This window comes from Vaginella massiliensis, from assembly GCF_900089075.1.
Lineage (GTDB): Bacteria > Bacteroidota > Bacteroidia > Flavobacteriales > Weeksellaceae > Weeksella > Weeksella massiliensis_A.
On record NZ_LT593746.1, the window covers coordinates 598,064 to 822,206 of the forward strand.

Below are 224,143 nucleotides of genomic sequence, written 5' to 3' on the forward strand. Positions count from 1 at the left end.
GCTTTCCGCTATCGGCAAACTCGGTTACATCTTGATGATTGAAATTGAATTGCTGCGACTGTTGGCAAACCACCTCATCGAACCAATAATTCATAATGTCTACAAAATGAGAGAATTGGGTAAACAATACACCGCCGTCCATGGTTTCGCTGCCGTGCCATTCGCGTTGTTTGTAATAGTTTTTATTTCGGTTCCAATAGCATTGGATGTTCACCATATAGATTTTTCCCAAAGCGTGTTGGTCGATCAGGTTTTTTACAAATTGTACCACCGGCGAAAAACGCAATTGCATCGAAGAAAATACGCGTCGATTGTAGGTGTTTGATATTTGTAAAATTTGCAAAGCATCGTCTACATTCAGTGCCATCGGTTTTTCGATGAGCACGTGTTTTCCTGCCTTCAGGCAACGAATTGCGTGCTCGGTGTGCAAACCATTTGGCGTCGCAATCACCACCACATCGGTTTGAGTGTCTTGCAAAAGAAACTCTTCCAAGGTATCGTAGCATTTTGCTTGTTCTTCTTCATCTATATCTGGCTTGTGCAAATCTACAATGGCAATCAAATTGGCGTCTTCGGTTTCTTTGATGGCTTCGTAATGCACGCGCCCGATATGTCCAAATCCTAAAATGGAAAAATTTGTCATGTTTGTATTTTACCCGAAGGTAAATTTATTTTATGATCTTTTCTAATATTTTTTGGGTAATGAGATAGGTTGGTTTCACGCCAGTCAATCCAAGTCCGCCCGAAGCCAAGGTGCTTCCTGTTTCCAACGGATTGTCGGATGCGTAGTAAGCGTACAAAACTTTGACATCGGTATCGATATGATGACGTATTTTCGAGGCTACTTGAATCGCTTTTTGATAATGCGCTCCTTCCATTTCCAATCCAATTGCGCGCCAAGACGAATTTTTGAAGTATTCTAATACATCTTTGTTTTGCAACGATGTTCCCAAAACCGAAATCATGGTCCCTTCGTACACGCCCAAACGATTTCCTTTGAAATCCTCTGCCGACAATTCGTTGTAGAACGGATAATTGTCTGTGGTACCCTCGAAAACATGGGCTGTCGGAATCATAATATCGCCTTTTTCACCTTCCAAAATCCCAGCTTTACCCATGATAGAAATAGATTTTACATTCATTTTGAATGGAGTTTTGCTGTTTTTGTAGGGTTTCAACAATTCATCCATCGCTTCGAATGCTTGTTCGCCAAATGCATAATCCATCACAATCAAGACGTCGTTTTCTTTGTCTTTTACGTAAGAAAATGCAGTGTTGACCATGTTTACTTTGCTCAAATCTATAATTTGTACATCGATATTGGTTCCTGATTTATCTTTGATCGAAATCAAACCATTTTCTTGTGAAAAACGATTCAATTCTTCGCGCATCATCTTGTTTTTTTCTGCACTGATTTCTTTGAACAAATCCAAATCTGTCTTAGGCGAATAGGTTTGATTCAAAGCATCAAATGCAAACAAAATATTCATGACCGAATGCATGTTGGCGCTGATGATGTGCAGGTTTTTCTCTTGTAAATTGTTTTTGAGTAGCGTTTTCTTTATATCGTTTGCCCACGCTTCGCCAATCACATGATGGCCAATAGATTCGCGTAGGGTTGAGGTGAAGTTGATTTCTCGTTTTTTGACGCCATTTTCGTCTTGCTGACTCGTTTTACCCATCCAGTAGATAATTTTGAAGAATTTTTCTTTATCATTTGGCTCGCTGAAGTATTTATGAACTTCTTGCGTTTCTTCGAAGGTTCTACCCAATATTGTTGCCAAGTGCATCAGGGCGATTTCGCGATCTTTCCGATTGAGTTCGATATTGTTTATCGCAATATTTTCTATTTGTTCCCAGATGCGATGTTTGTTCAGCGATGTGTTGTTGAACGCTCGGTTGGCAATCTTGTCGGCCTCGTTGTAGAGAAAAGTTAGGTGCGTTAAAATATCGTATACCTCCGAACGACCACGCGTAATCTCGATGTTCATTTGGTCTTCATCGATTCGATAACAAAATCGACGTCTTTTTTTGGGAAGAATCGGTGTGAAAATCGAGCGGTCGTAGCCTTCGTCTGCTGTAAAGTTTACAAAAGGCGTTTCTACAATGCCGTCTGGCAAACGATCCAAAACATACATCAGACCATTCAACTCTACTTTTTCTGGATCCTTCATCGAACCGTAAATTTCTGGGTTGATCTCGTATAATAAATTTCTCAAAATCTTCCCAGGTTTCCCTGAAATTCGAAAAACGCCACGATGAAACAAGTGGCGCATAGAAATATAAATTCGCTCGATGGCGTCTGTTGATCTTCTTGCTCTTGAAATTGACATGTTCAATTATTTTTTTAGTGTTTTTCTAAATTCTTGATCGACTAACATTAATTCATCGTACCAATCCTCTCCAAACTTTCGAATTAAGGCGTCTTTGGTGAATGTTGCTACGTTTATTTTCAATTCTTTTCCTAGGGTACATGCATCCGAACAAATATTCCAAACGTGATAATTGACTGCCGTAAAATTTGAATATTTCTTAACACGCACCGGATATAGATGACACGAAATGGGTTTTTTATAATCAATTGCGCCCGCGTCGTATGCTTTTTCTATTCCGCATTTTGAGTAGCCTTTGTCATCAAAAATGAGGTACGCACACTCTTTACCATTTACGAGCGGAGTTGTCCAATCTCCATCCTCATCAATGGTATATTTCCCTTGTTGCTCAATCGATTCGATTCCTTCTTGGCGCAAGAATGGTTTTACGTCTTCGTAAATATCATCCAAAATATCCAACTCGTCGTCATCCAACGGCGCGCCTGCATCACCTTCTACACAACAAATTCCTTTGCATTTAGAAAGGTTGCAAACAAATTCTTCACTCAATAATTCCTCTGACACGAGAGTTTTTCCGATTTGGAACATTTTTCGTTTTTTTGTAATCTTCAAAGGTACGATAAATATGCGAAATAATGTAATTTTGCTTTTTACATAGCAGAAGAATTTTGTTAGAAAACATTCAATACCCAAAAGATTTACGTCAGCTTTCGATTCCAGAAATGGAATTGTTGGCACACGAACTTCGTGAATTTATTTTGGAAACGCTTTCGATAAAACCCGGGCATCTCGGGGCAAACCTCGGCGTGGTCGAATTGACGATTGCGTTGCATCATTATTACCAAACTCCAGCCGATTTGTTGGTTTGGGATGTAGGACATCAGGCTTATCCGCACAAAATTCTTACCGGGCGAAAAGATGCATTCGATACCATTCGTCAGCAAGGCGGTCTCGCTGGTTTTCCCGAGCGAAAGGAGAGCGAGTACGACACCTTTGGTGTTGGGCATTCGTCGACGTCTATTTCTGCAATTTTGGGAATGGCACGAGCGTCAAATCTGAAAAACGAAAATCGCAAACATATTGCGGTAATCGGAGACGCTTCGATCACTTCTGGTATGGCAATGGAAGCACTCAACCATCTGGGCGATACCGATTTGGATGTCACCATTATACTGAATGATAATTCGATCGGAATCGATCCTTCGATGGGCGCTCTGAAAACACATTTTGCTCATTTGGATCAACAGCGACCCAATTTTTTCGAACATTTAGGCCTGCATTTTATTGGAACTTTCGACGGACATTCTTTTACCGAATTATTAAAAGCTTTTGAGCTTGCCGATAAAATAAATGGACCTAAAATCATCCACCTGAAAACCATCAAAGGAAAAGGTTACGAAAAAGCTGAGCTCGATCAAGTAAAATGGCATGCTCCAGGGAAGTTTGACAAGCTTACTGGAGAGCTCCTCAGCGGAAATAAACAGAAAACCTATCAAGATGTTTTTGGGGAGAGCATGATCGAACTGATGCAAGAAAATCGTGCGATGGTCGCCATTACGCCTGCCATGCTTACTGGTAGCAATCTCGTCCAAGTCAGAGAAAAATTCCCCGATCGCGTGTTCGATGTGGGCATTGCCGAGCAACATTCCGTTACGTTTGCCGCTGGATTGGTGACGCAGGGCATTGTCCCGTATGTTTCGATTTATTCCACTTTTCTGCAACGGGCTTATGATCAAGTCATCCATGATGTAGCCTTACAAAATCTTGCAGTTGTTTTTTGTATCGATCGAGCTGGGATTGTTGGTTCGGATGGTGCGACACATCACGGATATTTCGACATCAGTTTTCTGAACAGTATACCGAATTTAGTGGTGAGTTCGCCAAGAAACGAAACCGACTTTAGAAATTTATTGTACACGGCTCAATTCACTTCGAGGCCTTTTGCTATTCGCTATCCGAAAAACGCAATCGATTTATCGGATAAAGCCTACAGCCCAGCATTGATGACAATCGGCAAGTCGGAAACGCTTTCGTTCGGAACCCAACTCGCAATTTGTTCAACAGGAAAACTTTCGTCACGCATTTTGGAGATCATCCGAAAAAATCAATTATCAGAACATATTCATTTAATCGATTTTGCTTTCATCAAGCCTTTAGATTTCGACGTTTTGGAGCAATTAAAATCGTTCGAATATATCCTAACTTATGAAGACGGCATAATGAATGGCGGTTTTGGAGAGGCTATACGTAAAGCAATGGCAGCGTTGAATTACCAAGGAAATGTGTTGACATTCGGTTATCCCGATAGTTTTATTCTGCATGCAACCATCGAAGAATTGGAGCAACAAATAGGGTTGGACGACGAGTCGATTTTGTTAAATATCCGACAATTTCTAAATGCTTGACGCTTGGGCATAAGAATTGCGTAGGAGAAAGAAAAACGTCGAAAATGAAAAAAATAATCTCCTTTACAATCATCAGCTGTTTGCTTTTATCGGCCTGCAGTACCGTGAATAGTATGGACGGCTTCTACGACAAATACAAAAAGCAAGGAACCTTGGTGGCAATTCCCAATTTCGCCCTGAAAGCCATAGGGAAATTTGGTGGCAATGTCGAATTTACAGAATATCTGAAGTCTTCGAAAGTTTTTGTGATGACGAATGTTACGGACGGTAAAATGAATCGCGTCATGAACGATCTGAAAGCAGGAACGAGAGGCGACCATTATTCACTACCAGTGAAATTGAAAAAAGGAAGTAAAACACTGAACGTTGCCATGCTCGAAGATAAAGACCGTGTAAAAAGCCTGGTAATGGGTGTCAGCGGTTTCAAAAGTGTTTTGGTGTTGCAATCTAAAATGGATGTTTCCAAAGAAACCTTAGAAAATGCTTTGGAAAATGTAAGCGATGATTTTGTCGAAGATCTTATCGATATTTTATCACTCAAATAAGAAATCAATTCTATTTCTAAAACCCTCCTCACAAAGCCTGAATTGTCAGGCTTTTTTCTTATATATTTGCAACATGAGCGGTAAACTAATCTTTGTCCCAACGCCTGTCGGTAACCTGAAAGACATCACCTTTCGGGCAATAGAAGTTCTGAAAGAAGTAGACCTCATACTTGCCGAAGACACCCGAACCAGCGGAATTTTGTTGAAGCATTATGAGATTGCTACTCCCATGCGTTCTTACCATATGCACAATGAGCATCAGGCGACCGACGATATCGTTAGACAATTGCGAGATGGTCAACAAATCGCGTTGATCACAGACGCTGGAACCCCAGGAATCTCAGATCCAGGCTACTTTCTAGCCAAAGCCTGTGTCGATCACAACATCTTGATCGAATGCCTGCCGGGAGCCACGGCGTTTGTCCCGGCATTAGTTGTTTCGGGTTTGCCTAATAACGAATTTTCGTTTGTCGGATTTTTACCTGTAAAAAAAGGACGAAAGACTAAATTAGAAAGTTTGCAGTCTGAAAAAAATACGATGGTTTTCTACGAATCACCGCATAAAATTTCGCGTACCATTCGCGATCTTGCCGACGTTTTGGGTAAGGATAGACGCGCCAGCCTCTCACGAGAAATTTCTAAAAAGTTCGAAGAAACCATACGCGGAACCTTGGAAGAGCTGATAAAAATTACCGAATCCCGAAACCTGAAAGGGGAGATGGTATTGGTTGTCGAAGGTGCGAAAGCATAGTTTTATTAAGTTCTAAATTGGATTCGAAAAGGTTTAATTATTAATATTTTTAAACCCTCGTATTGCATCGATTTGCTGTTTGCAATTTGCACGCTTTGGCTCCGAAAAAAATTATGGAATAAATCGTATATCTTTGATGTTCAATTGCCAAGTTGCCATGCCTTGCCAAAAATTTTCTTCTAGCGTATAGACCATGTCGAATTTGCAGCCGGCATCTATTTTTTCGAAGTGTTTCCCGAGTTTGAATCCGATTGCCGAAAATGTCATCCGATCGTTTTCTTGGTGAATTTTGCATCGTAAATGTTCGCCATCTTTGCCCATCAATCGAATATCTGAAGCAAAAACATTTCGAGTAAGGAAAGTCGGATTCATATTCTCTGGTCCAAAAGGCCCCATTTGGCGAAGAATTTTCAAAAAAGAAGAATTGATTTCTTTCAGTTTCACTTCTTTATCGATTTCAATGGTCGGAATTCGTTGTGATTCTTTGATCGTTTTTTTTACCGTTTCTTCAAAACTTTCGATAAACGCGTCGAAATTTTCCTCCTTCAACGTCAATCCAGCTGCTGCCATGTGGCCTCCAAATTTCTCGAGAAATTGCGAGTTGAGGTTGATTGCTTGGTAAACGTCAAAGCCTTTTACAGACCTTGCCGAAGCGACCAATTCGCCATCATTGCCCTTGGTAAAAACCAAAGTTGGTTTGTAATAAATATCAACTAATCTAGAGGCTACAATCCCGATTACGCCTTTGTGCCATTCAGAATGGTAAACAATTGTAGTGTAGCGTTGTTGTTGGTCTATTTTAGAAAGTTGGTTGAGTGCAGAAACGGTGATATCAGAATCCAATTCTCGACGTTCGTTGTTGAGTTTGGTGATTTGATTGAGGTATTTTACCGCCTCGTGTTCGTCCTCGCTCAACATGAGCCGAACCGCATTGGAAGCGTGTTGAATTCTACCAGCCGCATTGATTTTTGGTGCGATGCTAAAAACTAAATTCGACACGTTGAGATTTCCTTTGATGTTGTCTGGAATCATTTTCTGGAAACCTGGTCTGGGCGAAGTGTTGATTCGGTTCAGTCCAAAATGACACAAAATTCTATTTTCACCTGTAATCGGCACGATATCGGCGGCAATGCTCACAGCCAAAAGATCGAGCATTGGCTCTAAGGTTGCAAACGGAATGTTGTTGCTCGTTGCAAAGGCTTGCATCAATTTGAATCCGACTCCACAACCAGAGAGCTCTTTGTATGGGTATTGACAATCTTCTCTTTTTGGGTCTAAAACCGCAATTGCTTCGGGTATTTCTGCACCAGGAAGGTGGTGATCGCAAATGATGTAATCGATATTTTTTTTCTGGGCATATTCTATTTTATCCAATGCTTTTATACCACAATCCAACGCTATTATAAGCGAAATGTCGTTGTCGTGAGCAAAATCTATGCTTTGGAAAGAAATGCCGTAACCTTCTTCGTAGCGGTCTGGAATATAAAAACTTATGTTCTGATAGTGTTGAATAAGAAATTGAAAAACTAAGGTAACAGCAGTGGTACCGTCTACATCGTAATCGCCGTAAATTAGAATTTTTTCTTCTTTCGCTATAGCCCGATTGATTCTTTCGACAGCCTGATCCATATCTTTCATCAGAAAAGGATCGTGCAACTCATCTAATGACGGTCTGAAAAAAGCTTTTGCCTGATCGAACGTTTGGATCCCTCGTTGCAACAACACCACAGCCAAAGCCTCGGGAACATTTATTTGCTCCTGCAGGCGTTCAATATCTTCTTGGGCGGGTTGTGCTTCAATTATCCAACGATTGTTCATGGCGGTAATATAAATTTATAAGTAGGTAAAGATAAGAAACTGTATAGTACAAAAAAAGGGAAATTTTATTTCCCTTTGTTTACTTGCTTCACATATTTATCGAGTGCCATGGTCATCGATGGTGTTTCTTTGGTTGGCACTTCAATGTCGATCCTCAGACCGCATTCTTTTGCCATGTCTACCGTCGATTTTCCAAAGGCAGCAATGCGCGTGCTATCTTGTTTGAAATTTGGAAAATTTTCGAACAACGATTTTATTCCAGACGGTGTAAAGAAAACCAATATGTCGTATTTCACATCTTCCAAATCAGACAAATCGCTCGAAACTGTACGGAAAAGGATTGCTTTTTGCCAATCTAATTTCAGCGTGTTCAAGGTATTCGGAATGTCATCTTTCATCACATCCGAACATGGCAATAGAAAATGTTCTTCTTTATGTTTTTTGAATAACGGAATCAAATCTTTGAAAACTTTTTCTCCGATGTAAATCTTCCGTTTGCGGTAGACGATATATTTTTGTAAATAAAACGCAATGGCTTCCGATTCGCAGAAATATTTCATCGAGTCGGGAACAGTATAACGCAATTCTTCTGCTAATCTGAAGAAGTGGTCGATGGCATTACGACTTGTGAAAATTACTGCCGTGATTCTCGAAAAGTCGATTTTCTGTTGTCTTACATCCTTGGCATCTACCCCTTTCACCTGAATAAAAGGCCTAAAATCGATTTTGATTTTGTTGCTCTTCTCGATTTCATAGTAAGGAGAAGACTCGCTCTGAGGCTTTGGTTGTGAAACTAATATAGATTTAACTCTCATTATAGAATTTTAGATTACTTTACCCATCAGTAATAATTTGATTAAAACCATAATCGGTAAAATTTCCAGTGTGCAAAGGTACAAAATATTATGATACCAATTTTCGTAAAAATTGCCCGCTGTTGAAAAATATCGATTATACAGCTCCCATAAGCGATTAGCAATTAATATAATAGCAGATGCAATGATGATGTAACCTTTGTTGATCGGACTGTAAAAGAATAAAAAACAGATGATAAGTAAGGCTAAAACATTTCTTGCATTGATATAACTCGAGTTCCCAAAGAAATTATTAAATTCTTCTTCTGCATAAAAGGCTTTGTTATACGCAATTTCCATTGCGGTTTTTACCAACATGATCACGGCAATTAGACCAAAAACCAACCAAAATTTTGCAAACGGTCGACTGACTTGGAATAGGTTGACATCAAAAAAATGGACCACCATCAAAGTTGACAGTACTAAGGTAAGTAAATAGACCAGAAAACCGAACACAACATTCTCGTCTTGCAGGCTCAAGTATTCTATGCGATTGGTAAGCGCCTTGAACTTTGATGCAAATAACAGTTTGCCCACGCAGATCATCGCAATACATCCCATGAGTGTATACAGCACCCAATCGGGCGTAGGGGCAAAACGGGCAATTGGGGTAAGCTCTAGTAATATCATAATCTTTTGCAAAAATAAAAAAAGAAGTCAAGTAATGCGTATCTTTGACTCTTCAAATTTTATAGCCAATGTCTAAAAGTTTGGTGATTATACCAACCTACAACGAAAAAGAAAATATTGAAGCGATTGTACGTGCTGTGATAGCACTCGATGAACGTTTCGATATCTTGGTTGTAGACGACAATTCTCCAGACAAAACGGCCGAAATCGTAAAACAATTACAATACGCCTTTTCAGACCAACTATTTCTATCCGTTAGAAATACAAAAGATGGTTTGGGTAGAGCGTATGTACACGGATTCAAATGGGGACTAGCTCACCATTACGACTATATTTTCGAGATGGATGCCGATTTCTCCCATAATCCAAACGATTTGCCAAAACTGAAGGCCGCTTTGGATCATGGTGCAAGTGTGGCGATAGGTTCGCGGTACCTTACAGGAGTAAACGTAGTCAATTGGCCCATGAATCGCGTTTTGATGTCTTATTTTGCTTCGATATATGTGAAAATCATCACCGGTTTACCGATCCACGACAGCACCGCTGGGTTTGTAGGCTACAAGGCTCAGGTCTTAGAGACGCTCGATTTAGACAAAATCCGTTTCAGGGGATATGGTTTTCAAATCGAAATGAAATATAAATCTTGGGTAAAAAAATTCAAGTTGCAAGAAGTGCCCATCATCTTTACCAATCGCGTTTTGGGCGAATCTAAAATCAGTGCCAACATTATGGGCGAAGCGGTTTTTGGTGTCATCGCATTGCGAATAAGCAAAATATTAGGAAAACTATGAGGACTTTCTATTTATTTCTCGGGTTGATATTGTGTTGGAGTTGTGAGAAAGCCAATCTCCCAAAACCAGAAAATGCTATAAGCAAAAGTAAAATGGTTGAATTGTTGGCCGATTTGTATCTGCAACAAAGTCTGACACAAAACGAAGTCGCCAACCAATCGATAGAGGAATATGCAAAAAGTGCTTGGTCGGTTTTACAAAAACACGAAGTAAGCTACGAACAATTCGAATCGAGTTATAAATATTATTGTTCAGACCCAGCGATCATGAATGATTTACTGAGCGATGCAAAAGATAAATTGGTGAGCATGCTTTCGCCCGAAGCTCAGAAACTGCGAGACGAAAAAATCAAAGAACAAAAAGCGCAAGAAGAAGCCATGAAAAAAAATATGCAATAGAAGCCGTCTCGTTTATAAAATCGGGACGGTTTTTTTATGATTAAAAAATTGAGGTCAAAAACCAACTCAATTTAATAATTTAGAAAAAGATGAGTTATTATTCTTGTTTACGCACTCATCTTTTTCAGATTATGAGCTAAAGCATGCAATCCGAACTCTAATTCCACTTTTTCAATTCCTTTTAGGGTAAATCTTTTGAAGTTTCGGTTGTGTTTGAGTTGGGCAAATGTAGGTTCGACATCAGCAGTTCTTTGTTTTCTTCTTATTTCTCCGATATCGGATGTGAGAAGTTCTCTTGCTTTTTGTTTGTGGTATTCTAATTTATGGTTCCTTTCTACTGTCCTGTTGTTTTTCCCCTTGAAGCACTGGCTTCTGAGCGGACATCCATTGCAGTTTTTAGCGCTATAACAACTATAGGTTTGCTTATATCCTGACTTTGTTTGGACTTTTCGCTCACCGCGCTTTTCCATACGTTGTCCCATCGGGCATACATAAAAATCTTGCGCTTCATTATAATAGAGTGAGTCTCGTTCAAAGGGTTTGGGATTTTTTCTTTTCTTTGATTTACCTTGTTCTTGGTCAAAGGTGTTGAACTTTACAAAGGCTTTGATTGCTTTGTCCTCCAAAAGTTCGTAATTTTCTTCACTTCCGTATCCTGCATCTGCGGTGAGTTCTTCGGGAAGCTCATTGTAGAGTTTTTTATGGTTTTCTAAATGAGGTTTTAAAGTATGAATGTCGTTGGTGTCTTGATGTAAGGTATAGTTGACGATGATTTGGTTTTCGGTGCTGATTTGTGCATTGTAGCCGGGTTTTAATTGTCCGTTCTGCATGTGGTCGTCCTTCATGCGCATAAAGGTCGCATCGGGATCGGTTTTGCTGTAGGAGTTGCGTTCTTGTAGTAACTTTTCTTGTTCTTGGTATTTCTTTAAGTTTGGCGCAAAATTCTTTTGGATGTAACGGGATTTGGCTTTTTTCTTTGGATCGTCAGACTTTTCTTTTAGGATTCGGTTGATTTTATCTGCGGCTTGTTGGACTTTTTCAGGATCAAGTTTTTTGAACTCCGGTGGCTCGGGATCTTGGTCTTCTTCATCAGCAACGCACTGCGCGTATTGCCACATATCCTCTAATTGTTTGATCATTTTCTCCCGATTGGTCTTGATGGAATTTCCCCAGACAAAGGTGTATCTTCCAGCTACCGATTCTATTTTGGTGCCGTCTGTATAAACTCGTTTGAGACTCACTAATTTTTCTTCTGCCAAAAGCAATACCACTTGTTTGAAGATGTCTTTGAATACGGCTTTTAACTTATTGCTTCGAAATCGGGCTATCGTATTATGGTCGATGCTTTCTCTACCAGAAAGCCACATAAAGTTTATGTTCTCATTGAGGGCTTTTTCGATCTTTCTACTGGAATAAATATTGTCCATATAAGCGTAAACCATCACTTTGAGCATCATTTTAGGATGATAACTAGGATGACCTTCCCGACTGTAAGTTTCTAAAAGAGGTTTTAAGTCTATCTTCTCAACTACGTTGTTTACGATTCTTACTGGATGATTAGTCGGAATTAATTCTTCTATCGAAGGTGGAAATAACCAGTTTTGGGATTGGTTATATTCTTTAATTCTATAGTTCATTTCGCTGAAAATTAAGTAGTTAAATATAGTGAATTCTATATTAATCACCTAATAATCAATCCATTATTTATATAAAAAAACCGCCTCAGTTGTGAGACGGCTTCGTTTTATTTTTTTCTGAAATAAATCTCAATAGGCACCCCAGAAAAGTCAAACTCTTTTCGCAAATGATTTTCGATAAAGCGCTTATAAGGCTCTCGAATGTATTGCGGCAGATTTGCAAAGAACGCAAACTGTGGCGTTCTGGTAGGCAATTGCGTTACGTATTTTATTTTGATGTATTTCCCTTTGTAAGCTGGCGGAGGGGTAATCTCGATCAACGGCAACATCATCTCGTTCAGTTTGCTTGTTTTTATTCGTCGATTACGGTTCTCATTTACCCGCATAAAAGTTTCGATCGCTTTGTGAATACGTTGTTTTTCTAAAGCAGATATAAAGAGAATTGGCACATCGGTAAAGGGTGCGATTTTGTTTTTTACCATTTGTTCGAAATCGCGCATGGTGTTGGTTTCTTTTTCGACCAAATCCCATTTGTTGATCAGAATTACCACGCCTTTTCGGTTGCGTTCTGCGAGATACAAAATATTCAAATCTTGTGACTCAATTCCTCGCACGGCATCGACCACCAATACACAAACATCACATTCTTCGATGGTTCTTACGGCACGCATCACCGAATAAAATTCCAAGTCTTCAGAAACTTTTCCTTTTTTACGCAAACCAGCCGTGTCTACCAAAACAAATTCATGACCGAATTTGTTGTACAAGGTTTCAATCGAATCGCGGGTTGTCCCTGCAATGTCGGTTACAATGTTTCGCTCTTCGCCCAACAAGGCATTGATCAACGTAGATTTACCAGCATTGGGTCTACCCACGATGGCAATTCTTGGTAAACCTTCGAACGGATCTACATACTCTCGCGTTTCGAAACTGTTGACCACGTCATCCAACAGGTCTCCTGTTCCGCTACCACTCATGGCAGCAATGGTGTACAATTTTTCGAAGCCGAGGTTGTAAAACTCGTACGAATCTTCTAAATTTTTGTTGGTATCAACCTTATTTACAACCAAAAATGTAGGCTTTTTGGTGCGTCTCAAAAGATTGCCAACCTCCTTATCCATATCCGTCAATCCAACTTGATTATCTACCACAAACAAAATTACATTTGCTTCGTCTACAGCTAATTCAACTTGTTTACGAATTTCTTCTTCAAAGGTATCATCAGACCCTACGACATACCCACCAGTATCGATTACGCTAAATTCAACACCATTCCAATCGGTTTTACCGTAATGACGATCTCGCGTTACACCCGAAACATCATCTACAATAGCTTGGCGTTTTTGCACCAAACGATTGAACAGCGTAGATTTACCAACGTTTGGTCTTCCTACAATTGCTACTATATTAGACATGCTGCAAAGGTAAGTTATTCGATTCTAATATAAAGTATGCGCCGTGTGATTTTACGATTTTTTTATGGATTTTTGTAGGATGAATTCCGCTTTGAGGTCTAACTTTTCTAAAGTTTTATTGGATTTTTGTTTTATTTTTTTCTAATAAAAAACCTTCGATTTCGGTGGCTTCTACAAAATGATTTCCAGGCAAGTTTTTTTGTGCAGCCAAAAGCATGGCTTGTGCCAAACGAAAGGTGGGCAATGGTTGTTGACTTTTCAATAAGCCTAATCGGTTGAGGAATTGCAAAACTTTTACCGAAAGGTTTTCTAACCTCCGATCAGATTCGGGGCGAATAAGCACCGGCGAGCGAAATATGACACACTGTTCGTAATGCAATTTTTGGACCGCTTTTTCCAACTGTCCTTTCATTTTGGTATAAAAGAAAAACGAGTTGGCGTTGGCGTTGCTCGATGAGACCAAGACATATTTTGGCACGGCATTTTCTCGGGCAATGCGAGCAAAATTGTATTGATAGTCGTAATCTACTTCCCATTGCTTTTTCTTGCTTCCGGCGTCTTTCAGCGTGGTGCCCAAGGCAGAAAACAAAACATCACCTACGACCAAGTGTCGCCATTGTTCGGGCGTAGCAAAATCTATGCAATGCACGCTAAGTTTTGGATGAGCGACAAAGGTGTTTTTCCTCACAAAAATAGTTACCGAAGAAAACGCAGCATGCGCCAAAAGTTGTGAAACCAATTCTTTTCCTGTAGCTCCCGAAGCTCCAATGACCAAGGCTTTCATTTTTTTTAGGATTAAAAACTTGGTACGGAAGTTACGTGATTATACAATATCGGATGAAATATTTTCTAGTTTTTTCTGACTAAAAATCTAGATGCGCTATTTTTTTTGATGAATTGTAAGATAAATCATACGTGAGATTGACTTCATATTCCTGATGATCAACGTATCTTTGTTTCCTCATTTTTTTTAATAAATTATGTCGAGCATTATCCTTTTGTTTTTATGTTTATTGATTGGTGTGCTGATTAAAAAAATTCCTCAATTTCCATACAACACCCATATTGTTCTCAACCAATTTATTCTTTTTATTTCTTTGCCAGCGATGGCGTTGTATTATTTGCCCGAGGTGAAATTGGGTTGGGATTTGCTGTTTCCGGCAGGTGTTGCTTGGATCGCTTTTGGATTAGCATTCGTTATATTTTACGGTTTAGGAAAAGCTTTCGGATGGTCCAAATCTCTGATTGGTTGTATGATCCTCACCGCTGGCTTAGGAAATACTTCTTTTGTCGGAATTCCGGTAATAGAGGCAATGTACGGAGCTGAAGGAATCAAAACACTTATCATTGTCGATTTGCCCGGGACGTTTGTAGTGTTGAGTACACTGGGCATCATTACCGCTGCGGCTTTTTCTAGGCATTCGAGTAACCTGAAATCCATTTTGTTGCAAGTTTTCAGGTTTCCTGCTTTCCTTGCCTTTTTGGTCGGAATAAGCATGGCAGCGTTCAATTTGCATTTTTCGGATTCTTTGCAAGACGTATTTGGAAAACTAGCAGCTACAGTTTCGCCCATTGCATTGGTTTCTGTTGGTTTTCAATTGAATATCAACAAACGAAGTAAACATTGGGGATTTTTGACCTTAGGATTGTTGTATCAACTCGTTTTGTTGCCCATCGTAATTTTTGTTCTTTATGTATTGATTTTTAAACAAAGCGGATTACCCATCAAAGTTTCCATTGTCGAAGCGGCTATGGCACCCATGATCACCGCTGCAATTGTGGCCGGGCAATACGGACTGAAGCCTAAATTGGCCAACATGATGATCGGGATTGGCATACCAATTTCGTTTGTGACGCTTACTATTTGGTACTTTTTCTTAGAATGGTTTTTTGCTTAAATTATTTTCGTTTCGATTTTTTAAAACCGAACAACGAAAACAAAATCAGTAAAACTACCGCCATGACAAGAAGCCAGTAGTATTGATCAAAAAAACTGTTGATTTGTTGAGCGACTATCTCTTCTGGTGTGGTAGATAAAAAGATCATGGAAAATTATATTAAAAAAGCATGGCTAAAAAAGTCATGGTTCATTGTATCTTTGCAAAACTATTTTTTATTTATGGGTAAAACAAATCGTTATACAATTACTGCAGCGTTACCATACGCCAACGGTCCTTTGCATATTGGGCATATGGCAGGCGTGTATGTACCAGCTGATATTTTTGCTCGCTACCTCAGGAGAAAAGGAGAGGATGTAGCTTTTATTGGCGGTTCTGATGAACACGGAATTCCGATTACAATTCGAGCCAAAAACGAAGGGGTTACACCACAAGATATTGTGGACAAATACCACCAAAATATCCAATCTACTTTAGAAAATTTCGGTATTACGTTCGACATTTATTCGCGTACAACCTCTGCTAAACACCGAGAAGTTGCACAAGATTTTTTCAAAAATCTTTACGATAACGGAAAGTTTACAGAAGAGATTACCGAGCAATATTACGACGAGGAGGCGAACGAATTTTTGGCAGATCGTTACATCAGAGGAGAATGTCCAAAATGTGGCAATCCAGACGCTTACGGTGACCAATGCGAAAAATGCGGCTCGACCCTGAGTCCAGAAGAATTGATCAACCCTCGTTCGGCTTTGTCGGGAAACACGCCCATAAAAAAAGAAACCAAAAACTGGTATTTGCCTTTGGGCCAATACCAAGATTTTCTGAAAGAATGGATTTTGGACGGGCATAAAGATGATTGGAAACCAAATGTATACGGACAAGTAAAATCGTGGTTGGACGATGGTCTAAAACCTCGGGCAATGACGCGTGATTTGAATTGGGGAATTCCGGTTCCTGTAGAAGGCGCAGCGGGCAAAGTGATGTACGTTTGGTTCGACGCCCCGATTGGTTACATTTCGTTTACGCAAGAATGGGCAGCGAAAAACGGAAAAGATTGGAAAGATTATTGGCAAAATCCCGAAACCAAATTGGTTCACTTTATTGGTAAAGACAACATCGTTTTCCACTGCATTATTTTCCCAACCATGATGAAGGCGCATGGCGACTACATCATGCCAAACAATGTGCCAGCAAACGAATTTTTGAACTTAGAAGGCGATAAAATTTCTACCTCGAGAAATTGGGCGGTTTGGGCACACCAATATTTAGAAGACTTCCCAGGGCAAGCTGATACCTTGCGCTATGTACTCACAGCCAATATGCCAGAGAACAAAGACAACAATTTTACCTGGAGAGATTTCCAATCCAAGAACAACTCAGAATTGGTCGGAATTTTAGGAAACTTCATCAACCGCGTGATGGTGTTAACCCATAAATACTACGATGGCATAATTCCTACCAAAATCAAAGAATTCGATGAAGTGAGCCAAATCAAGGAATTCGCAAAACGCATTGGGCAATACATCGAGCAATACGAGTTTCGTGCAGCTTTAGCAGAATATATGAATTTAGCGCGATTAGGAAATCAATTTTTACAAACGCAAGAACCTTGGAAGAAAGGAGACGACCCAGAAGCGGTGAAAGGTATAATGAATGCTGCAGCCCAAATCGCAGTTGCTTTGGGGCAATTGGGCGAGCCATTTTTACCCTTTGCATCGGAGAAAATGTTGAAAATGATGAAGGTAGAAAAAGCCGATTGGAATACATTAGAAACGGCTGATGAATTCGTTGCAGAAGGACATCAGTTTGGCGAGTCTGAATTGATTTTTGGTAAAATCGAAGACGATGCCGTAGCCATACAAACCAATAAATTACAAGAAAGCAAAATAAGAAATAACATGACAAACCCAAATGCCGAGCTACAAAAAGAATTAATCTTGTTTGATGATTTTCAGAAAATGGATATCCGCATTGGAACCATTTTGGAGGCAAAAAAAGTAGAAAAAGCAGACAAATTATTCGAGTTGAAAGTAGATACCGGAATCGATATCCGTACCATAGTTTCTGGTATTGCAGAGCATTTTACGCTAGAAGAAGTTGTCGGAAAGCAAGCGACCGTTTTGGTCAATTTGGCTCCTCGAAAAATAAGAGGTATAGAATCGCATGGGATGCTGTTGTTTGCAGACAAAGCCGACGGGAAATTAACATTCGTAAATCCAGAAGAAGAAACACCAAACGGTGTACAGGTCGGGTAAATTAAGAGATTAATTATCAAAAAAAGCCACTTCATGCGAAGTGGCTTTTTTATGTGGTAAAAAGTATTGGTTAAGCTTCTGCAGCTTCTTCGCTACCTTCTTCTTCATCATCTGTATCAGCAACAGCGTTACGAGAAGTTTTGATGGCAACCACTACCGCATTGTCTGGATGAGCAAAGGTGTAATTATCATTTTTCAACGATTCTACATATTTTTTATGTCCAATACGCATAGAAGTGATGTCGATTACGATTTCGTCTGGCAAGTTAGCAGGAACTGCTTTTACAGCAAGTTTGCGCATGTTGAAACGTAAAACCCCACCATTAACAACACCACGAGCACGACCAACCAAACGCACAGGCACTTCGATGGTTACAGCTTTGTCTGGGTTCAACTGATAGAAGTCTGCATGTAAGATGCGGTCAGTTACAGGGTGAAACTGAATGTCTTGTAAAATGGTTTCAACCTTAGTTCCGTCTTCTAGCTCAACATTTACAATGTGTGCTTCTGGCGTGTAAACTAACCCTTTGAAAGCTTTCTCTGGAGCTGCAAAGTGAATAGGTTCTTTGTCACCATAAACAACACAAGGTACTTGTTCAGCATTACGTAAGTTACGTGTAGATGTTTTACCTACGCTTTCTCTTTTTACACCTTGAATTGTGATAGATTTCATAAAATATATACTAAAAATTAATTTTTCTTGTCAAAATCAATTAGATGATAAATTTGGAACTAATTGATTTGTTGCTATGTACCATGTGCATCACATCGGCAAAAAGCGGTGCGCAAGATAATACTTTTATTTTAGATACCGAAGTGTTTTTTAATGGAATTGAGTCGGTTACCAAAACTTCGTCCAATTTAGAGTTTTCAATTCGCTCATATGCTGGTCCAGAAAGCACCGCGTGTGTTGCAATGGCACGCACACTTTTGGCTCCTTTTTCCATAATCAAATCTGCTGCTTTTACAATTGTGCCAGCAGTATCGATCATATCATCGACCAAAATGACATTTTTACCTTCTACATCCCCGATCAGCATCATGCTTTCGACCTGATTGGCAACTTTTCTTTCTTTATGGCAGATCACAATATCGGCATTGAAGTGTTTGGCATAGTTTTGCGCCCTTTTCGCACCACCCATATCTGGAGAAGCAATCGTAAGATTCTCGAGTTCTAATCCTCTAATGTGTTCTACAAACAAGGTTGAACCGTACAAATGATCGACAGGGATTTCGAAAAAGCCTTGGATTTGATCGGCGTGTAAATCCATGGTCATAACACGCGTTGCACCCGCAGTCATAATCATTTTGGCTACTAGTTTTGCGCCAATAGGAACCCTCGGAGCGTCTTTTCGATCTTGACGAGCGTATCCAAAATAAGGAATCACCACCGTAATGTTTTTGGCAGAAGCTCTTTTTGCGGCATCTATCATTAATAGAAGCTCCATTAAGTTATCACTCGGCTGGAAAGTAGAACCGATTAAAAATACCCTAGCGCCACGAATCGACTGTTCGAAGGCTGGTTGATATTCTCCATCGCTAAATTCAACAACTTTTAGTTTTCCTAATTCTTGCCCATAATGTTGAGCGATTCTTTCAGCTAAAACTTGAGATCCACGAGTAGTGAAAAGAAATGCAGATTGTTCCATTGGTGTTTTTTTGTTTTTGTGGTTACAAAGCTACTTTAAATCGTGAAAAAATTATAATGATTAATTTATTTATTTTGGCATGGGGTTTGATTAATGAGATAACTCATGCTTAACGTAAATTTTAACATTTTTACTTTTTTTGCTTAAATATCATTATTAAATTTGCATAATAATTAATTAAAATAAGAAATCTATGAAAAAAGTAGTATTGTCATTATCACTACTAGGATTGTTTTCGGCTGTTAATGCACAAGAGGTGTATTCTACAGAAGAGGCAACAGACGCAACAAGAGTTTCGGATTATAACAAATGGTCTATCGAGTTACAAGGAGGTGCAAACAAAGCAACAACGCCTTTTACAGACGGTTACTTTAACGAAACACCTAGTTTTTATAACGCTAATTTCGGTATCCGATACATGTTCAACCCGAAATTTGGTTTAAAACTTTCTGGAGGATATGATCGTTTGAAAGAAGGGAAAGGATCAGAACGTTTCCGTTCTAATTTCTACCGCGTTGACTTATCTGGAGTTGCAAACTTAGGACGCATCATGAACTTTGAAGATTGGACTAACACTATTGGATTGTTAGGACACGCTGGTGTTGGTTACGGTTTCATGAACAATGATGCAACAAAGGGTGATACTTCAGGTCTTTTAGATGATCAAGACGAAATGGGATTGGTTTCTGTTGGTGTTACTCCACAACTTAAATTAGGAGAGCGCGTGGCATTGACAGGAGATTTGACTTGTTCTAAAACCATTCGTCAAAATACAGCGTGGGATGGTCAATCATCTGATGCACACGCAAGAAGAGGTTTTGATGGAACACTATGGAATGCGACCTTAGGTCTTACATTCTACTTAGGTAAAAATGATATCCACGCTGACTGGGTAGCGGATGATACTTCTTTGTTAGAAGAACGTGTAGCAGCTATCGAAGCAATGTTGGTTGATAGCGATGGCGATGGTGTGGCAGATTACTTAGATCAAGAGCCAAATTCTGCTCCAGGTGCTGTAGTAGATACTAGAGGTAGAACAATCGACCACAACGGTAATGGAATTCCAGATGATATCGAAGAATACATCAAAAACAACTACGGTGGAAACACCACAACTGTTTTAGGTGATTCGGATATATTAGAGCAATTGATAAACAGTGGAATCATCAATGTTTATTTTGATTACGATTCGTCTACTCCTTACCAAGCTTCTGTTGGTGGAATTAAATTCGTAAGCGAATACATGAAAAAGAATCCGAATGCACAAATTGAAGTTATCGGATATGCTGACCCTGTAGGAGGCGATGCTTACAACAAAGCATTGTCACAAAGACGTGCAGATGCCGTTAAAAACATCTTGATTCAACAAGGTGCAAACGCTTCTAACTTGTCAACAGTAGCTATGGGTGAAGATAAATCTTTCCAAAACTCAACAGTTTCTGCTCATCAATTAGCAAGACGTGTAATCTTTAGAATCAAATAATTTCATTCTAAATAGAAAATTAAAAGTGTCCTTCATGGACACTTTTTTTATGGTATAAAAAACATCCCAAACAGATTTCTATTTGGGATGTTTGTATGTTATAATATTCGGTTTAATCTAAGATTGAGCGTTTATCAAACTTTTTATTCTTTTTGTCGTTTCTTCTCGACCAATGAGTTCCATAATCACCGGAATATCTGGTCCTTGTAAAGCGCCTACCAAAGCCAATCGCAGTGGCATTCCAATTTTTCCAAAGCCAATTTCTTTTGTGTCTACAAACGTTTGCATCGCTTGGTGTAGAGCATCGGCCGTGAAATCAGTTTCTTGCAGAAGTGCCGAAAAGTCTTCCAAAATTTCTTTTGAATCATCTTTCCATGCTTTTTTCACTGCTTTTTCGTCATAAGTTGACGGAGCTTCGAAAAAGAATTTACCTTGTTCTGCGATATCTTTTACAAAATTTGCACGCTCTTTCAACAATTCAATTACCTTCAAACTCAGCTCGTCATTAGCTTCTAATCCAAAAGTTTGTAAAATTGTGTTGAACTCTGGTAACAAATCATTTGTCCTTTTTTGTTGAATGTATTGATGATTAAACCAAATAGATTTTTCTGGAGAAAATCGTGCTCCCGATTTTGAAACTTTTTCCAAACTGAATTGTGCGATCATTTCATCCATCGTCAGGATTTCTTGATCATTCCCCGGATTCCATCCTAATAAAGCCAACATATTGAGCACAGCTTCTGGCAAATAACCTTCTTCGCGATAGCCTTTAGATAGTCCTTCGTCTGTTTTCCATTCCAACGGAAACACAGGAAATCCATGTTTGTCACCGTCGCGTTTGCTCAGTTTTCCTTTTCCTTCGGGTTTTAGAATCAAGGGTAGGTGAGCAAATCTGGGCGCTTCCCAATCAAAAGCTTCGTACAACAATTCGTGCAAAGCCATCGATGGTAACCATTCTTCTCCTCGAATCACATGGGTGACTTCCATCAAATGATCATCTACAATGTTTGCCAAATGATAGGTAGGCATGCCGTCTGATTTGAAAAGTACTTTGTCGTCTAAAGTGTTGGTGTCAATGGTGATTTTACCTCGAATCAAATCATCGAGTAAGATGGTGCGATCTTTTTCTATTTTGAATCTGATCACGTAAGGCGTTCCTTTTTCGATCAACGATTGCACCTCGTTTTCTGGTAAAGAAAGTGAGTTTTTCAACTGATTGCGAGTCGACCAATTGTAGATAAAGGGTTCTTTGGCGTCTTCGCCTTTTGCTCGTAAGTCGTCCAATTCTTCTGCCGTGTCGAACGCATAGTAAGCTTTGCCCTTGGCAACCAATTCTTCGATGTGTTTTTGATATATTGTTTTGCGCTCAGATTGTTTGTACGAGCCATAATTTCCTCCAAATCCCACACCTTCGTCTGGAATCAAATTTAGCCATTTCAACGATTCGATGATATAATCTTCGGCGCCTTCTACAAATCGTGTTTGATCTGTGTCTTCTATACGCAAAATGAATTTTCCGTTGTGATGCTTGGCAAATAAATAGTTGAACAAAGCGGTTCTTACTCCACCGATATGCAATGGTCCTGTCGGACTGGGAGCGAATCTTACGCGAACTTCTTTTGACATTTTATATTAAATTTCAACAAAATTAAGACCTTATCATTAGATTTTGTAACTATTGTCATAATATTCTTTCTATTCCTCATATTTTAATAATTTAGTAAAAGATAAAAAACGATACAATCATGAAACTTTATAGCATAGAAACTGGAAATTTTAAACTCGACGGCGGCGCAATGTTTGGTATAGTACCCAAATCTATTTGGAACAAAACCAATCCTGCAGACGAACGTAATATGATCGAACTCGCCATGCGTTGCCTGTTGATCGAAGATGGTGATCGACTTATACTAATCGATACCGGAATTGGAAACAAACAAGACGAAAAATTTTTCAGTTTTTATTACTTGTATGGTGAGCATAGCCTCGATCTTTCTTTAGCAAAACACGGATTTCATCGAGACGATATCACCGATGTTTTTCTTACGCACTTGCATTTCGATCATTGTGGAGGAGCAATACAATACAACAAAACCAAAGCATATCTCGAGCCTTCTTTCAAAAATGCCAAATTTTGGTCAAATGCCAATCATTGGGATTGGGCCGTGAATCCCAACCCTCGAGAAAAAGCCTCCTTTCTCAAAGAAAATATTTTACCAATGCAAGAAAGCGGACAATTGCAGATGCTCGATTTACCCATGAACTCGAACCGAATCACCGATACAGCATTAGGATTCGACGTATTGTTTGTCGATGGGCATACCGAAAAACAAATGTTGCCCATCATCACTTACAAAGGAAAAAAAATTGTTTACGTTGCCGATCTTATTCCGACTGTTGGGCATATTCCGTTGATTTATGTCATCGGATTTGACACCAGACCATTGATTACGGTAAAAGAAAAAGCAAAATTCTTAACCGAAGCCGTCGAAAACGACTACTATTTGTTTTTTGAACACGATGCCCATCACGAGTTGGCAACCTTGCAAACGACCGAAAAAGGAGTTCGATTGAAAACAACCTTCCGATTCAATGAAGTATTCGGAGAATAAAAATATTTTTCACTTACAAAGAGAGTTCGTCAGAGGCGAACAAAAAATACTTACCTTTGTATGTCATTTATAAAAAAAACAGGTCATATGGGATGTGGATCATGTGGAACCAAAAATGGCCTCCCGAAAGGGTGTAACAACAACGGAGCTTGCGGCGTAGACGGTTGTGGAAAACTTACCGTATTCGATTGGTTAGCCAATATGCGATTACCAAAAGGCCAAGAGCAGTTTGATTTTGTAGAAGTTCGATTCAAAAACGATCGAAAATTATATTATAAAAACGAAAACAATATTGCGATAAACATCGGTGATGTTGTCGCTGTGGAGGGAAATCCTGGTCACGATATCGGGATTGTTACACTTACCGGGGAGCTGGTTCGAATTCAGATGAAAAAGAAACATCAATCCTACAAAGGAGAAGATGTAAAGAAAGTTTATAGAAAAGCCAATCAGAAAGATATCGAGACTTGGCGCGAGTATCGCGAACGCGAAACGCAAACGATGATAGATTCTAGAATCATCGCCAAACGATTGGGGCTAGAAATGAAAATTTGCGACGTCGAATATCAAGGAGATGGTGGCAAAGTTACTTTCTATTATACAGCCGATGGTCGGGTAGACTTTCGCCAACTGATCAAAGAATACGCGAGTAAATTTGGTGTGCGAATCGAAATGAAACAAATCGGTTACCGACAAGAAGCGGCAAAAGTAGGCGGAATTGGTTCGTGCGGACGAGAATTGTGCTGTTCGACATGGCTTACCGACTTCAGAACAGTGAGTACTGCAGCAGCAAGGTATCAGCAACTTTCGATCAATTCGCAGAAATTGGCAGGGCAATGTGGCAAACTCAAATGTTGTCTCAATTACGAGTTGGATAGCTACCTCGATGCGCTGAACAATTTCCCAACGATGGATACCAAACTCAACACAGAAAAAGGCTATGCCAATTGTGTGAAGATCGACGTTTTCAAACGTGAGATGTGGTTTTCATACGACCAAGGCGGTGTAATGTGGTATAAATTCTCGGTAGAAGATGTGCAAGAATTTATGGCAATCAACGCCAAAGATCAGAAATTAGAATCTTTGGAAGATCTGGCTAAGAACAGCATCATAGAGAAAAAGATAGATTTTATCGATGTCATTGGAGAGGATTCTTTGGAACGTTTTGAACGAAAAAATAGACCTTCAAATAGAAAACGTTCAAACCAAAGAAATAAAAACAGAGGAAATCAACCGGCTACTCAGAAGAATAATCAGGGAGAGAAAAATGCAAAAACAGCAAATCAGCCCAATGCAAATGCAAGCAGAAATGCTAATCAGCAAAACAGAAAACGCCCAAATCAGCAACGTGCAAAGCAAGGTGGAGCTCCTCAGTCCAAAAATCAACGAAATCGACCGAAACCAGAACAAGGTGGCTCGAATGTAAAAGGAAATCAAAATTCGACTGGCGAACAAAAAAAATCGGTACCAAAAAAACGTTTTCACCGTGGAAATCAGAATCGTAAAAAAGATTAGTTTTATATTGTCTGTGATTTTCATTATAGTGAGCTGTGAATCACATCATTACTATCAAGACAGCCGAGATTTGAGCGATGGATGGGACAAGAAAGACATCAAAGAATTTCAGTTTCGAGTTCAAGATACGATAAACCTCAGCATCAATTTGGCTTTTGTTTTGCGAAATGCGACCGATTATGAATATAGCAATTTGTACCTTTTTACTAACTTCACAGATCCGAAAGGAAAAGAGATGACCGACACTTTGCAATATTACATCGCTAATCCCGACGGAACATGGATTGGCAAAGGAATTGGGAGCAAAGAACAGATTCTGATTGTGAGAGAAAACTTAGCATTAAAAGATACAGGAATCTATAAAGTAAGGGTAACGCACGGGATGCGAGAAAACAAACTGAAAGGGTTAAAAGATATTAGTCTTATCGTTGATAAATTAGCAGATTGATGAAAGAAAATAAAACCAAAACTGCAACGCCAACCAAAAAAGGTTCGGGAATCATTCGCAAAGCCATCATGTTGTTATGGTTTTGTTTCATAGCAGGCGTATTAGGTGTTTTAGGAATTTTTTGGGCTACTTCTAACGGCTGGTTGGGAGAAATACCCAACGTTCGAGACCTCGAAAATCCAGATATCTACGTCGCATCGGATATCATCTCTTCAGATGGAAAATTATTAGACCGTTTCGAAACCGAACATCGCACACCAATCGCTTACAAGGACCTTCCGCCTCATTTGGTTGATGCCTTGTTGGCAAAGGAAGATATTCGTTTCTTCGAACATCCGGGGATCGATGCGCGTGCAGCACTACGGGCTGTAACCTCTGCAGGTGATGCTGGTGGAGGTTCAACGATTACGCAACAGCTTGCCAAACAATTGTATACGGTAAATCCGTCTCAGAATATTGTTGCTCGTATCTTTCAAAAACTCAAAGAATGGGTAACCTCTGTGCAGTTAGAAAAACTGTATACCAAAGAAGAAATCATTGCGATGTATTTCAATAAGTTCGACTTTATTTATGGAGCAAAAGGAATAGAGTCGGCATCAAAAGTATATTTCAACAAAAAAACAAAAGACCTCAATCTATCAGAATCGGCGATTTTGGTGTCGATGTTTCAGAATCCAGTAGCGTATAATCCGATCAGAAATCCAAAAGTTTCTAAAGAAAAACGAGACCTGGTGATCGATCAGATGTTGAAGTACAACAAGATTTCGCGCCAAGAAGCAGAAGCGGTAAAAGCTTCGCCAATCGTTACCGATCGTCAATATATCTCGAAGCGAGACGAAACGTATTCGGCTTATTTCAAAACCGCATTGCGCAAAGAAATAGAAGCTTGGTTGGATGAGTATGAAAAAGAAACAGGTAAACGATATAATGTAGATAAAGACGGACTCAAAATTTACGTTACGTTAGACTCTCGCATGCAGCGCATTGCAGAAGACGCTGTAAAAAAGCATCTTTCTACCTTACAAAGACAATTCTTTGCAGAGCAACGCGGCCGAAAATTAGCACCGTTTTATGATGTAAACGAAAAGAAACGTCAAGAAATTTTTGTACAAGCCATGCGACGCACCGATTTGTACAAAAGCATGAAAGAGCAAGGGGCAAGCGAAGAAGAAATCATCAAGAAGTTTAATGAACCACGTGATTCTGTAAAATTCTTTACGTGGGACGGTGTAAAATACGAAAAGAACAAAACCTTGTTGGATTCTATTATCTACCACAAGCACATCCTACAAACCGGATTGATGTCGATGGATCCGCGAGATGGAACAATAAAAGCTTGGGTTGGAGGAATCGATTGGGAATACTTTAAGTACGATCACGTAAAACAAGCAAGACGACAAGTAGGATCAACCTTCAAACCTTTTGTTTATGCTACAGCGATCAACCAATTGGGGTACACGCCATGTACCGTAATCTCGAACGATCGATTGACAATTGGGCGTTGGTCGCCACGCAATGCCAACGGCAGATATGGCGGCTCACAAGATTTGCGAACAGCCCTTTCTTATTCTACCAACGTGGTGGCGGTGCGTTTGATATTGCAAACCGGCATCGATCCGGTTATCCAAATGTGTCGAGATTTGGGAGTAGAATCGCCAATCATTAAAGATAATACAATTGCGTTAGGATCTGCCGATTTATCGGTGTACGAAATGGTAGGAGCAATGAGTGCTTTTGCAAATGGCGGAATCTACATCAGACCAGAATTGATTCTAAGAATAGAAGACCGACAAGGTAAAATAATCAAAGACTTCACGCCATTATCACGAGAAGTAGTCAACGAGCTCGTAGCCTATACCATGATCGATTTGATGAAAGGCGTAATCGAACGCGGTACAGGTAAACGAATTAGAAACTATGGAGTGTCGGCCGAAGTAGCGGGTAAAACTGGTACTACAAACAACAACTCAGACGGATGGTTTATGGGCCTTACTCCTAATTTGGTGACTGGCGTTTGGGTAGGAGCAGAAGACCGTTTTGCACATTTCGGAAGCACAGCAATGGGACAAGGAGCCTCTACTGCATTGCCAATTTGGGGCTATTATATGGCAGAAATTTATAAAAACGGAAGTTTTGGGGTGAGCCAAAGCGATAAATTCGAAAAGCCAGAAGGTATGGATGATGGCTGTTCTAGCATCCATTCGTATGGCAGTCTGAGTGCTGGTTCATATAGTGACGATGACCTGATCGAAGGTGGTGGATATGATTACAATTCACGGCAATCGAACGAGGTCGATGTTTCACCAAATTTTAAACCTGACGACATAGATTTCAATCAGTAAAGGATATCAAGCAATAAAAAACGGAACCTTTGGGTTCCGTTTTTTTATACAATAAAAATTTTATTTTTTGTTTTGATACAAAACAGGATTCAAACTTTCGTCGTTATACATTTTCATTTGTTTGTAGACTTTCATGTATTTGCTTCCTTTCGCAATATCGTCGATGAGTTCTTCGATCGCCGTACTCAAGTCTTGATGTTGTTTCAAGAGAATGTCTAATTTGGCTTGACAAACCATTTTGTGATCGGCAGATGCATCTTCTCTATCAACTTCTTGTTGCATGTGGTAAACTTTGAGCGCAAGAATCGATAGGCGATCTATTGCCCAAGCCGGGCTTTCGGTATTGATTTTGGCCGCTGGGCTGATGATGACATCTTTGTATTTGTCCAAAAACCAAGAATCGATATATTCCACCATATCGGTGCGTTCTTGATTCGATTGATCGATCCAACGTTTGATGCGCAACGCTTCTACCGGATCGATTGCAGGATCGCGAATGATGTCTTCTAAATGCCATTGTACGGTATCGATCCAATTCTTTTTATACAAAAGATGTTCGATCAGGTCGTTTTCAGAATACGGGTTGTCGATGGTATTGTTTACATCATCCTGCCGATGATAATCTGCTATACTTTGGTTGAATATTTCCCAAGCTTTTTCTGTAAAAGTCATATCAGCTAAATTGATTTTGTTATAAAAAAAGCATTGTAATTAGATCACAATGCTGTATTATTCTTTTTTCGAATTTATAAAAAATTAGTTACCCTTTTTTTCAGATTCTTCTTTTTTATCTTCTTCTTTCGTAGCATTTTTGAATTCTTTTATACCCGAACCCAAGCCTCTCATCAATTCTGGAATCTTTTTACCCCCGAATAATAAAAGAACGATCAAAACAATAATGATGATCTCTGTTGTTCCAAATCTACTAAACATATTCTATTGATTTTGTGCAAAGTTAATTATAAATTCTTACATACCGGCCACCCAATGTGCAGGATTTTGTCTCGAGGTTCCGTTCCATACCTGGAAGTTCATCACCGTTTGTCCGTCTGTGGTATCAATTGTCCCTAAAGACTGACCGCGAGATATCTTGTCTCCTTTGGCTACGCTTACCGAACTTAGGTTGGTATAAGCTGTGAAATACGAGCCGTGTCTCACCAAAACCATTTTGGCGCCACCTGCAATTTGCATCACCGACTGTACTTCGCCATCGAAAACTGCTTTGGCCTGTGCTCCTCTAGATGTCGCAATGTCTACCCCGAGATTTTCGTAAGAAATATTCGATAAAATTGGATGCGATGAGGTTCCGAATGCAGCCACCACCCGTCCGTTGTCTACTGGCCATCTGAGGCGACCTTTGCTCGATGCAAAATCTGATGATAAGCCGCCAAGTCCTGTACGGTCTTCATAGGCTTCGTCGTTGGGGGTTGCTCGGTCTACTTTTACTATTTTTTCTTTTTCTGGTACTTTGGTTACGACTTGTCTTTCGGCTTCTTCTTTAGCTTTGCGTTCTGCTTCGGCTTTTGCTTCAGCAATTTTTTTCTCGTCGGCTTCTTTTTGTGCTCTTAGACGGCGTTCTTCTTCGGCTTTGGCTTCGGCTATTCTACGTTGGCGTTCTGCTTCTGCTTCTCGCTCTAGCTTTTCGAATTTTTCGATTTCGGTTTTAGCTGTGGTCACAAACGAACCTTTTGGGTGAGCTTTCAGATAAGTTTGATAGGCAGATTTCGTATGCGTAGAACGTGCGGTGTTCCAGGCTCTTGCGTCTTCTTGTATTACCTGAATGGCTTTTCGGGCAGATTTTACATAATCACCTTGTGGATATTCGTTCATATAGGTTTCGAAAGCTGGAATTGTATTGGCTTTGAGGGCGATTTCCCAGGCTTTTCGATCTTTTTCTGCTCTGATTTTTGCTTGTCGAATTTCTTCTTCGATGATACGTTTAATTTGTGCGTCTATCTGGCGTTGCATCGCTTCTTTTTCTTGAATTTGTGCTGCAATTAGCCCTTCGTTCTTTTTGAACTCTTCGATCGCTCTATTTCGTTCTGCTCTTTCGCTTTCCAAGCCTTTTGCAAAAATTACTTGTTGATTCAGAACTTTTTCTTTGTCTTTTATTGTTTTTTCTTTCTTGATTTTCGCTTGCTGAATATCGTTTTGTTTGTCCACGATTTCTTGGGCTTGGGCTTTTTGGAAATCGGAATATTTTTCGAGGTATTTTATACGTCGATAAGCTTGGTTGAGGTTTCGAGAAGAGAGTACAAATAATAATTTGTTCGCGGTTGATTTGTTTTTATAAGCTTTTACGAGAATTTTCTTGTATTCTTCTTTTAGTCCGGTCAATTCACGAGAAAGTTTGTTGATTTCGAGTTGGGTTTTGTAGATGTCGTCATCCAACAATTTTTTTTCGCGCGTAAGATTGTTGACCAGTTGCGACTGAACGTCAATCTTTTTTTCGAGATTCTGCACGTATTCTACATTCAACTTAGAGTCTTGTTGATTCTTTTTCAGCTCTTTACCGAGCTGAATGATTTCTTTTTTTAATTCTTGATTTTGCTTTTGTAGCTTTTCTTTGTCTTGTGCAAAAATGACACTTACAGCTAAGAATAAAACAAAACTGAAAAAAATTCTCATTACTTAATTTCTCTTTTCTTATAACCTGTTGGAATACTAAACGGAGTGTCGATTTGTTGGTATGTAAAACTATTATATTCCAAATCAATTTGTTTAGTTTTTTTATCTTTTACCAAAATTTTAACTTTTTTGGGGAACTCTTCTTTTTCAGCCTTCACCCAATCTGCGTACGAAAGATGGATGTCGATGTTTTGCTTTTCGTCTTTTAGATGGGCTTCTAACAGTCTGAAACCACTGTCGAAAACATAAGTTTCTGCATAATTTGCTTTGCTTTGTCCAACAATTTTGTACTGATTATTGATTCGCTCCGCGGTATATTTCTCTTGGTTCAAATCCACAAAAACACGCCCGAGGAGAAGGTTTTGAAATTTATTATAATCGATAAAATCGACCCCTAACAGTTTGTTGATAAAATCAAAATCGCCATCAATGTACGATTTGCTAAAATTCTCATAAGCCTTGAAGCCTTCTGGAGTTATTTCTGCACGGGCTTTGAAAATAAATTTTTGAGCATTGATCCAAATTTTATCCTGATTATCGACAGAGATTGTGGCGTCTATTCCCGTGTCCATATCGCCTAAATCAGCTGTAATTTTAGATTTGATGACCAAATGATTGAAATTGTTGGTCTTATGCAATACGTTTTTGATGATGGCGCTGCTGGTCGAAACATTGGATGTTTGACTGTTGACACCCGATGTTTGTGCACCTTTCTGGGTACTACAACTGCCGATAAAAAGTCCTAAACCTAGGATTACAGCTAATTTTTTCATGTTTTTATTCTTTTGATTTAAAATCCAAAACCGAATAGTCTCCCAAACTAATGCTTCGAGAAACGCCGTAATATTCGGCATTGTTCCCGATCATGCTTTCGGTAAGATGGGCATTTTCGATTGTTGCATTTTCTTGTACCAAACTATTTGCAATATTCGTGCTAATGACGCGAGTGCCGTTGCCCAACGATACGTTTGGTCCGACCAGAGAGTTTTCGATCACTACGTTTTCGCCGATGAAACACGGTTGGATGATCAACGAATCTTTGATTTGGGCAGATGCCGGAATCTCGAACGACTCACTGAAGCCTAATACTTTGCTGTTGGTCTCTACGGTTACGGCTTTGTTTCCGCAATCCATCCACTCGTCTACTTTTCCTAGTGTGAATTTTTTACCTTTTGCTCGCATATTTTCCAAAGCGTCGGTCAATTGGTATTCGCCACTTTTCATGATGTTGTTATCAATTAAGTATTGAATTTCTTCTTTCAGGTTGTTTCCGTCTTTGAAAAAATAGATGCCGATAATCGCCAAATCCGAAACGAATTCTTGTGGTTTTTCGACAAAATCGGTGATGTAACCGTAATGATCCAATTTTACGACACCAAATGCATTTGGATTTTCGACTTGTTTTACCCAAACAACTCCATCGTTGTTGGTGTCTAATTCGAAGTTGGCGCGGAACAAGGTGTCTGCGAATGCTACAACAACAGGGCCATTGATCGATTCTTTTGCCATCCAAATTGCGTGTGCCGTTCCTAGCGGTTCTTCTTGATGGTAGATGGTTCCTTTTGCTCCAAGTTTTTCGGCAATTTTTATCAAATCTTGTTCAACCTCTTCTCCAAAATCACCAATTACGAATGCAATTTCGTCTATCGGCTCTGATGATAATTGATGAATATCTTCTGCCAAGCGATGAACAATTGGCTTGCCAGCGATTGGGATTAACGGTTTTGGAGTGGTAAGAGTATGCGGTCGGAGGCGAGAACCTCTGCCGGCCATTGGTATGATAATTTTCATTTGAATATTTTTATTTTTTAGGTTTGTAAATTCATTATTTTCCAGTACTACCGAAGCCGCCTTCTCCACGCACGGTGTCTGATAGGTTTTCTGTGATTTCCCACGAGATGGTTTCGTGTTTTGCGATTACCAATTGTGCGATGCGTTCACCGTCTTTTACTACAAATTCTTCATTGGATAGGTTGATGAGTATCACACCGATATCGCCTCTGTAGTCGGCATCTATAGTGCCGGGCGTGTTGAGTACAGTTACCCCATTTTTGTAGGCAAGTCCGCTTCTTGGTCTTACTTGTGCTTCATAACCTGCCGGAAGCTCGATAGATAATCCGGTAGCGATCAGCCTGCGTTCCAAAGGTTTCAATACCACATCTTCTTCGAGGTTAGCCGTCAAATCCATACCAGCAGATAAAGCGGTTTTGTATTCGGGTAAAGCGTGTTTTGATCGGTTGATGATCTTTATTTTCATGATGTACTTTTGTTAAGTTTTATACTTGCTTTTTCGATGAAAAACACCATCGCAAGATACAAGATTAAGAAAAGATTTCCAATGAGTATATTGGCATTAAAAACATAATAAGCTAGACAGGTAAAAATAATGGCGATTAGGGTATAAAAAGTTATTTTTTTGGTCTGATAAGGAATTTTGTATTCTTTTTGTCCCCAAATATAGGAGATGATCATCATGGTGGCATATGCCAATAGTGTAGCCCAAGCCGAAATCATGAATCCGTATTTTTTCAGCAAAAATAAATTCATTACGATGGTAATGGCACAACCGATGAGCGAAATGATGGTGCCAACATAGGTTTTGTCTGATACTTTGTACCAAGTAGAAAGGTTAAAATAAATTCCGTAAAATAAATTAGCAATCAGTACAATCGGTACGATATCCATGGCAATCCAATAGCTCTCGTTGTTGAGGAGAATGTATTTTAACCACCCCAAGTTGGCGATGACGCCGATGATTACAATATTGCACACAATGCTGAAATACAGTAAAATATCGGCATAAGTCTTTCTGCTGTCTTTTTGGTCAGATACTTTGAAGAAGTAAGGTTCTACGCCCATGCGGTAAGCGGTAACGAATAGCGTAAGAATCATGGCGATTTTGTACACGCCACTATAAGCTCCAGCTTCTGCTTCTGGGATGATATTTCGTTGAATTAATTTATCTAAATTTTCGTTGGTCACGAACGCCAAACCTGCAAACATGATAGGATAACCGTAGTGAAACATCTTTTTGAATAAAGTCCATTCGAAACTAAAAGAAACGTGACGAAGTTGTGGCACAAGCAGGAGGAAACCCAAAACACTTGCCGCAAAGTTTGCAAAGAAAGTATACGATATTTTTTCTTTCAACCCGATGCTGCTCAGCCAATTGTCGCTTATCCAATACAAAAAAACGAGGGTCAAAATCGCTTGAAAACTACTGGTAACAATCCGAATCAAAGCATATCGTATCGGTTGGTTGTTGAATCGGAGCGTAGCGAAAGGAATCACCGTCAAGGTATCGAAAAAGATGATCCAACCAAACCATTTGAGGTATTCTGGATGATTTTCGTAATCTGCCCATGTAGCTAAAGGATTGACCAGCAAATAGACCAACAAAATAAACAAACTTGCAGTTGCAAACATGAACCAAAACGAATTGTTCAGCGATTTTTTGTACAAACCATCTTGCGAGGCAAATCGAAAAAAAGCAGTTTCGAAGCCAAAGGTCAAAATCACATTCAGATACGAAACAGCGGCATACAATTGGCTGTATTGCGAATATTCTTCGCTGTTGACTTGTGCAACAATGAACGGCGTGAGGATAAAGACAATCAACCGCGGCAATACCGCACCCATTCCGTAAATGATGGTTTCGCTTAAAAGTTTTTTATACAAAGCTGTAATCTAAATAGTAAAACAAAATTGAGATTTCTTTTTCAAATCTCAAAACAAGACTGACTCTAAATATAGTATATTTGTAGGCTCAAACAATCAAAAACGATGCAACAAGATCATTATCGTATAGGGCTCATTGGTAACGGCAGTTGGGCGACTGCAATTGCTAAAATTCTCAGCAAAAACATCGAAACCATCAATTGGTGGGTGAAAGATGAATTTGTGAAAGAAAACCTCATCAGAACCAAACACAACCCAACTTATCTTACCGATGTTGAATTCAACCCAGATCAGTTCAATATTTCTACTGATATCAACGAAGTTGTTTTCAATAGCGACATCATTTTTTTCGTTGTCCCTTCGATTTTTGTAGAAAAATGTTTAGAGCCATTGAATGTTGGGTTCAGAGACAAAATAGTGATCACCTCGATCAAAGGAATCATACCAGAACACTATCAGACGGTAAATGATTTTCTGAAAAAACATCACAATCTGTCGGATGACAATCTTGCGGTTGTAAGTGGTCCATGCCACGCTGAAGAAGTTGCCCTCGAACGCTTGTCGTATCTTACTGTTGCTCACCAAGATACAGCCATTGCCGAAACCATTGCCAATTGTCTGCGTTGCGATTTTATTCAGGTCAAAACAACGCACGATGTCACTGGTACAGAGTATGGGGCAATTCTGAAAAATATTTTTGCCATTGCAGCGGGTATTGCGCATGGGCTAGGTTATGGAGACAACTTCCATGCAGTACTGATGAGCAACGCTATTCGAGAAATGGAAAGGGTTTTGGATGTCGTAGATCCGCTTGATCGCAACATCAACGAATCGGCTTATTTAGGAGATTTGTTGGTTACGGGCTATTCATTTTTCTCACGTAACCGCATGTTTGGGAATATGATTGGAAAAGGCTATACGGTAAAATCAGCTATCTTGGAGATGAATATGGTTGCCGAAGGTTATTATGCTACAAAAGGCGTATATGAGCTCAAAGATCAATATCGGGTGCGAATACCGATTATTGCGGCTGTTTACAAAATTTTATACCTCAAAAAAAACCCAAAAAAAGTAATGGATAAGTTAACCAAAAAATTGGACTGATGCTGAAAAGAGATTTTATTGCCAAATACATCGAAGAATTGGGCAAAATGCTCGGCAAGTTGCTCGATATTGAACAATACCAAGAGGCGGTGTCGCAGTTCGATTTTTATTTTGATGAAATGTTGCATACTTATTACAAAATAAATTCGGAGCAATTGGCAATTTTGTTGGAAGAAAACGAAGAACGAGATTTGTTTTTGCTGGCATTCGACTTGAAGAATAAAAATATTTTAGCTTTCGCAAAAGCAGCAAAATATTTCTATTCAAAAAATCAAGTAGAAAAAGTTGCCACCATCAAAAAAATTATCCAGCGCATCCAAGAGGTGAAATCCGATGTATTTCAGTTTCCGACAGCAGAAGACCAAGCAGTAGCCCAAGTGTTGATGGAGTTGGAACGATTATAAAAGATTAACCAAGTGGAGTCAAACCTTCTTTATCAAAATAGGCTAATTTACTTTGGAACAATGTTGCCATGGTATTCGCCTGTTTCTTTGCTTTTTGGCTCACCTCGTTTTCGATAAACAATTCACTCAAAGTCTGTTCGAAAATAGCAATCCAACGTTCGAAATGCTCAGCTTTTAATCCCAACGGAATATGCGGCGGAAAAGGTCGACCTTTATAGGTATAGGCATGGTCGAAAAGAACGGTCTCCCAAAACTGGTACATTTTAGACAAATGCTCACCCCAACGGTCCCCGATAACGCGTTCGAAAATTGGGCCAATCAAATCGTCTTTTCTCACCTTTCCATAAAACGTATCCACCAATTGTTGAACATCTTCAATAGTCGCAATATTTTTCTTTTCTAGCATATCGATTTGTATTTGATTGCCATCGAAGAGGGTAGAGACCAATTCGGAAGCAGTGCCACAAAGTTACTACTTTTACACTACAAACGAGCGATTTGCAGCCATGTGATTGGTCAGCAAATTGGCAAACCTATTCCAGCTGCATCCAATCCAATATCACCACTTCAATTTCATTTTTATTTCGTATTCACCGTTGTAGGCGCGATTTTGTTGAGGATTTTCGGCAATCAAAACTTTATAAACACCTTTTGCGGGCAATGCGTATTCTATTTTTTTGCCAAATGGACCAGCTTTTATACCATCGGGACCGTAAAGCTGTGCAATGTGAATATTTGCCGCAGAATCTGGCGCAACGAGTTCGATTTCGAGCTTGTTTGCTGTGTTGGTATCGAAGACAAACGAGTTGGTCTGCTTGCCAAGTTTCGAAAGTTTACGACTTGTTTTGGCATAGACAAACTCCAAGGTATCGGTGGTGTTGTTTGGACTTGCTGCAACTGTTGTGTTCTTTTTTGGTGCAACTTTCTTTATCGTTTTATTGGTTTTGGCAACTGCAGTTTTGGTGATTTCTTCGGGCTCAGTCTTTGGTTTGGCAATCAAATGTGCATATTCTTTTTTCACACCAGTTGGACTGGGATGGATGCGAGGCGTTTTTTCGCGGTGGCATCCCATAATGCAAATCAAAACCAAAATGGAAAGTAAATCTCTCAAATCGAATAATTTTGATACGAAATTAATTATTTTTAAAATTAAACATAAGCAAATTCAACTCATATTTATAAATTGTATCAGTTTTAAAAGATAAAAAATTTCTGATGCTGTATTACGAACAAATGGGTGAAAAAGCTCCAACACTAGTTTTTTTGCACGGCTACTTCGAAAGTATGAAAATTTGGTACGACTTGGCAGATGAGCTTGCCAAAAACCATCGGGTAATTCTCATCGATTTGCCTGGGCATGGGCAATCGCCAAATCTCTCGCCAACCAATACCATGGATATGATGGGAGAGGAAGTGATAAAGATTTTGAACGAAATCGGGGTAGAACATTTTTCGCTTTGTGGACATTCGATGGGAGGTTATGTGAGTTTGGCTTTGGTAGAGAAATATCCCGAGCGTGTCGACAGTTTGGTGTTGCTCAACTCAACCACATTGCCTGACAATGAAGCCAAAAAAGAGCAGCGTCTGAAAGCCGTAGACACCGCAGCCCAATATTTCGATGCGTTGATCAACCTGAGCATCCCAAATCTGTTTGCAAAAGATAGGTTGGAAGAGTTGCGCGACGAAATAGATTTTGTGAAATCCATTGCCAAGAAGACTTCTGTAGCAGGTGTACAAGGCGCTTTGCGCGGAATGCGTTTGCGTCCAGATCGAACTTTTGTGCTTGCCGAATTTTCGAAACCTCAATTGATTATTTTGGGTTCACAAGACGAAGCCGTTGACCCAGAAGAGTTGAAAAAAGTGATTCCAAATCAGCCAAATACCGAAGTTTTAGAGCTCAACACAGGGCATATGAGCTATTTGGAGGCTTACCCTGAAGTGTTGGCAGCCTTAATGGCATTCTACCAGAAAGTTTATCCTTAGTTGCGGACAACTTTACGATGTAGATAACGGGTGAGTTTGATCGAAAGATCGAACAAAATAATCTTTGCATTCCCGTTGCGTTCGATATGATAAGCCGCTTCGTTGATTTCGTTCAAAATATCGAGAATATTATCACCGTGGATAAACCCAGAAAATCCGTCCCACTTGAAACCTTCTGATTTTATTTGGAGGTAAGCCACTTCGTCTACCTGATAATTACGCAACAGGGCTTGACGAAAAACTTCGCTGCAATACGTCAAGAAGTTTTTTTGTTCGTCGCGTGACCAAGCAGCAATATCATTCGACCATTTGATGAGGTCTTTGAGCACAGCAGGCTTTTTGGCAGCCAAGAAAGCATTGCGCACCCAGCTTACAAAATAACGATCGAAAACAGCGTCTTCTTCGCCCAATTGTTGTACGGCAACACGCAAATTTCCTTGAGCCATGAAAGCAATTTGTTGGGCTCGATTGGGTTCTACTTGATGCTTTTGCACCAGGTATTGTTCTATATCTGCATCACGCAATCGTGGAATTTTTACGGTCTGACATCTCGACAAGATGGTGGGTAAAATAGAATCTTCGCGTTCGGCGGTAAGTATAAATAAGGTTTTTTGCGGTGGCTCTTCAATGATTTTCAGCAATTTGTTGGCGGCCTCTGTATTCATCATATCTGCATGCCAAATAATCATGATTTTATAACCGCCTTCGTAACTGTTGAGCGATAAGCTTTTTACAATTTCTTCTGATTCTTTGACGTTGATGATTCCTTGTTTTTTCTCGATTCCGAGATGTTTCATCCAATCAGAATAATTTCCGTACGGATTTTCTGTAACGAATTCACGCCATTGGTTGAGGTAGTTTTTGGCAACCGGATCTTTCTCGTCATTGGCTTTGTTGAACGGATACGAAAAATGCAAATCAGGGTGTTGCAAGTTTTTCACTTTTAGTAAGCAATTAGCGTTATTAATACCGCACAAAACCTGTTGGGCATAAGCAATTGCCAGAGGCAAAGCACCCGAACCTTCGGGACCAATAAACAATTGTGCATGGCTCACACGACCTTCGTCGATGGATTCTCGCAGTTTTTGTACAATTTCTGTCTGTCCGATAATATTATCCCAAAGCATGCCTCAAAATTATAACATTTTCTTATACCTTATATAATTTATTTATCTCATGCTTATTGTATTATAACATAATTAAAATCTATTTTTGCTTTTATTAAGTCTAAATAAAGGGGAGTGAGGATTCTATTTTTGAGTTTAATTTTGGTCTTGTGCAGCGTACTTTCGCTATTTGTGGGAGTAAAGGAAATTCCGATACGTTCTTTTTTTTCTTTGTCTGAAGACGAGTTGTTGGTTTTAGGAATCAGTAGAGTACCGAGAACAATAACGCTTATCCTTACTGGCGTTGGTCTTAGTATTGCTGGTTTTATTATGCAGCAAATTGCCCAAAATAAATTTGTAGCACCCTCTACCGCCGGAACTATTGAAGCGGCAAAAATGGGAATATTGTTCAGTATAGTGTATTTTCAGCATATTTCGTCTCTTGGAAAAACAATTATTGCTTTGGTTTTTACACTTTTAGCCAGCTGTATTTTTATTGTAATGATAAGAAGAATACGTACGAAAAATGTAATTTTTATTCCGCTTATCGGCATTGTGTACGGCAATATTATTGGAGCTATTTCTACTTTTTACGCCTATAAAAACAATATTGTGCAAAATGTTCAATCTTGGATGATGGGTGATTTTTCTTCAATTCTACAAGGCAATTACGAGTCTATTTATTTCATTTTGCCAGCAGTGCTTATTTCTTATTTATATGCCAACGAATTTGTGGTGGTGGGTATGGGAAAAAACTTTTCTAAAAATTTGGGACTCAACTACCAAAGTATAGTCTATTTAGGTTTGTTTTGTGTTGCTCTCACTGTAAGTGTTACAGTGGTTACTGTGGGAGCAATACCTTTTTTGGGACTCGTAATACCAAATGTGGTGAGCATGATTCATGGTGATAACCTGAAAAAAACACTTCCGTACACTGCTCTTTACGGAGCTATTTTCTTGATTGTTTGTGACCTGATAGGCAGGGTGATTATTTACCCTTACGAAATACCGATAGGTCTTACAATAGGGGTGATAGGAGGGGTGTTTTTCTTTTTTCTAATCCTAAAACGCAAAGCATAATGAACGAAATGTTGCGAAAAAGAAGCCTTATTCTTTGCGGTATATTCCTTGCTGTTGTGGGGCTTTTTATGTTTTACAGCACGGGATCAAATTTAGATTATGTATTACCAAGAAGACTCATAAGGCTTAGCTCTATTATTTTGGTTGGCATAGCTGTCGGGTATTCTTCTCTAATTTTCCAGACCATTACCAACAACAAAATTCTCACCCCAGCTATCATGGGATATGAGGCGGTTTTTATATTGTTTCAGACTTTTATGGTCTTTTTGTATGGCGACAAAACCTTCAAGATTGTCAACCAAAATGATAATTTTTTTCTGTCTATCGCCTTTATGATGCTGTTTTCTTTTGTCATGTATTTTATCCTGTTCAAGAAAGGAAAAAACAACATTTACCATTTGTTATTGATTGGTTTGGTGCTGGGGACACTTTTTGGTACGCTAAGCCAGTTTATACAAATTATTATCGACCCAAACGAGTTCTCGATGATAGAGGCTTATATGTTTGTTTCTTTCAATAAAATGAATACCTCTTTGCTCTACATCGCAACAATCATTACCCTGATTACGTTAACGATTGCCCAACCATTTCTCAAATACTTAGATGTCCTAGCTTTGGGAAGAGAAAACGCCATCAGTCTCGGGCTCAACTACAATCGACTGATACAGATTTATATGCTCATAATCTCTGTATTGGTTTCTGTTTCAACTGCATTAGTCGGACCAATTGCTTTTTTAGGAATCATGGTAACCAATATTTGCTATGAGCTTTTTCCAACGCCAAAACATCGCCACATGGTTTGGTTGTGCAGCCTCATTGCTTGTGTGTTTTTATTGGTCGGACAAACGATGGTTGAACATTTTTTCAATTTTTCGACCACCACCAGCATTGTCGTCAATTTTATTGGAGGCGTCTATTTCATTTATATCGTCTTAAAATCAACTCAAAGAAAATGATAGAAGTAAAAGATATACACAAAAAATTCGGTAAACGAAACATACTCAACGGGATAGATTTTGATATTCCAAAAAATCAAATCACATCTCTTATTGGACCAAACGGAGCAGGAAAAAGTACACTTTTATCCATCATAAGTCGACTAATAGAAAAAGACAAAGGCACTATAATTCTAAACAGCCAGGATCTTTTCAAGATAAAAAATAAAGAGTTGGCTAAACATCTTTCTTTCCTGAAACAAACCAACCATTTAGAGCTGAAACTCTCCGTAGAAGACCTTGTTGCCTTTGGGAGATTTCCTTATTCTAAAGGTAAGTTAACCGAAGAAGACCGCCAAAAAATACAGGAAGCTATTGCTTTTTGCTCACTCGAAGATTATAGAAATTGCTATCTAGATGAGCTTAGTGGTGGCCAACGGCAGCGTGCTTTTCTTGCCATGGTGATAGCTCAAGATACCGAGTATATCCTGCTAGACGAACCGCTCAACAATTTAGATATGAAGCTTTCTGTAAGAGTAATGAAAACCTTAAAACGCTTGGCACTAGAGAAAGGAAAAACCATAATCATTGTGATACACGAAATCAATTTTGCGGCCAACTATTCAGACTACATCATTGCGCTGAAAGAAGGAAAAGTTATTCTAAAAGGACCAACCGAAGAAGTAATTTCTGCTGAAAATCTTAAAGAAATTTTCGATCTCGAATTCGAAGTTATCGAACGAAACAATCAACGAATTTGCAATTATTTTAATCTTTAAAACACACTATATCATGAAGAATTTAATTCAATTATCGATGCTCTCTGTACTATTGCTTTTGGGTGCATGTAACAAAAACGAAAAGCCAGAAAACAACAATGCGCAGACCGTAGAAATCGTTCACGAATTGGGTACAACACCAGTAAAAGAAAATCCAGAACGCGTTGTTGTTTTTGACATAGGTTCTATAGAAACTCTAGATCAATTGGGTGTGAAAATAGTCGGAGTCCCAAAAGATTTCTTACCAGAACATTTGCAACAATATGCTCAAGATGCTAGTATAGAGAATGTAGGATCTGTGAAGGAAGCCAATTATGAAAAAGTAAACGCTCTGAATCCAGATCTTATTATCATTTCTGCTCGCTTGCAACAAGCCTACGAAGAGTTGTCGTCTATTGCACCTACAATTTACATGCAGGTAGATTATAAGGATTATATGAATTCTTTCGAAAAAAACACCCTTCAATTGGGTAGAATTTTCGGCAAAGAAAAAGAAGCAAAAGAGAAAGTGAATCAGCTGAAGCAAGAAATACAAACCGAAAAAGACTTCTTGGCAAACGATGATAAAAAAGCATTGATTATCCTGCACAATAATGGCAAATTTAGTGCCTACGGAAAAGGCTCTCGTTTTGGATTTTTGCACGATGTTTTGGGTGTAAAACAAGCCGTAGAAGATTTAGATATAGCCACACACGGGCAACCAGTTTCTAACGAATTTATAGAAAATCTAAACCCAGATTACCTGTTCGTTGTAGACCGCTCTGCTATTATAAACAAAGTAGAAACCAACAAAAAAGAAATAGAAAACACCCTCATTCAGCAAACCAACGCCTATAAAAACGGAAAAATCATTTACCTTAACCCACAAGTATGGTATCTTTCTGGGGGCGGACTGATTTCTACAAAAATGATGATAGACGAAATTAAACAAAACTTAAACCAATAAAATATGAACAAACCAAACATAGCAGATAAAGAATTCGAATTGGTTCGAAAAGAATACATTACACCACACTACATACGGGTTACTTTGCAATGCGACGATGTTACACCTTTTGCAGGATGCACCTTGGGCGTTAACAATAAAATAATGATTCCGCCCAAAGGAGTAGATAAAGTCTATTTTCCAACCATAGCAGAAAATGGAAAAGATTTTATCCAAGCAGAAGAACATCTACGCCCTATTGTTCGCACCTATACACACCGCTATATAGACGTAGAAAAAAATCAATTGCAGATAGATTTTATTCATCATGGCGAAAACGGGCCGGCCTCTGCTTGGGCTATAAATGCCAAAAAGGGAGATAAAATTGGTGTCGCCATGAAATTATTGAAAGCAGAATTGTACCCGCCAACCGAATGGTATTTCTTGATTGGAGATGCAACAGCAATCCCTGTAATTGCTTCAATTCTAGAATCATTACCAGAAAATGCCAAAGGCATTGCCCTGCTCGAAACGCCAACAAAAGAAGACGAACAAAGTTTACCAAAACCGCAAGGCATTCGTCTAGAATGGATTCATAATCCGCATCCAGCAAACGGAAGTGAATTGGCAAAAATTGCTAAAGCAAAGAAAATTCCAAACACATCCAGTAAATTTGCCTATGTGGCAGCCGAGTTTTCTACCGTAAAAGAACTTCGATTCTATTTTCGAAAAGAATTGAATTGGACCAAAGAAGAACTCTACGCCTATTCTTATTGGAAAGCAGGCGTTGCAGAAGACAAATCGGTAAGCTCTAGGCAAGAAGAAAACAAATCGATCGAATAAATCGACTAGTTTTTACAAACGAAAATATGACCATCAAAGCAAATCTATTTTGGGTTTGCTTTTGTATTTTAAAATATATTGAAGTTCAGTATTATAAGAAATTATTTCGCCAAAATTTTCCTCAAATCAGCCGGAGAATAATTCACCGATTTCAGCGTTTTATGATCACTTTTCCTGAAAACCAAAAACAATCCATCGATTTCGCTCACATAACTTTCTGTGCCATCTTTATCGAGGTAAAATTGCATTGTAGCTTCGGCTTCTTCTTTTGTTTTGCAAGCTTTGCTCATATTCGAACGATGAACCTCATTGAACAAATCGTTGAATTTATCCTTCAATCCAAACTCCAAAACCGCTCCAGCCAACACATATTGCAAGTCGCAAAGCGCATCGGCAACTTCTACCAAATCGTTGTCTTGTATGGCTTGTTGCAATTCTTTCAGCTCTTCGGTTAATAAATCTACCCGCAATTGACTGCGAGATACAGCAGGAATTTGTGGGGTTTCTAAAATTGGATGTTGAAAAGTCGAATGAAATTCGGCAACCTTGCTCAATGATTCTGGATTCTGCATAGCGAAATATTATTTGATTCAAAGATAGAAAATTGTTATTTTTAATAAACGCAAAAAAGTTTTAGTTCGAATTGAATGAAATTTCTTGTACTCTGAACGGAAAAGATTATTTTTGCCTATTCGACAAAAAAAGTATGAAAAATATTCGCAATTTCTGTATTATCGCCCATATAGACCATGGTAAAAGCACCTTGGCCGACCGTCTATTGCAAGTAACCAAAACGGTTTCTGACCGCGAGTTGCAAAATCAAACTTTAGACGATATGGACTTGGAACGTGAACGTGGAATCACAATCAAATCGCACGCCATCCAAATGGAATATGAAAAAGATGGTGAAGTATATATTTTAAATTTAATAGACACTCCGGGTCACGTGGATTTCTCTTATGAGGTTTCTCGTTCGATTGCTGCTTGCGAAGGGGCTTTGTTGATTGTAGATGCTGCACAAAGCATCCAAGCCCAAACGATTTCAAATCTTTATCTAGCTTTAGAGAATGATTTAGAAATCATTCCGGTTTTGAATAAAATAGACCTTCCTTCTGCCAATCCAGAAGAGGTAACCGACGATATTGTAGATTTGTTGGGTTGCGACCCTGGCGATGTTTTGCGCGTAAGCGGAAAGACAGGGCAGGGCGTAGAAGAATTGTTGCAGACGATTATCGAGAAAGTTCCTGCACCGCAAGGCGACCCAAATGCCCCTTTACAAGCGCTGATTTTCGACTCGGTTTATAATCCGTTTCGTGGGATAGAGGCTTTCTACAAAGTGGTCAACGGTGAAATCAAAAAAGGAGACGAAGTACAATTCATGGCAACTGGAAAAAGATACCACGCCGACGAAATTGGTACGTTGAAACTGACCCAAGTTGAGAAAAAAGTCATCAAAACTGGCGATGTGGGTTATATCATTTCGGGTATCAAAGACGCTTCGGAGGTAAAAGTTGGGGATACCATCACACTCGTAGACAATCCGGCAGAGGCGGCAATCGAAGGTTTCGAAGAAGTGAAACCTATGGTTTTCGCTGGGATTTATCCAGTAGATTCAGAAGATTATGAAGACTTGCGCTCTTCTATCGAAAAGTTGCGCCTGAATGACGCTTCGCTAACGTTCGAAGCAGAGTCGTCGGCTGCCCTAGGCTTTGGCTTCCGTTGTGGTTTTCTGGGAATGTTGCATTTAGAGATTATTCAAGAACGTCTCGAGCGTGAGTTCAATATGACGGTGATTACCACGGTGCCCAATGTGTCGTACGAAGCTTATTTAGAAAAAGACCCCGAAAAAGCCATTCCAGTACACAACCCGTCTGAGTTGCCCGATCCGGCTGGTCTCAATCGTGTAGAGGAGCCTTATATACGAGCTGCCATCATTACAAAATCTGAATTTGTGGGGCCGGTAATGAGTTTGTGTATCGAAAAACGGGGAGAATTGCAATCGCAAAATTACCTTACCCAACATCGCGTAGAGTTGGTGTTCAATATGCCGTTGGCAGAAGTTGTATTTGATTTTTATGACAGACTGAAATCGATTTCAAAAGGTTATGCATCATTCGATTATGCGCCTTCGGGTATGAAAGCTTCGAAATTGGTAAAAGTAGACATCATGATAAATGGAGAAATAGTAGACGCTCTTTCTGCATTGATTCACGTAGACAATGCCTATACGATAGGTAAAAAAATGTGCGAAAAACTCAAAGAACTCATACCGCGTCAGCAATTCGACATCCCGATTCAGGCGGCGATAGGAGCGAAAATTATTGCGCGCGAAACCATAAAAGCTCTTCGCAAAGATGTGACAGCAAAATGTTACGGTGGAGATATTTCGCGTAAGCGTAAATTATTAGAAAAGCAAAAAGCAGGTAAAAAGAAAATGCGCCAAATTGGACGAGTAGAAGTTCCGCAATCTGCCTTTTTAGCCGTATTGAAACTAAACGATTAAGAATCGTATTAAACAATAATCAAATAAGCCGCCTCTTTTATGAGACGGCTTATTTGATTAATCGAATTGTATGACTAGGCGTCTTTGTAATTTGCCATGAATTCTTCAGCCTTTTCGACCATATTTTTAGAACCACAGAAGAAAGGCACGCGTTGGTGCAACTCTGTTGGCTGAATGTCTAAAATTCTTTGGAAGCCGTCAGAAGCCTTTCCACCTGCTTGTTCGGCAATAAAAGCCATCGGGTTGCATTCGTACAACAAACGCAGCTTTCCATTGGTATTGTTCGTTCCAGACGGATAAATATAAATACCGCCTTTGAGCATGTTGCGATGAAAATCTGAACACAACGAACCGATGTAGCGAGAGGTGTAAGGACGCTCATCTTCTTCTGCCTGACAATATTTGATGTATTGTTTCACACCCTGCGGAAATTTGGCATAATTTCCTTCGTTTACCGAATAGATATTTCCGTTTTCGGGAATGGTCATATCGGGATGCGAAAGGTAAAACGTTCCGATTCCAGGATTCAAAGTAAATCCGTTTACCCCATTTCCTGTGGTATAAACCAACATGGTAGAGGTTCCGTAAACGATATAGCCTGCGGCAACTTGCTGATTTCCTGGTTGAAGGAAGTCTTCTAAAGTCACGGGAGTTCCAGGTTCTGAAATGCGACGATAAATCGAAAAAATAGTACCAACCGACACATTCACATCAATATTCGAAGAACCATCTAGCGGATCAATCAATACCACATATTTGTTGTTCTTTGCATTGGTGCCGCAATGGATTTCGATAAAATCTTCATTCTCCTCAGAGGCGATACCGCAAACTACTTCGCGTTGCGAAAGCGTCTCGATAAAAACCTCGTTGGCAAAAACATCTAATTTTTGTTGTTTTTCTCCTTGTACGTTTTCGTTTCCATATTCACCTAATATGTTTACCAAACCAGCTTTGTTTACTTTGTAGTTTACAACCTTTGTCGCTAATTTGATCGAGCTCAACAAGCGACTCAACTCTCCACTCGAATAGATAAAATCATCTTGTTTTTGGATGATGAATTCGCCCAAGGTGGTATGTGTATTTGTAGGCATAATTGTTATTGTGTTTTTGCTTCAAAAATACTAAGATATTTTAGCTTTTGAAAGTCGATTAAAAAAACATTTTCAGGGATTAGGTTTCTCAATTTTTAATAGAAACAGTTGAGTATATTTGTATACAGAAATGTTATCAAATGAAAGTTTATAAATTCGGTGGAGCATCTGTAAAGGATGCAGACAGTGTGAAAAATGTAGCAATATTGCTAGAGAAAGTCGGCTGTGAAGATACTTTTATGGTGGTTTCTGCAATGGGTAAAACGACCAATGCGCTAGAAGAAGTGGTGCAATTGTATTTTGATGAACAAGATTACGAAAAGAAAATTCACGAAATCGAAGCATTTCACCTCGAGATTGTGAAAGAACTTTTCGATGATCAGACCAAAATAAACCAAGAACTCAAAATCTTTTTCAGCGACATCGTTTCGTTTTTACGAAGAAACAAGTCGCCCAATTATAGCTATGTTTACGATCAGGTTGTTTGCAATGGCGAGTTGGCTTCTACCCGTATTATAAGCGCTTACCTCAACCAAACTGGAATAGCGAATACGTGGTTGGACGTGCGCGATTATTTGAAAACTGATAACAACTATCGCGAAGGTAAGGTGAATTGGGACGAAACAGAAAAGAATTTTCGAACCATCGAAAGCGGAAAGCTCTACGTTACGCAAGGATTTTTAGGCTCAGACGAAAACCATTTTACTACCACATTGGGTAGAGAAGGTTCAGATTACACGGCTGCGATTATCGCGTATTGCTTAGACGCCCAAAGCATGACAATTTGGAAGGATGTGCCAGGGGTGTTGAATGCCGACCCGCGGTATTTTTCGGATCCAGTTTTGTTGAATCACATTTCGTACGAAGAGGCTATCGAATTGGCATATTACGGTGCTTCGGTGATTCATCCCAAAACCATGCAACCGCTTCAGAATAAAGAGATTCCGTTTTTTGTAAAATCATTTATCAACCCAACCGATTCTGGAACAGCCATAAAAAAAGGCGCTCCGCTCGAACCCAAAATTTCGTGTTTCATCCTGAAAAAAGATCAACATTTAGTTCGGTTCTCGAGTAAAGATTTTTCGTTTATTACAGAAGATAAATTGAGCGGAATTTTCAATCAGTTGTATGATGCAAAAATTAAAGTAAATTTGATGCAAAATTCAGCAATTAGCTTATCTTTATGTGTAGAGGATAAATACGGCAATCTGAAAGAATTACTCAACAAATTGGATAAAATGTATAACATACAACACGATGAGCAGGTGAATTTGTATACCATTCGGCATTTTGATGAGCACTCAGAAAAAGTTCTACCACTCGAACGAGAACTTCTGAGGCAGACACTAAAAGAAACTTTGCAAATCGTGACCAAAGCATAATATGGGACTCGTATCTACCAATGACATATACCAAGGTTTGGGACTGAAAAAATTTGGTTTACTCGGGAAACCGCTCGCTTGGAGTGTGAAAATGATGACACGGCTAAATGTGCTGAATGCCATCTACGACAGAGGAAAACACCTAGAAGCCGACCAGTTTCTAGATTATCTGTTGGATGACATCGACGTAGATTATGAAATACACGCCGAAGATTTGTCGAGAATACCCAAAACAGGACCGTTCATCTTGTTGTCCAACCATCCGTTAGGCGCCTTGGACGGCATCATCATGATGCATGCCATAAGAAAAATTCGACCCGATTTCAAGGTTATGGGGAATTTTTTGTTGCAAAAAATAGAACCCTTAAATCCGATCGTTATCCCCGTAAATCCATTCGAAACTCGAAAAGAGGTTTACAACAGTGTAAGCGGTCTGCGAGCTGCTCTCAAACATCTGAAAGAAAACGGAAGTTTAGGAATTTTTCCAGCAGGTGAGGTTTCTTACAAAGACGACACAGGAGAGATTGTAGACCGCCAATGGCAAAATTCGGTGATTCGCTTGGTGCAAAAAGCCAATGTGCCTGTAATCCCCATGTACTTCAGGTCTCGAAACAGTGCTTTTTTTTATCGGGTTTCGAAATTGCATCCCGATTTGCAGACGGCGATGTTGCCTTCGGAAATGATCAAGAAAAGAACCAAACCGATCAGGATTCGTATAGGTAAACCCATTATACCCAAAATATTGGCAGAATATGAAGATGTAGATCAGTTGCGAATGTTTTTGCGCAAGAAGATTTATATCTTATCGTCTTATTATGGTAAGAAAAACTCTTTTCGCGAGAATCTTTCTATCGACAACATCAAGAAGATTCCGTCAACCATTCCATCTTTACCATCGAAGATTATTCCACAGTTTATTCCGCAATTGTCAAGAGCTTCTAAGCCCAAAGAGATTATTTCGCAGACCGATCCAGCATTGGTAAAGTCAGACTTTGAGCAGTTGAGACAAGATCCGCTCAGTTTGCTTTTTACCAGTAATCAGTACGAATGTTATTTTGCTTTGGCAAAAGATATTCCAAATGTTTTGCGAGAAATAGGGCGTTTGCGAGAACTTACCTTTAGGGCTGTGGGCGAAGGAACCAATCATGAAATCGATTTGGATTGGTACGACAATCATTACCATCATCTTATTTTGTGGGACAAAGACAATTCTCGTATTGTTGGGGCGTATCGCATGGCTTTGGGGGCAGAGGTGTACGAGAAATTTGGCGTAAAAGGTTTTTATGTCAACGAATTGTTCAATTTCGAACCAGAGATTCATCCGTTTTTCAAGAAATGTATCGAGATGGGGCGAGCTTTTGTTGTACAAGATTATCAACAAAAACCCATGCCGTTGTTTCTGCTTTGGCGAGGAATTGTACACGTTACTTTGCGAAATCCGCAACAAAAATTCATTATTGGTGGGGTGAGCATTAGCAATCAGTTCTCAGATTTTTCGAAGTCGTTGATGATCGAGTTCATGCGTTCGCACTATTACGATTCTATTGTATCGCAATATGTACACGCCAAGAATGAATATAAAGTGAGGTTGAAAGAGGAAGATCGATCGTTGCTTTTTGATACACAAGCCGATTTGAACAAGTTTGATAAATTGATCGATGAGTTGGAACCCAATATGCTTCGCTTACCTGTTTTGATCAAAAAATACATCAAACAAAACGCCAAGGTCATTGCGTTCAATGTCGACCCGAAGTTCAACGATGCCATCGATGGTCTGATGTATATTCGAGTGTCTGATATACCCGAATCTACCGTAAAACCTGTAATAGAAGATATACAAGCCGAATTGGAAAAGCGAACCAGCGAGGGACAAAATAAACAAGCCAATACTGAAGAATAATCACAAGCGAATGCGCATAAAAAAATCCCGATTTATTTCGGGATTTTTTGTGGAGAATTATTTCACTCGAATTATTTATTAAATAGGTTTAAAATATCATTTCCGAAGATGAAAATCATCAATCCTAAAATGATGATGAAACCTGCCATTTGTGCATATTCTAAGAATTTATCACTTGGTTTGCGACCGGTAATGATTTCGTACAATGCAAACACAGCATGACCGCCGTCTAAGGCAGGGATGGGCAATAGATTAACGAATGCTAACCACGCAGAAATCACCGCCGTGAAAGACCAAAAGAAAGTCCAATTCCACGAAGTGGGCATTTGATTTACCATGCCAATTGGACCCGAAATTTGTTTGCGTCCACCCTCCATGGTTGCAATGGTTTTGATACCGCGTACTTGGGTAAAAACAGACCCAAATGTTTTGTTCACAGCAGCTTTCATGCTTTCGAGAGCGCCCATTTCTCTAGTGTTGGCAAGGCTCGCCAAATACGTTGTTTCGGGAGTAGTAATCACGCCTAGTTTCCCTGTTTTGTCTAGCGTCGCCATCAATTCTACCTCGTCGCCATTACGATCTACGGTAAGCGGAAAAGATTTACCTTTGTAGTTGCTCAACCATTGGTCAAGCTCACCGCGCGTATGAATGGTTCTACCATCGATGCCTACAACTTTGTCGCCTTTCAAGATTCCAGCTGTTTCTGCAGCCGATTTTTCAGTAACTGAATCAATGACGAACGGAAAATCTGGGGTGAAAAAAGCACCTTTTGACTCGATGATTTTTTTACTAAATTCTTTATCGATTGCGAGGCTGATTTCTTTTCCGTCTCGTAATACCTGTAGAGATTCGCCATCCAACATGGCTTCTTTCGTGATCTCGGCGAGGTTATCGTATTTTATCCCATTTACACCAATTGGAATATCTCCCGTTTTCAGCCCTGTGTTTTGATGAATAGAATCGGTAATGATACCATATTCCATCTTGTTCACGTCTAAATACGATTCGCCATTCTTCATCAACAATCCCCAAAAGATGACGATTGCCAACAAGATATTCACGATGATACCACCCAACATGATGATCAGTCTTTGCCAAGCTGGTTTTGTACGAAATTCCCAGGGTTGTGGATCGCGTTTCATTTGCTCGGTATCCATGCTTTCATCGATCATCCCCGCTAGTTTTACATAACCACCGAGCGGCAGCCAGCCTATTCCGTAAATGGTATCGCCAATTTTTTTCTTCCATAAAGCGAATTTCCAATCGAAAAAGATGAAAAATCGCTCAACACGTACACCAAACCATTTTGCTGTGACGTAATGACCCCATTCGTGAAGCATCACGAGAAGCATTAAACTCAGCATTAATTGTGCTATCTGTATTGCCATTTTTTAAATTTTTTTAATTTTTTTTGAAGCCACAAAATTAGAAGAAATTATCGAGAATACGGGTTTAATTTTTCCATTGTGTGGTCTCGATCAACTTCATCACGTCTTTTTCGATATATTGAACCGCCGGAGCTAGGGAATCTGGATTTGGTTTTGCAGAAAAATAAACCGATCCCGAAATGAAATTCTTGACGCTGTCGGTGACATGAAATTTGTAATTGATTGCAGATTCGCCACCCAGCTCGAATAGAGTTCCGTAGACCCGATGCGCCGGATAGGAGAACTCTCTTGGTGAGATATAACTTGCTTTTATCGTTTGTTCTTGCACAAATTTTTCCGACTCTTTTATCTTTTCGATGAGGTCTTCTCGGGATCGAAGACGGAAATAAGTGAGGAAAATATTAGCCTTCATTTTGGGATAATGTATGGTGTATTGGCAGGCGCCTTTTCGGCTCAACATTGCTTTTGCCAAGGTAGAATACTCGAAGGTGTAAGGACACTCGGTATCAAATTTTTGATATTTTGCTTTCGGATATTCTAATCGTACTTCTCCCAAAGGTTTCGCTTGTTCGTTTTGGTGACAAGCAACAAAGCTTGCGACGGCAAAAAACAACGCAATGCAATTGATCAATTGCGTACAATATCGGGTTGCTCTCTTCATTTTTCTTTCTCGGGATATTCTATAGCTTAGAATGGCAAATCGTCGTCTTCTTCTTGTGTAAAATTCGAAGAGGTTTCGGGCTGATTGGGATTGGTGTTTTGGCTAAAAGACGAACTGTTCGAGCTGGTATTGCCAGCCGAATGACTGTCTGATTTCGGAGTCAAAAACTCAATGGAATTCGCCACGATTTCGGTGGTGTAACGGGTTTGTCCGTTGTCTTCCCATTTTCTGGTCTTGATGCGACCTTCTACAAAAACCTTATCGCCTTTTTTCAGGTATTTTTCACACAATTCTGCCAATTTGTTACGCGTAACAATGTTATGCCACTCTGTTTCGGTAATCCTTTCTCCTGTTCTAGAGGTGTAGGCTTCTGTCGTAGCAATAGGAAAACGACCGATGCAATTGGCGTCATCGAAATGATGAATCTTCACATCGTCACCCAAATTCCCGATTAGCAATACTTTATTGGTAGTTCCGTTCATAACACTGAAATTGTGGTTTCAAACAAATTTAGTTGAAATATTTTAATTTCATAAACTTTTCGATGGGTTTTGGTAACGGATATTGATCAAGCTGCTTTTTACTGATGCTGATAAAATTATTTGTTTTTCTGATTTGCTCGTATGTTTTTTCATCCAAATCGATGGTGTAGAATCGGATCCATAATTTTTGATGAGACAAGATGTGTTTTTCTTCGTAGAGGTAAGTTTTTTCGAAATCGGCGAGCCCAAAAGGCGATAGAGGTTCCTCTGCTTGTTCTACGAGCGGAAGCGTGTATAAATGCTGCCAAACATCAGTTTGTGTGCGATGGGTCAAAAGAAAATGATCAGCATTCGACAGTAAATAAAAATGAAAAAATCGATCCTTCACTTTTATTTTTTTAGATTTTACAGGCAAACGGTCTTGTTCTTTCTTTTGCAACGCATAACAGGAGTCGTTCAGCGGGCAATCTGTGCATAGCGGATTTTTGGGTTTGCAGATGGTTGCGCCCAAATCCATCACTGCCTGATTGAAATCTCCAGGGTGATTTTTATCGATAATGGATATTCCGAGCTCAAAGAAAACTTTTTTAGTTTTTGGTAAGGCGATGTCGTCGTAGATGCCAAAATATCGAGCAAATACGCGATACATATTACCGTCTAGCGCAGGAATAGCCTCGTTGAAACAGATAGAAGCAATAGCGGCAGCAGTATAATCGCCAATGCCTTTTAGTTTTTTTAGTTCTAAAAAATTATCAGGAAACAGACCTTTGTAATCTCTATAAACAGTTTGTGCTGTATGGTGCAAGTTTCTTGCGCGCGTATAATACCCAAGTCCTTGCCAGAGTTTCAAGATTTCTTGTTCGCTGGCGTTTGCAAGTGATTCGATAGTAGGATAATGCGTAGTAAAGTTGAGGTAATATTGCATGCCTTGTTCTACCCTTGTTTGTTGCAAAATAATTTCCGATAGCCAGATAAAATAAGGGTTTTTTGATTCACGCCAAGGCAAATGCCGTTGATGATGCCCATACCAATCCAATATCAATAAGTTGATAGTTAATATTTTGTCCAAATAACTTTTTTTTAAAAATTACAATTATTATATTTGCATCCGCTTTCAAAATTAAGAATAATAAAGAGAAATTATGACAAAGGCAGAAATAGTAAACAATATTTCAAGTAAGTTAGGGCTTGAAAAGAGTGATACTCAAAGGGTAGTAGAATCGTTTATGGATGAAGTGATTAAGTCTTTAGAGTCTGGTGAGAATGTTTACTTAAGAGGATTTGGATCTTTCACTATAAAAACAAGAGCAGAGAAAACAGGTCGCAATATTACCAAAGGGACGTCGATTATCATCCCAGCACACAATGTACCAGCTTTCAAGCCAGCGAAAAGTTTTGTTGATAGCGTAAAAGAAAAAGTAGCAGTTAAATAATTATTATAAAATTTAGGACATATGCCAAGCGGAAAAAAACGTAAAAGACATAAGGTAGCGACTCACAAAAGAAAAAAACGTCGTCGTCTTAACAGACACAAAAAGAAAAAATAATTTGACGATTGAGTTTAAATTATTTTTAATCTTTTTGAATAGCACTTTTCGAGTAATGCATACTGAAAAGTGCTTTTGTGTTTAATTTTAGAACATAATTTTTTGATGAATAAAGAGTTAGTAATATCAGCACAAAATCAGGATGTAAGAATCGCTGTTCTCGAAGAAGGACGGTTGATGGAATTGCATCAGGACTCGAGCGATGAAGGTTTTGCTGTGGGTGATATCTACTTGGGTAAAATCAAAAAATTAGCACCAAGCCTCAATGCTTGTTTTGTCGATATAGGGTACAACAAAGATGCTTTTTTGCATTACCACGATTTGGGACCGCAAATCAAATCTTCTTTTCAGTTTACCAAGCAAGTAGCACAGAAAAAGCAACAAACTCATTTGTTGAAGAATTTCAAAATAGAGAAAGATATCAACAAAAATGGGTCGATTACCGAAGTCTTTCAGCCCGGTGATTTGGTGATGGTACAAATTACCAAAGAACCCATCCATACCAAAGGACCGAGAATCACCTCCGAGATTTCTATTGCCGGACGCTACATTGTATTGGTGCCTTTTTCGGATCGAGTTTCGATCTCGCAAAAGATTAGAAATCGAGAAGAACGCGACCGTTTGATTAAAATCTTAGAAGGCTTCAAACCGGAAGGTTTTGGCGTCATCATCCGAACGGTAGCAGAAGAAAAGAAAGCTGATGAGCTGCAAGCAGACCTCAATTATTTGTTGAAAAAGTGGAAACTATTATACCAAAACATTTCCAAAAACAAAGCGCCAAGTCTTATTTTAGACGAGATGGATCGGGCATCGTCTATCTTACGAGACAATTTCAACGATGATTTTGTAAAAATCTCGGTAGACGATAAAGCATTGTACCACGAAATGGTCGATTATCTGCAATACATCGCCCCAAAAAAAGTGAACATTGTCAAATATTACGATGATGCACACGTACCAATTTTCGAGAAATTCAATATCGAACGTCAAATAAAATTGGCGTTTGGCAAAACCGTGACCATCCCACAATCCAAAGGAGCATATTTGGTTATCGAACATACCGAAGCCCTGCACGTAATAGATGTGAACTCTGGGAATATTTCTCGTAATAGTAAGAATCAAGAAGATTCGGCATTTGCAGTGAACAAAGTCGCAGCTTCGGAAATAGCGCGTCAGCTGAAACTGCGAGATATGGGCGGTATTGTTGTGGTCGATTTCATCGATATGAAATCGTCTGAACATAAAAAAGAATTGTTCGAACACCTACGCGCCGAAATGGCAAAAGACAAAGCAAAGCATAAGATTTTACCACCGAGTAAATTTGGTCTTATCCAAATCACACGGCAACGTGTAAGACCAGAACTCAATTACACCACAACAGAAGAAAATCCTAATCAGGAAGATGAAATAGAAGCGCCAATTGTGGTGATCGACCGCATCAACGAAACGCTTCAAGCAATCATGGATCGAAAGAATAAGGATTTGACCAATATGTCGTTGCATGTACACCCATTTGTTGCCGCTTATCTGAAGCAAGGTTTTCCAAGCATTCAGCTCAAATGGTTGATGAAATACAAAAAGTGGGTAAAAATTGTACCACGCGACGCCTACAAATACCTGCAATTCAATTTTCTCGATCGCAATAAAAACACGCTGTACAACGAGTCCAATTAAAAAAAATATCCACTCACGCGAGTGGATTTTTTTATTCCTAAAAAATCACACCGTCTGTTTTTTCTTCAAAATAAAAAAGATACAACTCGTCATCCAATTGATCCAAAAAAGATAAGCACCAAAATGAAAAGAGCTTTTGAGGTATCGATGTGCGGTATAATTGAAATCGTAAAAGGTATACATCAGCCCGAATAAACCCACATGGAAGAGAACGATTGCCAAGATTCTACTCGCCCTGAGACCGATCAGCTGTTGAAACAGGTAGAAAACCAAGTTGAGAAAAAGCATGATGGCAAAGATGACCAAAGCTGTTTTCCACCACGACCGGAAAATTAAATAATCTCGATAAAATACAGAGATCCCGATTTTACCAATCCAAGACATTTTAGAGATCAGAATGCCAGATAACAACGACAAAATTCCTTGAATGAGGAGGAGAATCAAATTATTTTTCTTTGTCAAAACTCGAGTTTTAGATGCTAAAATAATTCCAATAAATCAGATTTCAAAAAATATTCATTATCAAACAATTGCCCTAAAAAACAAGCTTATTGGTAAAAAAAGTTGATGCCAAATTTGGTAGTTTTATATTTTGAGCTATATTTGCACTCACAAAAACGAATAAATTCCTCCTTAGCTCAGTTGGTTAGAGCATCTGACTGTTAATCAGAGGGTCGCTGGTTCGAGCCCAGCAGGAGGAGCAAAGTCAAGAAAAGACTTCAAAAAATCACAAAAAAAGGTCATTCCTCCTTAGCTCAGTTGGTTAGAGCATCTGACTGTTAATCAGAGGGTCGCTGGTTCGAGCCCAGCAGGAGGAGCGATAAGAATCCCATCAATGCGATGGGATTTTTTTATTCTACCGATTTCGACTGGCATTCTGTTTTTGATTCTTTAAATCGAACTTTGGCTAGATTTTTTTTCCATATTATTTCCTTAAATTCAAATTTTATTAGCAAATCAAATGAAGAATAAACCAAGACAGCTCATTGTCCACAATTTAGAAGAATGGCAAGAGTTGATAGAAGGCTATCATCCTACCCACGACAAATGTCGTGACCTGAAGATCTTTAAACATTTTTCGGCAACCAAAGACGACTTATCTCTCCAACATAAAAAAATCTATTGAACTCTAGATTATTTATATTTTATACAACCATAGTTGTAAATTTTGAATCTAAAACAGATTCAATATCCTTGAATAGAAAAACTCCTAAAAAGCTTAAAGATAAAAGAAAGTTTAAAGTAGAATAAAAAAAATTCAGGAAAATATTTTCCTGAATTAAATGTAAATTAAGCGTTATATTATTTATATACTAAAACTTCTCACAAGTAATTGTATATGAGTTATAGGTATTTCCGTTATTTGTATAGTTTGGTCGTCCTAAAAATGTAACCCTATAATAATTGGCTTCTCCAGGATAAGAAATGTAGAATTCACCTGTACTATTCACATCGAGTTGAGGACATAATAATTGAGTTTGAGTATAATTACTAGAGTTGAAAGTTTTCCCATTTGCTTTATAATACTTTAAGTTAACGTCTCCCCATTTCCTAAATAAAGTATAATATGTAGTAACTTCCTTTTTGGGGTCATCAAGTAAATTCATCATAATATCTAAGTTTTTATTTGATGAAGTGGAAGGTCGGAACGAAAACTGGAAGCGACCACATGTCAGCTTCTCATTAGCATTTGGTTTTAAGTCTGTATAAAAAAGACGCTTATTTTCAATAATTTCTTCCTTAATTTGATACTTTAAATCTGTAATATTAATTGCATCGATATTACCATTGGTATCTGTAACTAAAACTTGACTATAAGAGTCTATTTCCGAAGATTTATCTTTTAGTACTCTTACTTTTAGGTCGCCATTTATATCGAGCATACGTGTAGGTTGATCTGTTTGTATACCTACTTGAGCAAAAATGTTTATTGAAAACATCATGCTAATAAAGCATATGAATTTGTTTATATTTATTTTCATTGTAATCTTATTATTGGTTATAATATCTTTCACAGATTAGAATGCGTAAACCGCTATTTTCAACGTTTTTAAGATTTAGTGCCTGACCTGGTCTAATATCAGATTTTTTATTTGGCATTCTACTAAAATTAACTTTATATAGATCACCAGTTAATGGATCAATAATATGTAATTTTAAGAAGTCATTATTGATCATATACTTCTCCGAGTAAGTAAACTGTGTGTTGGCATTATCTGAATATGGAAGCGAATAATCAAAAACTTTCTGAAACTGATTCCAGTTTGTAGTATTGAATGTTTTATCAAAGTTGCTATAATAGTAGTCACCATCACCAGTGTTTCCACTATGTCCTCCTATAAGTCTATTAGGATTTCTCCGTTCAAGTCTTCTCAGTCCGTACTGAATATTATAATTAGAGCTAGGCTTTTGAGAAAGTTTAAATACAGGTTGATTGTCTGCAGTAAATGCAAATATAAATCTACCACAAACAACAGTTTTTTCTTGGTCACCTCCAGATTCATTATAATAAACATTTCTAACAACTTCTACTTGTTGAGTAGGTGATTGTGTGATAGAGGATTTTTTTTGCTTATCTACATTTCCTGTTGAATTTGCGATTACGATGTCGCTATAGCCTTTATCGTCTTTCTTATCTTGAGTCTCTGTTACTCTTAAGTTGCCATTTAAATCAAGTATTCGCTCCGAAGAATTTGTATTGATGCCTATTTGAGCAAGTGTAGATAAACTAAGAACAAACGTTAAGATACTTGTTATATAAAATTTCATTATTGTTAATTTAGAATTGTTCACATATATTGACAAAGTATGTTTCGTTATTTTGCTTTATGCGGTAAAACGTAATACGATAAAATTGTTCTTCCCGTGGGTAGGAGATATACAACTCATTGTATTCCCCATCTACAACATGTGCACCTGAAGTGACTGGTATACTTTGGTAGGTACTGTAATTATTGGGGGTGAAGACTTTTGCATTAGGTGATGCTTCATATTCAAAACCATCATTCCTATTGTAAGGAGGAAAGTTTTGCTCAAAAGTAACATATACATTTACATTGTTTTGCGGCCGATCTAGTAAGCGAAAGCTTACTTTAGCGTCGTTATCTAGAAAGCTAAAAACAAACCTTCCACATGTTAGTGATCGTGTAGTTATAGGTCTTCCATTTGTCGTTTTATAAAGATTATTTTGTACGATCTTATTAACCTCACCTGTCATATCTGGCAATAAATTACTTTTATTAATGTAATCAACATTACCATTATTATCGACAGCTAATACCTTAGAATAATCACTGTCTGCAGCTTTGTTTTGAAGGTTTCTAACTCTTAGATTACCTTCGACATGCAGATCTCTTGTAGGGTTTTCAGTATTAATTCCTACTTGAGCCCAAGAAATCGAGAAAAGCATTAGGAATCCTAGATATAAAATTTTTTTCATTTCAATTTTTTTTTCATTTTAATTTATAAAGTATATTGCTTTCAATAAAATATTTATTGTCAAAAAATACTAAAGCTGAAGATAAAGTATATAAGAAAAGAAGAAGTAAGATAAAATACTTCCAATCGAAAAGGAATCACCTATATGAGCCCTTTAGCTTTTCATAGAATTTTTTAAGAAAATTTGTGTTGGTTGTGCAAAATTATAAATAATTAATGAATATAAAAATCGTTGTATCGATCAAATTCATATTAATTCATATTAATTCATTATAATTCAGAGTGTTCTAGAAAATTATTTAATATAATTTTATGACCGACAGATAATTTTCGAGCACTTATAATTTTTTTGAGGAAATTATTAATATATTTTGGTTAAAGTATTTAATCAAAACATGAAAAAGAAATGTCCTCAAACCCTAATACATAATTTAGATGAGTGGCGAGTTTTGGTACAAAACACCAACTCGCTCGCTCATACCGTGATCCAAGACGTTAATTTCTGTCAAGAAAAAGTCGATTGGACACGCTTTTACCTCAATCAAACTTCTTTTTTGGGGTGTACCTTCAATCGTCGAGATGCTATTTACCTCATCGAGAAAGGGGCTTTCGTTTATCCGAAATTCAAAAATATTCCCTACAAACCCTACCGTAGCTTTCTCTATACCTGGCAAGAGTTGATGGAAGGCTATCATCCTACCCACGACAAAAGTCGTGACCTGAAGATCTATAAACATTTTTCGGCAACCAAATACAACCCCAGCGTTCACGAAGCAATGGCACAACGGATTCATGATCATAGTATTGATGATGCTCTGCGCGAATTGTTAGGGTACGATGACCAAGGAATGACACAAAGAAAATGTGTCGGTTTCATGGGCGGACATGCAACCAAACGCGGATCCGAGTTCTATAATAAAACAGCCTTGGCAGCAAAACGACTTGCTCAAATGGGCTATTATGTCGTAACAGGAGGCGGACCAGGGATTATGGAAGCCGCGAATTTGGGAGCGTATATGGCGCATTACTCCGAAGAAGATTTGTCAGACGCCATTGCTATTTTGCAAGACCTAAAGTTTTCAGAACCTGATCAGGTCGATTATTTGGCTGAGAACTATGCTCAACAATCGAAAAAAGTTCTCGAGCATTATCCCAATGCCTGTGAGAATTTAGCGATTCCTACCTGGTTCTATGGTCACGAGCCGAGTAATTTATTTGCCACCCATATCGCCAAATACTTTTCGAACAGTATCCGAGAAGATACCTTGTTGGCAATAAGTTTGTTCGGAATTGTATATGCGCCCGGTAGTGCAGGGACGACACAAGAGATTTTTCAAGAAGCAGCTCAAAATCATTACGGAACCTTTGGCTATTATAGTCCGATGGTATTCTTGGGTGTGAAGCGTTATGTAGAAGATACAACCTTGTATTCGGTCTTGCATCAGTTGGCAAAAGGAAAAACCTATAAAAAATTATTGTTTCTAACCGATGAAGCAGAGGAAGTTGCAGATTTTATTGCAGCAAATCCACCCATAAAAGCAGAATAGGTTTGGTAGAATAGAAAAAAGTTGTATATTTGCATTCCAATACCGCGAGATGGAGCAGTAGGTAGCTCGTCGGGCTCATAACCCGAAGGTCACAGGTTCGAGTCCTGTTCTCGCTACTAAGATCGCGAGGTGGAGCAGTAGGTAGCTCGTCGGGCTCATAACCCGAAGGTCACAGGTTCGAGTCCTGTCCTCGCTACTAACAACACTAATAATCAAAAGATTGCGAGTGTTATGGACTAAAAAAGGGAGTAACTTATTCGGTTGATCCCTTTTTTTATTAATTATTTAAATCATTTATAAAACAATTTTCACTTTCCATCGCTATTCCATTAAACCCAAAAATTCCTTTTGATCCAAAAGTAATTTTAATTACATCTCCTCTTAAAGATCTAATTTCCATAATATCATTACAAGGTATTACAATATTTGAAAATCCTTATTTTAATATCAATTTCTTGTCTGTTTTTATAATATAATGAAATACTATACAAATAGATAAAAACTATCAACATTATAGAATTTAAAACTATTGCTTCCATTAATCCATATTTATTGAATATACCTAAAAAAACAACAGGATGTATAATTATATACATAAGAGTCAACAATTTAACATATATTGACTTTGTACTTTTTATTTTTTTCATAATATATCACTTGATCTTGTTCAAATTCTGTTTCATTTACCATAGCAAGAGTTCCCAAAAGAGCAAAAACACTTACAAATAAAATTTTCTTCATTTTTTTAGTTTATTTATTGTTGTTAATATTACTATGATATGATAGTAATATTAACAACCTTTTTTAAAAATTAAATCGAGTGGTGAACATGACTTGAGTTGGTCGTAATTTATAAACATAACGCTGTTCTAAATTCGAAGAAAAACTATTTTGTGAAAAATATTTTTCATTAAATAGATTATAAGCACTTAATTCAAAATCTATTTTCTTCTTTTTTAATGAATAACGATACATCAAATCTCCGAAAGTAGAATTAGGATTTAATCTCGTGTCATCGTTTACATATAAATCAAAATTAAGCTTTACGTAATGTTGATCTGCTGGAAAAAAATGTAATCCAACTTGATGAATTTGATTGGTAATTGATCTTGAACTTGAGTTTCCTGACAATTTATTTTTATAATTTGTTAAACCGTATTTATATTCAAAAGTCATCCAACTTAATAATCTGAAAGAAGCATCAAAATTTGAAGTTAAAATAGTGTTGTCAATTTCGACTAAATCATCATTTAATAATTGATCGTATGTTGTAAAATTATATCCTCCAGCTAAATTAAATGTTGTCTTAATTTTAGAAAAATATTGACTTACTTTAGCATTAACCGAATGTGTTTTTTGATGATTTTTTAAGTTCAAAGCTTCTAAAAGTGTACTTGCATCTGCATTGTAGTTATAATTGTAGATTAGGTTATTTTCTGTCCAATTATACGAATATCCAAAATTGATAAACCTTGATTTTATCGGATTTTTATACTCGAAACGTAAAGAAGAATTCCATTTTTTTACTTCGTTAAAATCTCCATAATTTTGTTGAATAGAATTGTATCGAAACAATATAAATCCTTTGTGTAAACGTGTTAAACTTCCTAAATCATTAGAGAAATTATGCGAAGTTGATACTTTCCAGAATTTTGAAAATTCTAATCCTATGTTAAATTTAGGTTCGATATAAAAGCGATTGTAAGAAGTTTTATCTCCGAAAGAATTATTTTCTAAATTATACCACTGAAAAGGAATTCCAAAAGAAAAATTAAGTCGATTTTTTCTGTACGAAAAGTTATTTTCTACATACGGATTTAAAGTTGACCAACGTGTATTGTTGGTAAAAGTTGAATTTATTGATTGATTATCTGCTAACAAGTCACTTTTCATTGTATGATTGGTGTATTTAATTCCAATTTTTGATTGTAGCGTTAAAGCCTTTATTCCTTTTGAAAATTCTGCAAAATTATTTGTCGAAAATTTCTCGAAATTAATTTGTTGAAAAGCATTTTGATAATCATTTCCATTGTTTATAAAATCAGTAAAAACTCCAGGAGTAATACTTAAATTTTCGCTGTAACTTTTGTATGATATATTAGATTTAAGCGTAATTAACTGTTTGCCAATTTTCTTTATTGTATTAAATTGATTGGTAAATTGACGATTTGGTTGAGCCAAACGTTGTGTAATCAAATTATTATTTTGGTGGAGATTCCCTCTCGAACTATTCCAATCGCCTTTAAATTCTAAGACATTTTCAAGATAATTTTTCGAACTATTTTGAGATAATGTTGCTTTAAGATTAAGACTTTCCATTTGTAAATAATTTTGTTTGATTTCTTTGAGAAATATATCGCCAGTAGGTAAAAAGTATTGTGTGTTTGTTTCTCCAAATCGCTTTTGAAAATCGTTGTGATAAGACAAATTAATTCGTAAATCTATCTCTTTTTTTAATTTGAAAAGATGATTCCAAGAACCAATATTTATTGCATTATCCAACCAACGTTCGCCATCAAAATTGGGAGTTTGAATTCCTGAAATAGATAACCATCTTTCATTCGAAAATTTTTCAGAATCGTTTAACAAATCTTCTAAACTTAATGTTTTTAATTGTCGTGATACATCATTTCCACTATTATTTCCTTGATAAGAACCAATCATTTGTTGTTTATTTGTAAATAACATTGGTGTAATATTAGCATGGTATAACATAGATGATATGCCAAGACCAACTTCTGCTTTACCAGAATAAGTCATTTTATTTTTCAGTTTTATGTTTAATGCCGCTTTGGGACTATAAACTAAACTATCTAAAATCTTGATTGGTTGATGGTTCTCTAAAATTTGAACTTTATCTACAGCATCTGCAGAAAGATTTTCGTTTGCTAAAGCATATTTCCCTCCCAACAAATCCATTCCTTCAATATAATATTTATTGATTGGTTCGCCTTGATATAATATTCGACCTGAAGCTTCTATTTCTATTCCAGGCATTTTTTTGATCACATCTGCTATAGAACGATCTTGGATATCTTTAAAATTACTAACATCATAAGCAATTGTATCGCCTTTTTTTCGGATTGGAGATTCTTTTAGTTTTACTTCTTTCAACTCAATTGCTTTTTCTTGTAAAGTAAAATCGAAATTATTAGACGATTCGTTTACCAAAACTGAAATAAATGCATAATCCATCGCACGAACTTTTATTTCATAAGTTTCGTGCGATGGATTATCTAATTTCAAAGTGTATTTTCCATCATTTTTTGTAATGAAGTATGCTAAAGTTTCATCCGAAGTACTTGATGAAATAATTACATTAGCACCTGTTATAGGATTTCCTTCTTCATTTTTTACAACTCCAGATATAGTAAATTGTGCAAAAATAAAGTGTGAGAGTAGAGTGAATATTAGTGTTAATTGGAATTTCAAATTAATTATTCAATTCTATTGGATTATAAGGTAGTTCTTTAGTCATTGAAGTTTCTTCTACTCCTGGCTTACTATAAACCTGTCCTACATAAATCCCAGGATTACTATGAAAATTTTGTTCTGCCTTATAAAAGTCTTTTTTTGTAGTTTTTATTATATTCTTTTCTTTATGTATGTATATAGTACTTGAATTGTTATCTATTCCTTGAGCTGTAAAATGATGTTCATTATTATCATCATATACTTCTAATATTAAACCTGGTAATCCATTAAATATAAAAGGGCCATCGTTTAAAGGAATGTCTTCTGAATAATATGCAATCCAATTACGTCCTTTATAATAAACTCTAGCTTCTTTACATTTATACCCTAATATTTCTTTCATATTTTCCTTTAAGTCCCATTTTAAAACAGGAATTTCTTCTATAAATTCATAATTTTTATTATATATTTTCCCTTGAAATAGGTATTTACCATCTTTAGTATTTACAATAGATTTATTAAACTTTATTGCTTTTCGGATAGCTATGAGCTCATTTAAATCATTTGAATCTATAAAATCTTTTTTAGAATTTTTAACAGTCATAGAGTCAAATTTTAAAAGATTTGCATCTGTAAATTTTGTTTTGCCTTTTCCTATTTGAAGTACTGTAATAGTATTCTTTTTCTTATCTCTATTCTTCTTGTCAGATGAAAATGAATAACTGTAATAAATGTTTTTAGAAACCGTATCTAGTTTCTCAATTACAATCTCATCTGGATTCAATTTAAAATTACCAGATATTTCTTGTGAATATCCAAATACTGATAATAATAGAAAAAATATTATTTTTTTAAACATTTTAATAAATTTTATTTTAATTGACAAAGACTACTTTTAAGTAGTCTTTTCATTATATTAGTCAGCTTATTAGCACCCTCTTGCTTCGTCAAAATAATCAATAGCATCCAACACATCTCCTGTAGTCTCATAATTGTCTGCACATAAATAATATGTCCCACAAGAATTAACAGTAATCCAACTACTACAAGGTGCTACAACTTCAACTTTTTTATCTTCACCTTTCTCTTCAGTTGTTTTAGTTTTTGTGTCATTTGCCATAGCAAAAGTTCCAATAAGTGCAAAAGCACTTGCAAATAAAATTTTCATCATTTTTTTTAGTTTTAGTATTGTTGTTAATTTTACCAAACTAAATATTATTTTTTATATTACAAAATTTTAATTGTTTAATTTTTTACTTCACTTCCATTTTCTCTACCTTTCTAAACAAATCTTTACTTTCCTTTGGATTTTTCTCAATCTAAAGTTTAAACTTTTTTAAAAATTCAGCATCTTTTTGACCATTATATTGTCCTTTTTGAATCAGTTCATTTCTGTAATCTTCTTTTATATCAGACTTAATCTCAATTCCATATTTAAACGTAAAAAAGAAAGCTACTAACCCTATTGCACAAAAAATAACTGAATACAATACTACATTAAACCTTTTGTGAGTATTTTCAATACCTTTTTTCCTCTTTTCAGCCACTCTTTCCAATTTTCCAATACTTTGATCCACTTCTGAACGATCTACTTTAATATCCGTTCGTTTAAGTTCGTTCAAATAACGCTGATTAGACTGCTCCATTTGAGAAGCTAATTCTTCCATACGTCTGATTTTCTCCGACATTTCTTTATTCTCAGCTAAAAGTATCTCTAAAAACTGTTTGTTATTCATATAGTTAGTTTAATTCATTAAAAATTTACAACTACATTCCTCTGTCAATCGAACGTCCAACTTTAAGCGCAACATCCGCTATTTTAATCTCCGGTTGTAAAAGCGAAAGAACTTCCACCGGTTTTGTAACCATTTCTTTGGTTAAGCCTTTTACAATTTCCGTTTGCATGGTCATTCCTTTAAATGAAACACCTTTCTCAATCATACTTTTCATTCCACAATTTTTATGAATTTCAGAAGCTTTAAAATCAAGCCGACTAATTTTATCATGAATAAGGAACCCTTGCAATTTCCCCCCCCTTTATTAATTGTTGGTTCAATTCGACAACCTTTGTCATACATACTTTGCATATAGTCCGAAAAAGTACGCGATTGCTTAACTGAAATGTTATGTTTTTTATAAATATCAGCTTTTAGTTCTTTGCTTAATTCCTTATCCAACATTCGCTCAATCTCCTTATCTTGTCGAACTTCTTTCGCCGTTTTTAAACCATTCTCAAGTGCAATTTTTTCAGCAGAATTTTGAGCTTTAAATCCAATATAAGAATCGTCCAAGGCTTTTCCTTTTTCATCTATTCGGTTAGCTATAATATGAATATGAGTTGCTTTTGTGTTTTGATGAACATAAGCAATACATTGATTGTTTTCTAAACCTAAATTTTTCAAATGATCTTGGGTATAACGCAATAATTCTTGGCGTGTATGTACCTGATCATTGTTTGGGCTTAAAACAATAGAAATCCTATTGTTGGAACAATTCTCATTCATCTCCTGTACTTCTCTAAACTCTGCAAGTATTTCAATAAATCCCCCTAAAATTCCGACAGTTTAAAAGATTATAAAAATTTATAAATTTAAACTGTTATTAGAGATGAAAAAGTCAAGATTTACAGAAACACAAATCAGCCAAGTACTCAAGGAGAATGAAGCTGGCAAAAAGGGATCCGATACATGCCGAGAATTATCCATCAGTCCAAACACCTTTTATTTGTGGAAGCGCAAATATGGTGGCATGGATCAAGAAATGTTGCGTCAATACAAGGAATTGGAGTGAGAAAATGCTCGCTTGAAAAAGACGTAAGCGGATTTGAGTTTGGATCACAGAATTCTAAAAGAGGTCATCGAAAAAAAGCTTTAGGGCTCTGTCAGAAAAGAGATTTGGCAGAAGAATTAACAGATGACAAACAATTCAGTACGGCCAGAGCCTGTCGCATCATCGGATTGGAACGTTCGGGATATTATTATCAAAGCATCAAGGACGATACAGAAGTAGAGCGTAGATTGCTTTATTATGCCGAAAAACTTCTGTCAAGAGGTTGTCCGGAATACACCAAACGCATCAGAAAGGAAGGTTATGGGTGGAACCATAAACGCATTGAGAGGATTTACCGTAAGTTAGGACTGAACAAACGCAGAAGGAAAGTCAAATGTCGCATCCCCAATCCGGGCAAAGAATACTTATTGCAGCCGATTGCACCCAATATTACTTGGAGTATGGAATTTATGAGTGATGTGTTGGAGAACGGAAGAAAGATTCGGATACTGAACGTGATAGACGATTACAACCGGGAGGCATTAATGTGCGAAATAGACTATAGTTTTGCTTCAGAGAAAGTAGTTAAACTCGTGCAAAGGCTCATTGAGTGGTATGGAAAACCAACCAACATCCGTACGGACAACGGCACGGAGTTCATCGCAAAAGCTTTTGAGGGCTTTTGCTCCAACTCCTCTATCTGGCATATCAAGATACAGAAAGGAACCCCATGCAGAACGGATTTTGTGAACGCTTCAATAAATATTTTAGAGAAGATGTGCTAGATGCTTACCTATTTGAAAACTTAGAACAGGCAAGAACCATCGCCCAAAACTGGATGGATGATTACAACAATCATCACCCACATTCAAGTTTAGCTGATTGTTCACCTATCGAATTTAAATTAAAAAGAAGTGCGTAATTTGTTTAGTTTTGAATTGTCTGAAAAACGGGGGACTTACAATTTTGGCAGTGGGAAGAGGGAGAGTTCCACCAATCAGAACGGCGGCTATATTCATGACATTGAATTGCAAAGCTATGGTGAATATTTGGTAAGAGCTATCGATTAAAAACATGAGCAAAGTTTCTGGCGTTTCACAAAACATAGATTGATAAAGCCCAATGATTTAGAAATCAATATTATATCACATTTAAGGATGCGATTTCTACTTGAAAAAGGATAACCCAGAATAAAAAAAAACAATAAAAACTAAAAAAATATGGATAACTTTCTTAACGACTAAGTCTAAAAGTTACCCACATTCTTATGTTTTACAAAAAAAATATTTTAAAAAAAACGCTGATTTTGAAGTTTTAAATCTATTTATCGATACTTCGTTACACTTAAACAAACATTAGAATATGATGAGGATGTTCTTTTTTGCCCATAATATGATATTCTAAAAAAATCCATATCCGTTAATTGTGTTCCGGTTACGTTTTGGTCTGTAAAAAATAGAAATTCACCTGCATACTCCACATCCCAATTTAAGTTCCCCGTCATATGTACCCATGTATTGGGAGGTAACGGTACATAACCCTTAGAAGAACCATTTCCTCCCATACTTGAAGTATAGCCCTGCACCGTGGTAGTTTTATTGTTTCTGATTTGAAGATAATTTCCTGAACTTCCAGCTGTGTTCACATGATAGCTGAAAGAGAAATCCTCAAAATCAATTTGAGCTACTCCTTGATTGTTAACTTCAGAAAAATTTTGTGAAGTGGAAGCATAACATGCATTTTGCGAAACATTTGAAGACTCCTTAGGCACATAGTTTACAGTTCCAAACACTCCATTTTGATCAGCAACAACTGTGCGTGTTGCAACAAAATTATTTGTCCCCGCCGTACCATCAGCCAAAGTATTAATAGAATTAGTAGAACCATTATTGGGAAGGCTCTGCACTCTTACCGTACCACTGACATCAAATTTTTCAGTAGGAGTTTCGGTATTTACACCTACTTGTGCATTTGCAAGAAAAGCTCCTGCAAAGACCATTAACAAAGATAAGTTTTTCTTCATAATTAAATTTTTTTTACATAAGATTTCATTAAAACATGTTTAAGATTTACAAAAAGAAATTCTTTATCAGGTAAGAAAATTACAAAAATTAGGCTAAAAATCCAAATAACCTCAGTTCGATTAATACAACAAAACCAACTGATTAGCATTCTATGTCATCAGAAAATCCAGAAAGAGAATTGAGACCTTATTCTTCCAACTCTAAGACCAATTTTAGGATTCGAAGCAATTACGCAAAAACTTTCAATAGATTTAAAACGACAGTTTTGAGTAAAATAACCGCGCTGACCATTATCCAATTTGTAAATGTTTTTGTATTCGGTAGAAAAATGAACAACATTAAAGTTTCAATTATTAAATAATGCACTACGGGCGACACTATATTTTGAGAACCGAAATAAGAATCTCTTTTTTATACATCATCCTTTTTGTACCTTTGCAACTCACATGAATTTACAAGAATATCAATCAACATTTAACGAAAATCAGGCGGTAGGCGCTTTGTTTGTCGAGCATTCGATAAAAGAATTATATCCAGCACTTACACCCAATTTTTACTCGCCTCAAGTATTGAGTTTTCAAGGAGGAGAGGATGCGCTGGATGGCGTAGCCATTTACAAGACGGCAGATTATTATCATCTGATAAGTTACGGAATGTCTCAATTGTATTACAACGAAGAGGCAGTCGGACAAGAATACAGCAAATGGGGATTTGAATTTTCGATGCGCATCAAGCCTTTTGAGGGCGATAATGGTGAAGAGCCTTTTTGGGCTATACAATTGATGCAAAATCTGGGGAGGTTTGTGTACGATACGCAAATTTATTTCGACGAAAATCAGTTCATTCCCCTGGGAGGGCCAATTCGAGAGGATGCCGATACCGCGATTGTAGGCGTGATTTTTATAAAGGATGTTGAACTTGGCGAAATTAATACGCCACACGGGAAAGTTAAATTTTTGCAAATGGTTGGCATCGATCAATCTACCTTGACTGATTTAGAAACAGATCCGTCTCCAGAGCACATCCGAGTTGTGATCGAATCGATTTCAAAAAACAATCCCATATTTGTCAACCAATTATAAACGCTTGCACCATCAAACAATAATAAAATAAAGTTAAAGTGTATCATCGGTAAAACAGATAAACCAGATACACCTTATATTTGTCATACAATTTTCTTCGTCATCAGAAGAATAAGTATTTTTCATAGGTTTTAGGTTGGTAAATTAAGTTTAACTTAGTTTGAGCGTCTCAATTCGTTTTGAGACGCTTTTTTATTTCAAAATTCTAAACATTATGTACAACACCAACATCCATATCGGAATCAAAATTACCTGAATGTGCATGCCGGTCACCAACATCAAAACCAAAATTCCAATCAAAAATAAAATACACAAGTAATTAGAAAACGGATAAAATAAGGTCGGAAATACGGTAGCAAGCCTATTCTTCATTTTAAAATTCTTGAACTTCATATGCGTAATGCTGATCATCAACCAGTTGATGATAAGGGACGAAACCACGAGCGTCATCAAATATTCGAAAGCTTTTTCGGGAAACAAATAATTGATGATTACACACAATGCTGCAAAAAACGACGAGACCAAAATTGCATTTACAGGCACATGGTATGCGTTTACTTTTTTCAGAAACGACGGCGCATTTCCTTGCTCGGCCAAGCCCAAAAGCATCCTACTATTGCTATAAACACTACTATTGTACACCGAAAGTGCAGCAGTGAGCACGATGATGTTGAGTACGTTTTGAATCAGCACATTACCCGATATTTCGTTACCCATGAAACGAAAATATAAGCCATTCAGATTATCGAATACCGTGATGAATGGGCTAGAATCTGTCGTGATGGTTTTCCAAGGCGATAGGGAGAATAGGATAATAAGCGAGCCAACATAGAAAATCAAAATTCGATAAATAACCTGATTGGTAGCTTTCGGGATGGTTTTTTCTGGGTTTTTTGCCTCCGCAGCGGTAATTCCGATAAGTTCCAAACCACCAAAAGAAAACATGATAAGAGCCATGGCGGCCAACAAACCTTCGTAACCATTTTCGGTCTTATTGAACCAACCTTTCGGAAAAAAGCCTCCATCGTTCCATAAATTGTTTATGGTTGCGGTTTCGCCTCCCGTGCCACTGATCAACAGATATGTACCAAAAACAATCATGGCAACAATTGCCACAACTTTGATAATAGCAAACCAAAATTCGGTTTCGCCAAACAGTTTTACCGAACCAAGATTGAGTGCGTTGATGGTGATAAAAAAGAAAAGGCTTGACGCCCAAAGCGGAATTTCGGGCCACCAGAAGTTGATGTAAATGCCTACCGCAGTAAGCTCTGCCATACTCACCAAAATGTAAAGAATCCAATAATTCCATCCAGAAGCAAACCCTGGGAAATTCCCCCAATATTTGTAAGCAAAGAAACTGAAGCTCCCCGATACGGGTTCATCAACAACCATTTCGCCCAGTTGCCGCATGATGAAAAAGGCGATGACACCCGCCAAAGCATAACCTAGAATTACAGCAGGTCCAGCCAAAACCGCTGCTGCGCCTATGCCAAGAAACAAGCCTGTACCAATGGCACCTCCCAAGGCAATTAATTGAATATGACGATTAGATAGCCCTCGTTGTAGCGACCTATTTTCTGTTTCGTTTTGTTTGTCCACCCGTGTTGTGTATAAATTTATTTTTAAATATATAAAAATTCAGTTTGCAACGAAACGCTAAAAAGAGAAAATTGGAAAATATTTTGGTACAAAAACAAAAAACCTTTCATCAAATGATGAAAGGTTTTGTCGGGGTGGCAGGATTCGAACCTGCGACCTCCTGGTCCCAAACCAGGCGCGATGACCGGGCTACGCTACACCCCGATTCGGTCATTGAGGATGCAAATATAGAACATGTTCTGAAATTTCCAAATTATTTTTTGGGATAAATTTTACTGAAGTTTGTCATTCGAACGCCTCGCTGATTTTAAATCTTTTCTACTCTTTTCGTCGTTTAGGCTTCTAACCAGTTTTTGAGCAGCTCGTCTCCAAAGGGTGTCAAGATAGATTCTGGATGAAATTGCACGCCTCTTACATCGTAGGTTTTGTGTCGTAAAGCCATGATTTCACCCTCTGGACCAACAGCCGTGATTTCTAATTCCTCAGGGAAATCATCGCGCGAAACCACCCAAGAATGGTAACGACCAACTTCAAACCGTTGCGGTAAATGAGCAAATAATCGATCTGGCACGATGACCGCTATCTCAGATTTTATACCGTGAAACACCCTTTCGGTGTTGTGCAGTTTTCCGCCAAAAACCTCAGCGATGGCTTGTTGTCCGAGGCATACGCCCAAAATCGATTTGCTTGCGGCGTATGCTTGAATTATGGGTTTGAGCATATTTGCTTCATCTGGAATTCCTGGACCAGGTGACAACAATATTTTATCGTAAAGTTTTACCTCTTCCAATGCGATTTCGTCGTTCCGTTTTACCGTAATATTTTGTGCAAACTTCTTCAGGCTATGCACCAGATTGTAGGTGAAAGAATCGTAATTGTCGAGTACCAATATTTTCATAAGTCTATTTTTTTCGATTAAAAATGTTGCTTTGCAAAGTACTCCAAGTTGATGATTTGCTTCTGCTAATCTGGGTGTTACATCGGGTTTTTGTGCGTGTTGAATTGGCGTGTCGAATAGATTGCCATTTTCTTGTAAACAAATGTATTAATAGATTTTAGAACGTGGCAAATTATTTTAAGTAAAAAAAATCACTTATTTTTAAAAAAAAAAATTCAAAAATGAACGAATATATCGAATACCAAATCAATAAAGATGTGGCGACCTTAGAGTTTTACCACGAAAAGAGCAACTCGTTTCCTTCTACATTATTAGATCGTTTTATAGAGGTCATAGAAGAATTGGGCATAAATAATGAGGTGAAAGTGATCATTTTGCGCAGCAAGGGCGATCGTGTTTTTTCTGCCGGAGCTTCTTTTGATGAATTGTTGATCATAGAGGATTTCGAAACAGGTAAAAAATTCTTTTCTGGTTTTGCAAGAGTAATTTTGGCAATGAAAAACTGCCCGAAATTTATTATCGGTTGCATCAATGGTAAAGTTGTTGGAGGAGGCGTTGGCATTGTATCGGCTTGCGATTATGCGATAGCAGACGAAACGGCATATCTGAAGCTGAGCGAACTGTCGATTGGCATAGGACCATTTGTTATAGAGCCAGCAATAACGAGGAAAGTAGGGATCACCGCATTTACCGAAATGACATTGAATCCAACAAATTGGATACATCCATTTTGGGCAAAAGAAAAAGGATTGTATACAGAGGTTTTGAACACCGAAAAGCAAACCATGCAACGTGCAGCAGAGTTGGCACAACAGTTAGCTCGATACAGCTCGGAGGCGATGAAAAAACTAAAAACTGTTTTCTGGCAACAAACCGATAATTGGGACAATTTGTTGCTCGAACGAGCAGCGATGAGTGGTGAATTGGTTTTGTCTGATTTTACAAAAGAAACATTGAACAAATTTAAAAATAAGAACTAAATGGATTTCCAAAATTTAATTGTCGAAGTAGAAAATAAAATTGCAGTGGTCACGCTAAATCGTCCACAAGCTTTGAATGCGTTGAACAAAGATTTGTTGAGCGAGTTGTCAACATTCTTCAGCACAGCTCAGGATAACGAAGAAATACGCGTCGTCATCTTAACGGGTTCTGGTGAAAAATCTTTTGTCGCTGGCGCGGATATTAAAGAGTTTTCTGATTTCAATGGTGCGCAAGGACAAGAATTGGCGGCGCAAGGGCAGACAACCGTTTTCGATAAAATAGAAAATTTTACAAAACCAGTAATTGCCGCAATCAATGGTTTTGCTTTGGGAGGTGGACTAGAATTGGCGATGGCTGCGCATTTCAGAATTGCTTCTAAAAATGCTAAATTGGGTTTACCAGAGGTTACCTTGGGGTTGATACCAGGCTATGGCGGTACGCAACGTTTGCCAAAGCTGATTGGTAAAGGTCGTGCCATGCAAGCCATCATGACTGCCGAAATGTTTTCTGCTGATCGTGCTTATGAAATTGGTTTGGTGAACGTAGTGGTCGATCAAGCCGATTTAATTGCTCGTGCCAAAGAAATCGCAGCTCGCATTACACAAAATTCGTCTATGGCAATAGCGCGTGCCATAACGGCGGTCAATGCGTTTGATAAAGAACAAGGTTTTGCTATCGAAATCGAGAGCTTTGGGAATTTGTTCGATCAAGAAGATTTCAAAGAAGGGACAGCTGCTTTCATCGAAAAACGAAAACCGAATTTTAAATAAGTTAGACCATCGAACAAAAAAAATCCACTCGATCGAGTGGATTTTTTTATAATATTATCGATTCGTTTCTAACGGCTCATCACTCGCGAACGATTGTCTTTGATGTCTGCCGCTTCGATCAAACTTGGTAATAAGTTTTGTTGAATACGATTTTTCAGACTTCGAGTCATATTGTCTAATAATTGAGAACCGTTTTGATTCTGAGGTTTGATTTTCGATTTCGTGATCACATAATACACGCCTGCATTCCCTTCGATGGCTTTAGAAGAGGTGTTTTCTTTGATTCCGAAAGCCACGCCAGCAACACGCGGTTCTATACCAGTTGAGATGTTTGCATTTGCAAAGTTGATGTTTTCTGAGAATTTTGTGGCTCCTAATTTCGATACAAAAGCATTTAGACCTCCATTTCCGATGGTTTCGTTTACTTTAGCGGTGATTATTTGTCGACGCACAATCGGTTCTACAATTTCTCTTGCTACGCTCACTGCTGCCAATCCTGCTCCAAATTTGTCTTCTACGTGTACCACGATATAATCTCCGTAGTTTGTCGTAAATAGATTTGTATCGCCTTTGTTGGTTTTTTTGTTGAATGCCCAACCTAAAATCGCGTCGTCTTGGTCGTTGGGAATATCTTGTCCAATTGTTGGCGCAAATCGTTCCAATCCTTGTGTCTTATTGGTTACATAACCTTTTTTCTTCGCCAAATCGGTAAATACGTTCAACGATTTTCCGTTTACCGACTGAACATAAGAACGAGCATCTGTAAAGGCTTTGTCTGTTGTCGCTTTCGATGGCTTGATACGTTTTACCAAATGAGCAACCTGATAAGCAGTTTTAGATTTTGCTTCGTCTACCTTGATGATGTGGTATCCAAATTCAGATTCCACGATATCGATTGTGCCTACTGGTTTGTTGAAGATGAATTGGCTATAAACTGGAGTTAAACCGTTTTGTTGTCCAACCCAACCAATGCTCCCTTTTTGTGTTGCTGAGCCTTTGTCGTCTGAGTATTTTTCTGCCAATGCTCCGAAGTTGCCTGTTTTAGCTTCAGCTAAATAGTGGTCGGCCAATTTTTTTGCTTCTTCTTTGCTTCTTGTGATGTTTTGTCCGGCAGGACTTCCTTTATAAGCAACCAAAATATGAGAAGATTTTACAGAGTCTCGTACATCTTTGGCTTTAGACAATTTGTATAATTGATAGGTGTTTTGAATTTTGAATGGTCCTCCCACTTGCCCAACTTGTGCTCCGTTCAAGAAGTTCTGAGCTTCTGCAGGCAATCCAAAACTTTTGATTTGATCTTTTGTAAAATATTGCGAGATGAAGGCATCGTCTGAGTTTTGGGCAATATAAGCAGAGTCGTTTTTGGCTTGTGCAAATCCTACGATGGTGTCAGTAATGCCATTTTCTTGGTCTGTTTTTATTTGCGTCGCCAAATACGCATTGATGTTTTTCAGTGCAACTTGTTCATCCGAAGCCGATGCTTTTGCAGGGAAGTAAGTGTACGCCAGTTTTACCATTGGTTCTACTTCGAACTGCTTAGGGTATTTTTTTACATAAGCATTGATGTCTTCGTCAGAAACTTTGATGTTCAGCTTTTTTGCCAAAGATTCGTAGTCCAAATAAGCGAAATCAATGGTTGCGGTCTCTGCATTATAGGTTTGTTGGATGTCTGCTTCTTTAGAAGTAGCAAACGCTCCGGCTGTTACATAGCTTGTGTATTTCTGATTCAATAGCTGTGCCCTTATCGAGTTGGCGGTGCTCAACCAGCCTTCGTATTGTTGCAATGCGTTTGGATCTGTTGCTGCCATTTGCTCTAATTGAGCGACTTGGTTTCGAGCTTCGTCACCAGAAGCCATCCCGAAGTTTTGGGCTACAAAATCCCAAAATTCGTTATCAGAAACTTTTAGACCTATCTTCTCTGCAATTTGTTGGATAAGTTTTGTGGATACCAAGTTGTTCCAAGTTTGCTGTGCTGCTTGGTTTGGGGTAATGTTCTGACCCTGATTTTGCATCATGTTTGTGGTAAGATTCACTGCGTTTTGATATTCACCAATCCCGATATCTTCACCATTTATAGAGCCTACAATGTTGGGGTCACCAGCAAAAATTTTTCGAATTGCCGAGTTCTCGCTGAACAAATCTCCAGCAACGAATGCCAACAATGCAACACCAATTACGACCATTATAACCCAAGGTCTTCTACGAATTTCTCCTAAAACTGCCATTTTGCAATAATTGTATAAATTTTATAGGTTGCGAAAATACGACAAACCATTGAATTATAAAATATTTCTTAAAAATTGATATTAAAATGCTTAAAAAGATTTGGATTCATCGACCCAGATAAATCCTTGGTTGTTGAAAAGGGTATAACGTTCGAGGTTATCGGTCGCTTCTAATCCGTTGCGCGCATGCAAAGAATCACCGTTTTTAGAGATTAAAAAAACCTCTTTGGTGGTGTAGATTCGTTTGTCTGTTCTATTCCAAAAAAGATGTTCTGTTTTCAAAGAATCTCCGGCGTCGTTGACCAAAATTACATTTCCTTTGCCTTCGTATAGATTGGTAGCATCGTTCAATTTTGCCCAGTTTGCCTGTAAATATCCAGGTTTGTTTTTATTTTTTTCGTAAAAATCTAAATCGACACCTTTCGGGAAAAGCGTGTAAGGAGAGTCGACGAGCTGATACATTTCGATCAGTGGCGAACGCAAATCCATCTGAATGCTTCCTGAATCTTTGTGTAAAATGTGCGCGTTGAAGATTACTTTGTCTGGAAAGTCTATTTTTTTAGAAGCGTCCAACAGGTCTGTTTTCCGATCACAGGAAGTCAATAAAAAAATAAAGCTAATCAAAAAACTAACTTTATTGATACAGGATATGCTACGCGATGCAATCATGGATTAATCGATCACACGCTTTCTGAACCAAATGTCGTTGAAATCGAACCCAACTCGGAAGCCTAAATAATTTTCCTGAATCAGGTTGTAGTCTGTCGAGCCTCTTTTGCCGTATTCCAATGCAATGTTCAACATCGAACCATCGTTTGTTTTTCCTACTGGCAAACCGAAGCCTAAAGTCGCTCCATATCGGTTGATTTGATGTTGGTTGATGTAGAATCCGCCTTTTTCGTAATACACACCCGCGCGGTAGATGACGCGGTCGAAATAGCTTTTGTAACTGTTGAAATTAGGTATGAAATAACCTCCCAATGCCAAACGATAACTGTCTTTGTGTGCGACCTGACTCAAATAGGATTGATTTTCATCATATACTGGATTTTCGAACTGCGACCAACCTGTATATTTAGCCTCTGCCGCAATATTCCATTTTAAATCCTTTCCGAATGCAGCCGCCAAACTCACTTGATGCGGTAATTGAGCTTTTGCCTCCTTGTCGTGACGAAAAGAGATGGTGTCTAAATTGATCATACTCGAACCGTTGTAGGTATAAGTCGTGATGAGGTTGGTGTATTGTGCTTTGATTTTTGACCCTAAGGTATAGGTTGCTCCAACATTTAATCGGTAATCGTTGTTCAATTTTTTGTTGTAAACCGTACCCAACGCAAATTGGTATCCCGAATACGAAACATTGGTGTCGTGATCTGTCAAGAGCGATGCACCATCTACCGAAATGATTTCATTTTTTTCTTGATCACCAAACAAGAATCCAGCTCTAATACCCACCGATAATTCTGGTGTAATGTTTCGGTTGTAGAAAGCATGCACCGTGTTGATTCCGCCGTTTGCTTTGTTTTGTGCATTGATTGGATTTTGACTTGTAGAATCTATCTTCAAGACATTGTAACCAGTCGTTGTATAGGGTTGATAACCAAATCCAGCTTGGCTTTTCGCCGAAAGCGGAAACGCCAAAGATAGGTTAGAAATATAAGCAGTCCCGGCATTTTCTTTCTTATCACTGAATTTGAATTGCGTGTTGTCGCCTCGCAAACTGACATTGAAATTTACCATTCGAAGCGCAGCATTGGCTGCAGGATTATAAAAATTTGCACTTTGCCCGTACGGATTCGCATTCAGTGTAGAAATGCCTGCCATACCGCCTTGTTCGGTGTTGTTATCGAACAAAGGTTCGCCAATTCCGTAACCAGAATAAGGTGAACTTGATAACTCTTGTGCCTGAATCGATTGTAGTGTAAAAAGCACGATTCCACTAATAATCCATTTTTTCATCGAAAATTTTTTCATGTAAATTGGGTACAAATATGATGATTTGTTATCAAATTGAAAAATATACGTTCACTAAAATGCTGTTAAGATGATATTAAAGTTTGACAATCATCACAAAAATTATCGTTTCGAAATGATTCGGAATCAATTTATAAGAAAGAAAAAGCAGGAAAGAGGTGAAAAAAACTTTTTGAAGTTTAGAAAAAGCCATTATATTTGCATCCGAAATTGAGTTGGTGCCTTAGCTCAGTTGGTAGAGCAAAGGACTGAAAATCCTTGTGTCCCTGGTTCGATTCCTGGAGGCACCACAGCAATCCCGTAGAAATTGATTTCTATGGGATTTTTTTATTCCACGCAAAATTTCTTCAATCTTCCCCAAATAGTAAGAAGCAGTTTTTCTACCAAAACATAAAGGCACGATTTCTGAAACTCCAATACTTTTTTGTAATATTGCTGAAACTTATACACGATGTTTACAGGAATTGTAGAAAATTTAGGAGTTGTTACGAAAATAGAAGCAGAAGAATCGAATCTACACTTTTGGCTTAGCGCTGAGTTCGACGAAGAATTGACAATCGATCAGAGTATTGCCCATAATGGCGTTTGCCTTACGGTGGTAGAAATCAACGGCAACGATTATAGAGTTACCGCAATTCAAGAGACATTAGACAAAACCAATTTAGGACTTCTGAAAGTGAACGATCTGGTCAATCTAGAACGTTGCGTACGCCTCAGTGCAAGATTAGACGGGCATATTGTGCAAGGACATGTAGACCAGACAGGAAAAGTAAAAGAAATACAAGAACTCAACGGAAGCCATGTACTGACGATTTCTTATGACGAAGAATTGTTTGGCAATGTAACGGTAGAAAAAGGATCTATCTGTCTCAACGGTGTGAGTCTCACAGTGGTAGATAGCAAAGTGGGCGAATTTTCGGTTGCCATTATCCCGTATACATGGGAATTTACCAACCTGAGCAAGCTCGAAATTGGCGATAAGGTAAATCTAGAATTTGATATCATTGGCAAATACATCAAACGGCTTACCCAACGTTAAGAAAGAACATGACTAAAAAGAATCGAACAATAAAAACCTCGCTTTCACTTCGAATATTCCTCGGGATGTTTGGGGTGATTATCGTTATTGCCATTTCGATTCTGATCATTACCATCAATCATTATAGCCAACAAACCAATCAGTATCACTTAGATTTGCTTCAGCGCAAAGAACAAACCGTGTTGGCATTGATTGATTACGAAATCATCGATTACTCGTTAGGTGAAGATAAAGAAGACATTTTGGATGTACTGCAAAGTAAAATTCTGAAGTTTCAAGACATCAGTAAAATGGATATCATCATTTACGATGTTCGAGGGAATTTTATAGAATCTACACAGGTTCGTCCGCCAAAGTACAAAGTAATTCCGACAGCAATTCTCAAAAAATTAGATCAAAAAGGATATTATCGCGATTACCCAACTCCAGACGAAAAAGGCGACAATCTCTACAGCACATTCAATTACCTGAAAGATGTACGAGGAGAGCGCATTGGGATAATCAACCTGCCCTATTATACCGACAATTCGTTTTTAGAAGAAGACAAGCAGTCGTTGCTGAAACTTTTCGGTGCGGTACTTTTATTTGTGATTGTGTTCGGAGGTTTGATCTCTTGGCGTATATCTCGCCAAATTACCAATAGACTGCGAATGTTTGCCAACAAAATTCTCGATACCCACGTGGTTGGGAATACCCGACCTCTAGATTATCAAGGGAATGATGAAATACGCATTTTGGTAGACTCGTACAACGAAATGTTGCAAAAATTAAAAGAACAATCAGAGCAAATAGCTACAATCGAAAGAGAAGAAGCTTGGCGCGATTTGGCAAAACAGGTTGCCCACGAAGTGAAAAATCCGCTGACTCCAATGAAGTTGATGATTCAGAATTATGCAAGAAAATTTGATCCAAATGACGAACAACTCGAAGAGAAAACCAAAGCTTTGACCACAACCCTGTTGGACCAGATCAACACCATTTCGACTATGGCAGAAGCCTTTTCCGATTTCGCCAAAATACCAGACCGAAATGACGAGAACACAGACATTGTAGCGGCTGTAGAAAACTGTTTGTCGATATTTCCACAAAAATACATCAGCTTTTCTTCGACAGAGCCAGAAATTATCCATCGAATCGATAAAGTGTACCTCAACCGCATCATCACCAATCTTACCAAAAATGCAATCCAATCTGTGCCGAGCGATAGAATACCCGACATTCGGATTTCGGTAGAACGAAAAGCAGAGCGAATTGTGTTGAAAATTGCCGACAATGGCAATGGAATTCCAAAAGAAATTGGCAATAAGATTTTCACCCCAAAATTCACCACCAAAAATAGCGGTATGGGCATCGGGCTGTCGATGGTAAAGAAAATTATCGAAGATTACAATGGCGTAATCCGATTCGTGAGCGAAGAGGGCAAAGGAACCACATTTATTATAAGCCTCCCGTTGAATGAATGATCAACCTTTTCTATTCAAACAATTTAGCATTCATCAAGATCAATGCGCGATGAAAGTCGGCACAGATGGTGTTTTGTTAGGAGCTTGGGCAGATGGTACACACGCTTGTCAAGCCTTGGATATTGGAACAGGAACTGGACTTGTCGCATTGATGCTGGCACAGCGTTTCCCTACACTCAAGATAGATGCGATAGAGTTGGATGGGGACGCTTCGGAACAAGCGTTTGCTAATGTGTCGAATAGCAAGTTTCATCGGCAGATTGCGGTTTATCATGCAGATTTTATGACCTTCGAACCGTCTAAAAAATATGATTTAATTGTCTCCAATCCGCCGTTTTTCGAAGACAACAAAAAGATGGAATTGAACAATCGAAAAATTGCTCGACAACAGCAAAATATGAGCATTGAACAACTGATCTTTCGTGCTAAAGGAATGCTGTCTACCCAAGGTAAAATTTCGTTGATTCTTCCTTACCAGCAGCTCGATTCTGTTCGCGAAATTGCGCAACAACATTCCTTATATTTTCACAAACAAACCAATGTCAAAGGAAATGAACGAACGACGTATAAACGAGTTTTGATCACTTTAGGACTTCATCAAGTTGCGTTTGAAGAAGACGAGTTGATCATCGAAAAAGAACGCCATCAGTACACAGAAGACTACGTAAAATTGACCAAAGATTTTTACCTGAAAATGTAATGATTTTGTAGCTAATCTTTTTTAGGTTTTTGTTCCAAAATCTTTCGCCGCATGCGTTGGGAAAGAATGTCATCCGAATCAGAAATCATCAAAACTTGACCGATTTTGAGGGCAAATCGGCATATTGTCAGAGAATATTCAAAAAAGCTGTGTTCAATTCTTAAATATTCAGTAAATTGTAATCTCAAAAAAAATAACTAAAACTATTAAACAGAAATTATGGCATTTGATATTGAAATGATCAAGGGAGTCTATGCTAGAATGAAAGAACGTGTAGACCTAGCAAGACAGGTTGTAGGACGACCTTTAACCTACTCGGAGAAAATTTTATACGCACACCTATCCGAAGGAAATCCAACGCAAGCATACAAAAGAGGTGAATCGTATGTTGATTTCGATCCCGATCGTGTTGCCATGCAAGACGCAACGGCTCAGATGGCGTTGTTACAATTTATGCAGGCAGGGAAAAGCAAAACCGCTGTGCCAAGTACCGTACATTGCGACCACTTGATTCAAGCAAAAGTTGGAGCAAAAACAGATTTGAAAGAAGCAATCAATAAATCATCAGAAGTTTTCAACTTTTTAGAATCAGTTTCTAATAAATACGGAATCGGATTCTGGAAGCCAGGAGCAGGGATCATTCACCAAGTGGTGTTAGAAAATTATGCATTTCCTGGAGGAATGATGATCGGGACTGATTCGCATACACCAAATGCGGGCGGACTAGGAATGGTGGCGATTGGAGTTGGTGGTGCCGATGCCGTTGATGTAATGGCCGGAATGCCATGGGAGCTGAAAATGCCAAAACTGATTGGAGTAAAATTAACTGGAAAATTGAACGGTTGGGCGTCGCCAAAAGACGTAATCTTAGAAGTTGCCGGCTTGTTAACCGTAAAAGGCGGAACAGGAGCAATTGTAGAATACTTTGGCGAAGGAGCAGAGTCGCTCTCTGCAACAGGTAAAGGAACTATCTGTAACATGGGTGCCGAAATCGGAGCAACCACTTCTATCTTTGCCTACGACCAAGCCTCGGAGCGATACCTAAGAGCCACCGACCGTAACGATGTTGCCGATGCAGCAAATGAGCTGAAGGCTTATTTACGTTCTGATGATGAGGTCTATGAAAATCCAACACAATTTTTCGATCAATTGATCGAGATTAATTTATCTGAATTAGAACCAAGATTGAACGGTCCTTTCACTCCAGATTTGATGACGCCTGTGTCTAAAATGAAAGATACAGCAAATGCAAACGATTGGCCGCTTACTGTTGAGTGGGGATTAATCGGTTCTTGTACCAATTCGTCTTACGAAGATTTGTCGCGTGCTGCTTCTATTGCAAAACAAGCGGTTGAAAAAGGATTGGAAACCAAAGCTTCTTTTGGAATCAACCCAGGATCAGAACAGGTGCGATTTACTGCAGAACGAGACGGAATTCTAAAGCCATTCAACGATCTTGACGCAGTGATTTTTACAAACGCATGTGGACCGTGTATCGGACAATGGGATCGAGAAGGTGCAGATAAAGAAGAGAAAAACACCATTGTACACTCATTCAACCGAAACTTTAAAAAACGTGCCGATGGAAATCCAAATACCTACGCATTTGTAACTTCGCCAGAAATGGTGGCAGCCATCGCCATTGCAGGTCGATTGGATTTCAATCCGCTTACTGATACTTTAGTTAACAAAAATGGAGAGGAAGTAAAATTAGATCCACCAAAAGGTGATGAGTTGCCATCAAAAGGTTTTTCTTACGAAGACAACGGTTACCAAGAGCCAGTGAAAGACGGTTCGAATGTAGAAGTAATTGTAAATCCAAACTCAGAAAGATTACAATTGTTAGAAGGCTTCCAACCTTGGAATGGTGAAAACATTACCGGAGCGAGATTGTTGATCAAAGCCTACGGAAAATGTACAACCGATCACATTTCGATGGCAGGACCATGGTTGAGATTTAGAGGTCACTTAGACAACATATCAAACAACACTTTGATAGGAGCTGTAAATGCGTTTAACCAAGAAGTAAACAGCGTAAAAAATCAGCTTACTGGCACTTACGGGCCAGTGCCAGATACTGCCCGAGCATATAAAGCAGCCGGCGTTCCTTCTGTCATTGTGGGTGATGAGAACTACGGCGAAGGTTCTTCTCGTGAGCATGCCGCAATGCAACCTCGTCACTTGGGTGTTGTAGCTGTTTTGGTTAGATCATTTGCACGTATCCACGAAACGAATTTGAAGAAACAAGGATTGTTGGCGCTTACCTTTGCCAATAAAGATGACTATGATAAAATCTTGGAGGATGATGTGATAAACTTTGTCGATCTGAAAGATTTTGCACCAGAAAAACCTCTAACGATAGAGTTGGTACATGCTGATGGTACAACGGATACCATTTTGGCAAACCATACGTATAATGCTGCCCAAATCGAATGGTTCAAAGCAGGTTCAGCTTTAAATCTGATCAAAAAGCAGCAACAATCATAATGGATTAAGGCTTATTCAGGTCTAAATAAAACCTCTTTTCATAGAAAAGAGGTTTTTTAATGGCCTTGGATAAATGATAGACGGTAAATTTCACCTCAACTTATCTCATCTTAAAAAGTGCTATCGATTAGTTGATAAAAGACTTTCATTTTACTGTAGTCTTTTTTTATCTTTAGACTTCAAAAGTTAAAGAATGCAACTCAACCTTTTCAAAGAAGAAATCATACGTGGCAATATCACCTACCTCAGCAAGGCGATTACGCTCGCAGAAAGTACACGCTCTGATCATCAAGATTTTGTACAAACCTTGATAAAAGAGCTGAATCCCTACCGAAAAAAATCGAAAAGGATTGCAGTTACGGGAATACCTGGCGTAGGGAAAAGTACATTTATAGAAGCGCTTGGCAAACATATCGTGAAGCGTAAGCAACAATTAGCGGTTTTGGCAATCGACCCGAGCAGTTCGCTGTCTAAAGGTAGTATTTTGGGTGATAAAACTAGGATGGAAGATTTGGCGAGAGAAGAGTTGGCATACATTAGACCTAGTGCAAACAACGGGACTTTGGGCGGGATAACGGCTCGCACCTACGAGAGTATTTTGCTGTGCGAAGCGGCGGGTTTCGATAATATTCTCATCGAGACGGTTGGGGTTGGACAGTCTGAGGTCTTGGTGAGCTCGATGACCGATTTGTTTCTTTTCTTGCAATTGCCGGGTTCTGGCGATGATTTACAAGGAATAAAACGCGGAATTATGGAAATGGCCGACATTATTTTTGTCAACAAAATCGATGTCTTTGAGGAGAAAATGTACAAAGACGCCAAACTGGATATTGTACGTTCTTTACAGTTTTTGCCTACCAAAAATTCGCAATGGAAAAGGAAAATAATCATGGGTTCTGGACTGAAAGGGAACGGCGTTGCCGAGTTGTGGGATCTGATAGAAGATTATTTTGCACACATAGAAGCCAATCGGTATTATGAAAAAAATCGTGCAGCACAACACAAGGCGCAGTCGATCAATTATATACACGAGTTGGCTTTGAATAAAATAAAAAAGCAGCTTTTGGATAATCCGTTTGTAGAGGATAATTCAAAAACTGCTTTTGAAGATGCCAAAGAATGGTTCGACAAGTTCAACTAGATTTCATTATGTTTCACAGGAGCCAATTGTTCGATTAAATAAGCGATATTCTATGCGAAATGTTTTGCCCAAAGGAATTTCTAGAGAAAAACCACCGGTTCCAAAACCATCGGCAACATCGAGCATAAAAAGTGCATTTTTCCAGTATTCGAATAAATCTTTATCGACCCAAAATTCGGTTCCTTCAATTTCGCCAATGCATACATCATTAGCTCTCAAGTAGAAACCGCCTTTTTCGAAACATTGCGGCTGCGTGCCTTCGCAACAACCTCCAGCTTGGTAAAGCATCAATTCGCCATGTGTTTCCTTCAACTCACGCAACAACGCTATTGCTGCTGGTTTTGCGTCTAGTCTACTGATCATTTGATATATTAATTTGACAAATCGTTAGAAATAATCACTTTTATTGCCTTTTCTTTAGCAGCATTCAGGAACACGTCATAGGCTTTCTCGATCTCAGAAAGTTTGAAATGATGCGTGATCAATTTGTCTAAATTGAATTTTTTGGCAGCCGTGGTTTTCAGCAACATCGGGGTTGTATTGGTGTTTACTAACCCTGTGCGTACGGTAATGTTTTTTATCCATAATTTTTGGATATCAAAAGTTACGCTTTGGCCATGAACTCCAACATTGGCAATATATCCTCCTGCTTTGATGATTTTCTGACAAACGTCCCAGGTAGAAGGGATACCAACCGCTTCAATTGCACCATCTATTCCGCCTTCGAACATTTCTAAAACTTTTTCCACAGCGTCAGTCGAACCCGAATTGATGACATCTGTGGCGCCTAATTCTTTGGACAATTCGAGGCGATTATCATCCAAGTCGATCATGATGATTCTTGCCGGAGAATACAATTGAGCGGTCAACAATACTGCCAATCCCACAGGTCCTGCACCTACAATAGCAATGGTATCGCCAGGTTTTACATTTCCGTATTGTACCCCAATTTCGTGTCCGGTTGGGAGAATATCACTTAGCATCACGGCTTATCCTCGCTAATGCTTTCTGGAATTTTGTACAAACTGTTGTCGGCATGCGGAATGCGTACATATTCTGCTTGCATCCCGTCGATCATATAGCCCAAAATCCAGCTTCCATCTTTACAGTGTGCATACAATTGTTTTTTACAATACTCACAAGAGCCACCTACAGTAACGCATGAGATCAGTACTTTGTCGCCAACTTTAAAATTGGTTACACTTTCTCCCACCTCTTCAACAATTCCGACACCTTCGTGTCCTAAGGTTCGACCAGATTCTACTTCCGGATTTTTACCTTTGTAAATTCCGAGGTCTGTACCGCAGATTGTCGTTTTCAAAACTTTTACAATCACATCGGTTGGTTTCAAAATCGACGGTTTTTTTTTGTCGACTAGTGCAATGTCATGCTCTCCGTTGTATACTAATGCTTTCATAATCAATTGTTTTTGTAGGTTTGTCAGAAAAATCCTAATTTGTTTTTGTTATAAGAAATCAACATGTTTTTGGTCTGACGGTAATAATCCAACATCATTTTGTGGTTTTCCCGGCCAATACCCGATGGTTTGTATCCACCGAATGGTGCACCTGCCGGATAGCTATGGTACTGATTTACCCATACACGTCCTGCTTTGATAGCTCTTGGAACCTGATACAGCTCGTGTGCATCACGCGTCCAAACTCCAGCTCCTAAACCATAAATGGTGTCGTTTGCGATTTCGATGGCTTCGTCTACGTCTTTGAAAGTCGTTACCGCCACCACAGGTCCAAAAATTTCTTCTTGGAAAACTCGCATTTTATTGTGTCCTTTCAACAAGGTTGGTTTTATATAATAACCGTTGTCGATGTCACCGCCCAGCTTGTTTGCTTCACCACCGGTTAATACCTTTGCGCCTTCTACGATTCCTAGATTGATGTAGCCAAGAATTTTGTCGTATTGTATTTTCGATGCTTGCGCTCCCATCATGATGCTTGGGTCTAATGGGTTACCAACTTTTATCGCTTCGGTGCGTTGAATTACTTTTTCTATAAATCGTTCGTAAATCGACTCTTGAATCAGCAAGCGAGACGGACAGGTACAGATTTCACCCTGATTTAAAGCGAATAATACAGCACCTTCTATCGCTTTGTCTAAGAAAGCATCGTCTTCATCCATTACCGATTCGAAGAATACGTTTGGAGATTTACCTCCCAATTCTAAAGTTACCGGAATGATATTTTCGGTTGCATATTGCATTACCAAACGCCCTGTTGCGGTAGAACCGGTAAAGGCAGCTTTAGCAATTTTAGGATTGGTTACCAAAGGGCGACCCCATTCCGATCATGGACCAGGTTTCGAAAGCTTAGGACGCCGCCTCAACAGCCAAATCCAAATCTTCTTTGGTCGAATGTGCCGCTTGCGTAAAGACTTGTCCAGTAAGTGGGGTAATCACATCGAAATATTTACTTTGTGTAGGCGCCACAAATTTGCCATTGATGTAGTTGTCGTATTGTTTTTTAAATTCGGGAAGTTGCATTAAATTACTTATAAGTGTTATTTTTTTTAATTAACTTCATCAATTTACGAGAATTCGATGGTAAAAAGTATTTACAAAATGTTAAATCGTCAATTTGGCAGTCGGAAATAAAAATATGTCGGTATACGATAATTGGTTTAATATTTGTAATATTGCAATCCAATTCTTATTCGAATACCTGGGGCTGACTGGTTTTGACAGCAAGGTTAATGGGTAAGTAAGCATGTCGTGACAGGTTGTGTACTCACGTTAATCAGGCACTTCGACTTTTTAACTGGCAACGAAGAATACGCTTTAGCTGCTTAATCGACCGAATTATAGTAAGTCTCAAGCCACGTTCGTACAAGGTACGAAAGCTGAATGTCCCTCAAAAGCCTCGCCTTACGGCGTTTGATTTAGGGGCACAGGAATGTAAGGATAGGTAAGGCTTGGCTTCGCGGCCTGACCGAAATCTTAGAAGCTAAGCTGTAAACAAGGTGTTTGTTCCTGGTTTGCAGACGAAAACGATAAACAAACTAAGCATGTAGAAAGCTTATTGGTTACTTGTTTGGACGCGGGTTCGAATCCCGCCAGCTCCACTTTTTTATTGATTATAAATTGGTTGGCTGAATAAGCTATTCCATCAATTCATTATCCAGTCTAATTTCTCCAGAAATTAAAGCTTCTTGTAAAGAAATTTGATAGTTTTTATTTTCGAATGTAGTGTTTAAAGAATAACCGTCATCATTAAAATTCCAATCTACAACTTCAAAGTCTTTACCTGCAATTTTTTTGGCATTGTTAGATTTTGGTAATTCTTGTATTTTATCCAAAGCTTCGGCGCCCTATTGCACCGCAGTAGCTGTTCGGTAAACCTTCATAGATTCTGACAATACTTTCATACTTCCAGCTCCTACGCCTACAGCAACCGCTCCGCTACTGGCTACATTTGCTACCAATCCTAATAGTTGGGTATTGAGTTTTTTACAGGCTTCACAAACATAAAATCTTTTCCTACAGGGAGAAAAACTTTAATTTTATCGCCTTTTTTGATCCTGATCGAATCGTTGATAATCAGTTCGTCTACTGTGTTCTGAATAGAAGTAGGTACGATTTGAGCAGCTGCAAAATTGACAAATCAGAGTCGCAATAAATATAAATGTTTACATATTGTTTAGTATTAAGATATTAAATTGCTGTATTTAACTTAGCTTTTTTTTAAAAATTTTACCGCAATTTACTTTTCTTATTGAATTAAAAAAAATGATTTTTTCTTAGACAAAAAAGCAATCAAAGTCAAAAAATTCCAGCTTCTTATTGGCATTTCAACTCATCAAGATATGAACGCTATTCGTAATAGGCTATTTGTCGCGTGAGCGTTTGAACGAGGCGACCATTTTGTGAGACAACGCAACGAGTCCAATTTCCATAGTGATCGTAATCGTACTCAAATGTAAAATGAGCCAGCGTGGCGTCAGATTCTTTATTTTTTTTCTTTAAGGAAACCAACTCTTGGTTTCGGTAAACTCCTTCGCGAATCACGTTCATGGCTTCGTCGGTTGTTCGCAACGTGAGGCTGTTGCTCCCGTATTCTGCAAAGGCATAAGTTTTTCTGTTCTGAATATTTTTTTCGATTCCAATCGTTCTTCCTTTCTCATCCGAAATCAAATATTCGATCAAACCCTTGCTTCCATTGAAGTTGATGAGCTCGGTTTTTACCAGCTGATGGTTGGAGTTGTAGGAGAAATTTACCTCGTTCGATTTCACGCCATTTATCCAATCGGTGATTTGTTCTAAGTCTTCACCATAACGAAAAGTTGACTGAAACTGCGTGGTGTTGGTCTTGGTCGATCTTGTATAACTCTCACTCAACAATTGATCACCTTTGTATTGATACAATTTATAATCTTGTACCCTCGAAGGTTCTTCGCCATTTTGGATAATGGTTTGTGAGTATTCAATCAACCGATTTGTTGCGTTGTATACAAAGGTTTCTTGGGAATATAAGCCCAAGCGTTTCCCGTATTCTAAGTAATTGGCTCGACTTACCATATTGCCATTTCGGTCGAATTCATAGCCGACGGCATTGAAATATTCTGTATCGAGAAATCCAGTTGCATACCGATGGTAAGCATCAACCGCCGAAGTTTTTATTTTCTTAATTTTTCCAACCAACGAAAAATCTTTCAAATTGGTTTTAGGACGCTGAATTTGCTCGCTGCCGAGTTGTGCAACAGCCAAATTACTAAGCAAAAGAAAGCTGATGTGGTATAAAGTTTTCATATTTTTTTAGTCAAAAATGCTTTCGTAAACGATCTTCCAATCTTCCCAATCGTTAGTGAAGTTGGATTGATGAAAAATACAAACGAAATTCCCGTGGTATTGTTTTACAAGCTTCTTCAAATTTTTCAGTTCCAAAATGGCATCTTTGGGCGACAATTGCAGGTAATTTCGCAGGGTGACATCCATCGCTACAAAAGGATAAATCCTCAGATCGGTTTGTTGATTTTTCTCGAGGTCGTACCACCAAAAATCATGCGAGGTTCCCGCCCGAAAACCCAATCGATGAGCAAATCCCATGCTATAATCTTCTTTTATGGCCAATTGCAACAAATCTCGGTAAGTTTTCGGAAGATGTAGTTTGATGAAATGTTGTCGCGAACGCGTGATTTTTTTTCCCAAAATCGACTCAAGTTCCCTGATTTCAGCTGCCAAGATGTTCGCCTCTGCGCTGGATGCATACGAAGGATGAATGCCAATGTTGGCGTATTGTGCGACTTCTTGTATCAATCGCCGATGAGCGCGATTGTCTGCAGATAGGTTTTTATCGTACCGAGTTCCTTTGCCCAACAACCAAAAGTAAAGCGATTCTACCTGATGTTGCGCTGCTAAGGTTTTTAAGTATTGAAATTTGTCGTAAGGATCCAATTTTCTATTGGATAAAACTTGAATTTGAAGTTTGCATTCTTGCCAATTTCCGCTGACAAAATTCTTGATCAACGACAGAAAATTTTTCTTGAAACCGTGATGTAGATATTTCCAAACGAAATCGACGTCGTAGGTATTGAGCTGTCGAAAAGTTTTGGTCTTAAATTTTAGATTGGGATAAAAAGTTTGAAGCTCTGTACGGATTTTTTCTACCAATTCATCGACCTGCGGAATGGAATAATCTAAATCTGATCCTAAAAATCGCTGATGTTGATCGAACTCATTGGCTGTTGCAAAATATTCCTCGTACCGAGAAAGCCAAAAGAAAATTATGGAAAGAGGAGACAAAATCGAATAGTCCAACTTCGCCCGAATGGTATTTTCGGTTAGGATTTCATCCGTCAACAAAACCAATTCATCGGAAAGTTTTTCTTTTGCCAATTTTATTTTTGGCAATGCAGTATTTCGATACGCTTCTTCGTTGGTCGATGTGCTGATCTTCAAACCAAAATTTTCGACCAATACAAACTCCAACACATAGTGCATGCGTGGGGTGAATTGCGGTGCGTAGATGAAAAGCGTATCGTTCAAACCCAAAAAAACTTTAATCGATTTTAAAAATACAGCATTTTATCGAATGAATTTGCTCGCCTTGGCGATAAAGTGCAAAAAACCTCGTTCCGTAAGTCGAAACGAGGTTTTTAGGCTCGAAGCACTCGTCGAGTATCTTGTTTTATCCTACGATATTGATGATTTTACCAGGAACAATGATGATGTTTTTCGGGTTGCGATCGCCCAATTGTTTGATGGTGCGTTCGTCGTTCATCACAATTTCCTGAATTTCATCTTTTGATAAAGTTAGGGGCAATTCTAATAAGAATTTCATTTTACCATTGAAAGAAACGGGATATTCTTTTGTATCGGCGATCAACCATTTTTCATCGAAAATCGGGAATTCTGCTTCGGCAATGGAATTTTCGTGTCCAATTTTCGACCATAATTCTTCTGCAATATGAGGTGCATAAGGCGAAATGATAATGGCCAAAGGCTCTAAAATTGCTCGTTTGTTCGATTTCAATTTAGCCAATTCGTTTACCGCAATCATAAAGGTAGAAACCGAGGTGTTGAACGAAAAGTTGTTCACATCTTCGTCTACTTTCTTTATGGTTTGGTGTAGAACCTTCATTTCTTCTTTTGTAGGCTCGTCGTCCGAAACAAAGAAAGTTTCGTTTGCGCCATTATGATACAAACGCCAAAATTTTTTCAAGAAAGAGTAAACGCCCGAGATTCCTTGCGTGTTCCAAGGTTTGGATTGTTCCAATGGCCCTAAAAACATTTCGTAAAGTCGCAAAGAATCTGCTCCGTACTCGTCGCAAATGGTATCGGGTGTCACCACATTGTATTTCGATTTCGACATTTTTTCTACCTCTCGGCTTGTGATGAATTTTCCGTCTTCTAAAATGAATTCAGCATTTGCATAATCGTCGCGCCACGCGCTGAATTTTTCGGTATCCAACTCATCTCCACCGTCTTTCAATAGATTGATATCGACGTGGATTGGTGTTGTTTCGTATTGATCTTTCAGTCCGTTAGACACAAAAGTATTGGTTCCGTTGATACGATGAGCAAATGCGCTCATTCCCAAAATCATACCTTGGTTGATTAATTTTTTGGCGTATTCGTCGGTAGGAACTAAGCCTTTGTCGAATAAGAATTTTTGCCAAAAACGAGAATACAACAAATGTCCTGTTGCATGTTCCGATCCGCCTAAATAGAGGTCGACATTTTGCCAATAGTCAACCGCTGCCTGCGAAACGAATTCTTCCTCATTATTTGCGTCCATATAGCGCAACCAATACCAAGAAGATCCTGCCCATCCTGGCATGGTATTTAACTCGATCGGGAATATCGTTTTGTTGTCGATCAAGCTGTTGTCTACAACTCGATTGGTTGTGGTATCAAAAGCCCACTGTGTCGCACGTCCCAAAGGTGGCTCCCCGTCTTTGGTAGGTAAATATTCGTCAACTGCTGGTAGGATGATTGGCAAAGCTTCTGTTGGGATGGTGTAAGGCATTCTGTCTTTGAAATAAACCGGAACTGGCTCTCCCCAATAGCGTTGACGCGAGAAAACGGCTTCGCGCAAGCGGAAGTTTGTTTTTCCTTTTCCTATTCCTTTTTCTTCTAAGGTCGAGATGATTTTTTCAACCGCATCGGTATAATCCAATCCGTTTAAGAAATCAGAATTTTGTAATTCAAATCCGCCTTTTTCTGTAAAAGCTGCTTGAGTAATATCTTGTCCTTCGAAAATGTTGAGGATCGGTAAATTGAAGTGCGTTGCAAACGCAAAATCACGCTCGTCGCCTGCTGGTACAGCCATCACTGCTCCCGTACCGTATGATGCCAAGACATAATCACCAATCCAGATTGGAATGTGCTCACCTGTAAACGGGTGAATCGCATAAGCGCCTGTGAACTCGCCTGTAATGTTTTTGGTGTCTGCAAGACGGTCACGCTCAGAGCGTTTGGCGGTATTCGCTACATAAGCCTCAACTTTTTCTTTTTGTTCTGCCGTGGTGATTGCCGATACCAACGGATGTTCTGGTGCCAAGGTTAGGTAAGAAACACCAAATATGGTATCGGGGCGAGTGGTGAAAACTTCTATTTTCTGATCGTTTCCGACCAAGTCAAAAATAATAGACGCTCCTTGTGATTTGCCGATCCAGTTGCGTTGTGCTTCTTTGATGGCATCGGGCCAATCCAAATTGTCTAATCCGTTCAATAAACGATCTGCATAAGCGGTGATTCGCATCATCCATTGGGTCATTTTTTTTCGCACCACTGGGAATCCGCCGCGTTCAGATAAGCCGTTGACGATTTCGTCGTTTGCCAATACTGTTCCTAAATCTGGACACCAATTCACTACTGCTTCGGCAAGAAATGCCAAACGGTATTTCAAAAGAATTGCCTGTTGTTCTTTTTCTGAATAAGCGTTCCAGTCTTCTGCTGTAAAAAATGGCACGTCTTCGTCTGCAGTGGCATCGACGTTTGCGTTTCCTTCTGTTCGAAATACGTCGACCAAGTTGCTGATCGGTTCTGCTTTGTCGGAAGTTTTATTGTAATAGGAATCGAATAATTGGTTGAAAATCCACTGTGTCCATTTGTAATATTCTGGATTCGATGTGCGAATCTCACGATCCCAGTCGTACGCCATTCCAATTTTTTTCAGTTGGTTTTCGTAACCAACAATGGTGTTTCCTTGTTTATCGATGCCGCCTTCTATATTCACTTTGGTGGTCACAGCAGGATGCTGACCGGTTTGGATTGCATATTGCTCTGCTGGCAAACCAAAAGAATCGTAGCCAATCGGATGTAAAACATTGAAGCCTTTCAATTTTTTGTAACGTGCAAAAATATCAGATGCGATATAACCTAATGGATGACCAACATGCAAACCTGTTCCCGATGGGTAAGGGAACATATCGAGTACATAATATTTGGGTTTGTCTGAATGGTTGTCTGCTTTGAACGTTTTATTTTCGATCCAATATTTTTGCCATTTTGGCTCTATTTCATTTGGGATATAGTGCATGATATCAAAAAATTTGAGCAAATTTAAGGTTTTTATAAGCCAATTAAAACTTTAAAAAACGATATTTGTAGTTAATTAACCGTCAACTACTAAATGCGAAAAGAGTCTTTACTATATTGGATTTTGGTGCTGAGCATGCTCGTGGGTATTTTATTTACGGTGCGGTATATTGTGAATCATACCCGTATTTATGTAAATTACGAAGTGGGAATCTCGCCAAAGGTGATCAATTGGGAGATGGAATCCGATTCTACCATTCGTATCAAAGAACCGATTTACCTTACCAAAGATTATTATTTGATTCCGTACAAAGACGATGCTTTTCTGAAAGAGGATGCAGATTTGTATAATGAATTGATGAACGACAGTGTCAACAAGGGGTCGATTCTGAATATTAGCAGTCCTTATAATATTTGGAAAAATCCGAACAACGATACAATTCACGTGTACAAAAACAAAAAACATCTGAAATTTGTCTTCAATCACGATTTGTCGAGGTAAAAGGTAAAGGTAGAGCCTTCTTCCCATTTACTTTTCACGGTGATCTTTTGCTGATGTGCCTCTAAAATGTGTTTTACGATTGCCAAGCCCAATCCCGAACCTCCTAAATTTCGATTCCGACTCTTTTCGATTCGGTAAAAACGCTCGAAGATTCTATCCATATCTTCTTTTTTCATCCCAATTCCTTGGTCGATAACATCGACTTTTACTTTGTTGTCGATTTCGGTAATTTGGATCTTGATTTTGGATTTGTTTTCAGAATAATGAATAGCATTTACCACCAGATTGATGAGCACTTGCTGAATCTTTTCCATATCGCCCTTCACCATGATTGGCTGTAAATTAGACGGTGACAAGCCTATCACAATCTTTTTGTTTTCTGCTTTTATCTCGAGCAAATCGATGACCTCTTGTGCCAAAGCTGTGATGTTGAAAGTTCCCCAATTGAGTCTGAGGTTTCCTCGTTCGAAGTCGGTAATCATATCCAGATCTTTCACCAAATAAATCAGCCTATCGACCGATTTGTTGATTCTGTTGAGGTATTTGTCTCGAATTTTTTCATCCTCTACGCCACCTTCTATCAGCGTTAATAAATATCCTTGAACCGAAAACAGCGGCGTTTTTAGCTCGTGCGAGATGTTTCCTAAAAATTCGCGTCGATAGTTTTCTCGTTCTTTCAAGATGTCGATTTGCTTGCTCTGATCTTCTGTTATGGTGTTTATTTTTTCAGAAATGTCAGAGAAGTTTAGTTCTTCTATCTCGTTTGCATCAGGGATGATGGCAGCAATTGCCTTCAAGTCTTTTTTACGCTGTAGGTTCGTCGTCCATTGAATCAAAATCCCGAGTATGACGGTGCTGATGAGGTAGGTGACGCCTAAGAATGTGGTGTGTTTCGGAATTTTACTGAGGTCATTGAACCAAAAGAAATAGATGATAAAAGTAATGACATAATAGAAAAGGGTAATGATAAATCCCCACCAAAAACTCTGGATATTGTTGATTTTGTTTGGCATTAATTATTCATTTTGTAGCCAATTCCTTTGATGGTCGAAAAACGATCGTTTCCAAATTTTTCTCTCAATTTTCGCATATGCACATCAATGGTTCTACCGCCTACAACGACTTCGTTACCCCAAACTTTGTCGAGGATTTCTTCACGTTTGAACACTCGCTCTGGGTTCGAACCCAAGAGTGCAATCAGTTCGAATTCTTTTCTAGGCAGAGCGTATTCTTCACCCAAAAACGTAACTTTATAAGTTTCTCGGTTGATGACAAAATCTTTCAGCGTGATGATGTTTCCTTCTTCTTGTTCGCCAGCTTTCAGTTTGAGCAATGCTTTTATTTTGCTTACCAACAATTTGGGTTTGATGGGTTTTACAATATAATCATTGGCTCCAGAATCGTAGGCAGCTAATTGTGAAAAATCCTCGCCTCTTGCCGACAAAAATACGATTAAGATATCTTTGAACTGCTCTAGTTTTCGGAGTTCTATACAAGCTTCTATACCGTCCATCTGTGGCATCATCACGTCCATCAAGATGAGGTGAGGTTTTTCTATTTTAGCTTTTTTTATTCCTTCTAATCCGTTTGTTGCGGTTTCTACTTCGAAACCTTCTTTTTTGAGGTTGTACGATACAAATTCTAAAATATCTGCATCGTCGTCTACTAAGAGAATTTTAGGATTTTTCATGATCACAGTCTTAATTAAGAAAGTAAAATTAAGGTAAAATTTAAGCCTTTTGTTTTTACCTCCTAAAGTTAACAATGATTTAAAATTACGAAATTTCTATTAACTATTTGTAAACAATTTCTTGATTTTCTATAAAACCCTTTCTCGAAACTTCGGTAGAATTTTGCGATGTAAATTATTAAACACACATGAAACGTATTACAACCGCTTTATTTTTGCTTGTTGCTTCTGGAGTTTTTGCTCAACAGCAGAAGACTGTTTCGGGTGAAATTCTCGATCAAGAGAACCATCCGTTGGTAGGTGCAGAGATTTATGTTCCGGCACTAGATGAAACATTTTATACAGATCAAAACGGTAGATATACCATTGTGTTGCCCGAGGGTGATCATGAATTGGAGGTGCAATATTTTGGTTACAAATCTGCATTGCAGTCGGTGACGATTTTAGGCGAAGATGTGAAAAACATCAATTTTGTTTTGGTAAAAGAAAACATCGAAGAGCAAAATATAGACTTACGAGGTGCCACCATCAATGCAACCCGCAATCGCTCGAGCGAGGCAGAGTTGCTCAATATACAGAAAAAATCGGTTAACATTGTGACCAACGTTGGGGCGCAAGAGTTGGAACGCAAAGGGGTGAGCGACGCTGCAACTGCGCTGACCAAAGTTTCGGGAGTGTCTCGATTAGAAGGAACCAGCGCCATCTATGTACGAGGGTTGGGCGACCGATACATTTCGACCACTTTCAACGGTTTGCCGTTGCCATCGAACGATCCAGAATACAAGAATATCGATTTAGGCTTCTTTGATACCGACATTATCGAATATTTATCGGTAGACAAGGTTTATTCGCCAAAGGTTTTGGGAGATTTTTCTGGTGCAGGAGTAGATATTGTTTCTAAAAACTATACAGGCAAAGGGATGCTTCAGATTTCGATGGGAAGCAACTTCAATACCAATGCCGTAGGGAAACCAGACTTTATGTTGCAAAGCGGACCGAGCAAGACCGGTTTTTCTGATATTAAATTGCCGAATGATCCGTTGAATACATATCAATTTAAAACCAAATTGAATCCGAGCAAATCGGCAACCATCGGGCCAAATTTTGGCATCACGGCAGGGAAATCGTTCAGAATTGGTGCGCAAGGAAAATTGGGACTTTTTGCCACCGCTAATTTCGACAGCGACTACGATTTCAGAGAAGGATTGGACCAAACGGTAAACGCTTCAACCGGATTGGGAGCAAGATTAAAATCATTCGATCCGCATAAAAAATATTCCTACCAAACCAATTCAACCGGAATGTTTAATGCGAATTATAAAATCAATCAGGACCATAGCTTAAAGTACAACTTATTGTTTATCAACTCTTCTGAGCAATCGAGAGATTTGTATTATGGTTTTATACGAGATTTGGCCGAAGATGACAACGGGCTGATCATCCGTAATACCTACACCCAAAATACTTTGATGGTGAATCAGTTGTTGGGGAACAACAAACTGAGTTCTCGCTTGGATCTCGATTGGGCTTTGGGTTACAACAAGATAGAAAGTGATTTGCCAGATCGCACGCAAAATACGTTGCGCTACGACAAAGCGAGTGATGTTTACCGATTGGTGCAAGTAACCACTACAGACAACCACCGATATTTTCATAATTTGAACGAAAATAGCTATGTGGGGAACATTGGCTTCACTTACAAGTTGAACGAAAATGCCGCAGGGATTGATCGAGGTTTTATCCGTTTTGGCTACAATGGTAAAATTGTAGAACGCGATTTCGAAGCAAGGCAATTCAATTTTAGAATCGTTTCTAGCCAATTGAACAATCCTGTAGATCCAAATAATTTAGATGCATTCTTCAATCAGTCGAATCTAAACAACGGCTATTTTTCTATCTCGACCTACAACGGAACTTTGGCACCGCAAACCTACAACGGTGAGCAAAATTCGCATGCTGCATACGCAACGGTAGAATACAACCTGAGCGAGCGTTTGAGTGCCATGGTAGGAGTAAGGTACGAAAATATTGTACAAAAAATTGATTGGCGTACCCAGCTCGACGCTTCGGAGAGAACCAACGAGCTGAAAAAAGATTATTTCTTGCCAAGCGTTATTTTGAAGTATATGCTGAACGATCGTCAAAACTTGCGTTTCGCTGCCAGCAAAACCTATACTTTGCCACAGTTCAAAGAAAGAGCCTTGTTTTTGTACGAAGACGTAACACAGACCAAATACGGAAATCCGTACTTGTATCCTTCGCAAAACTACAATGTTGACCTCAAATGGGAAATGTTCCCGAATAGAGGAGAGTTGATCTCGCTTACCGCTTTTGGGAAATATATTCAAGACCCTATAAACGAAGTTGTAATTGCATCTTCTACCAATGATATTTCTTGGATAAATGGTGATTACGGCTATGTGGTAGGTGCCGAAGTAGAATTGAGAAAAAATATTCTTGACTTTGGGTACGATTCAGAAAATACTCTATCGGCTGGTTTCAATGCGAGCTACATGAAAACCGACCAAGAGATCGACAAAGACAAAGTTTACCGCGAGACCAACGGAGTGTACAACCTCAACCTTACAACGCCAAAAGCGCGATTGGCAGGTGCTTCTGACCTCATCCTCAATGCCGATATCTCTTACCATAAAAAATGGCGAAACGATGGGCAGCTTATGGCAACCTTGGCATACGCATACTATTCTGACAGAATCTATGCGTTGAATAACGAACAAATGGGAAATCTCGTTGATAAAAGTTTTGGCACACTCGACTTTATTTTGCGTACGAAACTCAACCAAAATGTTGGCATCAATTTGAGTGCAAAGAACCTGTTGAATCAAACATTCAAAAGAGTACAAGAAAACACCACCGAAGACATTACCGTGGTTTCGTATAAGACTGGTGTAAACTTCGGATTATCGGTGAATTATAAATTTTAATCGAATTTAAAATAAACTTTAATAACTATTATTTAGAAAAAAATGAAAAAATCAATCTCAAAATTGTTAAGCGTAGCTTTATTATTGGGTGTTATTACAACAACAACCATCTCTTGTAATAGCGATGATGATGCACCTACACACGTAAACCCAGAGAACCCATCAGATTTTGTGGTAAATCGTAACGACCTTAAAGGTGAAATTACAAAAGGTGAAGTTGTATTAGAATCAGGAACTTACAGACTTACGGGTAAACTTATTGTACAAAGCGGAGCTACATTAAGAATAAAACCAGGCGTTATCATTGAAGCTACTGCTCCTTCGTCTTCAACAGCTTACGAAGAAGTTCGCTACATCTCTATCGCACAAGGCGGTAAAATATTTGTAGAAGGTACTGCTGCCAACCCTGTAGTAATGACTGCTGTAACAAAAATACCAGGAAGCTGGGGAGGATTGGTACTTGCAGGTAAAGCACCAATCAACAAAGGAACAACTGCTACAACAGAGGTGGGAGGTGAATTACCTTACGGTGGAACAGATGTAAACGATAACTCTGGAACCATAGAATACCTAAGAATAGAATATTCAGGTTTCGCATACAACAAAGAAAAAGAATTCAACGGACTTTCTTTCTTCGGTGTTGGAAAAGGTACAAAAGTGAAAAACGTACAAGTGTACGAAAGTTCTGATGACGGTTTCGAATGGTTTGGTGGAACTGTTGACGCAAGCAACTTGGTTGTCGTGAACTCTAATCCAGAACATGTTGGTGATGATATGTTCGACTGGACTGAAGGATGGAACGGGAACGGTGAAAACTGGTACGGTAAAAAAACCAACCCTGGTAACCGCGGTATAGAGGCAGACAACAACTCGAGCAACCCATCTGCAACACCAGTTTCTGCTCCAAACCTGAAAAATGTTACCTTGATTGGTGCCGGAAAAGTAAGTAACGAAAATGAATACCAAGCATTGAAATTACGCGTAGGTACTCAAGGAATCATAGACAACTTGGTATTGAGCAACTGGGAAGTAGGATTCGACGTACAACACAACGAAACCATCGCTTCTGTAGGTACAAAACTGAAAGCAACCAACGTGAAATTTGACAACGTAACCAAAAAATCTACAGGTAAAGATTCTAACAACGAAGCTGTAGATGTATCAAATGTATATACAGAAAATCCTAATGCAACTGGTGCAGGAAACGGAGTCAATACACCAACTTGGGCTCAAGGATGGACAAAAGGACTATAAAATCCATCTCCTAAATAATTTTCTTCCTCGTTAATAAATATTAACTGTGTTTAATAATGTCGCTTGTGTCGGAGAAATCCACCAAGCGATTTTTTTGTTATTTAGAAATAATCTAAACATAATTCATATCTTTGTCGTCTAAATTTAGTAATCTCAGCAATGGCACTTACCGAAGAACAAATCAACAATATTGGAGAAGAATTGGTCTCTGTTTTCAAAACCATTTTCGACCCAGAAATCCCAGTTGACATCTATGAGTTAGGTCTCATTTACGACGCCCACGTAAACCATGACGGCGAAGTAAAAGTATTGATGACCCTCACATCGCCTAACTGTCCCGTAGCCGAATCATTACCACGCGAAGTGGAAATGAGGGTAGAAGAAATCGAATACGTAAACAAATGTTATGTCGAAATCACCTTCGACCCACCATGGGATAGAGATATGATGAGCGAAGAGGCAAAATTTGAATTGGGAATGTTGTAAGGCATTCCTTTTTTTTGTACTTTAGAAAAAAATATGCACTCATGTTTAGTACAACTTTTTTCTTCTTTGCTTTCATCGCATTCGTCATTATCGTACTCGGGATTTTCACTGTAAAACAGCAGACTGCAGTAGTAGTAGAACGCTTTGGCAAGTTTCATAGCATTCGCAATTCCGGCTTACAGTTCAAGATTCCAATAATCGATAAAATAGCCGGAAAATTATCACTCAAAATTCAACAATTAGACGTGGTTGTCGAAACCAAAACCAAAGACGACGTCTTCGTTCGCATTAAAGTTTCGGTTCAATACCAAGTAATCAAATCCCAAGTTTTCGATGCCTTTTACAAGCTCGATAATCCGTTCACCCAAATCACCTCTTTTGTGTTCGATGTGGTTCGAGCAGAAGTACCAAAACTTCGATTAGACGATGTATTCGAGAAAAAAGACGACATCGCTATCGCCGTGAAAAGCGAACTACAAGAAGCCATGAACTCGTACGGATATGAAATCATCAAAACCTTGGTTACCGATATCGATCCAGACGAACAAGTGAAACACGCCATGAACCGAATAAACGCAGCCGAAAGAGAAAAAATCGCTGCACAATATGAAGGTGACGCTCAGCGAATACTCATCGTAGAAAAAGCAAAAGCCGAAGCCGAGTCGAAAAGGCTACAAGGACAAGGAATTGCCGACCAACGTAGAGAAATTGCTCGCGGACTACTAGAGTCTGTAGATGTACTCAATAGCGTAGGAATTTCGTCGCAAGAAGCCTCGGCGCTTATCGTGGTTACCCAACACTACGATACACTGCAAGCTGTAGGGGAAAATTCGGGTAGCAAATTGGTGTTGTTGCCCAACTCGCCAACCGTTGCCTCGGATATGTTGAACACGATGGTGACTTCTTTTACAGCAGCAAACGAAATCAACAAAGACAAATCTTAAAGAAAAATTCAACTTGCAATCATAAGAAAAATCCGATTCGCCCGAATCGGATTTTTTTTGTTAAAAAAGCAACATCAGTTAAATCATTAAAATTAGAATAATATTGATTTAATGCGCTTTCAAACCTTTATAAAACTTTTTAGAAAAAAGAGAAAATCAGCCTAAAATCAGCAACATTTTACAAAAAAAAAAACGAAGACAAGGCATTGTAGAAAAGAAACTGTAATTTAGTGGCTGTATTTATTCAGAAAAAAATAAATTAAAACATTTATACCATGAAAAAAATATCCATATTACTTCTAAATCTTGGTCTACTCATGAGTTTGAACGCACAAGACTTTAATGGCAAATATCCCAGCACCAAAAAATCTAAACATACAGACGAATATTTTGGTGAGAAAGTAGCCGACCCATATCGCTGGCTCGAAGACGACCGATCGGCAGAAACCAAAGCTTGGATAGAGGCCGAAAACAAACTTACGTTTTCTTATTTAGATGCCATTCCGTTACGCGACGAACTGAAGAAACAGCTCACCGACATCTGGAATTACGAAAAAGTAGGAACGCCTTTCAAAGAAGGAAATTACACCTATTATTACAAAAACGACGGTTTGCAACAGCACTCGGTATTGTATCGAAAAAAAGGTGAAAACGGGAAAGAAGAAGTTTTTTTGGATCCGAATACATTTTCTAAAGACGGTTCTACATCGCTTTCAGACGTAAGCTTCTCTAAAGATGGGAGCTTGGTTGCCTATTCTATTTCTGAAGGAGGCTCTGACTGGAGAAAAGTAATCGTACTCGATGCAGAAACCAAAAAGCAAGTAGGCGAAACGCTGGTAGATGTGAAGTTCTCTGGCATTGCATGGCGAGGCAACGAAGGCTTCTACTATTCTAGTTACGACAAGCCAAAAGGTTCTGAACTTTCTGAAAAAACCGATCAGCACAAAGTGTATTTTCATACCTTAAATACGCCACAAAAAAATGATGAATTGATTTTTGGTGGAGAAAAAACGCCGCGTAGATATATTGGAGCTTACCTTACCGAAGATGAGCGTTTCTTGGTGATTACCGCTGCCAATACTACAACAGGAAACGAATTGTATGTTCAGGATTTGAATGCAAAAGACAAACAGTTTATACAATTGGCGAAAGGGTTCGACCAAAATGCTTCGGTTGTAGACAACCAAGGTGATGTACTTTTTGTACAAACCAATTACAAAGCGCCCAACAATCGATTGATAAAAACCCTTTATACCAACACCAACAAAGACCAATGGCAAGATGTAATTGCCGAAATCGATCATGTGCTGAATGTCTCTACCGCAGGCAAATATTTCTTTGCTCACTACCTGAAAGATGCCGTAACGCAAATTCAGCAATTAGACAAAGCTGGTAAGAAAATACGCGACATTCAATTGCCAGGCTTGGGAAGTGCAGGAGGTTTCGGTGGGAAAAAAGACGAAACAGAAGTTTATTACACTTTTAGCAACTATATCACGCCAAGTAGCAGTTACAAATTCGATTTAGAAACTGGAAAATCTGAATTATACATAAAACCAGCCATCAAATTCAATCCAGAGGAATACGAATCTCAACAGGTTTTTTATACTTCTAAAGATGGCACAAAAGTTCCGATGATCATCACTTATAAAAAAGGTCTGAAACTCGATGGAAAAAATCCAACCATTCTCTATGGTTATGGCGGATTCAATATCAGCCTTACACCTTCTTTCAGTGTAACCACAGCCACTTGGATCAAAAACGGCGGAGTTTATGCGGTTGCCAATTTGCGCGGTGGAGGTGAATACGGTAAAAAATGGCACGATGGCGGAAGGCAATTCAACAAACTGAATGTTTTTAATGATTTTATAGCAGCTGCAGAATATCTGCAACAAAACAAATACACTTCTGCAGAATATACCGCAATTTCTGGTGGTTCTAATGGCGGACTATTAGTAGGAGCAACCATGACCATAAATCCGAAAATTGCAAAAGTAGCCTTGCCAGCAGTGGGAGTTTTGGATATGTTGCGTTACCATACGTTTACAGCGGGTGCTGGTTGGGGATACGATTACGGTACAGCTGACGATAGCAAAGAAATGTTCGATTACCTCAAGGCTTATTCGCCCGTGCATAATGTAAAAAAAGGACAATGTTATCCGGCAACCTTGGTGACGACAGGCGACCACGACGACCGTGTGGTTCCAGCGCACTCGTACAAATTTGCCGCAGAGTTACAAGACAAGCAAGCATGTAAAAATCCGGTCATGATTCGTATCGAAACCAAAGCTGGGCACGGAGCTGGTCGTTCGACAGAAGTGATCATCAACGAAACTGCCGACAAATTTGCTTTCACCTTATGGAATATGGGGATAAAGAATCTGAAAAAATGATAGGATAACTTTTTTAATAAAATACCTTTTCAACTAAAATTATTGTGACAAGGCATAAAGAAATAAGGTTTGAATAAATTGGAGCTTTTGTAAGAGCATCAATAGAATGTTGAAACCTGAATTCAATTGTAATGACCTTGCACGAGATGAAAAACTCGAGCCGTGATCGGAATTTATTTCCGAATCTGGTTCGAGTTTTGTTTTTCTGCCGTTAGAATTTCATTTTTTGTATACGAACTGCATTGAGAATTGCCAACAAAGCAACGCCAACATCGGCAAAAACGGCTTCCCACATATTGGCTACACCTTCGGCGCCAAGGAGCAATACAACGATTTTTATTCCTAAAGCTAGGGCGATATTTTGCAAAACAATTGCTCGAGTCGCTCGACCTATTTTTATACTGGTATTCAGTTTTGATAAATTATCGGTCTGAATCACCATATCGGCAGTTTCTATTGCGGCATCACTACCCAATCCTCCCATCGCAATCCCAATATCACTCAAAGCCAAAACTGGAGCATCGTTGATTCCGTCACCTACAAAAGCAAGCGTTTCAGCACCTTTTGCCTTCAGCTTTTCCACTTCTTTCACCTTATCTTCGGGCAGCAATTCGCCTTTGGCATGGTCTATACCCACGGCATTGGCAACCTCATTCACGATGCCAATGCGATCGCCACTCAGCATGACGGTTTTCTTCACCCCGAGTTTTTTCAGATCTCGAATACTTTCTTTAGCTTCAGCTTTTATCCTATCCGCCACTATAATATGTCCAATATATTGCTGATTTTTGGCTGCTACGACCAAACTTTCTTCGATCGAATTTAACTTTTCAGGATATTCGATTCCAAATTGTGCTAGCAGGCGAGTGTTCCCGACGAGGATTTCATTAGTATTAAAATTTCCTTTCAGTCCTTTTCCCGAGATTTCTTCTACATTTTCGGCGTCGAGACTCGAAGCGTGATGAGCAACAACAGCTTTGGCTATCGGGTGGTTGGATTGCTTTTCGAGCGCAGAGACCATTTCGAGAAACTCATGGGTGTCGAGGAAAGTTTCGACCAACTGCACTTCAAAAATTCCTTCAGTCACAGTACCCGTTTTGTCCATGACCACCGTATCTACTTTGGCGATGAGGTCGAGAAAATTAGATCCTTTTATGAGAATTCCATTGCTAGAAGCCGCACCGATTCCGCCAAAATAACCCAATGGAATAGAAATCACCAAGGCACATGGGCAGGAGATGACCAAAAATACAAGACCGCGGTACAACCAATCTTCGAAGCGATAATTTTCGACCGTAAAATATGGAATCGTGACCAAAGCCAAAGCTGAAAAGAAGACGATGGGTGTGTAAATTTTAGCAAATTTTCTGATGAACAATTCGGTAGGCGCTTTGCGTGTGCTGGCTTCTTCTACCAATTGTAGAATTTTGGAGATAGAAGTATCGTTAAATTTTTTGGATGTTTCGACTTCGATTACATTCTCCAAATTTATCATTCCGGCCAATACCGTTTCGCCTCTGAGGTAAGTCTTTGGCTTGCTTTCGCCTGTAAGAGACGAGGTGTTGAAGCTTCCCTTTTCGGAAAGTAGAACGCCATCTAACGGAATTTTCTCTCCAACTTTGACCTGAATTCGTTCGCCAATTTCTACCGTTTCGGGCTCGACATCGATGAGTTGATGTTGGCGAAAAACATGGGCAACATTTGGACGCACATCCAACAAGGCTTTTACATTTCGTCTTGCTTTGCTTACCGCCGCATCCTGAAAAAGTTCACCAATCGTATAAAACAGCATCACCGCTACGCCTTCGGGATATTCGCCAATGATAAATGCGCCTAAGGTAGCAATGCCCATCAAAGAAAATTCATTGAAAAAATCGAATCGCTTGACCAATTCAAACGCTTGTTTCCAAACCGAAAATCCAACCAAAAGATAAGCTAATCCGTACCAAACAAGCGGAATTACGTTGGATGTTATAAACCATTTGGGTTGGATGAGGTACTGACAGCTGAGCGCCGAAAAGAATAAAATCAAGCTGGCGTACAGCAACCATGGTTTTTGTTCATGGTGATGATCGTGATCGGTATGATGTTGATGGCTGTGCGAAGTGCAACAACACGCATGATTTTTTGACATAATCGGAATCTTTATCTGCCAAAATTATAAAAAACGATATGCAACTTTATTGCAATCTTGACTTGGGTGTGCAGTGATCGCAAACTCCTCTGAGAACGATAGAAGACTGTTCGACCTCGAAATTTTTTGGAAGAACGATTTCGGGTAAATGAACCTTGCGTAGGCAAAAAGTGTTTTGACAAATAGTGCAATGAAAATGAGCATGCGCAAACTCTGGCGTGCAGAGGCAGTTGGACTCGCACAAGGCGTATTTTACAGCTCCGGTACCGTCTTCTATGGCATGGATGAGTTTGTGTTCTTCGAAGGTTTTGAGCGTTCTGAAGATGGTAGAACGATCTGCCTGGTCGAGTTGGCTGTCCAGATCATTCAAGCTTAGGGCAACTTCAGTTTTCAAAAGTTTTTTCAACACCAAAATCCGCATCGACGTTGGGTTGATGTTACGCTTCTGAAGCATTTCTTCCAAATTTTCTACTACTGCGTCCATCACCATTACAATTCCAATACAAAATCGTCTCGATCATTCAGAAAACCAAAATGTTTTCGAGTTCGCCACATTTTATCTCGATCCAACTCAAAACTAAGTATTTCGGCATGTTGGCTCAAGTTTTCCATTTCTTGCCCCAGTTCGTCAAACATTTTCGAATCGCCTTGGTAAACCAGGTCATAACCATCTGTCCCAATTCGGTTTACCCCAGCTACAAACGCCATATTTTCCATTGCTCTGGCTTGCAACAAGGTCATCCAGGCATGGCGGCGTGCTTGCGGCCAAGAAGCATTGCAGAGCAACAAATCGTATTCGTCGGTGTTGCGACACCAAACAGGAAAACGCAAATCGTAACATACAATGGGTCTTATCTTCCAGCCTTTGTAATAGATAGAAACGATGCGATCACCTGCCGAATAGACATCGGCTTCTTTGCCATAACCAAACAGATGTTTTTTATCGTAAATGTAAATAGCGCCTTCGGGTGTGACGAAATAGAAACGGTTGAAATATAAGTCAGCTTCTTTGGTCGAAATGCTTCCTGCAATAGCCGAATTGAGTTCTTTGGCTTTGGTTTGCATCCATTCGAAAGAGGGACCGAATGGTTTTTCTGCAATTTTTTCGACATTCATACTGAATCCGGAGGCAAACATTTCGGGCAAAAGGATCAGATCCGAACGATGATGCTTCAGCAATTGATCCATATAGGCAAAATTGGCCTCGCGATCTTCCCAAATCACATCGAACTGTATCAAAGATATTCGTAATAATGATTCGTTTTGCATACTCGATATTTTATACTAAGGTACAACCATTCTGCTTAGTTTTCATATTTCATGATAAAATTATAGGCTCGTTTGTCTGCCCAAGAATGTTTTTTGCCACGCAAGGTAAATCCGCAATGTCCGCCAAATTGTGGCTGTTCGAAATAGACAAACGGATGATGCTCGAACAGTGAAATATCGTAACATTCTTTGCCCAAAAAAGGATCGTTTTTAGCATTCACAACCAAGCATGGGATGCGAATGTTTTTCAGGCTAGATTTGGGTGAGGCTCTTTCGTAATAATCTTCTTTGTTGGCGTAATGATGCAGGGGAGCGGTAAAATAATCGTCGATCTCGTCGAACGATCTGATTTTGTTCAGCATCTCTTCGTTGAGTTTTCCTGGGAATTGTGCTGCTTTTTCTTGTAGTTTCGGAACAAGGGTTCTTTTAAAATTTTGAAAATACACCACATTCGGAAATCTTTTCAGCGTGTCTGCAGATGATTTTAGCGAAATAGGAGTAGATATGGCAACGGCAGCTTTTACTTCTTTAGGGATGCTTAGATTGCCCAAATAATTCATCACCAACGCGCCACCCATAGAAAAACCAACCAAGTAGATAGCGCGATAACCCAGGGCCACGGCATGCTTTACAACGGTGTCCAAATCATCATACGCACCATGATGGTACAGTCTTGCTAGGCGATTCATCACGCCCCCACAACTTCGGTAATTCCATGCGAGAACGTTAAAATCTCGATCGAAAAAATAATCGGAACAGCTGTTCATATAAGGACGTTTGGAGTCGCCCTCTAATCCATGACAAAGAATGAGTAATCGATCTTGATGCGATTTTTTTCTCCAATCCAAATTCAAAAAGTCACCATCTTCCAACTCCAATTTTTCTCGCTCATAGTCTGGAGCAGGATATTTTCTGATGCGTGCTGGATAAATGGTTGAATAATGTGCGTTTTCGAATAATATACTTTGGGGTCGGTAGGTAGATCGGTTAATCAAAGGCATAATCAATAAATTTTTACATCGGTTAGGTATTCTTGGTTTAGTTCTTCGTTTATGTTTTCTAATATTTTGGCTTTTCCATACATCAATTCGTTGCGCATTGCGGGAGAATTCATTTTGATGTACAAAACGCCTTTTCTCACCTCAATTTTTTCGGTAAAACGGTCAAAAAAACTACCCATCAATTTCTTCCAAGCCATTTCTGCTTTTACCTCGAGCAACAAATCTTGCTTGCCTATTTGATGAATATAATGCTCCAAAGCCTGACTGAAGGTTTGTTCGTTGGATCTTTTGTCAAACTTTTTCATAATCTAAAAATTTTGCTTTCTGCATTGATTCTCTTCACAATAGATTCTGTGCGCTCTGGATGGGTATCGGTAATGAAAATCTGACCAAAACGATCTTCGTTCACCAACCGAATCAATTGCGTTACGCGATGCTCATCCAACTTGTCGAAAATATCATCTAACAACAAAATAGGCGTCGTATTCAGGGCATTTTTTATCACCTCGAGTTGTGCCAATTTCAGGGCGATGAGATAGGATTTTTGTTGACCTTGCGACCCAAATTTTTTCACTGGATGATAGAAAATCTGAAAATCTAAATCGTCTTTGTGAATCCCTACAGTCGTGTGCTGTGCCTGTCGATCTTTGTGCAAATGCTCTTGCAAAAGCAACTCGAACGGACGATCGTTCAATTGCGAAACGTAGCGAATGTTCACTTGTTCTTTTTCTTCTGAGATGGCAGCATAGTAGGTAAGAAAAGCCTCTGAAAAGTTTTGGATAAACGCTTTCCGTTCGTTGTGAATTGCATTGCCCAATTGCACCAATTCTAGGTCGTAAATCTCCAGAGAACTCGAGTCGAATGTCTGGTTTGCTGCAAAATACTTCAATAATGCGTTGCGCTGTGCAAGCACCTTGTTATATCTGATAAGGTTTTGCAAATACGATTTGTTTGCTTGCGAAATGATGTTGTCTAAGAATTTTCTTCTCACCTCGCTGCCTTCGTTGATGAGGTCGTTGTCGTACGGCGAAATCATCACCACTGGAAATTGCCCAATATGGTCGGCTAAGCGATCGTATGGTTTGCCGTTTTTTTTCAGTTGTTTTGCCTGGCCTTTTCTCACCAAACAAAAAACCTGATCTTCTCCGTTTTCATTCTCAAACAATCCGTCCAACACAAAAAAATCGTGGTCGAATTGGATATTCATCGCATCGGAATGATTGAGATACGATTTGCTCAACGCTAAATAATGCACCGCATCGAGGATATTGGTTTTGCCTTTACCATTTTGCCCAACAATTGCATTGATTTTAGAAGAAAAATCAAAATCTTTCTCAGAGAAATTCTTGAATTGACGAGCTTTGAGCGACTTTAGATGCATAGGGCAAAGGTATGATTTATTCGGCTGATACTAAAATGGCTTCCGAATTTTTGGTCGGAAATAATTTTACTTTTATCTAAGTGCTAAATGCGTTAAATTTGCCTTTTTAATAGAATAAACAACAATGGCAATTCAAAAACCATCGATCCCAAAAGGAACGCGCGATTTCTCTCCTGTAGAAGTAGACCGAAGACAATACCTCATCGAAACCATCAAACAGCAGTTTCGCTTGTTTGGTTTTTCACCTATCGAGACTCCATCTTTCGAAAATCTTTCGACGCTCACGGGAAAATATGGGGAAGAAGGTGACCGGTTGATTTTCAAAATATTAAACTCTGGAGACTATCTTGCAAAAGTTGATGCGGATTTGTTGGAACAAAAGAATAGCCAAAAAGTAATCTCGCAAATCTCCGAAAAAGCTTTGCGTTACGATCTCACGGTGCCTTTTGCCCGCTATGTGGTGCAACATCAAAACGATATTACCTTTCCATTCAAACGCTATCAGATTCAGCCTGTTTGGCGTGCCGATCGTCCTCAAAAAGGAAGATTTAGAGAATTTTACCAATGCGATGCCGATGTGGTTGGGTCCGATTCGCTTTGGCAAGAAGTTGATTTTGTTTGTTTGTACGATGCCGTTTTCAATCAACTGGGTTTAGCCGTTGAGATTCACATCAACAACCGAAAAATTTTATCTGGTCTTGCCGAAGTGGCGAATATTTCGGATCAATTGATCGATTTTACCGTGGCATTAGACAAGTTAGATAAAATAGGTGAGGAGGCTGTAAAAGAAGAAATGCGCAACAAAGGAATAGCAGAAGAGGCAATCGAGAAACTCTCACCTTTGTTTGGCATGAGCGGAAATTTCCGTTCGCAATTAGACCAACTCAGCGGTATTTTGCAGACCTCAAGCATAGGGTTGAAAGGGATAGAAGAATTAGAATTTGTCTTCGAGCAGGTAGAAAAACTCGGTTTACAAAAGTCAGAATTGGTGCTCAATCTGACCTTGGCGAGAGGTTTGGATTATTATACTGGCGCAATTTTCGAGGTGAAATCGGTCGCTGGCGAATTCAAATCTTCGATTGGTGGAGGAGGCCGATACGACGATCTTACGGGAATTTTCGGGTTGAAAAATATTTCGGGAGTGGGTATTTCGTTTGGGTTGGATCGCATCTATTTGGTGATGGAAGAGCAGAATCTTTTTCCGTCGATTGCACAAAACAACGTGAAGGTCTTGTTTGTGAATTTTGGAGACGCAGAGGCGCCCACAGTTTCGCAATTGGTAAGAGATTTACGACGTTGCGGTGTGAATAGCGAACTTTACCCAGAGGCGGCTAAAATGAAAAAACAAATGCAATATGCCGATAAAAAAGCGGTTGAATTTGTTGTAATGGTAGGAGAGGAAGAGCTAAAAAACAAAAAAGCGACCATAAAGAACATGAAATCGGGACAACAAAACGAAGTCTCGTTTCAGGATTTGATCTCATTTTTCAGTTGATTTATCTTATAAAACGGTAAGCATCATACCACAAACATCGATTACAAAAGTATATTTGCAAAAAAAATAATCATCAATGAGTTTATTAACAGTGGGCACAGTAGCCTTCGATAAATTGGAATCACCATTTGGTAAAACAGATAGAATTTTGGGCGGAGCAGCAACCTTTATTGGGATGGCTTCTTCTTTGTTGGGTGTAAAAACAGGAATCGTTTCGGTTGTAGGAGACGACTTTCCGCAGGAATACATCGATCTTTTGAAGTCAAAAAATATAGACCTCAGCGGATTGGAGATCGTAAAAGGCGGAAAAACCTTTTTTTGGGAAGGAAAATACCACAACGATTTGAATTCGCGAGATACTTTGACAACCGAGCTCAATGTACTGGAAACCTTCGAACCGAAAGTGCCCGAAGCGTGGAAAACGGTAGATGTGCTGATGTTGGGAAATCTTCATCCATTGGTACAACAATCTGTTTTGGATCAAATGCAAAAGCGTCCGGGATTAGTGGTATTAGACACCATGAATTTTTGGATGGATTGTGCTTGGGACGATTTGATGAGCGTTATGAAAAACATTGATGTTATTTCGATCAACGATGAAGAAGCTCGTCAAATGTCTGGTGAATACAGTTTGGTGAAAGCAGCCCATAAAATTTCTGAGATGGGACCTAGCACGGTGATCATCAAAAAAGGAGAACATGGCGCATTATTATTCCAAGGAGAGCGTAGATTTTTTGCTCCGGCATTGCCATTAGAAGACGTTTTCGATCCTACGGGCGCAGGCGATACATTTGCGGGTGGTTTTTCTGGATATTTAGCCAAAACCAAGGATTTCTCTTTCGAGAATATGAAACGGGCCATCATTTATGGATCGGCTTTAGCTTCGGTAACGGTCGAAAAATTTGGTACAGAATCTTTGGCAGAGCTCAGCCGCGAGCGTTTATCAGAACGTCTGAAACAGTTCAAAGAACTCACCGATTTCAAAATCGAATTATAATACAAAACCCTCGACAATGTTGAGGGTTTTTTGTTGCCGTATTGTTTCGATAATAAAAAAAGCCTCGAGGAATCGAGGCTTCAAAATTAACACATGAGGACAAAATTTACTCTACTAAATCTTATTCGACTTACTAAGGGCAAATCTTGTGCCAAAGTTAATTTCATTAAGTTTATTCTACAACATGTATGATTCCTTTCATGTATAAATGGTGATTTGGGAAAGTACACAGATACGTATAATCTCCACTTTCGGTAAATGTTACCTTGATAGTTTCGCTTTCACCTGGTCCCAAAAGTTTGGTGTGTGCAAAAATGTTGTCTGCCAAAGATGCCGGGATGTATTCTGTTGCCACTTCTGCTTCTGCAGCTTTGGCAAAGGCTTCTACATCTACTCCTTGGTTAAGGATTACCAAATTATGCCCCATTACTTCTTTTTCCATCACACCAACATTTTTCAGTTCGATCGACACTTCTTGGTTTACTTTCACCGTAAACTCGGTTTTGTCGAATTTCATGTTATCGTTACCTGTGATTACCACAGCTGTCACTGGGATGCTTGTGTCGGCTTCACGAGTAGCACTCGTTTCTTGTGACGATAAGGTGGTCGTTTCTTTTTTTTCTGAGCAGGCACCTACCATAAATGCCAAGGCTAGAATTGCAGCAAATTTTTTCATAATTGTTATTTTTTCTTTAAAGTTACAGAATTATTACGTTATGGGATGTCTAAATATTTATGAGTTTGGACAGATATTCGCCATTTCGGATTTTGCTTTACAAAGGCTACAATCTGTTCAGAAAGTTGGTCTCGTTTACTCCATTCTACTTGTAAATACAATAAACATTCATCCGAAACTTTTTCGGCTTGTTCTTGAGCAAATCTGAAATCATGCTGATTGTAGATGATCATTTTCAATTCAGAAGCCTTTGCGTAGATTTCGTCTACAGGCAGTTTGGTTTTCTTTGGCGAAAGTGTAATCCAATCCAAATCTCCGCTCAATGGATACGCACCCGAAGTTTCGATATGCACTCTTGCACCGTGGCGATGCAATTCTGCTGTGAGAAAATCTAAATTCCACATCAGAGGTTCACCACCCGTAATGATAATGGTTTTACAGGTCTCGGCAGCTTCTTTGGCAAGTGATGCTATATCGGTGAGCGGATGCGTTTCGGCATCCCAACTATCTTTTACATCGCACCAGTGACATCCAACATCGCAACCTCCCAATCGAATGAAATAAGAAGCGACTCCGGCATATGCTCCTTCACCTTGCAATGTATAGAAATGTTCCATCACAGGGAGTAGTTTTCCTGCTTCGATCAGTGCTTTTTGTTGGGTTGTAACAGATGCAATCGGTATCATAGATTAAGAATTTCTTTTGTATGCTAAAAGGGTGTTTTGCAACAACATTGCTCTTGTCATAGGGCCAACACCGCCAGGCACAGGTGTGATCCAAGAAGCCTTGTCTCGAACCGAATCAAAATCAACATCACCTGCGATACGATAGCCTTTTGTTGCGGTTGCATCTTCTACTCGAGTAATACCCACATCAACAATGACTACGTCATCTTTAATCATTTCGCCTTTCAAAAAGTTAGGAACCCCCAAAGCTGTAATGACAATGTCGGCTTGTTTGGTGAAATTCTCTATGTTTTCTGAACTCGAATGTACCAAGGTTACCGTACAGTCGCCCGGATAGTCTTTTCTCCCCATCAAAATGCTCATCGGTTTGCCTACGATGCGAGATCGACCGATAACGACTACGTGTTTTCCTTTGGTCGGAATTTGATAACGCGACAACAATTGTAAGATACCAAATGGCGTAGCTGGTATGAAAGCTTCCATATCCAATGCCATTTTACCGAAGTTTGCAGGATGAAATCCGTCTACATCTTTTTTTGGGTCGATGGCATTGATTACCTCTTCTTGGTCGATATGCTTTGGCAGTGGCAATTGCACAATGAAGCCGTCGATCTCATCATTCTCATTTAACTTCTGAATTTCGGCGATGAGTTCTTTTTGCGAAATAGTCTCGTCTAGTTCTACCAAAGTAGATTGAAAACCAACTTGCTCACAATCTTTTATTTTACTGCTTACATAGGTCTGCGAAGCGCCGTTTTGTCCTACTAAAATAGCTGCCAAATGGGGCGTTTTTTTTCCTTGCTCGATGAGCAAATCAACCTCTTGTTTGATTTCCTCTTTGATTTCTTTTGATAATTTTAATCCGTCTAAAAATTGCATTGCTGTGTTTGTTTGCGCAAAGGTACTATTTTAACTCCTAGAAATAAATAATCTAAAATGGAAAGTTGAACTTCTTGCAAAAACTTTTTTAGAAGAATTCTTCTTTTTTTTGTACCTCAGAAATTGCATTGTACTTTTACCACATGGAAAAAATTGCGATCGTTGGCGGAGGCGCGGCTGGATATTTTTTGGCGTCTAATCTGCATCCCAAAATTGGCGAGCTTACAACCCTATTCGAACAATCGAGTACGCCTTTGAGCAAGGTGAGAATTTCGGGTGGTGGGCGATGCAATGTAACACATGCTTGTTTCGATCCTCGTGAGTTGGTTGAGTATTATCCGCGTGGAAAAAAGGAGTTACTGAGTGTGTTTCATCAATTTCAGCCCGGCGATACGATGGAATGGTTCGAGTCGCGGAATGTTCCTTTGAAAATAGAAGAGGATAATCGAATTTTTCCGCAGTCGAATTCTTCGCTTTCGATCATCGATTGTTTGCTCAAAGAAACCGAGAAATCGAAAGTTGAGGTAAAGTTGAACGAAGGCGTTTTGAATATTGAAAAAAATGAGGATGTTTTCAAAATCAGCACATCCAAAGGGGAATACGAATTTCATAAATTGGTGGTCACTTCTGGTTCGTCGCCGAAGTTCTGGAAAATAATGAAGCGTTTAGACCTGCAAATAATCGAGCCAGTACCGTCACTTTTTACCTTCAATTGCAAGGATCTTAGAATCCAAAACCTGATGGGAGTTGCCTTCGATTTGGTGTCGATAGAAATTCAGGATAGCAACTTACAATCAGAAGGACCCTTGCTCATCACGCATTGGGGTTTCAGTGGACCAGCTGTGCTGAAACTTTCGGCTTGGGGTGCCATCGATTTGCATCACTTAGGATATCAATTTGTAATGAAGGTCAATTTTGTACAACAAGATTTCGAAGAGGTTTTGGATTTTCTAAATCAATTGAAACAAAATCAGCCGAAAAAAAATTGCTATGCCAACAATCCGTTTTCGTTTCCAAAGCGTTTTTGGCAGTCGATTTTACACTATATTGGCGTCAACGAACAGAAAAATTTTGCAGATTTGAACAAAGGAGACTTAGCGCAGATAGCCAAAGAACTCACGGCGGCCGAATACGAAATAAAAGGTAAAAGCCCCTTCAAAGACGAATTTGTTACCGCTGGTGGAGTAGATTTGAAGGAAATCAATTTCAAAACAATGGAGAGCAAGAAAATTCCCAATCTTTATTTTGCTGGCGAAGTGTTGAATATCGATGCCATTACGGGTGGCTTCAACTTTCAGGCGTGTTGGTCCGAGGCTTATATCATCGCTCAACAACTGCATCAAGTGTAATTTTACACCGAAAATTTGATTTTTAATGGAATTGAAAATCAATTAGTTGTAAAAAAATCTTTTGTAAATAAAACATTATTCATAAAAAAAATTATATTTGTGTTAAGATAATTTTAAAATTAACAAAAAAATGAGGAAACTATTCATATCATTAGCCCTTCTAGGTTTGTCTTCTTCGGCGTTTGCTGGAGGCTACCGTGTAGCTTTGCAAGGTGTAAGACAAGCGGCTATGGGAGGTGTAAGTGCAGACGTGCGCGATGCAAGTGTAGCATTCTATAATCCAGCTGGATTGGCATTTGTAGACAGTAAATTGAGTATAGCGATTGGAGGGTTTGGAGTGAACTCTGAAGCAAAATGGCAAGACCCAGTAACCTTGCACAGTTCGGTTACCGACAACAAAATGTCGACTCCAGTTTATGCGGCAGTAAGTTATAAGCCAATCGACGATTTGGCGGTTGGAGTAAGTATTACCACACCATATGGTAGCTCGTTGACCTGGCCAAAAGACTGGGAAAATCGTGCAAACGTTACTGAAATCGAATTGAAGTCTTTTTATTTCCAGCCGACCGTAGCCTATAGATTCAACGAATGGTTCAGCGTTGGTTTCGGATTCATTTACTCTAGAGGTTCTGTAAATTTACAACGCGCAATGAACCTTGCGGGAAATGAAATTGGATTGGAAATCGACTCTAAAGAGGCTTCGGGTACAGGTTTTAACCTTGGTGCATATTTCAAGCCATCTGACAAAGTTTCTGTAAGCATAGCTTATAAATCAAAAGTAGATATTGAGGTAGATGGAGGAGATGTAACCTGGTCTAATGTTCCTTCTGCGTTAGCGACCAATCCAAACTTCAACACAAACCATTTCAACGCTTCGTTGCCAGGAGTGTCTGAGTTTACGTTTGGTTTAGCATATCGTCCGATCGAGAAATTATTGTTAGGCGCAGATGTGGTGGTAAATGGTTGGAGTCGATACAAAGAGTTGGACATTGAGTTGTACAACGACCAAACGGGTTATTCTACCAATAGCGTTGCCCAAAAACGCTTCAAGGATACTGTGATTTACCGCGTAGGAGCTGAGTACGCTTTCACCGATATGATTTTTGGACGTCTAGGATATTCTTACGATCCTTCGCCTGTGACAAGTGAATATTGGTCATCCGAAACTCCAAGTGCAAATCAACATGCATTCTCTGCCGGGGTAGGATTTAAATTCGGTAGCGGATTCTACTTAGATTTATTAGGGCAATATGTCAGAAGTGAAGAACGATATGTTCATAATATCGAATCCAATTTCCAAGGAGATTTCAAATTCAAAGCCATCAACTTTGGTGTTGGATTAACGTATAACCTTAAATAATTTTTGAAATGAAAAATATCAATAAAATATTAATCGCAGCTTTAGCACTCACTTTCTTCAGTTGTGATAATGAGTTCGAAAATCCAGTAGAAGAATTTCAAGTAACTTCTGGAGAGGCGAATTTTACCAAATACGTTGCATTGGGTAACTCGTTGACTTCTGGTTATATGGACAATGCATTGTATGTTACGGGTCAAGAAAATTCGTATCCAAACATTTTAGCCCAATTGATGTCAGCCGCGGGTGGTGGTACATTTGCACAGCCATTGATGCCAGACGATATTGGAGGATTTTCTAATTTTGGAGTTGCAGGTAAACTACAGCTACAAGTAGTCAATGGTTCGTTGTCACCAGTCGAAACTCCAGCGCAATCACCGTTTACCCCTTATACAGGAGCAATAAACAACTTCGGAGTGCCTGGAGCAAAATCTTTCCATTTGGCAGCTGCAGGATACGGAAATCCAGCAGGTATTGCAACAGGAATGGCTAACCCGTATTATGCTCGTTTTGCTTCTTCGGCAACATCAACAGTAATTGGCGATGCAGTAGCACAACAACCAACGTTCTTCTCATTGTGGATAGGAAATAATGACGTACTCTCTTATGCAACCAGTGGTGGAACAGGAGTAAATCAAACAGGTAACGTTAACCCAACAACTTACGGTCCAAATGACATCACCGACCCAAATGTACTCGGAAGTGTAATTGATGGATACGTAAAAGCTTTGACCGCTAATGGCGCAAAAGGTGTAATTGCCAACATCCCAAGTGTGACATCGGTGCCGTTCTTCACGACAGTACCATCGAAACCTTTGGCTAATTTGTCTGATGCTCAAATAACAGCATTGACTGCCGGATATGCAGCTTACAACGGTGGATTGGCGCAAGCAAAAGCTGCCGGACTTATCACCGATGCAGAATACCAAGCACGCCTAATAAAATTTACAGCCGGGGCAGCAAATGGTGTAGTCTTCGTAGATGATCATCTCACCGATTTGGCTGCACTAGGATTACCAAGTTACAGACAAACCACATCTAAAGATTTAATCTTGCTCACCACCTTAGGTAAAATACAAACCGGTGGAGGTTCGCAAGTTCCGCTTGCAGATGGCGACGTTTTATCTGAAGCTGAATTGGCAGAGGTCGAAACGGCTACTGGAGCTTACAATGCCAAAATTTCTGCTATTGCAACCAAATACAATCTGGCTTTGGTAGATGCCAACACAGAAATGCGTAAAATATCAAATGTAGGACTCACCTTCTACGGCACGACTTTTACCACTTCTTTTATACAAGGTGGAGCGTTCTCATTAGACGGCGTACATCCTACCGGAATTGGCTACGCAATTGTTGCCAACATGTTTGTCGATGCGATCAACAAAAAATATCGTTCGACCTTGCGTAAGGTAAATCCAAACGATTATCCTGGTGTAAAAATTCCTTAATCGTCATACATCAAAAAAACCACTTCAGAAGAAGTGGTTTTTTTATGTCATTTAAAATTTTTTTGTACAAACGACATAGAAGTTAATAAAAAATATTTGCAAATAAGACGAAACTAGATTGCAAAAAAAAATCCTAATTAGATTAGGATTTAGTGACCTCGGCAGGATTCAAACCTGCAACCTCTTGAGCCGTAATCAAGTGCACTATTCAGTTATGCTACGAGGCCATTTTGATTACTTTTTGGACTGCAAATATAGCGTGTTTTTTCATTAGAAAAAAAATTTTTTGACTAAAAAATTCAATTAAAATGTTTAACCTTTGTAAGCCAAAAAGTTAAATATTATTTTTTTCATGTTCAGAACGATAATTCTTTGCTTTTCTTTACTGTTTTTAAGCTCTTGTAAGCATCGAGCCACAGAAAATTCTACCGCAAATTTATTGGTTGAGGCAGAAAAGCTTCAATTGCAACAAATCGATTCGAGTTTTACGATTCGTTACGAAAATATACCCTTTCATTATCATCAAAAAGATCTTCCGTTCGAGCGAATTGCCATTACACAAACGGCGATTATAGGCTATTTAGACGAATTGAATGCTTTGGATCATCTGATCGGCGTGACCAGTGCGAGGTTTATTTATAACCACGAAATTCAAGAAAAAATCAAACAAAATCAAATTCAGGAAATTGGGAACGAAAGCGAATTGTTTGTCGAAACAATCCTCACGCTTCAGCCCGATTTGTTGATTGCATCTTCCAATCCAACGTACACCAAAGCTATAGAAATGTTGATCGATAATGGTGTAAAGGTTTTGATATTGGACGATTATAAAGAATATACACCGCTGGGGAGAGCAGAATACATCAAAGTTTTGGGGAATTTGGTCGGCCGAGATGATTTGGCAAATGAGCGTTTTGATGAAATCAAAAAACAATACCTCGAAACGAAATCCAAAATAGCGCAACTCTCCTCTACCGAGCATTCGACCTTGGTCAACACCATTTACGGTGATGTTTGGTATTTGCCAGCAAAAAATAGTTTGCAAGCACAATTTTTGAAGGATGCAAAAGCCAATTACCTTTGGGCTGATGCGCCTTCTGATTTGCAGTTGAATTTGAGTTTTGAAGAGGTTTATGCCAAAGCACAACGCGCAACGCATTGGATAAATGCAGGCGATTTCAAGAGTTTGGAGCAAATGAAAGCTTCTCGCTCGCAGTATGCATGGTTCGAGGCTTTTCGACATCAAAACGTTTACAATTTCGCTTTGAGGACGAATCAGTTCGGTGGGAATGATTATTTCGAAAAAGGCGTTGTACGACCCGATTTAATTCTGAAAGATTTGGGTAAAATCTTTTATCCGGTAGCCTTTGCCGATCACGAATTTGTGTTTTATCAAAAATTGAAGTAGAAGGTTTTTTAAAAACTTAAACCAAAACCATAAAAAAAACGCTCCATCAAGGAGCATTCAACTGTGTTTAATGAAATAGATTTATTAAAATAACTCGGCTTTGAATTGCTCTAAGAATCGCACATCGTTTTCAGTGTACAAACGGATATCACCTATCTGATACAACAACAAGGCGATGCGTTCGATTCCCATTCCAAAAGCATAACCAGAATATTGCTCTGGGTCTATGTTTACATTTTTCAATACATTAGGATCGACCATTCCGCAACCCATGATTTCTAACCAGCCCGTACCTTTGGTCATTCGATAGTCGGTTTCGGTTTCCAATCCCCAATACACATCAACTTCAGCCGAAGGCTCTGTAAACGGGAAATAAGAAGGGCGTAATCGAATTTCTGATTTGCCGAACAATTCGTTGGTGAAATAGCTCAAAGTCTGTTTCAGGTCTGCAAAAGAGACATTCTCATCGATGTATAAACCTTCGATCTGATGAAACATCATGTGCGATCGAGAAGAAATTGCTTCGTTTCGGTAAACTCGCCCAGGCGACAGCGTACGAATTGGAGGTTGATGCGTCTCCATATAGCGAATCTGTACCGACGAGGTATGAGTACGCAACACGATGTCTGGGTTTTGTTCGATAAAAAAGGTGTCTTGCATATCACGAGCAGGGTGATAAGGTGGAAGATTGAGCGCGGTAAAATTGTGCCAATCGTCCTCGATTTCTGGTCCTTCGGATATGGTAAAGCCTATACGGCTAAAGATTTCGACAATTCTGTTTTTTACAATATTGATCGGATGACGTGATCCTAATGCATGCGGTTCGCCAGGGCGCGTAAGATCGAGAGCTGAATTGTTAGAAGTGGTACTTGCCAATGCATTTTTCAGTTCGTTTACTTTTTCTGTTGCAACATTTTTCAGTTCGTTCACCACTTGACCGAATTCTTTTTTTTGTTCGTTCGGTACGGCTTTGAATTGAGCAAACAAATCATTCAGAATTCCTTTTTTGCCAAGGTATTTTATTCTAAACTCTTCGATTTGGTTCAAATTGGTCGATTGGAATTGTTTTACGTCTTGAATATGATTTTTGATTTGCTCAATCATGCTGATAAAATTAGTCGCACAAATTTAATTGATTCATGGCTTTATTCAAATTTTTACGCCCTGAAAAAATCCTTCCCGATTCTAGAATGAGAAGGATTTTGAAAAAGTTATGTTTTTTAATTTTTATTAAACCGTTGTTAATCTCACCGTATTCGTCATCCCTTTTTCAAAGGCTGGCATCGCATTCAGGTTGATGATATAATCGCCGTAGGTTACATAACCTCTTTCTAGGGCAATGGTGTTGACCTCGATTACCGTTTGGTCCGTACTTGTATCTCTCGGGTCGTAATTGATTGCTTTCACTCCCCAAAGTAGGTTCAACATACGATTGATGCGCTTACTTGGGTTGAATACAAGAATATACGCCAATGGACGATGCGAAGAAATTTGGAAAGCGGTATACCCAGAATAAGTGAGGGTTGCAATGGCTTTTGCTCCTGTTTGGTCTACCATTTTTGCAGCATTGTAACAGATGATATTGGTAACAAAGCGTTCGTTTTTTACAGCCGGTTTGTGTTCAGGAATTTTGATGTGATCGTCGTCTTCTACTGTTTGCAAAATTTTGGTCATTTTTTCGATTACTTGTACTGGGTATCGTCCTACAGAGGTTTCTCCAGACAACATCACGGCATCTGCACCGTCGAAAACAGCATTGGCTACGTCGCTTACTTCTGCACGTGTAGGCGTAAGGCTGTTGATCATCGACTCCATCATTTGGGTTGCTACAATAACGGGTTTACGTGCCAATTTCGATTTGTCGATTAATTTTTGCTGTTCGATTGGCACTTTTTCGAAAGGTACTTCTACACCCAAATCACCTCTTGCGACCATCAAACCATCCGAAGCAGTAAGGATTTCGTCGATGTTTTCTAATGCTTCTGGTTTTTCTATTTTACTGATGATCGGAATTTTGAAATTGGCATTTTCTTTAACGAATTCTTTCAAATCTTCTACATCTTGTGCGGTTCTTACAAACGAAAGTGCAAACCAATCTACCCGATTTTTTATCGCAAACTTCGCATCTTCTTTGTCTTTTTTGGTGAGTGCTGGCAGCGAAATTTTGGTATTGGGTAGATTCACGCCTTTTTTGGAACGTAGAGGACCACCTTGTACTGTTTTTGCTTTTACCGTGTCAACTCCGTTGGTTTCGATCACTTCTAGAATCAATTTTCCGTCATCAATCAGAATATTTTCGCCAACTTTTACATCTTGTGCAAATCGCTTGTAGGTCATGAAAACCTTTTCGTTGGTGCCTTCGATGTTTTCGTTGGTAAAGGTAAGGATGTCGCCTTCGTTGAGTACAAAGTCTTCGTGTTGCATTTTTCCGATGCGCAATTTAGGACCTTGCAAATCGGCTAAAATAGCCGTGTTGAAGCCGTATTCGTCGTTGATTTCGTGTATAGTTTTGATTTTATTTTTCACTTCATTATAATCGGCATGCGAAAAATTGATTCGAAATACATCGACTCCTTTTTTCATCATTTCCAATAAGATTTCTTTGCTATCGGTAGCAGGACCAAGTGTTGCTACGATCTTGGTTTTTTTCAAGAATTTATTTGTATTCATTTTGTTCTTTTTCTAAAATATTAAACGTTCAACCGTTTTTATTTGTTCTACATTAAAAGGCGTGATCGACTGGATTACGGCATCCAAGCCAAAAGGCAAATTTAGATGTTCTATTCCGAATTCCCATCCGCTTATCTTTAAGATAAAATTATAATTTTTGTACTGGGGTATTAATAAAGGCGAAACATCAAACATTTCGTACATCGAAAGTTTTTGGGTTTTCAGACTCTGAAAGGGCATGTTTTTGATGAGGTTGTATTCGACCTGATTGTCGATATCTTCCCAACAAAAGTTGGGATAATAGACGATTTCTTCTTGGATGATGATGTCTAAATCGTTGTCTCTCGCAAAGTTGGTGCCGTATGTGGTATTGAGATGATAAACAAATTGATAGGTGTTGTTCAAATTTGATATGATACCCAGTATTTCAAAATCTATAAATTCTTCGAGTAAAATATCAACCATGTTTTGTGTCTTTAATTTATCTTTTCTATCTGTCTTTGTAACGAATAATAGGCTCTTTTGGCGGCGTTTTCTTCTGCTTTTTTCTTCGATGTTCCTCTTCCTTTTGCGATTACTTTTTCGTTGAGGCGTATTACGGATACAAAAACCTGTACGTCTTCTGCGTTTTGTTCTTCGAAGGTGTTGAACCTGATGTTGTTTTTCGATTTTTGGCTCCATTCCAGAATCAAACTTTTATGGCTCGAGATTCGTTGTTCTAACTTTTCTAAATCAGAAATATAAGGTTTGATAATGTAGTTGGATATGAATCGGTTGGTGATGATGTGGCCCTGATCTACAAAAACCGCTCCTACAAAAGCTTCTAAAAGATCTCCGTTCACATCTTCGCCAAGATTCGCGTGGTTGTTTTTTGGAATTAGAAAATGGATGAGGTTCAATTTCCTAGAAACTTCGTTGAGCTGTCTTCTCGAAACGATTTTCGAGCGCATTTTGGTGAGGTAACCTTCTTGTTGCTCGGGTGCGTTACGGAAAAGGCTTACTGCTGCAGAAGCACCAAGTAATGCGTCTCCTAAAAATTCCAAACGTTCAAAGTTTATACTATTTCCTTTTTCATCTTTGCGTTGTGCAGAGCGATGGGTAAAGGCTTCTTCAAAAATTCGAATATCATGAGGGCGACATCCGATAAGATCTGAAACAAACTTCGTTAATTCTGGATTTTCACTTTTAGCATTTTTTTTTGGAAAAAGTGCTAAAAGTTTTTTTAGAAAAAACATTACTTATACTTCTTAAATATCACACATGCATTGTGCCCTCCGAATCCGAAAGTGTTGCTCAATGCGCAATTGATTTCTCTATGTTTTGCTTGATTGAAAGTTAAATCGATTTTTGGATCGATTTTCTCGTCATCTGTAAAATGGTTGATCGTTGGTGGTACTATGCTGTTGTTGATTGCACCAATACACGAGATTGCTTCTATTATTCCTGCAGCACCTAGCAAGTGACCTGTCATGGATTTTGTAGAATTGATTTGAATATCATAGACGTGTTCACCGAACAGTTTGCTTACGGCTGTAAGTTCTGCTACATCTCCCAATGGGGTAGAAGTTCCGTGCATATTGATGTGGTCAATATCTTCTACCGAAATATTGGCATCGTCCAATGCGTTTTTCATCACCTTATAAGCTCCCAAACCTTCTGGGTGCGGCGCCGTCAAATGATGAGCGTCTGCTGATAAACCTCCACCTACTAATTCGGCATAGATGGTTGCACCTCGTTTTATAGCATGTCCGTATTCTTCTAAGATGATACTTCCGCCGCCTTCACCCATCACAAATCCATCACGGTCTTTATCGAAAGGGCGTGATGCTGTCTTAGGATCATCGTTGCGGGTAGATAGTGCATGCATAGAATTGAATCCGCCGATACTAGATTCTGTCACGGCAGCTTCCGATCCTCCTACAACAATAGCATCGGCTTTACCCAAACGCAATAGCATGAGGGCGTCGATAATTGCATTGGTAGACGAAGCACAGGCCGAAACGGTGGTGTAGTTTGGACCCATGAATCCAAATTCCATGGAAATGTGTCCTGGTGTGATGTCGGCAATCATTTTTGGGATGAAGAAAGGGTTGAATCGTGGTGTGCCGTTGCCTGTAGCATACGAGCTCACTTCTTCTTCGAAAGTTTTGATTCCGCCAATTCCAGAACCCCAAATAACACCTATACGCTCTTTGTTGGTGGTTTCGCTCTCTAGAATACCACTATGTTTGATGGCTTCTCGTGCCGCTATGATTCCTAGTTGTGCACATCGATCTACTTTGCGAGCTTCTTTTCGATCGAAATGATCTTCGATGTTGAGGTTTTTTACCTCGCAAGCAAATTGTGTCTTAAAGAGGGATGCATCAAAAAGCGTAATAGGCGCAGCGCCACTCACACCTTTTGTCAAAGCTTCCCAAAATTCTGGGTAAGTGTTTCCAATTGGTGTAAGGGCACCGATACCTGTTACTACTACTCTTTTTAATTCCATACGGAATAATTACTTGTTTAAGTCTTCGATGTATTTAACCGCTTGACCTACTGTAGAAATTTTCTCAGCTTGATCGTCTGGAATTTGAATGTCGAATTCTTTTTCGAATTCCATGATCAATTCAACTGTGTCCAAAGAATCAGCTCCTAAGTCGTTTGTAAAGCTAGACTCCAAAGTTACTTCGCTTTCGTCTACTCCTAACTTATCTACGATGATAGCTTTTACTCTTGATGTAATGTCAGACATAATTACTTTTTTTATATTTGTTTAAACTCTTTGCAAAAATATAAACTTTTAGCAATTTCCAACTTAATTTTTACTATGCAAGCATAATAGTCGTTAAAAAAGGCATTTTTAAGCGTATATTTACGTGATATAAGTCAAATTTCTAATCTAGAAATTATTCTTATTTTTGAAAGATAAAAATTAAATACGAATTCCTCAAATAAAAACGACAAATAATGAGTTTAGATTTAAGTTCTTATGGAATAAAAAACGCCGCAGTACGCTATCAGTTATCTGCAGATGAATTAGAACAAGAAATGTTGAAAACCAATCAAGGAGAGCTGACCTCTTCGGGAGCGGTCAATTTTTTGACGGGTGAATTTACCGGTCGTTCGCCTCAAGATCGTTTTATCGTAAAAGATGAAATCACAGAAAATACAGTATGGTGGGACGGGAAAATCAACATTCCGTTCGAGGCAGAAAAATTTGATGCCCTGTACGATAAAGTGATGGAACATTTGAGCAACCGTACTTTGTATGTGCGCGATGCTTACGCTTGTGCAGATGATCGTTACAAAACCAAGATAAAAGCAATTACCGAAACGCCAGGTGCAAACTTGTTTATTTACAACATGTTCATTACCCCTACGGCAGAAGAGTTGAAAAACTTCGGTGACGCAGAGTGGACCATCATCAACGCGCCATCTTTCAAGGCAAATCCGGAAGTTGACGGGACTCGCGCGCATAATTTCTCGATTTTGAATTTTAAACGTAAAATCGTTTTGAATGGAGGAACAGGTTATACAGGAGAAATGAAAAAAGGAATTTTCTCTGCTCTTAACTTTGTCTTGCCTGTCGATCGTAATGTATTGCCAATGCACTGCTCTGCAAACTCTGGCGAAAACGGTGATACCGCGATGTTTTTTGGTTTGTCTGGTACAGGAAAAACAACCTTGTCTGCCGACAAATCGCGCCGATTGATTGGTGATGATGAACACGGCTGGACGGCAGATAACACGGTTTTCAATTTCGAAGGAGGTTGCTACGCAAAGGTCATCAACTTGTCTGCAGAGGGTGAACCAGAAATCTTTGGAGCAATCAAAAAAGGTGCGTTATTAGAAAACGTAATCATGAAAGAAGGAACAAACGAAGTCGATTTTGCCGATGCTTCTATTACAGAAAACACACGCGTGAGTTATCCGATCGATTATATAGATAATATCGCTGTGCCTTCGATTGGTAAGAATCCAAAAAATATATTTTTCTTATCGTTTGATGCCTATGGTGTTTTTCCGCCAATCGCAAAATTAAATCCCGACCAGGCAGCCTATTTGTTTATCTCGGGTTATACTTCGAAAGTTGCTGGTACAGAAGCAGGTGTTACAGAGCCACAAACGACATTTTCGAGTTGTTTTGGAGCGCCTTTTATGCCATTGCACCCAACCAAATATGCCGAAATGTTGAGCGATAAAGTAGCAGAGAGCGGTGTGAATGTTTGGCTAATCAATACCGGATGGAATGGTAAAAAACAACGCATGTCGTTGAAAGACACGCGCGCTGTGATCAATGCTGCGTTAGACGGTAAACTGAACGATATCGCTTACCGAAAAGATGCTTTCTTTGGTTTCGAAGTGCCGGTTGCCATCGATGGTGTGGATGTAGAAAAGTTGGATCCGGCAACCTCGTTTGATTCGCAAGAGGCTTATGAAAAGAATGCGAAAGTGTTGGCAGATAAGTTTAAAGAAAACTTCAAGAAATTCGAGGAATTTGCTTCTGCCGAATTGCTTTCAGGAGGACCATTGGTGTAAATTCTTATCTTAATTATTATAATAATGGGCGAAGGAATTCTGATTTCTTCGCCTATTTTTATTAAACCTATATGTAGGTGATGGTATAAAAAAGCTGCCTATAATTGGCAGCTTCGAATGTGTGGTTATGGTTAATATTAGTTCATAATTAGTTCATCGAAATCGGTTTGAATTTGGTTAAATCGATTCCTTCAACCGCAGCCTTGTATTCTTCAATATTCGGAATTCTACCGAGTATTGAAGAGAGCACGACTACAGGGGTAGATGCCAAAAGCGACTCTCCTTTTTTGGTTTCGCTGTCTTCTACAACTCGACCTTGGAACAAACGAGTAGAGGTCGACATTACCGTATCTCCTTTTTCAGCTTTTTCTTGGTTCCCCATACACAGGTTACATCCTGGTCGTTCGAGGTACATGATGTTTTCGTATTCTGTACGTGCTGTGGTTTTTGGTAGCAAATCACTGAATTCGAATCCAGAATATTTTTGCAACATTTCCCAATCGCCTTCTGCTTTCAACTCATCAATGATATTATAAGTTGGAGCAGCAACTACCAATGGCGCATTGAATTTCACTTCACCATTCTTGGCTTCAAGATTACGCAACATTTTAGAAACAATTTTCAAATCGTCTTTGTGCACCATACACGAACCAACGAACCCTAAATCTACTTTTTTGTCTCCATTGTAGAATGACAATTCGCGAATGGTATCGTGTGTGTAACGTTTCGAAACGTCTTCGTTGTTTACATCTGGATCGGCAATCATAGGTTCGTCGATGATATTGAGGTCAACCACTACTTCTGCATAATATTTGGCATTTTCGTCTGGTTGCAATGCTGGTTTTTCACCCGAACGAATTTCAGCTATACGTTTATCAGCTTTTTCAATCAATCCTTTCAAAACTTGGTTGGTGTTATCCATGCCTTTATCGATCATGATTTGGATGCGAGATTTGGCAATTTCTAATGATTGGATTAAGGTTTCGTTTTGTGAAATACAGATGGATGCTTTTGCCTTCATCTCTGCTGTCCAATCGGTAAAAGTAAAGGCTTGATCTGCTAACAATGTTCCGATATGAACTTCGATAATGCGTCCTTGGAATACGTTTTCACCGGCAAATTGTTTCAACATTTGTTGCTGTGTAGCATGCACCACATCTCGGAAATCCATGTGTGGTTTCATTTCACCTTTGAACGTAACTTTCACCGATTCTGGTATTGGCATAGAAGCTTCGCCAGTTGCCAAAGCCAAAGCTACCGTTCCAGAGTCGGCACCAAATGCAACTCCTTTCGACATACGGGTATGCGAGTCACCTCCTATGATGATTGCCCAATCGTCAACCGTAATATCATTCAAAACTTTATGGATAACGTCGGTCATCGAGTGGTATACACCTTTTGGATCACGAGCTGTGATTACTCCAAATTCGTTCATGAATTTCATCAATTTCGGAATGTTGGCTTGTGCTTTTTTATCCCAAACCGAAGCAGTGTGGCAACCGGATTGGTAAGCTCCGTCTACCGTAGGCGAAATTACGGTAGCCGCCATTGCTTCTAATTCTTGAGCGGTCATCAAACCAGTTGTATCTTGTGAGCCCACGATGTTTACTTTCACACGTACGTCTGATCCTGCGTGCAAGGTTTTCCCTGGTGTTACGCCTAAAGCGTTTTTATTGAATATTTTTTCAACTGCTGTCAAGCCTTGTCCTTCAATCGAAACTTCTTTGGCTGGTGCAAAGACGGTCGGAGCTTGAATTCCTAAGGTTTCTGCAGCAAAGGTTTGAATTTTTTTACCAAATACTATGGCGTATGAACCACCTGCTCGGATGAATTCCATTTTTTGAGGCGTCAACGATTTCGAGATGTCAATCAATTCTTGATCTCCGTGGTACAGTTTTTTAGTTTTGGTATTGATGGTAAGAATAGTTCCAGTTTCTACCGAATATTTTTGTTCCAAAACGGGTTCGTTGTTTTCGTTCAAAACAAGGTTTCCGTTTTCGTCTACCTTTTTCACCCAGTTTTGTAAGTCAATTCCAATGCCGCCAGTAACATCAACCGTTGTAAGGAAAATTGGCGAAATACCGTTCGTTCCCGCTACGATAGGTGCGATATTTACAAACGGAACGTAAGGCGAAGCTTGTTTTCCTGTCCACAACGCCACGTTGTTTACTCCAGACATTCGAGAAGATCCTACACCCATTGTTCCTTTTTCTGCAATGAGCATTACTTGGGCGTCTGGATGCTGAGCCTTCATGGCGGTGATTTCTGCCTGAGCTTCTGAGTTGATCATGCATTTTCCATGCAATTCACGGTCAGATCGCGAGTGCGCTTGATTACCCGGAGAAAGTAAATCGGTCGAAATATCACCTTCAGCAGCAATGTAGGTCACCACTTTGATTTCTTCTGGAACTTCTGGCAGCTTGGTGAAGAATTCTGCTTTTGCATAACTCTCCAAAATATCTTTAGCCACAGCATTTCCGGCATGGTATGCGTCGGCCAATCTTTTGGTGTCTGCTTCGTACAAGAAAACTTGAGTTTTCAATACTTCTGCTGCTTGTTTTGCGATGTCTTCGTTGTTGCCCAAAGCCAGATCCAACAATACTTTGATCGATGGACCACCCTTCATATGCGATAATAATTCGAAGGCAAAAGCTGGAGTGATTTCTTCGACAACAGCCTCTCCCAAAATGATTTCTTTCAGAAATTCAGCTTTTACATCTGCAGCCGGAGTGGTGCCAGGCAAAGTGTTGTAGATGAATAATTGTACCGAATATTTTCGGTTTTCATTGTTTGCATCCTTTATTTGCGCAATGATTTCGCTCAACAATTCAGCACTATCGATTGGTTTCGGATGTAAATCTTGTGATTTTCTTTCTTCAATTTCATTAAGGTATTCCTTATAAAGACTCATCATACTAATGTGTTTTTTTGATATTAGTAGGTTATTTTCATAACCTGTATTATTGATTTCTCTTCGTTGCGTTCTTTTTCAGTTTTCAGATTCACTAAAACGGTATAAATTAAGATTTGAATTGCAAAAATTGTATTTTGATTTTGGAACGCAAAAATAAGTTTTTACTACCTAATATTTACGATAATTGAATAAGTTTTGATGATATTCTAATAATTTAGATTTATTATAAAAAGATGTGTAAATTATTAATATATAAAAAATTATGATTCTTAAATTTTGATTTAAACATTAATAATTTTCAAAATTATTAAAATCGTAAAGATTGGCACGCTAAATTATCGACTTGAATTTTGAAGAAAATAAGCCTGTATATAAATTAATTTTTAATGTATAAAAATACATATTATTTCTTCTGCTTTCTGTACATTTTGCACCCTCAAAAATAAAAAAATAGTAATATGAAGATTTTGGATAAAGGCTATTCGATCAACGAAAAGATCCAAAACTTTACCATCGGGAAGGATAGAATTTATGATGTTTATTTGGCGCCATACGACACTTTGTCAACCAAAGCGCATAGGCATACGTTACACAAAGTTGGGTTGATCGATGATCTCGAGGCCGAATTATTGGCGCTTTCGCTTGATGATTTTTATCGGGAAACGCAAAAGCAAGATTTTGTAATAGAAGACGAGTACGAGGATATTCATTCCAAATTAGAAAGTTTTTCGATCGAGCGTTGCGGTGATGCGGGCAAAAAAATTCACACGGCGCGCTCTAGAAATGACCAAGTTTTGGTGGCAATTCAGTTATTTCTAAAAGATTATTTGAAAAAGCTGAACGCCAAGACCTTAGAGCTAGACGATGTTTTGGGTGTAAAAGCAGAAGAATTTCGAGATTTTTTGTTGCCGGCTATACCCATTTTCAGGCGGCTATGCCGAGTAGTTTTGGTTTGTGGTTTTCGGCGTATGCCGAAAATTTGCTGCTGTCTTTGCATTTTACCGAAGCTGTTTTTGAGTACGCCGACCAAAATCCTTTAGGTTCTGCAGCTGGCTATGGCACCTCTTTCCCAATAGATCGAATGCAGACGACAGCCGAATTGCAATTTGGTAATTTGTTGGTGAGTTCCGTTTCTGCTCAGATTTTGCGCGGCGCAACCGAAAAGGCTACTGCCAACGTGATAGGCGCGATTGCAGCAATCATCTCGAAAATGGCTTACGATCTCGTGATGTATAATTCGCAATAGATGGGATTTGTTGAGTTGCCAAAAGAAATGACCAACGGTTCTTCGATTATGCCCCACAAAAAAATCCAGATGTGTTCGAGCTTATTCGTGCACAATGCAATAAAATTCTTGGAGTTTCGAATAGTTTAACCTTGATGACGAATAATTTGCCAAGTGGTTATCACCGCGAATTTCAGCTGTTGAAAGAGGTGTTATTCGAACCGATGATTCAGTTTTTAGATATTTTGGACATCATGCTTTTTGCAATTCCGCAAATTAGGATCAAAAAAGATTTTATGGAACAATTAAAATTTGATACCATTTTCACAGTAGAAACGATTAACAGAATGATTCAAGAAGGTGTACCGTTTCGGGATGCTTACAAGCTTGTTGCAAAATCTGTTGACGAAGGTAAGTATCGGGCAACAAAAGATTTCAAAACCACGCATATTGGAAGTATTCATTTCCCTGGATTCGAAATTTTGGATCAAAAAATTGAGTCTTTCAAACAAAAATCAAAACTTTGGTGAGCTGAATTTTTTGTAAAATAGATTTTCAAAAATCTAAAAATCAACGTTTTGTAAAATAAAAATGATTGTACAAACAGACTACAAGTAGTTTTCAAGTTCAAAATCGAAAGTCGTTCTACATTTGCTATGTCAAATGACGAAAACAAAAAAGTTTAAACAAATAAAAAATTAAGAAAATGAAAAAAGTATTCATGTTAGTAGCTGTTGCTACTCTTTCTTTCGGAGCTATCTCTTGCGAATCTAAAGAAACTACAGTAGTTGAAACTCCAGCTGTTGAAGAAACTGCAGAAGTTGTTGATTCTGTTGCTACTGATGCTGTTGAATCTATCGATTCTGCTGCTACAGAAGCTGCTCAAACTGTAGAAAACACAGCTGACCAAGCGGTTGAGGCTGTAGAGAACGCAACTGAAGAAGCTGCTCACTAAGAATTACAGTATCGAAAAATAAAAAAGGTCGAGCGCAGCTCGACCTTTTTTTGTTTATTCTTTTGGATGTCAACTTTCGTTTGCTGTCCAACCTTGGGCAACTAAAGGAACTTTCGATTGATTGCCTTTGGTGATGAGGTAATTTTCACTTCCTTTCTCGCCAACAAATCCGATGACACTAAAATGCGGATTTCCTTTGATTTTCTCGAAATCTTGCTGTGCAATGGTGAACAACAATTCGTAGTCTTCGCCTCCGTTCAGGGCGCAGGTAATAGGGTTGATGCTGAATTCTTCAGCTGTACGGATAACCGAAGGATCTAACGGAATTTTTTCTTCGTAAATCTGTATTCCAAAACCACTGTGCTTCGATAAGTGAATCAGTTCGGAAGCCAATCCATCCGAAATATCGATCATCGAACTTGGTTTTACCTCGAGCTCTTTTAGAATTTGTAAAACATCTCGTCGCGCTTCTGGTTTTAATTGCCGCTCGATGAGGTAGGTATAATTTTCGAAATCGGGTTTATTATTGGGGTTAATTTTCGTCACTTGAGCCTCACGTTCCAATACCTGTAACCCAAGAAAAGCACCACCAAGATCTCCCGATACTACAATCAGATCGTTTTGTTGAGCGCCGGTGCGGTATACTAGGTTTTCTTCTGGGGCAGAGCCAATTGCGGTAAGCGACACGGTGAGTCCTGTTACTGAGCTAGAAGTATCACCTCCAACCAAATCCAGTTCCAATTTGTCGCAGGCATACTTTATTCCGTTATAGATTTCGTCTACCGCCTCTACCGTAAAGCGATTAGATAACGCTATATTTACAAGCAGTTGCTTAGGGGTCGCATTCATGGCGATGATGTCGCTTACGGTTGCCATCGCCACTTTATAGCCCAAATGTCGAAGCGGCATATAATCCCAACGAAAGTGGATGCCTTCTACAAAAATTTCTGAACTCACCACTGTTTTTTCGGTTTTGTAATCCAACACAGCTGCATCGTCGCCAATGCCTTTGATGGTTGAATTTTGTTTCGGTTGAAAACCTTGAGCGATTTGTTCGATGAGTCCGAATTCTCCTAAATCTTCAAGACTTGTTTTAGCTATATTTTTATCTTCAAACATGTTTTATAATTGTTTAAAAAAACTTGGATCTATATTTTGTGGAAACGCCGGAAGGTTCTTCAAATCTGATTTGCTGAGGACTTTCACTTCGCGATTGGCAATCGATTTTTTCAAACCTTCTAATAAAGCTGTTGGCGGAGCCTTCATTTTTCGATCGGTAAGTGAAAACCACACGCCGACGAGTTTGCTTTGGCAAAGATGCGTTCCGTCTTCGCGGTACAGATTGTGTAAGAAAGAGTAGATCATCCCATCGTCCGACATCCCATCAATCTCCACAGTGATGTAGATTTCCTCGCCCTCGTAGGCTTCTTTGAAATACGAAAACTGTTCGTGCAAAATGGCTGGTCCCATCTGCAATTGCCCAAGATCTTTCATGGTAACGCCAAAATCGCGTAAGAATGCAATACGGGCATAGCTGGTAAAATTGGAAAAAGAACTGTTTGCCAAGTGTCGATTGGCATCTAAATCTGACCAACGAACCACTGTTTTCTGAAAATATAGTTTCTGCATGATTTCTTTTTTTACAAAGATAAAGGTAAAAATAGAAGTGATTTGGCAAATTTTTCGTAAATTGAAACTGCTTAAAAAAGGTTTAAATATGGTGTTATGAAAAAAATATTATTTCCTACCGATTTCTCAGAGACAGCAAAAAATGCGCTAATTTATGCATTGAATCTAGCCGAAAATCAGAACGCTGAAGTCTATGTTTTACACTCATACAGCGCTCCCATTATCAATAGTGGCACAAGTCCGGAACTTATTTTTTCGGTTTACGAGAGCATAGAACTCGGTACGTTTGAGAACTTTAAAGATCAAATTCCAGAAATACGCGAGCTTGCCGAACAGCATAATTTGGGACATATCCCAATGAAATTCATCATGAAAGAAGGGTTTTTGGTTGCCAACATCCAAGATGTCGTTTCAGACGAAAATATCGATTTTGTGGTGATGGGTACCAACGGAGCTTCTGGAATCGACAAAGTTTTATTCGGATCGAATACGATGAACGTGATCAGCAAACTGAAAGCTCCAGTACTTTGTGTGCCAATTGAGGCTTCGTTCAACGGGGTGAAATCGATTTGTTTCACGACCAATTTCGAAGAGAAAGATAAAGATGCTTTGTACCATATGTTGGAGATTGCTGAACGATACAATGCTATTGTACATTGTTTGCACATCAGCAGTAACGAAGAAATCGACAAGGGTAAAGAACTTGTAGAATGGCAACAAGTATTTGCCAACGAACCTGTGCAATTCCATGTCATTTATAATGAAAAAGATGTAGAAAAAGCAGCAATGGATTTCATAGATGCCAATGGCGTAGATGTAGTGGCGTCTGTTGCAAGACACCGAAGCTTTTTCGAGAAGCTTTTTGGAAGAAGTTTTACCAAGAAATTAGCGTATCACAGCAAAATTCCAATGTATGTTTTTCATGAGAAAAAATAAAACTAACCAAAAAACGCTAGCTTCTGACTAGCGTTTTTTTTTATTATAAATCGAGATGCTCGTTGATGAGTTTTCGAATTGTTGTGCTCGATGGTGTTGGCGCTTCCGAACTGATGAGTTTACCGTTCTTGCCAATCAAAACAAAACGCGGAATGTATTGTATAGTCAACTGTTGTAAAAACGGATCGCTCGCTACAGCAGCTTCACCAGCGAAGACTTGCTCAAAATTAAAATTAACCTCTTTTATCGTTTGCAGCCATTTCGCTCTATTTTGTTCATTATCAATAGAAATTCCCAAAAATACGATGTCTTTTCCCTTATATTCCTCTGCTAAGGTTTTCATATGCGGAAACTCCATAAAACATGGGCGACACCATGTAGCCCACAAATCGATATAGACCAATTTGTTTGGATGTTCTGAAAGGTTGAATATCTTGTTTTTTGAATTCGGAAAACTGAAATTGGCAACCGCATTGTTTTTTGCAGCGTCCATTTTTGTTTTCATCAGCTGGGCTTGTTCCAGAATTTTCGGGTTGTTGGTATTCTCGACGATCGCCTGATAGATAAGCGCTGCATCGCTAGAATTTTGATGAATGTTCTGAATCAAATCTTGTAGAAATTGATCTTTTATAGGTTGCGCCTTGATTTTATTGATGACCTCGTTAATGCTTTGATTTTTAAGATGATCATCTAAAACATAACTCACCAATTGGCGATAAATCGGAAGTCGCTCGTAATCTTTCTCGTTGTTGATGTCCAAATTTTTTATCTCTTTTTCGAATTCGGGCGTAAGCTTTGGAAGCTGATTGTTGAAATAAGCATAAGCATCTTGATAGACAAAAAGATTCATCAAATATTCATAATACAAATTTTTCTTTTCGGCTTCATAAAAACTTGCTTCCACATCGTTTTTGATAAGGTCCAAATCGTTCAGAAAAGCTTGATAATATTTGTTTACGTCTTGCAGATATTCGTTGGCAGGTTTGGAATAAAATACTTTTTCGTTGCTCAACATCGTCTCTATTTTGTTCTCTTTGCTTACGATAAAGTTGTTGCGTACTTCGCCTTTTCCAGAGAATTTTAGGCTGCTTTCCAAATTTTCATAGTTGGCATTCAGCACCAAATTATCACCTGGAATCAGGTAAATCGGGAATTCGTTTCGCCCTTCGGTAAAGGTAAAATACCCTTCGTGAGCGAGTTGAATAGTGTCTTTGAAATTGCCGTCTGCATCTAGTGCAAAGCCTTTTTCTCGGTTGTTCAATAGAACATAAACACTGTCGATGTTTACGTTGCGCAACTGACCGCTAAAGGTGACAACGTTTGGCGTAGTTTCTTTTTTACAACCAACCACGATCAGTAAGCATAATAGTAGGGTGGAGAGTTTTAATTTCATCATGATTCTTTCTGCATTGCAAAAATAGGATTAATCTTCTGATTCTGTCGCCTCGAAAATGTAATCTATCAAAAAATTTTTTGGCGTATTGGATGCTTGCACGGCCAACTCATCTGCGCGTTCGTTCCAAATGTTTCCGGCATGACCTTTCACCCAAATAAATTGCACTTGATGCAAAGGATAAACTTTGAGAAATCGACGCCACAAATCTTCGTTTTTCTTTCCTTTGAAGTTTTTCTTTTCCCAACCGAAAACCCATTTTTTTTCGACTGCATCTACCACATATCGGCTATCGGTGTAGATCGTGATCAAGCTTTTTGGTTTTTTGAGTAATTCTAATGCAACTATGACAGCCAGCAATTCCATACGATTGTTGGTTGTTCTACGAAAACCTTGTGCAACCTCCTTTTTTATTTTTTTTTCTGTTTCTAATAAGATTACACCAAAACCTCCAGGTCCTGGATTACCAAGAGAAGAACCGTCTGTAAACGCAACAATAGCCATGTGTAATTATTGTTAAGTGTTTTGTAAATTTTCCAAAATTATTTTTCTACAATATGCCTTCAGGTCTTGTTTCGTGTAGTGCGAAGAATCTACGATTTCGAGCAAAGTTACTTCAACTTTTCCAGGATAACCTTTAAAATAATCAAACGGAAACATTTCTTTTAATCCTTTTATAGTAAAAACAGCTATCGGAGTTTGGGTTTCTTGAGCAATGGCAAATGCACCGTCTTTGAACTGATCCAATACCAAGGTGGTGTCATCTGGAACTCCTCCTTCTGGAAAAATAAAAATGTTGAGACCGTGGTTGAGTTTACTTTTTGCCAAAGGATAGACCTGAGCCCGACTTCGCAAATTCGATCGATCTACTGGTATGGCAACGCGTTTGTAAATGTGTCGGAAAATCGGAATTTTCAACAATTCGGCTTTGCCCACAAATACAATAGGATGATTTTTCAGCACGTTCAACATCAGCATGATGTCCATGGGCGAGGTGTGATTGGCGATGAAAATATAGGTCTGATTTGGATCTAATTTTACCTTTTCGATCAACTTTTTACGAAATCCCATTCCGTAAAAAGTATAAGTTCCCCAAAACTGAATGAATTTGTAGGCGATAGGAAAAGTCTTATCGGTTAAGGCAAGCGGAATCACAAGGAATACCCCAACGACTACCACATAGAGTACCGTAATCAAGAAGAACCAAATTTTCCAAACTACATTCAAAAATCCAACTAAAAAATTCATTGGCTACACCGTTTTTGTGTAACGAATATATGAAAAACGAATAGAACTTATTTTTTTTTGAAACATTGTCGAATTAAATTTGTTGAAAATTGCTTGTAACAATGGCATTGAAAAATATTAATCCAATCAAAACCTCTTCTTGGTCAAAATTAGTTGAGCATTACGACCAAATAAAATACGCTTCACTAGAAAAACTATTCGAAAAAGACAGCAAACGTTTCGAGAAATTCAGTATACAGTTTCATGATTTGTTGTTGGATTATTCGAAAAATCTAATCGATGACGAAAGTATAAAATTGCTGATTGAACTTGCCAACGATTGCGACCTCCAAGATGCTATACAAAAAATGTTTAAAGGCGATGCCATCAACACCACCGAAAACAGAGCGGTATTGCATACAGCTTTGCGCAACCGAAGCAACACGCCTGTTATCGTCAACAACGAAGACGTTATGCCTCAAGTGAATCGAGTTTTGGATCAGATGAAATTGTTTTCTGAGCGGGTTCTTTCTGGCCAATGGAAAGGCTTCACAGGTAAAGCAATTACCGATGTAGTCAACATTGGGATCGGAGGATCCGATATCGGACCAGCAATGGTTACCGAAGCACTGAAACATTACAAGAATCACCTTAATCTTCATTTTGTATCCAATATCGATGGTACCCTTCTGGCAGAAGTTCTGAAAAAAATAAATCCAGAAACGACTTTGTTCATTATTGCATCTAAAACCTTTACAACGCAAGAGACCATGACCAACGCGCAGTCTGCAAAGGATTGGTTTTTAGGTCGAGGCGCAGCAGAAAGCGATGTCGCCCAACATTTTGTTGCGGTCTCGACCAATAGCGAGGCGGTCGAAAAATTCGGGATCGATACACAAAACATGTTCGAGATTTGGGATTGGGTTGGTGGTCGATATTCGTTGTGGAGCGCCATTGGATTGAGTATTGTTTTGGCAATAGGATACGATAATTTCGAAAAATTATTGGATGGAGCGCATCAGATGGATCAACATTTTCGCACAACTGATTTCCGAAAAAATATTCCGGTAATATTGGCTTTGTTAGGGATTTGGTATAATAATTTTTTCGGTGCCGAATCTGTCGCTATATTGCCTTATGAGCAGTATTTAGCTCGTTTTGCAGCCTATCTTCAGCAAGGTGATATGGAGAGTAATGGGAAATCGATTAGTCGTGGTCGAGCGTTGGTACCCTACCAAACTGGTCCCATAATTTGGGGCGAACCTGGGACAAACGGGCAACATGCCTTTTATCAATTGATTCATCAAGGAACAAAGCTTATCCCAGCAGATTTCTTGGCGGCTGCCCAATCATTAAATCCGATTGGCGATCATCATCAGAAATTATTATCGAATTTCTTTGCGCAAACCGAAGCCTTAGCCTTTGGTAAAAAAGAAAAAGTCGTGATCGCAGAGTTGAAACAACAAGGTAAATCTGAAAAAGAAATCGAAGCGCTCAAAGCTTTTAAGACCTTCGAAGGCAATCGACCAACGAATTCTATTTTATACAAAAAACTTACACCCGAAATGCTCGGAATGTTGATTGCGATGTACGAGCATAAAATTTTTGTACAAGGTGTGATTTGGAATATTTATAGTTTCGATCAATGGGGAGTAGAATTGGGCAAACAGTTGGCGAATACCATTCTATCAGAAATCAAAAATGATGAAAATGTAAAGTCGCACGACAGTTCGACCAACGGCTTGATCAATCAATACAAAAAATGGCGTAGCCAATAACGAGAAATAATTTCTAATAACTCCTCGAAAAAAGTTTTCAAGCTTTTTTCGGGAATTGTTGCTGTGCAGTTTAGTCTTTCTTTTTCATCTCTGGCAGAAACGATGTAGAAAAACTTTTTATCAACCAATGGTTTCAAAACCCTGATATCCCATTGACTTCCTACAAAGATGGATGCTGCAAACATATCGGGATAATTGGCATTCAAATAAAACGAAATCATCCCGCCCATCGATTGCCCTGTGGTATAAATTCTGTTATTTATATTTTCAATCTCACAGAATATATAGCGTTATTTTTGAATTTACCTTGCGTTTTTCGTTTAAACTAATGAAAAATGATAGTAGATCATCAGTGTAGTGATGCTTAGAATGTTGTTTTCATAATTTAAAATTCGCTATTTCCAGTAATAATTATATTTAAAACTTTCCAAAAAAAGAAGACTTTACTTTGGATGGCGTTGAAGTTTTAAATCAGAAAGAATTAGAACAACTACAAAGTTTTTACGGCTGCGAACGATAGCAACGAAGCATAAAATAGGAGATTACAGCCAAGGCTTAGCTTAGCGATTCCTTTATAAATAGTTTTTTACTTCTTTCAAATGTTTGATGGTGGGGACGCCATCCATTACAAAATTATCATCCAATCGATCAACAAAAATGGCTTCCATCCCGTAAGCTTTTGCTCCAACTGCATCGGCAATCCAATCATCGCCAATGTATATCGATTCTTTTTTTTGCGCATTGGCTTTGTGCAAGGCATAATCGAAAATTCGAGGATCGGGTTTCAAAATTTTCAGTTCGTCTGCATAAGTGACGGTTTCGAAATATCCTTTAAGGTCGGATGTTTCAATTTTTCGTTTCGATACTTCGATAAAACCATTGGTGATGATGTGAAGAGCATATTTGGGTTTTAGATAATCGAGCAAATCCAAAGCTCCTTCAACCAACTCGTTGTAGTTGGTAATGGTCTCGATGTATTCATGCTCGAATATTGCCGCCAATTCGGTGTTGTGGATTCCCAAATGTTCAAAAGCTTCACGAAATCTACGCTCTCGCAACTCTTCTTTGGTTATGCGTTTGTCGCGTATGAGTGCCCAAAGGCTTTCGTTGCTTTCGTGGTAATAGGGGTGAAATTCTTCGAAAGTATAGCCGTATTTTGCTTCTACATCATATTTCTTGTACAATTCGGCCAAGGCAAGTTTGGCATTTTTACGGAAATCCCAAAGCGTATTGTCGAGATCGAAAAAAACATGTTTTATCTTATTCATAGGTACAAAGCTAAGCTATTTTGTGTAGATTTGTTTGTTAAGAATTTTCCACTTGAAATTACAATTCAAAAAATTCCAAACCCAAAATGCCAAAGGCGTGTTGTCGCTGTTGGCTGGAAATACTGTTGCCCAATTGGTGATGGTTTTGGGTGGTTTTGTTTTGGGTCGATGGTATGGGCCAGAGTTTTCAGGGACTTATAATGTATTTTTGAGTTTTGTGGCAATTTTATCGATTTTGTGTTCGTTCAGACTCGAAAATATCTTTGTCATTTCGAAATCGCCAAAAGAAATTCGCAACTTGTTTTCGAGCCTTATTTTGATCAGCACCATCGCCATTACCTTGTTTTTTTTGGGCTATTTCGTGGTAGAAAGAATCATTCCGCTAGGGACTTCGCTTTGGATCGTTTTTCTGAGTTGTTTGGGCGCGATTTTTACGGCGTGGTACAACATTCAAACCTCGTTGTTCACCAAGTATAAATTGTTTCGGAAAATTTCGATGGGCTTGGTCTTGAATGCCATTTCGACCATTGCTTTTCAGTTTGTATTTTATGGATTAGGATTTTATGCCAACGGTCTGATTTACGGAACTTTGGTGGGAACGATAATCACGACCTTTTATTTTTTCAGCATTACCAAAGGACGATTTTCTAAGATTGATTTCAATTTGGCGCAACAAACTGTAAGGCAAAATTCAGAAATCGTGAAATACACCTTGCCGTCAGAGTCACTGAATGTGATTGCCAACAGCATCATGAATATTTTGTTGGCATTTTATTTTGCCAAAACCGATGTAGGTTTTTTTGCGATGGCATCCAAAGTTTTGGTTACGCCACTGGTTTTGTTGTCGAACTCGATGTCGAAAGTTTTTTTTCAGAAATCAGCGAAAATGGCGCATGCAAAAGCTCATCAATTATACGATTTATCGAAACAAGTGATGCGGTACAACGTGGGATTGATTGCAATATTTCTACTTTTAATGAACACCGTTGGCGTCTATATATTAGAATGGATTTTGGGCGACGCCTGGCGAGGATTGGACGTTTATGTGTGGATTTTATCTTTTTGGGTGTTGTGTCGCAGCGCGCTAAATCCGATACAATCGGTGGTTTTGGTAATCAAAAAGAATCATTATGCATTGCTTTTCAACGTATATTTAGTGGTCATCACCTTTGTTTCGGTTTTTATCGGAGGTTCGAAACATGACATCAAATTTACGTTGATGCTGTATTCTTTTTTGGCAGGATTAGGCTATTTGGTGCAACTTTACTTTGTTTTGAAAGCATTGAAAAAATTAAAAACGTATAAACAATAGATAAAATATGTGTGGTTTTTCGGGTATTTTTACCAAACAAAAGATAAATGATGCGGCCATATTGCGATCGCTGGCGGCGATAAAGCATCGGGGTCCCGATAACACGATACACGCTACGTTCAGCAATGATTTTTCAGGCTTTTCGAGTGCATTGTCCGATACAGAAACGCAAGAGAAATTGCCCTTGTCAGACGGAATTGAATCGGATAATTGGATTGGCTTCAACAGGCTTTCGATCATGGATTTGTCGAATCGTGGAATGCAACCATTTTACGACGAAGTTACCAAAACGGCATTTCTCTTCAATGGGGAAGTTTACAATTTCGGAGCGTTGAAAAATGAATTTTTACAAAATGTAGAATTCAAATCCAAATCAGACTCAGAGGTAGTTTTTCAGCTTTACTTGAAGTTGGGCGACGATTTTGTTCATCATTTACGCGGAATGTTTGCGATTGTGGTGGTTGATTATGCTCACAGTCGACTAAAAGTTTGGCGAGATCGTTTCGGCATAAAACCTTTTTATTATTATTTAGATAATCATCAATTCGTTTTTTCTTCAGAAATCAAAGGCATTTTTGATACAAATTTTGTTGAAAAAATAATCGATTATCAACATTTGGCTTATTCTTTTTATCTGAATACCAATTTCGCTCCGAATACGATTTATCGAGACGCAAAATCTTTGGAAGCTGCAACACAATTGACGGTTGATTTGTCGAACTTCGAACATTCTAAAAAAACATATTGGACGTTAGACTATATTCCCGATTTGCAATCGATCGACTCTACCACCTTTCTGAAAGATGTAGAAGAGGTTGTACAACTTGCTTCGATGGCTGATGTTAAGCAAGCCTTGATGTTGAGCGGAGGTTTGGACTCGGGATTGTTGGCTTATATTTTGGGAAAATTGGGCAAAGAAATAGATGCGATTACCATTTATAACGAATACGATGATGCTCAAAACGAACTGAAATTTGCTCGAAGTAATGCCAAAAATTCAGGAATGAATTTGCTCGAAATCGAGATCGACAACGAAGTTGACCTCGAGACCATCAAGACCTATTTGTTGGCAGAAGAAGAACCCAATATTTGTCCGGAAGTTGCTTATTTTTTGTCGGAAAAAGCCCATGAAAAAAAATATGCAGTCTTGCATAGCGCATTGGGTTTAGATGAGCTGTTTTATGGTTATGCCTATTATTATTGGGCTAAAATGGGACAACGATTAGAGCCGATGCTCTTCAAAAAGATGAAATATTTGCTAAAAGGTAAAAAGCGTTATAAATATGAAGAATTGTCTGCTTTTGGGTTGGTGGCGTTGCCTTTTGTGATGAGAAGTACGACGAGTTGGCAATCGATACAAGCATTATTTCAATCGCACGGAAGTTCTGAATGGGCGCATCCAATCCAAGCCTTATTGAAACAAGTTGCGCAAACCAATCCGAGTTTTGAAAAATTTCCGTTGTTGAAGCAGTTGTCCTATTTAGATTTTTATTATTACATCAGCTCTCATCACGCCATGCGCTCCGATGTTCCGTCTATGCGTCATCAAATCGAAATGCGTTTTCCTTATTTGGATCATCTTTTTGTGCAGAAGTATTTCAACTGTTCGAGTTTGGATCACGATTTAACTTTGAAAAATAACAAACCATTTCTGAGAAAAGCCGTAGTAGACATTCTACCCGAAGATGTTTTGTATATGCCAAAGAAAGGTTTTTCGATGCCCACATCGGTTTGGTTAGACAAGGTAGAGGTAGGGCGCGACTTTCCAGAAGTGGAAGCAGTTTTTGGTGATTTGGGAGAAGAATGGATGAACGATCCATCGAAAAAATGGTGGATAATTTCGGCAAGTTTAGTATTAAAAAATCAAAAATGAATCAACAGAAAATCGTTTGCTTTTTGGCCGATCAACATACGTTATACGACGACAGAATTTATTGGAAGCAGGCTCTATCGCTCATAAAAGCTGGTTATGCGGTACATTACATCACAATCGGAAATGCAAGAGGAAAAGGAACGACCAAAGAAGGCATTCATTTTTTGCAACTGAAAAGAAAAAAATATTTGCCAACAGTACTATTGAATTATTTGTTGAAGAAAATACCGTTTGTAAAAACAGAATACGATGAGGCACTCGCGTATTGTAGACTGCTGAAGGTAGACGTTTACCACATACACGATGTACGAATCAATCGAATTTTAGAAAACTTAAAAGCTCTTCATCCTCAGGCAAAATTTATTTACGACGGAAGAGAGCCGTTGGATAAAAATCTAAAGGATTATCGTTTTAGAAATTCGATTTTGCCCAAATTTCTCACCAATCGTTATGCAACTTACATCCAACAATGGGAGTATGAAAAGGTAAAACGATATGATTATATTTTTACTGTAGACCATGGATTGTACAAACGTTTCAAGCAAAATGTTCCGAATGTTCCGGTAGCGAATATTTACAATTTCACCAATTTGAAACACCAACGAGAGTCGCTCCTATATGAAGATAAAATCTACGATGCTGCCTATGTTGGCGGACTTTCGGAGATGAGAGGAGCATTGGTTGCAGTGAAAGCAACGAAATACGTAGTAGAAAAATTTCCGAATTATAAATTGCTGTTGCTGGGACAAATACACGATGGAGAGTTGCAAAAGAAGATCGACCGTTTTGTTGCTGAAAATCAATTAGACCAAAATATCGTACAGCAAGCATCTGTACCGCATCAGGAGGTTTCGGCTTATTTCAATCGGATAAAAATCGGGTTGAATCCTCTGCTGTACGCCAAAACCCACGAGGAGATTATCCAGATCAAATTGTTCGAATACATGAATTTTGGAATTCCGATCATTACAAGCAATTTTGGCTATATGAAGCAGTATGTAGAAGAAAATAATGTTGGTCTTGCGATACAACCCAACGATGCGCAACTTTTGGCAGAAACCATTGTTGAGTTGTTGTCGAATCGAGAGCAGTACGATTTGTTTTCTAATAATGGAATAAAAGCGGTAGATGAAAAGTACAATTGGGATTTGATGGAAGAGAAAATGTTAGCAATATATCGTAAATTAGTCTGATATGCCGATAGATAGATTGACCAAGTATTTGTATTTTATTTTCGCCTTGCTCGTTTTTGTGTCCTATATTGGAAATAAGGTGGCGCAACACTCAGAGACGTATCCGTTTTTTTGGTGGCAACTGTTTACCAATCCAGCCAGAGGAAGCACGCCTTTTGTGATGCACAGAGTTTATGCCTTGCAGAATGGCGATACCATTCGGTTGGCGAATGATGGCGTTCACCTCGATCAGGTTGTTTATAACTCATTGATCAAGCAAACGGTGGCAGAATCTCAAACCAATGCGCAACAAGCGACAATCATACTGAAAAAGTTGGGCGAGTTGAAGAGTGCTCAATCTCATCAAGATTTTTTGTTGGTCGAAGAAACATACGAGAATCCGATAAATATTACCGTAAACCACCATCCTTATGCAAAGAAAGTCATTTTGTCAACAGCTCAATAATAGCTTTTTGAACGATCACAATTATCTGAGAGATTTTATTGTTTCTGATAAAGTGCTTCGTGTGTTTACGGTTTTCTGGATTTTCTACATCGTACAACTTTACGAATCGCGGTATCATTTTCCGAGCGAATTATTCTTTCCTCAGTTGGATTTTCAACGATTTTTTATTCCAAATTATCCGCCGAGATTTTATTTCTATACGATTGTCGCATTGGGCGTTGTGGGCAGTTTGTTGACGTTGAAGAAAAATACCATTGTGTTACGCTTGATTACGTTTTTTTGTGTCTTGTGGTTGAATGCTTTTCAATGGTGTTTTGGTTCTATTTCGCATTCGGGGCATTTGCTGGTGTTGGCTCATTTTTTTTCTGTTTTTTTAGTTTATCATCAAACCGTAAATCAGACCCAATTTATTCGTGGAATTAATTTTTTTCATCTAGGATTGCTTTCTACCTACACCTTGGCAGGGATGTGGAAATTAGTTTTTTTGGTAAGAGATGTGTTCGTTCCGAAAATAGAAACCACAACGTGGTTCGACCCCGAAGCTGTGAAAACAAATGCCATTACCAATTTGCTGACAAAAGACGTGATTGCAAGCGGATGGCAAGCCAAAATGTACGATATACCAGTGGTGTGGCAAATAGCAGTGTTGGGTACTTTTTTTATCCAACTGATCGCGGTTTCTGCTGTGTTTTCTAGGCGATTGATGTATGTGATAGTCGCTGGGCTGATTGGATTTCATATTTATAATCAGTTCTTTACGTTGACCTATTTTTTACCAGCGATTTTCACGTTGACGATTGTGTTTTTTCCGTACCATTTAATTTTGAGAAATGGCAAAGATTAATCGTTTGTTTTACAAAGATTTTTTGTGGTACGCCGTTGGAATGATGGTTCCAATGGGCATCAACCTGATCAAAACGCCAATCTTCACCAGGCATTATTCGGCAGAAGAGTATGGTTATCTAGGCTTGATCATGATGGTGTTTATGTACCTGTCGACCGTTTCTTATGCTTGGTTGTCGAGTTGCATTTGGCGTTATTACAATACTTTTCAGCGCAAAGGTATTTTGCCAAAATTCTACGCCAATCTTATTTTTCTGTATGGTCTTTCAACAGCGATTATGCTCATTTGTGCAGCTGTTTTCATTGCGTTTTATCATACTCCATTTTTGGTTTCGAAGTTGATTGTCATTTGCTTTTTGCACTTTGTTACCAAAGAATTGTTGGGCTTGTACATCGTGGTGCTTCGGGTAAAAGGCGAAGCCAAAAACAGCAATGTATTGGCTATAGTGCAGGCTTTGGCTAGTTTTGGTTTGCTTTGTTTTTTTGCTTTTCGATTGGATTTTGATATCTCTGCCCTGATCATGAGTTCGATTGTGATCGATCTGATTCTGATAGCTGGATTGAGCATTTATCTGAAAGTGAACAAACGCTTGACCTGGTTTTCGCTACAACTGGTGAACCGCAGATACCTGAAAAAATTCGTCCAGTTTGGATCTTTTATTTTACTTTCGAGCTTGGTCACTTTACTCATTGTTTCGAGTGATCGCTATATTCTTGCGATGTATGATAGCTTAAAAAATGTTGGGGTTTACACCAAAGTTTATGACATAGCTCAGATTTCGATTACGGCTTTTGTGTTGGTTTTTTTCAGTGTGATCAATCCTAAAATGAATCGAGAGTTGTCGCAGAATGTTTCGAATTCAAATCCGCTTTTACAGCAATATTTGTATGCTTATTTGCTAATCTTGTTGCCTATTGTAGCTATATTATCGATGTTTTCTAAAGAAATTGCAGACCTCTTGTTGGGCGAAGAATTCAGAGCGGGTTACCAGATTATGCCTTATGTGTTTTTCAGTACTTTTGTTTACGGACTCGTCACGTTCAGCCTCAATAAATTAAAATTCGCCAATCGCCTGAAAACCATTTTAGCTATTCTATCGCTCACTTTTGCTGTGAATTTGGTGCTGAATCTTATTTTCATACCGAGCTATGGCTATTTTGGTGCTGCCGTTACCACCTTCATCAGTTATGGGCTGATGCTGTGTTTGTTCTTTTTGATAGACGATTTTGGGATGAATCGACAACGAGAACAACTAATGATTTTGGCGCTTCAGCTTGTAGTTTTGCTTCTCTTCTATGCGCTTACGCATTGGATAAGGTCCCAAGCTCAGCTCACGGTAGAATACGCGATCATCTTGGGTATTGCTTATCTGCTCGTGTTTGTTGCCTTATTTTTCAGAACGTATCGAAACCTCAAAATTACAGTCTAAAGCTTACTGATTGAGGTCGATTTTTTATTCCTGAAATTTTCAAAAACTTTTCCGTTTGGCAAGGTGATTTTACCGTTTTTCTCGAACACGATTTTACTGTTTTTTCCAAATTCGATAAAGGCTTGTGGTGCCAAGATGATGGGCTCGGATATGGTGAGCGTTACGCCGTCTTGTAACCAAAGGTTAGAATAGAAACGTTGGGTATGCGTCCAATGCGTGTCTTTGTCAATCAAGAAAGTGTTGCCTAAAAAAGAATCTTCGGTCACAAATTGAATGAGATTGGTCTCGCGCAAATTTTTATGTGCCTTGATGATTTCGGTTGGTTGCACATAGTTTCGCGGATGCTCCCAGTTTTGCGACATCAACGAGTATTTGCACTGATTGGTACCGTGATACGGATTGCTGTGGCTCAAACCAAGAGAATGCCCCAATTCGTGGGCTGTTCCTACCGCATCGGCAAGATGCCAATTCCTTGTTTCTTCCCAAGTTGTATTGAATTGTTTTGGGGCTTGGTATCGGTGCATGAGGTATTTTAAATACCGATTTGGTACATTTATACTAGAATTTCTGGTTAAATTAGTCGTGCTGGGTGTTTGTGAAGCTTCAATACCTTTTATATCATATCCTTTACCTTTAGAGTTGTACAATTCATCAAACTGGTCTCCATCTGTTGTTAGGTACACCAAAATCCCTTTGGGAATACGAGTGTCATTCATAAATTGTAGATCCAACCGATGTAAATACCAATTGTCAGACGGTACGAAGCCACTATAATTTCGGGTTTCTATCTTTGCTCCGCTTGTTGTATAGCTCCACGCTGCTGCATCTTTATATGGAATGAAATTGAACTGAAATCTGATTTTTGAATCTTCATAGAAGTCATTACCAGTATAGCAACCATGCAAATCTACAGGCTTGTAAAATTTGCTCCAACTAAGGTTTGTTCGCTCAAAGTAATCTTCTAATAATTTCTTTTCTTCGCTGTTGTTCAGATCAAAATTAGATACTTTTCTCTTCTCGTCTTGTAGAATGATTACATTGACCCGTACCGTAATTGGGTTTAATAGATAAGAAATTTTGAAATCATCAATTGTAGAAAGCAGAGTTGTTGATGCGGTTGTTTGCTTCTCTTGCGTAGGGTACGTCAGACCATATTGATTGCTAGAGCATGATTTGAGCGTAAAAAAGGCAAGCAAGGCAAAGTATAGTTTACTAAAATTCATTGGTCACATTTTTTTTAAAAAGTACAACATTTTTTCTATAAAATGCAAATTACTGAAAGATGTATAATGTTGAGTAATAGCCCTCATGCTGTTGTTGAAAGCGTTTACCCCTTGCAAAGTAGAGCCCTCAAAATCGAGAATCATTTCTTGATTTAAGTGCGTTTTTATCATGTAGTTTACAATGTGTGTGTTGAAATTATGATTCGTATTGTGCAGTTTTGCATTAATTAATTGAATGATTCGATGTTTAGAATACACATAAAGCGAACTCGCTACAACGATATTTTCGTGCGTAATTTCGATAGTCTTAGCCAAATGTCTTTCCTGTAATTCAGCGGTTAATTTTTGTAATCGATCATCCTTAATTTGCTTGTAAAGGTGTTGATAGCATTGCTCTAAAATCTTTAAGAATGATTGGCTTGTCGCAGATTCTGTAATTTTATAATTATCCAGAAGTCCAGCCCTTAATTCTTGTTTTCTGTTTTTACGTAAAGAGTTGAGATACACCTCATATTCAAAGTCAAGGGCTAAGATTTGATTGATTCTTTTTTCTCCCTTTGGTCCAAACATGGCGGTGTTTTCTTCATTAAAATGATAGGCTCGAACCAACTTTCGATGTAATTTTTTTTCGAACTGTTCAAATAGATTTTCATCCAAACTGACTTTATGAAAAACACCCAATTGCTGACAATACGGTGGTTGTGCGATGTGTTTGATACCAAATTTTTTGCGATAAGGAAGAGGCATCACGGCATCATAATCGTTGTACACCAAACAATCCCATTTGCCGTCTGCTACAACATCCAAATACCAAACCTCTGCATATAGGCGATAGTTGAGGCTTTGTTCTAAGCATTCCGTGTACTTTTCGGTGTCCAAATCTTTGCGAGCAATTTGTCTGATCATAACACAAAACTAAAGAATATAAATGGCTTACATCATCCCTTGGTCGGCAAAACTTAGATAATTTTTTTGCCCTACAATCAGATGATCCAACACCTGAATATCGAGATACTTTGCGGCTTCGGTTATTTTACGAGTGAGGGCCTTATCTGCTTCGCTAGCAATCAAATTCCCCGACGGATGATTGTGAGCCAGAATAATGGCTGTCGCCATCAATTCTAATGCTTTTTTGAAAATTATACGGATGTCAACCGCCGTTTGTGTAATGCCGCCTCGACTGATTTGCTCCAACTTCAGTACACGATTCCCTTGATTCAGGAACATGATCCAAAACTCCTCGATGGCTAAATCGCCTATCTGTGGCGAGAGCAGTTGGAAGGCGTCTTGACTCGAGCTTATTTTCGGACGCTCCAAGATGGCTTGTGCATTTCGACGTCTGCCAATTTCCAAAGCTGTAATGATCGAAATTGCTTTTGCTTCGCCAACTCCCTTGAACTGACATAGATCCTGAATGCTAAATTTTGCCAATTCGTTCCAATTGTGTTGCGTGTTGTTCAAAATTCGCTTTGCCAACTCTACGGCCGATTCTTCTCTGTTGCCACTCCCCAGAATGATGGCAAGCAACTCGGCATCAGACAGAGCACTTCGCCCTTTGAGTGCGAGTTTCTCTCGTGGCCTATCGTCTTCTGCCCAATTTTTTATAGAGGAATTATCGGGTTTGTATTTTTCCATCGGATGTAAATTTTAGGTACACATTGCGCTATTCATCGTTCATTTATTTTGGTTTTGCAACAGCAAGTCATTTCCTAAATTTACAAAATATAAAATAGCCCGATAAATTCGGGCTAAAAAAATGATACATCTTGATCGGATTATTTATTTACTTTGGACCAAGTGTCTTTCAAGGTAACCGTTCTATTGAAGACCAAATGATCTGGTGTTGTGTCTTTGTCCAATGCAAAATAGCCCAAACGTTGAAATTGGAATTTGTCTTCTGCTTGCGCATTTTTCAACGAAGGTTCACCAAAACCTTGTTTTATTGCTAGGGAATTCGGATTCACAAACTGCATAAAGTCTACTTCTTTTTCTGCGTCTGGCGATTCTACGGTAAATAAACGATCGTACAAACGCACTTCTATCGGGGTGTTGTTGCTTGCCGAAACCCAATGCAGCGTCCCTTTTACTTTTCGTTTAGAGGCTTCTGTTCCGCTTCCAGATTTAGAGTCGGGATCGTAGCTTGCGTAGATTGTGGTGATTTTTCCGTCTTCGTCTTTCTCCACGCTCTCTGCTTTGATGATGTAGGCACCTTTCAGCCGAACTTCGTTTCCTAACGATAATCTAAAGAATTTTTTTGGTGCTTCTTCCAAGAAATCTTCGCGCTCGATGTAGATTTCTTTACCGAAAGGCACTACTCTTTCGCCAGCATTTTCATCCTCCGGATTGTTTTCCAGTGTCAACATTTCTTCTTTTCCTTCTGGGTAATTTTCGATAATGACTTTTACTGGGTCTATCACGGCCATTACTCGAGGTGCAATTTTGTTCAGATGATCGCGTATAGCAAACTCTAGCAGGGAGATTTCCATGACGTTGTCGCGTTTGGCAATTCCGGCTTTTTCCCAAAAATTTCGGATAGATTCTGGTGTGTATCCTCTTCTTCTGAGGCCCGAAATGGTCGGCATTCGAGGGTCATCCCAACCGTCGACAATGTTATCTTCTACCAGCTTCAACAGTTTGCGTTTCGAGGTGATCATGTACGAGACATTCCCTCGGGCAAATTCGCGTTGTTTGGGTTTGATGGTTTGATTTTCGATTTCAACCTGATTCAAATACCATTCGTACAGATCGCGATGATTTTTGAATTCTAAAGAGCATAACGAATGCGAAATACCTTCGATATAGTCAGATTCACCGTGAGTCCAGTCGTACATCGGGTAAATTTTCCAGTCGGTACCAGTTCTGTGATGCGGGCGATTCAAGATGCGGTACATGACAGGGTCTCGCATATTCATGTTGGGCGAAGTCATGTCTATTTTGGCACGCAAGACGTGCGAACCTTCTGGAAACTCGCCGTTTTTCATGCGTTCGAACAGTTCCAAGTTTTCTTCTGCCGAACGGTTGCGATAGGGCGATTCTATTCCGGGTTCTCCAGGGTTTTTGCGTTGTTCGTTGATGATTTCAGAACTTTGATCATCAACATAGGCTTTGCCTTCTTTTATCATCATTACAGCCCAATCGTACAATTGCTGGAAATAGTCAGATGCATAGCGCTCTTCTGCCCAATTGAATCCCAACCATTTTACATCTTCTCTTATAGAGTCTACATATTCTTGTTCTTCTTTGTCTGGATTGGTGTCATCGAAACGCAGGTTGACAGGCGCATTGTATTTTTCTCCCAAACCAAAATTCAGACAAATAGCTTTTGCATGTCCGATGTGTAAATAACCGTTGGGTTCTGGCGGAAAACGGAAACGTAATTTTTCTTGTGGCAATCCGTTTGCTAAATCGTCTTCTATGATTTGCTCAATAAAATTGAGTGACTTTTTTTCTTCTTCCATTATACTTACGATTGAGTTTGCGAATTTACGAAAAATCACTAATTTGGCGATGAATAGATTTACAGATATGAAGAGTTTTTTATCCATTAACCTGCTTTTTTTGGTAAACCTTGTGTTTTCGCAAACCTCGGTAAAAGTAACTTATAATGCGGTGATGAGCCTCGATGAGCAAAATTCTTCTTCAAGATCGAAGGTGCACCGTGTTTTTGTCCCAACAGAATTCGAACTGAAAATTAATCAAGATCTTTCAGTTTTCCATTATATAGAACGAATCAATAATGAGCAAGCTGGCATGACGTTTAAGATAACCTTAGACGAAGATATGTACATTGATTTGTCTAAAAATTCAGCTTTCCAAAGAATGGAAATTGGTAAGGATAAGTTTTTGGTACAAAGAGAAATTTCGCATTACCCATGGGTTATCAGCCGCCAGTCGGAAACGATGCTAGGGTATACCGTGAAAAAAGCTTCTTTTTCGAATGATTATGAAAGTGTGGTGGCTTATTTTGCCCCTGCTCTTCCGTTTAAACACGGGCCATACGGTTATTTTGGATTACCAGGGCTCATTGTAGCTTTGGATATTACGGTGGAAACTTCTCAAGGGGCTTTGTTAAAAAGACATTTTGCTCTGAAAAGTATCGAGATTTTGGATCAGCCTATATCAATTAAATTGCCAAAAGACAAACTAATCTCGTATGAAGAAGCTGATCGTTTGCTTGATGAAGAATTTGATCGGATAGAAGCGTTACAATCTCAAGGGGTTGAGAGATAAAGCAAAACGCTTTTGTTTTTCTATAAAAACCTAGGTGATGAAGGTAAATGCGGCGTCTTTTATCCTAAATAAATCTCCAATAATCCGTCTGGAATGTCGATTAGCATCGCTTTGTGGTCGCGGTCTACCTCGAGAATCCATTGGTCGATTATCGGGATTAATATTTCTTTTCCGTTGACGTCGACCTCAAAAAAAGCCTGTGCCGCAGAGTCGTTGACGTTTTTTATTTGCCCAATTTCGGTATTGGTTTGATCGAAAATTGTAAAACCGATGATTTCGTGGTAATAAAAAGAAGTTCCTTCCAACTTTGGAAGCGTGCTCAAGGGCAAATACAGTGAGCGATTGATGAATCGATCTGCCTCGTCGCCCTCTACATCTTCAATTTTTACCAATAATTTTTCGCCCTGATAGGCTTGTATCGATTCGAAAAAAAATGGAATCAGTTTTCCGTCTTGTTCAACGAAAACTGATTCCAAATTATGATATAATTCTGGTTCGTCGGTGTCCAAATGGATAACTAAGTTGCCTTTAAAGCCGTGTTTTTTAGTGATTTTCCCTAAATAATAACACTCGTTAATCTCCATGGGTTGCCGTCGATGAATTGATTATTCTGCTGTCTCTTCTGTAGATTCTTCAGCAGCTGTTTCTTCTGTAGATTCTTCAGCAGCTGTTTCTTCTGTTGCAGGAGTTTCTTCAGCAACTTCTTCTACAGCTTCTTCAGCTGGAGCTTCTGCCTCTTCAGCAGCTTTTATACGCGCTTCGTTTATTGCTTTTTCTGCTTCCAATGCTGCTTTTTTGCTTTCAGCTACAGATTTTGCCAAGCCGTCTTTTTTGTTTTGTATTTTTGCTTCTTTTTCTTCTAACCAAGCAGCAAATCTTTTTTCAGCCTCTTCTTCGTTAAAAGCTCCTTTTGCAACACCGCCTAAAAGGTGTTTTTTCATATAAGCTCCTTTGTACGATAAAAGCGCTCTTGCAGTGTCTGTAGGCTGTGCACCGGTCATCAACCATTTTACCGCAGCGTCTACATTAAGCTCGATAGTTGCTGGGTTGGTGATAGGATTGTAAGTTCCTAATTTCTCGATAAAGCGTCCGTCTCGTTTTGCTCTAGAGTCTGCAACCACGATGTGAAAGAATGGTTTTCCTTTGCGACCATGTCTTTGTAATCTAATTCTTGTAGCCATAATTAACTAATTGTTTAGGGATCTCGTCCCGTTTTTAATAAATTTCGAGGTGCAAATATAGTGTTTATTAATTAAATCCGAGTAAAATATTTTAGATTGATTTTTTCTTAATTTGATGATTTGTTTGAAAGGGTTTTCATAAACTTGTCTAATTATTTTCGGTCTAATGGATACACAAGCTATTTTGCAGCACGTAAAACAATACGTCAGAGAGGCGTTTGCAAAGGATGGTTCGGGGCATGATTATTACCATGTCGAACGGGTGGTAAACAATGCCAAAAAAATTTTACAACATGAAAATGCAGATGTTTTTTTGGTCGAATTGGCGGCTTGGGTGCATGATATTGGCGATTACAAATTGCATAACGGAACCGATCGGTCCGAAGAGTTGATTACCGCTTTGCTTCAAAAGTTGAAGGTGGATGAAAAGATAATTCGGCAAGTGAACGAAATTGTTTCGCAGGTTTCGTACAGCAAAGGTAATATTCCGACCTCGATTGAAGCCCAGATTGTGCAAGACGCCGATCGCTTAGATGCAATAGGTGCGGTTGGGGTGGCGCGTTGTTTTGCGTATGGCGGAAGTGCAGGTAAGCGCATGTACGATCCAGACAACAACGAAAAAGACGCATCGAGTGTGCAACATTTTTATGATAAATTACTCAAACTAAAAGACTTGATGCATACCGAAACAGCAAAATCTCTTGCCCAACAAAGACATGATTTTTTAGAAGTATTTTTGAAACAATTTTATTCAGAAGTAAAATAAAATCCGTCTATGCCGAAATTTGTAAGTATGCTTTTCATTAGTTGTTTGCTTTTTTCATGTCAGTCGATTGAGCGATACAATGCACTACTCATGCGAGAAATCCCAGTAACTCAGTTGCAAGAAGATGTAGATTTTGCTTATCAAAAATTGCAACGCAAACATCCCGACTTGTATTGGTTTACGCCAAAAACGGAGTTGGAATACCAATTAGATAGCTTCAAAAAGGCTATTCAACAACCCATGAAACCCTTCGATTTTTATTATGAATTTTCTCAAATCATCGGGAATATTGGGCAAGCGCATACGTCGCTACAAAATACATTGACAATCAATAGGTTATTAATGTGATGGACTAAAAAAGGGACTAGCTTATTCAGTTGGTTCCTTTTTATATTACTTCTTTAAGTTCTATTTTAAAGGAGAATATTCTTGTATACAATCTTGTCAAAATGTGCATAGGTTATCCACCTGACCTTGTCAAAATGTGCATAGGTTATCCACCTGACCTTGTCAAAATGTGCATAGGTTATCCACCTGACCTTGTCAAAATGTGCATAGGTTATCCACCTGACCTTGTCAAAATGTGCATAGGTTATCCACCTGACCTTGTCAAAATGTGCATAGGTTACAAATTGTTTATTACTGATATTCAGTATAATATGATTTTCTTATTGTATTAATATATTAAATATATATTTATATATATATATATATATATATATAGAGAGAGAGAGAGAGATTTTTTTCTTTCTGCATCAAGTCTCTCTGATTAATCAATAAAATTAGCATTCAATTTAAATACTGCTGACAACCAATGTTTTAATAACTCTATAAAAAAGCGGTTTGGAAAGTAGCAAGATGTGTCATTGTACCCACAAACTTTGCAAGTTTTGGTACTAATGACATCTTGCCTTTTTTCAAAAGGAGAAAAAACTGCGGAACTTGTTTTTTTTCTTTAAAAAATTTGATTTATAAATAAAATTTGTTTTTGGATGTAGTTTTTAATCCAAATTAGTCCTAATTAGTTTTATTGATAATCAATTGGTTGCGAGGTTTAAAAGAATAATTCAAATTTGTCTCCATAATCAATTTATGAGGGCGAAATAATCTTTTTTATGATAAGAATTTGACAAATGGAGACTAAAAAAGCGATGATAAAATTCAGAATAGAAATGCAGAAAAAAGAAAAGTGGAAAAAAATCTGTTCTGAAAAAAAAATCTCACTTACAAGCCTAATCATTCAGTCGGTTGAAAATAGATTATTAGATGATGAAAGAAAATTGGTTTTGGAGTTCATTGAAAAGCAAGACAATATTTTTGGAAAAATAGAAAACAATATCAATCAATTTGCGAAGATTGCTAATTCTAAGAAAGATATTTCAAATGCAGATTTGAATAGTTTTAATATTCTTCTGGAAGAGATTGTGGCTTTGAAATTAGAACAGAATAAAACCTTTATTAAGATTTACACATTGCTTGGAAAATCATGATTGTAAAAGTTATGAAAGCAGCTGGTTCTAATTTTCCTGCCGTTCAATATAACGATAAAAAAATAAAATCTGAAAAAGGAGAATTAATGCTAATGAAGAACTTTCCTTCATTTATTAATCAACATGGTTCAAAAGAGGATGTGAAATCCTATCTAGCCAGTATTTCTAAAAGCCATAAAATTAAAAAACCTCAATTCCATGCAGCTATATCAACACGATTCCGAGAGCATTCAAAGGATGAATTAGCCAAAATAGCGGAAGAATTTATGACAGAAATGGGATATGGTGAACAGCCTTATTTAGTGGTTTTTCATGATGATACAGAAAATAATCATGTTCATGTTGTTTCAACTAGGGTTGATAAGGGAACAGGGAAGAAGATTGATGATAGTTTTGAGAAATTGAAGTCACAAAAGGCATTGGCAACTGTGATGGAAAAAATTTATGGAGTAGGTGTAGATGAGAAAATTGAAAAGTTATTACAATATAAATTCAATTCCATTAATCAATTATCTCTTCTCTTTGAACGATCTGGTTTTCGACTTGTTAAAAATCCGAAGATTGAAAATGCGTATGATATCTTGAAAAATGGAGTTAGTCAACAAACTATTTTAAGTAATCAAATAAATTTTAGTCAGGCAACAAAAGAAAGGAAAAAACAGCTAAAGGCGATTCTTCATAAATATAAGGACCTCCAAGACAATAAAGTTTTCAAAGTTATAGATCGAAGAAAAATAGAAGGCGTTTTACCTAAAGAAAAGATAGATGAAAATGGTAAACCTAAAATAGAATTCCAAAGCGCGCTTCAGCACAAGCTCCGAGAAATTTTTGGAATAGATATACACTTTCATCACAGTGCAGATAAAATGCCTTTTGGTTATACGCTAATCGATCATAAAAAAGGAATGATTTTCAAAGGTAGTGAGTTGTTTCCCATGAAAGACTTATTTGAATTTACCGATTCGGAAATAGATAAAAGGCAATTTGAATCCTTAAAAGATTATTCAATAAGAGATGAAGATTCTAAGAGACTACTGCTTCAACATCTTAACAGAAATGGTTTTGATAACATTCAGGATTATATGCTTTTTCAAAATAAAAAAAGAAAAAGTAAAAATGAATTCAGTTCATTGAAAAAAGAAATTGTTGACTATTTGAATTCTAAATACAAGAACAATAATCATATAACTATTTTGAGAGATGAAGAAGGTAAAGAATACGTAATTCATGATAGACTCCATTACATTGGAGATTTACGCAGTACAATTGGTAGTGTTGAATTCCAAAAATATATCAATTCCGAAACGAAAATAACCGAAGAGGAAATGCTTTCAGATGAATTAAATCAAAGTATTAAAGATTTTGTTTTTGAGATAAATAAATCATCACATACTGGGAAAGATCCAGCAGAAGATGATTTGAAAAAAAGACGAAGGAGAAAGAAATAATATGATAATCACTTTTGCAACACAAAAAGGGGGAGCGGGGAAGACTACATTAGCCATTACCTTTGTTAATTATCTATCGAGCTTAACCTCTCGAAAAATAAATGTTTTTGATTTTGATTATCAAAAATCATTCTATTACAAATGGATGGAAGATCAGATGTTGGATGATCCAAAAATCTATGACGTGCAAATTGTAGGTGAAGATGAAGACGAAAACAAATATCCTTTTGAAGACCTTGAGAAGCTATTTGAACTTAAAGACTCTGATGAAATAAATGTTTTTGATTTGGCAGGAACGTTAGACGAAAAGTACAGTGATTTATTGGTGTATAGTGATGTAATTATTATACCGTTTGAATATTCGGATGTCTCTGTAAAATCGACCTTAGTTTTTAAAAATCTTTTAGGACTTATTGAATCTCAGGCTGAAAGAATATTTATTAGAAATAAGTACGACAAAGGATACAAGTACTTAAATCAAAAAGAAATGGATGAAGAAATTTCCAAATATGGAGTGTTAATAGAAACACCTGTGTTTAAGAGAAATTGCTTGCAAACTATAAACACTCGAAAATTAAGCTACGAACAAAAATATGCTGTACGAAAGCCCTTTAATGAAATAATTGAAAGTATAAATGATGCATTACAAATTACCATTTAGAATTGTTCTTGAACGCAAGTATAATGATATTAATATCGACCAATATTTAAAAGAAAGAGAAGAAAATGTAAGAGAAAGAAAAACATGGAATATAACCATTGATAATGACTTGCATGTGGAGTTGGGTAAATTTCAAACCTATGACATCTCGTTAGATGAGATTATTGATTTAGCGATTAGATATGCATTGAATAAGCATGAGTTCAAAAAATTATCTGCTCAATTAATAAAAGAAAAAGAAAACAAAAAACAAGAAAACTTATGATAAAATATACCGCCATATTACTAGGCTTATATGTCGTTTATTATGCTGGAAATATTGTCTATGATCTTTTTTTTAGAAAAGAAAAAAAGATTGTTACAGACGAATCAGAAGAGTTCACATTGAAAGATATTACAACAGAGCTGTCAGAGGTATACATCGATGATGTTGAAGAAATTGATACTCCAGGTGAATTTATACAGCATGATTTTGATACAGTAGAAAGAGAAGAAAATGATAGACCAGACTTAGATCAATTAAGAGAGAAGTTTGAAAGAGAAGAAGAGTTTGATTTTGAAAATTCTTTGAATAAAGCTACACAAGAAAATGTAGTTAAGAAAGTGACAGAAGAAAAAAACAACTGGAAAGACCTTATGAAAATGTCTGAAACTATGGTTCAAGTTGTGAAAGATTATGATGGACAAAAGGTATATCATTCAACAATATAACATTTATTAATTTTTTTAACATTTTTTTATTTATGATCAAAATGAACACAAGAACTAAAACGCTATTAGCATTAGCGTTTTTAACAATTGCTATTACACCGCTTATGGCTCAAGGTGGTAACTCTGCTATTGCTAATGCTTCAACTACAATTGCTGATTATTGGGACCCAATAAAAAAACTCTTAAATGCAGTTGGAGGAGTTGTAGGACTTATTGGAGGTCTCCGAATTTATAACAAATGGACAAATGGTGACCAAGATATCAACAAAGAAATTTTGGGGTATGGCGGAGCTATGGTTTTTTTGATTATCGTACCACAATTTGTAAGTGCGTTTTTTAAGATAGCATAGTAAGCATGAGTTATTATTTATACAAGGGGTTGAAGAAACCTCTTGTATTTTTCGGTTTGAAAGGAAAATATATTTTATATGCTGTAATAACAATTGGAGGTGGAGTCTTACTTACGATGGTGATTTCATCAATTATTGGATTGTTTGGGACATTGTTAGGTGTTGTATTAACTGCAGGAGGGGTTTATTTGGTTTTCAGAATACAAGATAAAAAAGGGTTATACAATAAAACAAAAAATAACAACCAAGTCTTTGTTTTTCCTAAAAAAATGAAAAAACTAAAAAGATGAAAAAAACAACAACTTTAGATTTTAATATTCCCTATATAGGCTATGATTATGGAAAAGACCATGATTGGAATTTTGATGTATTGTTTGGACAATTTGGAAACCCCATAATAGGTATCAAAATAAAAAATACAGTACAACAATATTCTGCTGATCCAGAGGGGTACTTAAATTATCACGCTTTATTAAATCAAGTTGTATCGATAATAGGGGAGGGGAGAATAATTCAAAAGCTTGATATATTCTCTAAAAGAAAATACAACGCAGAAGTTCATGAGCAATTTTTGCAACAAAAATACTCCGAGCATTTTGATGGACGTCTTTTTAAAACAATTGAAACTGTTTTATTTTTTACAGACATCGTTGATGATAAACTTAAAAAGAAATCAAAGCATTACGGTTTTTCAGAGAAGAATTACAAAAATCTACGAGATAAATGTCAGAAGGTTTTTATGCTTTTAAAACAAGAAAATTGTAATCCACAATTTTTGTTTGAAAAAGATTTTGAATATTACATTTCGGGGGTGCTTACCATGCAATTTGGTGAAAAACCAGTTTTTGATAATATTAAATCATCTAATGAATTTCTTCAAATAGGAAATCGGTTTGTCAAGAATATTACTTATGTAGACGTAGAAAATATAGATATACCCTCTTATATAGAACCATTTTCTTTATTTGGTGGATCTGGTGCAGCAGCTGAAACAGCAGTCGATAATTTTTCGTTCATTAATGATTTAGAAGACTATGAGACTATTGTTTATAATCAAGTTGTCTCAATTCCATTACAAGCGCCTCAGCAACGAGAACTAGACAAAAAGAAAAAGAAACATGAGGGAGCGGCTAATAATTCACCGTCAAATGCAATTATTGCAGAAGAAATTGAAACGTTACTTCACAATATTGCTGTAGATGGTCAATTAATTGTAAATGCACATTTTTCCATTTTGTTTTCAGCATTAGATCTAGAAAAAATGGAAAATATTCAATCCATGATAGAAAACAAACTTTTCACAAAAGGGATTGTCGTTTCAAAAAATGCTTATAATCAAATGGAACTATTTCGGGCAACAATACCCGGTAATGCGACTGAGTTAAGAGAATACGATTTATTTATGACCACAAGTGAAGCTGCACTTTGTTTTTTTTTTAAAGAAAGTTACCCCATAAATGAAGAGTCTAATTTCTATTTAAGATTTACGGATAGACAAGGTGTCCCACTAAAAGTTGATCCAGCTGATTTACCTATGAAAACAGGACGAATCAATAATCGTAATAAATTCGTTTTAGGTCCATCAGGTTCAGGTAAGTCATTCTTAATGAATAATATTGTAGAGCAGTATCTAACCTATAATTATGATGTAGTAATTGTTGATACTGGAGATTCTTATAGCGGAACTTGCTCCTATAAAAACGGGAGGTACATCCAATATACTGAAGAAAATCCAATTACAATGAATCCTTTTCTTTTCAAAAAGGAAGAATTTAACATTGAGAAAATCGAGTTTCTAAGTAATCTGATTTTTTTGATTTGGCAAGGAGCTGATGCTACGATGTCGGCAACAATCAAATCAATTTTAGATAATGTCTTAGTGACATACTATCATCAATTTTTTAATAAAAATGAAAATTGGTTTGAGGGGAAGGATACAGATCATTTATTGTTGTTTCTACAAAAGTTTAATATTTATGAGGATGAATTAATTGTTGAATTAGAAAAAACATACCAAAAAGAACAAACCTTCTACGATATTTTAGGTATTCCATACGATGCAACAATGGATGAAGTGAAACAAGCTGGAAGAAAACTTATTGCAGAATTTCATCCAGATAAAAACATGAATAATCCAAATTATAATCCTTCCGATTTCTACAATGTTTATGATGCCTATGAAACATTGATAGACGAAAATAAAAGAAGAATTTATAATGAAACAAAAATGATTTTAGTTATATCGAATGATATAATTAAAAAACCTGAAACAGCAGAAGAATGGAATGAAGCATTTAGAAATGCTATTATAAAAAAAATAAAGGAACTAAACGAAACACTTGTTGTTGAAGAGTTGTCTTTTAACTCATTTTATGATTTTTGTAATGACTTTCTGCCTATTTATCTGAACAATAAAAATCATAGAATAAAAGAAAATGAATTCAATTTGAGAACTTTTTTGTTTGTTCTAAAGGATTTCTATAAGGGAGGTAGATATGGAACTACTTTGAATGAAAGTGCAGATAATACTCTCTTTGAGGAACCATTTATAGTTTTTGAAATCGATAATGTAAAAGATAATCCAAAGCTTTTCCCAATCGTTACGCTAATCATCATGGATACCTTCATACAAAAAATGAGAATGCGGAAAGACAGACGGAAAGCATTAATTATAGAAGAAGCATGGAAAGCAATTGCATCAAAATTAATGGGAGGATACATCTTGTATCTATATAAAACTGTTCGAAAATTTTGGGGAGAAGCTATCGTAGTGACACAAGAGTTAGATGACATTATTGGAAATGCAGTAGTGAAAGATAGTATCATTAATAATTCAGACACCTTTATATTATTGGATCAAACAAAGTTCAAGGATAATTTCGATCGAATTGCCGATATATTATCCTTAAATAAAGTGGAACAAAACAAAATTTTCACGATAAATAATCTGAATAACAAATTTGGAAGAAGTCGTTTTAAAGAATTTTACTTAAAGCGAGGTAGTGTTGGAGAAGTTTATGGAAACGAGGTTTCGTTGGAGCAGTATCTAACCTACACTACTGAAAAACCTGAAAAATCAGCGGTTGAATACTATGTTCAAGAATTTAAATCTTACGACAAAGCTTTAATAGTTATTGTTGACCATTTGAAAAAATATAAACTGCAATTAGACCAGTTGGTTTCCCTAGTTAATTTGTTTAAACAGCCATTACAAAATGAAATTGTGAGGTTTTATAATTCAAAAAAGAAAGTACATGACAGTAATACGATTAAGATAATTTCACAAGAATTACAAGAATACGAGGATAATCCGATTGAAATACTCAAAACCAATAATATAGATGTATATGAAGAAGTATAGTTTGATTTTAGCAAGTTTATATTGTTTTACCGTTTCTGCGCAAAACACTTATATAGACCCAACTGTTACGGCTGCGATGATTCTTTATTCAGAAAATTTAAAGGCTAAACAAGATGACGTAATTGAAGAAACGACAAAGTTGCAAAGAGCACAAGCGTGGGTTGGAACACAGATGGTGGTAGCAAACAATATTCAAAATAAAATCTTAAAAGGTCTGAATGAGGTTTCGGGAACGTTGCAAAACGGGATTCAAGTAAAAGAAATTTATTATGAATTGCAAAGATGTTACAGATACGCAAAAGAAGTAGGTGATTTAGCAGCTGAAAAACCACAGTTTGCAATTTTTGGGGTGAAAGCTACACAAAAAACTTATGAGCAAAGTTTAAATATTATTACGGATGTTACCGAGTTGCTGAAATCTGGTGATTTGAATTTAGCAACTGCTGGAGACCGATATAGGTTGCTACATAACATATATGAAAATGTGATAAATCTAAAGCTTTGGCTTTTAGCTATTAAAATGAGAATGGAAAGAGCTATTAGCGTGGGCTTTTGGAATGCTATTAATCCTTTTGCTGGTTATATCAATACAGATAAGAGTATTGTCGAAAATATCATGAGACGGTATGAAACACATTTTTAAAGGTAAAATAATTACCGCTTTTAGAACCTTTCTTTTGTTGCCGTTGTTTTTGATATTAACGTCTATGGGAGGAGGGAATTCGTCTCCGTGGTCAAAAGAAAATGTATCATTTCCAATGATGAATCTTGAGATCAAAGCCACAATGGACGAAAATAAACGTCAAAAAGAGATGAAATCAAAGCAAGATTCTAATACGGCAGAAGAGGTTATTAATGAAAGACAGTGGAAAGGATTTAAAGAAAAAGTTGTAACAATACAAGATAGACTTCGAATCTTATCATTGGCTTTGCAAGCTGCTCCAGCAGGTATCCAAATACAAAGGGAAAGCAAAAAAATCTATGAAAACCAAAGAGCTATCATTCAAGAAATAGAGGATGCACCCTATATCCTAGTGGCAGCACTTCCCTCACAAATAAAGTTTGTAGATGATTTACAAATGGTTATTCGATTTCTAACTGGAATAGTCCTGTCTTATGGTGCTATAAATCAAATGGAACAAGCTGAAAGAAAGGTTTTATTAGATTATGCAGTTGATGAAGTGAAGAAACTAAGATATGATTCGTCAAATATGCTGTTTACAATTCAAGAATTAAAATTAAAGATTAAAAGAAACACTAATGCAATTAGATTCTATGTGAACAGAGACAAACAAGTCGTTGAAGAGATTATGCAAAATATTAAAAACTTTTAACATGAAAAAGAACATATTTCTGATAGTATTATTATGTGGAATAATATCCAACGCTCAAACTATTGTTATCAATGACAAGTTGTTAACTCAAATGACAAAAAATCATTCAGTAAGAATGGCTAGTGAAGAAACTTTTCTGAACTCTTACGAAAAGCAAAGAAAACTTTATGAAGATATAAATGGAAAAATAGCACAAGCAATCGTTATTCACGAACACATTTATCGACAATTGAGAAATGTAAACGCTGCGCTTTTACAGAGTAAAAAATTAATTTATATCTATCAATATTTAGAGAGAATTAAAAAAAATGGAAGTGTAATGCTCTCTGCTACAACGCGAAGACCGCAGTATGCAATCTTAGTATCAAAATATTATAATAATATTCTTATAGAAACTCAAAAATTATTTACAGAACTAACAGCTGAAATATTGAATGAAAACAATGACTTTTTGATGGATTCAATGGACAGAGAATATTTAATTGAAAATATATATATGAGATTAAGACATATTAATGGGAATATATTGCTCATCACTTGGAGGCTTCAAAGTGCTAATGAAATACCTTATCTCTATCAAGTTCCAATATTACGAGATTATATAAGTCTTGATAAGCTAATCGTAGATGACATCATTAGAAAATACAATTACATCTTTAATTAATCATTATGAGAAAACTAATTCTTTACCAAATTTTTTTAATGCTTGTATTTTCTTCAAATATCAATGCACAAAGCGTAAAGCGGCTTAATGATCCATCCATAGTTGCACAACACAAAAGAATGACTTACGAAAGATGGGGAGATTGGAGACCTTATCCCAGACGCTTTTTGGGTATTCAGACTAATTTCGCGTATGCTACAGTGTGGGGAATGTGGGCTCCAAAAAGAAATAAGCAGTATAAAAAAGGGGAGGATATTAGACCCTTAAAAATTGATGGACTACAAAATAAACGATTATTAGAATTAAAATTTCAAGAAGAAGAAGCCGAAAGAATACACGCTTCAGCTGATACCGTTTATAAAAGAAGTGTGCAGGATTTTGCCCATTGGACTTCCGCAATCGTTGATGCAGACCCACTATGGTTATTATATTATAAAAGAATGTTAAATCCTGTTAGAGTTTTCCCTGCTAATCCATCAAATTATGTCGAATGGACCATTAAAGATCAAGAAACTTTTGATTTTATGAAGAAGACAGGTAAAATAGCAATACTACAAGAAGAGCTGGATCTTATAAAAGAAAAAAATAACTTGTCAAGAACCATGGATATGCCAAGGGGGAAAAGGTTCTTAATGTATCACGAAACTTTGATCAGGTGGCGTGCTTTTGAGAAAAGTTTAAGAGCGATAAATGATAAAACAACGTTGCTTTTGACCTACAAAAATATCATTAAAGATCGCTACAATTTTAATCAATCTACACCTAAATCAGATAAACAAATTGTTGAAGAAGTAATGGAAAAGTACAAAAACAAATATTAGAATTATATGAATAAGTTTATTAAAATAACAATTGGTTTGTGTTTATTTTTTATGCCAATGTTGCTTTTTGGTCAATCGGACGGAGAATATAGTAATATTCTAAAATATCTGAAAGGAGATGGAGCATTTGAAAAATGGTTCATGGAAGCTTTTACAACACTCGATACACAAGTCAATATTGAAGCAACAAAGGTAGCGTTATTAGGTCGCGCAATTGGTGGGTTTGGTGCTTTATTGTATTTGGGATACTTAGGATGGCAGATGATAGCAGGGGATCGAGAATGGGAAATAATGCCAATGTTTAGACCAATTTTCATAGGTTTTTTGTTGATTTATTGGTCAGGATTTACCAATCTAATTCAAAAACCATTCATAAAACTTGCACAACCGGGGAAAGAAATATTTGCTGATATAGAAGATGAAGTCAATGATTTAAGAGTAAAGCGTTTTAAAAAACAGTCACAATTATTAGAGTTTTTGATAAAGAAAAAAGCTGAAGAGGACGCTAAAGAAGAAATTGTAAAAGGAGATCAAAGTTGGTGGCAACAATTAGGGGATGATATTGCAGATTCAATGGAACAATTGGTTGCTCCCATTAAAGAATGGGCAATTCGAATGAGTTTTCAAGGTCAAAAAGCTATCGCTGAAATAATAGAATTTGTAGCTTTAGCCATACTTCGTGTCTGTGTGTATTTAATATTTTTTATTCAGAAAATTTGGAGTTATATACTCATCGTTTTGGGACCTGTAGCTGTAGGTATGGCGTTAATCCCAGGCTTTGAGAATTCTTTGTACAGTTGGGTGGCAAAATTTATCAATATCAACTTATACACTTTCGTTGCTTATACGATCATTAACATTGGTCAACAATTGATTGCATCTGGATATACCATGGAAATTCAAAGGTTAGACTTGCTTATTTCAGATACTGGAGTTGTGGATGATTTAAATGCGCTATTGCTATATATGACTGGTTATGGAATAGTATATAACCAGTTATTTACTGTCGTAGCTTATGTTGTTACAGGGATAGGTGTATTAATGACTCCAACAATTGCTGACACTATTGTTACAGCTGGTGGAGCAGGAGCAGCAACAAAAATGAAGAGTGCAGCTGCTAAAGTAGCTAGTGCAGGAAAAACTGCAGTAATAGCCGCTAAAACAGGGGGAGTAGCAGCCGCTGGACAAGCAGCAACAGCTGCGAAGGATACAGCTCGAGCAGCACAGCAAACATATAATACTTTAAAAAATAAACGAAATGTTAATGAAAAATATTGAACAACGAATCAAAATCAATAAAATAGTATCAATTTCAACTATTTTTTTTGCTTGTCTTATTGTAATCGCTGGGTTTTTGTTTTCTTATAAATTAATAGGAGATTCAAAGAAATCAATTTATATCCTAGATAACGGAGTGCCTGTTTTGGCAAAACAAACAGACGCTTTACTTAACCGACCTGTAGAATACAAAGCACAAATTGAACTGTTTCACAGATTGTTTTTTACGATCGCGCCCGATGATGCTTACATCAAAGAAAACACCAATAAATCACTGTACTTAATTGATGATTCTGGAAAGAAAGAATATACAAATTTGAGAGAAAAAGGGTTTTACAATCAAATTATCGCTTCAAGTTCAATGGTAAGTGTTAAAACAGATTCAATAAAAATCAACCTAGAAAATAACAGCTTTATATATTACGGAAAACAAATGATTAATAGAAGAACAGGAATTATTACAAGAAATCTAATCACAGAAGGAAATTTCAAAGACATCATTAGAAGTCCAAATAATCCACATGGTGTTTTACTTGAAAATTGGCGAGTTATAAATAATGATGACTTGTATTCTAACATAAGATAATAATATTATTATGGAAAAGTTTATAGCAAACTTTAGTAATTATAAATGGTTTAGGTGGATTGTAAATAATCCTAAAATATTTTACACCTATACAATGGTGTTTTTAATCATATCATTTATAGTAAATATGACTTTTAGTATTTATTATGAAAAGCCTATAAAAAATTACACATCAATGTATCCTATAATGAATATAAAAGATGAAAAAATCCAATTAGATTATGAAAAAACTAAAGAGAAAATGAAAAAAACAGTGAATGAGTTAGAAACAATGAAAAAAAAGAGAGATCAAGGTTTACTAACGAAAACGGATAGTATAAGAATAGAATATTTGTATAATCAATACCAAAGCTTGAAACATGAACTTCAAAAAAATTAATTTCAAAGAGAAAAAATATATTTTACCACTGTTGGTTCTTCCGTTTTTAATTTTTTTTATTTATATCGGAACAAGCTTCGTTCAAGAGGAAGAAATAGTTATAGATGATGGAGAAAAACTATCACTTTCTTTAGGAGAGAGTAGTGATTCCATCATGTCAAAAAATGACGCTTATGATGCGTTTTTTGAAAGAGGAGATGATAGAACTATGTTAGATGGTTTGACACAAGAAACGGATAGTTTAATGGTTTATAGTGATTTGTTGACGGAAGCGCAAAAAAGAAAAATTGATTCACTGAAATTTGTATCAGAAAAGCAAATACAAAAAACTCAAAATAGAAATAATTCCTATTACGAACCAAAACAAGACCGAGACGATTATCAAAGATCTGCTGATATTATTAAAATGCTAAATGAAAAATCATATGGTTCGAATTCGGTTAGTGAACCAAATTCAGGAAATTATACAATAAAAGAACTGCCAACAGACCCTGTAAAATTACTAAAAGAACAAATGTTAGTAATGGATTCTATTGAAAAAGCTAGAGATCCCGAGTATCAAAGTAGATTGGCGGCTGAAGAAAAATTGAAAAAAAACAAAGAAAAAAAAGAAGCCTTTTTAAACTCAACGTTTGACGTAAACAAAACGCTTGTTAACAATAGTTTCAATTCAATTTATAAAGCAAAGGAAAATAATTTTATTAAAGCCGTAATAGATGAAGATAACAAAGGGTATTTAGGCTCCAGAATACGAATAAGATTGTTAGAAGATATCTATGTTGCAAATAAAAGAATTAAAAAAGGTAATGTTTTATACGCTCAAATTTCAGGGTTTTCAATGCAAAGAGTGAATCTTAATATTGTCTCTGTTTTATCTGATGGTGAAATCTTACCAATCAACTTATCCATTTACGATTTAGACGGAATGAAAGGATTATATATACCAAATAGTCTGTTTAGAGATATGGTAAAAGAGTTTGGAAGTCAATCTGTTCAAGGAACTAATTTAGATTCCTCTGGAAGTAGTTTTTTTACAAGCATTGGTTCAAAACTCTTTACTTCCACATCTCAATCCATTGCAAATTTGATAAAAACAAACAAGGCAAAACTTAAATACAATTCATACATCTATTTAATTGATGACAAAGAAATGCAATCAAACTAAATTAAAATTTAAAATAAATATTATGAAAAAGAACATATTTCTATTTTTTCTTTCTGCATTATTATTAAACGTTAATGCGCAAACTGCTACAAAAGAGCAATTGGTAGAGGATTTAAAAACAATTGAAATATCAGAGGGAATTAACTTACATATCATTTCGCCTGAACAGGTACAATATGTAGATCTATCAACCGAAAATCTTACAGGCGATATGCCAGCAGAAAATATTTCAAGAGTTAAGATTGCAGATAACGATTCAATTGTTTATTCACAGAATCAAGAAATAGGTATAGTGACAGTAGTTGGACAATCTTTTATTGCCCAGTACAGATTAATCTATTCAATGAATTCAGCAAAAAATAAAACAAACTTTCATATTCAAGCAGAAAATATGCAACCAATAGAATTTAATTCTATGCCATTTTCAAATGCTGAATTGAGAAGATATGCCTTGGATTTAATTACTGACAAAAAAGATAAAAATCCAATTAGAAAAGAAAAAGATTTGAAATTAACCATGCAGTTGAATAACATCTATGTTAGAAGTGATTATATTTTTCTAGATGTAACTTTTACCAACAATACAAATCTAAGCTATAATATTGATGATGTGAAATTTTCCATAGAAGATAAAAAGATTCACAAAGCCACAAATAATCAAAGTATAGAATTAGAGCCACTGTACATTTTCAATAAATCTAAAAGTTTTAGAAAAAACTTTAGAAATATCTATGTGTTCAAAAAATTCACTTTCCCTAATAGTAAAATATTGAACATCCGATTAATAGAAGAACAAGTTTCAGGGAGAGCCATTGACATGAAAATTAATTATTCTGATGTCCTAAAAGCTGATACTTTTTAAAAATGCAAGAACAACAACATCAAATAAATATTTACAGTTTTTTTCAAAAGCTTGTATATGCAGTTGTTGTGCTTGATTGTGCTACACTTTTTTATGCAAGTGCAGATATTCCAGTTTTATCTAATTTTCTGAAAAGCTTTGAAAAAATAAGTTTTATTTACCCCCCTATTAATGCAAAATTTTTGACGATCATACTAATAGCTTTAGTTGCTATTGGCACGAAAGCAAAAAAGAAGAAAGATTTAAACATTACAACAAACATTGTTTTACCGATAATCATAGGTTTGACTTCGATTTTTACATCCTTATTATGGCAGAATCAAGCGTCAGATATGACTATTCCAAAAATATTGCCCGCTACGAACATTTATCAAGTAGTTTATGCTATAATGTCATTATTAGGAGCAGTTATTTTACAAATTGGAGCAGATTCTATCTCCAAATTGATGCAAAATAAAATGGGTAAAGACAGATGGAATATTGAAGAAGAATCTTTTGACCAAAATAAAGAACTAATCAATACCGAAACGAGTGTGAATATTCCATACTTGTTTCGGTATAAAGGAAAGAATAATAAGGGATGGATGAATATTAATCCATTTCGTGGTACTATGGTGATTGGAACTCCAGGGTCTGGTAAATCTTTCGGGGTTATAAATCCAGCTATTCGGCAAATGATTTCAAAAGGATTTTGTCTTTGTATTTATGATTTCAAGTTTCCAGACTTAGCACAGATTGCATACTATCATTATTTACTCAAAAAAAGTAAAGAAACTGAATACAATTACGACTTTCATGTTATTAATCTAAATAATGTTGAAATGTCAAAAAGGGTGAATCCATTCCATAAAAAGTATGTTCAGACTTTGGCTGAAGCACAAGAAATGGCAGAATCAATGGTTTCATCATTGCAAAAAGGGGGAGCAAGTGCAGGGGGCGGTTCGGATCAGTTTTTCACTCAATCTGCTATTAATTTTTTGTCATCTACCATTTATTTTTTCGCTACTTATGAAAATGGTAAATATTCAGATTTACCTCACATACTGTCTTTCATGAATAGAAGTTATCAAGAGATTTTTGATACGCTTTTTAATCACGAAGAATTGACATCTTTGCTTTCTCCTTTTAAATCAGCATATGACAATAGAGCCTTTGACCAACTAGAAGGGCAGGTAGGTACACTGAAAATCTTTTTGTCAAGATTAGCTACAAAGGAGAGTTTTTGGGTTTTCTCTGCTGACGATGTAGAATTGAAAATAACCGATAGAAATAATCCATCAATACTAATTCTAGCTTCTGATCCAAGCACACAAGATATTAATTCAGCTTTATATTCATCTATTCTTAACAGAATTCTTCGAGTAATAAATTCTAAAAACAATCTACCCGGGGGAATAATTGCGGATGAGTTTCCAACTATTTATATACATAAAATCGATAATGTCGTGGCTACTGCTCGAAGCAATAAGGTGGCAGTTCTTTTAGGTCTTCAAGAGTTACCACAGCTTCGTCAATTTTATAAAAAGGAAGTTGCTGAAACTATTTCTGCAATAGTTGGTAATGTTCTATCTGGTTCTGCGAGAGATAAAAACACTTTGGAATGGCTTGAGAGAATGTTTGGTAAAATAAAACAAAAAACATATTCTCAATCTATATCACAACAAGGAACTACCACAAGTATAAATGAAAAGATGGATAATATGATTCCTGCAGGAAAAATAGCAGCCTTAAAAACAGGAGAAATGGTCGGAATGATTGCACAAGATAACAATACTGAAGAATATAAAACTTCAGCAATAAATGGTCGAATTGATTTAGACATGAAAGCAATCAAAAAAGAAGAGGATAATTATGTACAAATGCCAAAATATTACTCGTTTATTGACAGAAATGGGGTTGATAGAAAAGAAGATATACTTATGACTAATTTCAGAAAGATTAATCGAGAAATAGAAATGGTTGTAAAAGTAAACAAAAAAAAATCAAAAAACAATGAAAAAGTTTTATAGCATACTTTTTATTCTTACAGGTATTTTTTCTTTTGCTCAATTTAATACCATACGGAAAACAATTAAGGTTGAAGAAAAAACTACCACAAGTATAAATGAAAATATAGAAGAACAAAATAAGCTAGACTCGAAGGCAAATAAAGTAAAAAAAACATTCAAGATTACCTCAAAATCAGATTTGAAAAATGAAATTGATTCATTAAAGATCTTGATTAAAGAAATCAAAAATGAAAAAGCATACTATAATCAAATAAAGGATTCATTAATGGAAAATAGTCGTAGAAATATTCTTTTTGCGAACTCCATAGAAAAAGAAACAAAGCCTAATTACACTATCTACAATTTTATAGACGAACCAATTTCAAAAATATTTATGCCAATAAAAAACAAAATACACATTACATCTCCTTTCGGGGTTAGAAAACATCCAATAAGTGGTGTAATGAAAATGCATAATGGAATAGATATTAGAGCGAATTATGAAGATGTTCTTTCTGTTCTTGATGGTGTTGTCGTTGAATCAGGGTGGGATTCAAAAGGAGGAGGACACTATATAAAAATAAATCATTTTGATAGATTTGAAACTTCATATTTACATCTACATGAATCTTATTATAAAAAAGGAGAAATCGTTAAAGCAGGTTATGTTATTGGTTTAAGTGGGAATTCAGGGGGATCAACTGCGCCGCATTTACATTTTTCTGTCAAAGAGTGGGGTAGATTTATTAATCCAGTTAAATTTTTAAATGATATAATCAAAGTAAATAACTTAATAGCAATGAATTATGAATAAAACAGAATTACCTACAGAAGAATTGAAAAAATACGGAATTATCAATGACGATAATTCATTTTCAAAAAAATTGACTGCTAATGATGTTCAAGATTTTTTAAATGGAGGAATAATTGTGGCAGATAATGAAAAAAAAAGAATCACATTTCAACTAACCGAAAATAATACCAAATTAAACGTTAATCTGTTTGAACGTGATAAAACAATGAAAGAGGTGTTGGAGAACAGTAAAAATAACATTGAATATGCTGAAATTAAAAATATTTCATCCGAAGATGAAAAGTTAAATTTCGAACAAAAAGCATTTATTTATGATGAAAAAACTAAACAAATTCTAGAACTTGATATGATTAAGCATATCAAAGAAATAACGGAGTTTGTTGTTGAAAAAAATAGCGATTTAGAATCTAATAGATACAAAATCGAGTTACAAAAACTTCAATCTTTTCTGCAAGATAAAATTGATAAATTTCCAGAGATTGCAAAAGAGATTGCTGTCGACAAGAATATTGTCTCTAATGAAATTAATAGCATCAACAGTATATCAAGACCACAAAAACAGCGAGAAAAAGAGAATAAAAATGATGTACGTCTAAATGTAAATGATCCAGATATGTATCAAGATGCAAATCAAGAAAGAGAAGAAGAGCTTAAACTAGAGGAAAACCAAAACCGAAGAAGAGGGAGATAATCCTAAATATTTTAACCAACATTCCATTTATTAGCGATAGTGGCGGATTTGAAAACATAAACTTTCAATTACCGCCATTTCGCCAATATGGTTTAGGCTACATACGGTTCAAGTTTTAGCGTTTCTATTATTGAATCTCAAAAAGTCTTATTACCAACCAAAAACAATCAACCCGATTATAAGGCAATGGAACTAATCGTTTCAGCCATTCAAAAACTCGTCATAAAAGATGTAGTACAATACACACAGGATAAATTAGCTACTGCATAAACTAAAACAGACTAGCCAACCTAATCGGGCCAGTCTGTTTATTTACAACTTATAACCGAAACAATTTCTGCCAATTTTAAAAAAACATTCCACAATCGCCACAATTCATTTAATTTCTTGCAGCTGGATTGTTTCATTTCTTTTTAAAATCCGCACTTTTATCACAACACAGTGCAAAAAATTCTGTTCCGCCATTTCAGCACAGCGTTGTTTAACTCTATTAAAAAGTTCATTCTGAATGACGCTAAAAAAACAAATGTAGTTTTCAATCCAAATTAGTCTTATTTAGCTTTAGTACAAGGTGTTACCTTTTTTTTGACAAATTCCTTTATCATTTTTGTTTTAAACTTCAAAACAAAGAATATGGATGAAGAACAAAAAGAAAAAAGGCAGGTTGAAAAAGAGATGAAATATCGATTTCAACAACTATCTAAATCGAGAATTGATTTAACGATAATTGATTATTATGCAAGAGCAAAACTAGAAGCTTTTAATAATTCAAAATTCAATTCTTCAAATACTACAGAATTAAAGGATTATGAAAAGTTGAAAGCAGTAATCGGGGCAAGGAATTTTCCGTCTGTTTTTTTCGATACTTTGGAACAAATAGTCAACGAAAACACCTACGAACTTTATCCAAGAGAAGATAAACTCCAAATAGAAGACTTTGTAAAAGTTATAGGCGAATTAAAAAAGGATAGACAATTTGAAGAATTGAAAAATATGTTAGAGTTCAGCAAAAAAGCTGAAATTACAGAACATATAGACTTTGCAATTAACCCTGTTCAACCAGAAACATACGATTTAATAAATTGGGATAAACCTTATTTGACACCTGAAGAAAACATTCATAGGATAGTACAAGAAATTTCATCGGATAAAGAAAAAACTTATGCATTCAATAAAGCCATCGATCAGTTTAATAAAGTAGAAGTAAAAAAAATAATTGAAAAAGAACAACAAAAATCAAATATTATGGAGACAAACAAAGAATTTGACCAATTAGACTATTTAAAAAAACAATTAAAATACTTAGGATTTGGAGAAGATGAAAAACTTCACAAAGATTTAAAAGCTGGAATCGATTCTCCAGAACAAAAATTTGAAATTAAAACGCAATCAGACAAAGCTCTTCCTTGGAATAAGGTAGAATTTACACTGAATTTCAACAAAACAGAACAAGGGGGAATTTTTTTTAATTCTTACAATGCGAATCTAGAAAATCAAAAAGGGGAAAACATCTCACAGAATTTCAAAGTAACTAAAGAAAATACTTTTACAGCAAAAGAAGCTGTAAATCTTTTGGAAGGAAGATCTGTAAAAATTGAGTTTACAAATCCAAAAACTGACATCAAAGAAGATGCTTTTGTGAAGTTAGATTTAAAGAATGAAAAAAATAAAACAGGAAATTACAATTACCAAACCTTTTACCAAAACTATGGAGTCGATGCAAAAAAGATTGTAGAAAATTCAAATTTAGTTTTTGATAAACCCGAATGGAAAAATGATGCAATCAAATCTCTTGAAAAAGGAAACATTGTCAATGTGAAAATTAAAACGGATGATAATGTAATCGATGGTAAAGCTTTTCTGAATCCTCAATATAAAACTCTCAACTTATATGATCGTGAAATGAATAGAATAAACACAAACAAACCAATTCAAGGGTTAGACGAGAGTAATCAAGAAAAAGCCAATGTTAGACAACAAAGTGCTTCAAGAGGCATCTAAACTCATAAACGACACTCCTCAAGAGTGGCCGTTTTTTTAATCAATCAAACAAAAAATGAAAAAACTAATTATAACACTTTTTTTTCTTTCTGCATTAATTTCTTGTGACAACAAAATAAAATCTGAAAAGGGAGGGATAGACATGATTTCAAATGTCTATTTTAACGCTTCAAAAGGGTTGGAAGCAATGCAAACATACTATGTTTCAAGAATAAATTATTCGAATGATTCCATTCTAGAATTGATTCCAGACATTAGTTTTCCTTCTATCAATATTGAGAGTAATTATATTTTAGATACCACTTACTACCAAATAAATACCAATAGTGGAGAAGCTTTAATTCCTGATTTATTGGCTGGTAAAGCTTATTCGGTTTTTGATAAAAAAAATGGGGCGATTTATACAAACGAAAAAATACCTAACTACCAACATCGAAGACCTTTACCTGATACCATACTTTTTAAAAAGAAATATAAGCGGTTTGAGATAAATTCTCCCGATTTGTATTCTCGTTTTTACATCTACGAAACCGACACTATTTTACCTTATTCGTTGTACAAACACGTTGAAAAAGATTATAAAGGCAGATTGGAAAGAATTGATACATATAATAAAAATACTGATGTGTTTGTAACACTTCAAATAATCCCAAGAAATAAATGGGATGATGAAGCTAAAGAATTTTTTGAATATAACGATTACGCAAAAAAAGTAAAATAAAAATGGACCATTTATACACTAAAGAAGAAATTGAAGAAATTTCAAAAAGTGTTTCTGTGTTAGATTACTTCCTATATCTCGAAGAAAAAGGGAAAGTAAAATTTGAAACGAAAAAAGGAAGAGATTTATTTTTTAAGGACAATCATAATAAATACGCAGTTAATGACAGAGGATTTTTTGATTTTCAAAATAATGAAGGAGGTAAGATTTTGAAAGCAGTAATGACCTTTGAAAATAAATCATGGAAAGAAGCAATTGATTTTTTAAAAAACTTTGATGGAAATAATCTTTCATTAATTGCAGAAAGAAAAAAAGATTTCAAATTAAGAGAAAATAATAATTATTCTGAAATTAAAATTCAGTATACAGGAAAACCGAATAATGAAAAACTGTTAGCTTATTTCAATGAACGAGGTATTTCAACAGCTGTATTGCAAGAAAATACCAAGCAAATTCATTATTCTAACAACGGAAGAAAGTTCTTTGGAATTGGTTTAGAAAATTATTCTGGCGGTTTCGAAGTCAGAAACCCTTTAGCTAAAATTAAAATTGGTAAAACTGACCTTTCTGAAATTAAAGGCTCTAAAAATGAAATTGTTTTATTTGAAGGTATGACCGATTTATTATCATTTCTTCAACTGCAAAAATTGAATAACAACAAAAATAATCGTACTTTAATATCGTTGAATTCCATCACGAATACTGATCGTTTTTTGGATTTATATAAGAATTTTGACGGTAAAATATTTTTGTGCTTGGATGGGGATAATGCAGGGAGCTTAGCTACTCAAAAAATACTGAAGGAGTTTTCTGTTAAAAACATCAAAGATATTCGTCCATTTTACAATATATCCGAAAATGGCAATAATGACTTGAACGATTATTTGAAATCAAAAATTAAGACTGAAAAAATAAATATTAATCAAAACGAAGTAAAGTATGACCATAAAATTGAATCCACAAGAATTTCCGATGTTAAGTCAGTGGAAGGTAGAACATCTAAACAGGACAATAGAGAGCTTGACAAAAAGAGCGAATCCCAACAAGAAGAACATTACACTGGAAGACAAAATGTGGACAGCAAAAATGTTGGAGATGGACCTATCCGAACAGAAAATGAAGACAGGAGAATCGCTGAATCAAGAGGAGGATCCATTGACCATTCACAACAAAAAGATGTTGGAATCGAAAAACCCTTGGGGAGAATATTAAACAATTCAACCAACATTCCAGAGCTTGATGAACTCATCTTAAAATATAAGGACAAAAAATTATCAAATGATGAAGTCAGCGAAGTAGTGTCTGCAGCTTGTATTGTTTCGGACGATATGAAAATTCTTTTAAAAGATAATATTCAAATTACAGATGACTTAAAAAATATTGCAAATCAATTTAAAAGTGGCGGTATAGCAAAAGAAGGTAGAGGAATCTTGGATGAATATTATACCGATCTGCCAATCGTAGATGCAGTAAAAAACTTAATCAAAAATAATTTTGAGAACAATAAACCACTAAAAGTTTTAGAACCTAGCGTTGGAACTGGAAACTTTTTAAACCTATTAAAAGACCTAAATATTCAATCCTTTGCAACAGCATTTGAAATTAATGAAACAACAGCTAAAATTGCTAAAATATTTCATCCACAAACAGAAATTAATGTACGTTCATTTGAAACTGAATTTATTGATGAAAACGGTTTTAAAAAGGAACAAAATCAAACCTATGATTTAATTCTTGGGAATCCTCCGTATGGTAAACACCGAGGACTTTATAAAGGATTGGGAGAAGAGCCAAAGATTGCAAAGTATGAAGATTACTTCGTCAAACGAAGTTTGGATGTATTGATTGAAAATGGCACACTTGCCATGGTTCTACCTTCGAGTTGGTTGAATAGACAAAAAAAATTAGAAGGTGCAGAAATAGAAACAGGATTCAGACTTCCCTCTGGTGCATTTGCAGGAACTCAGATTGGTACGGATATTATTATTTTAAGAAAATCAATCCAATCAAAAGAACATAACATTTCAGACTATTTCATTAAAAACCCTCAAAATGTTTTGGGTGAAATTCGTGAAAAAACAAACCGCTTTGGCAGATTAGAAAAATATGTACATGGAAGTTTGGATGATGCCTTAGCTACAATAGAACAATTGAATAAAAAAAGACACGATGGAATTCAAACGAATATGTTTGAACAGGCACATATTGTTTCAAATAATCAATTACAACCAATAAAGCCAAATGATGAAGCAGAAGACATTAAACCTATACTTACAACGGAAAATAACGATGATGTTCAAGAAGTAATTGCATCTGCAATTGAAGCTTTAGAAAGTATAAAATTCAAATCTCCTGCGACAAAATCAGAACTTACCAAATTTGAAACGTATCAGACACAACTGAGTGAAAATCAATTATCGGTTCAGCAAATTGAGAAAATTAAAATCCGAGCTGAAAGGATTGTAAATAACTCATCCAAAAACAACGCTGAATATACGCTTCAAAAAACACCTAATATTTCAAAAAAAATACTGAAATATCAATTTGAAAAAGAGGATGAAATTGTCAATTTCAATGAACAAAACAATTCAAACTTATCAGATAAAGAATTAAAAGCTTTTATAGACACCAACTACGATGGTACTATAAATAATCATGAATTGCATGCTGAACACGCCAATTATATGAATGGGGTGTGGTTTCATGATTTCTATTATGCTGAAGGAAATATTTATAAAAAACTGCAGCAATTAGAAAATGATTTTGAAGATAAAAACTCGGCACAATACATTAAACAAAAACAATTATTGGAAAGTGTTTTACCAACGCCCAAAAAGTTAGGAGAAATTATCATTTCGCCCAATCATGAATTCATTCACAAATTTGATTTGGGAACAACTGAGAAATCAAGGTATAACTTTTCTACTAAAAAAATGGAAACGGTGGTTGTGGATTATACCCTTGCAGATAAATTTAAGGATTTTGTCGACACTTTGCCATACGAAGCTTTTCAAGGATCATCATCGTGGGAGGTTAGAAGCTTTGTAGATAATGAAACGGTCACTGGTAGTGACAAAGAGAGAAATGCCTTGATTCGGGAGAGAAGAAAAGAAGCAGCAAACGATTTGTTTTCTAAATTTATAAATGAAGAATTGGATGAAGATTTGAAACATAGATTCACAAAAGAATTCAATCAAAATTATAATAATATCCATGTGCCGGACTATTCAAAATTCCCTTTATTTTCGAAAATACATTTAAACTTCAAAGGTCGCGAGCTTAAATTAACAGAAGTCCAAAAAGCAGGAATAGGTAGAAATACCACCAAAGGAGTAGGTTTATTGGCGCATGAAGTAGGTTTTGGTAAAACATTATCGGGAATATTATCCATGCATGAAGCCATGGAAAGAAATAATGCCAAACGTCCATTAATAGTTGTTCCAAACGAAAGTATATTAAAACAATGGGTTGATACCATTTTTGAAACCATACCTAATGCCAAAGTAAACGTTTTAGGGAATCTTGGAAAGGATTATGATTTATCAAAGTTTGACAACAAAGACAATGAAATTACAATTGTAACATACGAAGGATTCAATAACATTGGATTTTCAAAGGAAATTACAGAACGACTGGCAAATAAATTCAACTATATTTCTGCAAGTGAAATGAAAAGTGTTACCAATACGACAAGAGACGAACAAATTGAAATGCAGAAAGAAAAAGAGATTGAAGGAAAAATGAAGCGTGGAAAAATATACGACTGGGAAGATTTTAAGTTTGACCATTTAACGTTTGATGAAGTTCACAATGCAAATCACATCGTTGGTAAAGTAAGAATTGAAGATAGACGCTTTGCATCTGATTTCAGAAGTCAAAATCAACAAACCTCTAAATTAGGGATCAATACTTGGATGGCAGCTCAATACATTCAAGAACAGCAAAACGGACGTAATGTAACTTTACTTTCTGCAACTCCTTTTACAAATAAACCATTAGAATATTATTCAATTTTATCTTTGATCGCCAATAACAGATTAGAAGAAAAGGGCTATTTTAATATCAATAATTTCTTTGAAACTTTTATGGAGGCGGACAATGATATGGAGATTGATGCTAAAGGAGATGTTAAGTTTAAAACTAATGTGAGAAGATTTAAAAACAATACGCTATTTCAACAATTGCTTTCGGAGTTTATTGATATAAAAGGTGAAGATGATAATCCCGAACTAGTTCGCCCAACTAAAATAAATAAAGAATATAAAATTGATCAAAATGATTTGACTAAAGAGCAATATGACTTGTTAAATCAGAATTTTAGTGAATCTGAAAAAGGAGCAATATTAACACATATTCTAAATGCCCGATTAATTGCCATTTCACCCTATCTATCCCCATTTTACGATGGTGAACAGCCAACATTAAAAGAATTTATTGAAAATTCTCCAAAACTTCATGAAACCATGAAGTTGATTGAGCAAAATTTAAAAGACATTCCAGATGGTGGTCAAATCATATATTCAGAATTAGCCGTTTCAGAATTCCCCAAATTAAAGGAATATTTAATGGTCGAAATTGGACTTAAAGATTCAGAAGTAGGAATTATTACAGGGAAAACCACTAAACCAAACCGACTTAAAATTCAAAATGATTTTAACAATGGTAAAATAAAAGTGATTATTGGAAGCGAAGCGATTCAAGAAGGAATGAACTTGCAAATGAAAACAACGGATACCTATCTTTTATCGTTGCCGTATAATTTTACATCATTGAGGCAGGTTGAAGGTAGATCCTGGAGACAAGGAAATCAACATGAACATGTTCGAATGAATTTTATGCTTACAAATGACAGTATTGATGTGTTTATGTTACAAAAGCTTCAAGCTAAACAGGCAAGATATTTAGAAGCCATGAAAAAAGGAGCTGATGTTTTGGATATATCTGATATTGATACACAGGAACTCAAAACTGCTATTATAACAGATCCCACGACAAGAGCTGATATTGAAATTGAATTGTTGAAGAAAAAAATTGAAAGTGAAAAGAATAAATTTTATTCTGATTCTGCTTTTGTTTTGAGAAAGTTTGAAGAGTATAATAATGCCTTGTTTGAAGTTAAAAAAGCTGAAGCAGATTACAATCGTATTTTGGGATATTCAGAAAATAATAATAACGAATATTGGAAAAATCAATTACCATTATATCAAAATAAAATTAATGCTGCACAAAAGAACGTTGATGAAGTAGTTCAAAATTTAGCTAAAAAAGGAGTGAATGTTGCAGAAATAAAAAGTCAAACAGAAATTACCGAAAACAAAATCAAGGAGCTTGAAGATAAATTAGAGAATTTACCTAATGTAAGAGCAGAACTCATTGAAACGTATAGAATGGAAAAACAATTACTTCAAGAATCTAAATCGAAAATAAATATTGTTTTAGAACGAAAGACAGAAAATGCCGAGCTTTTTCCAGTAGAGAAACTGGAACCGATGAATTTAGCTAAGGAAGAAATAGAACAGATTTATGAGGGAATAAAAAGGTGATATTGTGTTAGAAAATCAGTAAATTTGTATTAAAATAGTATCATTATGGAATATCCAATTAGTTTAGACACAGCACTTCAAATAGTAGGTTCTATGAAGGTTCGAAAAATTAAAGAAGTATCCAAAACTGAAAGCTCGTTTGAGATTCAAAAATTAGAACAAGAAATTGATATGTATATAGAAGAAGAAAAAATTCTATATGGAAATAATGAATATTTAAAACTGTCAGTAATGGATAAAATTGTTCGACTTTACAGCAAAATATTAAAGCAAGAAAATGAACAATTCGTTAGTTGAAGAAATTTTTGAGAAAGAAAAAAATTATCTTTTACGAGGTTTAGAATCACAAAAGGAACCACTTGCATATATATTAGGAGGGCAACCAGCATCTGGGAAAAGTAATCTTGCGAGTATTGTAATATATAAAAATCCTACAAAGAATTTTCTTATTGTCAATGGAGATATTTACAGAGAATTTCACCCACATTATTCAGAACTAAAGAAACTACCCAACTTATTTTCAGCGGAAACTCAAATATTTTCAAATGTTTTTACAGAAGCTTTGATTCAAAAAGCAATTGAGAATAAGTACAATATCATTATCGAGGGGACAATGAGAAACCCTCAGATTCCATTGAAAACAGCCAAACTCTTTCAAGAAAATGGATTTAAGGTAGAAGCACTCGCTATTTCTGCACCTGCAATATTTACAGCATTGGGCTTATTTGTTCGTTATCAAGAAGAAATTAATTTTCAAGGCTGGGGACGCTTAGCAGAAATGGAATCTCATAACAATGCAGTCAATGGACTTCCAAAAGCGTTAGATTTATTGTATGATGAAAAGGCAGTAGAAAAAATACATCTTTATAATTATCAAGCAAAAAAACATATTGAAAGTTTTATTTTGGAAAACGACAAATGGAATCTTAAAATGAAACCTTCAGAATATGTGGAAATCACAAGAGAAGTCCAATTAGAAAATGATAAAGAACGTCTTCAAAATATTATTAACCGAGGTAGAATTACTCTTTCTGAGATAGAATCAGGTTTGAAAGAAAATGTAAAAGAAGCGCTTAGTAAAATAGAAGAAGCTTTCGAAAATTTGCAACACAAAAATAGACCTGGATTAAAAAGATAAAGAGGAGTCCCCAAAAGGTCAACCTCTTTATTCTTTTTATGATAAATTTAGAAATGAGTAAAAACTATTCTACTATTTCATTATTAAGTTTAATCTCTCCAGTTATTAAAGCTTCTTGTAAAGAAATTTGATAGGTTTTGTTTTCAAACTTAGTGTTCAAAGAATAACCGTCATCATTATTGAAATTCCAATCTACAACTTCAAAGTCTTTACCCGCAATTTTTTTAGCATTGTTAGAGATTGGTAATTCTTGTATTTTATCCAAAGCTTCTACACCATATTGTACTGCAGAAGCCGTTCGGTAAACTTTCATAGATTCTGTCAATACTTTCAGATTTCCAGTTCCAACGCCTACCGCAGTTGCTCCTGTACTAGCTATATTTGCTACCGAGCCTAATAGTTTAGTATTAAATTTTTTAACAGGCTTTACAAACATAAAATCTTTCCCGACAGGTAGATAAACTTTAATATTGTCTCCTTTTTTTATGCTGATTGAATCATTAATGACCAGCTCATTGCCTGTGTTTTGAATGGATGAAACGGGGAGCTGCGCATTTAAGACATTGGATGCAGAAAGATAAAAAAATCCGATTAAAATTAGTTTTTTCATTTTTTTATATTTGTTGTTTATGTTTTTCTATAATAAAACTTCTGAGTTCTAAGGGATTGGAGATAAAATAATGGTGTGTTATTTCTCCTGTGCTTACATTAATGGTCCCATAATTGAATGTTTTTCCCAACAATGATTGATGAATGGATATACCTTCAAGCCTTTGTAATGATATATCGGAAATGTATTTGCTGAATATTCCTGTTTGAAACGTCAACAATTTGTCGGTTAAAAATATTTTTGTGGTTTTGTTTCGAAAATATTTTAGAATTCCTTTAAAAAATAGAAAAACTAAGAAAAATGCAACAAATTGGAAAAACCCTCGAAATATTATAGCTGGGAGTATTCCTAGCGCACCAATACTTATCATTAGTATTGGTATTACATATGATATCCAATGAAGTTTTGCTTCATATTCAACTTCTGTGGTTGTTATGTCCATTAGGTGGCTTTGGTCTAATAAATTCATGATAAAAATACGATTTAATTACATTACAGAAAATTTGATTTATTTTTTATCAAATTATAAAACATTTTGACGGCTCGTTCATAGCGTTTTTTGATGGTCACTTCGTAATCTTCTCTTATTTCTGAAGAGTCATCCATAATCTCTATATGGTAGAAGAAATTTTTGTATCGTTTTTCTTTTTTCAAGTTTGATTTTCCAGCAATCCATTCAGGTAACACCCCCATGAACTGTTGATCCGCATTTTTATTCACAATCCATCCGTGCAGTTGAATATGATTGAAATCAAAACCGTTGTCTAAATTTACATTACGTGCAAAACCAATCTGAACTTCGTTTGATAATGAGGAAATTCCTAGGTCAATTAAATTAAATAAATCATTTGCTATGTTTACTTTTACTTTGTTACTTATTCTCTTATTAAAACAATTTTAGTTGGTTTGGATTGTAATTTGTCTCAATGCACAGGCGATTGAATAGTTCTAAAAACCTGATAAACTCATCATGATCTTGCATATTATTTTGAAGAATATTCAAACAGGTGTTGCAGAGTTTATTTTCTTCTGGAGAAAGGTTTTGAAAGGAAATCGATATTGTATTCATATTTAAAATTTGGTGTTTATAATTCGTAAAATTTAGAAGTTGGAAGATCAACGCCATAGCGTTCTGAGAGGATTCCTCCTTGTCGGTTTTTTTGTATAATGATTTCTATCTGATTGTTTGTTTTACCATTGTTATATTCGTCTCCCCAAAATTCTATACCATAATACTCTGGACGATACAGAAATATAACTTCATCGGCATCTTGTTCAATTGATCCCGAATCACGTAAATCTGATAACAAAGGGCGTTTATCTATACGTTCCTCTACTTTTCGTGAGAGTTGAGATAATGCAATTACAGGTATGTTTAATTCTTTTGCAAGGGCTTTTAATGAGCGTGAAATTGTAGATATTTCTTGCTCTCTATTGTTGAATTTACTGTCCGCAGACATTAACTGTAAATAATCTACAAAAATAATATCGATATGATAGCGCAAACGTAGCATTCTTGCTTTTAATCGAAGATTGTTTATGGTGATGGCTGGTGTGTCGTCAATGTGGATTGGGAGTGAAGATAAGGTGTCTTTGTAATAATGAAATGTTTTCCATTCATCCACACTCATGCCTTTTCTTAGAATAGAGTAATTAGGAATATCCGTGAAATTATTCACTATTCTCCCTGCAATTTGTTCAGAGCTCATTTCTAAAGAAAAAACGGCACAGCTTTTACCTTGTTTAGCAACATCAACGATTTGCTGAATCATAAATGCAGTTTTTCCCATTCCTGGTCTTCCTGCAACGATGGTTAAGTCTGCGTTTTGCCAACCTCCGATGGCTTTGTTTATAATTCCAAGTGAAGTTCTTAATCCAGGGAGTTGTTGATTACCGATTTTCTTTGACTTATCTTCAACAAGATTGATTAATTGTGGAAATGAATTGATTGATTTATTTTGTTCAATGAATTTATCAATAAAAAGATTTTCAAAAGTAGAAATTGCTTTGTCACGTAAATTAAATATATCTTCAGTCGGATCCTTAGCTAATGTTATCAGTGTATTGAACTGATGAATGAAATCCCTTTTGATATAAAGCTCAACCAATACAATTATGTAATATTCTAAATTTGCACTTGATGTAACGCTTGAAGTAATATTTATCACATGAGCATCTAAATCTTTTCTATTAATACGCTCCAATTCAAGGCAAATCAATACAAGGTCGATTGGTTCATTCGCTTTAAATTTTTTGTCTATAACATCAAAAATTAATTGGTTGTCTTTATCGTAAAATAAGTTGTGACTTAGTTTAGTAAAATGATATACAATGCTTTTTGGATCTGTGATTAACATACCTAAAACCATATTTTCAATATTTACATCATAATTTTTATCCATAGTTATTCGTTATAGGTAGATTTTGGGCGTGTAATCGTTGGTAATTCTATTTTTTGATTTGGCAGGGAGTTTTTCAAATAAGGAAGAGTATTCCTAATTGTACTTTTCCAGTTGGTAATTGGTTTGTCGTAACCAGTTTTCCAGTTGTTCTCAATCCAGCTTCCATACTTAGCTTCGATGAGCGAATCCAGTTCAGCTGTGTATCCATTTAATGTTTTGGCGTACGCAAGAAACTCTGCAAAATCTGGAATGTTATTTTCTTTTTTTAAAGGAATTGTTTGAGGAACAGTTTCTAACTGTTCAATTTTAGCTGGTTGTTTTTTATCAACTTTTAAAGGGGGTGCTTTTGTTTTAAGACTCGTTGGAAGGTGGGTTTGGTGCCATAAAGGATTTTCAAGGATTTTATATTGGCAAGGGATACCGTTGGATGTTTTATAATGTATCAGTCCAATATTTCTTAACTTGATTTTAGAAGCCTTGATAGTGTTCATAGATATTTTTAAATCCTGTTTAATCCTCAAGTCTGGAAAACTGAAATCAGTGAAATCGTTGTTTTTATATTGTTCTAATAGATACAAATACAATGACACACTTGCACAGCCTAATTGATGTTCTGTGTTAATTTGCCAAAATCGTTCTATTAAATCGATATATTTCATTTCTTATTCCCAAATAATTGTAATGCTTTTTCAACGTCAACAACAATAGTATTTCTGTTTTGAAAAATCGCATCATCTAAAATTCCTGATTTCTTTACTTCTGCAGCCTTTGAACGTGAACAACCTAATATTTTTGCTATTCCCTTAATTCCATAGACATATGTTTTTTTGTCCTTATTATTCATAGAGTTTTGCAATTCGATAAATTCGGCAACTGTGAGTTCAGCTAAAGTTGTATTTGGATTTATATTTTTCATTTTAGCTTTTTTTATTAAATAGTTCTAATGCTTTCTCTTTGTCAATTATAATTTTTCTGCCATTTTGAATAATTGCTTCGTCGAACAAACCAGATGATTTTAATTTCCATGCGTAATTTTTTGAGCACCCTAATAACATTGCTAATCCATTAATTCCATAGGCGTATTCTTTTTCCGTTTTCGGAGGTTCGACGTTGTTGGAATTATTTTTATTCAATAACTCTAGAAATTCTCCTACTGTTAACTGCCATATTGGTTTATTATAGTTTTCCATCTTTCTCAGATTTTGAATGTTGTTCCATTTTTGAAATAATCACCCGAACGCCCTGTGCTTGTAATCCGTATTTTTCGCCTATTGCACGCCATATTGCCCATTTTGTGAAATTTTCTGGAGGGTTTTCAAGAATTTCTTTATACTCTTGATGTATTTTTTTGTTTCGTTCGTCCTTTTCGCGTTGTAGAGGAGTTCTTAAATCAAGATGTTTTGCAGTCATAATAAAAGATTACATTTTTTATTTAACTTTGTTTAAGTTATTGTGTTATACATTGTTTAAATACCATCACAAATATAGAGAAATAATTCTATATAAAACAAATTTATGGAGAATAAATTGACTAATATTAAAGAAAGAATACTTTTGTTGGCTGAAACTGTGGAAGTTAGTAAACAGGTTTTTTTTAAAAAAATAGGGATAACTTATAGTAATTTCACGGGAGAGAAGAAAAATAGACCTATCAATTCAGATGCAATAAAGAATATATTGATTAATTATCCTCAGACTAATCCTCATTGGTTAATACTAGATGAAGGTGAAATGTTATTGAAGGATTCTCAAAATGTTTCAAATAATGGGAATAATAATAAAAATATTGGAAGCAATATAAATGGGAATAATGGAAATATTACAATTTCTCATAATGATATGGTTGATTTGAAAAAAGAGCTTACAGAGCGTTTAAAGGTTTGTCAAGAACATCTTTCAGAGAGTCAAGCGCAAACAACAACACTTTTAGAAATACTAAAAAATAAATAACATGGAGATAGTGTTTCTTCAAATTTAATATGGAATAAAATGCTGATAAAATACCATGCACAGTTCTTACTCGATAAAGAGGTTGATAACCCTACTGCAAAATTACGTTATCGAATAAAGTGGAATAACAATAAGAGAATTGTTTCCTTTAGTGTTGGGTACAGAGTTGAAATTGATAAATGGTCTTTGGAAACTCAAAGATGTAAAACTAATACTACTCATGGTCCTAAAAAAGTACCAGCATCGGAAATAAATAAAAGACTAAACCTATTTGAGAAAGCTTGTGAAAATCTATTCAATAATTATCAAACAAAAAATGTAATTCCTGAAATTCAGGATTTTAAACAACAATTTAATAGATGTATAGGAAGAGATAAAGCCAATGTTGAGGAGAGTTTTTATAAGATTTATGATCTTTTTTTAAATGAAGAAACAGAAATAAATCAATGGTCTTCCAGAACATATCAAAAATATAAAACTTTAAAAGCGCATTTATATAATTTTAATCAAAATCTTAAATTTAGTGAATGCACGAAGGAAACGCTTTATGGTTTTGTGTTTTATTTGCAAGGCATAAAACACAAAAATACGACCATTGTAAAAACAATAGCATTGTTCAAGATTTTTTTAAAATGGTCTTATAAAAAGGAATATCTGAAAATAGAGGATTTTAAATTTTTCCAACCCAAATTAACCCAATACAAAAAGAAAATTATATTCTTGAGTAGTAATGAACTTATTCAGCTCAGAGACTATATAATTCCAAGTGATAAAAAACATTTAGAAAAAGTAAGAGATGTTTTTCTTTTTCAATGCTATACAGGTTTGAGATACTCTGATGTTGAAAACTTAAAAAAAACAGATGTTAAAGAAAGCCACATTGAAATTACTACTTTAAAGACGGCTGATTCTTTAATAATTGAATTGAATAAACATAGTAGGTCGATATTGGAGAAATATGCTAATCAAACCTTTGATTCAAATAAAGCCTTACCTGTAATAAGGAATCAAACAATGAATGACCATTTAAAGGAATTGGCAAAGTTAGCTGGGATTAATGAAATAATAAGGGAAACTTATTATATAGGAAAAAAAAGAATTGATGAAGTTTATCCGAAATATGCATTACTAGGAACCCATGCAGGACGAAGAACATTTATCTGTAATGCACTTGCACTAGGAATACCACCACAAGTAATAATGAAGTGGACTGGTCATAGTGATTATAAAGCAATGAAGCCATATATTGATATTGCAACTGAGATTAAAGCAAATGAGATGAGTAAATTTAACAATATCTTTTAGTCCGTGTTTGTAAAATCATGGACTAAAATGAGTGTTATTTAAAGAGATGTAGTAATACTTGTTGGTATGTAAAATATTGAATAACAATATAATGATTGTTTATGATTACTTAAAAATATTTAAAAACAGTCCATACGTCGCTTGTTGCGCCTAGTCCGAAAATAGAAAAAGCTAGGCAAAAAGAATTGCTCAAAACCATGGGACCCTTCAGTCAGTTGAAATTTCATTTTACACCCAATTATTTATTGCTCATCGGCAATTCATCAGTCAACAAAAGTTTACCAATTGGTGGCAAAATCACGCATGTCAATCATCAGCCTGTATCCGAAATTTATCAGAAATACGCAAAAATAGAATTTTCTGACGGCTACAACAAAACCTTTGTTGCCAATCAGTTGTCGCGACAGTTTAGCTATTTTTTTTCCTTAGAACACGGTATACAAGATTCAATTGTTTTGCAATTCGAAACGGCAGATTCTGTCTTTACTAAAACCGTTTTCAGAAAAAAAATAGAAGAAAAGACAAAAGCAAAAGAACTGAAAAAAGATTCGGTAGCGAAACCAAAGTTAACCAAAATAGAACGAAAACAAAATCGAATAAAAAATAGAAATTTTGGCTACGATGAGCAATCGAAAACTTATACCATAGAACTGTCTTTTCCTACACAAGACAGCACAACTGCGGTGTTGAAAGTGAGAAATTTTACCAAAGGCGTGCCAGCAAAAGCCTTTGCAGAGGTTTTCAGAACAATTGCCGAACACGATGTGAAACATTTGGTGTTGGATTTGCGCAACAATGGTGGCGGATATGCCCATAGCGCTCGAGAATTGTTTGCCTACCTTTATCAGCCAGCAATTGCCTTTACGCAGCCAGCAAAAGTTGTTTCGAAGACTTCGTTGGCTTTGGCTTACCCTCAGTCGAAAACGTGGGCTGGAAAAATTATCGGATTTCCTTTTTGGATGAGCCAATCGGTGTATAGTTTTTTCAAAACCAAGAAAAACAAAGAGGGCGACTATTATTATAAAATGTTCTCGGCTAAACCTTATGCCGTAAAGGATTATCAGTACCAAGACCAGCTTTATGTGTTGATAAATGGCGGTTCTTTTTCTGCTACATCGTTGTTGATTACCATGCTCGACCAATATACGCAAGCTGTTTTTATAGGAGAAGAATCTGGCGGAAATTACGACGGGACGGTTGCCGGAATTATGCCTACCTATAAATTGCCAAATTCTAAACTGGATTTGAGGATTGGGCATCTCACCATTAAACCTAATTATAAAACCGAAGGCGTAAAAGGAAGAGGAAAATTTCCTGAAATCGAAATTTTACCGACCACAGACGACATTGCAAAAGGAAAAGATCCCATCTTGCAACGCAGTTTGAAAATGATTGAAGAGGCAAACAACAGAACGGAATAAATAAGCTCATAGAAATACATCGTTGTTCATTTTTCGGTTGATTTTCTTTTCGTCAAAAAGTTTGTTGGGCAGTGTCTAAACAAAACTTCTTTTATTACCTTTAATGCTCGAAAACCAAACTTTTTCACGACCATGCTTAGGTTGATTTTTATCTTGCTCGGTTCTTTTCTCAGTGCACAGTCTGTGCAATTGCTTTATTTTACAGATGCTCATCAATTGTACGAACTAGACGATGTGCCTGGCGGAAGAGGCGGTTTCGCTCGGCTAAAAACGGTGGTAGACGAATGTAAAAAAGAAAATCCGTCTACGCTTACAATTCATGGGGGTGATTTTGTGGGCGGTGTTTTGTACGGTGGAATGCTGAAAGGTAAAAATATGCCAGGAGTTTTTAACCAAATTCCGGTCGATATACTCAACTTTGGTCAGCATGAATTCGACTATGGAATAGAACATTTACAGCAATTGATTCCACAATTTACGGGTTCGTTTTTCACCACCAATTTGGTAGACGACAACAACAATTCTTTCTTGCATTTGCCAACTTATTTGTTGCGAAAAATAGAGAATCAAACTCTGTTGTTTCTTGGTCTTACCGATCAGATGCAAACCACAATTCAGGACCCTCGCGTTCGCCAAGACGATATTTTTCTTTCGGTGCAACGAGTTTTGTCTCTTCTTTCGTCGGTTGCGATCGATAAAATTGTGGTGATTTCTCAGATGGATTTAGAAAAAAATATTCGTTTGGTAGAGCAGTTCCCACAAATCGATTTGGTGCTTACCGAGGAGCTCAACGAGTATAATTCGCAAATCAATTTTGTCGGAAAAACTCCTATCGTTGCGCCTTCTGGCAATATGAGTGCGGTTGCCAAAATTCTTTTATCCAAAAACTCACTTCCTTCAATTCAGTTAATTCCTTTGAACCAAGAGGTGAAAAAAGACCCTAAATTGGCGATTCGCGAACAGCAAGAAAAAGATTTTATAGACCGCCAACTCAACGAGAAAGTTGCCGATTTGCTCGTCGATTTGGATGTACAATCTGGTCTGAAAGGAGAATCATTGGCAGGAAATCTTATCACCGATGCAATGCGATTTTATTACGATGCCGATGCTGCAATGATAGATGCCAACGGAATAAGAAATGCTGTCCCTCATGGCGATTTTACCCTGAAATCGGCGAGAACGCTTCTCCCATTTGGCAACAAAATAGTAATGGTTTCGATAAAAGTTGGTGACTTGAAAGATTTTATTTTAAAGAATTTCTTGTTAGAAAAACCAAAAATTATGCAGGTTTCAGGCTTTTCTTACCAATACAATGCGAAAGATCATATAATTGTTTTTCCGAATTTACAAGATGATCAAATCCTGCGTTTGGTGCTGAACGAATATAATTTTAAGCAATTGCAACGCTATGAAAATGTTTTGATCTCTGCCCATGATCAGCAGTCTGTAGAAGATTTTTTTACGCTTACCCAATGGGCAAGAAAACAGCAACGCATTCGACCGAAATTAGAAAAAAGAATAACAATCATCAAACAAAAATAGACGAGTGGATTTTGGGAATTCATCCCCATTTTCGACAACGGATTCAGTTTCAGAAAGGTATTAAATTTGATAATATAAGAACAGAACAACCTTTTATGCCAAGACAAAAGAGGTTTTTGTTTGTCAAACAAAGCATAGAAAAATCGGCTGTAATCCGTATAATTGCACAACAAAGCTTATAGAAATACATGTTAGAGAAAAAAGAAGCTCAATACGAAAGAGTAGTTTTGGTAGGATTGATAACGCGCGACCAAACAGAAGAAAAGCTGTCAGAATACATGGATGAACTTCAGTTTTTGGCTTATACAGCTGGAGCAGAAGTGATGCAACGCTTTACGCAGAAATTAGATCGACCAGACTCTAAATTCTTTGTAGGGAGCGGAAAACTGGAAGAAATTACCAATTATGTAGAAGAAAACAACATCGATACGGTCATATTCGACGATGAGCTTACGCCTTCGCAACTGAAGAATATAGAAAAAGTGGTGAACCGAAAAATTATCGATCGCACCCAATTGATTTTGGACATTTTCGCGCAACGAGCGCAAACCTCTTACGCACGCACCCAAGTGGAGTTGGCTCAGTATCAATATCTTTTGCCTCGACTCACCCGTATGTGGACGCACTTGGAGAGACAGCGAGGTGGGATTGGTATGCGTGGTCCGGGTGAAACCGAAATAGAAACCGACCGACGAATCATTCGCGATCGGATTACTTTGCTCAAAGAAAAACTAAAATCCATAGACAAGCAAATGGCAACTCAAAGAACCAACCGTGGGGCAATGGTGCGCGTGGCTTTGGTGGGCTATACCAATGTTGGAAAATCGACGTTGATGAACGTTTTGAGCAAATCTGATGTGTTTGCAGAAAACAAACTTTTTGCAACTTTAGACACCACCGTTCGTAAAGTTGTTATCGGGAATTTGCCTTTTTTGTTGACCGACACGGTTGGATTCATTAGAAAATTGCCAACCCAATTGGTAGAATCTTTCAAATCGACCCTAGACGAGGTGCGCGAGGCAGATTTGCTCATTCATGTTGTCGATATTTCGCACCCGAGTTTTGAGGATCATGTGAATTCGGTAAATCAGATTCTTACCGAGATCGACGCCAAAGAAAAGCCTACCGTAATGGTGTTCAACAAAATCGATAATTTTTCTTATATCAAACAAGATGAGGATGATTTGACAGAGAAAACTTTCAGAAATTATTCACTTGATGATTGGAAGCGAACTTGGATGGCAAAAACGCCACACCCAACCCTGTTTATCTCTGCCACCGAAAGAGATAATTTGGAAGAATTAAGAAAAGCGGTGTACGAAGAAGTGAAAAAGATTCATATTCAGCGGTTTCCATACAACAACTTTTTGTTTCATTATTACGAAGAAGAAACAGAAGAAGAGTAAAATGATTAGCGTTGACTTGAAATTCTTTGTAGGAAGAAATTTTAATCATAAAACACAAAAAAAGGAATCGAACGATTCCTTTTTTTTATATCTTGAAAATTGATTCGCTTACATGATTACATGTCCAAGTTTGGTCAATTTTTTATGCTCTAGAATTTTTATTTTTCTACCCTCAACCTCAATCAGCTGATCTTGTTTGTATTCCGAAATCAATCGAATTGCCGATTCTGTAGCCGTTCCGATGAGGTTTGCTGTTTCTTCGCGAGTGAGCGAAATATTGATGAATCCGTCTTTGTCTGTTCCCAATTTGGCTTCTAACAGCAGCAAGACTTCTGCCAAACGTTCGCGAACGGTTTTTTGAGCCAAATAGGTGATGGTGCGGGCATATTCGCCCAAATCTTTTGCAATACGTTGCAAGATATTGAAAGCTAAATTCGGATTGTGTTGTAAGATTTTGATGAAGAATTTTTCGGGTACATAATAGATTTCACAATTTCCCATTGCCGTTGCCGATGCGCCGTAGAGTTCGCCGCTCAAAATAGAACGATACCCAATGATGTCGCCTTCGTTTACAAATCGCAAGATTTGCTCCTTACCATTAAACCCAACTTTAAATAATTTTGCTGTCCCTTTTATCATGCAATAAATCCCTTTTGGGGTTGCACCTTCTTGTATGATTTCATCTCCTTTTTTTAGGGAGAGAATTTTTCTTTCTGTATTGAATTCGATTAATTCTTCTTTAGAAAAAATCCCTAACTTTTCAGGGTTTTCAAATAAGTATTTGATGGTGTCAAGGTTTTCGCTAAATTCTGACATATAAATGTTTGATTAATGACTTAAGTCATGCAAAGATACAAGATATTCTTGTGAATGGAAAGTAATTTTGTAAAACTATGGCAGAGCAATGTTTCCATTGTGGGCAGCAGATAGAAGAGGAACGAATTTCTTTTGATGAAAAGGAATTTTGCTGCCAAGGTTGTAAAACTGTTTATGAGATATTGAACCTCAATGATCTTAAAGATTTCTATGAACTCAATCGTAATGCTGGCGTTCGCCCCGATAAGAAAAATACGCATCAATTTGAGTTTCTCAATACCAAAGAAATTTTTGATAAAGTCGTCGATTTCTCAGATGATGGAGTTACGGTGGTCACGTTTCATGTTCCGGTAATTCATTGTACCTCATGTGTTTGGTTGTTGGAGAGTTTAGAAACCATCAATCCTAATATTATTTCGTCGCATGTGAATTTTTCTGAAAAAAATGTGCAAGTTACTTTCAGAGACGAACTGAAATTGGGCGACTTGGCTAGGTTGATGACTGATTTGGGGTATAAGCCATCGATCAACCTTCATACCGTAGAAAAGAAGAAAAAGAAAGTGGATCGCTCGTTGGTGGCAAAATTGGTAGTTGCGGGGTTTTGCTTCGGAAACATCATGATGTTGTCTTTTCCAGAGTATGTAGAGTTTTTTGGAACGGTAAAAGAAAAATGGCTAGAAGAGAACAAGCATTTCTTGCGATGGACGATGTTCTTTTTGGCTTTGCCTGTTTTCCTGTATTCGGCTACAGATTATTACAAATCGGCTTGGCAAGGTTTGAAAAACGGAATTGTAAACCTCGATGTGCCGATTGCGTTGGGAATAATTGTTATTTTTTTCAAAAGCACTTATGACATCACGTTCGATGTCAGTCCGGGATATTTCGATTCGTTGGCGAGTTTGTTGTTCCTGATGCTCACAGGCAAATGGTTTCAGCAACAGACCTTCAATTCTTTATCTTTCGACCGAGATTATAAATCGTTTTATCCGATTGCTGTTGCCAAGTTGATCGAGGGGCAAGAAGTTCCTATATTATTGTCCGATCTGCAAAAAGGTGATCGAATTCTTGTACGGAACGAAGAAATTGTGCCCGCAGATGCAATTTTGATGAAGGATGAAGCGATGGTTGACAATAGTTTCGTGACGGGAGAATCGCGTTTGATTTCGAAAAAACAAGGCGATAAAATATTTGCAGGCGGACGGATTTCTGGGCCAGCGGTCGAATTGGAAATTATTTCAGACATCAATCAAAGTTACCTTACTCAGCTTTGGAACAACGATGCGTTTAAGAAAAACTCTTCAGAACTCAACGTATTGACCAATTACGTTGCAAAATATTTTACCTATGTCATTCTTACTTTATGCTTAGTGTCTTCGGTGTTTTGGTATTTTCACAATCCGTCGATGATAATGCAAGTGGTGACCTCGATTCTCATCATTGCTTGTCCGTGTGCTTTAGGATTGTCTTCGCCATTTACATTGGGGAATATGATGCGCGTTTTTGGCAACCATAATTTTTATATCAAAAATACCACAACGATAGAAAATTTATCAGACATTACCGATGTGGTGTTCGATAAAACGGGAACCATTACCGAGAGCGAATCAGATCAAATCGAATATGAAGGAAACGCCATTCCGACCGAAGATTTACGCGCGATAAAAGCCGTTCTTCGCAACTCGAATCACCCGTTGAGCCGTTCGCTTTACAACAAAATCGAGGTAGATTCTAATCTGAGAGTACAAGATTACGTACAAGTTTTGGGCAAAGGACAAGAAGGAGTTGTGAACGGTAAAAAATATTTGATTGGTTCCAAAGGATTTGTTGGCGCCGATGAAGCGGTTGTTGTGAATCAGACCGTGGTGTATATCAAGGTGGATGAGGTGATTTTGGGACGCTATGTATTCAAAAATAAATACCGTCAAAACTTAGAACAACTCATCGATCAATTATCCAAATTCGATTTGCATGTACTCTCTGGCGATAACGATGCTGAGCAAGATTTTTTAGGAAAAATTTTTCCGGCAAACACCAAATTCAATTTCAATCAGACCCCGAATGATAAGCTCAATTACATCAAAAATTTACAAGAAAAAGGTAAAAAAGTGCTGATGATTGGTGACGGACTGAACGATGCTGGAGCTTTGGCGCAAGCGAACGTCGGCATTACCATTACCGAGAGCATGAACAGTTTTTCGCCCTCGTGCGATGGAATTTTGGACGCCAAAGAGTTCGAACGTTTGCCTTGGTTCTTGAAGCTGTCGAAAATCGCGATGCGTTTGGTAATTGGCGCCTTTATAATTTCTTTTATCTACAACTTGGTGGGCTTGTCTTTTGCGGTAAGTGGATATTTACAGCCAGTTGTCGCTGCAATTTTGATGCCGCTAAGTTCTTTCTCTGTCATATTATTTGCTACCTTTGGTACAAGATTTTTTGCTAGATTTACAACTTAAATATTTAGAATGAATATAAATTAATATATATTCTACACGGATGAAGAAAATCATTGTAAAATCTATTTTTGGCTTTGTAATTTTGTACAAATTATGGGGGTTGTAATATTGACAATAGTAATGAGTCTGTGCCTTGGAGCGCTGTTCTTGGGCTTGTTCTTTCTTGGGTATAAAAAAGGACAATTTGACGAAGATGAATCCCCCGCGGTTCGAATGTTAAAAGAAGATAAAAAAGTTAACGATAATAAAATTGACACGTAATGCAGATGCAGACATTTAGTTACGATAATAAAATCGTAAAGTATTTCATTTATGCTACACTTTTTTGGAGTGTATTGGCATTTTTCTTTGGGGTGTTGGTGGCGACTTTGTTATTCTTCCCTACCTTACCAGAAGTTATTTTTGGTACAGATGATGGGTCTGTAAAAGGGTTTGGAGGAACTATACAAGGTTTAGTCAATTCACAAGGTACGCTTGGGTATGGACGTCTTCGTATGATCCATACAACTTTTGCAATTTTTGCTTTTGTCGGGAATAGTTTTTTCTCGGGAGCATACTACTCATTGCAAAGACTATTAAAAACCAGAATGTACAGCGATGTAATGAGCTGGATTGTTTTCTGGGGATGGCAATTATTCATTGTGGCTTCATTTGTAACTTTTATTTTGGGGTACAACACATCTAAGGAGTACGCTGAGCATGAGTGGCCAATAGACATTCTCATCGCATTGGTGTGGGTGTTGTTTGGAGTACAAATGTTCTTGACGATCGCAAGACGTAGAGTAAGGCATCTGTATGTAGCAATTTGGTTCTTTATCGGGACTTGGGCAGGGATTACCATGCTTCACGTTTTCAATAACTTAGAATTGCCGGTACATTTTAGTTTAACTGCACCAAAATCATACTCAATCTATTCTGGGGTACAAGATGCTTTGGTACAATGGTGGTACGGGCACAATGCAGTGGCATTTTTCTTGACAACACCAGTATTAGGGTTGATGTACTATTTCGTGCCAAAAGCGGCAAATAGACCAGTATTCTCGTACAAATTATCGATAATCCACTTCTGGTCGTTGATCTTTGTTTATATCTGGGCAGGACCTCACCATTTATTGTATACCTCATTACCAGGTTGGGCACAAGCATTAGGAACAGGTTTCTCGGTAATGTTGATTGCACCATCTTGGGGTGGTATGTTGAATGGTTTGTTGACCTTGAGAGGATCTTGGGATAAAGTTCGTGAAAATCCAATCTTGAAATTTTTCGTTGTAGCGCTTACTTGTTATGGTATGGCTACCTTTGAAGGGCCAATGTTGGCAACCAAAACCTTGAACAAAATCGGACACTTTACAGACTGGGTTCCGGCTCACGTACACGTTGGTACGTTAGGATGGAATGGTTTCATGGCTTTTGGTATCATCTACTATATCATTCCTAGAATATTCAACACCAAATTGGCTTCTGTGAAAATGGCAAATGCGCATTTCTGGATTGGTACTTTTGGTATATTATTTTGGGTGATCCCAATGTATGTTGCGGGTTGGACTCAAGGTTTGATGTGGAAACAATTTGCAGACGACGGAACTTTAGCTTATCCAAACTTCTTACAAACGGTAACAATCCTTAAAGATTATTTATATCCATTACGTGCATTAGGAGGTACTTTGTATTTAGTTGGGGCAATTTTAATGATTGTCAATGTGGTACAAACAATCAGAAAAGGAAGCTTCGTAAGAGACGAAGAAGTGCAAGCTCCGGCCTTGGAAAAAAGATCTGCAGCAAGACAAGAAGGTGAGACTACTCACACGTGGATAGAGCGTACACCAGTAGTGCTTACCGTATTGGCTTTCTTGGCATTGTCAGTCGGAGGGTTGGTGCAAATCGTTCCTACCATTGTGGTAAAATCGAATATTCCTACCATATCAAGTGTAAAACCATATACACCATTAGAAGTTGAAGGCCGAGATATCTATATTCGCGAAGGTTGTAACGCTTGTCACTCACAAATGATTCGTCCTTTCCGTGATGAAGTGAAACGATATGGGGAATATTCTAAACCAGGAGAGTTCGTATACGATTATCCATTCTTATGGGGATCAAAACGTACAGGACCAGACTTGCATAGAGAAGGTGGCAAAAACCCAGATGCATGGCATTACAAACACATGTGGAATCCGCGCGAAACATCAGATGGTTCTATCATGCCTCGTTATCCTTGGATTATCGAAAACCCGTTAGACATCAGCCATACGGCAGATAAGATGCAAGCATTGGCTACCTTAGGAGTTCCATATCAAGAAGAGGATTTTGACAGCATGACGGTTTCTATGCAAAGACAAGCCATTGCAATCGAGAAAAACATCTTCAACGATGCACCAGACTTGAAAGAGCTTTGGTCAAAACGTGAGGCAGACGCGAAGGCAAAAGGTGAAACCTTTGTACCATTGAGAGATCGAGAAATTGTTGCACTTATAGCATATTTACAACGATTGGGTACCGATATTAGTGCACAAGAAACGCAAACAGCTAGTAACTAATGTTAAAATATTTCAAAGAATCTTTTTCCGATTACAGTTTTGCATCCTCATTACAAACAATATCGCTCATACTATTCATATTGTTTTTTCTAGGAACGTTCTACTATGTGTGGAAAAGACCAAAGGAAGATTATAAAGAAGCAGAAAATTTACCATTAGAAGAAGATCAAGAAGACAAAATTTAAAAACTATGAAATTACGTACACCTGCATACATTTTTATACCACTGACATTGTTGGGAATTTTAATTACCTTTGCAATGGTAATCCCAGTTGACAATGCTCCAGAACCTGGTTTCAAAGGGATGATGGCAAATATGTTCGAACACTTTGCCGCGGCTCTTTCCCAAGGCGTAGTTTGGGCTGTGATGGGAATTTCGTTGGTGATGTTGTTCATCATCAATGCCGTGAACAAACTGGTTGAGTCTCAAAAATTCGAAAAACTTTCTCCAGAAGAACAAGCAGAATATTTGGCGAAGAAAGAAAAAGGTTACATCAAAAACCTTATCGAATCGGCAAATAGAAAACAAACCAAAGAAGAAGAAGAAGCTATTATCTTGGATCATGGTTTCGACGGAATCAAAGAGTTGGATAATGCGTTGCCACAATGGTGGCTGTCACTATTCTGGTTTGGTGTTGTCTACTGTGTGGTTTACTTATTGGCATACTCGTTCACAGACTTCGCTCACATGGATGCAGAGTACAATACAGAAAAAGTAATTATGGATAAGCGTGACGAAGAATGGGCAAAAGCAAACGATATCACCATAGAAGGAGCGGTCAACAAATTCAACGATCCTGCAATAGTAGAAGCAGGTCAGATAATCTTCAATACCCAATGTACGCTTTGTCACTTAGAAAATGGTAAAGGAGGTATTGGACCAAACCTTACCGACGATTATTGGGTGAATCACGAGCAAGACAGCTTGTTCTACAACATCTACGATATCATCTACAACGGTTCGCCAAACAACGCTCAGATGCGTGCTTTCGGGCAGCGAGGTGAGATTTCTGGTTTGAATATTGAAAAAGTTGCATCGTACGTTTACTACATCAACCAAGTAGGAAAAACCATTTCACCTGCCGAAGGTGGTGCCGAACCACAAGGTGATTTGATCGAAAGATGGTCAAAAAAGAATTAAAAATTCAAAATAAATATCATTCGAAGAGAGTCTTGAAAGGCTCTCTTTTTTTATTATAATGTCGTAACTTTGTATAGGAAAACAATTGTAATATCATTTAATTAAAAAAATAAAGAAATGTCGGATATAAAATCAAAAGAAAATAAAGAAGAAGAATTTTTGTCTTTTGATAACCAGATGGATGAAAATGTAAGATCGACTATCGGAACCATGGAACGTTCTGGTAAACGAAAATGGGTTTATCCAAGAAAACCGCATGGTAGTTTTACCAACAAAAGACGAGTGGTTGCTTACTTTTTGTTGACGATTTTGGTCATCATGCCTTTTATCAAATTACCCAACGGAAATCCCTTATTCAAATTCGATGTATTGAATCGCGAATTCATTATTTTCGGATTTCCATTTTTTACCTCAGACTTCTTCTTGTTAGCAATAGGAATGATCACCACCATGATCTTCATTATTCTGTTTACCATGGCGTATGGCCGTATATTTTGTGGCTGGATTTGCCCTCAAACCATCTTTCTCGAAATGGTATTCAGACCGATCGAATATCTAATCGAAGGTGACCGAGCAAAACAAATGAAGTTGGATCGACAAGAATGGGACGAAGAAAAGATACGCAAAAAAGTATCGAAATGGGTTATTTTTGCCCTGTTGTCGTTCATCATTGCCAATATATTTTTATCTTATATCATCGGTGCAGATGCCTTGTTGCAATTGGTGAAAAATGGCCCGATACAAGAAGCTTCAACCTTCATCGGATTGTTGATTTTCACTGGTTTGTTTTTCTTTGTCTTCTCATGGTTCAGAGAACAAGCCTGTACTTTGGTTTGTCCGTACGGTCGTTTCCAAGGAGTGTTGATCGATTCGCACACCATCAATGTGATCTATGATTACAAACGAGGCGAAGGAAGAGTAGGACGATCAAAATTCCGTAAAAACGAAGATCGTGCAGCTGCTGGTAAAGGTGATTGTATCGATTGCGGACAATGTGTTGTGGTTTGTCCTACGGGTATCGATATCCGAAATGGAATTCAGCTCGAGTGTGTCAACTGTACCGCATGTATCGACGCTTGTGACGAAGTGATGGAAAAAGTAAACCTCCCGCCTGGACTTATCCGTTATGCATCCGAAGACAATATCAAAAAAGGCGAACCATTCCGTTTCACCAAACGATTGATGGCGTATACTACCGCATTGGTTATACTCTTGTCGGTCATGACGGCGTTCATGATCAATCGCCCTTCGGTGGAATCTAAATTCTTGAAAGTCGTGGGATCTAACTATTCTACCGAAGGTCAATATTTGGTCAATCAGTTCGAGTATACTCTATACAACAAAACCAACGTGGACCAACGTCTGCAATTGGTGTTGATTTCTCACGAAAATGGTGTGTTCGAAATGTACCAAGGTCAGAACGATTTGCTGTTGAAAAAAGGTGAAATTGCACAAGGAAAATTCAAATTGAAAATTCCAGCCAATGAGGTGAAATCGTACAAAGAGTTGGTAGAAATCGGTATAAAAAATATCGACGGAAAAGTGATCGATAAATACGAAATTAGTTTTTCGGGTCCTTATAAATATTAAAAAATACATTATGAAATTTAAATTCACGTGGGGACACGGAATTGCGGTAGCATTGTTGTGCTTTATGATTTTTATCTTGAGTTTGATGTTCTTTGCTGGCGACACTGGTGATTTGGTAACCGATAATTATTACGAAAAATCCATCGAATACGAAGACGATATAGAGGCAGAATCTCGAACGCTGAGCTTGCAAAAACAACCCGAAGTAGTGATTCAAGCGAATGGATGGAAGCTGATTTTCCCAGCAGAATACCAAATTACAGAAGGTTCGGTTGTTTTGCTTCGCTCCAACAATCCAGATCAAGACCTGATATTACCATTAAAACTCGATGCTAAAAATCAAATGCTCATTCCGTCTGCCAAATTGGTCAATGGGGATTACGAAATGCGACTGTCTTGGGAAATGAATCATAATAAGTACTTGGTGAAAAAAACAGTACAATGGCAATCACCATCATAATTCTTGCCTTTGGATTTGGTCTTGTCACCAGTTTGCATTGCGTGGGAATGTGCGGCCCTATAGCTTTGTCGATAGGGCTCAGTGCCGAAAACAAATTGCGGTTCGCAATCAAGAATCTCACCTATCAGTTAGGTAGGGTATCGACCTATGTCATCTTGGGCATTATTCTCGGGCTGTTGGGCTCTGGAGTTACCTTTGCAGGATTCCAAAACAGCCTCAGTATTTGCATCGGCGTGCTGATGATTCTTACCGTATTCATCCCCAAGTTTTATGACAATAATGCTTTGCAAATGGGGTTTCTTGCCCAACAAATGCTGCACGTAAAAATGCAATTGGCAAAACTCTTTCGCAAGCAAGACTATTCATCTCTTTACCTTACGGGCATTCTCAATGGTTTGTTGCCCTGTGGCTCGGTCTATGCTGCACTTACAGCCGCACTTGGCTTTGGATCGATCCGAAACAGTCTTCTTTTTATGTTATTTTTTGGTTTAGGAACCATTCCTTTAATGTTTTTTACCATGTTGTTGGGCAATTTCATCAGTGTAGAAAATCGACAAAGAATACTCAAAATTTTACCCGTCATCACCGTGGTGTTGGGCGTGATTTTTATTCTTCGAGGTTTGGATCTCAACATCCCCTATATCTCACCTGCATTAGAGGCTTTGCAAATCAATGGCGAGGATCATTCACATTAATTACGAAAGTTTTTTAATCTTCAAATAAATTGTATTTTTGATTTCTTTAACAAAAGATATAAATACATCACCAGATGATTACACAACTGAGCGGACGACTCATAGAGGTATATCCTACACATGCCGTAATCGATTGCAATGGCGTCGGATATTGGGTTTATATCTCCATCAATACGTTTTCTAATTTGGTTTTAGATGAGGCGATAACGCTTTATACACAATTGATTGTAAGAGAAGATGCTCATCTTTTATACGGATTTGGAACAAAAAACGAGCGAGAAATTTTCTTGAAGCTGATCAGTGTCAATGGGATTGGTCCGGCTTCGGCTATTGTGATGCTTTCGACCCTGTCGCCAACCGAAATTGCACGCGCAATACAGACAGAAGATGCTGCGTTGTTGCAAAGCGTAAAAGGAATTGGAGCAAAAACAGCTCAACGAATCATCATCGATCTCAGAGATAAATTAACAGATTTTACGGTAGAAGATGTTAATTCTTTAACAGTAAAAAATAAATCGCGAATAGAAGCGTTATCTGCTTTAGAAGTTTTAGGAATTCCTAGAAAAACAGCAGAAAAAGTCATGGATAAATTATTGTTGAATAATCCAGACGCTGACGTGGAAACATTAGTAAAAGAAACCTTGAAAAATATTTAAACATTTTGAAACAAGATATTTACTACGCTTATCGACATGTCCTATGGGCGTTTCTTATTTTAGTAGGTTTTGCTCCATCGGCCAATGCACAAGATACTTTGAAGTTCCCATTCAATAACCAAACTGGCGGACTTTTTTTAGATAGTCAGATAACTTATACAGTAGAATATGACGCCATCTACGGTCGCTATATTTTGTGGCCAACGATTGGAAGTAGCGTTGTGGGCGATCCTATCTATTTGTCGCGCGCAGAGTATTTGCAGATGATTCAGCAACAAGAAGTTGGGAATTATTATCGGTTGAAATCTCAAACCAACGATCAATATTATCGTGAGCAACAATTTGGGGATAGGGAGCAAAACAAGTTGGCGAATATTATCCCATCGTTCAAAGTCAAATCAAAAGCATTCGAAACCATTTTCGGTGGCAACGAAATTTCGTTGACGCCCCAAGGTTTTGCCAATATAGATTTAGGATTATTCCTACAGAAAATAGACAATCCTTTGTTGTTGCCACAAAATCGAAATACCTTGACCATCGATTTGCAACAACGTATGCAGCTCGGACTCATCGGTAAAGTTGGAGAAAATCTTCAACTGCGTATGAACTATGATACGCAAGCTGGATTTGCATTCGAAAATCAAACCAAATTGCAATGGCGCAAGGCGGTGGCAAACAAATTGGATCCTTTTGCAGGAGAAGACGATATTTTACAAAACGTAGAATTAGGAAATATCTCGATGCCATTATCCAACTCTTTGATCCGTGGTTCACAAGCATTATTTGGGGTGAGAACCGATCTGAAATTCGGAAACACCAATGTGACCGCCGTGTTTTCTGAACAGCGATCAGAAGGGCGATCAATTACCGTTCAGGGGGGCGGGGTGATGACCGAATTCAATATCTATGCAGAAAACTACGAATACAATAAGCACTTCTTTTTGGGCCATTATTTCCGCGACCGTTACGACGAAAGCCTTCGCAATTACCCAATCATCAATAGCCAAGTCTACTTGAATAGAGTAGAAGTATGGAAAATCGACCGTTCGGGAGGTAATGTCAACAATCGCCGTCAGATTTTAGCATTACGAGATTTGGGTGATGAGTCGGCAACTTCTGCACCAGAAAACGGAAATCTTTACACCACGGTAAATGCTTTGGTAGGATCTGATAACCGCACGATAAGCGACATTCGAAACAAAATGAATGGTTTCAACTATGGCGAAGCTTATCGCGATGGCGAGCATTATGCAATAAATGAAAATGTAAGAAAATTAAATTCATCAGAATATACCTTTTATCCGCAGTTGGGTTATATTACCTTAAACTCACCTTTGATCGATGGCGAAGATATGTTGGCAGTAGCCTATCAATACACCATCAACGGCCAAGTGTATACCGTGGGTGAAATGTCGGATGAAAAATCTGGTGTTTTAGTAGCCAAACTCATCAAACCAAATGCTGTGATCAACACCGCTTCACCCATGTGGGATTTGATGATGAAGAACATCTATTCGCTCAATGCCTATGGCTTGGATTCGCAAGACTTTGTGATGAATGTGATGTTCAAAGACAACAGTGCCAATTCTTCTGGTACAGTGAATTTTCTTCCTAACTCATCGGTACAAGATCAGACCTTGTTGCAAGTTCTCAACATGGATCGTCTGAATCAAGCGGGGCAAGTGCAGACCAATATCAATGGCTCGGTGACCACGTACGGTGACGGATTGTTTGATTTCATGCCGGGCATAACCGTTGATTTGCAACGCGGAAGCATCATTTTCACCACCAAAGAACCTTTTGGCCAACATTTGGCAAGTAAACTGAGTCCGGATGAGCGAAGCCGATTTGTGTTTCAGGAGATTTACGATAAATTACCCGCTACGCTGATTCAAGAAAAATTGGCAAACCGATATGCCTTAAATGGTCGATACAAAGGTACGGTAAGTGATGGTGTAGGGCTTGGCGCATTCAACGTTCCAGAAGGATCGGTGGTCGTAACCTCGAATGGTGTTACCTTGATAGAAGGAGTAGATTATACCGTAGATTATCAGCTTGGACGGGTGACCATTATCAATCAAGCACTCAAAGATTCTGGCGCTGCAATCAACATTAGTATGGAAAATCAATCTGCTTTCAATATGCAGAAAAAGCGTTTCATAGGTTTGAATGCAGAACATTTCTTTTCAGAAAAATTCATGGTTGGAGCAACAATGGTCAATTATCAAGAGCGTCCACTAACCCAAAAAACGCAATTCGGGAGCGAAGCCGTAAACAACACCATATTTGGTGTCAACACCCAATTGAATACCCAAAGTGAATGGTTGACCAGAATCGCCAACTATTTACCAGGAGTGAAGACAGAAGAACCATCGAATATCAACTTCATGGCAGAAGGTGCCTATCTTTTACCAGGACTGAACAAAGCGACCAAAGGATATTCGTATATCGACGATTTCGAAGATGCACAAACGAATATTAGCCTGATGGATGTGAGTTATTGGAAAATAGGAAGTACACCAGGTGCACCAGCAGGTGTGTCGACCAACTATCATCCCAACTTCCCGAAAGGGAATCTTATCGATCCCGCTCGGATTACTGAATACAACGAAGGCCGTAAAATGCTTTCTTGGTACAATATAGACCCTAGATTTTATGGTTTGGGCGGAAACTCTCCGTTGTCTGACAACGATTTATCTAATCACCGATCTAGACGCGTAGAGATGAAAGAGCTTTTTGATCAGCGAGATATCATGGCGGGTACGCAATCGTATATTTCGACCTTCGATATGACGTTCTATCCGCAGGTGAGAGGACCTTACAACTTGAATCCGAACGGAACTTCTACCGACAATTGGGGAGCAACCATGCGATCGCTTTGGGTATCGAATCTGATTGAATCGAATATCGAATACATCGAGTTTTGGATGATGGATCCTTATGCAGACGGTGTCGGTGGCGATGGAGAATTATTGATCCATTTAGGAAATGTGTCTGAGGATATTCTACGAGATGGAGAATTGCAATTCGAGAACGGATTGCCTTATCCTGGTAGCACCAATCAATCTCAAGAAACCGCTTGGGGACGAGTGCCAAAGTCAAACCCGATTATTTATACTTTTGAAACTGAAGGCGAAAATAGAAAAGCGCAGGATTTAGGATTCAATGGTTTGACCGACGAAGAAGAGGCTGCTTTGTACGGTATTTCGGAAGTCAATCCTGTGAGTGGTGACTTAGACCCTGCTAGTGATAATTACATCTACTTTTTAGACAACCGTTTCAATGCTAGTAATAGCGGAAATTCGGTGCAAGGTCGTTATACCTATTTCCGTAATCCGCAAGGTAACTCATCTACAGACGATCCGCTGCATGCATCGAGCCTTAGACCCGATACCGAAGATATCAACGAAGACTTCAATTTAGATCAGACCGAAAATTACGTTCAATACAGATTGAAGATTTCGCGTCAAGATTTAGAAGATCCTAACAACGACAAAATCGTGGCTCGTAAAACTGTGGATGTAAAGTTTGCGAACGGACAAGCCTCGAGCGTGAATTGGTATCAAGTGCGCATCCCAATCGATGGTTTCGATTTGGACATCGACGGCGATGGTGTGAATGATGTAACCAATAGATCAGCAGCAGAAAGCGTATTGACTTCTGCGCGTTTCATGCGTATGGTGATGAGAGGATTCCAAGAAGAAACCACCTTGCGTTTTGGTAAATTTGATATGGTAAGAAGTGAATGGAGACGTTATGGTAAAAACATCTTCCCGATTCTTGCTGCAGGTAGTAGCGAAGGTACCGAAGACGATACGCAATTGCACAACCTAGAGATAGGAGAGGTGAATGTAGAACAAAATAGTAATTCGCAACCTCGATATGTGTTGCCACCAGGTGTATCGCGTGAGCAGTTACAAGGAACAACTGGTTATCAAAACATGAACGAATCGTCGATGACGATAAAAGCAAAATTGAACAATGCCAGTCGCTCGAAAGGGGTAATCAAGAATGTAAACTTAGATTTGCGTCGTTATAAGAAAATCGAAATGTTTGTGTCTGCACAAAACCTTTTAGATGTAGCCGACAACTCGTTGGACGAAAACACTTTGATGTTCATCCGATTCGGATCAGACTACGCCGATAACTATTATGAATATGAAATTCCGTTGAAATATACACCAAAATCGGCAACTAGGGTACATGAGATTTGGCCAGATGAGAACTTCATTTCGATCAATTCTGATTTATTTGTAGAAGCAAAACAGCAACGAGACGCAGAAAACTTTGTGGCGAACCAACGCTATAGATTCGAGACCGATCCGAACAATCCACTGAAGCAAATCTATGTAAAAGGTAGACCATCATTAGGAAAAGTAACCTCGGTAATGATTGGGGTGCGCTCTATGGGGGGAGCGTCGCAAAAAGAAGTACTTTTGTGGCTGAATGAATTACGATTGAGCGATATCGATAACGAAGGAGGATATGCGGCAAATGCCAGTCTCAACTTCACCTTGGGTGATTTTGCCAATGTTCAATTGAATGGGCGAATCATTTCGAATGGTTTTGGAGCGGTAGACCAAGGTCCATTAGAAAGAAGCCAAGAAGAATTGAAAGAATATACGGTAAATGCCGATGTGAAATTGGATAAATTGATGCCAAACAAATGGGGATTAGAAATACCATTCAATTTTACCCATACCGAAACATTTATCGATCCAAAATACAATCCGTTGGATGACGATGTGGAAATGGCAAATGCACATAACAAGGAAGAGCTGAACAAAATTGTACGCCAATACAATCGATACACCAGCTATGCGTTTAGCAACATTCGCAAGATTAGAAATCCAGAAAATCGTAAACCGTTGCGTTTTTACGACCCGTCGAATTTTGCTTTGAGTTTTGCTTATTCCGACGAATATTATCGAGACGTTTATACCTCGTATCATGTGAATCAGAATTTACGCGCTTCGCTCAATTATAACTATGGATTCAAATTCAAATCATTAGAACCATTCAAAAATATGCGAGCGGTACAAGACACCGCAAAATCGGCAAAATATTTACGATTCCTGAAAGAGTTTAACATCAATCCAGTACCGACACGTTTCTCTTTCCGTACCGATATCGATCGCTTGTACACCGAAAATATGTTCCGTGATTTGAGTGCCTATACTGGGTCGAACTCTTTGTTGATGCCGGCAACTTACAGCACCAATTTCATATTCGGATGGCAATACAACATCGGATTCGATCTTACCAAATCGTTGCGTTTAGACTTGAATTCTTCTACGCGCACGTTGAATGATGGAAATGCTTTCTATAAGCTGAGTCAGGATCTGATTTGGGAAAACTTATTATCGGTAGGGCGACCAATCTCGTACGATCAACAATTCCAACTGAATTACAAATTACCGTTGCGATTCTTACCGTATATGAATTGGGTGAATATGGAATTTGGATTTACGTCGAATTACAATTGGCAAGCCTATTCGAGAATCTATCAAGAAGAGAATTTGGGGAATGGTTTTGCACAAAACTCGAGTATTGTAAACATGATGGGAGATTTTGATTTTGTAAAATTCTATCCAGAATTCAAAGGTTACAGACAATTCGATTCGATACGCAAAGGACGTCAACAAGAAATGGATTCGATAAGACGTGCCAACGAAGAACGCGCCAACAACAAATTCAGACGACGAGTAACGAACAACAAATTCAAATTCAAAAATCAATACCGCGCAAAAGATTATGCTTGGATGGTGTTGGGATCGCTCAAAAAATCGCAGTTCAACTACAGCCAAAATAGAGGTGCTTTTGTTCCTGGCTTGTTAGACGATCCTTCGTTCTTTGGTATGGGGTCTCGTATGCCAGGATTTGGATTTGTCTACGGAACCGATTTCGACATCAAACGACGATTTGTAGAAAACGGATACATCTCCAACAACGAATTGATGTTGGAACCATATCAGCTCAACAAATCGACCAACTTCAATGCCAATGCGTTGATAGAGCCAATACCAAATCTACGCATAGACTTGGATGCGAAACGCAACAAAGATTTCAGAGAATACCATACTGCATTCAACCGATTAGATGCGTATGGCAATTACATCAATCCGTATGTCAACCAAGTTTCAAACCTGAATCTGAGTAACATGGCGTTGTCTACAACCTTTGTAGATCCAGATCAGATGTTCCGTAATTTCAGACAAAATGTAGACTTGTTAGCCTCGCGATTAGGTTTGACCCAAAAGCAAGCCTACAGCAGATACGACGTGATTTTGCCTTCGTTTGTAGAAGCGGTAGAAGGTAGAGAAGGCAATATGGAGAAAAATGGTTGGGATCGAAAAATTCCGGTACCAAACTGGCGCATTGCCTATACTGGGCTCACCAACTTGCCATTTGTCAATCGTTTTGCAGAATTGGTCGAGATTTCGCATGCTTACCAATCATCGTATACCGTGACTGGAGCGCAAACCAACATCAATTACGGCAACACCAATACAGAAATTGGCAATACAGATTCTCGATATATCTTTGGGTCGGTTGCCATGGTAGAAGGTTTCAGCCCGCTGATTGGGGTAGATGTGACGTTGCGTAGCAATTTCAACTTCAGAGCTCAATACAACAGAGATCGTTTGTTGCAACTGAATTTTGACAGTTATACATTGAACGAAGATTACGGTAACGAAATTGTTGCAGGTTTCGGCTACGTTTTCAAAGATTTGAAGATGAAAATGCGTTATCAGGGACGTCAGAAAACCATCACGGGCGATTTGCGAATTCAAGGTGATTTCTCGATCAGAGATAATGAATCGCGCTTACGTAAATTTGGAATTTTTGATGAGTTCGGAAACTTGGTAGAAGACAACCAAATCATTGGTGGACAGAAGATGATGAAATTCTTATTCTCGGCAGATTATAATCTGAGTCAGAACTTAAACATCAAATTCTACTGGGATCAAAACCTATCGAAATATAAACTTTCGACAGCATATCCGATTTCTACGATTCGTACCGGAATAAGTGCTACCTTTACGTTCGGAAATTAAGATGAAAACTAAAACAATCAAATATTTATAAAAATGAGTTTTCCTACAAATTTAAAGTACAGCAGAGACCACGAATGGGTTTCGATCGAAGGCGATGTAGCTACCATTGGTATCACGTCTTTTGCACAAGGAGAGTTGGGCGATATAGTTTATGTAGATGTTGAAACCGAAGGCGAAACTTTGGATCAAGACGAAGTTTTTGGAACAGTAGAAGCGGTAAAAACGGTTTCTGATCTGATGATGCCAGTTTCGGGCGAGATCATCGAATTCAACACTGCATTAGAAGGCAATCCAGAATTGATCAATAGCGATCCTTTTGGTGAAGGATGGATCATCAAAGTGAAGGTCGAAAACACCGACGAATTGAATAATTTGTTAGACGCTGATGCTTACAAAGAATTGGTTGGCGCATAATCAATATTTCAGAAAAACGGTATTTTATCTCTATTTGCTATTTGTCTTTGTGGTAACGCAAATGCCAACAAGAACAAATTCTAAAATTGATGAAATACCGTTTATCCATTTCATAAAACAATTCCAAATCACCGATAAAATCGTGCATTTTGGAATGTTCTTTTTACTCGCTATATTATATTTTGTAGCTTATCACAGAAAGCATAGCATTGTTTTCGTCGTGAGTTTTCTCACCAGTTTTTTGGTAGAAATTTTACAATATCTGTTACCGTTCGATCGCACTTTCGATGGTTTCGACCTCTTGGCAAATGCATTGGGCATTTTGACGGCGATAGGTTTTCTGCGCTCTTATCGTTTGTAGCGCTTGGTGTAACAAAATAGACCCCAAAGAAATCAAAAGAATTTTGGGTGGAATAAGGATTTCTTTTTTCATTCGATCGGTAATGTTACCATTTCATTTTCTTTATAAAGTTCAGGTAAGAACTGCGACTTTATTCTGAATTGACTTCGTTTTTTAAATTTCGGTCTTGTTGAAACATTTTCCATTTTAATTCCTGGATCGTAATAAATATTTCCTAGTGCCATTTGTTTTAAGAATAAAGTAAAATCATTGCCTGTTCCCAGAATAATATTATTACCATATTTGTAACGTCTTTCAGTTGTTGTTTCAGACAATGAAGGAACATAACAAGCTTGATTGTGTTTTTTATTCCCATGTAGTAGCATTGAAGCAAAACTCCAAGAAGCAGCTTCGTTTCCTTGAATATCTACAAATGAAATTCTGCCGTTTGAATTACGGATTTTCCCACTATCGTTATCAAATCCTATTAATTGCATTTCAAGATTTGTTGAGTTAGGTCGTATACCAGTTTTTTGAGATTTTGGGCGTGTCCCTACGGGTCGGGCTATTCACTACAAGTCCTCGCTCGTTCCTCGCTGTGGGCTTTTCGTTTCTATCCCTCACGCAAATTAATAGCGAAATCTTTCTTGGTTATGGTACTTAAGGAATTCAACATCTGGTAAAAAACGAGAAGGAAGAATTATTGTTGATTATCGAATTTGCTAAAAAAGACTAATGTTTGCTGGCTTTTGGTTTTCAGAAGAATGGGCGAAACTTTTACTTTATAATCTGTAATTATTGTGAGATAACCATTTTCAAATGCTTTATTGTGCAATGCATTTATAGCAATCCCATTTTGCGGATTAAGTCTATTTTTCTCATCTATGCTCCAAGGTTTAATATGTCCTGCAATTAAAAATTCGGCAGTTTTTTACGCAAGTCTAAATTAGATGAACTGCCGCAATTGTTTAATGTACTATTCGGTGATATGAGTCTGGTAGGTCCACGTCCGAATTTATTCAACCAAACCGAACTGATTAAAGAGCGTGACAGCCGTGGTGTTTATAATGTGGTTCCTGGTATTACGGGTTTGGCGCAAATCAATGAAATTGATATGTCAACACCTAAGGAGTTAGCTATTAAAGATGCTGAAATGATTAAAAGTCTAACGATTACAGACTATTTCAAATACATTTTCGCGACTGTTGGTGGTAAAGGTCAAGCGGATAGGGTAGTGAAATAAAGTTTTTATGTATTTTGTATTATGTATTATTGTTGTGCTTTAACAGATTATCTCCTTAACAAAAGTAAGATGAAAACGGTAAATCAGTAAGATCTATTTAAAAATTGTTTTTACTTGCTTAATCGAATCAACTTTAATAAAGTTTCTCTGTGCTTAGCACTTTTAGCCCATTGCGGCAAACGGGAAGCAATACTGTCGTTTTGTACGGGAATTCCATTTCTATTTCGGTCTTTACTACCAATATAATTTTCTATAACTTCTAGATGCATGGCGTTATATGCCCAAATATTACCCCAAGGAGTTTCTATAATGTACCACAACGGAAAATTAAAATACGGATCGGTTTGCGAATCAAAAAACAAGACTCGGGCATATTTTGTAACTCCTCTACTATTCGTGAAAACCGGAAATTTGGGCGTATTGGCGTACTTTAATACATAAACACAATAGGTGCAGGTAAATTGTATTGCCTCTTCAAAACCAACCGTATTACTTACAGGTTGCCCGCCCGAAACCACTGCTTTTTTACTACAACGCGGGCATACTACAGCAATTGAATCAACAAAATCGATGTTTTTTAATTGATACGGATTGGTTTTCATGGTAGAAGAATTAGACATTGATTAATACTTTTTAATATGATCTGTTACTATTAAACAGCCGAAATTAAATCCATTAATGGTTATTATTTTCTCCTAATATCTTTCCAATATTTAGCTTTCTCTTTGTCTTTTTCTATGCCATGACCACCACGGTTATACATTTCGATAAGGTTATCTATATAGCTTTCGTTTTTCTTTTCGCTGTTGTAATATTCTTCATAATATTTAATGGCTTTGGCGTAATCTTTTGTAATGCCCCCTTTCCCTGAAAAATAAATATTAGCGGTTACTAATGTGCTACCTTTTTGACCATTTTCAGCTGCTTTTTCATAATATTCCAGGGCTTTTTGTGGAATATCATTATCAGATAAGCTATACATTTGTCCTAATAAGCTATAAAAGTTCGGATTAATAGCCCCAGCTTTTAAATACCATTCTTCTGCCTTAGCATAATTTTTCTTTTCTTCATACGCCTTACCAATATAAAACATAGCGTCTATAGTTCGATTTTCGTTAGCAGCTTTTAACCAATATTCCATAGCTATTTGTTCATTTTTTTCTGTTCCCAGACCATAAAAATTTAGTACACCATATCTTACCATAGCGTCCCAATGTCCTTTTGTAGCGGCTTTTTTATAATAAGGAAATGCTTTGTCATATTCTTCTTTATCTTCATAGACTTTTCCGGTCTTGTGCAAACCAGCTGCACTGCCTAAATCTCTTGCCTGCCGATAATATTCCATTGCTTTTGTAAGGTTGTTATCTTCATTTTCTGCAAACCAGCCTATTACATATACACCATGGGGGTGCTCCATTTTCGCTGCCTTTTCGAACCATTTCCGGGTATTGTTCCTGTCAATGTCGGCGAGTTGTACTGCTGCTTCGGCATTTCCATTGTCCGTTGCTTTTTGGTGCCATTCCTTGGCTTTTGCGGTGTCTTTTTTCTGTTGTGCATATAGAAGGCCCAAATTGCGCATTGCCCAGCTATTGCCTTTTTGTGCTAATTTTTCGTATAGCGGAATGGCAATATCGTAGTTTTTGGCAACATGTTCTTTTTTAGCTGTCTGGAAATCGGCACTCTGGCGTTCGTCTAACTTTAAAGCTTTTAAGGTTTTTTCGATGCCGTACACCACTTTGTATTTTTCCATAGGGATGTCGTCACTGTTTAGTTTGTTGAAGTGCGCCATATATTTAGTTACTTCTTCGTAAAGCGGCTGCATCGTTGGTACGCCAATATTTCCCATATCGGTCAAGGCGTACAAACATTCTATTTTAAGGTACGACACATTAGGTGTCCATGTACCTAACTCCTTTTCGGTTTGGTTCAGGTGTTTTAGAGCTGTTTCGTAGTCTTCTTCTGTAAAAGCTTTTTCGGCTTCTTCAAACTCTATGCGGGCTTTTATATCGTTTTGCGCTTGGGCAAACGTAAAAGCAAAGATTAAAATTAAAAATGCGTATAGTTTTTTCATGATTGCTGTTATTAAATGTTTTTTTGGAAGCTTCATCTGATGCGAAAAAGTGCAAAAATTTTTGTTCTCATAGTGTATAAAGTTTATTGGTTTTTAAAAATCTTTATAGCGTTCGCTCAAAATATTGGCTTTTTTATTTTCCATGTCAAAGGTTACGGGAATTCTACTGTATTTTCCGTTCCACCAGCCGCCACCAGCTTCGCTATTTGCACCGTATTTTAAAATAAGTACAATCTGAAAGTTGGGATTATCTTCGCCTTTACGCATAAGCGGCTCGCCTTGTTTATTGACTTCCAGCCAATATTCAATAGGGTAAGCAGGTGTGCCGTGCATTTGAAAAAAGCCTTTGTTGTTTTCTTTTAATTCTGCATAAGGTTCGCCGTTGTTACTATCGTAATATTTATAATAACCCAGCATTTTTTGCAGAATATCAGCCGGTATTTCCTTTGTTCCAAAATGTTCACTTGAGCTGTCGTGTACATTGGTAAATGTTTCTATATTTTGCCCCCAGCTTTGCAATGCAAAACCAAAAAGCATGACGAATGCTAATAGTTTTGTTCTCATGATCTATAATTTTTATTTTTTGATTTATTTTTGTTTAAAGTGTGTTTTCGAAAATATCTATCCACATATTTTCACAATTATAGGCATCAGTTCCATAGGTTGGTCCACAGTTTTGTTCTGCCCATGTTATTTTATAAATAACCATATCAAAATATTTGTACTCCCCGTCAGGTCTTTTTCCGCCAGGTAATGCAGAAATTCTATAATTTCCTTTTTCAGTAGTTTCAATCAAGGGATCTACTCCTGTTGTAAAATCATCCCATTGTTTTGGTGTTATTTTTAAAAATTCGCAAATTTCGTCAACAGTTACAACTCTCTTACCTGTGTTCTCTTTCTCTTTATTATAACGTTTTAATACTTTCCTTACATGGTACTCCTTTACACGGTTATCGCCAGGATTATACATTTTTAAGTTATCAAAATAAATAGTTCCCGTCGGTTTATAACCGTAATAAAAATAATCCTTTTTACCTTCAGAAATGATGGTTTGTAAATATTTATCTTGCTGTTTCTCTTTTTTAATACTCTTGTAATCGGGTGCTAACCATGTAGAAGGAATACTCATGAAAAAATCGCGAGCTGATACTTCTGTTTTAGGAAACTCCGCAGCCAAACGATAGACCATTTCATAATATTGCTTTAGTAAATCTGCTGTGCGATTTGCTTCTTTTTCGTAAGCAGTTTTTCGTTTATCCAAATCTATTTTTATACGGTAAACCTCCATTTGTTTGTCTTAGCCAAGAGCATCTTTGTCTTCGTGCTTGTCAAAATCGGCAATGGCTTTTTCTAACTTTTGGTAATTATCTGCGCTTTCTTTGGCGGTAACAATTTGGTTGGTTATCATGACCTTTAAAAACAGCATCGGCGGGTTGGTGCTACCCAAAGCGGTTTCGGCTTTTTCCAAATAATCCAATGCTTCGGCGTATTGTTTGGCATCAAACTTTTCCTCAGCCATTTGATATGCCATTTTTGCTTCTAAATTGCTTTGTGCGTAAGTTGTTGTTGCTACACACAAAAAGATTAATATTTGTAAAAACTGTTTCATTTTACTTTGTATTTAATTGTTTATTATTTTGTTTTGTTTGAGATGCCTCGGCATGACATCCGTTTTGTCCTCCCGACCGAAGTGGAGGGATCTCCTGAGATCCTTCGTCAAGCTCAGGATGACATTCGGCACAACCTCTTACTTACTCCAAAAGTCAACTTCTTTTTTTGTTTCCTTTTTAGGTTCTGTTTTTTTATCTTTTGTTGGTGTACCCCAAAAGTCGGTTTCGGTGTTTTGGGTATTGTCTTGTTTTTTAGTTTCGGTTTTTGTTCCCAAAAATCTGTTTCCGAAGTATTGGTTGTTGTATTTGGCTTTTGTTCTTTTACTTTTACTTCCACTTCTTTTACAGCAAACTTGGCATTAGGTGCAACCTCTAACAGGGAACTGCGGTAATTTTCAGCTTCACTTTTATTGGTAAAATACCCCATCAAAACGGGATTGCTAATTCCTGCGTTTTCAAAGGTTCGCTTTACATTGGATGTATAAGGATACGTTCCATCACTGTATCGATATACGGGTATTACATTGCTGATGCTCATTGCTACATTCTGGTTTTTATCCCAATCGGCTTTATTACTATTATAGGCAAAAACATACAATATCGGAGCGGTTATCTTATGTGTACTTAATGGCATTCCGCCTTCGGTATAGACTTTACCAATCTCAGTACGGATGGCAACTAAAGCGTCTAATTGTGCTTTTTTTATTCGTGCCTCTTCTTCTGCGCGTTGTCTTTTTAGTTCTTCCCGCGCATCTTTTTCTGCTTTATTTGCCGAAATTGCAGAAGCAATAGTTCCTATAGCATTGATATATCCTGAGTAATCATAGCCACTGGAACCTGTACTTATTATATTTGAATAAGCTTGTATAGCTTGGTTAGTAGATGCTTGCATTTGACTACCCATTGCCGATACTTGACGCATTTTTTGATTAAAAGCGGCATTGAGTTCTTCAATACTTGAATAACCACTGCCCAAATCTTTAGCATCTCGCATCCCCTCTTTAGCTGCCGACATCGCATAAAAGCTGATACTCATATTATCCCAGTTTTGTTTAAATTCGGCATCGCGTTGCTGGCGTTCTGCTTCTTGGCGTTCCATTTTTTCGTAAATCTTATTCGCTGCTTCGCGTTCATAAACCATTTTATCTACTTTACGCGCGCCACCTAATTCTTTTTTATAATAACCACCAGCACCATCAGTAAAATATTCGCCTTCTTTAATAGCGTTTAAATTATTTTTAAATTTGGAGTCGGCAACAAAATTTTCGTCTTTCGGATACAAGTCTTTGTTGTTATTGTTTGAGGTTGTTGACTTTTTAGAAGATGAAGAAGTATTTCCCCAAAAATCAGCGCTTGTTTCAGTAAACGCATCCTTATTAGATGGCTCTTTTTTAGACGTTGTTTGCTGATTTTTAGTTTCGGCTTCCTTCTTCTTTTTCTCTTCGGCTTCTTTGCGTTCTTGTTCAGAAAGGTTGATAATTTTTACAACCCGATATCCCAAACTATTGATAATGCTGTACGTTTTTGCACCGTCTTTATCAACTCCAGTTTGTTTCCACGAATCTTTAGAGCATTCATTATTTCCTAACAATCTCACGTAAGCATTAATGCCATCATTACCCCAGGTTTTATCAATTCGGTCATTAGGCTGCAAAATATAGCCGTCTCCCAATGGACCTAACTGATATGTTTTTCGTTTTCCACAGGTTAAATCTGCATAATATTCTATATAAATGTGGAGTTTATCATTGGTTCTGTTATACACATTGATCTTAAAATCTTGTGTTAAATTTCCGAATGCGTTGTTGTCATATTGATAAAACATCTCTACGTAGATACGAGCATCTTGTTGTTCTACTGCAAAAACATTGTTAACCTGAGCTGTTAAACTATTGGATGCAAACAAACAAATCATCCCAAAAATACCTGTTATTGTTTTACTAATAGTGTTCATGCTTTTATAGATTATCATTGATCAATCAAAGTTATTTGTGGTAATCACATGAAACAATACCCACCAAAGGGTATTTTTTATCAATTCCTTTCATTTTTTTTCTGTAAATTTGAAGAAAACTACCCTGAAAATCAGAACATCCCGGTATGGAAGTCTTTCTAAACATAGAGCAGAAACTTTTTCAGATTGAACGGAATCTGTCAAAAAATTCGTTTGAAATACCCGATATTTCAGAAGTTATCCCGGCTTCAATTATGGTTCACAGCTTAAGTGAGGGCGTTCCGCAGCAAATCGTTTACATGAATGCCTGGGGATGTAATCATTTGGGAGTAGAACTGGAAGAACTCAACGCTTTGCGAGCGCAATATTATGAACAGTTTTTTATTCAGGAAGATCTGGAAGATATTTACCCAAAAGTTATTCGTTATTGTAACGAAGGAAATCATGCTACACAACTCAACTTTTTTCAGCGTGTAAAACTTTACAAAGCCGATAAACACAGATGGTTTTACACCGTTTGCAAATTATTAGAAAAGAATGATGCAGATCAGCAACGATTGATTATGCTTTCGACACCAATTGATGGTGTTGGAGCCTTGATGGAAAAGGTAAAACGGGTGCTAGATGAAAATGAATATATCACACGTAATTACAAGAAATTTGCCTTACTGACCAAACGCGAAAAAGAAATTTTAACTTTGCTTAGCATCGGAAAATCATCCATCGAAATTGCAGATCAGCTCTTTATTTCAAAAGAAACTGTTGCAACGCATCGAAAAAATATCATCCGAAAATTAGAGGTAAAATCCTTTGCCGAATTGTTGCGTTTTGCTCTTGCGTTTGATTTAGTAGGCAAATAGATAGGTACACGTTTTTCTGTGAAACATTTTCATTTTCAAAATAAATCCGTTGGTGTCATGCGTTTTACCTCTTCTTTCGTTGATGCTTTTGCTTTTTGATGGTTATTATTGGAAAGTAATGCTGTTTTATTTCTTAAGTCTATTTGCCATGTAATATGGCACATTAAAAAAAGCAGCATTATAATTGCTGGCTCGACGTTTTGGATTTGCATATCTTTTCGATTCCGTTGAATAAAAAAAAGACAAGTTTGCTAACTCGTCTTTTATGGGTTTATAAAAATTGTTTTCTATTAAAAAAATTATCCTTCGAGCAAGGCGTCGTTTACCATATTGGGCAATGTAACTTTCAACAACGGTTCTTCTTCCATAGCGCGTTTTATGGCAAAGATGGCTTCTTCGTTTCTTGCCCAAGATCTTCGTGCGATGCCGTTGTTTACATCCCAATGCAACATCGATTTCAATCGTTGTTCTGCATCAGCACTTCCGTCCAACAACATTCCAAATCCGCCATTGATCACTTCGCCCCAGCCAACACCACCACCGTTGTGAATCGAAACCCAAGTTGCTCCACGGAAACTATCGCCTATCACATTGTGAATTGCCATGTCGGCAGTGAATTTCGAACCATCATAAATATTAGACGTCTCGCGAAACGGTGAATCGGTACCCGAAACATCGTGGTGATCTCGCCCTAAAACAACTGGTCCGATTTCGCCTTTGGCAATGGCATCGTTGAAAGCTTTCGCAATCTTGATTCGCCCTTCGGCGTCGGCATATAATATTCTCGCCTGCGAACCTACTACCAATTTGTTTTCTTGCGCTCCTTTTATCCACGTGATGTTGTCTTGCATCTGTTGCTGAATTTCTGCTGGTGAATTTTGCATGATTTCTTCCAGCACTTGGCAAGCAATTTCGTCGGTCTTTTGCAAATCTTCAGGTTTTCCAGAGGTGCATACCCAACGGAAAGGACCAAAGCCGTAATCGAAACACATTGGACCCATTATGTCTTGTACATAAGACGGATATTTGAAATCGATGCCGTTTTCTGCCATCACATCTGCTCCGGCACGAGAGGCCTCTAGCAAGAAAGCATTTCCGTAGTCGAAGAAATAGGTGCCTTTTGCCGTGTGTTTGTTTACAGCTTCTGCATGACGACGCAACGATTCTTGTACTTTTTCTTTGAATTGTGCTGGGTCATTTGCCATCATTTCGTTGGCTTCTTCAAAACTCAAGCCTACCGGATAATAGCCCCCTGCCCAAGGGTTGTGCAACGAGGTTTGATCCGAACCTAAATCGATATAAATATTTTCTTTGTCGAATTTTTCCCAAACATCCACCACATTTCCATCGTATGCAATCGAGACGACTTCGTTGTGTTCTTTAGCTTTTTTTACACGCGCAACTAACTCATCCAAATCAGAAATTACTTCGTCTACCCAGCCTTGTTCGTGACGTTTCCAGGTTGCTGCCGGATTTACCTCGGCGGTTACCGAAACCAGTCCTGCAATGTTTCCGGCTTTTGGTTGTGCACCCGACATTCCGCCCAATCCGGCCGTTACAAATAATTTTCCTGCCGTCCCTTTATCGTCAATTTTTCGGCATCCATTCAAAATCGTTATCGTGGTACCGTGTACAATTCCTTGCGGGCCAATATACATATAGCTGCCAGCCGTCATTTGTCCGTATTGAGAAACGCCCAAAGCGTTCATTTTTTCCCAATCGTCTGGCTTCGAATAATTCGGAATGACTATTCCGTTGGTTACCACAACGCGCGGAGCGTTTTTGTGCGAAGGGAATAATCCCATCGGGTGACCAGAATACATCACCAAGGTTTGCTCATCGGTCATTTCGGACAAATATTTCATCGTCAAAAGGTACTGCGCCCAGTTTTGGAAAACAGCTCCATTTCCGCCATAGGTAATCAATTCGTCTGGATGTTGAGCTACGGCAGGATCCAAGTTGTTTTGAATCATCAATTGTATCGCTTTGGCTTGTTGCGAGTTGCCAGGATATTCGTCGATCGGACGTGCATAAATATCATAATCGGGCTTGAAACGGTACATATAAATGCGTCCGTATTGGTCTAATTCTTCTCTAAACTCTTGGATTAAAGTTGCATGAAATTGCGGTTCGAAATAACGCAAAGCATTTTTTAACGCTAATTTTTTTTCTTCTTCCGATAAGATTTCTTTTCGTTTTGGTGCGTGGCTTATGTTTTGATTATATGGTTTTTTCGGTGGTAAAACCGATGGTAATCCTTGTTTGATTTGTTCTTGAAATGACATTCTGTTGTTGATTTTGGTTCTAAAAATACTAAAATTTATAATCTTTCGAATACGAATTGTAGGCGGTCGTTGGTAAAAATAGCATTCAACAGATGCTTTTTTTGGGTTAACTAATTTTATTTGATGATTTTCAGTTCGTAAACTTTATCCCACAATTTTCCTGTGACCAATAAATGGTCGCCTTTGAAGGCAATTCCGTTGAGCACATCAGATTCTGGATTTTGCTGAGGTTTGAATTCGTCTAAATTCAACCTTGCCTTTACCGCTCCGTTTTTTGGATCAACGACAATGATAAAGTTTTGGTGATAAATGTTGATGTACAACAAACCATCATGATATTCCAACTCGTTGAGGTTGCTATAGCCTTGTTTGTCGTCTACCGCCTGAACGCTTCGAATGTATTTAAAATCTTTATCATAAAAATGAATGTACTGACTTCCCTCTGTTACTACAAATTGGTCGTGCATGGTGGTGATTCCCCAACCTTCGCGAATTTCGCCCGGCATCGGAATTTCTTTTATGATCTTTAGATCTTGATCGTAAGCAAAAATCAATCGATTCTGCCAGGTTAGTTGGTACACCACATCGTTCATTTCTGTAATGCCTTCTCCGAAAACCGTTTTCCTCACATCTCCAATTTTCTCTTCGGTTGTTGTTCCAAGTTTATATTTTACCAAACGCGATTGCCCTGTAAGTCCTGTTCCTTCGAATATATAACCGTCTTTGTAATAGAAACCTTGTGTAAAATCTTTCGGATTGTGCGGATGCGTTGCAATGGTAGAATAGGTCCACTCCTCGGCAGGTTGATCTGCAAAAACAAGAATAGAAAACTCTCGCGTGGCTTTTACTTCAGATCCGTTTAAGAATTGAACCAAAACATTGTGTTTTCCGAGTCCGACATTCGCTTCGTCTATTTTAGCGCCATTTTCGAAAGGCTTTCCGTCGATCTGAATTTGGATTTCGGTGATATTTTCCAATCCGTCTTTCGCAACCGATAATGGATCGCCTATGCGGTAAGATTGCTGTTCTAACTCTGTAATCCGTTGAGTAATAATAGGATTGTTGATTTTCGAATCGTCACTACATGCAACAAATGTGGTGGATAACAAACCGAATGTTAGGATGATTATACCAAAATTATAAATAGTTCGTTTCATTAGTATTAGAGATTTTGTATAACAAATATGTGACAAATTATTCGGATTGGTGTCATAATAAAGCATAGAAATTGAAAAATTGATTCCGACCATGATATTTGTTAGTGTTGGTTAGAAAAACACATATACAGTATATTTTGGTATACATTTTGAAATTTGCGATTGACCAATTTTTTAAATTTTAAACCTACATCTATAATGTTTTCATTATTTAGAAAAGCAACCAAAACTACCAAGCGAGAGTCTTATAAATTTCCAGCGGGTTTTATAGATATACACTCTCATCTGTTGCCAAACATCGACGACGGTTCGACCTCTTTTCAGAGCACGATCGAAATGCTGCTCGAGCTGAAGGCGCTTGGTATAACACAGTTTGTTTTTACGCCTCATGTTATGGAAGGCGTGTGGGAAAATTCTAAGGCTGATATTTTGGC

Annotated in this window: 210 protein-coding genes, 7 tRNA genes, 1 other RNA gene and 4 pseudogenes (2 of these 222 cut by a window edge); 117 read left to right on the forward strand and 105 right to left on the reverse strand. The window is 37.5% G+C overall.

Annotated elements, in window-relative coordinates; genetic code table 11:
• The 3 genes in view from BN8061_RS04040 to BN8061_RS04050 are tightly spaced (at most 25 nt apart) and all read right to left on the reverse strand, a layout consistent with a single transcriptional unit that may run on beyond the window.
• A protein-coding gene (locus BN8061_RS04040) for a Gfo/Idh/MocA family protein (RefSeq protein WP_068596721.1) crosses the window boundary here: on the reverse strand, positions 1-643 show its 5' portion. Its footprint begins 344 nt before the window's first position; only the first 643 of its 987 coding nucleotides appear in the window; its start codon is at positions 641-643; its stop codon lies off the left edge, out of view.
• A 25-nt stretch (positions 644-668) separates the two neighbouring features.
• Complete coding sequence (locus BN8061_RS04045) at positions 669-2,333, reverse strand: DUF6909 family protein (protein ID WP_068596723.1); 1,665 nt, start codon at positions 2,331-2,333, stop codon at positions 669-671.
• Positions 2,334-2,339: 6 nt separating this feature from the next.
• Positions 2,340-2,921: a DUF3109 family protein gene (locus tag BN8061_RS04050; protein WP_068596725.1), complete on the reverse strand. Its 582-nt coding sequence runs from the start codon at positions 2,919-2,921 to the stop codon at positions 2,340-2,342.
• Between the two features lie 80 nt (positions 2,922-3,001).
• Between BN8061_RS04050 and BN8061_RS04055 the strand changes: the two genes are divergently transcribed.
• From BN8061_RS04055 to rsmI, 3 genes are all read left to right on the forward strand, one after another.
• On the forward strand, positions 3,002-4,738 hold the full coding sequence (locus tag BN8061_RS04055) for a 1-deoxy-D-xylulose-5-phosphate synthase (RefSeq protein WP_262509365.1): 1,737 nt from the start codon (positions 3,002-3,004) through the stop codon (positions 4,736-4,738).
• A 44-nt stretch (positions 4,739-4,782) separates the two neighbouring features.
• A complete protein-coding gene (locus BN8061_RS04060) occupies positions 4,783-5,283 on the forward strand; it encodes a DUF4252 domain-containing protein (protein WP_154662247.1) in 501 nt (166 codons plus the stop codon).
• Positions 5,284-5,356: 73 nt separating this feature from the next.
• A complete protein-coding gene (gene rsmI, locus BN8061_RS04065) occupies positions 5,357-6,034 on the forward strand; it encodes a 16S rRNA (cytidine(1402)-2'-O)-methyltransferase (protein WP_068596731.1) in 678 nt (225 codons plus the stop codon).
• A gap of 111 nt (positions 6,035-6,145) precedes the next feature.
• Here rsmI and recJ read toward each other — a convergent pair whose 3' ends face one another.
• The 3 genes from recJ to BN8061_RS04080 all read right to left on the reverse strand — a co-directional run bounded on the left by recJ (position 6,146) and on the right by BN8061_RS04080 (position 9,336).
• Entirely contained in the window at positions 6,146-7,852 is a 1,707-nt protein-coding gene (gene recJ, locus BN8061_RS04070; RefSeq protein WP_068596732.1) for a single-stranded-DNA-specific exonuclease RecJ, read from the reverse strand.
• A 65-nt stretch (positions 7,853-7,917) separates the two neighbouring features.
• Positions 7,918-8,667 (reverse strand): uroporphyrinogen-III synthase, encoded by a 750-nt coding sequence (locus BN8061_RS04075; RefSeq protein ID WP_068596734.1) that lies wholly within the window; start codon positions 8,665-8,667, stop codon positions 7,918-7,920.
• 9 nt (positions 8,668-8,676) lie between these two features.
• Positions 8,677-9,336, reverse strand: coding sequence for a DUF4271 domain-containing protein (locus BN8061_RS04080; RefSeq protein ID WP_094745850.1), 660 nt, complete (start codon positions 9,334-9,336; stop codon positions 8,677-8,679).
• Between the two features lie 68 nt (positions 9,337-9,404).
• On the opposite strand from BN8061_RS04080, the gene BN8061_RS04085 reads away from it, so the two are divergent.
• Together BN8061_RS04085 and BN8061_RS04090 are read left to right on the forward strand one after the other, a co-directional pair.
• Positions 9,405-10,127, forward strand: a complete 723-nt coding sequence (locus BN8061_RS04085; protein ID WP_068596737.1) for a polyprenol monophosphomannose synthase — start codon at positions 9,405-9,407, stop codon at positions 10,125-10,127.
• Positions 10,124-10,525 carry a DUF4296 domain-containing protein gene (locus tag BN8061_RS04090; RefSeq protein WP_068596740.1) on the forward strand — a complete coding sequence of 134 codons (402 nt, stop codon included), beginning with the start codon at positions 10,124-10,126 and terminating at the stop codon, positions 10,523-10,525. Before BN8061_RS04085 ends, BN8061_RS04090 begins: the two co-directional genes overlap by 4 nt.
• Before the next feature lie 107 nt (positions 10,526-10,632).
• Here BN8061_RS04090 and BN8061_RS04095 read toward each other — a convergent pair whose 3' ends face one another.
• The 3 genes from BN8061_RS04095 to BN8061_RS04105 form a co-directional block, all read right to left on the reverse strand.
• Entirely contained in the window at positions 10,633-12,162 is a 1,530-nt protein-coding gene (locus BN8061_RS04095) for an IS1182 family transposase (protein ID WP_068596427.1), read from the reverse strand.
• Between the two features lie 107 nt (positions 12,163-12,269).
• Positions 12,270-13,577: a ribosome biogenesis GTPase Der gene (der, locus tag BN8061_RS04100; RefSeq protein WP_068596742.1), complete on the reverse strand. Its 1,308-nt coding sequence runs from the start codon at positions 13,575-13,577 to the stop codon at positions 12,270-12,272.
• 115 nt (positions 13,578-13,692) lie between these two features.
• A complete protein-coding gene (locus BN8061_RS04105; RefSeq protein WP_068596744.1) occupies positions 13,693-14,361 on the reverse strand; it encodes an NAD(P)H-binding protein in 669 nt (222 codons plus the stop codon).
• Between the two features lie 196 nt (positions 14,362-14,557).
• Here BN8061_RS04105 and BN8061_RS04110 point away from each other — a divergent pair, with 196 nt between their 5' ends.
• Entirely contained in the window at positions 14,558-15,475 is a 918-nt protein-coding gene (locus BN8061_RS04110; protein WP_068596746.1) for an AEC family transporter, read from the forward strand.
• Positions 15,476-15,696: 221 nt separating this feature from the next.
• Complete coding sequence (gene metG / locus BN8061_RS04115) at positions 15,697-17,733, forward strand: methionine--tRNA ligase (RefSeq protein ID WP_068597925.1); 2,037 nt, start codon at positions 15,697-15,699, stop codon at positions 17,731-17,733.
• Positions 17,734-17,803: 70 nt separating this feature from the next.
• Here the strand turns inward: metG and BN8061_RS04120 are convergent, their stop codons facing one another.
• Positions 17,804-18,406, reverse strand: coding sequence for a 50S ribosomal protein L25/general stress protein Ctc (locus tag BN8061_RS04120; RefSeq protein ID WP_068596748.1), 603 nt, complete (start codon positions 18,404-18,406; stop codon positions 17,804-17,806).
• 40 nt (positions 18,407-18,446) lie between these two features.
• On the reverse strand, positions 18,447-19,382 hold the full coding sequence (locus BN8061_RS04125; protein ID WP_068596750.1) for a ribose-phosphate pyrophosphokinase: 936 nt from the start codon (positions 19,380-19,382) through the stop codon (positions 18,447-18,449).
• A gap of 193 nt (positions 19,383-19,575) precedes the next feature.
• On the opposite strand from BN8061_RS04125, the gene BN8061_RS04130 reads away from it, so the two are divergent.
• Positions 19,576-20,865 (forward strand): OmpA family protein, encoded by a 1,290-nt coding sequence (locus tag BN8061_RS04130; RefSeq protein WP_068596752.1) that lies wholly within the window; start codon positions 19,576-19,578, stop codon positions 20,863-20,865.
• A 117-nt stretch (positions 20,866-20,982) separates the two neighbouring features.
• Here BN8061_RS04130 and gltX read toward each other — a convergent pair whose 3' ends face one another.
• Complete coding sequence (gene gltX / locus BN8061_RS04135) at positions 20,983-22,491, reverse strand: glutamate--tRNA ligase (protein WP_068596753.1); 1,509 nt, start codon at positions 22,489-22,491, stop codon at positions 20,983-20,985.
• Positions 22,492-22,610: 119 nt separating this feature from the next.
• Here gltX and BN8061_RS04140 point away from each other — a divergent pair, with 119 nt between their 5' ends.
• The 4 genes from BN8061_RS04140 (at position 22,611) to BN8061_RS04155 (ending at position 27,782) form a co-directional block, all read left to right on the forward strand.
• Positions 22,611-23,477: an MBL fold metallo-hydrolase gene (locus tag BN8061_RS04140; protein WP_068596756.1), complete on the forward strand. Its 867-nt coding sequence runs from the start codon at positions 22,611-22,613 to the stop codon at positions 23,475-23,477.
• Between the two features lie 87 nt (positions 23,478-23,564).
• Positions 23,565-24,992, forward strand: coding sequence for a PSP1 domain-containing protein (ricT, locus tag BN8061_RS04145; protein WP_068596758.1), 1,428 nt, complete (start codon positions 23,565-23,567; stop codon positions 24,990-24,992).
• Complete coding sequence (locus tag BN8061_RS04150) at positions 24,964-25,440, forward strand: gliding motility lipoprotein GldH (protein WP_094745851.1); 477 nt, start codon at positions 24,964-24,966, stop codon at positions 25,438-25,440. The genes ricT and BN8061_RS04150 overlap by 29 nt, the downstream gene beginning before the upstream one ends.
• The gene (locus tag BN8061_RS04155) at positions 25,440-27,782 is read left to right on the forward strand and encodes a penicillin-binding protein 1A (RefSeq protein WP_068596760.1); all 2,343 of its coding nucleotides are present in this window, start codon (positions 25,440-25,442) and stop codon (positions 27,780-27,782) included. Before BN8061_RS04150 ends, BN8061_RS04155 begins: the two co-directional genes overlap by 1 nt.
• A gap of 60 nt (positions 27,783-27,842) precedes the next feature.
• Here the strand turns inward: BN8061_RS04155 and BN8061_RS04160 are convergent, their stop codons facing one another.
• The 7 genes from BN8061_RS04160 to BN8061_RS04190 all read right to left on the reverse strand — a co-directional run bounded on the left by BN8061_RS04160 (position 27,843) and on the right by BN8061_RS04190 (position 34,088).
• Positions 27,843-28,454: a DUF4254 domain-containing protein gene (locus BN8061_RS04160; protein WP_068596762.1), complete on the reverse strand. Its 612-nt coding sequence runs from the start codon at positions 28,452-28,454 to the stop codon at positions 27,843-27,845.
• 84 nt (positions 28,455-28,538) lie between these two features.
• Entirely contained in the window at positions 28,539-28,715 is a 177-nt protein-coding gene (gene tatA, locus BN8061_RS04165) for a twin-arginine translocase TatA/TatE family subunit (protein WP_068596764.1), read from the reverse strand.
• Positions 28,716-28,751: 36 nt separating this feature from the next.
• Positions 28,752-30,410, reverse strand: a complete 1,659-nt coding sequence (locus tag BN8061_RS04170; RefSeq protein WP_068596766.1) for a murein hydrolase activator EnvC family protein — start codon at positions 30,408-30,410, stop codon at positions 28,752-28,754.
• Positions 30,410-31,183 (reverse strand): lipoprotein insertase outer membrane protein LolB1, encoded by a 774-nt coding sequence (locus BN8061_RS04175; RefSeq protein ID WP_068596768.1) that lies wholly within the window; start codon positions 31,181-31,183, stop codon positions 30,410-30,412. The genes BN8061_RS04170 and BN8061_RS04175 overlap by 1 nt, the downstream gene beginning before the upstream one ends.
• Before the next feature lie 4 nt (positions 31,184-31,187).
• A complete protein-coding gene (locus BN8061_RS04180) occupies positions 31,188-32,201 on the reverse strand; it encodes a sugar phosphate nucleotidyltransferase (protein WP_068596771.1) in 1,014 nt (337 codons plus the stop codon).
• A 34-nt stretch (positions 32,202-32,235) separates the two neighbouring features.
• Positions 32,236-32,667, reverse strand: a complete 432-nt coding sequence (gene dut, locus BN8061_RS04185) for a dUTP diphosphatase (RefSeq protein ID WP_068596772.1) — start codon at positions 32,665-32,667, stop codon at positions 32,236-32,238.
• Positions 32,664-34,088, reverse strand: a complete 1,425-nt coding sequence (locus BN8061_RS04190) for a lipopolysaccharide biosynthesis protein (protein WP_094745852.1) — start codon at positions 34,086-34,088, stop codon at positions 32,664-32,666. The genes dut and BN8061_RS04190 overlap by 4 nt, the downstream gene beginning before the upstream one ends.
• Before the next feature lie 105 nt (positions 34,089-34,193).
• Here BN8061_RS04190 and BN8061_RS04195 point away from each other — a divergent pair, with 105 nt between their 5' ends.
• Both BN8061_RS04195 and BN8061_RS04200 read left to right on the forward strand, forming a co-directional pair.
• Positions 34,194-35,192: an NAD(P)H-dependent glycerol-3-phosphate dehydrogenase gene (locus tag BN8061_RS04195; protein ID WP_068596774.1), complete on the forward strand. Its 999-nt coding sequence runs from the start codon at positions 34,194-34,196 to the stop codon at positions 35,190-35,192.
• On the forward strand, positions 35,192-35,596 hold the full coding sequence (locus BN8061_RS04200) for a hypothetical protein (RefSeq protein WP_068596776.1): 405 nt from the start codon (positions 35,192-35,194) through the stop codon (positions 35,594-35,596). The genes BN8061_RS04195 and BN8061_RS04200 overlap by 1 nt, the downstream gene beginning before the upstream one ends.
• A gap of 4 nt (positions 35,597-35,600) precedes the next feature.
• Here BN8061_RS04200 and BN8061_RS04205 read toward each other — a convergent pair whose 3' ends face one another.
• Both BN8061_RS04205 and BN8061_RS04210 read right to left on the reverse strand, forming a co-directional pair.
• Positions 35,601-36,002, reverse strand: coding sequence for a group III truncated hemoglobin (locus BN8061_RS04205; RefSeq protein ID WP_068597932.1), 402 nt, complete (start codon positions 36,000-36,002; stop codon positions 35,601-35,603).
• Positions 36,003-36,155: 153 nt separating this feature from the next.
• A complete protein-coding gene (locus BN8061_RS04210; protein WP_154662249.1) occupies positions 36,156-36,707 on the reverse strand; it encodes a hypothetical protein in 552 nt (183 codons plus the stop codon).
• A 104-nt stretch (positions 36,708-36,811) separates the two neighbouring features.
• Here BN8061_RS04210 and BN8061_RS04215 point away from each other — a divergent pair, with 104 nt between their 5' ends.
• Positions 36,812-37,579, forward strand: coding sequence for an alpha/beta fold hydrolase (locus BN8061_RS04215; RefSeq protein WP_068596780.1), 768 nt, complete (start codon positions 36,812-36,814; stop codon positions 37,577-37,579).
• Here BN8061_RS04215 and BN8061_RS04220 read toward each other — a convergent pair.
• Complete coding sequence (locus BN8061_RS04220; protein ID WP_068596781.1) at positions 37,576-38,706, reverse strand: DNA polymerase III subunit; 1,131 nt, start codon at positions 38,704-38,706, stop codon at positions 37,576-37,578. The genes BN8061_RS04215 and BN8061_RS04220 overlap by 4 nt on opposite strands.
• A 114-nt stretch (positions 38,707-38,820) precedes the next feature.
• Here BN8061_RS04220 and BN8061_RS04225 point away from each other — a divergent pair, with 114 nt between their 5' ends.
• The 5 genes from BN8061_RS04225 to BN8061_RS04245 are packed head-to-tail and all read left to right on the forward strand — an operon-like array spanning position 38,821 to position 43,247.
• Positions 38,821-39,765 (forward strand): ABC transporter permease, encoded by a 945-nt coding sequence (locus tag BN8061_RS04225; RefSeq protein WP_068596783.1) that lies wholly within the window; start codon positions 38,821-38,823, stop codon positions 39,763-39,765.
• A complete protein-coding gene (locus BN8061_RS04230) occupies positions 39,765-40,721 on the forward strand; it encodes an iron chelate uptake ABC transporter family permease subunit (RefSeq protein ID WP_094745853.1) in 957 nt (318 codons plus the stop codon). Before BN8061_RS04225 ends, BN8061_RS04230 begins: the two co-directional genes overlap by 1 nt.
• Positions 40,718-41,479 (forward strand): iron ABC transporter ATP-binding protein, encoded by a 762-nt coding sequence (locus BN8061_RS04235; protein ID WP_068596785.1) that lies wholly within the window; start codon positions 40,718-40,720, stop codon positions 41,477-41,479. Before BN8061_RS04230 ends, BN8061_RS04235 begins: the two co-directional genes overlap by 4 nt.
• Before the next feature lie 13 nt (positions 41,480-41,492).
• Complete coding sequence (locus BN8061_RS04240; RefSeq protein WP_068596787.1) at positions 41,493-42,425, forward strand: siderophore ABC transporter substrate-binding protein; 933 nt, start codon at positions 41,493-41,495, stop codon at positions 42,423-42,425.
• Between the two features lie 3 nt (positions 42,426-42,428).
• Complete coding sequence (locus BN8061_RS04245) at positions 42,429-43,247, forward strand: siderophore-interacting protein (protein ID WP_068596789.1); 819 nt, start codon at positions 42,429-42,431, stop codon at positions 43,245-43,247.
• Positions 43,248-43,348: 101 nt separating this feature from the next.
• On the opposite strand, the gene BN8061_RS04250 is transcribed toward BN8061_RS04245, so the two are convergent.
• Positions 43,349-43,819, reverse strand: coding sequence for a pyrophosphohydrolase domain-containing protein (locus BN8061_RS04250; RefSeq protein ID WP_068596791.1), 471 nt, complete (start codon positions 43,817-43,819; stop codon positions 43,349-43,351).
• A gap of 134 nt (positions 43,820-43,953) precedes the next feature.
• Here BN8061_RS04250 and lepA point away from each other — a divergent pair, with 134 nt between their 5' ends.
• Positions 43,954-45,750, forward strand: coding sequence for a translation elongation factor 4 (gene lepA, locus BN8061_RS04255; protein ID WP_068596793.1), 1,797 nt, complete (start codon positions 43,954-43,956; stop codon positions 45,748-45,750).
• Positions 45,751-45,824: 74 nt separating this feature from the next.
• Here lepA and fbp read toward each other — a convergent pair whose 3' ends face one another.
• Positions 45,825-46,841 carry a class 1 fructose-bisphosphatase gene (gene fbp / locus BN8061_RS04260; protein WP_068596795.1) on the reverse strand — a complete coding sequence of 339 codons (1,017 nt, stop codon included), beginning with the start codon at positions 46,839-46,841 and terminating at the stop codon, positions 45,825-45,827.
• Positions 46,842-46,981: 140 nt separating this feature from the next.
• Between fbp and BN8061_RS04265 the strand changes: the two genes are divergently transcribed.
• The gene (locus BN8061_RS04265; protein WP_068596797.1) at positions 46,982-48,223 is read left to right on the forward strand and encodes an aspartate kinase; all 1,242 of its coding nucleotides are present in this window, start codon (positions 46,982-46,984) and stop codon (positions 48,221-48,223) included.
• A 1-nt stretch (position 48,224) separates the two neighbouring features.
• Positions 48,225-50,123: a lysophospholipid acyltransferase family protein gene (locus tag BN8061_RS04270; protein WP_068596800.1), complete on the forward strand. Its 1,899-nt coding sequence runs from the start codon at positions 48,225-48,227 to the stop codon at positions 50,121-50,123.
• Between the two features lie 71 nt (positions 50,124-50,194).
• Here the strand turns inward: BN8061_RS04270 and rseP are convergent, their stop codons facing one another.
• From rseP to mutY, 4 genes are all read right to left on the reverse strand, one after another.
• Complete coding sequence (rseP, locus tag BN8061_RS04275; RefSeq protein ID WP_068596801.1) at positions 50,195-51,511, reverse strand: RIP metalloprotease RseP; 1,317 nt, start codon at positions 51,509-51,511, stop codon at positions 50,195-50,197.
• A gap of 64 nt (positions 51,512-51,575) precedes the next feature.
• Positions 51,576-52,172: a gliding motility lipoprotein GldD gene (gene gldD, locus BN8061_RS04280; RefSeq protein ID WP_235802682.1), complete on the reverse strand. Its 597-nt coding sequence runs from the start codon at positions 52,170-52,172 to the stop codon at positions 51,576-51,578.
• 26 nt (positions 52,173-52,198) lie between these two features.
• Positions 52,199-52,654, reverse strand: coding sequence for a single-stranded DNA-binding protein (locus BN8061_RS04285; protein ID WP_068596803.1), 456 nt, complete (start codon positions 52,652-52,654; stop codon positions 52,199-52,201).
• Positions 52,655-52,682: 28 nt separating this feature from the next.
• Positions 52,683-53,723: an A/G-specific adenine glycosylase gene (gene mutY, locus BN8061_RS04290; RefSeq protein WP_068596805.1), complete on the reverse strand. Its 1,041-nt coding sequence runs from the start codon at positions 53,721-53,723 to the stop codon at positions 52,683-52,685.
• A gap of 73 nt (positions 53,724-53,796) precedes the next feature.
• Between mutY and BN8061_RS04295 the strand changes: the two genes are divergently transcribed.
• Positions 53,797-54,087, forward strand: coding sequence for an HU family DNA-binding protein (locus BN8061_RS04295; RefSeq protein WP_068596807.1), 291 nt, complete (start codon positions 53,797-53,799; stop codon positions 54,085-54,087).
• Between the two features lie 219 nt (positions 54,088-54,306).
• Positions 54,307-55,875: an Rne/Rng family ribonuclease gene (locus tag BN8061_RS04300; protein ID WP_068596809.1), complete on the forward strand. Its 1,569-nt coding sequence runs from the start codon at positions 54,307-54,309 to the stop codon at positions 55,873-55,875.
• Between the two features lie 45 nt (positions 55,876-55,920).
• Here BN8061_RS04300 and BN8061_RS04305 read toward each other — a convergent pair whose 3' ends face one another.
• On the reverse strand, positions 55,921-56,337 hold the full coding sequence (locus BN8061_RS04305; protein WP_068596811.1) for a hypothetical protein: 417 nt from the start codon (positions 56,335-56,337) through the stop codon (positions 55,921-55,923).
• Between the two features lie 165 nt (positions 56,338-56,502).
• On the opposite strand from BN8061_RS04305, the gene BN8061_RS04310 reads away from it, so the two are divergent.
• The 3 genes from BN8061_RS04310 (at position 56,503) to BN8061_RS11860 (ending at position 57,001) form a co-directional block, all read left to right on the forward strand.
• Positions 56,503-56,576: transfer RNA gene (locus BN8061_RS04310), tRNA-Asn, on the forward strand.
• 43 nt (positions 56,577-56,619) lie between these two features.
• Positions 56,620-56,693 (forward strand) — tRNA-Asn (locus BN8061_RS04315).
• Between the two features lie 143 nt (positions 56,694-56,836).
• Entirely contained in the window at positions 56,837-57,001 is a 165-nt protein-coding gene (locus tag BN8061_RS11860) for a hypothetical protein (RefSeq protein ID WP_154662250.1), read from the forward strand.
• A gap of 187 nt (positions 57,002-57,188) precedes the next feature.
• Here BN8061_RS11860 and BN8061_RS04320 read toward each other — a convergent pair whose 3' ends face one another.
• Genes BN8061_RS04320 through BN8061_RS04330 form a run of 3 tightly spaced genes read right to left on the reverse strand, consistent with a single transcriptional unit; the run spans position 57,189 to position 59,314 of the window.
• A complete protein-coding gene (locus tag BN8061_RS04320) occupies positions 57,189-57,857 on the reverse strand; it encodes a hypothetical protein (RefSeq protein ID WP_154662251.1) in 669 nt (222 codons plus the stop codon).
• A 10-nt stretch (positions 57,858-57,867) separates the two neighbouring features.
• Positions 57,868-58,644 (reverse strand): hypothetical protein, encoded by a 777-nt coding sequence (locus BN8061_RS04325; protein ID WP_068596815.1) that lies wholly within the window; start codon positions 58,642-58,644, stop codon positions 57,868-57,870.
• A gap of 10 nt (positions 58,645-58,654) precedes the next feature.
• Positions 58,655-59,314, reverse strand: coding sequence for a hypothetical protein (locus BN8061_RS04330; RefSeq protein WP_068596816.1), 660 nt, complete (start codon positions 59,312-59,314; stop codon positions 58,655-58,657).
• Between the two features lie 394 nt (positions 59,315-59,708).
• On the opposite strand from BN8061_RS04330, the gene BN8061_RS04335 reads away from it, so the two are divergent.
• The 3 genes from BN8061_RS04335 (at position 59,709) to BN8061_RS04345 (ending at position 61,056) form a co-directional block, all read left to right on the forward strand.
• Positions 59,709-60,860: an LOG family protein gene (locus BN8061_RS04335; protein WP_068596818.1), complete on the forward strand. Its 1,152-nt coding sequence runs from the start codon at positions 59,709-59,711 to the stop codon at positions 60,858-60,860.
• A gap of 43 nt (positions 60,861-60,903) precedes the next feature.
• A tRNA-Met gene (locus tag BN8061_RS04340) sits at positions 60,904-60,976 on the forward strand.
• 7 nt (positions 60,977-60,983) lie between these two features.
• A tRNA-Met gene (locus tag BN8061_RS04345) sits at positions 60,984-61,056 on the forward strand.
• Between the two features lie 413 nt (positions 61,057-61,469).
• Here the strand turns inward: BN8061_RS04345 and BN8061_RS12270 are convergent.
• The 7 genes from BN8061_RS12270 to BN8061_RS04385 form a co-directional block, all read right to left on the reverse strand.
• The gene (locus BN8061_RS12270; protein ID WP_262509366.1) at positions 61,470-61,601 is read right to left on the reverse strand and encodes a hypothetical protein; all 132 of its coding nucleotides are present in this window, start codon (positions 61,599-61,601) and stop codon (positions 61,470-61,472) included.
• 63 nt (positions 61,602-61,664) lie between these two features.
• The gene (locus BN8061_RS04355) at positions 61,665-64,292 is read right to left on the reverse strand and encodes a carboxypeptidase regulatory-like domain-containing protein (protein ID WP_162270403.1); all 2,628 of its coding nucleotides are present in this window, start codon (positions 64,290-64,292) and stop codon (positions 61,665-61,667) included.
• Position 64,293: 1 nt separating this feature from the next.
• Positions 64,294-65,133 (reverse strand): GLPGLI family protein, encoded by an 840-nt coding sequence (locus BN8061_RS04365; RefSeq protein ID WP_068596826.1) that lies wholly within the window; start codon positions 65,131-65,133, stop codon positions 64,294-64,296.
• A gap of 69 nt (positions 65,134-65,202) precedes the next feature.
• Positions 65,203-65,445, reverse strand: a complete 243-nt coding sequence (locus BN8061_RS04370; protein WP_154662252.1) for a hypothetical protein — start codon at positions 65,443-65,445, stop codon at positions 65,203-65,205.
• A gap of 148 nt (positions 65,446-65,593) precedes the next feature.
• Positions 65,594-66,010, reverse strand: a complete 417-nt coding sequence (locus BN8061_RS04375) for a hypothetical protein (protein ID WP_068596830.1) — start codon at positions 66,008-66,010, stop codon at positions 65,594-65,596.
• Positions 66,011-66,041: 31 nt separating this feature from the next.
• Positions 66,042-66,224, reverse strand: coding sequence for a hypothetical protein (locus BN8061_RS04380; RefSeq protein ID WP_068596831.1), 183 nt, complete (start codon positions 66,222-66,224; stop codon positions 66,042-66,044).
• Entirely contained in the window at positions 66,221-66,829 is a 609-nt protein-coding gene (locus BN8061_RS04385; protein ID WP_317038979.1) for a relaxase/mobilization nuclease domain-containing protein, read from the reverse strand. Before BN8061_RS04385 ends, BN8061_RS04380 begins: the two co-directional genes overlap by 4 nt.
• Before the next feature lie 52 nt (positions 66,830-66,881).
• Between BN8061_RS04385 and BN8061_RS12400 the strand changes: the two genes are divergently transcribed.
• From BN8061_RS12400 to BN8061_RS12410, 3 genes are all read left to right on the forward strand, one after another.
• Positions 66,882-67,064, forward strand: coding sequence for a transposase (locus tag BN8061_RS12400; protein WP_068596835.1), 183 nt, complete (start codon positions 66,882-66,884; stop codon positions 67,062-67,064).
• Between the two features lie 449 nt (positions 67,065-67,513).
• Positions 67,514-67,828, forward strand: a complete 315-nt coding sequence (locus BN8061_RS12405; protein ID WP_394330297.1) for a DDE-type integrase/transposase/recombinase — start codon at positions 67,514-67,516, stop codon at positions 67,826-67,828.
• Positions 67,774-67,965 carry an integrase core domain-containing protein gene (locus BN8061_RS12410; RefSeq protein ID WP_154662253.1) on the forward strand — a complete coding sequence of 64 codons (192 nt, stop codon included), beginning with the start codon at positions 67,774-67,776 and terminating at the stop codon, positions 67,963-67,965. Before BN8061_RS12405 ends, BN8061_RS12410 begins: the two co-directional genes overlap by 55 nt.
• Positions 67,966-68,367: 402 nt before the next feature.
• On the opposite strand, the gene BN8061_RS04405 is transcribed toward BN8061_RS12410, so the two are convergent.
• Positions 68,368-69,066 carry a hypothetical protein gene (locus BN8061_RS04405; protein WP_154662254.1) on the reverse strand — a complete coding sequence of 233 codons (699 nt, stop codon included), beginning with the start codon at positions 69,064-69,066 and terminating at the stop codon, positions 68,368-68,370.
• 151 nt (positions 69,067-69,217) lie between these two features.
• Here BN8061_RS04405 and BN8061_RS12150 point away from each other — a divergent pair.
• Together BN8061_RS12150 and BN8061_RS04415 are read left to right on the forward strand one after the other, a co-directional pair.
• Positions 69,218-69,428 (forward strand): annotated as a pseudogene (locus BN8061_RS12150) (IS982 family transposase); the annotation flags it as partial.
• An 85-nt stretch (positions 69,429-69,513) separates the two neighbouring features.
• Complete coding sequence (locus BN8061_RS04415) at positions 69,514-70,149, forward strand: suppressor of fused domain protein (RefSeq protein WP_068596843.1); 636 nt, start codon at positions 69,514-69,516, stop codon at positions 70,147-70,149.
• Between the two features lie 192 nt (positions 70,150-70,341).
• Here the strand turns inward: BN8061_RS04415 and BN8061_RS04420 are convergent, their stop codons facing one another.
• The 3 genes from BN8061_RS04420 to BN8061_RS04430 form a co-directional block, all read right to left on the reverse strand.
• On the reverse strand, positions 70,342-71,751 hold the full coding sequence (locus tag BN8061_RS04420) for an amino acid permease (protein WP_068596846.1): 1,410 nt from the start codon (positions 71,749-71,751) through the stop codon (positions 70,342-70,344).
• 129 nt (positions 71,752-71,880) lie between these two features.
• A tRNA-Pro gene (locus BN8061_RS04425) sits at positions 71,881-71,955 on the reverse strand.
• A 130-nt stretch (positions 71,956-72,085) separates the two neighbouring features.
• Complete coding sequence (locus BN8061_RS04430; protein ID WP_068596847.1) at positions 72,086-72,649, reverse strand: anthranilate synthase component II; 564 nt, start codon at positions 72,647-72,649, stop codon at positions 72,086-72,088.
• 221 nt (positions 72,650-72,870) lie between these two features.
• Between BN8061_RS04430 and BN8061_RS04435 the strand changes: the two genes are divergently transcribed.
• A complete protein-coding gene (locus BN8061_RS04435) occupies positions 72,871-73,629 on the forward strand; it encodes an enoyl-CoA hydratase/isomerase family protein (RefSeq protein ID WP_068596849.1) in 759 nt (252 codons plus the stop codon).
• Complete coding sequence (locus tag BN8061_RS04440; RefSeq protein WP_068596851.1) at positions 73,630-74,400, forward strand: enoyl-CoA hydratase/isomerase family protein; 771 nt, start codon at positions 73,630-73,632, stop codon at positions 74,398-74,400. It abuts the gene before it with no gap.
• Positions 74,401-74,468: 68 nt separating this feature from the next.
• Here the strand turns inward: BN8061_RS04440 and BN8061_RS04445 are convergent, their stop codons facing one another.
• From BN8061_RS04445 to BN8061_RS04455, 3 genes are all read right to left on the reverse strand, one after another.
• A complete protein-coding gene (locus tag BN8061_RS04445) occupies positions 74,469-76,625 on the reverse strand; it encodes a peptidylprolyl isomerase (RefSeq protein WP_068596853.1) in 2,157 nt (718 codons plus the stop codon).
• Between the two features lie 90 nt (positions 76,626-76,715).
• Positions 76,716-77,294, reverse strand: coding sequence for an LPS export ABC transporter periplasmic protein LptC (lptC, locus tag BN8061_RS04450; RefSeq protein ID WP_068596855.1), 579 nt, complete (start codon positions 77,292-77,294; stop codon positions 76,716-76,718).
• 3 nt (positions 77,295-77,297) lie between these two features.
• Positions 77,298-78,584, reverse strand: coding sequence for a BamG family beta-barrel-assembly machinery protein (locus BN8061_RS04455; RefSeq protein ID WP_068597937.1), 1,287 nt, complete (start codon positions 78,582-78,584; stop codon positions 77,298-77,300).
• 232 nt (positions 78,585-78,816) lie between these two features.
• Here BN8061_RS04455 and BN8061_RS04460 point away from each other — a divergent pair.
• The 6 genes from BN8061_RS04460 (at position 78,817) to meaB (ending at position 85,429) form a co-directional block, all read left to right on the forward strand.
• A tRNA-Phe gene (locus BN8061_RS04460) sits at positions 78,817-78,889 on the forward strand.
• 161 nt (positions 78,890-79,050) lie between these two features.
• Positions 79,051-79,638 carry a riboflavin synthase gene (locus BN8061_RS04465; protein WP_068596857.1) on the forward strand — a complete coding sequence of 196 codons (588 nt, stop codon included), beginning with the start codon at positions 79,051-79,053 and terminating at the stop codon, positions 79,636-79,638.
• Positions 79,639-79,646: 8 nt separating this feature from the next.
• On the forward strand, positions 79,647-81,101 hold the full coding sequence (locus BN8061_RS04470) for a sensor histidine kinase (protein ID WP_068596859.1): 1,455 nt from the start codon (positions 79,647-79,649) through the stop codon (positions 81,099-81,101).
• Entirely contained in the window at positions 81,094-81,801 is a 708-nt protein-coding gene (locus BN8061_RS04475) for a tRNA1(Val) (adenine(37)-N6)-methyltransferase (protein ID WP_068596861.1), read from the forward strand. Before BN8061_RS04470 ends, BN8061_RS04475 begins: the two co-directional genes overlap by 8 nt.
• A gap of 219 nt (positions 81,802-82,020) precedes the next feature.
• Positions 82,021-84,288 carry an aconitate hydratase gene (locus BN8061_RS04480; RefSeq protein ID WP_068596863.1) on the forward strand — a complete coding sequence of 756 codons (2,268 nt, stop codon included), beginning with the start codon at positions 82,021-82,023 and terminating at the stop codon, positions 84,286-84,288.
• Between the two features lie 193 nt (positions 84,289-84,481).
• Positions 84,482-85,429, forward strand: coding sequence for a methylmalonyl Co-A mutase-associated GTPase MeaB (gene meaB, locus BN8061_RS04485; RefSeq protein WP_068596865.1), 948 nt, complete (start codon positions 84,482-84,484; stop codon positions 85,427-85,429).
• Positions 85,430-85,435: 6 nt separating this feature from the next.
• Here meaB and BN8061_RS04490 read toward each other — a convergent pair whose 3' ends face one another.
• The 4 genes and pseudogenes from BN8061_RS04490 to BN8061_RS04500 form a co-directional block, all read right to left on the reverse strand.
• Positions 85,436-85,792 (reverse strand): DUF779 domain-containing protein, encoded by a 357-nt coding sequence (locus tag BN8061_RS04490; protein ID WP_068596866.1) that lies wholly within the window; start codon positions 85,790-85,792, stop codon positions 85,436-85,438.
• Between the two features lie 8 nt (positions 85,793-85,800).
• Entirely contained in the window at positions 85,801-86,412 is a 612-nt protein-coding gene (locus tag BN8061_RS12275; RefSeq protein ID WP_262509367.1) for a zinc-binding dehydrogenase, read from the reverse strand.
• Complete coding sequence (locus BN8061_RS12280) at positions 86,412-86,846, reverse strand: alcohol dehydrogenase catalytic domain-containing protein (protein ID WP_262509368.1); 435 nt, start codon at positions 86,844-86,846, stop codon at positions 86,412-86,414. Before BN8061_RS12280 ends, BN8061_RS12275 begins: the two co-directional genes overlap by 1 nt.
• 23 nt (positions 86,847-86,869) lie before the next feature.
• Positions 86,870-87,926, reverse strand: a pseudogene (locus tag BN8061_RS04500) (aldehyde dehydrogenase family protein).
• A gap of 180 nt (positions 87,927-88,106) precedes the next feature.
• Between BN8061_RS04500 and ssrA the strand changes: the two are divergent.
• Positions 88,107-88,507, forward strand: a transfer-messenger RNA (tmRNA) gene (gene ssrA / locus BN8061_RS04505).
• A 33-nt stretch (positions 88,508-88,540) separates the two neighbouring features.
• On the opposite strand, the gene BN8061_RS12155 is transcribed toward ssrA, so the two are convergent.
• The 4 genes from BN8061_RS12155 to leuS form a co-directional block, all read right to left on the reverse strand.
• On the reverse strand, positions 88,541-88,738 hold the full coding sequence (locus tag BN8061_RS12155) for a hypothetical protein (protein ID WP_235802684.1): 198 nt from the start codon (positions 88,736-88,738) through the stop codon (positions 88,541-88,543).
• A gap of 514 nt (positions 88,739-89,252) precedes the next feature.
• Positions 89,253-90,188 carry a hypothetical protein gene (locus BN8061_RS04515; RefSeq protein WP_068596868.1) on the reverse strand — a complete coding sequence of 312 codons (936 nt, stop codon included), beginning with the start codon at positions 90,186-90,188 and terminating at the stop codon, positions 89,253-89,255.
• A 6-nt stretch (positions 90,189-90,194) separates the two neighbouring features.
• A complete protein-coding gene (locus BN8061_RS04520) occupies positions 90,195-91,424 on the reverse strand; it encodes a polysaccharide deacetylase family protein (protein WP_154662255.1) in 1,230 nt (409 codons plus the stop codon).
• A 142-nt stretch (positions 91,425-91,566) separates the two neighbouring features.
• Complete coding sequence (leuS, locus tag BN8061_RS04525) at positions 91,567-94,422, reverse strand: leucine--tRNA ligase (protein WP_068596871.1); 2,856 nt, start codon at positions 94,420-94,422, stop codon at positions 91,567-91,569.
• Positions 94,423-94,515: 93 nt separating this feature from the next.
• On the opposite strand from leuS, the gene BN8061_RS04530 reads away from it, so the two are divergent.
• Entirely contained in the window at positions 94,516-94,923 is a 408-nt protein-coding gene (locus BN8061_RS04530; protein WP_068596873.1) for a hypothetical protein, read from the forward strand.
• On the opposite strand, the gene BN8061_RS04535 is transcribed toward BN8061_RS04530, so the two are convergent.
• Positions 94,905-95,936: a sensor histidine kinase gene (locus BN8061_RS04535; RefSeq protein WP_068596875.1), complete on the reverse strand. Its 1,032-nt coding sequence runs from the start codon at positions 95,934-95,936 to the stop codon at positions 94,905-94,907. The genes BN8061_RS04530 and BN8061_RS04535 overlap by 19 nt on opposite strands.
• Positions 95,936-96,613, reverse strand: coding sequence for a response regulator transcription factor (locus BN8061_RS04540; protein WP_068596877.1), 678 nt, complete (start codon positions 96,611-96,613; stop codon positions 95,936-95,938). The genes BN8061_RS04535 and BN8061_RS04540 overlap by 1 nt, the downstream gene beginning before the upstream one ends.
• Before the next feature lie 188 nt (positions 96,614-96,801).
• On the opposite strand from BN8061_RS04540, the gene BN8061_RS04545 reads away from it, so the two are divergent.
• The 5 genes from BN8061_RS04545 (at position 96,802) to BN8061_RS04565 (ending at position 104,635) form a co-directional block, all read left to right on the forward strand.
• Complete coding sequence (locus BN8061_RS04545) at positions 96,802-99,558, forward strand: TonB-dependent receptor (RefSeq protein WP_068596879.1); 2,757 nt, start codon at positions 96,802-96,804, stop codon at positions 99,556-99,558.
• Between the two features lie 42 nt (positions 99,559-99,600).
• On the forward strand, positions 99,601-100,812 hold the full coding sequence (locus BN8061_RS04550; protein WP_068596881.1) for a hypothetical protein: 1,212 nt from the start codon (positions 99,601-99,603) through the stop codon (positions 100,810-100,812).
• 159 nt (positions 100,813-100,971) lie between these two features.
• On the forward strand, positions 100,972-101,298 hold the full coding sequence (locus BN8061_RS04555; RefSeq protein ID WP_068596883.1) for an iron-sulfur cluster assembly protein: 327 nt from the start codon (positions 100,972-100,974) through the stop codon (positions 101,296-101,298).
• Positions 101,299-101,339: 41 nt separating this feature from the next.
• Positions 101,340-102,242, forward strand: coding sequence for an SPFH domain-containing protein (locus BN8061_RS04560; RefSeq protein ID WP_068596885.1), 903 nt, complete (start codon positions 101,340-101,342; stop codon positions 102,240-102,242).
• Positions 102,243-102,517: 275 nt separating this feature from the next.
• Positions 102,518-104,635 carry a prolyl oligopeptidase family serine peptidase gene (locus BN8061_RS04565; protein WP_068596887.1) on the forward strand — a complete coding sequence of 706 codons (2,118 nt, stop codon included), beginning with the start codon at positions 102,518-102,520 and terminating at the stop codon, positions 104,633-104,635.
• A gap of 211 nt (positions 104,636-104,846) precedes the next feature.
• Here BN8061_RS04565 and BN8061_RS04570 read toward each other — a convergent pair whose 3' ends face one another.
• The 6 genes from BN8061_RS04570 to recF are packed head-to-tail and all read right to left on the reverse strand — an operon-like array spanning position 104,847 to position 110,420.
• Positions 104,847-106,769, reverse strand: a complete 1,923-nt coding sequence (locus tag BN8061_RS04570) for a heavy metal translocating P-type ATPase (RefSeq protein ID WP_068596889.1) — start codon at positions 106,767-106,769, stop codon at positions 104,847-104,849.
• Between the two features lie 46 nt (positions 106,770-106,815).
• Positions 106,816-107,253 carry a Fur family transcriptional regulator gene (locus BN8061_RS04575; protein ID WP_068597939.1) on the reverse strand — a complete coding sequence of 146 codons (438 nt, stop codon included), beginning with the start codon at positions 107,251-107,253 and terminating at the stop codon, positions 106,816-106,818.
• 5 nt (positions 107,254-107,258) lie between these two features.
• On the reverse strand, positions 107,259-108,038 hold the full coding sequence (locus tag BN8061_RS04580; protein ID WP_068596891.1) for a nitrilase-related carbon-nitrogen hydrolase: 780 nt from the start codon (positions 108,036-108,038) through the stop codon (positions 107,259-107,261).
• Positions 108,039-108,073: 35 nt separating this feature from the next.
• Entirely contained in the window at positions 108,074-109,039 is a 966-nt protein-coding gene (locus BN8061_RS04585; protein ID WP_068596893.1) for a YheT family hydrolase, read from the reverse strand.
• 2 nt (positions 109,040-109,041) lie between these two features.
• On the reverse strand, positions 109,042-109,344 hold the full coding sequence (locus tag BN8061_RS04590; protein ID WP_068596895.1) for a DciA family protein: 303 nt from the start codon (positions 109,342-109,344) through the stop codon (positions 109,042-109,044).
• Positions 109,341-110,420: a DNA replication/repair protein RecF gene (gene recF, locus BN8061_RS04595; RefSeq protein ID WP_068596897.1), complete on the reverse strand. Its 1,080-nt coding sequence runs from the start codon at positions 110,418-110,420 to the stop codon at positions 109,341-109,343. The genes BN8061_RS04590 and recF overlap by 4 nt, the downstream gene beginning before the upstream one ends.
• A gap of 124 nt (positions 110,421-110,544) precedes the next feature.
• Between recF and hisS the strand changes: the two genes are divergently transcribed.
• Both hisS and BN8061_RS04605 read left to right on the forward strand, forming a co-directional pair.
• Positions 110,545-111,915, forward strand: coding sequence for a histidine--tRNA ligase (gene hisS, locus BN8061_RS04600; RefSeq protein WP_068596898.1), 1,371 nt, complete (start codon positions 110,545-110,547; stop codon positions 111,913-111,915).
• Between the two features lie 76 nt (positions 111,916-111,991).
• Positions 111,992-112,912 (forward strand): PfkB family carbohydrate kinase, encoded by a 921-nt coding sequence (locus tag BN8061_RS04605; protein WP_068596900.1) that lies wholly within the window; start codon positions 111,992-111,994, stop codon positions 112,910-112,912.
• Between the two features lie 172 nt (positions 112,913-113,084).
• Here BN8061_RS04605 and BN8061_RS04610 read toward each other — a convergent pair whose 3' ends face one another.
• From BN8061_RS04610 to BN8061_RS04620, 3 genes are read right to left on the reverse strand one after another with little or no spacing between them, the layout of a single operon-like run.
• Complete coding sequence (locus tag BN8061_RS04610; RefSeq protein ID WP_068596902.1) at positions 113,085-113,588, reverse strand: plastocyanin/azurin family copper-binding protein; 504 nt, start codon at positions 113,586-113,588, stop codon at positions 113,085-113,087.
• Positions 113,589-113,626: 38 nt separating this feature from the next.
• The gene (locus BN8061_RS04615) at positions 113,627-114,274 is read right to left on the reverse strand and encodes a 7-carboxy-7-deazaguanine synthase QueE (protein ID WP_068596904.1); all 648 of its coding nucleotides are present in this window, start codon (positions 114,272-114,274) and stop codon (positions 113,627-113,629) included.
• A 3-nt stretch (positions 114,275-114,277) separates the two neighbouring features.
• Entirely contained in the window at positions 114,278-115,153 is an 876-nt protein-coding gene (locus tag BN8061_RS04620) for a bifunctional 5,10-methylenetetrahydrofolate dehydrogenase/5,10-methenyltetrahydrofolate cyclohydrolase (RefSeq protein WP_068596905.1), read from the reverse strand.
• A gap of 143 nt (positions 115,154-115,296) precedes the next feature.
• Between BN8061_RS04620 and BN8061_RS04625 the strand changes: the two genes are divergently transcribed.
• From BN8061_RS04625 to BN8061_RS04635, 3 genes are all read left to right on the forward strand, one after another.
• Positions 115,297-116,502, forward strand: a complete 1,206-nt coding sequence (locus tag BN8061_RS04625; RefSeq protein ID WP_068596907.1) for a BaiN/RdsA family NAD(P)/FAD-dependent oxidoreductase — start codon at positions 115,297-115,299, stop codon at positions 116,500-116,502.
• A 130-nt stretch (positions 116,503-116,632) separates the two neighbouring features.
• Positions 116,633-117,862 carry an OmpP1/FadL family transporter gene (locus BN8061_RS04630; protein WP_068596909.1) on the forward strand — a complete coding sequence of 410 codons (1,230 nt, stop codon included), beginning with the start codon at positions 116,633-116,635 and terminating at the stop codon, positions 117,860-117,862.
• Between the two features lie 8 nt (positions 117,863-117,870).
• Positions 117,871-119,307 (forward strand): SGNH/GDSL hydrolase family protein, encoded by a 1,437-nt coding sequence (locus tag BN8061_RS04635; protein WP_204207191.1) that lies wholly within the window; start codon positions 117,871-117,873, stop codon positions 119,305-119,307.
• A gap of 153 nt (positions 119,308-119,460) precedes the next feature.
• Here BN8061_RS04635 and BN8061_RS04640 read toward each other — a convergent pair.
• Positions 119,461-119,534: transfer RNA gene (locus BN8061_RS04640), tRNA-Arg, on the reverse strand.
• Positions 119,535-119,659: 125 nt separating this feature from the next.
• On the opposite strand from BN8061_RS04640, the gene BN8061_RS04645 reads away from it, so the two are divergent.
• A complete protein-coding gene (locus tag BN8061_RS04645; protein WP_068596911.1) occupies positions 119,660-120,715 on the forward strand; it encodes an ABC transporter substrate-binding protein in 1,056 nt (351 codons plus the stop codon).
• 84 nt (positions 120,716-120,799) lie between these two features.
• Here the strand turns inward: BN8061_RS04645 and pheS are convergent, their stop codons facing one another.
• The 6 genes from pheS to BN8061_RS04675 form a co-directional block, all read right to left on the reverse strand.
• Entirely contained in the window at positions 120,800-121,819 is a 1,020-nt protein-coding gene (pheS, locus tag BN8061_RS04650) for a phenylalanine--tRNA ligase subunit alpha (protein WP_068596913.1), read from the reverse strand.
• Positions 121,820-121,945: 126 nt separating this feature from the next.
• Entirely contained in the window at positions 121,946-123,385 is a 1,440-nt protein-coding gene (pyk, locus tag BN8061_RS04655; protein ID WP_068596915.1) for a pyruvate kinase, read from the reverse strand.
• A 12-nt stretch (positions 123,386-123,397) separates the two neighbouring features.
• Complete coding sequence (locus BN8061_RS04660) at positions 123,398-123,850, reverse strand: IPExxxVDY family protein (RefSeq protein WP_068596917.1); 453 nt, start codon at positions 123,848-123,850, stop codon at positions 123,398-123,400.
• An 11-nt stretch (positions 123,851-123,861) separates the two neighbouring features.
• Entirely contained in the window at positions 123,862-124,620 is a 759-nt protein-coding gene (gene rnc / locus BN8061_RS04665; protein ID WP_068596919.1) for a ribonuclease III, read from the reverse strand.
• Complete coding sequence (gene fabF / locus BN8061_RS04670) at positions 124,620-125,873, reverse strand: beta-ketoacyl-ACP synthase II (RefSeq protein WP_068596921.1); 1,254 nt, start codon at positions 125,871-125,873, stop codon at positions 124,620-124,622. The genes rnc and fabF overlap by 1 nt, the downstream gene beginning before the upstream one ends.
• A 9-nt stretch (positions 125,874-125,882) precedes the next feature.
• Entirely contained in the window at positions 125,883-126,119 is a 237-nt protein-coding gene (locus BN8061_RS04675) for an acyl carrier protein (protein ID WP_013598171.1), read from the reverse strand.
• 215 nt (positions 126,120-126,334) lie between these two features.
• Between BN8061_RS04675 and pckA the strand changes: the two genes are divergently transcribed.
• On the forward strand, positions 126,335-127,906 hold the full coding sequence (gene pckA / locus BN8061_RS04680) for a phosphoenolpyruvate carboxykinase (ATP) (protein ID WP_068596923.1): 1,572 nt from the start codon (positions 126,335-126,337) through the stop codon (positions 127,904-127,906).
• Positions 127,907-128,054: 148 nt separating this feature from the next.
• Here the strand turns inward: pckA and BN8061_RS04685 are convergent, their stop codons facing one another.
• Positions 128,055-130,817 carry a bifunctional aconitate hydratase 2/2-methylisocitrate dehydratase gene (locus BN8061_RS04685; protein ID WP_068596926.1) on the reverse strand — a complete coding sequence of 921 codons (2,763 nt, stop codon included), beginning with the start codon at positions 130,815-130,817 and terminating at the stop codon, positions 128,055-128,057.
• A gap of 461 nt (positions 130,818-131,278) precedes the next feature.
• Here BN8061_RS04685 and BN8061_RS12160 point away from each other — a divergent pair.
• The 3 genes and pseudogenes from BN8061_RS12160 to BN8061_RS04695 all read left to right on the forward strand — a co-directional run bounded on the left by BN8061_RS12160 (position 131,279) and on the right by BN8061_RS04695 (position 133,000).
• A pseudogene (locus BN8061_RS12160) lies at positions 131,279-132,066 on the forward strand (lyase family protein).
• Positions 132,067-132,137: 71 nt separating this feature from the next.
• Positions 132,138-132,575 carry a hypothetical protein gene (locus BN8061_RS12165; protein ID WP_235802685.1) on the forward strand — a complete coding sequence of 146 codons (438 nt, stop codon included), beginning with the start codon at positions 132,138-132,140 and terminating at the stop codon, positions 132,573-132,575.
• Between the two features lie 176 nt (positions 132,576-132,751).
• Positions 132,752-133,000, forward strand: coding sequence for a hypothetical protein (locus BN8061_RS04695; protein ID WP_068596927.1), 249 nt, complete (start codon positions 132,752-132,754; stop codon positions 132,998-133,000).
• Positions 133,001-133,069: 69 nt separating this feature from the next.
• Here the strand turns inward: BN8061_RS04695 and thiL are convergent, their stop codons facing one another.
• Both thiL and BN8061_RS04705 read right to left on the reverse strand, forming a co-directional pair.
• Positions 133,070-134,119: a thiamine-phosphate kinase gene (gene thiL / locus BN8061_RS04700; protein ID WP_068596930.1), complete on the reverse strand. Its 1,050-nt coding sequence runs from the start codon at positions 134,117-134,119 to the stop codon at positions 133,070-133,072.
• 3 nt (positions 134,120-134,122) lie between these two features.
• Entirely contained in the window at positions 134,123-134,629 is a 507-nt protein-coding gene (locus tag BN8061_RS04705; RefSeq protein WP_068596932.1) for an acyl-CoA thioesterase, read from the reverse strand.
• A 96-nt stretch (positions 134,630-134,725) separates the two neighbouring features.
• On the opposite strand from BN8061_RS04705, the gene BN8061_RS04710 reads away from it, so the two are divergent.
• Positions 134,726-135,565: a universal stress protein gene (locus tag BN8061_RS04710; protein ID WP_068596934.1), complete on the forward strand. Its 840-nt coding sequence runs from the start codon at positions 134,726-134,728 to the stop codon at positions 135,563-135,565.
• Between the two features lie 43 nt (positions 135,566-135,608).
• Here BN8061_RS04710 and BN8061_RS04715 read toward each other — a convergent pair whose 3' ends face one another.
• Genes BN8061_RS04715 through BN8061_RS04725 form a run of 3 tightly spaced genes read right to left on the reverse strand, consistent with a single transcriptional unit; the run spans position 135,609 to position 138,206 of the window.
• On the reverse strand, positions 135,609-136,961 hold the full coding sequence (locus BN8061_RS04715; RefSeq protein WP_094745856.1) for a TlpA family protein disulfide reductase: 1,353 nt from the start codon (positions 136,959-136,961) through the stop codon (positions 135,609-135,611).
• Between the two features lie 27 nt (positions 136,962-136,988).
• A complete protein-coding gene (gene rnhA, locus BN8061_RS04720) occupies positions 136,989-137,462 on the reverse strand; it encodes a ribonuclease HI (protein WP_068596937.1) in 474 nt (157 codons plus the stop codon).
• A gap of 12 nt (positions 137,463-137,474) precedes the next feature.
• Positions 137,475-138,206 (reverse strand): lysophospholipid acyltransferase family protein, encoded by a 732-nt coding sequence (locus tag BN8061_RS04725; protein ID WP_068596939.1) that lies wholly within the window; start codon positions 138,204-138,206, stop codon positions 137,475-137,477.
• Between the two features lie 101 nt (positions 138,207-138,307).
• On the opposite strand from BN8061_RS04725, the gene pgi reads away from it, so the two are divergent.
• The gene (gene pgi, locus BN8061_RS04730) at positions 138,308-139,963 is read left to right on the forward strand and encodes a glucose-6-phosphate isomerase (RefSeq protein WP_068596941.1); all 1,656 of its coding nucleotides are present in this window, start codon (positions 138,308-138,310) and stop codon (positions 139,961-139,963) included.
• On the opposite strand, the gene BN8061_RS12015 is transcribed toward pgi, so the two are convergent.
• Both BN8061_RS12015 and BN8061_RS04740 read right to left on the reverse strand, forming a co-directional pair.
• Positions 139,936-140,184, reverse strand: coding sequence for a hypothetical protein (locus tag BN8061_RS12015; RefSeq protein WP_204207192.1), 249 nt, complete (start codon positions 140,182-140,184; stop codon positions 139,936-139,938). The genes pgi and BN8061_RS12015 overlap by 28 nt on opposite strands.
• A 351-nt stretch (positions 140,185-140,535) precedes the next feature.
• Positions 140,536-141,231, reverse strand: coding sequence for a YjjG family noncanonical pyrimidine nucleotidase (locus tag BN8061_RS04740; RefSeq protein WP_068596945.1), 696 nt, complete (start codon positions 141,229-141,231; stop codon positions 140,536-140,538).
• Positions 141,232-141,283: 52 nt separating this feature from the next.
• On the opposite strand from BN8061_RS04740, the gene BN8061_RS04745 reads away from it, so the two are divergent.
• Genes BN8061_RS04745 through BN8061_RS04770 form a run of 6 tightly spaced genes read left to right on the forward strand, consistent with a single transcriptional unit; the run spans position 141,284 to position 148,327 of the window.
• Positions 141,284-142,543: a lipopolysaccharide biosynthesis protein gene (locus BN8061_RS04745; protein WP_068596947.1), complete on the forward strand. Its 1,260-nt coding sequence runs from the start codon at positions 141,284-141,286 to the stop codon at positions 142,541-142,543.
• A gap of 7 nt (positions 142,544-142,550) precedes the next feature.
• Positions 142,551-144,416 (forward strand): asparagine synthase (glutamine-hydrolyzing), encoded by a 1,866-nt coding sequence (asnB, locus tag BN8061_RS04750; RefSeq protein ID WP_068596948.1) that lies wholly within the window; start codon positions 142,551-142,553, stop codon positions 144,414-144,416.
• Positions 144,413-145,609 (forward strand): glycosyltransferase family 4 protein, encoded by a 1,197-nt coding sequence (locus BN8061_RS04755; protein ID WP_162270405.1) that lies wholly within the window; start codon positions 144,413-144,415, stop codon positions 145,607-145,609. Before asnB ends, BN8061_RS04755 begins: the two co-directional genes overlap by 4 nt.
• A 1-nt stretch (position 145,610) precedes the next feature.
• Positions 145,611-146,054 carry a hypothetical protein gene (locus BN8061_RS04760; RefSeq protein WP_068596952.1) on the forward strand — a complete coding sequence of 148 codons (444 nt, stop codon included), beginning with the start codon at positions 145,611-145,613 and terminating at the stop codon, positions 146,052-146,054.
• 7 nt (positions 146,055-146,061) lie between these two features.
• On the forward strand, positions 146,062-146,898 hold the full coding sequence (locus BN8061_RS04765) for a hypothetical protein (protein WP_068596954.1): 837 nt from the start codon (positions 146,062-146,064) through the stop codon (positions 146,896-146,898).
• Positions 146,885-148,327, forward strand: a complete 1,443-nt coding sequence (locus BN8061_RS04770) for an oligosaccharide flippase family protein (protein ID WP_068596956.1) — start codon at positions 146,885-146,887, stop codon at positions 148,325-148,327. Before BN8061_RS04765 ends, BN8061_RS04770 begins: the two co-directional genes overlap by 14 nt.
• Here the strand turns inward: BN8061_RS04770 and BN8061_RS04775 are convergent.
• The 4 genes from BN8061_RS04775 to BN8061_RS04790 all read right to left on the reverse strand — a co-directional run bounded on the left by BN8061_RS04775 (position 148,324) and on the right by BN8061_RS04790 (position 153,008).
• Positions 148,324-149,550 carry a hypothetical protein gene (locus tag BN8061_RS04775; RefSeq protein WP_068596958.1) on the reverse strand — a complete coding sequence of 409 codons (1,227 nt, stop codon included), beginning with the start codon at positions 149,548-149,550 and terminating at the stop codon, positions 148,324-148,326. The genes BN8061_RS04770 and BN8061_RS04775 overlap by 4 nt on opposite strands.
• A 3-nt stretch (positions 149,551-149,553) precedes the next feature.
• Entirely contained in the window at positions 149,554-150,456 is a 903-nt protein-coding gene (locus tag BN8061_RS04780) for a hypothetical protein (RefSeq protein WP_068596959.1), read from the reverse strand.
• A 27-nt stretch (positions 150,457-150,483) separates the two neighbouring features.
• Positions 150,484-151,185: a RadC family protein gene (radC, locus tag BN8061_RS04785; protein ID WP_068596961.1), complete on the reverse strand. Its 702-nt coding sequence runs from the start codon at positions 151,183-151,185 to the stop codon at positions 150,484-150,486.
• Between the two features lie 140 nt (positions 151,186-151,325).
• A complete protein-coding gene (locus BN8061_RS04790; RefSeq protein ID WP_068597943.1) occupies positions 151,326-153,008 on the reverse strand; it encodes a glutamine--tRNA ligase/YqeY domain fusion protein in 1,683 nt (560 codons plus the stop codon).
• Between the two features lie 49 nt (positions 153,009-153,057).
• On the opposite strand from BN8061_RS04790, the gene BN8061_RS04795 reads away from it, so the two are divergent.
• Positions 153,058-153,780, forward strand: a complete 723-nt coding sequence (locus BN8061_RS04795) for a GLPGLI family protein (protein WP_162270406.1) — start codon at positions 153,058-153,060, stop codon at positions 153,778-153,780.
• Positions 153,781-153,839: 59 nt separating this feature from the next.
• Here the strand turns inward: BN8061_RS04795 and rimM are convergent, their stop codons facing one another.
• Both rimM and BN8061_RS04805 read right to left on the reverse strand, forming a co-directional pair.
• On the reverse strand, positions 153,840-154,364 hold the full coding sequence (rimM, locus tag BN8061_RS04800) for a ribosome maturation factor RimM (RefSeq protein WP_068596964.1): 525 nt from the start codon (positions 154,362-154,364) through the stop codon (positions 153,840-153,842).
• A 21-nt stretch (positions 154,365-154,385) separates the two neighbouring features.
• A complete protein-coding gene (locus BN8061_RS04805) occupies positions 154,386-154,961 on the reverse strand; it encodes a 30S ribosomal protein S16 (protein WP_068596966.1) in 576 nt (191 codons plus the stop codon).
• Between the two features lie 166 nt (positions 154,962-155,127).
• On the opposite strand from BN8061_RS04805, the gene BN8061_RS04810 reads away from it, so the two are divergent.
• The 27 genes from BN8061_RS04810 to BN8061_RS04945 all read left to right on the forward strand — a co-directional run bounded on the left by BN8061_RS04810 (position 155,128) and on the right by BN8061_RS04945 (position 183,733).
• Entirely contained in the window at positions 155,128-155,727 is a 600-nt protein-coding gene (locus BN8061_RS04810) for an HD domain-containing protein (protein ID WP_068596968.1), read from the forward strand.
• 9 nt (positions 155,728-155,736) lie between these two features.
• Positions 155,737-156,075 (forward strand): hypothetical protein, encoded by a 339-nt coding sequence (locus BN8061_RS04815; RefSeq protein ID WP_154662256.1) that lies wholly within the window; start codon positions 155,737-155,739, stop codon positions 156,073-156,075.
• Positions 156,076-156,899: 824 nt separating this feature from the next.
• Positions 156,900-157,217: a hypothetical protein gene (locus tag BN8061_RS04825; RefSeq protein ID WP_235802686.1), complete on the forward strand. Its 318-nt coding sequence runs from the start codon at positions 156,900-156,902 to the stop codon at positions 157,215-157,217.
• Complete coding sequence (locus BN8061_RS04830) at positions 157,214-158,665, forward strand: relaxase/mobilization nuclease domain-containing protein (protein WP_068596975.1); 1,452 nt, start codon at positions 157,214-157,216, stop codon at positions 158,663-158,665. Before BN8061_RS04825 ends, BN8061_RS04830 begins: the two co-directional genes overlap by 4 nt.
• 1 nt (position 158,666) lies before the next feature.
• Positions 158,667-159,326: a ParA family protein gene (locus tag BN8061_RS04835; protein ID WP_068596977.1), complete on the forward strand. Its 660-nt coding sequence runs from the start codon at positions 158,667-158,669 to the stop codon at positions 159,324-159,326.
• On the forward strand, positions 159,301-159,591 hold the full coding sequence (locus BN8061_RS04840; protein ID WP_068596979.1) for a hypothetical protein: 291 nt from the start codon (positions 159,301-159,303) through the stop codon (positions 159,589-159,591). The genes BN8061_RS04835 and BN8061_RS04840 overlap by 26 nt, the downstream gene beginning before the upstream one ends.
• Positions 159,588-160,037 carry a hypothetical protein gene (locus tag BN8061_RS04845; protein WP_068596981.1) on the forward strand — a complete coding sequence of 150 codons (450 nt, stop codon included), beginning with the start codon at positions 159,588-159,590 and terminating at the stop codon, positions 160,035-160,037. The genes BN8061_RS04840 and BN8061_RS04845 overlap by 4 nt, the downstream gene beginning before the upstream one ends.
• Positions 160,038-160,069: 32 nt before the next feature.
• Positions 160,070-160,387, forward strand: coding sequence for a DUF4134 family protein (locus BN8061_RS04850; RefSeq protein ID WP_068596982.1), 318 nt, complete (start codon positions 160,070-160,072; stop codon positions 160,385-160,387).
• 5 nt (positions 160,388-160,392) lie between these two features.
• Entirely contained in the window at positions 160,393-160,677 is a 285-nt protein-coding gene (locus BN8061_RS04855) for a DUF4133 domain-containing protein (protein ID WP_068596984.1), read from the forward strand.
• Positions 160,674-163,748 carry a TraG family conjugative transposon ATPase gene (locus tag BN8061_RS04860; protein WP_068596986.1) on the forward strand — a complete coding sequence of 1,025 codons (3,075 nt, stop codon included), beginning with the start codon at positions 160,674-160,676 and terminating at the stop codon, positions 163,746-163,748. Before BN8061_RS04855 ends, BN8061_RS04860 begins: the two co-directional genes overlap by 4 nt.
• Positions 163,735-164,391: a hypothetical protein gene (locus BN8061_RS04865; protein ID WP_068596988.1), complete on the forward strand. Its 657-nt coding sequence runs from the start codon at positions 163,735-163,737 to the stop codon at positions 164,389-164,391. The genes BN8061_RS04860 and BN8061_RS04865 overlap by 14 nt, the downstream gene beginning before the upstream one ends.
• A complete protein-coding gene (locus tag BN8061_RS04870) occupies positions 164,375-165,082 on the forward strand; it encodes a hypothetical protein (protein ID WP_235802687.1) in 708 nt (235 codons plus the stop codon). The genes BN8061_RS04865 and BN8061_RS04870 overlap by 17 nt, the downstream gene beginning before the upstream one ends.
• 1 nt (position 165,083) lies before the next feature.
• Positions 165,084-165,746, forward strand: a complete 663-nt coding sequence (locus tag BN8061_RS04875) for a hypothetical protein (protein ID WP_068596990.1) — start codon at positions 165,084-165,086, stop codon at positions 165,744-165,746.
• Between the two features lie 5 nt (positions 165,747-165,751).
• Positions 165,752-166,567 carry a hypothetical protein gene (locus BN8061_RS04880; RefSeq protein WP_068596992.1) on the forward strand — a complete coding sequence of 272 codons (816 nt, stop codon included), beginning with the start codon at positions 165,752-165,754 and terminating at the stop codon, positions 166,565-166,567.
• Positions 166,568-166,573: 6 nt separating this feature from the next.
• Positions 166,574-167,845, forward strand: coding sequence for a TraJ family protein (locus tag BN8061_RS04885; protein WP_094745858.1), 1,272 nt, complete (start codon positions 166,574-166,576; stop codon positions 167,843-167,845).
• Positions 167,826-168,431 (forward strand): conjugative transposon protein TraK, encoded by a 606-nt coding sequence (gene traK / locus BN8061_RS04890; RefSeq protein WP_068596994.1) that lies wholly within the window; start codon positions 167,826-167,828, stop codon positions 168,429-168,431. The genes BN8061_RS04885 and traK overlap by 20 nt, the downstream gene beginning before the upstream one ends.
• A gap of 10 nt (positions 168,432-168,441) precedes the next feature.
• Positions 168,442-168,810: a hypothetical protein gene (locus BN8061_RS04895; RefSeq protein WP_068596995.1), complete on the forward strand. Its 369-nt coding sequence runs from the start codon at positions 168,442-168,444 to the stop codon at positions 168,808-168,810.
• Complete coding sequence (locus BN8061_RS04900) at positions 168,791-169,975, forward strand: conjugative transposon protein TraM (RefSeq protein ID WP_068596997.1); 1,185 nt, start codon at positions 168,791-168,793, stop codon at positions 169,973-169,975. Before BN8061_RS04895 ends, BN8061_RS04900 begins: the two co-directional genes overlap by 20 nt.
• Positions 169,976-169,997: 22 nt before the next feature.
• Positions 169,998-170,837, forward strand: coding sequence for a conjugative transposon protein TraN (traN, locus tag BN8061_RS04905; protein WP_068597949.1), 840 nt, complete (start codon positions 169,998-170,000; stop codon positions 170,835-170,837).
• Between the two features lie 2 nt (positions 170,838-170,839).
• Positions 170,840-172,846 (forward strand): type IV secretion system DNA-binding domain-containing protein, encoded by a 2,007-nt coding sequence (locus tag BN8061_RS04910; protein ID WP_068596999.1) that lies wholly within the window; start codon positions 170,840-170,842, stop codon positions 172,844-172,846.
• Complete coding sequence (locus BN8061_RS04915; protein ID WP_068597001.1) at positions 172,830-173,639, forward strand: M23 family metallopeptidase; 810 nt, start codon at positions 172,830-172,832, stop codon at positions 173,637-173,639. Before BN8061_RS04910 ends, BN8061_RS04915 begins: the two co-directional genes overlap by 17 nt.
• Entirely contained in the window at positions 173,632-174,330 is a 699-nt protein-coding gene (locus tag BN8061_RS04920) for a hypothetical protein (protein WP_068597003.1), read from the forward strand. The genes BN8061_RS04915 and BN8061_RS04920 overlap by 8 nt, the downstream gene beginning before the upstream one ends.
• A gap of 633 nt (positions 174,331-174,963) precedes the next feature.
• Positions 174,964-176,331 (forward strand): hypothetical protein, encoded by a 1,368-nt coding sequence (locus BN8061_RS04925; RefSeq protein WP_068597005.1) that lies wholly within the window; start codon positions 174,964-174,966, stop codon positions 176,329-176,331.
• Positions 176,332-176,386: 55 nt separating this feature from the next.
• Complete coding sequence (locus BN8061_RS04930; protein ID WP_068597007.1) at positions 176,387-177,052, forward strand: hypothetical protein; 666 nt, start codon at positions 176,387-176,389, stop codon at positions 177,050-177,052.
• Between the two features lie 2 nt (positions 177,053-177,054).
• Positions 177,055-182,595: a toprim domain-containing protein gene (locus BN8061_RS04935; protein WP_094745859.1), complete on the forward strand. Its 5,541-nt coding sequence runs from the start codon at positions 177,055-177,057 to the stop codon at positions 182,593-182,595.
• A gap of 45 nt (positions 182,596-182,640) precedes the next feature.
• The gene (locus BN8061_RS04940; protein WP_068597009.1) at positions 182,641-182,892 is read left to right on the forward strand and encodes a hypothetical protein; all 252 of its coding nucleotides are present in this window, start codon (positions 182,641-182,643) and stop codon (positions 182,890-182,892) included.
• Positions 182,873-183,733 (forward strand): zeta toxin family protein, encoded by an 861-nt coding sequence (locus tag BN8061_RS04945; RefSeq protein WP_068597011.1) that lies wholly within the window; start codon positions 182,873-182,875, stop codon positions 183,731-183,733. The genes BN8061_RS04940 and BN8061_RS04945 overlap by 20 nt, the downstream gene beginning before the upstream one ends.
• A 64-nt stretch (positions 183,734-183,797) precedes the next feature.
• On the opposite strand, the gene BN8061_RS04950 is transcribed toward BN8061_RS04945, so the two are convergent.
• The 8 genes from BN8061_RS04950 to BN8061_RS04985 form a co-directional block, all read right to left on the reverse strand.
• The gene (locus tag BN8061_RS04950; RefSeq protein WP_068597013.1) at positions 183,798-184,343 is read right to left on the reverse strand and encodes a hypothetical protein; all 546 of its coding nucleotides are present in this window, start codon (positions 184,341-184,343) and stop codon (positions 183,798-183,800) included.
• Positions 184,344-184,347: 4 nt separating this feature from the next.
• Positions 184,348-184,812: a PH domain-containing protein gene (locus tag BN8061_RS04955; protein ID WP_235802688.1), complete on the reverse strand. Its 465-nt coding sequence runs from the start codon at positions 184,810-184,812 to the stop codon at positions 184,348-184,350.
• 23 nt (positions 184,813-184,835) lie between these two features.
• Positions 184,836-185,063, reverse strand: a complete 228-nt coding sequence (locus tag BN8061_RS04960) for a hypothetical protein (protein WP_068597017.1) — start codon at positions 185,061-185,063, stop codon at positions 184,836-184,838.
• Positions 185,064-185,428: 365 nt separating this feature from the next.
• On the reverse strand, positions 185,429-186,745 hold the full coding sequence (locus BN8061_RS04965; protein WP_068597019.1) for a replicative DNA helicase: 1,317 nt from the start codon (positions 186,743-186,745) through the stop codon (positions 185,429-185,431).
• 2 nt (positions 186,746-186,747) lie between these two features.
• Positions 186,748-187,404: a hypothetical protein gene (locus BN8061_RS04970; RefSeq protein WP_068597020.1), complete on the reverse strand. Its 657-nt coding sequence runs from the start codon at positions 187,402-187,404 to the stop codon at positions 186,748-186,750.
• Complete coding sequence (locus BN8061_RS04975; RefSeq protein ID WP_068597022.1) at positions 187,401-187,661, reverse strand: DUF3853 family protein; 261 nt, start codon at positions 187,659-187,661, stop codon at positions 187,401-187,403. The genes BN8061_RS04970 and BN8061_RS04975 overlap by 4 nt, the downstream gene beginning before the upstream one ends.
• Before the next feature lies 1 nt (position 187,662).
• Positions 187,663-187,935 carry a DUF3853 family protein gene (locus BN8061_RS04980; RefSeq protein WP_068597024.1) on the reverse strand — a complete coding sequence of 91 codons (273 nt, stop codon included), beginning with the start codon at positions 187,933-187,935 and terminating at the stop codon, positions 187,663-187,665.
• Complete coding sequence (locus BN8061_RS04985; protein WP_068597026.1) at positions 187,922-188,155, reverse strand: hypothetical protein; 234 nt, start codon at positions 188,153-188,155, stop codon at positions 187,922-187,924. Before BN8061_RS04985 ends, BN8061_RS04980 begins: the two co-directional genes overlap by 14 nt.
• A 105-nt stretch (positions 188,156-188,260) precedes the next feature.
• Between BN8061_RS04985 and BN8061_RS04990 the strand changes: the two genes are divergently transcribed.
• The 5 genes from BN8061_RS04990 (at position 188,261) to hflX (ending at position 194,369) form a co-directional block, all read left to right on the forward strand.
• Positions 188,261-188,695 carry a hypothetical protein gene (locus BN8061_RS04990; RefSeq protein WP_094745860.1) on the forward strand — a complete coding sequence of 145 codons (435 nt, stop codon included), beginning with the start codon at positions 188,261-188,263 and terminating at the stop codon, positions 188,693-188,695.
• A 39-nt stretch (positions 188,696-188,734) separates the two neighbouring features.
• Entirely contained in the window at positions 188,735-190,000 is a 1,266-nt protein-coding gene (locus BN8061_RS04995; protein WP_068597028.1) for a site-specific integrase, read from the forward strand.
• A 197-nt stretch (positions 190,001-190,197) separates the two neighbouring features.
• Positions 190,198-191,421: a S41 family peptidase gene (locus tag BN8061_RS05000; protein WP_068597030.1), complete on the forward strand. Its 1,224-nt coding sequence runs from the start codon at positions 190,198-190,200 to the stop codon at positions 191,419-191,421.
• A 132-nt stretch (positions 191,422-191,553) separates the two neighbouring features.
• Positions 191,554-192,963, forward strand: a complete 1,410-nt coding sequence (locus BN8061_RS05005) for a bifunctional metallophosphatase/5'-nucleotidase (RefSeq protein WP_068597031.1) — start codon at positions 191,554-191,556, stop codon at positions 192,961-192,963.
• Positions 192,964-193,151: 188 nt separating this feature from the next.
• A complete protein-coding gene (hflX, locus tag BN8061_RS05010; protein ID WP_068597033.1) occupies positions 193,152-194,369 on the forward strand; it encodes a GTPase HflX in 1,218 nt (405 codons plus the stop codon).
• 108 nt (positions 194,370-194,477) lie between these two features.
• Here the strand turns inward: hflX and BN8061_RS05015 are convergent, their stop codons facing one another.
• Positions 194,478-195,185 carry a Crp/Fnr family transcriptional regulator gene (locus tag BN8061_RS05015; protein WP_068597035.1) on the reverse strand — a complete coding sequence of 236 codons (708 nt, stop codon included), beginning with the start codon at positions 195,183-195,185 and terminating at the stop codon, positions 194,478-194,480.
• A gap of 77 nt (positions 195,186-195,262) precedes the next feature.
• Here BN8061_RS05015 and BN8061_RS05020 point away from each other — a divergent pair, with 77 nt between their 5' ends.
• The 12 genes from BN8061_RS05020 to BN8061_RS05075 all read left to right on the forward strand — a co-directional run bounded on the left by BN8061_RS05020 (position 195,263) and on the right by BN8061_RS05075 (position 212,550).
• On the forward strand, positions 195,263-197,638 hold the full coding sequence (locus BN8061_RS05020; protein WP_068597037.1) for a heavy metal translocating P-type ATPase: 2,376 nt from the start codon (positions 195,263-195,265) through the stop codon (positions 197,636-197,638).
• Between the two features lie 93 nt (positions 197,639-197,731).
• Positions 197,732-197,899, forward strand: coding sequence for a cbb3-type cytochrome oxidase assembly protein CcoS (ccoS, locus tag BN8061_RS05025; protein ID WP_068597038.1), 168 nt, complete (start codon positions 197,732-197,734; stop codon positions 197,897-197,899).
• Positions 197,899-200,175 carry a cytochrome-c oxidase, cbb3-type subunit II gene (gene ccoO, locus BN8061_RS05030; RefSeq protein WP_068597039.1) on the forward strand — a complete coding sequence of 759 codons (2,277 nt, stop codon included), beginning with the start codon at positions 197,899-197,901 and terminating at the stop codon, positions 200,173-200,175. The genes ccoS and ccoO overlap by 1 nt, the downstream gene beginning before the upstream one ends.
• Positions 200,175-200,360 carry a cbb3-type cytochrome oxidase subunit 3 gene (locus tag BN8061_RS05035; RefSeq protein ID WP_068597040.1) on the forward strand — a complete coding sequence of 62 codons (186 nt, stop codon included), beginning with the start codon at positions 200,175-200,177 and terminating at the stop codon, positions 200,358-200,360. Before ccoO ends, BN8061_RS05035 begins: the two co-directional genes overlap by 1 nt.
• Positions 200,361-200,365: 5 nt before the next feature.
• The gene (locus tag BN8061_RS05040; RefSeq protein WP_068597042.1) at positions 200,366-201,316 is read left to right on the forward strand and encodes a cbb3-type cytochrome c oxidase N-terminal domain-containing protein; all 951 of its coding nucleotides are present in this window, start codon (positions 200,366-200,368) and stop codon (positions 201,314-201,316) included.
• A gap of 117 nt (positions 201,317-201,433) precedes the next feature.
• Positions 201,434-202,906 carry a cytochrome c oxidase accessory protein CcoG gene (gene ccoG / locus BN8061_RS05045; protein WP_068597043.1) on the forward strand — a complete coding sequence of 491 codons (1,473 nt, stop codon included), beginning with the start codon at positions 201,434-201,436 and terminating at the stop codon, positions 202,904-202,906.
• Positions 202,907-202,916: 10 nt separating this feature from the next.
• Positions 202,917-203,366 carry a FixH family protein gene (locus BN8061_RS05050; protein ID WP_068597044.1) on the forward strand — a complete coding sequence of 150 codons (450 nt, stop codon included), beginning with the start codon at positions 202,917-202,919 and terminating at the stop codon, positions 203,364-203,366.
• Positions 203,348-204,061, forward strand: coding sequence for a sulfite exporter TauE/SafE family protein (locus BN8061_RS05055; protein ID WP_068597047.1), 714 nt, complete (start codon positions 203,348-203,350; stop codon positions 204,059-204,061). Before BN8061_RS05050 ends, BN8061_RS05055 begins: the two co-directional genes overlap by 19 nt.
• A 74-nt stretch (positions 204,062-204,135) precedes the next feature.
• Positions 204,136-204,717 carry a Holliday junction branch migration protein RuvA gene (gene ruvA, locus BN8061_RS05060; protein ID WP_068597049.1) on the forward strand — a complete coding sequence of 194 codons (582 nt, stop codon included), beginning with the start codon at positions 204,136-204,138 and terminating at the stop codon, positions 204,715-204,717.
• Positions 204,718-204,722: 5 nt separating this feature from the next.
• Positions 204,723-211,775: a T9SS outer membrane translocon Sov/SprA gene (gene sov, locus BN8061_RS05065; protein WP_068597050.1), complete on the forward strand. Its 7,053-nt coding sequence runs from the start codon at positions 204,723-204,725 to the stop codon at positions 211,773-211,775.
• 33 nt (positions 211,776-211,808) lie between these two features.
• Entirely contained in the window at positions 211,809-212,189 is a 381-nt protein-coding gene (gcvH, locus tag BN8061_RS05070) for a glycine cleavage system protein GcvH (protein ID WP_068597052.1), read from the forward strand.
• Positions 212,161-212,550: a VanZ family protein gene (locus tag BN8061_RS05075; RefSeq protein WP_094745862.1), complete on the forward strand. Its 390-nt coding sequence runs from the start codon at positions 212,161-212,163 to the stop codon at positions 212,548-212,550. The genes gcvH and BN8061_RS05075 overlap by 29 nt, the downstream gene beginning before the upstream one ends.
• Positions 212,551-212,618: 68 nt before the next feature.
• Here BN8061_RS05075 and BN8061_RS05080 read toward each other — a convergent pair whose 3' ends face one another.
• A complete protein-coding gene (locus BN8061_RS05080) occupies positions 212,619-213,098 on the reverse strand; it encodes an MvaI/BcnI family restriction endonuclease (RefSeq protein WP_317038980.1) in 480 nt (159 codons plus the stop codon).
• Between the two features lie 131 nt (positions 213,099-213,229).
• The gene (locus BN8061_RS12415) at positions 213,230-213,442 is read right to left on the reverse strand and encodes an HNH endonuclease (protein WP_154662282.1); all 213 of its coding nucleotides are present in this window, start codon (positions 213,440-213,442) and stop codon (positions 213,230-213,232) included.
• A gap of 15 nt (positions 213,443-213,457) precedes the next feature.
• On the opposite strand from BN8061_RS12415, the pseudogene BN8061_RS05085 reads away from it, so the two are divergent.
• Positions 213,458-213,772, forward strand: a pseudogene (locus tag BN8061_RS05085) (sugar transferase); the annotation flags it as partial.
• Between the two features lie 110 nt (positions 213,773-213,882).
• Here BN8061_RS05085 and BN8061_RS05090 read toward each other — a convergent pair.
• From BN8061_RS05090 to BN8061_RS05115, 6 genes are all read right to left on the reverse strand, one after another.
• Positions 213,883-214,392 (reverse strand): hypothetical protein, encoded by a 510-nt coding sequence (locus tag BN8061_RS05090; RefSeq protein ID WP_154662257.1) that lies wholly within the window; start codon positions 214,390-214,392, stop codon positions 213,883-213,885.
• Positions 214,393-214,457: 65 nt separating this feature from the next.
• Positions 214,458-215,843, reverse strand: a complete 1,386-nt coding sequence (locus BN8061_RS05095) for a tetratricopeptide repeat protein (RefSeq protein ID WP_162270407.1) — start codon at positions 215,841-215,843, stop codon at positions 214,458-214,460.
• 93 nt (positions 215,844-215,936) lie between these two features.
• Positions 215,937-216,407, reverse strand: a complete 471-nt coding sequence (locus tag BN8061_RS05100) for a hypothetical protein (RefSeq protein ID WP_154662258.1) — start codon at positions 216,405-216,407, stop codon at positions 215,937-215,939.
• A 34-nt stretch (positions 216,408-216,441) separates the two neighbouring features.
• A complete protein-coding gene (locus tag BN8061_RS05105) occupies positions 216,442-217,131 on the reverse strand; it encodes a hypothetical protein (RefSeq protein WP_068597064.1) in 690 nt (229 codons plus the stop codon).
• Between the two features lie 9 nt (positions 217,132-217,140).
• Positions 217,141-217,452, reverse strand: a complete 312-nt coding sequence (locus BN8061_RS05110) for a hypothetical protein (RefSeq protein ID WP_154662259.1) — start codon at positions 217,450-217,452, stop codon at positions 217,141-217,143.
• 113 nt (positions 217,453-217,565) lie between these two features.
• Positions 217,566-219,425, reverse strand: coding sequence for a hypothetical protein (locus tag BN8061_RS05115; RefSeq protein ID WP_154662260.1), 1,860 nt, complete (start codon positions 219,423-219,425; stop codon positions 217,566-217,568).
• Positions 219,426-219,553: 128 nt separating this feature from the next.
• On the opposite strand from BN8061_RS05115, the gene BN8061_RS12350 reads away from it, so the two are divergent.
• Positions 219,554-220,267, forward strand: coding sequence for a LuxR C-terminal-related transcriptional regulator (locus BN8061_RS12350; RefSeq protein ID WP_068597069.1), 714 nt, complete (start codon positions 219,554-219,556; stop codon positions 220,265-220,267).
• A 299-nt stretch (positions 220,268-220,566) separates the two neighbouring features.
• On the opposite strand, the gene BN8061_RS05125 is transcribed toward BN8061_RS12350, so the two are convergent.
• Both BN8061_RS05125 and BN8061_RS05130 read right to left on the reverse strand, forming a co-directional pair.
• A complete protein-coding gene (locus BN8061_RS05125) occupies positions 220,567-222,552 on the reverse strand; it encodes a urocanate hydratase (RefSeq protein WP_068597070.1) in 1,986 nt (661 codons plus the stop codon).
• Between the two features lie 116 nt (positions 222,553-222,668).
• Positions 222,669-223,709 carry a glutaminyl-peptide cyclotransferase gene (locus BN8061_RS05130; RefSeq protein ID WP_068597071.1) on the reverse strand — a complete coding sequence of 347 codons (1,041 nt, stop codon included), beginning with the start codon at positions 223,707-223,709 and terminating at the stop codon, positions 222,669-222,671.
• 198 nt (positions 223,710-223,907) lie between these two features.
• On the opposite strand from BN8061_RS05130, the gene BN8061_RS05135 reads away from it, so the two are divergent.
• A protein-coding gene (locus BN8061_RS05135) for a tyrosine-protein phosphatase (RefSeq protein ID WP_094745863.1) crosses the window boundary here: on the forward strand, positions 223,908-224,143 show its 5' end (the start). Its footprint extends 523 nt past the window's final position; only the first 236 of its 759 coding nucleotides appear in the window; its start codon is at positions 223,908-223,910; its stop codon lies beyond the right edge, outside the window.

What these genes read in the sequence shown, in the direction of transcription:
- BN8061_RS05130 (WP_068597071.1), bottom strand. Translation starts at nt 223,709, where the DNA reads ATGAAACGAACTATTTATAATTTTGGTATAATCATCCTAACATTCGGT.
- BN8061_RS04715 (WP_094745856.1), bottom strand. Translation starts at nt 136,961, where the DNA reads ATGATGAAATTAAAACTCTCCACCCTACTATTATGCTTACTGATCGTG.
- BN8061_RS04130 (WP_068596752.1), top strand. Translation starts at nt 19,576, where the DNA reads ATGAAAAAAGTAGTATTGTCATTATCACTACTAGGATTGTTTTCGGCT.
- BN8061_RS04235 (WP_068596785.1), top strand. Translation starts at nt 40,718, where the DNA reads ATGATAGAAGTAAAAGATATACACAAAAAATTCGGTAAACGAAACATA.
- BN8061_RS04120 (WP_068596748.1), bottom strand. Translation starts at nt 18,406, where the DNA reads ATGAAATCTATCACAATTCAAGGTGTAAAAAGAGAAAGCGTAGGTAAA.
- BN8061_RS04230 (WP_094745853.1), top strand. Translation starts at nt 39,765, where the DNA reads ATGAACGAAATGTTGCGAAAAAGAAGCCTTATTCTTTGCGGTATATTC.
- lepA (WP_068596793.1), top strand. Translation starts at nt 43,954, where the DNA reads ATGAAAAATATTCGCAATTTCTGTATTATCGCCCATATAGACCATGGT.
- BN8061_RS04975 (WP_068597022.1), bottom strand. Translation starts at nt 187,661, where the DNA reads ATGAAAAATATAAATCCAAATACAACTTTAGCTGAACTCACAGTTGCC.
- BN8061_RS04775 (WP_068596958.1), bottom strand. Translation starts at nt 149,550, where the DNA reads ATGAATTTTAGTAAACTATACTTTGCCTTGCTTGCCTTTTTTACGCTC.
- rsmI (WP_068596731.1), top strand. Translation starts at nt 5,357, where the DNA reads ATGAGCGGTAAACTAATCTTTGTCCCAACGCCTGTCGGTAACCTGAAA.
- fbp (WP_068596795.1), bottom strand. Translation starts at nt 46,841, where the DNA reads ATGCCTACAAATACACATACCACCTTGGGCGAATTCATCATCCAAAAA.
- BN8061_RS04215 (WP_068596780.1), top strand. Translation starts at nt 36,812, where the DNA reads ATGCTGTATTACGAACAAATGGGTGAAAAAGCTCCAACACTAGTTTTT.
- BN8061_RS04220 (WP_068596781.1), bottom strand. Translation starts at nt 38,706, where the DNA reads ATGCTTTGGGATAATATTATCGGACAGACAGAAATTGTACAAAAACTG.
- BN8061_RS04855 (WP_068596984.1), top strand. Translation starts at nt 160,393, where the DNA reads ATGAGTTATTATTTATACAAGGGGTTGAAGAAACCTCTTGTATTTTTC.
- BN8061_RS04575 (WP_068597939.1), bottom strand. Translation starts at nt 107,253, where the DNA reads ATGGACGCAGTAGTAGAAAATTTGGAAGAAATGCTTCAGAAGCGTAAC.
- BN8061_RS04830 (WP_068596975.1), top strand. Translation starts at nt 157,214, where the DNA reads ATGATTGTAAAAGTTATGAAAGCAGCTGGTTCTAATTTTCCTGCCGTT.
- BN8061_RS04415 (WP_068596843.1), top strand. Translation starts at nt 69,514, where the DNA reads ATGAATTTACAAGAATATCAATCAACATTTAACGAAAATCAGGCGGTA.
- BN8061_RS04950 (WP_068597013.1), bottom strand. Translation starts at nt 184,343, where the DNA reads ATGAAAAAACTAATTTTAATCGGATTTTTTTATCTTTCTGCATCCAAT.
- BN8061_RS12275 (WP_262509367.1), bottom strand. Translation starts at nt 86,412, where the DNA reads ATGCTAAGTGATATTCTCCCAACCGGACACGAAATTGGGGTACAATAC.
- ccoG (WP_068597043.1), top strand. Translation starts at nt 201,434, where the DNA reads ATGTCGGATATAAAATCAAAAGAAAATAAAGAAGAAGAATTTTTGTCT.
- BN8061_RS05095 (WP_162270407.1), bottom strand. Translation starts at nt 215,843, where the DNA reads ATGAAAAAACTATACGCATTTTTAATTTTAATCTTTGCTTTTACGTTT.
- BN8061_RS04540 (WP_068596877.1), bottom strand. Translation starts at nt 96,613, where the DNA reads ATGAAAAATCCTAAAATTCTCTTAGTAGACGACGATGCAGATATTTTA.
- BN8061_RS04195 (WP_068596774.1), top strand. Translation starts at nt 34,194, where the DNA reads ATGCAACAAGATCATTATCGTATAGGGCTCATTGGTAACGGCAGTTGG.
- BN8061_RS04910 (WP_068596999.1), top strand. Translation starts at nt 170,840, where the DNA reads ATGCAAGAACAACAACATCAAATAAATATTTACAGTTTTTTTCAAAAG.
- BN8061_RS05005 (WP_068597031.1), top strand. Translation starts at nt 191,554, where the DNA reads ATGCTTAGGTTGATTTTTATCTTGCTCGGTTCTTTTCTCAGTGCACAG.
- BN8061_RS04920 (WP_068597003.1), top strand. Translation starts at nt 173,632, where the DNA reads ATGAATAAAACAGAATTACCTACAGAAGAATTGAAAAAATACGGAATT.
- BN8061_RS04685 (WP_068596926.1), bottom strand. Translation starts at nt 130,817, where the DNA reads ATGAGTCTTTATAAGGAATACCTTAATGAAATTGAAGAAAGAAAATCA.
- BN8061_RS04900 (WP_068596997.1), top strand. Translation starts at nt 168,791, where the DNA reads ATGAACTTCAAAAAAATTAATTTCAAAGAGAAAAAATATATTTTACCA.
- BN8061_RS04930 (WP_068597007.1), top strand. Translation starts at nt 176,387, where the DNA reads ATGAAAAAACTAATTATAACACTTTTTTTTCTTTCTGCATTAATTTCT.
- BN8061_RS04705 (WP_068596932.1), bottom strand. Translation starts at nt 134,629, where the DNA reads ATGCAGAAACTATATTTTCAGAAAACAGTGGTTCGTTGGTCAGATTTA.
- BN8061_RS04555 (WP_068596883.1), top strand. Translation starts at nt 100,972, where the DNA reads ATGGCACTTACCGAAGAACAAATCAACAATATTGGAGAAGAATTGGTC.
- BN8061_RS04445 (WP_068596853.1), bottom strand. Translation starts at nt 76,625, where the DNA reads ATGGCAGTTTTAGGAGAAATTCGTAGAAGACCTTGGGTTATAATGGTC.
- BN8061_RS04320 (WP_154662251.1), bottom strand. Translation starts at nt 57,857, where the DNA reads ATGAAAATAAATATAAACAAATTCATATGCTTTATTAGCATGATGTTT.
- BN8061_RS04045 (WP_068596723.1), bottom strand. Translation starts at nt 2,333, where the DNA reads ATGTCAATTTCAAGAGCAAGAAGATCAACAGACGCCATCGAGCGAATT.
- ruvA (WP_068597049.1), top strand. Translation starts at nt 204,136, where the DNA reads ATGATTACACAACTGAGCGGACGACTCATAGAGGTATATCCTACACAT.
- BN8061_RS04155 (WP_068596760.1), top strand. Translation starts at nt 25,440, where the DNA reads ATGAAAGAAAATAAAACCAAAACTGCAACGCCAACCAAAAAAGGTTCG.
- BN8061_RS04440 (WP_068596851.1), top strand. Translation starts at nt 73,630, where the DNA reads ATGGATTTCCAAAATTTAATTGTCGAAGTAGAAAATAAAATTGCAGTG.
- metG (WP_068597925.1), top strand. Translation starts at nt 15,697, where the DNA reads ATGGGTAAAACAAATCGTTATACAATTACTGCAGCGTTACCATACGCC.
- rnhA (WP_068596937.1), bottom strand. Translation starts at nt 137,462, where the DNA reads ATGGCTATTGTTGCGTTTACAGACGGTTCTTCTCTTGGTAATCCAGGA.
- BN8061_RS04335 (WP_068596818.1), top strand. Translation starts at nt 59,709, where the DNA reads ATGAAAAAGAAATGTCCTCAAACCCTAATACATAATTTAGATGAGTGG.
- BN8061_RS04870 (WP_235802687.1), top strand. Translation starts at nt 164,375, where the DNA reads ATGAAACACATTTTTAAAGGTAAAATAATTACCGCTTTTAGAACCTTT.
- BN8061_RS04805 (WP_068596966.1), bottom strand. Translation starts at nt 154,961, where the DNA reads ATGGCTACAAGAATTAGATTACAAAGACATGGTCGCAAAGGAAAACCA.
- BN8061_RS04605 (WP_068596900.1), top strand. Translation starts at nt 111,992, where the DNA reads ATGAGTTTATTAACAGTGGGCACAGTAGCCTTCGATAAATTGGAATCA.
- BN8061_RS04985 (WP_068597026.1), bottom strand. Translation starts at nt 188,155, where the DNA reads ATGACTGCAAAACATCTTGATTTAAGAACTCCTCTACAACGCGAAAAG.
- BN8061_RS05015 (WP_068597035.1), bottom strand. Translation starts at nt 195,185, where the DNA reads ATGTCAGAATTTAGCGAAAACCTTGACACCATCAAATACTTATTTGAA.
- BN8061_RS05105 (WP_068597064.1), bottom strand. Translation starts at nt 217,131, where the DNA reads ATGGAGGTTTACCGTATAAAAATAGATTTGGATAAACGAAAAACTGCT.
- BN8061_RS12015 (WP_204207192.1), bottom strand. Translation starts at nt 140,184, where the DNA reads ATGATTTCGTTTTATTTGAATGCCAATTATCCCGATATGTTTGCAGCA.
- BN8061_RS04375 (WP_068596830.1), bottom strand. Translation starts at nt 66,010, where the DNA reads ATGAATAACAAACAGTTTTTAGAGATACTTTTAGCTGAGAATAAAGAA.
- BN8061_RS04075 (WP_068596734.1), bottom strand. Translation starts at nt 8,667, where the DNA reads ATGAGAGTTAAATCTATATTAGTTTCACAACCAAAGCCTCAGAGCGAG.
- BN8061_RS04095 (WP_068596427.1), bottom strand. Translation starts at nt 12,162, where the DNA reads ATGAACTATAGAATTAAAGAATATAACCAATCCCAAAACTGGTTATTT.
- BN8061_RS05050 (WP_068597044.1), top strand. Translation starts at nt 202,917, where the DNA reads ATGAAATTTAAATTCACGTGGGGACACGGAATTGCGGTAGCATTGTTG.
- ccoO (WP_068597039.1), top strand. Translation starts at nt 197,899, where the DNA reads ATGCAGATGCAGACATTTAGTTACGATAATAAAATCGTAAAGTATTTC.
- BN8061_RS04860 (WP_068596986.1), top strand. Translation starts at nt 160,674, where the DNA reads ATGAAAAAAACAACAACTTTAGATTTTAATATTCCCTATATAGGCTAT.
- BN8061_RS04840 (WP_068596979.1), top strand. Translation starts at nt 159,301, where the DNA reads ATGATGCATTACAAATTACCATTTAGAATTGTTCTTGAACGCAAGTAT.
- BN8061_RS04825 (WP_235802686.1), top strand. Translation starts at nt 156,900, where the DNA reads ATGCAGAAAAAAGAAAAGTGGAAAAAAATCTGTTCTGAAAAAAAAATC.
- BN8061_RS04760 (WP_068596952.1), top strand. Translation starts at nt 145,611, where the DNA reads ATGCCGATAGATAGATTGACCAAGTATTTGTATTTTATTTTCGCCTTG.
- BN8061_RS04935 (WP_094745859.1), top strand. Translation starts at nt 177,055, where the DNA reads ATGGACCATTTATACACTAAAGAAGAAATTGAAGAAATTTCAAAAAGT.
- BN8061_RS04535 (WP_068596875.1), bottom strand. Translation starts at nt 95,936, where the DNA reads ATGCCAAACAAAATCAACAATATCCAGAGTTTTTGGTGGGGATTTATC.
- BN8061_RS04405 (WP_154662254.1), bottom strand. Translation starts at nt 69,066, where the DNA reads ATGAAGAAAAACTTATCTTTGTTAATGGTCTTTGCAGGAGCTTTTCTT.
- BN8061_RS04050 (WP_068596725.1), bottom strand. Translation starts at nt 2,921, where the DNA reads ATGTTCCAAATCGGAAAAACTCTCGTGTCAGAGGAATTATTGAGTGAA.
- BN8061_RS04300 (WP_068596809.1), top strand. Translation starts at nt 54,307, where the DNA reads ATGAATAAAGAGTTAGTAATATCAGCACAAAATCAGGATGTAAGAATC.
- BN8061_RS04105 (WP_068596744.1), bottom strand. Translation starts at nt 14,361, where the DNA reads ATGAAAGCCTTGGTCATTGGAGCTTCGGGAGCTACAGGAAAAGAATTG.
- BN8061_RS04380 (WP_068596831.1), bottom strand. Translation starts at nt 66,224, where the DNA reads ATGAAAAGTATGATTGAGAAAGGTGTTTCATTTAAAGGAATGACCATG.
- hflX (WP_068597033.1), top strand. Translation starts at nt 193,152, where the DNA reads ATGTTAGAGAAAAAAGAAGCTCAATACGAAAGAGTAGTTTTGGTAGGA.
- BN8061_RS04550 (WP_068596881.1), top strand. Translation starts at nt 99,601, where the DNA reads ATGAAAAAATCAATCTCAAAATTGTTAAGCGTAGCTTTATTATTGGGT.
- BN8061_RS04580 (WP_068596891.1), bottom strand. Translation starts at nt 108,038, where the DNA reads ATGCAAAACGAATCATTATTACGAATATCTTTGATACAGTTCGATGTG.
- BN8061_RS04645 (WP_068596911.1), top strand. Translation starts at nt 119,660, where the DNA reads ATGTTCAGAACGATAATTCTTTGCTTTTCTTTACTGTTTTTAAGCTCT.
- asnB (WP_068596948.1), top strand. Translation starts at nt 142,551, where the DNA reads ATGTGTGGTTTTTCGGGTATTTTTACCAAACAAAAGATAAATGATGCG.
- BN8061_RS04755 (WP_162270405.1), top strand. Translation starts at nt 144,413, where the DNA reads ATGAATCAACAGAAAATCGTTTGCTTTTTGGCCGATCAACATACGTTA.
- BN8061_RS04060 (WP_154662247.1), top strand. Translation starts at nt 4,783, where the DNA reads ATGAAAAAAATAATCTCCTTTACAATCATCAGCTGTTTGCTTTTATCG.
- BN8061_RS12410 (WP_154662253.1), top strand. Translation starts at nt 67,774, where the DNA reads ATGCAGAACGGATTTTGTGAACGCTTCAATAAATATTTTAGAGAAGAT.
- thiL (WP_068596930.1), bottom strand. Translation starts at nt 134,119, where the DNA reads ATGTTTGAAGATAAAAATATAGCTAAAACAAGTCTTGAAGATTTAGGA.
- ricT (WP_068596758.1), top strand. Translation starts at nt 23,565, where the DNA reads ATGGGATGTGGATCATGTGGAACCAAAAATGGCCTCCCGAAAGGGTGT.
- rimM (WP_068596964.1), bottom strand. Translation starts at nt 154,364, where the DNA reads ATGGAGATTAACGAGTGTTATTATTTAGGGAAAATCACTAAAAAACAC.
- BN8061_RS04365 (WP_068596826.1), bottom strand. Translation starts at nt 65,133, where the DNA reads ATGTTTAAAAAAATAATATTTTTTCTATTATTATCAGTATTTGGATAT.
- BN8061_RS04835 (WP_068596977.1), top strand. Translation starts at nt 158,667, where the DNA reads ATGATAATCACTTTTGCAACACAAAAAGGGGGAGCGGGGAAGACTACA.
- BN8061_RS04250 (WP_068596791.1), bottom strand. Translation starts at nt 43,819, where the DNA reads ATGCAGAATCCAGAATCATTGAGCAAGGTTGCCGAATTTCATTCGACT.
- recF (WP_068596897.1), bottom strand. Translation starts at nt 110,420, where the DNA reads ATGCATCTAAAGTCGCTCAAAGCTCGTCAATTCAAGAATTTCTCTGAG.
- BN8061_RS04285 (WP_068596803.1), bottom strand. Translation starts at nt 52,654, where the DNA reads ATGAACGGAACTACCAATAAAGTATTGCTAATCGGGAATTTGGGTGAC.
- BN8061_RS04610 (WP_068596902.1), bottom strand. Translation starts at nt 113,588, where the DNA reads ATGAAAAAATTTGCTGCAATTCTAGCCTTGGCATTTATGGTAGGTGCC.
- BN8061_RS05020 (WP_068597037.1), top strand. Translation starts at nt 195,263, where the DNA reads ATGGCAGAGCAATGTTTCCATTGTGGGCAGCAGATAGAAGAGGAACGA.
- BN8061_RS04205 (WP_068597932.1), bottom strand. Translation starts at nt 36,002, where the DNA reads ATGCTAGAAAAGAAAAATATTGCGACTATTGAAGATGTTCAACAATTG.
- meaB (WP_068596865.1), top strand. Translation starts at nt 84,482, where the DNA reads ATGCAACTCAACCTTTTCAAAGAAGAAATCATACGTGGCAATATCACC.
- pheS (WP_068596913.1), bottom strand. Translation starts at nt 121,819, where the DNA reads ATGATTGAGCAAATCAAAAATCATATTCAAGACGTAAAACAATTCCAA.
- BN8061_RS04970 (WP_068597020.1), bottom strand. Translation starts at nt 187,404, where the DNA reads ATGAAATATATCGATTTAATAGAACGATTTTGGCAAATTAACACAGAA.
- BN8061_RS04915 (WP_068597001.1), top strand. Translation starts at nt 172,830, where the DNA reads ATGAAAAAGTTTTATAGCATACTTTTTATTCTTACAGGTATTTTTTCT.
- BN8061_RS04675 (WP_013598171.1), bottom strand. Translation starts at nt 126,119, where the DNA reads ATGTCTGACATTACATCAAGAGTAAAAGCTATCATCGTAGATAAGTTA.
- BN8061_RS05100 (WP_154662258.1), bottom strand. Translation starts at nt 216,407, where the DNA reads ATGAGAACAAAACTATTAGCATTCGTCATGCTTTTTGGTTTTGCATTG.
- der (WP_068596742.1), bottom strand. Translation starts at nt 13,577, where the DNA reads ATGTCTAATATAGTAGCAATTGTAGGAAGACCAAACGTTGGTAAATCT.
- BN8061_RS04140 (WP_068596756.1), top strand. Translation starts at nt 22,611, where the DNA reads ATGAAACTTTATAGCATAGAAACTGGAAATTTTAAACTCGACGGCGGC.
- pyk (WP_068596915.1), bottom strand. Translation starts at nt 123,385, where the DNA reads ATGAATACAAATAAATTCTTGAAAAAAACCAAGATCGTAGCAACACTT.
- BN8061_RS12400 (WP_068596835.1), top strand. Translation starts at nt 66,882, where the DNA reads ATGAAAAAGTCAAGATTTACAGAAACACAAATCAGCCAAGTACTCAAG.
- BN8061_RS04110 (WP_068596746.1), top strand. Translation starts at nt 14,558, where the DNA reads ATGTCGAGCATTATCCTTTTGTTTTTATGTTTATTGATTGGTGTGCTG.
- rseP (WP_068596801.1), bottom strand. Translation starts at nt 51,511, where the DNA reads ATGGCAATACAGATAGCACAATTAATGCTGAGTTTAATGCTTCTCGTG.
- BN8061_RS04660 (WP_068596917.1), bottom strand. Translation starts at nt 123,850, where the DNA reads ATGGTTGATATTTTACTCGAAGAATTTATAGATTTTGAAATACTGGGT.
- BN8061_RS04180 (WP_068596771.1), bottom strand. Translation starts at nt 32,201, where the DNA reads ATGAAAATTATCATACCAATGGCCGGCAGAGGTTCTCGCCTCCGACCG.
- BN8061_RS04480 (WP_068596863.1), top strand. Translation starts at nt 82,021, where the DNA reads ATGGCATTTGATATTGAAATGATCAAGGGAGTCTATGCTAGAATGAAA.
- BN8061_RS05000 (WP_068597030.1), top strand. Translation starts at nt 190,198, where the DNA reads ATGGGACCCTTCAGTCAGTTGAAATTTCATTTTACACCCAATTATTTA.
- BN8061_RS05035 (WP_068597040.1), top strand. Translation starts at nt 200,175, where the DNA reads ATGTTAAAATATTTCAAAGAATCTTTTTCCGATTACAGTTTTGCATCC.
- BN8061_RS04875 (WP_068596990.1), top strand. Translation starts at nt 165,084, where the DNA reads ATGAAAAAGAACATATTTCTGATAGTATTATTATGTGGAATAATATCC.
- BN8061_RS04090 (WP_068596740.1), top strand. Translation starts at nt 10,124, where the DNA reads ATGAGGACTTTCTATTTATTTCTCGGGTTGATATTGTGTTGGAGTTGT.
- BN8061_RS04940 (WP_068597009.1), top strand. Translation starts at nt 182,641, where the DNA reads ATGGAATATCCAATTAGTTTAGACACAGCACTTCAAATAGTAGGTTCT.
- BN8061_RS04780 (WP_068596959.1), bottom strand. Translation starts at nt 150,456, where the DNA reads ATGATCAGACAAATTGCTCGCAAAGATTTGGACACCGAAAAGTACACG.
- BN8061_RS04625 (WP_068596907.1), top strand. Translation starts at nt 115,297, where the DNA reads ATGGAAAAAATTGCGATCGTTGGCGGAGGCGCGGCTGGATATTTTTTG.
- ccoS (WP_068597038.1), top strand. Translation starts at nt 197,732, where the DNA reads ATGGGGGTTGTAATATTGACAATAGTAATGAGTCTGTGCCTTGGAGCG.
- BN8061_RS04085 (WP_068596737.1), top strand. Translation starts at nt 9,405, where the DNA reads ATGTCTAAAAGTTTGGTGATTATACCAACCTACAACGAAAAAGAAAAT.
- BN8061_RS05075 (WP_094745862.1), top strand. Translation starts at nt 212,161, where the DNA reads ATGCTTACAAAGAATTGGTTGGCGCATAATCAATATTTCAGAAAAACG.
- traK (WP_068596994.1), top strand. Translation starts at nt 167,826, where the DNA reads ATGTTAATGAAAAATATTGAACAACGAATCAAAATCAATAAAATAGTA.
- BN8061_RS04620 (WP_068596905.1), bottom strand. Translation starts at nt 115,153, where the DNA reads ATGCAATTTTTAGACGGATTAAAATTATCAAAAGAAATCAAAGAGGAA.
- BN8061_RS04815 (WP_154662256.1), top strand. Translation starts at nt 155,737, where the DNA reads ATGCCGAAATTTGTAAGTATGCTTTTCATTAGTTGTTTGCTTTTTTCA.
- recJ (WP_068596732.1), bottom strand. Translation starts at nt 7,852, where the DNA reads ATGAACAATCGTTGGATAATTGAAGCACAACCCGCCCAAGAAGATATT.
- BN8061_RS04125 (WP_068596750.1), bottom strand. Translation starts at nt 19,382, where the DNA reads ATGGAACAATCTGCATTTCTTTTCACTACTCGTGGATCTCAAGTTTTA.
- BN8061_RS04325 (WP_068596815.1), bottom strand. Translation starts at nt 58,644, where the DNA reads ATGAAATTTTATATAACAAGTATCTTAACGTTTGTTCTTAGTTTATCT.
- BN8061_RS04615 (WP_068596904.1), bottom strand. Translation starts at nt 114,274, where the DNA reads ATGATACCGATTGCATCTGTTACAACCCAACAAAAAGCACTGATCGAA.
- BN8061_RS04465 (WP_068596857.1), top strand. Translation starts at nt 79,051, where the DNA reads ATGTTTACAGGAATTGTAGAAAATTTAGGAGTTGTTACGAAAATAGAA.
- rnc (WP_068596919.1), bottom strand. Translation starts at nt 124,620, where the DNA reads ATGTTTTTTCTAAAAAAACTTTTAGCACTTTTTCCAAAAAAAAATGCT.
- pgi (WP_068596941.1), top strand. Translation starts at nt 138,308, where the DNA reads ATGGCATTGAAAAATATTAATCCAATCAAAACCTCTTCTTGGTCAAAA.
- BN8061_RS05125 (WP_068597070.1), bottom strand. Translation starts at nt 222,552, where the DNA reads ATGTCATTTCAAGAACAAATCAAACAAGGATTACCATCGGTTTTACCA.
- BN8061_RS04330 (WP_068596816.1), bottom strand. Translation starts at nt 59,314, where the DNA reads ATGAAAAAAATTTTATATCTAGGATTCCTAATGCTTTTCTCGATTTCT.
- BN8061_RS04270 (WP_068596800.1), top strand. Translation starts at nt 48,225, where the DNA reads ATGGGACTCGTATCTACCAATGACATATACCAAGGTTTGGGACTGAAA.
- BN8061_RS04590 (WP_068596895.1), bottom strand. Translation starts at nt 109,344, where the DNA reads ATGAAAAAGTTTGACAAAAGATCCAACGAACAAACCTTCAGTCAGGCT.
- BN8061_RS04925 (WP_068597005.1), top strand. Translation starts at nt 174,964, where the DNA reads ATGGATGAAGAACAAAAAGAAAAAAGGCAGGTTGAAAAAGAGATGAAA.
- BN8061_RS04955 (WP_235802688.1), bottom strand. Translation starts at nt 184,812, where the DNA reads ATGAATTTATTAGACCAAAGCCACCTAATGGACATAACAACCACAGAA.
- BN8061_RS04850 (WP_068596982.1), top strand. Translation starts at nt 160,070, where the DNA reads ATGATCAAAATGAACACAAGAACTAAAACGCTATTAGCATTAGCGTTT.
- BN8061_RS04725 (WP_068596939.1), bottom strand. Translation starts at nt 138,206, where the DNA reads ATGAATTTTTTAGTTGGATTTTTGAATGTAGTTTGGAAAATTTGGTTC.
- BN8061_RS04200 (WP_068596776.1), top strand. Translation starts at nt 35,192, where the DNA reads ATGCTGAAAAGAGATTTTATTGCCAAATACATCGAAGAATTGGGCAAA.
- BN8061_RS04995 (WP_068597028.1), top strand. Translation starts at nt 188,735, where the DNA reads ATGCTGATAAAATACCATGCACAGTTCTTACTCGATAAAGAGGTTGAT.
- BN8061_RS04880 (WP_068596992.1), top strand. Translation starts at nt 165,752, where the DNA reads ATGAGAAAACTAATTCTTTACCAAATTTTTTTAATGCTTGTATTTTCT.
- traN (WP_068597949.1), top strand. Translation starts at nt 169,998, where the DNA reads ATGAAAAAGAACATATTTCTATTTTTTCTTTCTGCATTATTATTAAAC.
- BN8061_RS04370 (WP_154662252.1), bottom strand. Translation starts at nt 65,445, where the DNA reads ATGATGAAAATTTTATTTGCAAGTGCTTTTGCACTTATTGGAACTTTT.
- BN8061_RS04080 (WP_094745850.1), bottom strand. Translation starts at nt 9,336, where the DNA reads ATGATATTACTAGAGCTTACCCCAATTGCCCGTTTTGCCCCTACGCCC.
- radC (WP_068596961.1), bottom strand. Translation starts at nt 151,185, where the DNA reads ATGGAAAAATACAAACCCGATAATTCCTCTATAAAAAATTGGGCAGAA.
- BN8061_RS04635 (WP_204207191.1), top strand. Translation starts at nt 117,871, where the DNA reads ATGAAAAATATCAATAAAATATTAATCGCAGCTTTAGCACTCACTTTC.
- BN8061_RS04265 (WP_068596797.1), top strand. Translation starts at nt 46,982, where the DNA reads ATGAAAGTTTATAAATTCGGTGGAGCATCTGTAAAGGATGCAGACAGT.
- BN8061_RS04710 (WP_068596934.1), top strand. Translation starts at nt 134,726, where the DNA reads ATGAAAAAAATATTATTTCCTACCGATTTCTCAGAGACAGCAAAAAAT.
- BN8061_RS04430 (WP_068596847.1), bottom strand. Translation starts at nt 72,649, where the DNA reads ATGAAAATATTGGTACTCGACAATTACGATTCTTTCACCTACAATCTG.
- BN8061_RS04295 (WP_068596807.1), top strand. Translation starts at nt 53,797, where the DNA reads ATGACAAAGGCAGAAATAGTAAACAATATTTCAAGTAAGTTAGGGCTT.
- BN8061_RS12350 (WP_068597069.1), top strand. Translation starts at nt 219,554, where the DNA reads ATGGAAGTCTTTCTAAACATAGAGCAGAAACTTTTTCAGATTGAACGG.
- BN8061_RS04565 (WP_068596887.1), top strand. Translation starts at nt 102,518, where the DNA reads ATGAAAAAAATATCCATATTACTTCTAAATCTTGGTCTACTCATGAGT.
- fabF (WP_068596921.1), bottom strand. Translation starts at nt 125,873, where the DNA reads ATGGAATTAAAAAGAGTAGTAGTAACAGGTATCGGTGCCCTTACACCA.
- BN8061_RS12280 (WP_262509368.1), bottom strand. Translation starts at nt 86,846, where the DNA reads ATGAAAGCATTAGTATACAACGGAGAGCATGACATTGCACTAGTCGAC.
- BN8061_RS04475 (WP_068596861.1), top strand. Translation starts at nt 81,094, where the DNA reads ATGAATGATCAACCTTTTCTATTCAAACAATTTAGCATTCATCAAGAT.
- BN8061_RS12405 (WP_394330297.1), top strand. Translation starts at nt 67,514, where the DNA reads ATGAGTGATGTGTTGGAGAACGGAAGAAAGATTCGGATACTGAACGTG.
- hisS (WP_068596898.1), top strand. Translation starts at nt 110,545, where the DNA reads ATGGCAATTCAAAAACCATCGATCCCAAAAGGAACGCGCGATTTCTCT.
- BN8061_RS04790 (WP_068597943.1), bottom strand. Translation starts at nt 153,008, where the DNA reads ATGGAAGAAGAAAAAAAGTCACTCAATTTTATTGAGCAAATCATAGAA.
- BN8061_RS04810 (WP_068596968.1), top strand. Translation starts at nt 155,128, where the DNA reads ATGGATACACAAGCTATTTTGCAGCACGTAAAACAATACGTCAGAGAG.
- BN8061_RS12270 (WP_262509366.1), bottom strand. Translation starts at nt 61,601, where the DNA reads ATGAAGAAAATTTTATTTGTAAGTGTTTTTGCTCTTTTGGGAACTCTT.
- BN8061_RS04515 (WP_068596868.1), bottom strand. Translation starts at nt 90,188, where the DNA reads ATGAAAACTTTATACCACATCAGCTTTCTTTTGCTTAGTAATTTGGCT.
- BN8061_RS04895 (WP_068596995.1), top strand. Translation starts at nt 168,442, where the DNA reads ATGGAAAAGTTTATAGCAAACTTTAGTAATTATAAATGGTTTAGGTGG.
- BN8061_RS05040 (WP_068597042.1), top strand. Translation starts at nt 200,366, where the DNA reads ATGAAATTACGTACACCTGCATACATTTTTATACCACTGACATTGTTG.
- BN8061_RS04585 (WP_068596893.1), bottom strand. Translation starts at nt 109,039, where the DNA reads ATGCCTTTGATTAACCGATCTACCTACCGACCCCAAAGTATATTATTC.
- BN8061_RS04560 (WP_068596885.1), top strand. Translation starts at nt 101,340, where the DNA reads ATGTTTAGTACAACTTTTTTCTTCTTTGCTTTCATCGCATTCGTCATT.
- BN8061_RS04965 (WP_068597019.1), bottom strand. Translation starts at nt 186,745, where the DNA reads ATGGATAAAAATTATGATGTAAATATTGAAAATATGGTTTTAGGTATG.
- BN8061_RS04740 (WP_068596945.1), bottom strand. Translation starts at nt 141,231, where the DNA reads ATGAATAAGATAAAACATGTTTTTTTCGATCTCGACAATACGCTTTGG.
- BN8061_RS04530 (WP_068596873.1), top strand. Translation starts at nt 94,516, where the DNA reads ATGCGAAAAGAGTCTTTACTATATTGGATTTTGGTGCTGAGCATGCTC.
- gcvH (WP_068597052.1), top strand. Translation starts at nt 211,809, where the DNA reads ATGAGTTTTCCTACAAATTTAAAGTACAGCAGAGACCACGAATGGGTT.
- lptC (WP_068596855.1), bottom strand. Translation starts at nt 77,294, where the DNA reads ATGATTGCATCGCGTAGCATATCCTGTATCAATAAAGTTAGTTTTTTG.
- BN8061_RS04170 (WP_068596766.1), bottom strand. Translation starts at nt 30,410, where the DNA reads ATGAGAATTTTTTTCAGTTTTGTTTTATTCTTAGCTGTAAGTGTCATT.
- BN8061_RS04770 (WP_068596956.1), top strand. Translation starts at nt 146,885, where the DNA reads ATGGCAAAGATTAATCGTTTGTTTTACAAAGATTTTTTGTGGTACGCC.
- BN8061_RS04545 (WP_068596879.1), top strand. Translation starts at nt 96,802, where the DNA reads ATGAAACGTATTACAACCGCTTTATTTTTGCTTGTTGCTTCTGGAGTT.
- BN8061_RS11860 (WP_154662250.1), top strand. Translation starts at nt 56,837, where the DNA reads ATGAAGAATAAACCAAGACAGCTCATTGTCCACAATTTAGAAGAATGG.
- BN8061_RS04240 (WP_068596787.1), top strand. Translation starts at nt 41,493, where the DNA reads ATGAAGAATTTAATTCAATTATCGATGCTCTCTGTACTATTGCTTTTG.
- BN8061_RS05110 (WP_154662259.1), bottom strand. Translation starts at nt 217,452, where the DNA reads ATGAAACAGTTTTTACAAATATTAATCTTTTTGTGTGTAGCAACAACA.
- BN8061_RS04245 (WP_068596789.1), top strand. Translation starts at nt 42,429, where the DNA reads ATGAACAAACCAAACATAGCAGATAAAGAATTCGAATTGGTTCGAAAA.
- BN8061_RS04435 (WP_068596849.1), top strand. Translation starts at nt 72,871, where the DNA reads ATGAACGAATATATCGAATACCAAATCAATAAAGATGTGGCGACCTTA.
- BN8061_RS04630 (WP_068596909.1), top strand. Translation starts at nt 116,633, where the DNA reads ATGAGGAAACTATTCATATCATTAGCCCTTCTAGGTTTGTCTTCTTCG.
- gldD (WP_235802682.1), bottom strand. Translation starts at nt 52,172, where the DNA reads ATGAAGAGAGCAACCCGATATTGTACGCAATTGATCAATTGCATTGCG.
- leuS (WP_068596871.1), bottom strand. Translation starts at nt 94,422, where the DNA reads ATGCACTATATCCCAAATGAAATAGAGCCAAAATGGCAAAAATATTGG.
- BN8061_RS04990 (WP_094745860.1), top strand. Translation starts at nt 188,261, where the DNA reads ATGGAGAATAAATTGACTAATATTAAAGAAAGAATACTTTTGTTGGCT.
- tatA (WP_068596764.1), bottom strand. Translation starts at nt 28,715, where the DNA reads ATGTTTAGTAGATTTGGAACAACAGAGATCATCATTATTGTTTTGATC.
- BN8061_RS05055 (WP_068597047.1), top strand. Translation starts at nt 203,348, where the DNA reads ATGGCAATCACCATCATAATTCTTGCCTTTGGATTTGGTCTTGTCACC.
- pckA (WP_068596923.1), top strand. Translation starts at nt 126,335, where the DNA reads ATGAGTTTAGATTTAAGTTCTTATGGAATAAAAAACGCCGCAGTACGC.
- BN8061_RS04885 (WP_094745858.1), top strand. Translation starts at nt 166,574, where the DNA reads ATGAATAAGTTTATTAAAATAACAATTGGTTTGTGTTTATTTTTTATG.
- BN8061_RS04175 (WP_068596768.1), bottom strand. Translation starts at nt 31,183, where the DNA reads ATGAAAAAATTAGCTGTAATCCTAGGTTTAGGACTTTTTATCGGCAGT.
- BN8061_RS04455 (WP_068597937.1), bottom strand. Translation starts at nt 78,584, where the DNA reads ATGAAAAAATGGATTATTAGTGGAATCGTGCTTTTTACACTACAATCG.
- BN8061_RS04980 (WP_068597024.1), bottom strand. Translation starts at nt 187,935, where the DNA reads ATGGAAAACTATAATAAACCAATATGGCAGTTAACAGTAGGAGAATTT.
- BN8061_RS04160 (WP_068596762.1), bottom strand. Translation starts at nt 28,454, where the DNA reads ATGACTTTTACAGAAAAAGCTTGGGAAATATTCAACCAAAGTATAGCA.
- BN8061_RS04570 (WP_068596889.1), bottom strand. Translation starts at nt 106,769, where the DNA reads ATGTCAAAAAATCATGCGTGTTGTTGCACTTCGCACAGCCATCAACAT.
- BN8061_RS04695 (WP_068596927.1), top strand. Translation starts at nt 132,752, where the DNA reads ATGAAAAAAGTATTCATGTTAGTAGCTGTTGCTACTCTTTCTTTCGGA.
- BN8061_RS04865 (WP_068596988.1), top strand. Translation starts at nt 163,735, where the DNA reads ATGAAGAAGTATAGTTTGATTTTAGCAAGTTTATATTGTTTTACCGTT.
- gltX (WP_068596753.1), bottom strand. Translation starts at nt 22,491, where the DNA reads ATGTCAAAAGAAGTTCGCGTAAGATTCGCTCCCAGTCCGACAGGACCA.
- dut (WP_068596772.1), bottom strand. Translation starts at nt 32,667, where the DNA reads ATGAAAATAAAGATCATCAACCGATCAAAACACGCTTTACCCGAATAC.
- BN8061_RS04470 (WP_068596859.1), top strand. Translation starts at nt 79,647, where the DNA reads ATGACTAAAAAGAATCGAACAATAAAAACCTCGCTTTCACTTCGAATA.
- BN8061_RS05090 (WP_154662257.1), bottom strand. Translation starts at nt 214,392, where the DNA reads ATGTCTAATTCTTCTACCATGAAAACCAATCCGTATCAATTAAAAAAC.
- BN8061_RS04845 (WP_068596981.1), top strand. Translation starts at nt 159,588, where the DNA reads ATGATAAAATATACCGCCATATTACTAGGCTTATATGTCGTTTATTAT.
- BN8061_RS05115 (WP_154662260.1), bottom strand. Translation starts at nt 219,425, where the DNA reads ATGATAATCTATAAAAGCATGAACACTATTAGTAAAACAATAACAGGT.
- BN8061_RS04490 (WP_068596866.1), bottom strand. Translation starts at nt 85,792, where the DNA reads ATGATCAGTAGACTAGACGCAAAACCAGCAGCAATAGCGTTGTTGCGT.
- BN8061_RS04945 (WP_068597011.1), top strand. Translation starts at nt 182,873, where the DNA reads ATGAACAATTCGTTAGTTGAAGAAATTTTTGAGAAAGAAAAAAATTAT.
- BN8061_RS04795 (WP_162270406.1), top strand. Translation starts at nt 153,058, where the DNA reads ATGAATAGATTTACAGATATGAAGAGTTTTTTATCCATTAACCTGCTT.